The sequence below is a fragment of the Haloferax sp. DFSO52 genome (assembly GCF_048158745.1).
Lineage (GTDB): Archaea > Halobacteriota > Halobacteria > Halobacteriales > Haloferacaceae > Haloferax.
Map to the genome: position 1 here is coordinate 1,669,990 of NZ_JBLOPB010000001.1, position 192,982 is coordinate 1,862,971.

General features: G+C 60.9%; 190 protein-coding genes and 3 tRNA genes. 78 read left to right on the plus strand and 115 right to left on the minus strand.

The features are described from left to right. Nucleotides 1–308: 308 nt before the first annotated feature. The 9 genes from ACK3SC_RS08730 to ACK3SC_RS08770 all read right to left on the minus strand — a co-directional run bounded on the left by ACK3SC_RS08730 (nt 309) and on the right by ACK3SC_RS08770 (nt 6,877). Nucleotides 309–893, minus strand: coding sequence for a hypothetical protein (locus ACK3SC_RS08730; protein WP_416839726.1), 585 nt, complete (start codon nt 891–893; stop codon nt 309–311). A 30-nt stretch (nt 894–923) separates the two neighbouring features. Beyond that, a complete protein-coding gene (locus tag ACK3SC_RS08735; protein WP_416839727.1) occupies nt 924–1,229 on the minus strand; it encodes a hypothetical protein in 306 nt (101 codons plus the stop codon). A gap of 46 nt (nt 1,230–1,275) precedes the next feature. Continuing rightward, nucleotides 1,276–1,554 carry an ArsR/SmtB family transcription factor gene (locus ACK3SC_RS08740; protein WP_416839728.1) on the minus strand — a complete coding sequence of 93 codons (279 nt, stop codon included), beginning with the start codon at nt 1,552–1,554 and terminating at the stop codon, nt 1,276–1,278. Between the two features lie 88 nt (nt 1,555–1,642). After that, nucleotides 1,643–3,058: a DUF4397 domain-containing protein gene (locus ACK3SC_RS08745; RefSeq protein ID WP_416839729.1), complete on the minus strand. Its 1,416-nt coding sequence runs from the start codon at nt 3,056–3,058 to the stop codon at nt 1,643–1,645. Between the two features lie 222 nt (nt 3,059–3,280). Then, the gene (locus ACK3SC_RS08750) at nt 3,281–3,736 is read right to left on the minus strand and encodes a hypothetical protein (RefSeq protein ID WP_416839730.1); all 456 of its coding nucleotides are present in this window, start codon (nt 3,734–3,736) and stop codon (nt 3,281–3,283) included. 60 nt (nt 3,737–3,796) lie between these two features. Continuing rightward, on the minus strand, nt 3,797–4,288 hold the full coding sequence (locus ACK3SC_RS08755; RefSeq protein ID WP_416839731.1) for an acyl-CoA thioesterase: 492 nt from the start codon (nt 4,286–4,288) through the stop codon (nt 3,797–3,799). Nucleotides 4,289–4,342: 54 nt separating this feature from the next. Continuing rightward, the gene (locus ACK3SC_RS08760; protein WP_416839732.1) at nt 4,343–4,786 is read right to left on the minus strand and encodes a bifunctional nuclease family protein; all 444 of its coding nucleotides are present in this window, start codon (nt 4,784–4,786) and stop codon (nt 4,343–4,345) included. A gap of 81 nt (nt 4,787–4,867) precedes the next feature. Beyond that, entirely contained in the window at nt 4,868–5,482 is a 615-nt protein-coding gene (locus tag ACK3SC_RS08765; protein WP_416839733.1) for an ArsR/SmtB family transcription factor, read from the minus strand. 72 nt (nt 5,483–5,554) lie between these two features. Next, entirely contained in the window at nt 5,555–6,877 is a 1,323-nt protein-coding gene (locus tag ACK3SC_RS08770) for a glycerate kinase type-2 family protein (RefSeq protein ID WP_416839734.1), read from the minus strand. Between the two features lie 53 nt (nt 6,878–6,930). Between ACK3SC_RS08770 and ACK3SC_RS08775 the strand changes: the two genes are divergently transcribed. Continuing rightward, the gene (locus ACK3SC_RS08775; RefSeq protein ID WP_416839735.1) at nt 6,931–8,607 is read left to right on the plus strand and encodes a TraB/GumN family protein; all 1,677 of its coding nucleotides are present in this window, start codon (nt 6,931–6,933) and stop codon (nt 8,605–8,607) included. Next, nucleotides 8,604–9,227, plus strand: a complete 624-nt coding sequence (locus tag ACK3SC_RS08780; protein WP_416839736.1) for a metalloprotease — start codon at nt 8,604–8,606, stop codon at nt 9,225–9,227. The genes ACK3SC_RS08775 and ACK3SC_RS08780 overlap by 4 nt, the downstream gene beginning before the upstream one ends. Before the next feature lie 207 nt (nt 9,228–9,434). Here the strand turns inward: ACK3SC_RS08780 and ACK3SC_RS08785 are convergent, their stop codons facing one another. Next, the gene (locus tag ACK3SC_RS08785; RefSeq protein ID WP_416839737.1) at nt 9,435–9,671 is read right to left on the minus strand and encodes a hypothetical protein; all 237 of its coding nucleotides are present in this window, start codon (nt 9,669–9,671) and stop codon (nt 9,435–9,437) included. 400 nt (nt 9,672–10,071) lie between these two features. Between ACK3SC_RS08785 and purM the strand changes: the two genes are divergently transcribed. Next, on the plus strand, nt 10,072–11,046 hold the full coding sequence (gene purM / locus ACK3SC_RS08790) for a phosphoribosylformylglycinamidine cyclo-ligase (protein ID WP_416839738.1): 975 nt from the start codon (nt 10,072–10,074) through the stop codon (nt 11,044–11,046). A gap of 41 nt (nt 11,047–11,087) precedes the next feature. Here the strand turns inward: purM and ACK3SC_RS08795 are convergent, their stop codons facing one another. Continuing rightward, nucleotides 11,088–11,627, minus strand: coding sequence for a CBS domain-containing protein (locus ACK3SC_RS08795; protein WP_416839739.1), 540 nt, complete (start codon nt 11,625–11,627; stop codon nt 11,088–11,090). Nucleotides 11,628–11,668: 41 nt separating this feature from the next. Beyond that, the gene (locus tag ACK3SC_RS08800) at nt 11,669–12,028 is read right to left on the minus strand and encodes a DUF555 domain-containing protein (protein WP_416839740.1); all 360 of its coding nucleotides are present in this window, start codon (nt 12,026–12,028) and stop codon (nt 11,669–11,671) included. A gap of 360 nt (nt 12,029–12,388) precedes the next feature. Between ACK3SC_RS08800 and ACK3SC_RS08805 the strand changes: the two genes are divergently transcribed. Both ACK3SC_RS08805 and psmB read left to right on the plus strand, forming a co-directional pair. After that, nucleotides 12,389–12,562, plus strand: a complete 174-nt coding sequence (locus ACK3SC_RS08805) for a hypothetical protein (RefSeq protein WP_416839742.1) — start codon at nt 12,389–12,391, stop codon at nt 12,560–12,562. A gap of 137 nt (nt 12,563–12,699) precedes the next feature. Continuing rightward, on the plus strand, nt 12,700–13,431 hold the full coding sequence (gene psmB, locus ACK3SC_RS08810) for an archaeal proteasome endopeptidase complex subunit beta (RefSeq protein ID WP_416839743.1): 732 nt from the start codon (nt 12,700–12,702) through the stop codon (nt 13,429–13,431). Nucleotides 13,432–14,163: 732 nt separating this feature from the next. Here the strand turns inward: psmB and ACK3SC_RS08815 are convergent. Next, nucleotides 14,164–15,693 (minus strand): hypothetical protein, encoded by a 1,530-nt coding sequence (locus ACK3SC_RS08815; protein WP_416839744.1) that lies wholly within the window; start codon nt 15,691–15,693, stop codon nt 14,164–14,166. A 118-nt stretch (nt 15,694–15,811) separates the two neighbouring features. Here ACK3SC_RS08815 and ligA point away from each other — a divergent pair, with 118 nt between their 5' ends. The 3 genes from ligA to ACK3SC_RS08830 all read left to right on the plus strand — a co-directional run bounded on the left by ligA (nt 15,812) and on the right by ACK3SC_RS08830 (nt 19,290). Then, nucleotides 15,812–17,572 carry an ATP-dependent DNA ligase LigA gene (ligA, locus tag ACK3SC_RS08820; RefSeq protein WP_416839745.1) on the plus strand — a complete coding sequence of 587 codons (1,761 nt, stop codon included), beginning with the start codon at nt 15,812–15,814 and terminating at the stop codon, nt 17,570–17,572. Nucleotides 17,573–17,659: 87 nt separating this feature from the next. Next, on the plus strand, nt 17,660–18,370 hold the full coding sequence (locus ACK3SC_RS08825) for an MBL fold metallo-hydrolase (RefSeq protein WP_416839746.1): 711 nt from the start codon (nt 17,660–17,662) through the stop codon (nt 18,368–18,370). Nucleotides 18,371–18,456: 86 nt separating this feature from the next. Then, the gene (locus ACK3SC_RS08830) at nt 18,457–19,290 is read left to right on the plus strand and encodes an alpha/beta fold hydrolase (protein ID WP_416839747.1); all 834 of its coding nucleotides are present in this window, start codon (nt 18,457–18,459) and stop codon (nt 19,288–19,290) included. A gap of 21 nt (nt 19,291–19,311) precedes the next feature. Here the strand turns inward: ACK3SC_RS08830 and ACK3SC_RS08835 are convergent, their stop codons facing one another. Both ACK3SC_RS08835 and ACK3SC_RS08840 read right to left on the minus strand, forming a co-directional pair. Further along, nucleotides 19,312–20,412, minus strand: a complete 1,101-nt coding sequence (locus ACK3SC_RS08835; protein WP_416839748.1) for a DNA topoisomerase IV subunit A — start codon at nt 20,410–20,412, stop codon at nt 19,312–19,314. Then, nucleotides 20,412–22,808, minus strand: coding sequence for a DNA topoisomerase VI subunit B (locus tag ACK3SC_RS08840; RefSeq protein ID WP_416839749.1), 2,397 nt, complete (start codon nt 22,806–22,808; stop codon nt 20,412–20,414). Before ACK3SC_RS08840 ends, ACK3SC_RS08835 begins: the two co-directional genes overlap by 1 nt. A gap of 238 nt (nt 22,809–23,046) precedes the next feature. Here ACK3SC_RS08840 and gyrB point away from each other — a divergent pair, with 238 nt between their 5' ends. From gyrB to ACK3SC_RS08855, 3 genes are all read left to right on the plus strand, one after another. After that, nucleotides 23,047–24,966 carry a DNA topoisomerase (ATP-hydrolyzing) subunit B gene (gene gyrB / locus ACK3SC_RS08845; RefSeq protein WP_416839750.1) on the plus strand — a complete coding sequence of 640 codons (1,920 nt, stop codon included), beginning with the start codon at nt 23,047–23,049 and terminating at the stop codon, nt 24,964–24,966. 1 nt (nt 24,967) lies between these two features. Then, entirely contained in the window at nt 24,968–27,580 is a 2,613-nt protein-coding gene (gene gyrA / locus ACK3SC_RS08850) for a DNA gyrase subunit A (RefSeq protein ID WP_416839751.1), read from the plus strand. A 94-nt stretch (nt 27,581–27,674) separates the two neighbouring features. Continuing rightward, the gene (locus tag ACK3SC_RS08855; RefSeq protein WP_416839752.1) at nt 27,675–28,379 is read left to right on the plus strand and encodes a deiodinase-like protein; all 705 of its coding nucleotides are present in this window, start codon (nt 27,675–27,677) and stop codon (nt 28,377–28,379) included. A gap of 24 nt (nt 28,380–28,403) precedes the next feature. Here ACK3SC_RS08855 and ACK3SC_RS08860 read toward each other — a convergent pair whose 3' ends face one another. Both ACK3SC_RS08860 and rocF read right to left on the minus strand, forming a co-directional pair. Continuing rightward, the gene (locus tag ACK3SC_RS08860; RefSeq protein WP_416839753.1) at nt 28,404–28,871 is read right to left on the minus strand and encodes an NUDIX domain-containing protein; all 468 of its coding nucleotides are present in this window, start codon (nt 28,869–28,871) and stop codon (nt 28,404–28,406) included. Further along, nucleotides 28,871–29,770: an arginase gene (gene rocF / locus ACK3SC_RS08865; RefSeq protein ID WP_416839754.1), complete on the minus strand. Its 900-nt coding sequence runs from the start codon at nt 29,768–29,770 to the stop codon at nt 28,871–28,873. The genes ACK3SC_RS08860 and rocF overlap by 1 nt, the downstream gene beginning before the upstream one ends. 136 nt (nt 29,771–29,906) lie before the next feature. Here rocF and ACK3SC_RS08870 point away from each other — a divergent pair, with 136 nt between their 5' ends. Further along, the gene (locus ACK3SC_RS08870) at nt 29,907–31,277 is read left to right on the plus strand and encodes a TIGR00341 family protein (RefSeq protein WP_416839755.1); all 1,371 of its coding nucleotides are present in this window, start codon (nt 29,907–29,909) and stop codon (nt 31,275–31,277) included. A gap of 21 nt (nt 31,278–31,298) precedes the next feature. Here the strand turns inward: ACK3SC_RS08870 and ACK3SC_RS08875 are convergent, their stop codons facing one another. After that, nucleotides 31,299–32,219 carry an NAD-dependent epimerase/dehydratase family protein gene (locus ACK3SC_RS08875; protein ID WP_416839756.1) on the minus strand — a complete coding sequence of 307 codons (921 nt, stop codon included), beginning with the start codon at nt 32,217–32,219 and terminating at the stop codon, nt 31,299–31,301. Between the two features lie 161 nt (nt 32,220–32,380). Here ACK3SC_RS08875 and ACK3SC_RS08880 point away from each other — a divergent pair, with 161 nt between their 5' ends. Next, a complete protein-coding gene (locus ACK3SC_RS08880) occupies nt 32,381–32,914 on the plus strand; it encodes an Rrf2 family transcriptional regulator (RefSeq protein WP_416839757.1) in 534 nt (177 codons plus the stop codon). Nucleotides 32,915–33,082: 168 nt separating this feature from the next. On the opposite strand, the gene ACK3SC_RS08885 is transcribed toward ACK3SC_RS08880, so the two are convergent. The 4 genes from ACK3SC_RS08885 to cdd form a co-directional block, all read right to left on the minus strand. Then, nucleotides 33,083–34,276 (minus strand): NAD(P)/FAD-dependent oxidoreductase, encoded by a 1,194-nt coding sequence (locus ACK3SC_RS08885; RefSeq protein ID WP_416839758.1) that lies wholly within the window; start codon nt 34,274–34,276, stop codon nt 33,083–33,085. Between the two features lie 114 nt (nt 34,277–34,390). Beyond that, nucleotides 34,391–35,209 (minus strand): nucleoside phosphorylase, encoded by an 819-nt coding sequence (locus ACK3SC_RS08890; RefSeq protein WP_416839759.1) that lies wholly within the window; start codon nt 35,207–35,209, stop codon nt 34,391–34,393. Nucleotides 35,210–35,269: 60 nt separating this feature from the next. Beyond that, nucleotides 35,270–36,400, minus strand: coding sequence for a hypothetical protein (locus tag ACK3SC_RS08895; RefSeq protein WP_416839760.1), 1,131 nt, complete (start codon nt 36,398–36,400; stop codon nt 35,270–35,272). Nucleotide 36,401: 1 nt separating this feature from the next. Beyond that, nucleotides 36,402–37,064 (minus strand): cytidine deaminase, encoded by a 663-nt coding sequence (gene cdd / locus ACK3SC_RS08900; RefSeq protein WP_416839968.1) that lies wholly within the window; start codon nt 37,062–37,064, stop codon nt 36,402–36,404. Here cdd and ACK3SC_RS08905 point away from each other — a divergent pair. Together ACK3SC_RS08905 and ACK3SC_RS08910 are read left to right on the plus strand one after the other, a co-directional pair. Beyond that, complete coding sequence (locus ACK3SC_RS08905) at nt 36,960–37,211, plus strand: hypothetical protein (protein ID WP_416839969.1); 252 nt, start codon at nt 36,960–36,962, stop codon at nt 37,209–37,211. The genes cdd and ACK3SC_RS08905 overlap by 105 nt on opposite strands. A gap of 56 nt (nt 37,212–37,267) precedes the next feature. Next, nucleotides 37,268–37,549 (plus strand): hypothetical protein, encoded by a 282-nt coding sequence (locus ACK3SC_RS08910; RefSeq protein WP_416839761.1) that lies wholly within the window; start codon nt 37,268–37,270, stop codon nt 37,547–37,549. Between the two features lie 10 nt (nt 37,550–37,559). On the opposite strand, the gene ACK3SC_RS08915 is transcribed toward ACK3SC_RS08910, so the two are convergent. After that, the gene (locus ACK3SC_RS08915) at nt 37,560–38,144 is read right to left on the minus strand and encodes a GNAT family N-acetyltransferase (RefSeq protein WP_416839762.1); all 585 of its coding nucleotides are present in this window, start codon (nt 38,142–38,144) and stop codon (nt 37,560–37,562) included. A 123-nt stretch (nt 38,145–38,267) separates the two neighbouring features. Here ACK3SC_RS08915 and ACK3SC_RS08920 point away from each other — a divergent pair, with 123 nt between their 5' ends. Then, entirely contained in the window at nt 38,268–40,280 is a 2,013-nt protein-coding gene (locus ACK3SC_RS08920; RefSeq protein WP_416839763.1) for an AMP-binding protein, read from the plus strand. An 18-nt stretch (nt 40,281–40,298) separates the two neighbouring features. Here the strand turns inward: ACK3SC_RS08920 and ACK3SC_RS08925 are convergent, their stop codons facing one another. After that, complete coding sequence (locus tag ACK3SC_RS08925; protein WP_416839764.1) at nt 40,299–40,793, minus strand: Lrp/AsnC family transcriptional regulator; 495 nt, start codon at nt 40,791–40,793, stop codon at nt 40,299–40,301. Next, nucleotides 40,794–41,858 (minus strand): ABC transporter ATP-binding protein, encoded by a 1,065-nt coding sequence (locus ACK3SC_RS08930; protein ID WP_416839765.1) that lies wholly within the window; start codon nt 41,856–41,858, stop codon nt 40,794–40,796. A gap of 147 nt (nt 41,859–42,005) precedes the next feature. Between ACK3SC_RS08930 and ACK3SC_RS08935 the strand changes: the two genes are divergently transcribed. From ACK3SC_RS08935 to ACK3SC_RS08950, 4 genes are all read left to right on the plus strand, one after another. Continuing rightward, nucleotides 42,006–43,133 carry an ABC transporter substrate-binding protein gene (locus ACK3SC_RS08935; RefSeq protein WP_416839766.1) on the plus strand — a complete coding sequence of 376 codons (1,128 nt, stop codon included), beginning with the start codon at nt 42,006–42,008 and terminating at the stop codon, nt 43,131–43,133. 37 nt (nt 43,134–43,170) lie between these two features. Beyond that, nucleotides 43,171–44,091, plus strand: coding sequence for an ABC transporter permease (locus tag ACK3SC_RS08940; RefSeq protein WP_416839767.1), 921 nt, complete (start codon nt 43,171–43,173; stop codon nt 44,089–44,091). Between the two features lies 1 nt (nt 44,092). Further along, nucleotides 44,093–44,965, plus strand: a complete 873-nt coding sequence (locus ACK3SC_RS08945) for an ABC transporter permease (RefSeq protein WP_416839768.1) — start codon at nt 44,093–44,095, stop codon at nt 44,963–44,965. A gap of 72 nt (nt 44,966–45,037) precedes the next feature. Continuing rightward, entirely contained in the window at nt 45,038–46,357 is a 1,320-nt protein-coding gene (locus ACK3SC_RS08950; protein WP_416839769.1) for an aspartate aminotransferase family protein, read from the plus strand. A 15-nt stretch (nt 46,358–46,372) separates the two neighbouring features. On the opposite strand, the gene ACK3SC_RS08955 is transcribed toward ACK3SC_RS08950, so the two are convergent. The 8 genes from ACK3SC_RS08955 to ACK3SC_RS08990 all read right to left on the minus strand — a co-directional run bounded on the left by ACK3SC_RS08955 (nt 46,373) and on the right by ACK3SC_RS08990 (nt 54,224). After that, entirely contained in the window at nt 46,373–46,906 is a 534-nt protein-coding gene (locus ACK3SC_RS08955) for a GNAT family N-acetyltransferase (protein WP_416839770.1), read from the minus strand. A gap of 146 nt (nt 46,907–47,052) precedes the next feature. Next, on the minus strand, nt 47,053–47,589 hold the full coding sequence (locus ACK3SC_RS08960) for a GNAT family N-acetyltransferase (protein ID WP_416839771.1): 537 nt from the start codon (nt 47,587–47,589) through the stop codon (nt 47,053–47,055). Nucleotides 47,590–47,624: 35 nt separating this feature from the next. Further along, nucleotides 47,625–48,341 (minus strand): acetyl-CoA synthetase, encoded by a 717-nt coding sequence (locus ACK3SC_RS08965; protein WP_416839772.1) that lies wholly within the window; start codon nt 48,339–48,341, stop codon nt 47,625–47,627. A 75-nt stretch (nt 48,342–48,416) separates the two neighbouring features. After that, nucleotides 48,417–49,568, minus strand: coding sequence for a molecular chaperone DnaJ (dnaJ, locus tag ACK3SC_RS08970; protein WP_416839773.1), 1,152 nt, complete (start codon nt 49,566–49,568; stop codon nt 48,417–48,419). 145 nt (nt 49,569–49,713) lie between these two features. Next, a complete protein-coding gene (gene dnaK / locus ACK3SC_RS08975) occupies nt 49,714–51,564 on the minus strand; it encodes a molecular chaperone DnaK (RefSeq protein ID WP_416839774.1) in 1,851 nt (616 codons plus the stop codon). Nucleotides 51,565–51,777: 213 nt separating this feature from the next. Further along, nucleotides 51,778–52,548 (minus strand): alpha/beta hydrolase, encoded by a 771-nt coding sequence (locus ACK3SC_RS08980; RefSeq protein WP_416839775.1) that lies wholly within the window; start codon nt 52,546–52,548, stop codon nt 51,778–51,780. Nucleotides 52,549–52,632: 84 nt separating this feature from the next. Continuing rightward, on the minus strand, nt 52,633–53,352 hold the full coding sequence (locus tag ACK3SC_RS08985; RefSeq protein ID WP_416839776.1) for a nucleotide exchange factor GrpE: 720 nt from the start codon (nt 53,350–53,352) through the stop codon (nt 52,633–52,635). A gap of 125 nt (nt 53,353–53,477) precedes the next feature. Then, nucleotides 53,478–54,224 carry a proteasome assembly chaperone family protein gene (locus ACK3SC_RS08990; protein ID WP_416839777.1) on the minus strand — a complete coding sequence of 249 codons (747 nt, stop codon included), beginning with the start codon at nt 54,222–54,224 and terminating at the stop codon, nt 53,478–53,480. 204 nt (nt 54,225–54,428) lie between these two features. Between ACK3SC_RS08990 and ACK3SC_RS08995 the strand changes: the two genes are divergently transcribed. Together ACK3SC_RS08995 and ACK3SC_RS09000 are read left to right on the plus strand one after the other, a co-directional pair. Further along, complete coding sequence (locus tag ACK3SC_RS08995; protein ID WP_416839778.1) at nt 54,429–55,370, plus strand: RsmB/NOP family class I SAM-dependent RNA methyltransferase; 942 nt, start codon at nt 54,429–54,431, stop codon at nt 55,368–55,370. Then, a complete protein-coding gene (locus tag ACK3SC_RS09000) occupies nt 55,367–55,903 on the plus strand; it encodes a hypothetical protein (RefSeq protein ID WP_416839779.1) in 537 nt (178 codons plus the stop codon). The genes ACK3SC_RS08995 and ACK3SC_RS09000 overlap by 4 nt, the downstream gene beginning before the upstream one ends. A 2-nt stretch (nt 55,904–55,905) precedes the next feature. On the opposite strand, the gene ACK3SC_RS09005 is transcribed toward ACK3SC_RS09000, so the two are convergent. Next, complete coding sequence (locus tag ACK3SC_RS09005) at nt 55,906–57,417, minus strand: DUF790 family protein (protein WP_416839780.1); 1,512 nt, start codon at nt 57,415–57,417, stop codon at nt 55,906–55,908. A 119-nt stretch (nt 57,418–57,536) separates the two neighbouring features. Here ACK3SC_RS09005 and ACK3SC_RS09010 point away from each other — a divergent pair, with 119 nt between their 5' ends. Continuing rightward, nucleotides 57,537–57,929: a transcriptional initiation protein Tat gene (locus tag ACK3SC_RS09010; protein WP_416839781.1), complete on the plus strand. Its 393-nt coding sequence runs from the start codon at nt 57,537–57,539 to the stop codon at nt 57,927–57,929. Nucleotides 57,930–57,936: 7 nt separating this feature from the next. Here ACK3SC_RS09010 and ACK3SC_RS09015 read toward each other — a convergent pair whose 3' ends face one another. After that, a complete protein-coding gene (locus ACK3SC_RS09015; RefSeq protein WP_416839782.1) occupies nt 57,937–59,289 on the minus strand; it encodes a DEAD/DEAH box helicase family protein in 1,353 nt (450 codons plus the stop codon). Between the two features lie 120 nt (nt 59,290–59,409). On the opposite strand from ACK3SC_RS09015, the gene ACK3SC_RS09020 reads away from it, so the two are divergent. Then, nucleotides 59,410–59,559, plus strand: coding sequence for a hypothetical protein (locus tag ACK3SC_RS09020; protein ID WP_416839783.1), 150 nt, complete (start codon nt 59,410–59,412; stop codon nt 59,557–59,559). Nucleotides 59,560–59,577: 18 nt separating this feature from the next. On the opposite strand, the gene ACK3SC_RS09025 is transcribed toward ACK3SC_RS09020, so the two are convergent. From ACK3SC_RS09025 to ACK3SC_RS09035, 3 genes are read right to left on the minus strand one after another with little or no spacing between them, the layout of a single operon-like run. After that, the gene (locus ACK3SC_RS09025) at nt 59,578–60,354 is read right to left on the minus strand and encodes an ABC transporter ATP-binding protein (protein ID WP_416839784.1); all 777 of its coding nucleotides are present in this window, start codon (nt 60,352–60,354) and stop codon (nt 59,578–59,580) included. Beyond that, nucleotides 60,351–61,214 (minus strand): ABC transporter permease, encoded by an 864-nt coding sequence (locus tag ACK3SC_RS09030; RefSeq protein ID WP_416839785.1) that lies wholly within the window; start codon nt 61,212–61,214, stop codon nt 60,351–60,353. The genes ACK3SC_RS09025 and ACK3SC_RS09030 overlap by 4 nt, the downstream gene beginning before the upstream one ends. Beyond that, a complete protein-coding gene (locus ACK3SC_RS09035; RefSeq protein WP_416839786.1) occupies nt 61,211–62,257 on the minus strand; it encodes an ABC transporter substrate-binding protein in 1,047 nt (348 codons plus the stop codon). The genes ACK3SC_RS09030 and ACK3SC_RS09035 overlap by 4 nt, the downstream gene beginning before the upstream one ends. 258 nt (nt 62,258–62,515) lie before the next feature. Between ACK3SC_RS09035 and ACK3SC_RS09040 the strand changes: the two genes are divergently transcribed. Beyond that, entirely contained in the window at nt 62,516–63,637 is a 1,122-nt protein-coding gene (locus ACK3SC_RS09040) for a pyridoxal phosphate-dependent aminotransferase (RefSeq protein WP_416839787.1), read from the plus strand. 128 nt (nt 63,638–63,765) lie between these two features. Further along, nucleotides 63,766–65,331 carry a Na+/H+ antiporter NhaC family protein gene (locus tag ACK3SC_RS09045; protein ID WP_416839788.1) on the plus strand — a complete coding sequence of 522 codons (1,566 nt, stop codon included), beginning with the start codon at nt 63,766–63,768 and terminating at the stop codon, nt 65,329–65,331. Nucleotides 65,332–65,426: 95 nt separating this feature from the next. On the opposite strand, the gene ACK3SC_RS09050 is transcribed toward ACK3SC_RS09045, so the two are convergent. The 5 genes from ACK3SC_RS09050 to ACK3SC_RS09070 form a co-directional block, all read right to left on the minus strand. Next, the gene (locus ACK3SC_RS09050) at nt 65,427–65,840 is read right to left on the minus strand and encodes a DUF5367 family protein (protein WP_416839789.1); all 414 of its coding nucleotides are present in this window, start codon (nt 65,838–65,840) and stop codon (nt 65,427–65,429) included. Between the two features lie 66 nt (nt 65,841–65,906). Further along, nucleotides 65,907–66,908 carry a CapA family protein gene (locus tag ACK3SC_RS09055; protein WP_416839790.1) on the minus strand — a complete coding sequence of 334 codons (1,002 nt, stop codon included), beginning with the start codon at nt 66,906–66,908 and terminating at the stop codon, nt 65,907–65,909. Between the two features lie 281 nt (nt 66,909–67,189). After that, on the minus strand, nt 67,190–68,365 hold the full coding sequence (locus ACK3SC_RS09060) for a redox-regulated ATPase YchF (RefSeq protein ID WP_416839791.1): 1,176 nt from the start codon (nt 68,363–68,365) through the stop codon (nt 67,190–67,192). Nucleotides 68,366–68,437: 72 nt separating this feature from the next. Further along, nucleotides 68,438–69,310: a DUF4349 domain-containing protein gene (locus ACK3SC_RS09065; RefSeq protein WP_416839792.1), complete on the minus strand. Its 873-nt coding sequence runs from the start codon at nt 69,308–69,310 to the stop codon at nt 68,438–68,440. 76 nt (nt 69,311–69,386) lie between these two features. Further along, nucleotides 69,387–70,238, minus strand: a complete 852-nt coding sequence (locus ACK3SC_RS09070) for a polymer-forming cytoskeletal protein (RefSeq protein WP_416839793.1) — start codon at nt 70,236–70,238, stop codon at nt 69,387–69,389. Between the two features lie 122 nt (nt 70,239–70,360). Between ACK3SC_RS09070 and ACK3SC_RS09075 the strand changes: the two genes are divergently transcribed. Beyond that, a complete protein-coding gene (locus tag ACK3SC_RS09075; RefSeq protein ID WP_416839794.1) occupies nt 70,361–70,564 on the plus strand; it encodes a DUF5800 family protein in 204 nt (67 codons plus the stop codon). 48 nt (nt 70,565–70,612) lie between these two features. On the opposite strand, the gene ACK3SC_RS09080 is transcribed toward ACK3SC_RS09075, so the two are convergent. From ACK3SC_RS09080 to ACK3SC_RS09100, 5 genes are all read right to left on the minus strand, one after another. Continuing rightward, nucleotides 70,613–71,389, minus strand: coding sequence for a hypothetical protein (locus ACK3SC_RS09080; protein ID WP_416839795.1), 777 nt, complete (start codon nt 71,387–71,389; stop codon nt 70,613–70,615). 81 nt (nt 71,390–71,470) lie between these two features. Beyond that, nucleotides 71,471–72,616: a DUF3179 domain-containing (seleno)protein gene (locus ACK3SC_RS09085; protein ID WP_416839796.1), complete on the minus strand. Its 1,146-nt coding sequence runs from the start codon at nt 72,614–72,616 to the stop codon at nt 71,471–71,473. A 93-nt stretch (nt 72,617–72,709) separates the two neighbouring features. Further along, complete coding sequence (locus ACK3SC_RS09090; RefSeq protein WP_416839797.1) at nt 72,710–73,396, minus strand: dolichyl-phosphate hexose transferase; 687 nt, start codon at nt 73,394–73,396, stop codon at nt 72,710–72,712. A 58-nt stretch (nt 73,397–73,454) separates the two neighbouring features. After that, nucleotides 73,455–73,772 (minus strand): hypothetical protein, encoded by a 318-nt coding sequence (locus ACK3SC_RS09095; protein WP_416839798.1) that lies wholly within the window; start codon nt 73,770–73,772, stop codon nt 73,455–73,457. Between the two features lie 86 nt (nt 73,773–73,858). After that, on the minus strand, nt 73,859–74,614 hold the full coding sequence (locus ACK3SC_RS09100) for a ribonuclease H-like domain-containing protein (RefSeq protein ID WP_416839799.1): 756 nt from the start codon (nt 74,612–74,614) through the stop codon (nt 73,859–73,861). Nucleotides 74,615–74,702: 88 nt separating this feature from the next. Here ACK3SC_RS09100 and ACK3SC_RS09105 point away from each other — a divergent pair, with 88 nt between their 5' ends. Beyond that, complete coding sequence (locus ACK3SC_RS09105) at nt 74,703–75,410, plus strand: SOS response-associated peptidase (protein ID WP_416839800.1); 708 nt, start codon at nt 74,703–74,705, stop codon at nt 75,408–75,410. 56 nt (nt 75,411–75,466) lie between these two features. Here ACK3SC_RS09105 and ACK3SC_RS09110 read toward each other — a convergent pair whose 3' ends face one another. Further along, nucleotides 75,467–75,958 (minus strand): hypothetical protein, encoded by a 492-nt coding sequence (locus tag ACK3SC_RS09110; protein ID WP_416839801.1) that lies wholly within the window; start codon nt 75,956–75,958, stop codon nt 75,467–75,469. A 1,386-nt stretch (nt 75,959–77,344) separates the two neighbouring features. Here ACK3SC_RS09110 and ACK3SC_RS09115 point away from each other — a divergent pair. Then, on the plus strand, nt 77,345–77,791 hold the full coding sequence (locus tag ACK3SC_RS09115) for a DUF5805 domain-containing protein (protein WP_416839802.1): 447 nt from the start codon (nt 77,345–77,347) through the stop codon (nt 77,789–77,791). Then, the gene (locus tag ACK3SC_RS09120) at nt 77,781–78,830 is read left to right on the plus strand and encodes a tyrosine-type recombinase/integrase (protein WP_416839803.1); all 1,050 of its coding nucleotides are present in this window, start codon (nt 77,781–77,783) and stop codon (nt 78,828–78,830) included. The genes ACK3SC_RS09115 and ACK3SC_RS09120 overlap by 11 nt, the downstream gene beginning before the upstream one ends. A 141-nt stretch (nt 78,831–78,971) precedes the next feature. Here ACK3SC_RS09120 and ACK3SC_RS09125 read toward each other — a convergent pair whose 3' ends face one another. The 4 genes from ACK3SC_RS09125 to ACK3SC_RS09140 form a co-directional block, all read right to left on the minus strand. Next, nucleotides 78,972–79,406 carry a hypothetical protein gene (locus ACK3SC_RS09125; protein WP_416839804.1) on the minus strand — a complete coding sequence of 145 codons (435 nt, stop codon included), beginning with the start codon at nt 79,404–79,406 and terminating at the stop codon, nt 78,972–78,974. A gap of 91 nt (nt 79,407–79,497) precedes the next feature. Further along, nucleotides 79,498–80,394, minus strand: coding sequence for a hypothetical protein (locus tag ACK3SC_RS09130; protein WP_416839805.1), 897 nt, complete (start codon nt 80,392–80,394; stop codon nt 79,498–79,500). A gap of 108 nt (nt 80,395–80,502) precedes the next feature. Continuing rightward, complete coding sequence (locus ACK3SC_RS09135; RefSeq protein WP_416839806.1) at nt 80,503–82,581, minus strand: hypothetical protein; 2,079 nt, start codon at nt 82,579–82,581, stop codon at nt 80,503–80,505. A gap of 132 nt (nt 82,582–82,713) precedes the next feature. Beyond that, entirely contained in the window at nt 82,714–83,547 is an 834-nt protein-coding gene (locus ACK3SC_RS09140) for an MBL fold metallo-hydrolase (protein WP_416839807.1), read from the minus strand. A 185-nt stretch (nt 83,548–83,732) separates the two neighbouring features. On the opposite strand from ACK3SC_RS09140, the gene ACK3SC_RS09145 reads away from it, so the two are divergent. Then, nucleotides 83,733–83,855 (plus strand): hypothetical protein, encoded by a 123-nt coding sequence (locus tag ACK3SC_RS09145; protein ID WP_416839808.1) that lies wholly within the window; start codon nt 83,733–83,735, stop codon nt 83,853–83,855. Between the two features lie 147 nt (nt 83,856–84,002). After that, nucleotides 84,003–84,464 carry a TIGR00725 family protein gene (locus ACK3SC_RS09150; protein WP_416839809.1) on the plus strand — a complete coding sequence of 154 codons (462 nt, stop codon included), beginning with the start codon at nt 84,003–84,005 and terminating at the stop codon, nt 84,462–84,464. A gap of 66 nt (nt 84,465–84,530) precedes the next feature. Here the strand turns inward: ACK3SC_RS09150 and ACK3SC_RS09155 are convergent, their stop codons facing one another. The 3 genes from ACK3SC_RS09155 to dph2 all read right to left on the minus strand — a co-directional run bounded on the left by ACK3SC_RS09155 (nt 84,531) and on the right by dph2 (nt 87,897). Continuing rightward, complete coding sequence (locus ACK3SC_RS09155) at nt 84,531–86,099, minus strand: hypothetical protein (RefSeq protein WP_416839810.1); 1,569 nt, start codon at nt 86,097–86,099, stop codon at nt 84,531–84,533. A gap of 80 nt (nt 86,100–86,179) precedes the next feature. Beyond that, complete coding sequence (locus ACK3SC_RS09160) at nt 86,180–86,743, minus strand: hypothetical protein (protein WP_416839811.1); 564 nt, start codon at nt 86,741–86,743, stop codon at nt 86,180–86,182. 119 nt (nt 86,744–86,862) lie between these two features. Continuing rightward, entirely contained in the window at nt 86,863–87,897 is a 1,035-nt protein-coding gene (gene dph2, locus ACK3SC_RS09165; protein WP_416839812.1) for a diphthamide biosynthesis enzyme Dph2, read from the minus strand. A 291-nt stretch (nt 87,898–88,188) separates the two neighbouring features. On the opposite strand from dph2, the gene ACK3SC_RS09170 reads away from it, so the two are divergent. The 4 genes from ACK3SC_RS09170 to ACK3SC_RS09185 all read left to right on the plus strand — a co-directional run bounded on the left by ACK3SC_RS09170 (nt 88,189) and on the right by ACK3SC_RS09185 (nt 90,647). After that, nucleotides 88,189–88,842, plus strand: coding sequence for an alpha/beta hydrolase (locus ACK3SC_RS09170; RefSeq protein WP_416839813.1), 654 nt, complete (start codon nt 88,189–88,191; stop codon nt 88,840–88,842). Nucleotides 88,843–88,921: 79 nt separating this feature from the next. Next, nucleotides 88,922–89,296 (plus strand): YlbF family regulator, encoded by a 375-nt coding sequence (locus tag ACK3SC_RS09175; protein ID WP_416839814.1) that lies wholly within the window; start codon nt 88,922–88,924, stop codon nt 89,294–89,296. A 104-nt stretch (nt 89,297–89,400) separates the two neighbouring features. Beyond that, the gene (locus tag ACK3SC_RS09180) at nt 89,401–89,997 is read left to right on the plus strand and encodes a CDP-4-keto-6-deoxy-D-glucose-3-dehydrase (RefSeq protein WP_416839815.1); all 597 of its coding nucleotides are present in this window, start codon (nt 89,401–89,403) and stop codon (nt 89,995–89,997) included. 26 nt (nt 89,998–90,023) lie between these two features. Next, nucleotides 90,024–90,647 carry an RAD55 family ATPase gene (locus ACK3SC_RS09185; RefSeq protein ID WP_416839816.1) on the plus strand — a complete coding sequence of 208 codons (624 nt, stop codon included), beginning with the start codon at nt 90,024–90,026 and terminating at the stop codon, nt 90,645–90,647. A gap of 34 nt (nt 90,648–90,681) precedes the next feature. Here the strand turns inward: ACK3SC_RS09185 and ACK3SC_RS09190 are convergent, their stop codons facing one another. Together ACK3SC_RS09190 and ACK3SC_RS09195 are read right to left on the minus strand one after the other, a co-directional pair. Beyond that, on the minus strand, nt 90,682–90,948 hold the full coding sequence (locus tag ACK3SC_RS09190; RefSeq protein WP_416839817.1) for a hypothetical protein: 267 nt from the start codon (nt 90,946–90,948) through the stop codon (nt 90,682–90,684). A 75-nt stretch (nt 90,949–91,023) separates the two neighbouring features. After that, a complete protein-coding gene (locus ACK3SC_RS09195; RefSeq protein ID WP_416839818.1) occupies nt 91,024–91,962 on the minus strand; it encodes an FKBP-type peptidyl-prolyl cis-trans isomerase in 939 nt (312 codons plus the stop codon). A 153-nt stretch (nt 91,963–92,115) separates the two neighbouring features. Here ACK3SC_RS09195 and ACK3SC_RS09200 point away from each other — a divergent pair, with 153 nt between their 5' ends. From ACK3SC_RS09200 to ACK3SC_RS09215, 4 genes are read left to right on the plus strand one after another with little or no spacing between them, the layout of a single operon-like run. Then, nucleotides 92,116–92,556, plus strand: coding sequence for a hypothetical protein (locus tag ACK3SC_RS09200; protein WP_416839819.1), 441 nt, complete (start codon nt 92,116–92,118; stop codon nt 92,554–92,556). Nucleotide 92,557: 1 nt separating this feature from the next. Further along, complete coding sequence (locus ACK3SC_RS09205; RefSeq protein WP_416839820.1) at nt 92,558–93,268, plus strand: hypothetical protein; 711 nt, start codon at nt 92,558–92,560, stop codon at nt 93,266–93,268. Continuing rightward, nucleotides 93,265–94,650: a hypothetical protein gene (locus tag ACK3SC_RS09210; RefSeq protein ID WP_416839821.1), complete on the plus strand. Its 1,386-nt coding sequence runs from the start codon at nt 93,265–93,267 to the stop codon at nt 94,648–94,650. Before ACK3SC_RS09205 ends, ACK3SC_RS09210 begins: the two co-directional genes overlap by 4 nt. Continuing rightward, the gene (locus ACK3SC_RS09215) at nt 94,647–94,946 is read left to right on the plus strand and encodes a hypothetical protein (RefSeq protein WP_416839822.1); all 300 of its coding nucleotides are present in this window, start codon (nt 94,647–94,649) and stop codon (nt 94,944–94,946) included. The genes ACK3SC_RS09210 and ACK3SC_RS09215 overlap by 4 nt, the downstream gene beginning before the upstream one ends. A gap of 78 nt (nt 94,947–95,024) precedes the next feature. Here the strand turns inward: ACK3SC_RS09215 and ACK3SC_RS09220 are convergent, their stop codons facing one another. The 6 genes from ACK3SC_RS09220 to ACK3SC_RS09245 form a co-directional block, all read right to left on the minus strand. Further along, on the minus strand, nt 95,025–95,243 hold the full coding sequence (locus ACK3SC_RS09220) for a hypothetical protein (protein WP_416839823.1): 219 nt from the start codon (nt 95,241–95,243) through the stop codon (nt 95,025–95,027). A 51-nt stretch (nt 95,244–95,294) separates the two neighbouring features. Next, a complete protein-coding gene (locus ACK3SC_RS09225; protein WP_416839824.1) occupies nt 95,295–95,528 on the minus strand; it encodes a hypothetical protein in 234 nt (77 codons plus the stop codon). Then, on the minus strand, nt 95,525–95,785 hold the full coding sequence (locus tag ACK3SC_RS09230; RefSeq protein ID WP_416839825.1) for a cytochrome C oxidase subunit IV family protein: 261 nt from the start codon (nt 95,783–95,785) through the stop codon (nt 95,525–95,527). The genes ACK3SC_RS09225 and ACK3SC_RS09230 overlap by 4 nt, the downstream gene beginning before the upstream one ends. A gap of 10 nt (nt 95,786–95,795) precedes the next feature. Continuing rightward, nucleotides 95,796–98,366, minus strand: a complete 2,571-nt coding sequence (locus tag ACK3SC_RS09235) for a cbb3-type cytochrome c oxidase subunit I (protein WP_416839826.1) — start codon at nt 98,364–98,366, stop codon at nt 95,796–95,798. Then, nucleotides 98,363–99,094, minus strand: a complete 732-nt coding sequence (gene coxB, locus ACK3SC_RS09240; RefSeq protein ID WP_416839827.1) for a cytochrome c oxidase subunit II — start codon at nt 99,092–99,094, stop codon at nt 98,363–98,365. Before coxB ends, ACK3SC_RS09235 begins: the two co-directional genes overlap by 4 nt. A 141-nt stretch (nt 99,095–99,235) precedes the next feature. After that, nucleotides 99,236–99,751, minus strand: a complete 516-nt coding sequence (locus ACK3SC_RS09245; protein WP_416839828.1) for a DUF6789 family protein — start codon at nt 99,749–99,751, stop codon at nt 99,236–99,238. A 171-nt stretch (nt 99,752–99,922) separates the two neighbouring features. Here ACK3SC_RS09245 and cyaB point away from each other — a divergent pair, with 171 nt between their 5' ends. From cyaB to ACK3SC_RS09270, 5 genes are all read left to right on the plus strand, one after another. Then, entirely contained in the window at nt 99,923–100,480 is a 558-nt protein-coding gene (gene cyaB / locus ACK3SC_RS09250) for a class IV adenylate cyclase (protein ID WP_416839829.1), read from the plus strand. Nucleotides 100,481–100,671: 191 nt separating this feature from the next. Next, nucleotides 100,672–101,880 (plus strand): methionine adenosyltransferase, encoded by a 1,209-nt coding sequence (locus ACK3SC_RS09255; RefSeq protein ID WP_416839830.1) that lies wholly within the window; start codon nt 100,672–100,674, stop codon nt 101,878–101,880. 102 nt (nt 101,881–101,982) lie between these two features. Beyond that, nucleotides 101,983–103,158 (plus strand): tRNA uracil 4-sulfurtransferase ThiI, encoded by a 1,176-nt coding sequence (gene thiI / locus ACK3SC_RS09260; protein ID WP_416839831.1) that lies wholly within the window; start codon nt 101,983–101,985, stop codon nt 103,156–103,158. Nucleotides 103,159–103,382: 224 nt separating this feature from the next. Then, entirely contained in the window at nt 103,383–103,637 is a 255-nt protein-coding gene (locus tag ACK3SC_RS09265) for a hypothetical protein (RefSeq protein ID WP_416839832.1), read from the plus strand. A gap of 42 nt (nt 103,638–103,679) precedes the next feature. After that, nucleotides 103,680–104,132, plus strand: coding sequence for a DUF5804 family protein (locus tag ACK3SC_RS09270; RefSeq protein WP_416839833.1), 453 nt, complete (start codon nt 103,680–103,682; stop codon nt 104,130–104,132). A gap of 37 nt (nt 104,133–104,169) precedes the next feature. Here the strand turns inward: ACK3SC_RS09270 and ACK3SC_RS09275 are convergent, their stop codons facing one another. Continuing rightward, the gene (locus ACK3SC_RS09275; RefSeq protein WP_416839834.1) at nt 104,170–105,084 is read right to left on the minus strand and encodes a PLP-dependent cysteine synthase family protein; all 915 of its coding nucleotides are present in this window, start codon (nt 105,082–105,084) and stop codon (nt 104,170–104,172) included. Between the two features lie 197 nt (nt 105,085–105,281). Between ACK3SC_RS09275 and ACK3SC_RS09280 the strand changes: the two genes are divergently transcribed. Further along, nucleotides 105,282–105,659, plus strand: a complete 378-nt coding sequence (locus ACK3SC_RS09280) for a thioredoxin family protein (protein WP_416839835.1) — start codon at nt 105,282–105,284, stop codon at nt 105,657–105,659. A gap of 8 nt (nt 105,660–105,667) precedes the next feature. Here the strand turns inward: ACK3SC_RS09280 and ACK3SC_RS09285 are convergent, their stop codons facing one another. Then, nucleotides 105,668–107,785, minus strand: a complete 2,118-nt coding sequence (locus ACK3SC_RS09285; RefSeq protein ID WP_416839836.1) for a thioredoxin domain-containing protein — start codon at nt 107,783–107,785, stop codon at nt 105,668–105,670. A 170-nt stretch (nt 107,786–107,955) separates the two neighbouring features. Here ACK3SC_RS09285 and purD point away from each other — a divergent pair, with 170 nt between their 5' ends. Together purD and ACK3SC_RS09295 are read left to right on the plus strand one after the other, a co-directional pair. Beyond that, on the plus strand, nt 107,956–109,242 hold the full coding sequence (gene purD / locus ACK3SC_RS09290; RefSeq protein WP_416839837.1) for a phosphoribosylamine--glycine ligase: 1,287 nt from the start codon (nt 107,956–107,958) through the stop codon (nt 109,240–109,242). 75 nt (nt 109,243–109,317) lie between these two features. Beyond that, a complete protein-coding gene (locus tag ACK3SC_RS09295; protein WP_416839838.1) occupies nt 109,318–109,827 on the plus strand; it encodes an acyltransferase in 510 nt (169 codons plus the stop codon). A gap of 26 nt (nt 109,828–109,853) precedes the next feature. Here ACK3SC_RS09295 and ACK3SC_RS09300 read toward each other — a convergent pair whose 3' ends face one another. The 6 genes from ACK3SC_RS09300 to ACK3SC_RS09325 all read right to left on the minus strand — a co-directional run bounded on the left by ACK3SC_RS09300 (nt 109,854) and on the right by ACK3SC_RS09325 (nt 115,259). Then, the gene (locus ACK3SC_RS09300; protein ID WP_416839839.1) at nt 109,854–110,882 is read right to left on the minus strand and encodes a sensor histidine kinase; all 1,029 of its coding nucleotides are present in this window, start codon (nt 110,880–110,882) and stop codon (nt 109,854–109,856) included. 65 nt (nt 110,883–110,947) lie between these two features. Then, nucleotides 110,948–111,661, minus strand: coding sequence for a hypothetical protein (locus tag ACK3SC_RS09305; RefSeq protein WP_416839840.1), 714 nt, complete (start codon nt 111,659–111,661; stop codon nt 110,948–110,950). A 134-nt stretch (nt 111,662–111,795) separates the two neighbouring features. Beyond that, complete coding sequence (locus tag ACK3SC_RS09310) at nt 111,796–112,608, minus strand: mechanosensitive ion channel family protein (protein ID WP_416839841.1); 813 nt, start codon at nt 112,606–112,608, stop codon at nt 111,796–111,798. Between the two features lies 1 nt (nt 112,609). Beyond that, a complete protein-coding gene (gene dacZ, locus ACK3SC_RS09315; RefSeq protein WP_151108795.1) occupies nt 112,610–113,419 on the minus strand; it encodes a diadenylate cyclase in 810 nt (269 codons plus the stop codon). A 425-nt stretch (nt 113,420–113,844) separates the two neighbouring features. Further along, a tRNA-Leu gene (locus ACK3SC_RS09320) sits at nt 113,845–113,927 on the minus strand. A 54-nt stretch (nt 113,928–113,981) separates the two neighbouring features. Then, a complete protein-coding gene (locus ACK3SC_RS09325) occupies nt 113,982–115,259 on the minus strand; it encodes a PQQ-binding-like beta-propeller repeat protein (protein WP_416839842.1) in 1,278 nt (425 codons plus the stop codon). Nucleotides 115,260–115,335: 76 nt separating this feature from the next. On the opposite strand from ACK3SC_RS09325, the gene ACK3SC_RS09330 reads away from it, so the two are divergent. Beyond that, complete coding sequence (locus tag ACK3SC_RS09330) at nt 115,336–115,644, plus strand: transcription initiation factor IIB family protein (protein ID WP_416839843.1); 309 nt, start codon at nt 115,336–115,338, stop codon at nt 115,642–115,644. Between the two features lie 18 nt (nt 115,645–115,662). Here the strand turns inward: ACK3SC_RS09330 and ACK3SC_RS09335 are convergent, their stop codons facing one another. From ACK3SC_RS09335 to ACK3SC_RS09360, 6 genes are all read right to left on the minus strand, one after another. After that, nucleotides 115,663–115,872, minus strand: coding sequence for a hypothetical protein (locus ACK3SC_RS09335; RefSeq protein WP_416839844.1), 210 nt, complete (start codon nt 115,870–115,872; stop codon nt 115,663–115,665). Between the two features lie 29 nt (nt 115,873–115,901). Beyond that, nucleotides 115,902–116,405 carry a phosphopantetheine adenylyltransferase gene (locus tag ACK3SC_RS09340; RefSeq protein ID WP_416839845.1) on the minus strand — a complete coding sequence of 168 codons (504 nt, stop codon included), beginning with the start codon at nt 116,403–116,405 and terminating at the stop codon, nt 115,902–115,904. Nucleotides 116,406–116,494: 89 nt separating this feature from the next. After that, complete coding sequence (locus ACK3SC_RS09345; RefSeq protein ID WP_416839846.1) at nt 116,495–116,959, minus strand: winged helix-turn-helix transcriptional regulator; 465 nt, start codon at nt 116,957–116,959, stop codon at nt 116,495–116,497. Nucleotides 116,960–117,124: 165 nt separating this feature from the next. Further along, a complete protein-coding gene (locus ACK3SC_RS09350; RefSeq protein WP_416839847.1) occupies nt 117,125–118,201 on the minus strand; it encodes a glutamate--cysteine ligase in 1,077 nt (358 codons plus the stop codon). Nucleotides 118,202–118,301: 100 nt separating this feature from the next. After that, on the minus strand, nt 118,302–118,940 hold the full coding sequence (locus ACK3SC_RS09355) for a fibrillarin-like rRNA/tRNA 2'-O-methyltransferase (RefSeq protein WP_416839848.1): 639 nt from the start codon (nt 118,938–118,940) through the stop codon (nt 118,302–118,304). After that, the gene (locus tag ACK3SC_RS09360; protein WP_416839849.1) at nt 118,937–119,776 is read right to left on the minus strand and encodes an NOP5/NOP56 family protein; all 840 of its coding nucleotides are present in this window, start codon (nt 119,774–119,776) and stop codon (nt 118,937–118,939) included. The genes ACK3SC_RS09355 and ACK3SC_RS09360 overlap by 4 nt, the downstream gene beginning before the upstream one ends. Before the next feature lie 241 nt (nt 119,777–120,017). Here ACK3SC_RS09360 and ACK3SC_RS09365 point away from each other — a divergent pair, with 241 nt between their 5' ends. The 7 genes from ACK3SC_RS09365 to ACK3SC_RS09395 all read left to right on the plus strand — a co-directional run bounded on the left by ACK3SC_RS09365 (nt 120,018) and on the right by ACK3SC_RS09395 (nt 124,292). Further along, a complete protein-coding gene (locus tag ACK3SC_RS09365) occupies nt 120,018–120,440 on the plus strand; it encodes a hypothetical protein (RefSeq protein ID WP_416839850.1) in 423 nt (140 codons plus the stop codon). 56 nt (nt 120,441–120,496) lie between these two features. After that, nucleotides 120,497–120,868, plus strand: a complete 372-nt coding sequence (locus tag ACK3SC_RS09370; protein ID WP_416839851.1) for a hypothetical protein — start codon at nt 120,497–120,499, stop codon at nt 120,866–120,868. Nucleotides 120,869–120,912: 44 nt separating this feature from the next. Beyond that, nucleotides 120,913–121,563 (plus strand): DUF6517 family protein, encoded by a 651-nt coding sequence (locus ACK3SC_RS09375; protein WP_416839852.1) that lies wholly within the window; start codon nt 120,913–120,915, stop codon nt 121,561–121,563. Nucleotides 121,564–121,669: 106 nt separating this feature from the next. Continuing rightward, the gene (locus ACK3SC_RS09380) at nt 121,670–121,822 is read left to right on the plus strand and encodes a hypothetical protein (RefSeq protein WP_416839853.1); all 153 of its coding nucleotides are present in this window, start codon (nt 121,670–121,672) and stop codon (nt 121,820–121,822) included. Continuing rightward, on the plus strand, nt 121,819–122,802 hold the full coding sequence (gene corA, locus ACK3SC_RS09385; RefSeq protein WP_416839854.1) for a magnesium/cobalt transporter CorA: 984 nt from the start codon (nt 121,819–121,821) through the stop codon (nt 122,800–122,802). The genes ACK3SC_RS09380 and corA overlap by 4 nt, the downstream gene beginning before the upstream one ends. 220 nt (nt 122,803–123,022) lie before the next feature. After that, entirely contained in the window at nt 123,023–124,021 is a 999-nt protein-coding gene (locus ACK3SC_RS09390) for a transcription initiation factor IIB (RefSeq protein ID WP_416839855.1), read from the plus strand. A 91-nt stretch (nt 124,022–124,112) separates the two neighbouring features. Further along, a complete protein-coding gene (locus ACK3SC_RS09395) occupies nt 124,113–124,292 on the plus strand; it encodes a hypothetical protein (RefSeq protein WP_082682085.1) in 180 nt (59 codons plus the stop codon). Between the two features lie 22 nt (nt 124,293–124,314). Here ACK3SC_RS09395 and ACK3SC_RS09400 read toward each other — a convergent pair whose 3' ends face one another. Further along, a complete protein-coding gene (locus tag ACK3SC_RS09400; protein ID WP_416839856.1) occupies nt 124,315–124,722 on the minus strand; it encodes a translation initiation factor IF-2 subunit beta in 408 nt (135 codons plus the stop codon). Between the two features lie 249 nt (nt 124,723–124,971). On the opposite strand from ACK3SC_RS09400, the gene ACK3SC_RS09405 reads away from it, so the two are divergent. Further along, nucleotides 124,972–125,208 carry a UPF0058 family protein gene (locus tag ACK3SC_RS09405; protein WP_416839857.1) on the plus strand — a complete coding sequence of 79 codons (237 nt, stop codon included), beginning with the start codon at nt 124,972–124,974 and terminating at the stop codon, nt 125,206–125,208. 140 nt (nt 125,209–125,348) lie between these two features. Here the strand turns inward: ACK3SC_RS09405 and ACK3SC_RS09410 are convergent, their stop codons facing one another. The 5 genes from ACK3SC_RS09410 to malQ form a co-directional block, all read right to left on the minus strand. Further along, nucleotides 125,349–125,762: a DUF555 domain-containing protein gene (locus ACK3SC_RS09410; protein ID WP_416839970.1), complete on the minus strand. Its 414-nt coding sequence runs from the start codon at nt 125,760–125,762 to the stop codon at nt 125,349–125,351. 65 nt (nt 125,763–125,827) lie between these two features. Beyond that, nucleotides 125,828–126,742 carry a DNA-3-methyladenine glycosylase family protein gene (locus tag ACK3SC_RS09415; RefSeq protein WP_416839858.1) on the minus strand — a complete coding sequence of 305 codons (915 nt, stop codon included), beginning with the start codon at nt 126,740–126,742 and terminating at the stop codon, nt 125,828–125,830. 79 nt (nt 126,743–126,821) lie between these two features. Next, nucleotides 126,822–127,766, minus strand: coding sequence for a mechanosensitive ion channel family protein (locus ACK3SC_RS09420; RefSeq protein WP_416839859.1), 945 nt, complete (start codon nt 127,764–127,766; stop codon nt 126,822–126,824). 191 nt (nt 127,767–127,957) lie between these two features. Further along, a complete protein-coding gene (locus ACK3SC_RS09425) occupies nt 127,958–128,356 on the minus strand; it encodes a GerW family sporulation protein (RefSeq protein ID WP_416839860.1) in 399 nt (132 codons plus the stop codon). Nucleotides 128,357–128,489: 133 nt separating this feature from the next. Continuing rightward, entirely contained in the window at nt 128,490–129,980 is a 1,491-nt protein-coding gene (malQ, locus tag ACK3SC_RS09430) for a 4-alpha-glucanotransferase (RefSeq protein ID WP_416839861.1), read from the minus strand. Nucleotides 129,981–130,157: 177 nt separating this feature from the next. Here malQ and thrS point away from each other — a divergent pair, with 177 nt between their 5' ends. Beyond that, nucleotides 130,158–132,086, plus strand: coding sequence for a threonine--tRNA ligase (gene thrS, locus ACK3SC_RS09435; RefSeq protein WP_416839862.1), 1,929 nt, complete (start codon nt 130,158–130,160; stop codon nt 132,084–132,086). 53 nt (nt 132,087–132,139) lie between these two features. Here thrS and ACK3SC_RS09440 read toward each other — a convergent pair whose 3' ends face one another. Beyond that, a complete protein-coding gene (locus ACK3SC_RS09440) occupies nt 132,140–133,576 on the minus strand; it encodes an alpha/beta hydrolase (protein WP_416839863.1) in 1,437 nt (478 codons plus the stop codon). A gap of 433 nt (nt 133,577–134,009) precedes the next feature. On the opposite strand from ACK3SC_RS09440, the gene ACK3SC_RS09445 reads away from it, so the two are divergent. After that, nucleotides 134,010–134,981, plus strand: a complete 972-nt coding sequence (locus ACK3SC_RS09445; RefSeq protein WP_416839864.1) for an NAD-dependent epimerase/dehydratase family protein — start codon at nt 134,010–134,012, stop codon at nt 134,979–134,981. 69 nt (nt 134,982–135,050) lie between these two features. Here the strand turns inward: ACK3SC_RS09445 and ACK3SC_RS09450 are convergent, their stop codons facing one another. Continuing rightward, nucleotides 135,051–136,358, minus strand: a complete 1,308-nt coding sequence (locus tag ACK3SC_RS09450; protein WP_416839865.1) for an MFS transporter — start codon at nt 136,356–136,358, stop codon at nt 135,051–135,053. 191 nt (nt 136,359–136,549) lie between these two features. On the opposite strand from ACK3SC_RS09450, the gene ACK3SC_RS09455 reads away from it, so the two are divergent. Beyond that, nucleotides 136,550–136,798: a hypothetical protein gene (locus ACK3SC_RS09455; RefSeq protein ID WP_416839866.1), complete on the plus strand. Its 249-nt coding sequence runs from the start codon at nt 136,550–136,552 to the stop codon at nt 136,796–136,798. Here ACK3SC_RS09455 and ACK3SC_RS09460 read toward each other — a convergent pair whose 3' ends face one another. Together ACK3SC_RS09460 and ACK3SC_RS09465 are read right to left on the minus strand one after the other, a co-directional pair. After that, nucleotides 136,799–137,029 (minus strand): hypothetical protein, encoded by a 231-nt coding sequence (locus ACK3SC_RS09460; RefSeq protein WP_416839867.1) that lies wholly within the window; start codon nt 137,027–137,029, stop codon nt 136,799–136,801. Between the two features lie 110 nt (nt 137,030–137,139). Then, nucleotides 137,140–137,213: transfer RNA gene (locus tag ACK3SC_RS09465), tRNA-Lys, on the minus strand. Nucleotides 137,214–137,346: 133 nt separating this feature from the next. On the opposite strand from ACK3SC_RS09465, the gene ACK3SC_RS09470 reads away from it, so the two are divergent. Then, nucleotides 137,347–138,804, plus strand: a complete 1,458-nt coding sequence (locus ACK3SC_RS09470; RefSeq protein WP_416839868.1) for a DHH family phosphoesterase — start codon at nt 137,347–137,349, stop codon at nt 138,802–138,804. A gap of 31 nt (nt 138,805–138,835) precedes the next feature. On the opposite strand, the gene ACK3SC_RS09475 is transcribed toward ACK3SC_RS09470, so the two are convergent. The 3 genes from ACK3SC_RS09475 to ACK3SC_RS09485 form a co-directional block, all read right to left on the minus strand. Further along, on the minus strand, nt 138,836–139,129 hold the full coding sequence (locus ACK3SC_RS09475; protein ID WP_416839869.1) for a PRC-barrel domain-containing protein: 294 nt from the start codon (nt 139,127–139,129) through the stop codon (nt 138,836–138,838). A gap of 137 nt (nt 139,130–139,266) precedes the next feature. Further along, a complete protein-coding gene (locus tag ACK3SC_RS09480) occupies nt 139,267–141,468 on the minus strand; it encodes an LUD domain-containing protein (RefSeq protein WP_416839870.1) in 2,202 nt (733 codons plus the stop codon). After that, entirely contained in the window at nt 141,461–141,964 is a 504-nt protein-coding gene (locus ACK3SC_RS09485; RefSeq protein ID WP_416839871.1) for an LUD domain-containing protein, read from the minus strand. Before ACK3SC_RS09485 ends, ACK3SC_RS09480 begins: the two co-directional genes overlap by 8 nt. A 156-nt stretch (nt 141,965–142,120) precedes the next feature. Between ACK3SC_RS09485 and ACK3SC_RS09490 the strand changes: the two genes are divergently transcribed. Beyond that, nucleotides 142,121–145,198, plus strand: coding sequence for an FAD-binding and (Fe-S)-binding domain-containing protein (locus ACK3SC_RS09490; protein WP_416839872.1), 3,078 nt, complete (start codon nt 142,121–142,123; stop codon nt 145,196–145,198). A gap of 239 nt (nt 145,199–145,437) precedes the next feature. Next, nucleotides 145,438–145,818, plus strand: coding sequence for a hypothetical protein (locus ACK3SC_RS09495; RefSeq protein ID WP_416839873.1), 381 nt, complete (start codon nt 145,438–145,440; stop codon nt 145,816–145,818). Nucleotides 145,819–145,868: 50 nt separating this feature from the next. On the opposite strand, the gene ACK3SC_RS09500 is transcribed toward ACK3SC_RS09495, so the two are convergent. From ACK3SC_RS09500 to ACK3SC_RS09520, 5 genes are all read right to left on the minus strand, one after another. Next, nucleotides 145,869–146,597, minus strand: coding sequence for a hypothetical protein (locus tag ACK3SC_RS09500; RefSeq protein ID WP_416839874.1), 729 nt, complete (start codon nt 146,595–146,597; stop codon nt 145,869–145,871). Nucleotides 146,598–146,771: 174 nt separating this feature from the next. Beyond that, nucleotides 146,772–147,920, minus strand: a complete 1,149-nt coding sequence (locus ACK3SC_RS09505; RefSeq protein ID WP_416839875.1) for a pyridoxal phosphate-dependent aminotransferase — start codon at nt 147,918–147,920, stop codon at nt 146,772–146,774. Nucleotides 147,921–148,050: 130 nt separating this feature from the next. Continuing rightward, nucleotides 148,051–148,842: a helix-turn-helix transcriptional regulator gene (locus ACK3SC_RS09510; protein ID WP_416839876.1), complete on the minus strand. Its 792-nt coding sequence runs from the start codon at nt 148,840–148,842 to the stop codon at nt 148,051–148,053. A gap of 238 nt (nt 148,843–149,080) precedes the next feature. Continuing rightward, a complete protein-coding gene (locus ACK3SC_RS09515; protein WP_416839877.1) occupies nt 149,081–149,557 on the minus strand; it encodes a GIY-YIG nuclease family protein in 477 nt (158 codons plus the stop codon). Nucleotides 149,558–149,578: 21 nt separating this feature from the next. Further along, on the minus strand, nt 149,579–150,004 hold the full coding sequence (locus ACK3SC_RS09520; protein WP_416839878.1) for a DCC1-like thiol-disulfide oxidoreductase family protein: 426 nt from the start codon (nt 150,002–150,004) through the stop codon (nt 149,579–149,581). 134 nt (nt 150,005–150,138) lie between these two features. On the opposite strand from ACK3SC_RS09520, the gene ACK3SC_RS09525 reads away from it, so the two are divergent. Beyond that, nucleotides 150,139–152,478 (plus strand): DEAD/DEAH box helicase, encoded by a 2,340-nt coding sequence (locus ACK3SC_RS09525; RefSeq protein WP_416839879.1) that lies wholly within the window; start codon nt 150,139–150,141, stop codon nt 152,476–152,478. 11 nt (nt 152,479–152,489) lie between these two features. Here ACK3SC_RS09525 and ACK3SC_RS09530 read toward each other — a convergent pair whose 3' ends face one another. Beyond that, nucleotides 152,490–153,050 (minus strand): hypothetical protein, encoded by a 561-nt coding sequence (locus ACK3SC_RS09530; protein WP_416839880.1) that lies wholly within the window; start codon nt 153,048–153,050, stop codon nt 152,490–152,492. 159 nt (nt 153,051–153,209) lie between these two features. Here ACK3SC_RS09530 and ACK3SC_RS09535 point away from each other — a divergent pair, with 159 nt between their 5' ends. The 7 genes from ACK3SC_RS09535 (at nt 153,210) to ACK3SC_RS09565 (ending at nt 161,453) form a co-directional block, all read left to right on the plus strand. Next, nucleotides 153,210–154,367: an alpha-1 4-glucan-protein synthase gene (locus ACK3SC_RS09535; RefSeq protein ID WP_416839881.1), complete on the plus strand. Its 1,158-nt coding sequence runs from the start codon at nt 153,210–153,212 to the stop codon at nt 154,365–154,367. Between the two features lie 77 nt (nt 154,368–154,444). Then, the gene (locus ACK3SC_RS09540) at nt 154,445–155,614 is read left to right on the plus strand and encodes an iron ABC transporter substrate-binding protein (protein ID WP_416839882.1); all 1,170 of its coding nucleotides are present in this window, start codon (nt 154,445–154,447) and stop codon (nt 155,612–155,614) included. 12 nt (nt 155,615–155,626) lie between these two features. Continuing rightward, complete coding sequence (locus ACK3SC_RS09545; protein WP_416839883.1) at nt 155,627–157,222, plus strand: ABC transporter permease; 1,596 nt, start codon at nt 155,627–155,629, stop codon at nt 157,220–157,222. Next, entirely contained in the window at nt 157,212–158,369 is a 1,158-nt protein-coding gene (locus ACK3SC_RS09550; RefSeq protein ID WP_416839884.1) for an ABC transporter ATP-binding protein, read from the plus strand. The genes ACK3SC_RS09545 and ACK3SC_RS09550 overlap by 11 nt, the downstream gene beginning before the upstream one ends. 2 nt (nt 158,370–158,371) lie before the next feature. Further along, nucleotides 158,372–160,639, plus strand: coding sequence for an ArnT family glycosyltransferase (locus ACK3SC_RS09555; RefSeq protein ID WP_416839885.1), 2,268 nt, complete (start codon nt 158,372–158,374; stop codon nt 160,637–160,639). A gap of 83 nt (nt 160,640–160,722) precedes the next feature. Further along, nucleotides 160,723–161,277, plus strand: coding sequence for a fasciclin domain-containing protein (locus ACK3SC_RS09560; protein ID WP_416839886.1), 555 nt, complete (start codon nt 160,723–160,725; stop codon nt 161,275–161,277). 29 nt (nt 161,278–161,306) lie between these two features. Continuing rightward, nucleotides 161,307–161,453, plus strand: coding sequence for a hypothetical protein (locus tag ACK3SC_RS09565; protein WP_416839887.1), 147 nt, complete (start codon nt 161,307–161,309; stop codon nt 161,451–161,453). Between the two features lie 21 nt (nt 161,454–161,474). Here ACK3SC_RS09565 and ACK3SC_RS09570 read toward each other — a convergent pair whose 3' ends face one another. The 3 genes from ACK3SC_RS09570 to malA form a co-directional block, all read right to left on the minus strand. After that, nucleotides 161,475–161,696 carry a hypothetical protein gene (locus tag ACK3SC_RS09570; RefSeq protein ID WP_416839888.1) on the minus strand — a complete coding sequence of 74 codons (222 nt, stop codon included), beginning with the start codon at nt 161,694–161,696 and terminating at the stop codon, nt 161,475–161,477. Between the two features lie 197 nt (nt 161,697–161,893). Further along, on the minus strand, nt 161,894–164,323 hold the full coding sequence (gene gghA / locus ACK3SC_RS09575; RefSeq protein WP_416839889.1) for a glucosylglycerol hydrolase: 2,430 nt from the start codon (nt 164,321–164,323) through the stop codon (nt 161,894–161,896). A 45-nt stretch (nt 164,324–164,368) separates the two neighbouring features. Next, nucleotides 164,369–166,387: an alpha-amylase MalA gene (gene malA / locus ACK3SC_RS09580; protein ID WP_416839890.1), complete on the minus strand. Its 2,019-nt coding sequence runs from the start codon at nt 166,385–166,387 to the stop codon at nt 164,369–164,371. Between the two features lie 172 nt (nt 166,388–166,559). On the opposite strand from malA, the gene ACK3SC_RS09585 reads away from it, so the two are divergent. Beyond that, nucleotides 166,560–171,095 carry a glycoside hydrolase family 15 protein gene (locus ACK3SC_RS09585; protein WP_416839891.1) on the plus strand — a complete coding sequence of 1,512 codons (4,536 nt, stop codon included), beginning with the start codon at nt 166,560–166,562 and terminating at the stop codon, nt 171,093–171,095. 456 nt (nt 171,096–171,551) lie between these two features. Then, complete coding sequence (locus ACK3SC_RS09590) at nt 171,552–172,034, plus strand: SRPBCC family protein (RefSeq protein ID WP_416839892.1); 483 nt, start codon at nt 171,552–171,554, stop codon at nt 172,032–172,034. 35 nt (nt 172,035–172,069) lie between these two features. Here ACK3SC_RS09590 and ACK3SC_RS09595 read toward each other — a convergent pair whose 3' ends face one another. From ACK3SC_RS09595 to ACK3SC_RS09640, 10 genes are all read right to left on the minus strand, one after another. Next, the gene (locus ACK3SC_RS09595) at nt 172,070–174,187 is read right to left on the minus strand and encodes a response regulator (protein WP_416839893.1); all 2,118 of its coding nucleotides are present in this window, start codon (nt 174,185–174,187) and stop codon (nt 172,070–172,072) included. A 132-nt stretch (nt 174,188–174,319) separates the two neighbouring features. Then, a complete protein-coding gene (locus tag ACK3SC_RS09600; protein WP_416839894.1) occupies nt 174,320–175,201 on the minus strand; it encodes a DMT family transporter in 882 nt (293 codons plus the stop codon). Between the two features lie 173 nt (nt 175,202–175,374). After that, nucleotides 175,375–175,980, minus strand: coding sequence for an FAD-dependent oxidoreductase (locus ACK3SC_RS09605; protein WP_416839971.1), 606 nt, complete (start codon nt 175,978–175,980; stop codon nt 175,375–175,377). Nucleotides 175,981–176,105: 125 nt separating this feature from the next. Next, a complete protein-coding gene (locus tag ACK3SC_RS09610) occupies nt 176,106–176,786 on the minus strand; it encodes a hypothetical protein (protein ID WP_416839895.1) in 681 nt (226 codons plus the stop codon). Nucleotides 176,787–177,006: 220 nt separating this feature from the next. Then, entirely contained in the window at nt 177,007–177,759 is a 753-nt protein-coding gene (locus tag ACK3SC_RS09615) for a class I SAM-dependent methyltransferase (protein WP_416839896.1), read from the minus strand. Between the two features lie 36 nt (nt 177,760–177,795). Further along, on the minus strand, nt 177,796–178,557 hold the full coding sequence (queC, locus tag ACK3SC_RS09620; protein WP_416839897.1) for a 7-cyano-7-deazaguanine synthase QueC: 762 nt from the start codon (nt 178,555–178,557) through the stop codon (nt 177,796–177,798). Between the two features lie 60 nt (nt 178,558–178,617). Continuing rightward, nucleotides 178,618–179,391 carry a 7-carboxy-7-deazaguanine synthase QueE gene (locus ACK3SC_RS09625; RefSeq protein ID WP_416839898.1) on the minus strand — a complete coding sequence of 258 codons (774 nt, stop codon included), beginning with the start codon at nt 179,389–179,391 and terminating at the stop codon, nt 178,618–178,620. Further along, nucleotides 179,391–179,822 carry a 6-pyruvoyl trahydropterin synthase family protein gene (locus ACK3SC_RS09630; RefSeq protein ID WP_416839972.1) on the minus strand — a complete coding sequence of 144 codons (432 nt, stop codon included), beginning with the start codon at nt 179,820–179,822 and terminating at the stop codon, nt 179,391–179,393. The genes ACK3SC_RS09625 and ACK3SC_RS09630 overlap by 1 nt, the downstream gene beginning before the upstream one ends. A gap of 186 nt (nt 179,823–180,008) precedes the next feature. Further along, complete coding sequence (locus tag ACK3SC_RS09635; RefSeq protein WP_416839899.1) at nt 180,009–180,392, minus strand: acyl-CoA thioesterase; 384 nt, start codon at nt 180,390–180,392, stop codon at nt 180,009–180,011. A gap of 127 nt (nt 180,393–180,519) precedes the next feature. Next, nucleotides 180,520–180,798 (minus strand): hypothetical protein, encoded by a 279-nt coding sequence (locus tag ACK3SC_RS09640; RefSeq protein ID WP_416839900.1) that lies wholly within the window; start codon nt 180,796–180,798, stop codon nt 180,520–180,522. 275 nt (nt 180,799–181,073) lie between these two features. Here ACK3SC_RS09640 and ACK3SC_RS09645 point away from each other — a divergent pair, with 275 nt between their 5' ends. From ACK3SC_RS09645 to ACK3SC_RS09660, 4 genes are all read left to right on the plus strand, one after another. Beyond that, complete coding sequence (locus ACK3SC_RS09645; protein ID WP_416839901.1) at nt 181,074–182,351, plus strand: right-handed parallel beta-helix repeat-containing protein; 1,278 nt, start codon at nt 181,074–181,076, stop codon at nt 182,349–182,351. A 261-nt stretch (nt 182,352–182,612) separates the two neighbouring features. After that, on the plus strand, nt 182,613–183,752 hold the full coding sequence (locus tag ACK3SC_RS09650) for a right-handed parallel beta-helix repeat-containing protein (RefSeq protein WP_416839902.1): 1,140 nt from the start codon (nt 182,613–182,615) through the stop codon (nt 183,750–183,752). A 163-nt stretch (nt 183,753–183,915) separates the two neighbouring features. After that, nucleotides 183,916–184,206, plus strand: coding sequence for an antibiotic biosynthesis monooxygenase (locus ACK3SC_RS09655; RefSeq protein WP_416839903.1), 291 nt, complete (start codon nt 183,916–183,918; stop codon nt 184,204–184,206). 123 nt (nt 184,207–184,329) lie between these two features. Further along, the gene (locus tag ACK3SC_RS09660; RefSeq protein ID WP_416839904.1) at nt 184,330–185,358 is read left to right on the plus strand and encodes an AI-2E family transporter; all 1,029 of its coding nucleotides are present in this window, start codon (nt 184,330–184,332) and stop codon (nt 185,356–185,358) included. A 211-nt stretch (nt 185,359–185,569) separates the two neighbouring features. On the opposite strand, the gene ACK3SC_RS09665 is transcribed toward ACK3SC_RS09660, so the two are convergent. From ACK3SC_RS09665 to ACK3SC_RS09675, 3 genes are all read right to left on the minus strand, one after another. Next, nucleotides 185,570–185,643: transfer RNA gene (locus ACK3SC_RS09665), tRNA-Tyr, on the minus strand. Between the two features lie 97 nt (nt 185,644–185,740). Continuing rightward, on the minus strand, nt 185,741–187,714 hold the full coding sequence (locus ACK3SC_RS09670; protein WP_416839905.1) for a DEAD/DEAH box helicase: 1,974 nt from the start codon (nt 187,712–187,714) through the stop codon (nt 185,741–185,743). 85 nt (nt 187,715–187,799) lie between these two features. Beyond that, nucleotides 187,800–188,282, minus strand: a complete 483-nt coding sequence (locus ACK3SC_RS09675; RefSeq protein WP_416839906.1) for a hypothetical protein — start codon at nt 188,280–188,282, stop codon at nt 187,800–187,802. Between the two features lie 1,396 nt (nt 188,283–189,678). Between ACK3SC_RS09675 and ACK3SC_RS09680 the strand changes: the two genes are divergently transcribed. Continuing rightward, the gene (locus ACK3SC_RS09680) at nt 189,679–190,884 is read left to right on the plus strand and encodes a Cdc6/Cdc18 family protein (protein ID WP_416839907.1); all 1,206 of its coding nucleotides are present in this window, start codon (nt 189,679–189,681) and stop codon (nt 190,882–190,884) included. A 165-nt stretch (nt 190,885–191,049) separates the two neighbouring features. Here the strand turns inward: ACK3SC_RS09680 and ACK3SC_RS09685 are convergent, their stop codons facing one another. After that, entirely contained in the window at nt 191,050–191,625 is a 576-nt protein-coding gene (locus tag ACK3SC_RS09685; RefSeq protein ID WP_416839908.1) for a helix-turn-helix transcriptional regulator, read from the minus strand. 302 nt (nt 191,626–191,927) lie between these two features. Beyond that, nucleotides 191,928–192,488: a TATA-box-binding protein gene (locus ACK3SC_RS09690; protein ID WP_416839973.1), complete on the minus strand. Its 561-nt coding sequence runs from the start codon at nt 192,486–192,488 to the stop codon at nt 191,928–191,930. Nucleotides 192,489–192,982 lie beyond the last annotated feature (494 nt).

Below are 192,982 nucleotides of genomic sequence, written 5' to 3' on the forward strand. Positions count from 1 at the left end.
TACCCTCCGTTTCGGAGTGTGGTGGACCCGCCACTGTCGAGACAGCGGTGTCTGCGTTCGATACGCCTGTCGGGTGTGTGATGTGTGTCTGTTCATACGATGTACTGCGGGCGCTTAGCGGCGATTCGGGCGGAAGTCAAGGTAAGAGTAGGTGCGAGGCTAGCGCCCCGCAATAATCGACGAGTGGGCGACGGAGGGTCGCGACTGTCGGGCCTCGAATGGCGTGGCCGCATTCGTCACGTGGCGTCGCATCGTAGTCCAAAACAGTGTCGCATCGGCAATAACGCTTGCTCTACGCGTGCCTTTCTCTACGGTTCCACCCGTTCTGGCGTCCATCGACGGAGTGTGTACGTCCCGTTTGCCTCCCCAGATTCCTCGTCGGAGACGGTAACTGTGACCTGTTTCGGTGCGCCACCGCGCACTACGTCGAATTTGTAGATACTCGTACAGACGAGTTCGGTAGCGTCGGCGTAGCGGTCTGGGTCGGTCCGTGAGCGACGAATCGGTATCTCTGCGCTGTTCCATCCGGTCCACTCTGGCGACAGGCCGACGTTGTAGAACGCTGCATCTTCGGGTGGCATGCGCACCTCGTACAGGAGAACGAACGAGTCGCCTTCGGCCCACAGTAGGTCGTTCGAGTACTGACCCTGCATCGCTCTGTCGGTGAACACCTCGCGCTGGTCTGCAGGTGGCTCAGAGAAAATCCAGCCTCGAAGGTCGGTCCCGTCTGGAAACCCCCCGTGGACGTACTGTTCGTCGGCAGGGTGCAGTGACGACGAACCGTGGTCACCGACGATTCGACCGCTCACGCCTCGACGAGTGTCAGCGAGACACCCGGCAGTGGCGACGATCGCGAAAGATGCAGTGCTAGAGAGGAGGGCACGACGGCGCATGAATCAACCATTGGGAAGCTGACAGATAAATCAATCCCACGTCACCCACAGCAAGACGCCGAGCGCCACCGACTGGAGGACGTGAATACCCATCAACACCTGCCACGCGATGTCGGGCATCTCGGTGGCGAACCAGACTGAGAGCGTCGGGTCGACGAGGTAGTAGTAGAGCGCGAAGAGGCTCTGGGCCAAGAGGAAGAAGCCGAAGACGACCAATCCGAGTGCGTGCTTCGACCGGAACGTGGCGAGGTTCCGTCCCCAGATACCAAGGAGGACGACGAGGAAGACGGCGCTGAGTCCCACTGAGAGACGGGCGATGTCGACCCAGATGCTCATAGCCGTCGCTCCGTCTGGTCCAGTGCGCCACTTACTGTCTGTCGAATCATTCGTTTACGTGTGCGATTATTTGTTCGATGGTGTCCCAGTGTTGTCTGGTCTGCCCGGAGGGGAGGTACACCGACCCGTACCCCGTTCCGCTGTGTTCGACCATCCCGTTCTGGACGAGAACGTCGAGGTGGTGTCGGACCGTCTTGTAGTCGAGTCGTAACTCTTCTGCGAGTCGGTTCGCGTTTCGCGGACGGTCCGACAGTTCACGGAGGATTCTGATACGGTTTGCACCACCGCGTGTGCCGGTCAGCACGTACCAAAGGATGCCCTCCATCCACAGTATTACGTCAGAGACTGACCTAAGCACATCGCCGAGTTGAAACGTTTCCTGATAGTTCAGACGAAAATCGGCAGACTCGGACTTAGTTGTCTGCGACGATTTGGAGGTCGAACCCGTTGTCGGTGGGTTCGTCGTCCGGAGTCAGGTAGCCCTGCGCGATGGCAGTGTACGCACTGCCACCTTCGGGTGCCACGTCGAACTCGGCGACGACAGCACCGTCGTTCATCTCGGTCGCACCGCGGATTTCGAGGGTGTACTCGCCTGCGGGAACGTCCACCGTCGCCGTGTCGCCGAAGGCCGCACCGTCGACGAGGACGTCGCCAGTCGATTTGACCGTCACGTCGACTGCTGGTGCGTCGGGCGAGGCGTGGAAGACGCGGATACGAGCCATGTCGTCGGCGGGTGCCGACCGGTTGTCTTCGAGAATCACGACGGAGAAGGGGTTCTCCGCGCCGGATTCGAGTTCGCCGATTGCAGCGATGGTGTACGCACCCGACATGAGGTCGAGTTCTTCGTCGTAGACGACGGTGTCCGGGTCTCCGGTGGCCTGTATCGTCACCTGATAGGTTCCTGCGACTAACTGGAGGTAGTCGCTCACAGCGCCGAACGGAACGTCCGTGAGAACGGCCGACCCGTCGACGAGGACATCGACGTTGGGCGCGTCGGGCGAGAGGTGCGCTGCGCGCACGAAGACGTCCAGGAGACCACCGCCGCCCTCTCCGGCGTCGACGGTGGCGATTGGGCGGAACGCCTTGTCCATGGCGTCTTCGGGGGGTGAGAGATATCCTGCGGCGAAGACGGTGTACACCGTCTCTCCGGCGAGTTGGAGGTCGAACTCGGCGACTGCGTCGCCATCGTTCGTCTCGGTGTCACCTCTGACCTGCAGCGTGTAGGTGTCGGCCGGCACCTCGACGGTTCCGGACTGGGTGAATTCGACGCCATCGAAGAGCGTCTGGTCGCCTGCGGTGATGTCCACGGCGGGCGCGTCGGGCGAGGCGTGGACGACACGGACCCGTGCCGTGTCGGCGTCGGGAATCGACACGTCGTCTTCGAGGACGAGCGGTTGGAACGTCCCTTCGCCGAGTTCACCGACGGCAGCGACGGTGTAGGTCGCCTCAGCGACTTCGACGTCGCCTTCGAACGCGACAGTCGATTCGTCACCTGCAGCGGTAATCTTCACCGTGTGAGGGCCGACTGGAACCGAGAGGTAGTCACTCACTGCACCGAACGGCACGTCGGTGAGTGCGGCAGTCCCATCGACGTACACGTCGACGTTGGGCGCGTCGGGTGAGAGGTGGGCCACACGGACCATCGCGTTTCCAGATTCCGGAGTCGGCGTCGACGTCGTCGTGGACGTGTTCATGTCCGTCTCTGTCCCGGTTTCGTTTCCGGAACCGCCGCCACCGGTCGAGTCCCCGCCTGTGCAACCTGCTAATCCGCCGATGATGGCGACACCACCGATTCCGCGGAGTACTTGCCGCCGTCTTATATTCGTCATATCGACGAGCAGGGTGTTCGTCAGTGCGTATTTGAGGGTTTTCCCAAATCTCACCCCGGTGGTACCGGATGTGCCCCAAGTGTTGCCAGACAGACACCATAGAGAACCGTTTCGTCCGCGACAGCGGGGGTGAAATTAGGCATCGCGCACTGGCAGATTTCTCGTGGTCGGTGACTGACCACTGTCTCTTGGGTCTGTGACCGACCACAGGACGCGACACCCTCAGTCGAACTCTGGTAAGTCGTCCGGTGCTTCGTACGACGACTCCCAGTCGATGTAGTCGTCTTTGAGCACGTCACACACCTGCTGACCGAGTTCAGTGAGGCCAGCATTTATCGACGACACCTGCCCCCACGAGGTCAGTTTCGGGTGTAACTGCCGCTCTTTCCAGTCTTCGGGGATGCCCGGTGCGTGGTAGCCAACTCTGTCTGCGAAGTCGTCCCAGAAGAAATCGAAGTACGTCAGCAAGTCGAGTTCGAGGACGACCTGCCACTGGTCTTCGGTGACGGGCGTCTCCGCGGCCCACGCCTCGAACGCGTCCTCCCACGCACCCTCTTCGAGGAACTCCTCGAGTTCGGTTCGTTTGAAGTCGGCATCGACCGCCACCTGCGCATCTTCGTACTGATTCGGGTCGACTTTCGGAAGCGACGGTGGGTCGGGGACAGAGACGTCGAGCATACGAGAGGGTGCGTCGCCTTCCTGTTTAAGGCTTAGCCGACGGACAGACCGTTCGCGTGCTCAGTCTTGCTGTTCCATCCGCTCGATGACAGTCTCCAACTGGTCGGCACGGGCCTCGACTGCCTCCGCGCGAAGTGCTTCTTCTTCCGGCGTGGGACATTCGAGACGTGGGACTGGCGTCGGCGTCCCGTCATCGTCGAGGGCGACGAACGTCAAGAACGACGTGGTGGTCTTGCGGAACTCGTCCGTCTTTGGGTTCTCGGCGTGGACATCGACTTTGACGTCGATGCTGGTTCGACCGACGTTGAAGACGTACGCCTCAAGGACGGCGACCTCACCCAGGTCGATCGGGCTGATGAAGTCGACGTGGTCCATCGACGCGGTGACACACTGTCGGTTCGAAAATCGCATCGCAGCGATTGCCCCACAGATGTCCATCCAGTGGAGGACGACCCCACCGAGGGCGCGACCAAGGTTGTTGGTGTCGTTGGGAAGCAGGATTTCGGTCATCTCGGTACGCGACTCCGCGAGGGTAGCGGTAGATTCGCTCATGCGGCAGTCGTCGTACCGAGGGTGCTTGAAAACGTAGGGACCGCCTTCCGGAACCTATTCGTCGGCGTCCACGTCGAACGCTTCGGGTGGTTGGCCCGCCGCGTCGAGGACGCTGTCCGAGACGAGAATCGGACAATCGACGCGAATCGCCAGCGAGATGGCGTCGCTCGGTCGAGCGTCGAAGACGAACGTCTGCGCCTCGCCATCGGTGTACCGTTCAGAGTCGACTTTCGCGTAGAACGTTCCGTTGGAGATATCGTCGATACGGACGCTGTCGATCGCGCCGCCGAACTCGGTGACCATCTCGACGAGTAAATCGTGAGTCAGCGGACGCTCGAACTTTTCGCCAGAGAGACCGAGTTGTATCGCCTGGGCCTGATCCGAGGTGATGACTATCGGGAGGAGCTCGTCGCGTGCTTCGAGGATGACTGCGGGGACGTTCGACCCGTCCTCACCGACACCGACCCCGATACCACGGACCACGGCACGGTGTTTCATGCTACTCTGTAGTTTCGCGGAGTACGAATAGTTACCCCACAGACGAGTCGAAACAAGCCCAGTGACGAGACGATTTCTCCGTCACCGGCGGGACAACTGAAGCAGTGCGATGGCGAGGATGATGACGAGCCCGCCAGCGAAAAAGGCCACACCGGGTGGAATCGCCTGTGTAACCATCGGTGCTGTCTCGGCGGCAACAGCCACGGCGTCACCGTCTGCCGCGCCAGACTCTGCGACGGTCGCGACACCGCCGAGTCCGCGTGTTGCAAGCCACTGGACGAACGCTGCGAGCAGGCCCAGGACGGCGACACCACCGAGGAGGCTACTCAGTATGCTCGCGACGCCCGACCGTGTCTCTTCGGTGGCCGCGACGACGACGAGTGGTCTGTCGGACGGCGCGTAGACTTTCATCTCGCGTCCTTTCTCCGAGTAGACGGTGTCGATAACTTCGACGAGGCCAGCGTCTTCGAGTTTTCGGAGGTGGTACTGGACGTTCTGGAGTGAGGTCTCGACACGGTCGGCCAGTTCTGCCGCGTTCGTCGGTCGCTCGTGGAGTTCCGCGAGGACGAGACGGGCGGTCGTAGACGAGAGCGCCGCAAGGAGGTCGGATGCCTCGTCGTCACCGAGGCCGATGACCCGAGGCGAGGAGTCGTCTACAGCGGAGGTGTCGGGGGCGGAGGGCAGCAATCCTGCCATATCTGAGCGATACTACACGGAAGGATACAAACTTGTTGTCGCCGCTGTCACGTGACACGCGAGCGACCGGCTTCAGGCGCTGGGGTCGACTACCAACACACGAATGTCGTTGACGTTGGTGCCTGTTGGGCCAGTTTCGATGACCGCGTCCGCCGCTGCGAGGGCAGGAAGTGCGTCGTTCGTCGCCAACGCTTTGTTTGCGTCACGGTGGGTGACCGACGCCGAATCGACGATGGCACCTGCGACGTCTGTTCCGCCGTCGAATCCGTCACTGTCGATGCTGGCGAGGACGACACCGTCGGGGAGTTCCGGACTCGCTGCCAGACAGAATTCGAGATTCGGCCCGCCCGACCCGTCGCCCCTGACGGTCACAGTACACTCACCGCCCGAGAGAACCACTGCAGGAGCGTCGAGCGGGTTTCCTGTCGCCAGGGCCTCCGCTGCGACGGCGACGTGTGTTTTCGCCGCTTCGCGTGCCTCACCGCGAACGCGCGACGAGAGAATGAGCGGGTCGTAGCCTCGCGCTTCGGCCACCTCACGGGCAGCATCGAGGGCGGTGAACGTATCCGCGAGGATGTGGTTGTCCACGCGCTCGAAGATGGGGTCTCCGGGCTTTGGCGTCTCGGGAATTTCACCAGCTGACCCGCGCGCGAGGCGTGTTCTGACCGACTTCGGCACGTCGAGTTCGAATCGGTCCACGACGTCGAGTGCGTCGTCGTAATACGTTTCGTCAGGTGCGGTCGGTCCAGAGGCGATGACTCCAAGGTCGTTTCCAACGACGTCAGAGAGGACCAGTCCGACGACAGTCGCCGGTGACGCGAGTCGGACGAGACTGCCACCTTTGAGCGTCGAGAGATGTTTCCTGACCGCGTTGAGTTCGTGAATCTCCGCGCCGCTTTCGAGCAACTCGTCGGTGGTCGTCCGGAGGTCAGAAAGCGAGATACCGTCGGCCGGGGCGGGAAGGAGTGCGCTCGCACCGCCGGTGATAGCGGCGAGAACGAGCGTCCGTTCGTCGAGGCCGGAGAGAAGTTCGACTAGGCGTCGCGTGCTCTCGACTCCGCGTTCCGACGGAACTGGATGGTCACCGGGAAGACGCTCGATTCTGTTGCCATCGCCCGGATTCGGCGTGACCACGACGCCTGCGTCGATTCGGTCTCCCAGAATCTCTTCGAGGGCGTCCGCGACGCCGTCACTTGCTTTTCCGCCACCGACGACGAGGATTCGGTCGTATGCGGAGAGGTCGTACCTCGTATCCGCAACGGCGAACACGTTGCCGTCGAGCGAGACGGACTCGCGAACGACGCGCTCGGGCAGTACTGCCTCGACGCCGGTGCGGAGACAGTCTACCGCCAGTTCGTGGGCAGACGTGGGTGTGTTCGCATCGAAATCCTGCATAGTTCGTGGGTGATGCCGACACGGATAAAAACCGTGGGCCGGTAAACCCGGCGATGAACGATTCGTCGCCCGACGAGGGTCACGTCCACGTCGTCGGGACGGCCCACGTCTCGGCCGACAGCGTCAGAGAGGTCGAAGAGACCGTCAAATCAGAGCACCCAGACGTTGTCGCGGTCGAACTCGACGAGGGTCGATACCGACAACTGAAAGGCGGCACCCCCGACGACATCGAAGCGCGCGACCTGCTTCGCGGGAACACCGTCTTCCAGTTTATCGCCTACTGGATGCTCTCGTACGTGCAGTCACGGATGGGTGACAAGTTCGACGTCAAACCCGGCGCGGACATGCTCGCCGCAGTCGAGACTGCCGAAGAAGAGGGCCTCGACGTTGCGCTGGTCGACCGTGATATTCAGACGACCATCCAGCGCTTCTGGCGTCGGATGGGGACACTCGAAAAGTTACGGATGGCTGGCGACCTCGTGTTCGGCGTCGCCGACGCGCGCGGCGTCGGTGCCATCGCAGGTATCGCAGTCGGTGTCTTCCTCGGTCCACTCGTCGGTCTCTACGGCGACGTGGTCGGTATCTCTGACCTCTTTTTGACTCGTGCTGCGACCGGTGCAATCGTCGGCGCTGCCGCCGCCTATCTGCTGTATACGATTGCGTCGCTCTCTCTCGACGGTGACGACGCGCTCATCGCCGGTCTGGGCGGTGGCGCAGCAGTCGGCCTCATCGGCGGGTTCGGCCTCGGATACGGCACAGGCATCGTCACCTCGGTCCTCGGCGGATTGGGGACAACAATCGTCGGCAGTCTCGTCGTCGGCGTCGTTGCCGGCGTCGCCGTCGGCGTCCTCGTCGGTACAGTTCTGAACGCAGCCGGACTGTTCAGGCCCGCAGAAGGAACCGACGTCGAAGAGTTCGACATGGCCGACCTGACCGATGGAGACGTCGTGACTGCGATGATGGAAGAGTTCCGCCGGTTCAGCCCCGGTGGTGCAGAGGCACTCATCGACGAACGCGACGCGTACATCGCTCACCAACTCGTCGCCCTTAAAGCGGCCGGACACTCTGTCGTCGCCGTCGTCGGCGCGGGTCACAAAGCCGGTATCGAGAACTACCTCGAACACCCTGAACGGCTTCCTCCGATGGAGTCACTCGTCGGCGTCGCCGAGAAAGACGGCTTCCCGTGGGGGAAACTCGTCGGATTCGGCATCACCGTCGTGTTCGTCGCCTTCTTCGTCCTCCTGGCGATGGCAGGCGTCGGCAACGAACGACTGCTGACTATCTTCGCGACGTGGTTCCTCATCAACGGCGTCTTCGCCGGTGGATTCGCCAAACTCGCCGGTGCACGCTGGACCTCTGCCCTCGTCGGCGGTGCAGTCGCGTGGTTGACCTCTATCAACCCGCTTCTCGCGCCGGGGTGGTTCACCGGCTACGTCGAACTCCGACACACGCCAGTCAACGTCGGGGACATCGGCAAACTCAACAAGATCCTCTCGGACGAAGAGACGCCAATCGCCGAACTCGTCGGCCAGATGTTCGACGTCCCGCTGTTCAAACTCATCATGGTCGTCGCGATGACCAATATCGGGAGCATCATCGCGAGTTTCCTCTTCGTCACGTACGTCCTGCCGGTCATCGCGGCCGACCTCGGCGGCATCACCGGCGTGACGAACCTGATGCTCGAAGGGGCGACGAACAGTGCTGACCTCATCTGGAGGACGCTCACGTGAATATCTCGTTCTCGTCGCGAGAGCTTCGTGACCTCGCCGTCGCGTGGCTTGCACTGGGTGTCGCATTCGCCATCTTCTTCGCCGGCGGTGGCCAGCGTGCCATCGCGGCGCTCACGAGTGGAACGTTCGGCCTCGCACTCGTCGTAAGCCTTCTCACTGCTGGCGTGGGCTTTCTCCTCCACGAAGTCGCACACAAAGTCGTCGCCGTTCGGTTCGGCCAGGTCGCGGAGTTCCGTGCCGACTTCGGGATGCTCGGTATCGCCATCATGAGCGCCCTCGTCGGGTTCATCTTCGCTGCTCCGGGTGCAGTCTACCACCGAGGAATGCTCACGAAACGAGAACACGGCCTCATCGCACTCGCTGGACCGGTGACGAACCTGCTTCTCCTCGTCGCCTTCGCCCCACTGTTCGTCGCGGGCATCATCCTCCAGTCAGACATCCTCGCACTCATCGGCTCGCGTGGCCTCGTCATCAACGCGTTCCTCGCGGCGTTCAACATGCTACCGTTCGCGTCGCTCGACGGCAGAACCGTCAAAGCGTGGAGCACACCGGTCTTCGCAGTCGTCCTCGCGCTGTCGATCCTCCTGACGGCGGGATTACTCCTCTTCGTCGGGTTCTGAGCACTGCTCGCCGTCCGCGCCCTTATTTTGGAACTGTCTCTACAGACGAGAGGAGTCGAGCGTCTCGAACGAAGAACTGGTGCGAGCAATCACGATAGACGCACGTCGTGACAGGACAGAAACGAACCGGCTCACTGTGGGACTGTGAAGGGACCGCGACGAATCCGGGGTAGTACGTGGGGCAGGTACGGGACGAAGCGGTCGGTATCAGTTTTGTCTGTGGCCACGTCCGAGCACGAGGGCCGCCGCGTGCAGGGCCAGTAATCCGACGAACAGGGGTAAATTAGCGGACGTCAGGCCGTGTGCAAGCATTGGCAGGTACGCGATGGGGAGTGCAACTGCAGCCCAGAAGGCCACGGTTTCGAGGGGTTGGAAGGCGACTCGACCGACTGCTGACGCGAAGTCGAACGCAATCGAATCGGGGGTGGAGGGTATTCCGGACATCGTCATCCTTCCATACGACTGGAACCATCATATAAGGGGACGAGCGTTACGGTGAATTCGCTTGCTTTTTTCTTTGTTTATCCACCGGATAATACGGGTTAGGACGTTTTTGATTCCTTTTATTACTGCCTCAAAACACAGTAGACCATTCATAGACCTTTTTTAGACGTTTTCGCCATTAGTATCAGAAAATTGTCCATTATGATGCAGCAGTCGGAATGAGTGCGAATTCTTCGAAGCTATCGCCCCACTGAAGCTGTGGCTGTGGTGACGGGCAACTCCCGCGCGACGAACGCGCGATTCGGTAATCTTCGAACAATGGTCGAGAGATACAGGTATGCGAGAATGTGCATCAAACAGACCCTGTGATTTTATATTTCGGCCTATCTCGTACACGAACATGACGAACGACGACTCCGAGGGGATGACCTACGCCGACGCGGGTGTCGATATCGACGCGAGCGAGGCAGCAACCGCAGCGCTCGTCGCACAGGTGGGCGGCGGGTCGGGTGATTACGCCGGACTTCTCGATATCGGTGACCGGTATCTCGGACTCGCGACGGACGGTGTCGGGACGAAACTCCTCGTCGCAGAGGCGCTTTCCGACTATTCGACGGTGGGTATCGACTGTATCGCGATGAACGCGAACGACCTCGTCGCGGCGGGGGTTCGCCCCGTGGCGTTCGTGGACTACCTCGCAGTCGACGCGCCAGACGAAACCTTCGCTGAACAGGTCGGACAGGGACTCGCCGCAGGTGCCGAGGAAGCGGCCATCGAACTCGTCGGCGGCGAGACGGCCGTCATGCCCGAAGTCATCAACGGCCTCGACCTTGCAGGCACCTGCGCCGGACTCGCGAAGAAGGACGCCATCTTCCCCGGTGAGGCCGAACCGGGCGACGTACTCGTCGGATTCGAGTCGTCGGGTATCCACTCGAACGGCCTGACACTCGCGCGAAAGGCGGCCACGGCGGATGGCGACTACGACGACGAGTGGGACGGCGACGAGTACGAGACAGTCGGGCAGGCCCTTCTCGAACCGACGCGTCTCTACACGTACCTCCTCGACGACCTGCGCTCGGCAGAGACCAACGCTGCGGCCCACGTGACGGGTGGCGGATGGACCAATCTCGAACGAATGGGCGACTACCGCTACGTCGTCGACGACGCGTTCGACCCACACGCCGTGTTCGAGTTCATTCAGGAGAGAGGCGGCGTCTCCGACGAGGAGATGCACAAGACGTTCAACATGGGGACCGGTTTCGTCGCCGCCGTCCCAGAGGAAAACGCGGAGGCTCTCGTCGAAGACACCGACGGCAGAATGATCGGCCACGTCGAAGCAGGTGCGGGCGTCTCGATTCGTGGCATCGAACTGTAACGAGACGACCGTTCTCTCTCTCCCCTCGACGCTCGCTGGGATTAGATGTGTGCGGCGATGTCCGCTTCCGTGATGATACCGACCGTCTCGCCACCTTCGACGACGAGGATGGCAGAGTTGTGGTCGAGGTAGACGCCGATTTCGTCGAGCGTCGTGTCGGGTTCGACTGTCGTGATGCTCTCGGACATCACTTCGTTGACGGGGCGCTCGGCGACGTTGTCTTCTTGGACGTGACGGATGTCCGCGTTCGAGATGATGCCGAGTGGCCGACCGTTTTCGATGACCGGCAGTTGCGAGAACCCTGCATCGAGCATCATGTCACGCGCTTCGAGGACGGAGTTGTCGGGGGCGACGCTCCGTACGTTCGTGTTCATGATGTCCGCTGCGCGGACGATTCGTCCCTCTGCTTCGTCTAACGCTTCGACGATACGCCGGAGCGTGGAGAGACGCGGGTCGACATCGCCGCCTTCGATACGTGCGATGAGTGGCTGCGAGACACCCGCCATGTCGGCGAGTTTGCTCTGGGTCAACTCCAGAGATTTCCGTCGTTCCCGTAGGTCCTGCGGCGTGGGGAGTTCCATGCCGAGGAATAACCCACGGTTATGAAAAAAGTTCTGGTCGGTTAGGCGTCGTCGTCCGTCTCGAACTCCATGATGTCGATAACGTCGAGTGGGACGTCACGGAGTGCGCCGCCGACTTCGCTCTTTGCGATGCGAGAGGCGTGTTTCTCACCGTCTGCGTTGAAAACCTTGATTTCGAGGAGCAGACCGACGAGTGCTGTGTTGGCCGCGATGAACGCGGAGTCGAACGGTTCGCCACAGGCCGGACACGGCGTCGCGCCCACTTCGACTTCGACGTACTCTTTGTCTTTCTGGTTGAGACGCTTTCCGGCCTCGCTGACGGCGACGCCGATGGCGTCGTCGATATCCTCGACGTCCCGTACTAACCAGGCCGCCTCCATTGCGACGAGATAGTTGCTCATACACACGTTACGCGCCGGTGGGGTTTCGTGTCTTGTGGTTCGCGCGGACGGATGATAGAGAGTTACACTCGTGGCCCACGTTCGAACGAGTCTCAGTGGTCGAACCCCCCGAATTCCGGGCGAGTGAGATAGTCTCGAATTCGGACGAGAGCGCGCACCTCCTGCGCATGCAACCGATATCATTGCGATAACTTATGAGAATGCCCTCGACTCGTCACGGACTACCCACGAGGAATAGTCGTATCCGTTGGATATTGTACAAGTTCAATTGAATCGGCAGACAGCGTCGAGGTTGTATTTTCCCGAGGTGGTAAAGCTTATAACCAGGCGTCGCACGAGCCCCAACTGAGGACACCGGTAATGATCCACCGCTTGAAGATGAACGTCCTGCTAGCCGCCTACCAGCTGTCAGTGGCAACCGGCATCGCTCTGTTGCCGATTGCACTCGCTGCCCGCCGGATGGGCGTGACCCTCCCAATTCACCGTCTCATCGAGACGGCTGGAAACGCATACGAACGCGCTGCGACCCGTTAAAACGGGCCAGACGCCGTATTTTGATGGACTCACCTCCCCGAGAGCGACGACGCCGATGGCGGGCGTCAGACACCGCGACACCGGCAATGGACAGGTGAAGGGTTGCATTTATCAGCGCCGAAGTGCAATCGCAGATAATGCGTACCCCGACTCACGACGAGTTCTCTGGCCGTCTCGACTCGCTCACTGGCGACCACTCGAACGTGTTCGGCCCAGAGCTTGGCGAGTTCCCACACGCCGAGCGACGCGCTGAATCACTCGGTGACAAAGAGACGAAGACCGGAACCACGACCGTCGGTATCAAAACGGATGAGGGCGTCGTCCTCGCGACCGACATGCGCGCGAGCATGGGTTACATGGTCTCCTCGAAGGACGTCCAGAAGGTCGAAGAGATTCACCCGACGGGTGCACTGACCATCGCCGGGTCCGTCTCGGCGGCCCAGTCGCTCATCAGTTCCCTCCGCGCGGAGGTTCGCCTCTACGAGGCCCGCCGTGGCGAGGACATGAGCATGAAGGCCCTCTCGACGCTCGTGGGCAACTTCCTCCGCTCGGGCGGGTTCTACATCGTCCAGCCCATCCTCGGCGGCGTCGACGAAGAAGGCGGCCACATCTACAGCATCGACCCAGCAGGCTCCGTCCTCGAAGAAGAATACACGGTCACTGGCTCCGGTAGCCAGTACGCCCTCGGTGTCCTCGAGCGCGAGTACAAAGACGGCCTGACTGTCGACGAAGCGAAGCAAGTCGCGACGAACGCCATCCGCGCCGCAGTCGAGCGTGACCTCGCGTCGGGTAACGGCATCAACATCGCCGTCGTCACCGAAGACGGCGTCGACATCCAGCGCCACCAGAACTTCGAAGGCCTCGAATAAGGGCGTTCTCGGTTTCTCTCCGCTTTCTGTGAGGTGCGTACCTGTCGGTGTGTTCGGATTCGCCGATGAGAGTGAACGCACCGCCGTCGAAACCCACCGATAAATACTACTCGCTGACACGATAGCGGAAGTGTATGCACGATTTGGTCCCTCGTCGGAACGTCGTCCAGCAACTGGGGGCCGTGTCCCTATTCTCTCTCGCTGGGTGTGTTAGTGGTCGGAGTGCTGATTCACCGTCCAGCGAGTCTGCCGAGATAGAGCCCCGAGAAACAGACCCCGTGCAAGCGCGAGGAGAACCTGTCACCATCACCCACCGCGTTTCGTCACTGGGTGGCACTGTGCTCGAGAATGGGTCAGTAACCAACGGGACCGAGGGAAGCGTGGAATCACTTTCTTCGTGGGCGTCTTCCCAGAGTGTCCGGGTCGCAGGAGATGCACTCCGGAACGAGGTAATCGAACTTGCTGAAGAGTACCCAGATGAACCTGTGCAGTGGAACATTCAGTGGGAAGAAGCACAATCTCGCTTTCTCATCACGACGACACTGACACTGATACCTCCGGTAGACAACGTCGCGTGGCCCTCTGTGTTGTATTCTCACTTCGAATCGTCGGCCCCAAAGACAGTGACCGCCGTCATATCGTCGGGCGAGCGGGCTGTCTCACACGAGTTCCCCGTGTACGTTCGTGCGAAGTTACGTTCGGTGTAGATACACTCCAGAAGGCCCAGCAGTCTCAGAACCAATCCGCAAACGCGCCTTCGAGGAGTGTCTCTGACTGCTTTTCGACGTACTCACGCTGCATCTGGTGGAGTGCCGTCTCGAAGTCAGCGCCGTCGTCGAGCGCCTCCCGAACTCGGTTGCGTTTCCAGTCGGCGGGCGTCACACCAGTTTCGACGCGCTTTCGAAGGGGTTCGAGGTAGTAGTTCGCCTCTTCTTCGGTACACCCAGCGAGTCTGAGGCCGTCGCGGGCGTGAACGAGCAAGTCTTCGTAGAGTTCCGCCCCCGTAACCTCGTTGCCGTCGATATCGACCCACTGTAAGTCGCCGTGTGGCCCCTCGCGCATCGCCGTGTAGAAGTTCTCCTCCGCGACAGACCAGTCGAGGTCGATGACCGGGTGGTCCTGTCGTGGGAGTCGTTCCATCAACCCTGCGAAGGCCGCCTGAAACGCGATGGATTCGCGGACGGTCGGTTGGCCAGCGATTGGGCGGAACTCGATTCGTGCGTTCGCAGACGACCGGGTCGCGCCGTCGAAGACCGGGCGAACCCACCGCCAGTAGGTACCGTGTTTCCGGCGCAGCGTGGCGAACTGGTCGTCGAATCGGTCGCCTGTCTCGACTGACATCGGAACCATCGTCGAGTCCGTGACGACGCGCTCGACGGCGTCTTCGACCGTGTCGAGGTCGGTGGGGAACGTGACCTTCTCGTGGTCGCCTGAGTTGAGTACCGTCTCGAAGACGGCGATTCGGTTTTCGTCCCATCCGTCTTCGAGTATCTCCTCGGCAGTCGCGTCGTCGTCGTAGAGGTCCGCCGGGAAGAACGGCGAGTTGACGCCGAGCGCCAGAAGCGGGCCGGCGACGCGGAGGGCGTAGTTGAAAAAGTGCGGGAGGTCGACCGCGCGTGGGACCTGATAGTGCGGTTGGATGGAGGTGATGAGCGCTTCGGGCATCACCGTGTCCGCTTCGAGCGAGACGTGCGGTGCCTCCAGCGAGAACGACGGCGGCGCAGTCGGGCCGTTCGCCATCGCGTGGTACCGAACCGAGTTGCTCATGTTGGTCGCGAGGCGGACGCCCCCGTCTCTGATGGAGTCACTGAGGTACTCGCTAGCCGTCTCACCCGCAGGCGGAATCGTCCACATCCCGTCCGAAACGAGTCGGATTCCCTCAGCGGCGGTGCAGTCGAGTGCGGCGTCGAGACGCGCGCGAACTTCTGATTCCTGTGCCCGGAGACCGTGTGGGTTCAGCGGTTGCGGGCTCGTCGTCATCTCGGCGTTGTGCAACCCGAGTTCCTTCTCGAAGCCCATCAGCCCGAGCATCCGACGTGGGACTCGCATGAGTGCGTGGACGTCGTCTTCGCTCGCAGACCACCGACCATCTGAGACGGCGTAGAACTCGTACTCCAGTCCGACGATGGACTGATGATTGTCGAAGGTTCCTTCGCGCAGTTCGCGTTTGAGAACCTCCGCGTCGGCGTTCGCCTGTGCGTCGAACTCGGCCGCGTCGACCGCGAGCACGCCTTCGACGCGCTCTGCGAGGTCGTCGCTCATACTCGTCGTTCGGTTGTCGAGACCCTTGAACGTCCCGGCACTCGCTCCGTTCGACAGCGAATCACATCACCGACGACTGTCGAATCGCTTTTGGCCCGGGCGAGGATATCCACGCTCGATGCAGTTCGCCGAGTTCGCCGCCCGCGCCGCCGAGATCGAAGAAGAGAGCGCCGACCTCGCCGTCGTCTCGCTCCTCGCTACCCTGTTTCGTGACTCGGGTGACGACCTCTCGACGGTCGCTCGATTCGTCCAGGGGCGCGTCTTCCCGGCGTGGGACTCGACCACGCTCGATATCGGCCCGCGTCTCTGCCACGAAGCGATTTCTCGTGCGGCGGGCCCGAACGTCTCCGCAGACGACGTCGAAGACCGACTCGCAGAACTCGGTGAAATCGGGGCCGTGGCCGCGAGTTACGATTTCGGCGGACAACGTGGGCTCGCCGCCTTCGGGGGCGGTGGCCAAGACGGTCTGACCGTCGCAGAAGTCGATTCCGAACTTCGCTCACTCGCCGCCGCCTCTGGGTCGGGAAGCGAAGATACGAAACTCAAGGTACTCTACGGGCTGTTCAACCGGACCGACCCGGAGGAAGCCAAATTCCTCGCGCGACTCGTCCTCTCGGAGATGCGCATCGGTGTCGGCGAAGGGAGCGTCCGCGACGCAATCGCCGAAGCGTTCCTCGTCGACCCAGACGATGCGGCCGCAATCCGCGATGACGACGTGGACGCCGAAACCGAATCGGCCGCACGTGAACGCCGCGATGACGCTATTGCGAGTGTCTCGCGCGCGCTCCAGGTCTCGAACGACTACGGGATGGTCGCGGAAATCACCCGTGACGAGGGTGAGTCGGGTCTCGCTGAGGTCCGTCTCGAAGTCGGCCGACCGGTTCAGGCGATGCTCGCACAGGCCGGCACCGCTGCCGACGCGCTCGCCGAGTGGGGAACCGTCGCAGTCGAGACGAAGTTCGACGGCGCTCGCGTCCAGGTTCACCACGGCGAATCGGGCGACGTGTCGCTCTTCTCGCGCAACATGGAGGACGTAACCGACGCCCTCCCTGAAGTCGTCGAGTTCGTCGAAGCAACGGTCGACGACCCCGTCATTCTGGACGGCGAAGTCGTGGCGATGGACGACGAAGGCGACCCACTCCCGTTCCAGGAAATTCTCAGACGGTTCAGACGAAAACACGACGTGGGACGAATGCGCGAAGAGGTTCGCGTCGAGTTGCGGGCGTTCGACTGCCTCCACGCCGGCGGCGACGACCTGTTGAACGAACCGCTCACGGTTCGACACGAGCGTCTGGCGTCGGTTCTGGGACCGGACTCGGACGCCGTCTCTGACTTACTTTGCTCCGACGATGCCGACGAAATCGCCGCGTACGAAGCGGACGCGCTCGATGCTGGCCACGAAGGCATTATGCTCAAAAATCCCGACGCCCCGTACTCGCCGGGTGACCGTGGAAAGAACTGGTTGAAGCGGAAACCCGACGTGGAGACGCTAGACCTCGTCGTCACCGGGGCAGAGTGGGGTGAAGGTCGCCGGGCGAAGTTCCTCGGAACATTCCTGCTTTCGGCCCGCATCGAAGATGAGTCGGGTGAAACCGGTGCGTTCGAAACCATCGGCAAAGTCGCAACGGGAATCACGGACGAACAACTCGTCGAACTCACAGACCTGCTCGAACCCGAAATCGAGCGTGAATCCGGGAAAGAAGTCGACATTCGCCCGTCTGTCGTCTTCGAAGTCGGCTACGAGGAGATTCAGGAGTCGCCGACGTACTCCTCAGGTTACGCACTTCGGTTCCCGCGATTCGTCACGGTCCGCGAGGACAAGACCGCCGAGACGGCCGATACGCTCGAACGCGTGGAGCGATTGGCCGAGTCGCAGTAGGCAGACGAGTCCTCCACCACCGGGCAGAACGAGCAATTTTGGTTCGCAGTAGTCGCGTTTTTCACCCGGCGGACCCACCTGACGACCATGAGCATCAAACACGACGGTCTCTCAGTTTCGTGGCTTGGGTACGCGACAGTTCGAATCGAATCGCCCGATGGCTTCGTCGTCTACTTCGACCCCGGTCGATACGGCGTCCTCGACGACTACTACGCCCGCGACGGCGATTTGATTTTGGTCACTCACGACCACCACTACGACTCGGATGCAATCGAACGGGTTGCCGACCAAGACGCCACCGTCGTCGCCTTCGAGGGCGTCGATGCCGCGAACATCGACCGCGACGTGAAACCGGTCGAAGACCTGCCGTACGAGACGATTCGCGTCGGCGAAGAAGACTTCCTGACGGTCGGTTCGGTCGACGTGTGGACGCTCCCCGCGTTCAATGAACCTGACGGCCCACACGTTCGAGCGAACGGCGAACCGCAGCACCCTCGTGGACTGGGGTGTGCCTACCACATCTCCATCGGTGACCGAACCGTCTTCTGGCCGGGTGACTCGGACGCGCTCGAAGGATTCGAACACCTCGAAGTATCGCTGTTCCTCGCCAACATCGGCGGAACCGTCGTGATGGACCGACACGAAGCCGCCGACCTTGCCGAGACGCTCGACCCTGACCTCGTGTTGCCGATTCACTACAATACGATTCCGATTCTCGAAGCAGACGAAGACGCATTCGTCGTGGACGTCGCGCGGCGCGGCATCCCTGTCGTCCTCGACGACCCAGAACAGGTCTGAGACGAGTCCACAAACTATCCTCCTCGACCTCTCCGAAGGTGTAATCTGACAGAACGATTTTCCCACACCGGCCCGTCTTTCGACGCATGGACCTCGATTATGGGATGCTCGGTGACCACCGGCCATACTACCGGTTCGGCGACACCGACGGTGACCCACTGCTGGTCATCCCCGGCCTCTCCGACGCCTTCCAACGCGGTGCCCCGAAACGAAGTACAGCACTGTTGCTCACGGATCTCTACCGCGAGTTCGCCGACCGAGACGTGTGGGTGGTCGGCCGTCGCCGTCACATCCCCGTTGGCTCTTCGACCCGCGACATGGCCGCCGCGTACGCCACGGTTATCGACGAACAGGACCTGTGGCCCGCCGACGTTATCGGAGTGTCGATGGGCGGCCTCATCGCGCAGTATCTCGCCGCCGACTACGCTGACTACGTCGACTCCGTGGTGCTCGTTTCAGCAGGCTCTCGCCTTGGAGGCCACGGCGAGAACGTCGTCACAAAATGGCGAAACTGGGCAGGAAAAGGAAAGTGGACGGACGTCCTCGCCGACACGCTCCGACAGACGAATACGGGGTCCGGACAACGGGTTACTCCGCTGCTCGTCGAACTCGCCGGGCGGTTCACTGATTTCCGACCGGCAGTCCCCGCAGATGTCGTCGTCTCGTGTACTGCGTGCCTCCAACACGACGCCCGTGACGTTCTCGGTGACATCTCGGCACCGACGCTCGTCGCCGCAGGTGGGTCGGACCAACTCTTCCCCGAGCCTCGACTCCGCGAACTCAAAGACGGCATCGACGACTCGACGCTGGCGCTGTTCAGCGGCGTCGGCCACGACCTGACGACGACAGAGACGAGAACGCTCAACGGAATCGTCAGGCGTTATTTCGACGGGTTCCGTGGAGACGGACTCTACCCGTAAGCGAAAGAAGGGAGTTCCCAGTTAGATGACGCCCATCTCGTCGAGGCGCGTCGGGAGGTACTCGTCGGTCACGAAGTCCAGACCACGGGCCGCGAGTGCCTGCTGTTCTGCCTTCTTGCCGATGTCGAGTTGGAGTTCGATCTGTTCTTCCCAGTAGTCGGTCATGAAGCGCGGGTCTTCGAGTTCCGACTGGAGTGCGTTGATGTCCGAGTCAGCGAGTGGGTCGGTCGGCAGGTCGTAATCGACGATGTCCTGCGGTTGAATCCCCACGAACCGGGCTTCCGGCGTCGCGAGATACTCCGAGAGGTGGGCCGACTTGATAGACCCGTACGCGACAGAACCAAAGATGCGGTACGACCACGGGTCGCCGTCTGTAAAGACCACGACGGGCAGGTCGAGTTCGTCGTGAAGTCGCTTGGTGATGCGACGGGTCGCACGGGCGGGTTGGCCCTTCAGGTGGACGATGAGCGCGTTGTAGTCCTCGTCGAATCCGTTTTCGATGAGGCGGTCACGCATCCCACCGGTCTCGACACACATCACGAAGTCGATGTCGTGTTCGAGGAAGTCGATGGTGTCCGGATTGTTCGGAATCTGGTAGCCACCTTCGCCAACGTCACCCTGGCAGTGAATCTCGCGTTCGCCACGGCGCGTCTGTTCGCGAATCTTCAGCGGACCCATGAGCGTCGCACCCGACTCCTCGGGGCGCATGTGGAGGTCCTCGCGAGTGACGTTCGAGACGATTTCGAGGTCTTCGACGAGTTGGTTCGACTCGTCCTGGTCCGAGAAGTGGGCTTCCTGGGCGTCCCACGACTCAGAGAGGTAGTAGAGTTCACGAAGGGTGGACGAACGGTCTTCGTCCAGTTGTCGGGCGAGGAATTCGATGGTGTACGTGGCTTTCAGCAGCTTCCGCGCGCCGCGGACGCTGTTTGCCGACCGTGTCGAGGTTCGGTCGCCGTAGACCCAGACGTGCGAGTCTTCGTCGTATTTGATGTTGCTCTTCGTCCGCGTGGGAAGCTTCATCTCGGGAATCTCTCCCCGGTCGAACTGGTCGTAGAACTCCGCTGCGAGGTCGATAAGCCGTTCGCGGGCGATCTCCTCGGCTGTCTTGGATTCGGATGCCATTATGCGTTCACCGTGAGTTTCTCTGCTTCGACGCCGTCGACGTTGATGTCGAACGACGCGTCCTCTGCAATCGTGTACGTGAGCGTCGCTGTGTCGCCGGGCGACAGCTCGGGGTTCCACTTGACGAACCACTCGCCGTCTAGGTCGACCACCGTGGCGTCACCGTTGAGGCCGCTCGGTTCGGCCGTCACGATTTCCGTGATATCTGGCGACTCGATGGTGCTAGAGTAGTTCTTTACCGTCAGCGTCACCGTGTCGTCTTCGACGTCGCGGTCGACGCTCACGTTGTTCATGATGCGAGCGAGCGCCCCTTCGATGTTGGGTTCGTCGCGGCCGGTGACCTCCGAGAGTTTGGTCGCCATCTGCGGGAGGATGCGGCCGAGTACGTCCTGTTTCTTGCGACGCTTCTGGAGCGACCGACGCTTCGAGAGGTAGGATTTGAGTTCGCGTGCTGCCTCGCGAATCGCGAGTTCGACTTCGTCTTGAATCGCCGGAACGTCCGCGAGCGCGTCTTTCGACTCGCTCGTGAAGGGGACGTTCGTGGAGGCGACGTGGACCATGAGGACGGCGGGGCCGTTCGGCATCCCGCTTCCGCCCGGTTGGTCGAGGCCGTAGTTCCGCCAGCCAATGTCCTTGACGACGTGGGTGATCGCACACGCGCCCTGTTGGTAGACGAGCGGAACACGGTTCGCGAACCGCAGGAGGTCGATGCTCCCTTCGGATTTGAGTTCGCCGCCGTACGCGATGCCCGCTTCGACGATGAACGGGTCGCCACCGTGGACTTCGGCGTCACGAGTTGCCGCCGCGTAGAAGTCTGCGTCGAACTCCTTTTTCAGTCCTTCTTCGACGAGGGCTGCCGTGATTGGCGACAGACAGTCGGTCGGTGGTGCGAGGATGTCGGCTTCGCGCATGCCTTCGAGGAGGTCGCGCGCGATATCGCGGTCACCCGCGATGTCACGGACTTTGGGAACGTCGTCGGGGACGGTCCGCATCCGCGACCAGATGGCGTCGATAATCTTCTCCTGTGCCGTCTCGCCGTACGTCTCGTCCTGGCGTTCTTTGGTTCGTTCGGCCGCCCATACGACGAATTCGGCCACGTCGCCGTGGGAGGCACGGTCTTTCGGCCCCGTCGTCTCCGCGAACTGCGTCGCGATAGACCGGGAGATAGAGACTTTGCCGGCGTCGCTCTTCTTCGTCGTCGTCACGTCGTCGACGATGGCGTAGATGTCGCTCTCGCGGTCGTCCGTGAGAACGGGCCAGGCTGCTTCGACGACGTTCTCCTGAACCGTGTCACCGAAGGAGGTGTCCGTCTCTGCACCGACGGATTCGGCGACGTTGCCGACGATAGTGACCAGTTCGCTGTGGGCGATTCGGTCCTTTCCCGTGACGATATCGACGAGTTCCGCCGCGAACGCGGCGGTCGGTCCCTTCCCTTTGTTGGAGATTGCGTCTTCGACGACGGCGACGAGTTCGGCCGACTCGTGGGACGCCGGCGTCTTCCACGTCATCTCGCGGCCGAAGTGGCGGTCGCGGAAGGAGTCGATAATCTTCGAGGAGGTTTTCGCGCCGACGCGGGTGAACTCCTCCTGGAGGAACCCAGAGACGGAGTACGACTCCGTCGCGCTGAGCATCTTCAACAGCGTCCCGAGTTCCACACCGTGGGGGTGCGGGCGAATCTCGCTCGTCTGCTCGGGTAGTTGGTCGGTCGCCCGCTCGAACTTCATCGGTTCGTCGAGGCCGGGTTCCCGGAGTTCGAACCGCGCGTGCGGGTTCACGACTGCCGTGTGAAGGATGTAGTCGTGGAGTTGCTGGCGGGCGCGCATGTTCGCTTCCATCTCCAACTCGATGCGGGTGCCGTGAGGGCGGTCCCACGACGTAGTCTTCGAGGTTCGAATCTCGGGTTCGTTCTTGTCTGTGTCGATGACGAGTTCGAAGTACTCGGCGTCAGCAGAGCCCTGGGTTCGACTCGTAATCTTCGCGGGTTTCCCGCTCGTCAACTGAGAGTACAGAACTGCGGCAGAGATACCGATACCCTGCTGACCACGGGACTGTTCGCGTGCGTGGAACCGAGAGCCGTAGAGGAGTTTCCCGAACACTTTGGGCACCTGTTCTTTGGTGATGCCCGGCCCGTTGTCTTCGATGACGAGGCGATAGTAATCGCGCACCTCGCTAATTTCAACGTAGATGTCGGGTTGGATACCCGCTTCTTCCGTTGCGTCGAGTGCGTTGTCCACTGCCTCTTTGACGGCAGTGACCAACCCACGGGCTCCGCTGTCGAAGCCCAGCATGTGCTTGTTCTTTTCGAAGAACTCGGCGATGGAGATCTCTCGCTGGCCTTTCGCCAACTCCTCTGCAATCCCCTCGTCTTCGCCGAGCGTCGACTGGAACGACGTCATTTCCTGTGCCGCATCTACCAATTCCCGCGTTAAGTACTCTCCGGCAACGAAGTGAAAGTGAACGCGAGCGTCTGGACACACCTCGACGTGGCTACACCTGACGCTTCGACTAGACCACCCCCGACGCTCGAAATTGCACGATTTGACCGGTCACTGGCGTTCAAAGCGGCTTTACCGTATGTAGTACGCGCTCGCGCGTGCGAGGCTTTAAGGGATGGGCTATCCTAGGCCACTTCAGATGTCTCAGGAAAACGAGTACGGGGCCGGACAAATTCAGGTCCTCGAAGGGCTTGAAGCCGTTCGGAAGCGTCCGGCGATGTACATCGGGTCCACCGATTCTCGCGGACTCCATCACCTCGTCTACGAAGTCGTCGATAACTCTATCGACGAAGCACTCGCGGGGTATTGCGACGCTATCGAAGTGACCCTTCACGAAGACGGGTCAGTGAGCGTCTCGGACAACGGCCGTGGAATCCCGGTGGATACACACGAACAGTACGACCGACCTGCCCTGGAGGTCATCATGACAATCCTCCACGCCGGCGGGAAGTTCGACAACAAATCCTACCAGGTCTCCGGGGGCCTCCACGGCGTCGGTGTCTCCGTCGTCAACGCGCTCTCGAAGGAACTGGAAGTCGAAGTCAAACGCGACGGCGCGCTCTGGCGTCACCGCTTCGAACTCGGGGAACCGCTCCCCGACGCGTTCGAACGCGTTCGTGACCTCGAACCCGACGAAAACACGGGTACGGTCATCCGTTTCTGGCCCGACGACGATATCTTCGAGACAGACGAGTTCGAGTTCAAGACGCTCGAAAACCGTCTGCGCGAACTCGCCTTCCTCAACTCCGGTGTCGAAATCTCGCTCACCGACGAGCGCACCGAGCAGTCGAGTACCTTCCTCTTCGAGGGTGGTATCCGCGAGTTCGTCGAGTATCTGGACGAGACGAAGACCGCGCTTCACCGCGACGTCATCTACTACGAAGACGAGACCGACGGCATCGCCGTCGAGATCGCCATGCAAGCGACGGACGAACTACAAGGGTCTGTCCACGCGTTCGCCAACAACATCAACACACGCGAAGGCGGGACGCACCTCACCGGGTTCAAGACGGCGCTGACCCGTGTCGTCAACGACTACGCCAACTCCGAGGGCATGCTCTCGGACCTCGACGGCGAGAACCTCCGCGGCGAAGACGTTCGCGAAGGGCTCACCGCCGTCATCTCCATCAAGCACCCCGACCCGCAGTTCGAGGGGCAGACGAAGACCAAACTCGGGAACTCCGAAGTCCGGGGTATCGTCGAGAGCATCACCCACGAAAAACTCGGAACCTACTTCGAAGAGAACCCGGACGTGGCACAGGCCATCATCTCGAAGGCTGTCGAGGCCGCACGCGCCCGAAAGGCAGCGAAGCAGGCCGAAGAACTCACCCGACGCAAATCTGCGCTCGAATCCACGGCGCTCCCGGGCAAACTCGCAGACTGCCAGACGCGCGACCCGGCGGAATCCGAGTTGTTCGTCGTCGAGGGTGACTCCGCAGGCGGGTCGGCCAAACAGGGCCGTGACCGCAAGTTCCAGGCGATTCTCCCACTGCGCGGGAAGATTCTGAACGTCGAGAAACACCGCCTCGACCGTATCCTCCAGAACAACGAAGTTCGCGCGCTCATCACCGCTATCGGTGCCGGCATCGGCGACGAGTTCGACATCGAAGACGCGCGATACAACCGCATCATCCTGATGACTGACGCCGACGTCGACGGGGCACACATTCGGACGCTGCTCCTCACCCTGCTCTACCGGCACATGCGGCCGCTCGTCGAAGCAGGCTACGTCTACGCGGCGCAACCGCCGCTCTACCGCGTCCGCTACCGTGGCAACACCTACGACGCGATGAACGAAACAGAGCGTGACCGCATCATCGAAGAGAAATGTAACGGGAACCCCACGCAGGTCCAGCGGTTCAAGGGTCTCGGTGAGATGAACCCTGACCAGTTGTGGGAGACGACGATGAAACCCGAAAACCGCGTTCTCAAGCGCATCACCATCGAGGACGCCGCCGCGGCAGACCGGATGTTCAACATCCTCATGGGCGACGCCGTGGAACCGCGAAAGCAGTTCATCAAAGAACACGCGACTGAAGCCGAGTGGGTAGACATCTAATATGAGTTCTGACGCACCTGATTCCTTCGAACCCGGCGCGGGCATCGCGGCGGAGATTAGAAACGCTCGCATCGAAGACGAGATGGAACAGTCGTACATCGACTACGCGATGTCGGTCATCGCGGGTCGTGCGCTCCCAGACGTCCGCGACGGCCTGAAACCCGTCCACCGACGCATCCTCTATGCGATGCACCAGGCGGGCGTCACCTCCAACTCCTCACACCGGAAGTCTTCGTCCATCGTCGGTGAGACGATGGGTGACTACCACCCACACGGTGACTCCGCCATTTACGACACGCTCGCACGGATGGCGCAGGACTTCTCCATGCGTTATCCCCTCGTCGACGGACAGGGGAACTTCGGGTCTGTCGACGGCGACCCACCGGCAGCGATGCGATACACGGAAGCGCGGATGTCCCCCATCGCCGAGGAACTCCTCGCCGATATCGACAAAGACACCGTCGACTTCCAGTCGAACTACGACGACCGCAAACAGGAACCGATTGTCCTCCCATCGTCGTTCCCGAACCTGCTCGTCAACGGGTCGTCCGGGATCGCCGTCGGGATGTCGACGAACATCCCGCCACACAATCTCGGTGAGGTCATCGACGCGACCGTCGAACTCATCGAAGACCCCGACGCCACCGTCGCCGACCTGATGGAACACGTCAAGGGTCCCGACTTCCCGACTGGTGCCAACATCGTCGGCCGCAACGCGGTCCACAAGGCGTACAAGACGGGTCGCGGACGCGTTCGTGTCCGCGCCGACTACACCGTCGAAGAGGAAGAAGGCCGCATCATCATCAACGAACTCCCGTATCAGGAGAACAAGGCCCGCCTCATCGAGCGCATCGCCGACGACGTCAACGCCGGGAAAATCGAGGGTATCCGCGACATTCGCGACGAGTCCGACCGAGACGGCATCCGCGTCGTCATCGAACTCAAGCGCGGTGCGATTGCCGAAGTCGTCAAGAACCAGCTGCTCGACAACCACCTCGAATCCACGTTCGGCGTCATCAACCTCGCCCTCGTGGACGGTCAACCCCGGGTTCTCACCCTCAAGGAGACGCTCCAGCACTATCTCGACCACCGCCGCGACGTGGTTCGACGGCGCTCCGAGTACGAACTCTCCGAGGCCGAAGACCGAGCACACATCCTCGAAGGCCGTCTGAAAGCACTCGACAACATCGACGACGTGGTCGAGACCATCCGGAACTCCGAGAGTCGAGACGACGCGAAGGCCGCCCTCCGCGGCGAGGTTGTCGTCGAAGTCGACGGCGAACCGCTCCAGGCGTTCGACTTCTCCGAAGACCAGGCCAACCACATCGTCTCGATGCAACTCGGTTCGCTCACCTCGATGGAAGCGGCCGAAATCGAAGACGAGTACGAGGACGTGCAAGCGACCATCGAGCGCCTCGAAACCATCCTCGGAGACGCCGACGAACTCGACGCAGTCATCGAGTCCGAACTGCTCGACATCAAAGAGGAGTACGCCGACGAACGGCGGACGTCGTTCGTCGCCAACACCGGCGAAGTCACGCGTGCAGACCTCATCCCCGAAGAGGACGTGGTCGTCGTCGTCAGCGAAGACGACTACATCAAGCGCATGCCCGTCTCCCGCTTCCGCGCCCAGCACCGCGGTGGGAAAGGCATCATCGGCACGGACCTGAAAGAAGGCGACAGGGTGTCGTCGGTGTTCGTCGCCAACACCCACGACGACCTGTTGTGTTTCACCAACCACGGACAGGTCTATCAGCTCAAGACCTACCAGGTGCCGGAGATGTCGCGGACGGCCCGCGGGAAGTCCGCAGTCAACCTCCTCGACTTCGACGAGGGCGAAGAGATTACCGCCGTCGTCAACTGCGACGACTTAGAGGAAGTCGAAGGCTACCTGACGATGGTGACCCAGAAGGGGTACATCAAACGCACCAGCATGGACCGCTTCCAGAACATCCTCTCGACGGGTATCATCGCCACCAAACTCGACGACGGCGACCAACTCGTGGACGTGGAAGTCACCCACGGTGCACACGACCTGGTCATCGGCACCGAACAGGGGATGTCCATCCGCTTCGACGAAGACGAGGTCCGGGCGATGGGTCGCTCGGCCCGTGGTGTCCGCGGCATCAAACTCACTGGCGACGACCTCGTCGCCGGTGTCGCCGCCATCGACGAAGACCACCACAGCTGGATTCTGACCGTCACCGACAACGGCTACGGCAAGCGGACCGACCTCGACAAGTACCGCCCACAGTCGCGTAACGGAAAGGGTCTCATCGACATCAAGACGAACGAGCGAAACGGCCCAGTCTGTGCCATCAACACCGTCGGCGAGGGCGACCACCTCGTCGTCATGTCCGACGACGGCCAAATCGTTCGGACACCCGTCGAAGACATCTCGACGGTCGGCCGCAACACGATGGGCGTCATCGTCATGGACCTCGACGCTGGTGACTCCGTCGCCTCTGTCGACGTGATTCCGCCGGCGATGACCACCGAAGACGAAGAGTTGGACGACGAAGCGGTATCTGACGCTGACGAATCGGGCGCACTCGACGATGGCGAAGTCGTGGACGTAGACGACTCTGACGAAGCAGACGAAGCAGACGAATAACGCCCACTCCGTCACTGTTCCGTCTTCTTTATAACTGATTTTTGTCACTACTCGGGCGAACAGCTAACCGTTCCCACTCTCGTAGTTTTGGCCGATGCGCTCCAAAGAGCCATACAACTACCGACACTTTCGGGTGGAGCACTACTTCGACGGGACACGAACCCCCGGGGTTAGGGCGGGAGACTCCGTCTCGACGCACTTCGTCGAGACGCTCGACGGCGACACCGTGAAACTCGACGACTGCTGGAGCGACTCGCCGGCAGTCATCGAGTTCGGAAGTGTCTCCTGTCCACTGTTTCAGGCGAACATCGACCGGGTGAATCGACTCGCAGCGAAATACGGTGAGTCGGTTAATTTCTGTCTCGTCTACGTTCGTGAAGCCCATCCGGGTGCTCGGGTTGGGCCTCACAACTCGATAACTGACAAGCGTGAACTGGCGAACGACGTCGCACCCCACCTCGAGAACCGAACGGTACTCGTCGACGACGTTCAGGGGAGCGTCCACCGCGCGTTCGACGCGATGCCGAACTCGGTCCACCTCGTCGGAACAGACGGCATCGTCGCCTATCGTGCAGATTGGCTCCACGCCGGTGCACTCGACGACGCTATCGACGCACTGCTCGACGCCGGTGGGGACGGTGCGGCAACCGAACACGAAGACGTGACGAACAACTTCTTTTTGCCCTCGCCAGCGGTCCTCCGAGGAGCACGGCGTGCATTCGGTCGTGCCGGTGACGGGAGCGCCGCCGATTTCGTGCGTGCGCTCCCCAAACTCGCGTGGCACCGACTCCGACACTGAGAGAGAAAGACGCCGTTTTCGACGTTATTCGTCGACGTGTGACGGTTCGTTGGTCAGGTCGTACGTGTAGTGTCGCGGTTTGCGGTCACGCAGCCACTCGCGGAGGGGTTCGACTCGGGGACGGTACGTGAGCGTCGTCCCGAGTTCTGAAAGTGGGAGGAACGTGGCTTCTTCTATCTCGTCGTTTGGGTCGAGCGGATGGGGTTCGACGCCATCGTTCGCAGTTCCGTGGTAGAATCGCTGGAGGTAGATCCGACCATCAGGAGCGCGAATCTCCGTCGTGAACGCGAGCGACTGAATCTCGACGTTGAGGCCAGTCTCCTCGCCAGCCTCGCGGGCGGCAGTCTCGAAGAAGAACTCCCCGGGTTCAGACCCGCCTTTCGGGAGTCCCCACCGGCCTTTCTCGTACACCGCGAGAATCGACTCGTCGCGGAGCACGACGACTCCGGCGGCCAGGTCGTGCGGTGCGGGGGCGTCTCTGGGAACTGCCATCAGAGGATCCGCTTCCCGAATGCGCTTGCGGCGAGTTCAGTTGCGAGCGCTGCCGTCTCGTTGTGCTCGTCGAGGACAGGATTGACCTCGACGAGTTCCATCGAGCGCATCTCACCAGAGGCTGCGACAAGTTCCATCGCTGCGTGTGCTTCACGATACGTCGCCCCGCCACGGACGGGCGTCCCGACACCGGGTGCTTCTCGGGGGTCCAACCAGTCGAGGTCGAGGCTGACGTGGAAGCCGTCGGTTCCGCTCGTTACCACGTCGAGTGCGTCCTTCGTGATCTCGGTGATACCGTATTCGTCGATCTCAGACATCGTGTACGCGGTGACGTCGCTGTCGTGAATCGCGGCCGTCTCGTTGTCGTCGACGTCGCGGAGGCCGACGATAGCGACGTTTTCTTCGCTCAGGCCGTCGGCGTTCGCCCACTCGACACCCTCGAAGTCGCCGACGCCGAGTGCTGCGGCGAGCGGCATTCCGTGAACGTTTCCAGACGGGGAGGTGCTGGGCGTGTTGAAGTCGCCGTGAGCGTCGAACCAGATGACGCCGATGTCGGCGTCGCGGGCGCTTCCGACCATCGACCCGATAGCGATAGAGTGGTCACCGCCGAGGGCGAGCGGTGTCGTCCCCTCAGCGAGTGCATCCGCAACGGCGTTGGCGAGCGAGGTGCAGACTTCTTCGACCTCCTGGATGTGCTTCGCGTTATCCGCACCGGCGTCGGCGTCACGCGTCGCGTGGTGCGGGACAGTCAGGTCTCCTGCATCCGTTACCGTCGCACCAGCAGCTTCGAGTTGGGCTGTGAGTCCACCGTATCGGATGGCAGACGGGCCCATGTCCACGCCACGCCGATTCGCACCGTAGTCAGTCGGTGCGCCGAGAATTCTCACGTTTCGTTCCATAGTAGCACAACTCAGTGGGGGCGTTTAGTGGCATCGGAAAATGACTCTCTGCGGCGAGTTCGACAGTGGAGTGACGCCGGCTGTACCGACTTCGTCGCCACCGCGATTTTTGCGAGCGGGCGTCGTATCACATCCTATGCGCTATCTCCAGGTACGCGTCGAGCAGCGCAACCTCGATGCGGTTCTCGATGTCCTTCGGGCCGAGGACATCGACCCGGTGGTCCTCCCGGTTCACGACGACACCTCGGACCCTAGTTCTAGCTCAGATGGGAGTCACGACCCCGATGACCGGGCGTATCTCGTTGCCTTTCCGATTCCAACTGAGGCCGTCGATCGAGTCAGAGAGATGCTGTCTGAGACTGGCTTCGAAGAAGAACATCTCGTCATCGGAAACGCCGAATCAGCGAACACACCGCACTACGACGTGCTCGTCGAGCGATTCGTCGAAGGGGGCGCAGAGGCTGAACGCGTCTCGAACGAGGAGATTCAGACGAAAGCGCACGGGCTCAATCCCCAACCAGCCACGTACTACACGATGACGATACTCAGCGCACTCGTCGCCACTGCAGGGCTGTTACTCGACTCGCCCGCGCTCGTCGTCGGGTCGATGGTCATCGCTCCGCAAGTCGGTGCGGCATTGACTGGGAGCGTCGGCGCAGTCCTCGATAATCGGACGATGTTCACCGATGGCCTTCGCTCGACAGTCCTCGGACTGACACTCGCAATCGTCGCTGCTGCAGCCCTCGGCTGGGGACTCAAGTCCGCACAGTTCGTTCCATCGGCGTTGAACGTCACGACGGTCCAGCAGATAGCGAGTCGGACCTCGCCGGGACTGCTGACGGTGCTCGTCGCACTCTGTGCGGGTGCTGCTGGAGGTATTGGACTTGCGACGGAACTCCCCGTCTCTATCGTCGGCGTCGCCGTCGCCGCGGCGACTGTTCCCGCCGCTGCCGCAGTCGGTATCGGCCTCGCGTGGGGGATTCCGACAGTGACAGTTGGGGCATTCGTCCTGCTCGCGGTCAACGTGGCAGGAATCGTCTTCTCTGGCGCGCTCTCGCTGTGGGTTCTCGGATATCGGCCATCGGACTGGGACTCGACATCGACGACGAGAACGCGGTTGCGAACGCTCTTGGGAAGTCGAACGATGGTGCTCAGCATCGTGGTTCTGGGCCTCACAATCCTCGGACCTGGGTCGCTTCTGGCCGCGCACATCGTCTTCGAAAACCAAACGACTGGTGCTGTCGAGACAGTTCTCGAAGACCCGACGTACGACTCACTCGAACTCGTGTCGGTTCGCGTCGATTTCAGCACTGCTGGGCTCGCTGAAACGCCACGCGAGGTGACAGTTGCTGTGCAGCACCCGGTCGACCAGCGGTATCCAGAACTAGCATCCCGACTCCGGTCGGCGATTCGGGACGAAACTGACGAATCCGTCACGGTGAACGTCGATTTCGAAGAACGAAGTCGGTCGGAGTCACCGAGAACGGAAGCGGAGACGTCGCTGTAGACGGCCCGCTAGTCTGTGAAACTAGTCGGAGAGATACGGTTCGCAGACGCGACGGACGCCCTCTTCGAACGAAATTTCTGGTTCCCAGCCGGTCGCGTCTCGAATTTTCGTCGAGTCAGCCATCGTGTCGTGGACGTACACGTCGAGTGGGTTCTCGATGTACTTCGGTTCCAGTTCGGTTCCGAGCGTCTCGTTTATCATCGAGACCATCTCGTTGAACGAGTAGCTCTCCCCCGTTCCGAGGTTGTAGATTCCTTGCAGTCGGTGGTCCGCAGCGAGTTCGAGACCGCGGACGATGTCGTCGACGTGGGTGAAGTCACGGGTTTGCGAGCCATCACCGAAGAGTTCGGGACGTTCGCCGTTGGCGATTTTGTCGGCGAACTGTGCGACCGTGTTCGCGTATTCGCCTTTGTGCTCTTCTGCGCCACCGAACCCCTGATAGACAGAGAAGAATCGCAGCCCTGCGAGCGTCATATCGTAGTGGTGGTGGAAGTATTCGGCGTAGCGTTCTCGGGCCAGTTTCGACGCTTCGTATCCGGTTCTCGCCTCGACGGGCATATCCTCCGGCGATGGTTCGGTTCGAGACCCGTAAATCGACGACGTAGAGGCGTAGACGACGGTGTCGCACCCATCGTTTCGTGCCTGTTCGACGGTGTTGACGAACCCTTCGACGTTGACTCGCGCACCGCGGGCCGGGTTCTCTTCGTGCATCGTGTACGACGAGAGGGCTGCGAGATGGAAGACGACATCAACCCCGGCGGTCGGTAGGTCGTCGTCGAGGACGCTCACATCGTGGAACTCGACCGAGGCGTCGAGGTTCTCGGGCGTCCCCAGATACAGGTCGTCAATCGCGACGACATCGTTGTCTTCGGCCAGCGAGTTGGCGAGGTTGGAACCGATGAATCCAGCACCGCCAGTGACGAGGACTCGTTTTCCGTTCATATTCGAACGAACTGTCGAACGGCCTAAAGTGCTATCGCCTTCGGATGTCCCGGTTGATTTCTGGGTCCGTTCTCGGATAGGTGTTCGTTCCAAAGTTGACGAATGGAATATTCGGCCAGTCATCCATCGGATTTAAGGACGTATGTGGCGAACCACTCTCCATGTCATCAATCGAGCTGACTTCGAGTCAGAAAACAATCCTTACTGCACTCATCAATCTTTACCGAGAATCCGAAGATGCGGTCAAAGGTGAAGATATCGCAGAGGAAGTAAACCGGAACCCCGGAACCATTCGCAACCAGATGCAGAGCCTGAAGGCGCTCCAACTCGTCGAAGGTGTACCTGGGCCAAAAGGTGGCTACAAGCCGACTGCGAACGCCTACGAGGCACTCGACGTCGAGAAGATGGACGAACCGGCGACCGTGCCGCTGTTCCACAACGACGAGCGAGTCGAGGGCGTCAACGTGGACGAGATCGACCTTTCGAGCGTCCACCACCCTGAACTCTGTCGTGCCGAGATTCATGTCCAGGGGTCGGTTCGCAACTTCCACGAAGGCGACAAGATTCGCGTCGGTCCGACGCCGCTTTCCCGACTCGTTATCGACGGGACGCTCGACGGGAAAGACGACACGAGCAACATCCTCATCCTCCGTATCGACGATATGGAAGCTCCTGTCGGCGAACCGTCGCACTGAGTTCGTCACTGGCCTTTTCTTTTCTCTGTTGACTGGCTTCTCGACCTGCAGTCAGCGCCGTGCCAAAACACGCACGTGGAGGTGTCTCGATAGAAGGCGAGAATAGAGAGAATCGAGCGGTGGTTTTTGATGGCCTGCGAGCGACTTTTTGAGTCGCCTTCGATTCGTCTACAGGTCGCTCCAGGCGTTGTATGCGCGACTGACGCCGGTCACGTCGGCAATCCAGTTGGCGGCGATGCCTTTCTTCAGCGCCTTGGCGAGCGGCCCGCCAAAGACGTTGATTGGGAACTCGCCGACGACGGGGAACTTGACGCCGTGAGCGACTGCATCTTCACCGATAGAGATGACCGTCCCTTTGTCAGTGAACGACCAGCGTTCGAGGGGTCGGCCTTCGATTGCGCGTGCGACGTTTCCACCGGCGACGTCAGCAGCGTCCCATGCGGCCTGTGCCGTCGGCGGGGCGACGTTGTCTGGCCCCTGTTCGACGAGTGCACAGTCACCGACAGCGAAGACGCGCTCGTCACTCGTCTGGAAGTCGTCTTCGGCGAAGAACCGGTGGGAGCGTTCGTCCTGTTCGAGTTCGAGTTCCTGCGCTTCTGGCTGGCCAGTGATACCGCCGGTCCAGACCAGCACGTCGTAGGCGACTTCTTCGGGGTCTTCGTCTTCGCCACCGCCGACGTAGACCGTCTCTTCGTCGACTTTCGAGATGAACTCGCCAGTCAGGATGTCGATATCGAGGTCTTCGAGACGGCGACGGAGCGCACCCTGCAGCTCTGGGTCGTTGCCGGGGAAGATTTCGTCCATCCCTTCGACGAGTTTGATGTCGATAGGCGCGCGGTTCAGGTCGCGGTACTCTGCGACTTCGGCGGCCGACTGGATACCGGAGAGGCCGGCACCACCGATGACGACCTGTGCAGGCTCGTCACGGGAGGCGTCCGTGGCGGCCTGTTTGATGTCCTGGTGAATCTCGCGCGCATCGTCGAGTCCTTTCAGTTGGTGTGCGAACTCTTCGAGTCCGTCGATACCGAAGAATGCCGTCGAAGAGCCGATGGCAACGAGGAGGTAGTCGTAGTCGACCGTGTCGCCGCCTTCGAGTTCGACGACGCGCTCGTCGACGTTGACATTCGTCGCGCGACCCTTGACGAAGTTCGTCGAAGAAGATTTGACGTCGTCGATGGGAATCGCGATGCTCGATTCGACACTCGGGTCGCGGATACATCGGTGGACCTCGTGGAGGACGAGGTGGTAATCGTTCTCTGCAACCCACGTCAGTTCTGCGTCGTAGCCGAGTTCCGTTTCGAGGCGTTTTACTGCGCCGGCCCCGGCGTAACCCGAACCAAGGACGACGACCTGCGTGCTCATGTCGTCGTCTCTGCAGTCATTGGATAAAGGGGCTTTGAAACCGTCTCCCGAAACCTGTCTATCGTGGGGCTATACGTGCCAACGCGTCGAAATTCGGGTTCGACGGTTGTCGGATTATTCGATACGCAGGCCGGCGTGCCAGTGGTCGACGCCAGCCTTCTGTTTGACTTCGTCCATCTTCGCGAGGAGGTGGACTGCCAGACTCGCAACTTCGGCCGCACGAGATTCACCTTCGGTGCGGAACTCGCCGGTGACGCGATTCGCGTACACAGAACAGACTGCGCCAGCGCGCAAGCCGTAGATATTCGCAATCGTCAGCAGCGCTGACGCCTCCATCTCGATGTTCTTGACGTTCACGTTCTGGAGTTCTTCGACGAGTGAGTCGGCGCCTGCTGCGTGGAACTCGTCGAATCCGGGGCGACCCTGTCCAGCGTAAAACGAGTCTGCACTCATCGTGAGGCCGACGTGATAGTCGTAGCCGAGTCGCTCGGCAGCGGCGACGAGTGCTGAGACGACTTCCTGGTCTGCAACTGCGGGGTAATCTTCGCGGACGTACTCTTTGGACGTCCCTTCCTGACGGACCGCACCCGACGTGATGACGAGGTCACCGACGTCCATCTCGGGTTGGATGGCACCACACGACCCGACGCGGATGAACGTCTCGACGCCGACCCGGGCGAGTTCTTCGACGGCGATTGCCGCCGATGGACTGCCGATACCCGTCGAAGTGACAGAAATCGGCGTCTCGTCGTACGTTCCCGTGGCGGTGCGGTACTCGCGGTGGTACGCTTTCTCTTCGTGGTCGTCCCAGAGCGCGGTTATTTTATCGACGCGCTCGGGGTTCCCGGGGAGCAACACCGCATCTGCGAGGTCCTCGGGCGCGACTTCGAGATGATACTGGACCTCCGCGTTCGGGTCCTCACTATCGTTCATACATCTACTCCCCGGGGGACAGTGGAAATTCTTGCGTTCTTCGAAACTGTAGTCGTTAGTTCAGACCGTCCCGTTCGCCACGCCCCGCCACGATGGCTCGTCGGTGAGGTCGTTATCGCGGAAGGGCGGTGGTAACTCGGCGCGCTCGTTAGCGCCGAGAAGATACCCGACTCCGGCACCGACGTACCAATCGACCAGCGACGGGCCGAGTCGAGTATCGACGAGGATGGTCCCGCCAGTGTACCACTCGTACGCCGGGTCGTCGTCCACCGACTCGCCAGTTCTCCGCCAGCGGACGCCTGACGGCCCCTCATCGAAGGTGACGACACGGACGACCACCTGAGCACGAGACCGATTCGACACGCGAGTGAGTTCGATAGCTTCGGGGACGGACCCGTCTGCGCCCGACTCGTAGTACCGAAACGCGTGGTCGAGTTCGGCGTCGTATGCCTCACGCTCGGCGTCGGAGACGTTCGAGAGGTCCACGTAGACGGAGAGCGTCTCGTCACGGAACGGAACCGACCGCGTAGACGCATTCGCGACGGGCAGGCGAGTCGTGTCGAGACGTGTCGTCATCGCAGGATGCGACACGACATCGTCGTGGGTGTATCCGAGGAGATGGCCAAACTCGTGGGTGAGTACAGCGACAGTCGTCGCGTTGTCGTATCCAGCGGCGACGACGACTGGGACGGGGGCGTCGACGATACTCGTCGCATCCAAGACGGGTGCGCACCCGACAGCATCGGGGCCGTCGTACGCGCCACACGACTCGATAGAATCGACAACCGAGACGCGAACGTCCGGATCGGACGCGTTAGGAACGACGACGAACGCCGGGTCGTACGCGGGAGAATTCGCGTTCTCACCCCGTCCTGAAGCGTTCGAACGCCAGTGCTCGAGTGCCGACGTGACGAGTGGTCCGTACGTTCGATTATCATCAGGTGCGTCGATTGCGACGACGATTGGCGTGTGATTCCACGGGTTGCGTGCGGGGCGTGACTCGATATCCGACGATGGAGGAGAGACTGCAGAGACGTTCGACGTGGTGTGACCGCGGACGACGTCGGCCGACGAATCGAGGGCGGCGCTCTCCGCAATCGGTGGTGCGGGAGAGAACCCAGCACATCCAGAGAGAACGACCAGTACTGCGAGCGCCAGTGAACAGCGACGCGTGTCGGCAGACGACGGCACGTTACTCGTCGCGGGCGCGTTTTTCTGCTGCCGCTTCGAGCGTGTCCAGCGAGATGGTGTTCGGCAAGAGTTCACCGAGGGTGTATTCAGCCACGTCGTCGCCACCGAGGTCACACACGATTTCGAGGTCCTCGTCTGCAAACTCCGCGAGCGTCTGTCGGCACATCCCGCACGGCGTGACACCGTCGCGAGCACCCGACGTGACGACGACTCGGTCGAACTCGGTGTGTCCGTTCTTGACCGCCTCCGCGATGGCGACTTCTTCGGCGTGGAGGCTGTTCGAGTAGTTGGCGTTCTCGATGTTGCATCCGACGTAGACTGTGCCATCGGCCGTTCTGAGGGCAGCACCGACGGTGTACTCAGAGTACGGCACGTAGGCGTTTTCGAGCACTTCGCGGGCGCGCTCGACGAGCGGTTGGGGCATCGTGTGGCGAACGTTCGTGCGAGATTGCTTAGTTCGTTCGTCTCTCGAGCACCCGTCAGGAGTCGAGTCGGCGAGGCTGGCAGTTGCTCGGCGCGCGCCGCAAACGACTATACCATCCAGTCCTAAGCGGGCGGCGTGAACGAACGGTTTGGCGGCCGAGACATCCTCTTGCTCGTCGGCGCGAGCGTGGTGATTATCTCGGGAATTCTCGGCGTATTCATCGGAGAAAACGGCGGCCAGGTCGCTGCCGAAGTAACGCTGTTCGGCGTCCTCTCGGTGCCGACATCGCCCGTCGCATTCAGTATCTACGGTATGGTCGTCTCTGCAGTCGTCCTCGCAGTGTTGTTCGGCCTCGTGGAGTTCGCGTCTCGCCTCGAAGACGCCTGAGCGAGTGTCGAGCGAAAGGCGGACCGTTTTTGCTCGTCGGGGGCGGAGAGATGACCATGGACGCGCCCTCGTCGACATCCACGTCGTCTTCGGCCAGTGAGTCTTCGGCCGGTGAGCCTACGCCCGGACCGCTTCCGGAAGAAGAGGGGTCGAAAAATCGAAAACGCGCTGCGTTGGCGACTGCTCCGTTTCTCGCCCTCGGACTCGCCGACGTGGTCCTCATCTTGATGCAGGGACTCGAACCGCTCTGGGGATTCGCTATCCTCCCGCCGATTCTCTTCTGTAGCGTGCTGACGTGGATCGTCTTCAGCACGGACTTTCTCGAAGGCCGGACCTGAGGCGAGATACTCAGCGTCGCAGATTCGTCGAGTACTTCGTCGGTGTCTCCTCGTCGAAGCCGAAATCTTCTGCCGTGAGTTCTGGTTCTGCTTCCTCGTCGCCAGATTTCGGCGAAGCCACCTTGAAGCGGTCTCGAAGTCTCTCCGGCATGGTGAACTCCTCGGCGTCGAGTCTGACTGCTATCGCATCAGCGTCCTTCGATTTGACTTGCTCGAATCGGCTGCGAACGGTGTCTGGGAGGGCGGACGCGTCGATGGCGTCGAACCCGAACTGAACACAGTATCTGTAGGCGGACGAAAAGCTGTAGACGGTGTCGTACCCTTCGGCAACCGCTCGGTCGACGACTCGTTCGATGACGTGTGCACCGACGCCCTGTCCACGCCAGTGTTCGAGGACCCCAACGCAGGTAATCTCGCAGAACGACTCGTCACCCTTGTGGACGCGAAATCTGCCGAAGCCAGCCTTCTCGTTCGACTCCTCATCCAGCGCGATGACGTAGTCGCGGGAGCGGAACGCGGCATCGTCGAGTCCGACGTCTTCGAGCGCGTCGAGCAACCAAGCCTCGTCTCTGTTCTTGGCATCCCGGACGTACATACCACAGTATACCTCTCGTGTCGATAAAAACACCCCGGCCCGGTGGGTCGATTCGAAGCGAGCGCAGATATCAACATCATCGAACGGTAAAGATTCATGGTCTCGGTCTCGGTACGACGACGCATGGACGTGCCCGACACCGATACGGTAGTACACGAACCGGATCCGGCGTTCGTCGCGGACGCCAACGTCACTCGCTTCATGCGAGAGTACGATATCGATGATTACGACGAACTCATCGAACGAACCACGACGGAGATACCGGGAATCGGCGAATCGGGCGTCGAGTGGTTCTGGGACGAACTCGTCGACTACCTCGATATCGACTTCTACGAAGACTACGACGAGGTTCGAGACGACACCGACGGCCCCCAGTTCTCCAACTGGTATCCGGGCGGCGAACTCAACATCGCACACAACGTCCTGGACCGTCACGCTGCGGTCGATTCACCGGACCGGAACCGCGTCGCCTGTATCTGGGAGGGTGAAGACGGCGAGGTCGTCCAGCGAACCTACCACGACCTGTATCAGGAAGCGAATCGCGTCGCCAACGTCCTCGAATCGTACGGCGTCGAAACCGGCGACACTGTCGGCCTCTACATGCCGATGGTCCCCGAGGTTATCTCGATTCTCTATGGCTGTTTCAAAGTCGGCGCAATCGCCGTCCCTATCTTCTCGGGGTTCGGCGTGGATGCCACGGCGACCCGGCTCGAAGACCCAGCGTGTTCTGTCCTGTTTACCGCCGATGGCTTCTACCGCCGCGGGTCTGAAATCCATCTAAAGCCGACCGCCGACGAGGCTATCGAGGAAGCAGGCTGTGTCGAACACACCGTCGTCTATCAACGATTCGACGATAGTGACGAAGAGGAAGCGGACGCCAACGGCGTCCCGTGGAACGACGAGCGCGACGAGTGGTGGGCCGACACCGTCGACGAGGCCGAAAGCGAGTACGAGACGAAACACCTCCCGTCGGACACCGAGTCCATGCTCCTGTACTCGTCGGGGACGACGGGCAAGCCGAAAGGAATCGTCCACACGCACGCGGGCGTGTTGATGCAGACGGCCAAAGAGATTCACTTCGGGTTCGACCAAAAGCCGAGCGACCGCTTCTTCTGGGTGTCGGACATCGGGTGGATGATGGGTCCGTGGACGCTCATCGGGAACCACACGTTCTCCGGCACCATCTTCATGTACGAAGGCGCACCCGACTACCCCGAACCCGACCGGTTCTGGGATATGATAGAGCGCCACCGGCTGACCACCTTTGGCATCTCTCCAACGGCAATTCGCGCGCTCAGAAAGTACGGCGACGAACCGGTGGAGAAACACGACCTGTCGAGTCTGCGCTTGCTCGGGTCGACCGGCGAACCGTGGGACCCCGAGTCGTGGATGTGGTTCTACGAGAACGTCGGCGGCGGCACCGCACCCATCATCAACATCTCCGGCGGCACCGAAATCTGCGGGTGCTTCCTCATGCCGATGCCGACCCAACCGCTCAAGCCGTGTTCACTCGGTGGGCCGGGGCTCGGGATGGACATCGACATCGTCGATTCCGCCGGTGAGTCCATCGCCGACACCCACGAACGTGGTTTCCTCGTCGCTCGCGACTCCTGTCCGTCGATGACCAAGAGTCTCTGGGACGGCGACGAACGCTATCTCGACACCTACTGGTCGTCGTGGGACGACCTGTGGGACCACGGCGACTGGGCACAGAAAGACGAAGACGGGTTCTGGTTCCTCCATGGCCGTGCAGACGACGCTCTCAACGTGGCTGGCCGAAAGGTCGGTCCCGCAGAAGTCGAAGGTGCACTCATCGAACACGCCGCCGTCAACCAGGCCGCCGCCGTCGGCGTCCCCGACGACACTACGGGGACTGCCGTGGTCGCGTACGTCGTTCTCGAAGACGATGTCGACGCGAGCGACGACCTGCGCGAGGAACTCCGCGGCGTCGTCGGCGACGAACTGGGCAAGCCGTTCCGTCCTCGCGAGGTTCTCTTCGTCGACGAGTTCCCGAAGACGCAGTCGGGGAAGATTATCCGCCGTGCCATCTCCGCAATCTACGCCGGCGAGGAACTCGGCGACATGAGTAGTATCGAGAATCCAGAGGCGCTGGAGAAGATAGAAAACGCGTCCTAACGGGGCCGTCCCCGCGCGTTACTCGTCCAGGATGTGTTCGAGGTCCGCCTGATTGTAGCTGGTGAGAACGCTATCGTCGTCGAGTTCTTTGAGTGCGATGTGCGTCGACGAATCTTCGACGCCCTCCATCGAGATGACCGCGCCGACGACTCGCTCGAGGTGTTCGCGATTGGACACTTTCGAGATGAGCAGAAACGACATGTCACCGAGCATGTGGTAGACCGTCTGGACGCCCGAAATCTCCTTGAGACGTTCGGCAATCTCGTCGTACTCCGGGCCGTAGCTACACTTTACCTCTGTGATTGCCGTGAGTTCGAATCCGAGTTCGTTCGCATCGAGTGCGAAGACCGGACCCCGGAGAAATCCATGCTCGCGGTACTGTTCGACCCGGTAGTATATCGTCGACGGACTCACGCCGAGTTTCTCTGCAAGCCCTTCAGCGTCGAGTTCGCCCCGTCGGTCTAGCGATTGCAGGATTTCGAGGTCCGTGTCGTCGAGTGAAAATCCACTCATCTACGATGCGGTTGTATCGAACACGACCGGTGCGTCATCGTCGACTGTCACAGCGACTGTCTCCCCGGTTTCGACCGGGCTTTTGCGACCTTGCATCACGATTTGGAGATTCGGAAGTTCCGCGTCCATATCGAGTACATAACGGGTCTGGTCGCCTTGGAAGTATCGTTCTCGAACCGTTCCCTCGACACCGTCTCCGTTCGTCGCGAGTGAGAAGCCTTCTGGACGGACCGAGACGGTGACGTCGCCGGACACGTCTTCGTCGGTGTCGAATTCGAGTGCTCCACCGACGGTCACGTGTGTGCTGTCACCGTTCGCCTGTGCACGACCGGAGAGGAGGTTGGTGTCGCCGATGAAATCTGCGACGAACGGTGTCGCTGGATTCCGATAGATCTCTTCGGGCGTTCCAACCTGCTCGATCTCCCCTTCGTTCATCACGGCGACGCGGTCAGAGAGCGTCATCGCGACCTCCTGGTCGTGTGTGACGTAGAAGAACGCACCCTCGGTCTTCTCGTGTATCTTCCGCAGTTCGACTCGCATCTGTTTTCTGAGTTTGCGGTCGAGGCTCGAAAGCGGTTCGTCGAGGAGGAGGACGCTCGGTTCGTTGACGAGCGCGCGGGCCAGTGCGACCCGCTGTTGTTGGCCACCGGACAGCTCTGCTGGAGAGCGGTCGTCGTACCCGTCGAGGTCGACGAGGTCCAGGTAGGTTCTGACGCTCTCTTCTCGTTCTTCGGGACCGACACCGTTCTTTTTCAACCCGTATCCGACGTTCTCAGCGACGCTCATGTGTGGGAACAACGAGAGGTGCTGAAACACCAGATTCGTGTCTCGCTTCTCCGGTGGGAACCCAGTCATGTCCCGTTCTTCGATGTGGACCGAACCGGCCGTCGGCGTCTCGAACCCGCTAATCATCCGGAGCGTTGTCGTCTTCCCGCAGCCAGATGGCCCCACGAGCGAAAAGAACTCACCGCGGCGAATCGAGAGGTCGATTCCTTTTACGGCAGTCACATCGCCGAACTCCTTCCGGACGTCCGCCAGTTCGACCAACGTGTCATCTGACACCATGGGACTAAGTGGAAAATTGGTTAATATAAAGGTGCGGGTTCTAATTCACAATTATTCTTGTTTGTAGCAGTATCCATAGAAACGAGAACAACTTACTGCTGAAATATTTGAATAGATTTAATACCCATTGGTTAACACTTTGCTGCCATGTCACACGATGACAGTGGCAGTGGTAGCACGTCAGGTTCGAAGAAACGGCCGTCTCGTCGGTCGGTATTGAAAGCAGCTGGGGCCGCTGGGATAACCGGGCTCGCAGGGTGTACCGGTCTCACTGGAGGTGGCACGGCGACCATCAACATCTACACCTGGGAAGAGTACGCCGAATTCAAAGAGCAGATCGAGAGCAACCTCGACGTGAAACTGAACATCACGAAGGGGACGTCCTCGGCAAAGATGTTCTCGGCGTTCAACTCCGGACAAGACGAGCAGTACGACATCGTCATTCCGAACAACAACTACATCCCGAAGCTTCGTGAAGCGGGCCTCGTCGCACCGCTCCAGAAAGACGCCGTCTCGAACTTCGATTCGATGTACGGTAAGTTCAAAGAGTTCGCGAACTCCCAGTTCTCTGACGGCAGTGATATCTACGGCGTACCGATTCGGTTCGGCTGGTACGGTGTGTCCTACAACTCCGAAGAGATTCCAGACCCCGAAAAGAGCTACTCCGAACTCTGGAACGAAGAGCACAGCGGGAACATCATCATGTACGACAACCACTTCAAATCGATGAGTGCGGCGGCACTCTATCTCGGGTACACCGACGCGTTCGAGGGAAGCAAGGTGTCGCTCTCTGAAGACCAGATTCAGAAGGTCAAAGAGAAACTCATCGAACAGAAGAAGCTGTTGCAGGGATACATCGCCGCCGACCCGACCTACATCAAGTCGATGCAGCAAGGGAACCATACGATCGGTCTCTCCGGTCGTAACGAAATCGTCGAGATGTGGTCTAACGGCGACGAGACGACCGAACTGTACGTTCCCAAGGAAGGCTCGCTCGCGTGGTTCGAAGGTGCAGCCGTCTCCGCAAAGTCTGACAACAAGACGATGGCGTGGAAGGTCATCAACGAGTACATCTCCGCGGACATCGGTGCGGAACTGGCCAAAGCAGGCTACTCACCGAGCTGTAACCCGAACACGACGGAGAACCTCAACGACGAGCAGAACAGCCTCTACGGAAAAATCGAACCATCGCGCCTCGACGGCTTCATCCCGTTCAAAGCAGTCGAAAACGAAGAAGCGTGGATCAAAGCCTGGGAAGAAGTCAAGACGGCCTAACCCGGCGACCCCCTTCTGAACTTACTTATCACACCACATGTCCACACAAGATTCGACACGAAGAGAACGACTCCTCAAAAGCCTCAGTGGGAGGCGGGAGACGCTCGGCATCACACTCGGTCCGAGTCTGATCTGGCTTGGCCTGCTCCTCGTCGCTCCGCTCACGTTCATGATCTCCGTGAGCTTCATGCAGGTCAACGAAGCCTACCAAATCGTTTGGCAACCGACGCTCTCGAACTACGGGCTCTTGTTCGAGTACGATGGTCCGTTCTGGCAAGCGCCCTTCTTCAAGTCGCTCGTCCTGTCGTACAGTATCGCCTTCGTGACGACGGTGCTCTGTCTGGTGCTGGCGTTCCCACTCGCATATCTGTTGGCACGTCGTGACGGCAGGACGTTCAAAATCGTCATCTTCCTCGTCCTGTTGCCGTTCTTCACGATGTACCTCGTGCGAGCGTACTCGTGGTTGTTGATGTTCGGCCCGAACGGCGTCATCAACAGTACCCTCATGAACATCGGTCTCACCAGCGGCCCACTCGAGTTCTTCAACTACGGGACGATGCCCATCATCGTTGGGCTCACACACGCGTACTTCCCGTACATGTTACTCTCGCTGTATGCGAGTCTCGATGGCCTCGACTTCTCGCTCGTCGAGGCCGCGCGTGACCTCGGTGCGAGTCGGGTCGAGACACTCAAAGACGTCATCGTTCCACTCGCCCTCCCCGGCATCATCAGTGGCAGTCTGTTCGTCTTCGTTCCCTCACTCGGGGCGTTCATCACGCCACAGTTCCTCGGCCAGGGGAAGGTGCTGATGATTGGCCAGTTCATCGAAGAGCGAATCAACTCGCTGTACGCCATCGACTACGGGAGTGCGGCGTCGATGTTCATCGTCGTCTCCATCGTCATCGCGTTCGCAGTGGCGTTCCGCTACGTGACTATCGAAGACATCGGAGGTGTCTAACATGGCAACACAGACCGGCGATTCCAACGAATCGTCGCAACTACTCGATAACGAGACGGTGACAAAACTACTCCGCTACGGACTCTACGGGACCGCAGGCCTTCTGTTGTTGTTCCTCTGGATTCCCCTCGCGGTGATGCTCATCCTCTCGTTCACCGTGAACACGAGTACGTTCTTCCCGTTCCGCGGGTTTACGCTCGGCAATTACGCAGCGACGTTCACCGACGCCGGACTCATGGCGTCGCTGGGGAACAGCGTCGTCATCGCGACACTCGCAGCGATTATCGCGACTGTCATCGGTGTCCTGGCGAGTTTCGCACTCGCTCGATACGACTTCCCGTACAAGGAAGTGTTTCGGACCTTCGGTATCCTGCCGATGGTCATCCCCGGCGTCGTGACGGGCATCGCACTGCTCATCTACTTCCGGACACTCCTCAACGTCACACCGGGATTCCTGACGATCGTCTTGACCCACAGCGTCTACGGGTTCCCCTTCGTCCTCCTCATCGTGACGTCGAGACTCTACACGTTCGACACGTCACTCGAAGAGGCTGCACGCGACCTTGGTGCAGATCCGATTACGACGTTCCGTGACATCACCTTCCCCGTCATCGCACCCGCGATTGGGGCAGGATTCCTCTTCGCCTGGATTCGGTCGTTCGAAGACTTCATTCGGGCGTTCTTCGTCCGCGGGACGACCGACGTGCTCACCACGTCCATGTTCTCGATGATCAAGTACGGCAGCGCGCCGAAGATGAACGCAATCTCGTCGTTTATCGTCTTCGTCATCGCGGTTGTCCTCGCAGTCGCGATGAACATGGGGAACGTCACCCAGTACGTCGGTGCAGAGTCCGAAGGAGGAGACGCCGAGTAATGGCACACGCTCAGTGGTATCGCCAACAGCCATCCGGTCTGTCCGGACCCATCATCACAGCCCTCACAACCGATGACTGACCAGAACACTCCACGTCGCACAGCACGAAGCCGCGCCCTCGTCGAACGGTCCCGAACCGTCATCCCGGGTGGCGCACAGACCGGGTTGCGAGCACAGGCATTCTATCCAACAGAAATCGCGTTCGAATCCGCGAAGGATGCCACGCTCACCTCCGTCGATGGGGAGCAGTACACCGATTACCATCTGGGATTCGGGCCGATAATCCTCGGCCACCGCCACGAGGCTGTCGATGCCGCCGCCCGGGCCGCCATCGACGATGGCGTCCTCTTCGGAGCGGCAACATCCCCGCTCGAAGTCGAAGTTGCCGAGCGAATCGTCGAACTTCTCCCGTCGGTCGAGCAGGTAAACTTCTGTAACAGCGGGTCCGAGGCGACGTACCACGCAATCCGTCTCGCACGTGCCTACACAGGGAACGAGAAGATTCTGAAGTTCGAAGGCTGTTATCACGGCTGGCACGACTACGTCGATATCAGCGTCTATCCCCCGGAAGAACACGTCGGGGAACGATATCCAGAGTCTGATGGCATGCTCGAAGCCGCTGTCGACAATACGCTCGTTGTCCCGTTCAACGACCCGGACGCACTCCGCGAGGTGATGGTCGAACACGGCGACGACCTTGCAGGCGTCATCCTCGAACCCGTCCCCCACTCAGTCGGGAGTCTACTCCCGACCGAAGCGTTCCTCGACGCGCTCGAAGCGGAGACCGACGCCCACGACGTCCCGCTCATCTTCGACGAAGTCATCACCGGATTCCGACACTCTCCGCACGGTGCACAGGGCGAGTTCGACGTCGACCCGGACCTCACCTGTGTCGCCAAGGCACTCGGCAACGGCTATCCCGTCGCCGCCGTCGGTGGCAAGAAAAAGCTCATGTCGCAAGCAGGCGGCGACAACACCTCGGGCGTCATCATCAGCGGGACCTACTCGGGGAATTTCCTCGGCCTCGCTGCCGCACGAGAGACGCTCCGTATCATCGAAGACGACGGTGTCCAGGACCACGTCACCGACCTCGGGGAATCCTACCGTGCTGGACTCAGTGACCTCCTCGAAGACCACGGCCACGAAGGGCGCGTCGTCGGCCACAGAAGCATCTTCAGCGTCCAGTTCGGCGTCACCGGAGAACCGCGCCAGTACACGGACATCGTCGGCCTCGACCAGGAGAAGTTCCGTGCGTACGCGAAAGGGATGCGCGAACGGAATCACTTCTTCACGCCGAATCCGTTCAAACGACACCACCTGTCGTTCGCACACACTGACGACGACCGAACACAGTACCTCGACGACGCCGACGAAGTGCTCTCGGATCTGTAGCTGGGAGAACTCGCGTTACGCCGACCGACTCTCGTCCCACTCGCTTCGCAACAGACCGAACTGGACCACGTCCACGTACGACCCATCGACGAATCTGTGTTCTCTCAGCCGGCCTTCTTCGCGGAAACCAAGTCGCTTGAGAACGCCGTGGGACCCCTGATTGAACTCGAACGCGACTGCCGTGAGGCCGTGACAATCGACAGTCTTGAAGACGTAGTCGACGAGACAGCCCACTGCTTCTGTTCCGTATCCCTGTCCGTGATACTCGGGAAGGAACCAGTAGACGAGTTCGGGACGGGCAGGTTCGAGACTCTTTACGGCGACGATGCCGATGCGTTCGTCCGCTGCTTCGACCACGAACGAGAGATTCCCGTCGCCTTCGACGTACTCTTCGATGAATTCGGTCGTCTCGTGTTCGTTTCGTGGCTCAGAGCCGAGTGGAATTCGGATTCGTGGGTCTGTCATCGACCGCTGGAGGATGTCGACATCGTCGCGTTCGGTGGGACGAAGCGAGACACGCTCACCGTCGACGATTGTCGTGTCGGACATACGTTTCGAATCGGTGAAGGAACACAAATAGTCGTGGATTGGTCGGCACACAGCGACCAGTTCGGTCAGTTGGATTGGTTCAGCCAGTTAGGTCAGTCCAGCCAGTTGGATTAGTTCAGCCAGTTGGGGTAGTCCAGCCAGTTCGGTCAGTCCGACTGAGTGGCTTCCCACTCTGGGCGGAGCAATCCAAATCGAAGGACGTCTACGTACGACCCGTCGACGAATGCCGCTTCACGTAATCGACCTTCTTCGGTGAATCCGAGGTGTTCGAGGACGCCACGCGAGGCGTCGTTGAAATCGAACGTGACTGCTTGCAGGCCGTGACAGTCGACGGTTCGGAAGACGTAGTCGACGAGGCATCCAACTGCATCCGTTCCATACCCCTGTCCGTGGTAGTCGGGGAGCAGCCAGTAGACGAGTTCCGGACGACCGTACTCGCGGATTTCGACCATGACGAATCCGACTGACTCGCCGTCCACCTCGACGATGAATGCGATGTTGTCGCTCTCTTCGACAGTCGTCTCGATGAACGTCGTCGCTTCGTGGTGATTCTGTGGGGTGGGCGCACCGAGTGGGACGCGAATCTGGGGGTCTGTCGTCGAGCGTTGGAGGAGTCCCGCATCGTCTCGTTCGACGGGACGGAGTGAGACTCGGTCGCCGGAGACGACAGTCGTGTCAGTCATGTCTCTCGACAGTCGCGAGGTCGGTAAGTACTTTCTCACTCATCGGCTCGCACGGCGTCGTCGGGCGAAATCGAACGCGCTTCCGGCACAGAGTCACCGACAGCAACTGCATCGTCTATCGGTGCGTCGCCGTCGGGAACACGAATGGTTCCGCCTGCGAGCAGTGGGGCGAGGATTCCGGCGACGACCGTCCCCGGATGCGACAGTGAGGACCGAATCACCACGGTGTCGTCGGCGTCGAGGCCATACTCCGAGACGACCTGTTGTGCCGCGGTCAACAGGTCGCCGTGCGTGTATTCGTGGCCGTCTGCGACGAGTGCAACGTCACCGGGTTCGACGATTTCGGGGTGCACCGCAGGGTTCTCGCTCCACACTTCTTTCTCCCAGTGCGTCGTCGATGGAGAATCCGGTGGGCCGTTGTAGACCGCAAGTTTGCGTCCGGGTGGAAGGTCGAACTCACTCTCACGGGCCACGTCGACGAGGACGGCCCGTGCGTCGGCAGTCGGGTCGAAGACGGTCTGTGCGCCGAGCTGCGCAGCACCCACGAACGTCAGGATTGGTTCGGGGAGTGCAACCGGTTCGACGGCGACACGCGCACCCTTCCGAACGCCGAGATAGCGGAGGACGTTCCCCGCCTTGTACGACGTGGTGATGAAGTCGTAGTACGTGTAGGTTCGGCCCGGGCCGTCTACCTGCAAGGCGAGGCTATCGCTTCGCCGGTCGCGGGCCATGAGGTCGCCGATAACGTCCATACGATGGCGTATGGAGTCAGAGCGAAAAAAGCCGCCGAGGTGGTCGTCAGGTTCGGCGTTCGGACCCAACCGTCGTTACAGCGAGTTCTTCAGTTTCTGGAAGAGGCCTTCTTTGACCTCTTCACCACCTGCTTCTGCGAACTGCTTGAGTGCCTCACGCTGTTCTTTGTTGAGGTCTTCGGGGGTGACGACGTGGATTTCGACGTGCAGGTCGCCCGACCCGCGGCCATCGAGGTGGGGCATGCCCGCACCGGAAACTTTGAACGACGACCCGCTTTGCGTGCCCGCGGGAATCTTCAGTTCTTCGTCGCCGTCGAGCGTCGGGACGTCGACAGTCGCACCGAAGACGGCCTGCGGGAAGGAGATGGGATGCGTGTAGTAGAGGTCGTCGCCCTCGCGTTCGAACTCGTCGTGGTCGCGAACCGAGACTTCGACGAACAGGTCGCCGTTCGGCCCACCGTTCTCACCGGGTTCGCCCTCACCACGGTAGCGGAGTCGCTGCCCATCACGGAATCCGGCGGGGATAGTGATGGTCACGTCGCGAGTGCGACGGACGCGCCCGCTTCCGCGACACTCCGAACAGTCTTCGCTGTAGGTCTCGCCTTCGCCACCACAGGCGCGGCAGGTCGTCGTCTGCTGGACGCGTCCGAACGGCGTCTGCTGAACGGTCGTTTGCTGCCCAGAACCACCACATTCGGAACAGGTGTTCACGTCGGCGTCGTCGGGGTGGCCCGCACCGTCACACTCGGGACAGACTTCGCGGCGACGAATCGTCACGTCGCGTTCGACGCCGTTGAATGCGTCTTCGAGGTCGATACTGATGCGCTGGGCGACGTCACGCCCTTGCTGCGGTCGGTTCCGCTGTTGGCCTCGGCCACCGTTGAACAGGTTGTTGAAGAGGTCCTCGAAGCCACCGCCGCCACCCATCCCGCCGAACGGATTTCCGCCACCGCCGAATGGGTTGCCGCGGCCGCCACCGCCGCCACCGGCACCGTGTTTCTGTGCCTGTTTGAAGCGCTCGTGACCGACCTGGTCGTACATCTGGCGCTTCTCGTCGTCCGTGAGGACCTCTTTGGCCTTCTGAATCTTCTTGAACTTCTCTTGGGCGTCGTCCTCGTCGGAAACGTCAGGGTGGTATTTCGCGGCCTTCTTGCGGTACGCGTTCTTGATCTCGTCTTTCGAGGCGTCCCGCGAGACCCCGAGCACGTCGTAGAAGTCCTCGCTCATCGGTTACTCACCCCTAACCGGTGAAGGTATTTGAAAAGTGCGCCTCTCGGCCGAGCGGGTTCTCGAACAGCGATTCGGGAGTGTCGTGAACATAATTGCCCGACACCGTCGGGAAGTCCCGACGAGTGACGGTTAGTGACTGCGTTTACTCGTCGTCGTCGTCGAAGTCGGCGTCGGCGTCGACGAAGTCTTCGGGGTCGACGTCCTCGGCACCTGCGGCACCGCCGGGGCCACCAGCCTGCGCCTGTGCCTGCTGCTGGTACATGCGCTTGCCGATTTCCTGTAGTTCCTTCGAGAGGTGTTCGGTAACGTCTTCGAGTTCCTCGGTGGACGCCTCGGGGTCTTCGAGCGTCGCCTCGACGTCCTCGATTGCCGCCTCGATGTCGGCGCGGAGTTCGTCGTCGACGTTCTCTTCGTTCTCTTCGAGCAGCGTCTCGGCACGCTGGACTGCGCCTTCGGCCTCGTTGCGAGCCTCGACGGCGCGACGGCGTTCTTTGTCCTCTTCGGCGTGCTGTTCTGCTTCGCGCTGCATGCGGTCGATTTCGTCGTCGGAGAGACCAGCACCGCCTTCGATGGTGATGGACTCGGCGTTCCCGGAGCCTTTGTCCTCTGCAGAGACGTTGACGATACCGTTTTCGTCGATGTTGAAGCTGACTTCGATCTGCGGCGTTCCGGCCGGTGCCGGTGGGATTCCCGAGAGCGTGAACTCGCCGAGGAGTTCGTTGTCGGCCGCCATCTCGCGCTCACCCTGGAAGACGCGGACCTGCACCGTCGTCTGGTTGTCGGCAGCGGTGGTGAAGATTTTCGACTCTTCGGTCGGGATGGTCGTGTTCTTCTCGATGAGGCGTTCGAACAGGCCGCCCTTGACTTCGATACCGAGCGACAGCGGCGTCACGTCGAGGAGGACGATGTCGTCGACTTCGCCGCCGAGGACGCCACCCTGAATCGCCGCACCGAGTGCGACTGCTTCGTCCGGGTTGACGGACTTCTTGGGCTCTTCGCCGAGGATTTCGTCGACTTTTTCGACGACCTGCGGCATGCGAGTCGACCCACCGACGAGGATGACCTCGTCGATGTCGTCTTTGCCGTAGCCGGCGTCTTCGAGCGCCTGTTTCGTCGGTTCGACCGTGCGGTCGATGAGGTCCTTCGTGAGCGACTCGAACTTCGCTCGGGTGAGGTCGTATTCGAGGTGGACCGGGCCGGAGTCCGTCGCCGTGATGAACGGGAGGTTGATGGTCGTCTCCTTTCGCGAGGAGAGTTCGATCTTGGCCTCTTCGGCCGCATCTTTCAGGCGCTGGAGCGCCTGTCGGTCTTCGCGAAGGTCGATGTTGTGGTCGTTCTTGAACTCGGTCGCGAGCCAGTCGATGATGGCTTCGTCCCAGTCGTCCCCACCGAGGTCGTTGTCCCCGTTCGTCGCGACGACTTCGTAGACGCCGCCACCGAGGTCGAGGACGGAAACGTCGAACGTCCCGCCACCGAGGTCGTAGACGAGAACCGTCTGGTTCGACTCGTCGTCGAGGCCGTACGCCATCGACGCGGCGGTCGGCTCGTTGACGATGCGTTCGACGTCGAGGCCGGCAATCTCGCCGGCGTCTTTCGTCGCCTGCCGCTGTTTGTCGTTGAAGTATGCAGGGACCGTGATGACGGCTTTCTGGAGGTCGTCGCCGAGGTAATCTTCGGCGTCGCGTTTGATCTTCTGGAGAATCATCGCCGAAATCTGCTCTGGCGTGTACTCCTCACCCTCGATATCCACGGTGTAGCCATCTTCACCCATGTGGCGCTTGATAGAACGAATGGTGCGCTCAGGGTTCTGGATAGCCTGGTTCTTCGCCGGCTTCCCCACGAGGCGCTCACCATCGTCGGTGAACGCGACGACGGAGGGAGTCGTTCGGTCGCCTTCTGCGTTCACGATAATCTCCGGGTCGCCGCCCTCCATCACCGCGAACGCGCTGTTCGTGGTACCGAGGTCGATACCCAGAATCTTATTGCTCGCCATCTTGCACGCAAATACCGTCCTTTGGTGGTTAAAGGTTACTAGATACTGTGACACACACTCCCTCAACAAGTCGCCGTCGTCTTGCGATTACCATTTTTCCCACCGAAACAGGCCGGATGATTTATGTAGAACCGCTCACTGTGTGTTTCTCACCCATTTTCCACCCCGTCGTCGTCACTCGATGACGGTCGATAGAAGCGGCATTCGACCAGACTACGACTGGTCAGTCATCGTCATCGGTGTGACATCCGTCGGGAGAAACGAATCCGGGCCGTCCTCGAGGGCGGTCCGGACTTTCGTAAACGTTCGTTCGCGTCCTTCACTGGCGAAGAATTCGTGCCCACCGTCGTACGGGACGAGATTGTCCGCAGGCGTCCGTTCACCAATCGTGCGAACGTCGACGACGCGGTCGGTGGGTGTGAAGAAGACCACGTCCGTCTTCCGGAACGGTGGGAGCGTCTCCTGCGCACCCCGAATCGCACGAAGGAACGCCGGGGAGACGGTGTCTGGCGCGTCTCGCATCTCTTCGGCCAGTTTTAGTTCACCGAGGTCAGTTCGTTCGATTCCAGATGGAACGAACGGCCGCGTCGTCGGCACGCGCGTGACGAGTTGGTAGACGAACCGGTCGAAGCCATCGAGCGCCATCCCCCACCACGGACTCAAGAAGACGTTTCGGATGGCTAAATCGAGGTGCGACGCGACGAGACCACCCGTGCTGTGGCTGAGGACGAGGTCGAGGCCTCTGTCGACGGCGTAGGCTCTCACCGGCGCGACGTACTGCTGTTCGAACTCCCACCCGTTGGTCGGGAGTTCGACGGCGTGGACGCGATAGCCATCGTACGTGAGTCGGTCGATGAGCCATTCGACGCTTCGGTGCGTTGGTTTGTTACCCCATCCGAGGACGAATAGCAGGCCGTCGTCGAGCGGGTCGCCGTGTTGGGTGACCCTGACTGTTGGACGGCGTCGACCGGGGCGAAGTCGCATGTACGACCTGACGACGGGTGAGAAGAAAAGTCCTCCCCGGAAATTGGATGGGTTCGAGGCCACCCCATCGGAAAAACAGGGCCGTTACTCGTCTTTACTGACGGTGACCTGTGCGGCGCGGATGACCTTGTCGGCCATCTCGTAGCCGGGTTGGAACACGGTTGCAATCGTGTTGGCTGGTTGGTCGCTATCGACGCGCATCATCACTTCGTGGCGCGTCGGGTCGACGTCGGTCCCCGGTTCGGGGTCGATGATTTCGACGTTCTCGTCCTGGAGGATGCGGTCGAACTCCTTGAGCGTCGATTCGAGACCGTCGCGAATGTCAGCGTCCTCGTCCTGGTCGAGGGCGCGAACGAGGTTGTCGCGGACCGTGACGACGCGCTCGACGAAGTCTTCGGTCGCTCGGTCTTTGATCTGGTCTTGACGCTTCTTCGCTCGTTTCTTGTAGTTCTGGAAGTCGGCCTGCGTCCGCTTGAGGCGTGTTTCGAGTTCTGACGCGGTCTCTGCGGCTTCGTCGCGTTCGGCTTCGAGGTCTGCGACGCGTGCTTCGAGTGCCGCAACGTCCGCCGCGAGTTCGTCGTCGTACTCGGCCACACGGTCGGACACCGTGACCGATTCCTCGTCAGTCGAGGCCGACTCCTCGTCAGCGAGTTCTTCCGATGCGTCGGTCGTCGGCTCGTCCGATTCGGACTCGACATCGACTACCTCTGCGTTTTCAAACCCCGACGTCTCGACCTTAGTGGCCGTTTCGGAGTCGTCTTCTGCAGTTGGTTCCGTGACCGACTCGGCAGGGTCGTCGCTCATGGGCGGGAAAAGTGTCCGATATGGCTTAAGAGTGTAGACTGCGGCTCGGCCGAAAGGTTCTCACTGGTGGGGGGTCTCTCGGTCTGGCAAAGTCGTCGGTTCACGGCCGGACCGCCCGCCGTGTGTTACTGATACATTCCGAGGGGTCGCGCCTGTGAACTTTCTTCTTCAGCCTCTTGCATCTGCTTCGCGAAGTTCTCTTTCGCTTGCCGGATTTCTTCGGCACTGTCGACCAGTTCGTCGACGGGAACGTCGATACCCGTCAGCGGTTCGATGCCGTGTTTGATGATGATTCGAGCGGCCTCGGGGTCAGGGAACTGTGGGTCCGACTCGACGACGAGTCCGAACGCTGGCGTTCCAACCTCGATGGAGTGACTGAGCATCGCCCCAGTCGGTCCCGAAATGAGGCCCGTCTCGGTTGGTTGGTCGATGCCTGCGTCAACTAACTGGGAGATGACACCGTCGCTCGCGACACCGTAGAGCGCTGGCACCTTGTTAGATTTCTGCCGAGCGATTCCAGAGAGATATATCGGCGTTACGTCGAGTTCGGCAAACCACGAGTCCAGACACGTCGCGAGTTCAGTCGCCGATTTGGGATGAATCGGGATATCACTCTGGAGGACGAGCAAGTCGTGTTCGGCGTCAGCATAGAGTCGAATGGGTGGGTGGAGCGCCGCCTCGCCTTCCATGTACACCGCGACGCGTGGAACCCCGCCACAGTACACGTCACCGTAGTGTGTCATCTCGAACTCGTCGACGAGGTGGTCGGCCGCAATCTTTCCGACGAGTCCGACGCCAGGTAACCCCTCGATGAGCGTGGGCGAGTCCAGTTGCTCGGTGAGTTCGTCCGCGAGGATGCGTATTTGTGCCATATGTCAACGTGTGCGCCCGCGCGGGGTAAAACCGACGGGGGTGTGCGTCACGAAAATCGACCGAATGAAGGTGGACGTGGTAGCGACAATCGGTCAGTGTTCAGTTGGATGGCTAACACAGCCCTAACACACGCTTAACATAGCCAACACGACTCGCCCGCTCACTCCGAAACCGACAAACGCGCCCACGCAGAATCGAGTGGTATGAACCCGCTCGAGCGGTACGCGCCACTCGTGGACGACGAGGAGGCATTTTTCGAGGCCTGCGAGCGGCCACTCCCGTCTGTCGTCCGCGTCAACACCATCAAGACGACGGTGGAGCGTGCCTGCGACGCGCTCGACGAAGAGGGCGTCGCCTACGAACCGACCGACTGGCACCCCGGAATCCTGAAACTCGAAGAGAGCACACCCGGAACGAACTGGCCGTATTTCCACGGATGGCTTCACGGCCAGGAAGAAGTCTCTGCACTCCCTGCAATCGCACTCGACCCACAACCGGGCGAACGGGTCTGGGACACCTGTGCTGCACCGGGGTCGAAGACGAGTCAGATTGCGGCGATGATGAACGACAAGGGCGTCCTCGTCGGCAACGACAACAACCTCGGCCGTCTCTCTGCGCTTCGCCACAACGCCGAGCGACTCGGTGTGACGAACCTCGTCGTGACGAACCAGGACGCGCGAAACTTCTCGATGAAACCGTTCGGCGAACAAACGCCTGACGAACCCGGTGCCTTCGAGCAGTTCGACCGTGTCCTCGTCGATGCTCCGTGTTCCTGTGAAGGAACCTGCCGGAAGAACCCCGACGTCCTCGACGAGTGGACGATGAACCACGTCCAGAGCATCGCCGGTATTCAGAAAGGCATCCTCCGGCGTGCCGTGCAGGTGACGAAACCCGGCGGAACCGTCGTCTACTCCACGTGTACGTTCGCGCCCGAAGAGAACGAAGCAGTCCTCGATTTCGTCCTCGAACGAGAAGACTGCGAAGTCGTCGAGTGGGACGTGCCCAGCGGATTCGAAACGTCGCCCGGCGTCACCGAGTGGGAAGACGAAACGTACGACCCCTCGGTCACCAAGGCTCGCCGCGTCTACCCGCACCAGAACGACACTGGCGGCTTCTTCACCGCGAAACTGGAGGTGACGGCATGAGAGACGACACCGCCGAAGACGAAAACTGGGGCCAGCAGTTCGACCGGCTGCCGGAGACGGCGGACGAGAGAGTCGTCGACGGCCGCCCGTCTCGCGAAGAAGTCGTCGACTGGTGGACAGCGCGCTTCGGGCTCGACCCCGAGACGTTCGACACCTACACGTTCTGGGAGAAAGGCGCAGGGAAGATTTGGGCGTTCCCAGCAGAGATGGTCGACCCGATTCAGGTCGAAGGACTCGGAATGCGTATTCTCCGCACCCGACAGCGTCACTGGAAGCCCTCGACAAACGCTGTCCAGCGGTTCTGCCGTGACGCCACGACAAACGTCATCGAACTCAGTCCGGGCGAAGCGAAGGCGTTCGTCGATGGCCACGACCAGCAACTCGACTGGTGGGACGGCGACTGGGGCTATCTCGTCGCCGCACACGAGATTGCCGGTGAGCGCGAACCGCTCGGTGTCGGGCTGTATCTCCACGGGGAACTTCGCTCGACGGTCCCCAAGGGCCGGCAAGAAGACCTCGTCAAACTCGACTGAATCTACGTCTCGTCTTTCTTCCGAATCGTTCCCCCGGTCAATCCATCCCATTCAACTCGATAGCCGAGGCGGGAGAGGATGGCACTCGCGTCGCTGAAACCCCGCGTTTCGAGGATAGATTCCACGTCCGAGAGCGACATCCCAGTCTCGATGCTGTCGGCGAGCGAATCGAGAACTCGTTGCCGGACGAGCATCCGGCCGACGAGGTGGTGTTCCGGATAGGAGACGCCGTCGAGGGCGTCGATAGAAACGCCGTAGGCTGATGCGAGGTCCGCAACTGAAACCACGTCCTCGTCTGGGACGAGTTCATCCGGCAGGGACGACGTGGCGTCTGCGACGAGGTTCGATTCGTACTCCCGAAGCACGTCCACAACGTCTTTCACGCGCACGGACCCCGTGTACGGAATCGCTCGGTGGTCACGTGCCTCGATGTCCTCGCTGACGCCGAGTGACTCGTCCACGGCGACGAGTATCTCTACGTCCTCTACGTCGTCGAGTTGGCCCAGCTTCTTTGCGACGTATTCGGGCGTCCAGAAGCCCATAATCTCGAAGAACACCCGAAACTCACCGTACTTGTAGTCGAAGGCGAAGTCGGGAATCATGACGCTGGTTCCCGTCTCCAGTGGTTCGGGTTCTCGGACCAACTCCCAGTCGAAGTCGAGCCCACGGAATCGGGCGGCGAAGTCGGCTTCCACGTCGCTGTCGAATCCGGGTTCGGCCATCGGTTCGACACCCGGAACCGACACGTCGTCGCTCGTCAGATGCATCTCACGCGTTCGTCCCCTGTCGTCGATCGTCGCTGTCAGTCGCCAGTCGTCAGCAGTGGCGACCGAGCGCAAGAGACGCGCGAATGCGGTTCCGTATCGTCGTGTCCCCTGAAACAGTGCGTCTGGTCCGGTGACGACGACTTCGCGCCCCTCGTCGGTCTTTCGAATCTCGTACATCAGTCGCAATCGCTTGACTGCCGAGACGAGCGCCTTCGGGTCTGAACTCCGAACACGGACTTCCGTGGCGTCGAACAGGCAGGTCTGGGCCAGCGAGAGGTTATACTGCGTCAGTAACTCGTCAGGCGTCCATCGAGGGTCGAACTCGGTCACGACCTGTTCGACGTCTCGGTCGGCCGTCAGCGACCTATCGACTGCATCTGGTGTCACGCCGAGCGACGACGCCGCACGTTCGAGTGCTTCCTCACGCTCGGCAGGCGTCGCAACCCCACCAACTGCCATCGCCGCCTCGAACGCCGCCCGACGGGCACGAACCGGCGGCACCGCCGCCTGCGTTTCGAACACTGCTTCGCGGTCGATGAGCGACGAGAACCCTCTGACGAGCTTGAAGTCGTCGGCCTCGGATTCGAGCGCCGCGAGCGCATCGTCGAGCGCCTCGCGAGACGAACCGACGTGTCGCTGGAAGACGCCGAGCGTCTTCGCCGCGAGCGGGCGGTCTTGGCGGCCGGCAAACTTCGGGTGGTACCCGCCGCCTGCCCGCGACACCCGACGGAGATTCTTCGTCAGCACTATCGGCACGAGGAGTGGACGGCACAAAAGCACCTCGGGGGAGGAGACGTAATCTACCGGCCCCCAGTTCGGCCACGGCGGACGGTAAGGTTCATGGCCCCCGCGTCGGACCGCAACGTATGGAGCGACGACGCCTCCTTGGACTGGTCGCCGTCGGCCTCTCGTCGGGCTGTCTCGGCGGACTTCCCAACGCGACTGGGCCGCGGAATCCACCCGAGGCACCCGCGGGGGAACCACGGGAGACACCGGAGGTGCCGCCGGTTCGAATCGCGACGTTCGACTTCGAGTCGACCGACGACGGCCATCTTCGCGTCTTCGGAGAGGTCGTCAACGACGCCGGGTCCGAGCGTCTCGTGACGGTCAGAGTCCGAGTGAAAGTCGGCGAAACCGAGTCGATACGAGACACCGGTGTGAGGGTTGCATCCGGCGAGACAGCGTCGTTCAGCGTCGAATTCGACACCGAGTACGACGCGTTCGCCAGCGGCGGTGAAATCGACGTGACGATACTCTGAACCAGCGCTACCGTCGCCGCTCGGCCACACGTTCTTCTGCCGTCTCGACGCTCACGAGTTCGTAGAGCAGTGCCGTCGAGTCGTCGGCTTTTGGTCGAAGGATGCGGCCGAGTCGCTGTGTGAACTCTCGTTCTGACCCGGACCCAGAGAGGAGGATACCGACGTTCGCGTCAGGAACGTCGACGCCTTCGTCGAGGACGTTCGCCGCAACGACAGTGTCGTAGGTGCCGTCGCGGAATCGTTCGAGAATCTCTCTGCGTTCTTTCGTCCCCGTCTCGTTGGTGATTGGCGGGACGAGGAACCGACGTGCGATGCGGTAGACGAGGTCTGTCGATGCGGTGAAGATAATGACTCGGTCGTCGCGGTGGCGAGCGAGGAGACGGGCGAGTTTGTCTACTTTCGCGTCGGAGTTCATCATCACGTCGCGGGCGCGTTGCTTGGCGAGCAGGGCCTCTCGCGCCCGTGGGTCGTTCCCCGAGCGCATCACGAGTTTCTGGTAATCGCTGCCCGACTGCATCGACAGCCCCGAACGTTTCAGGTAGTTCACGAACGTCGATTGCGCCTCGTCGTACGTCTCGCGTTCGTCGGACGTGAGTTCGACTTCGATGCGTCGGACTTCGTAGTCGGCGAGATGCTCGCCCGCTAAATCGTCTACGTCGAGGTGGTACACACGCGGGCCGACGAGTTCGGCAACCTGCTCGTGCGCGCCATCCGGTCGTTCGAACGTCGCCGTCAACCCGAGTCGAGCCGGTGCCGTGAGGAATCGCGGGATGTCCTGATAGCCCTGTCCCCCGAGGTGGTGGACTTCGTCGAAGACGACGAGTCCGAAGTCGCCACCCACGTCGTCGGCGCGGAGATACGCCGAGTCGTACGTCGAAACCGTGATTGGCTCCTGTCGCTGTTCGCCGCCGCCGAATCGACCGACTGGCACGTCGAATTCGGTTTCGAGTTCGCGTATCCACTGGTCCTGTAAGTCGATGGTCGGGACGACGACGAGCGTCGGCACCGAGTGAGCGACCATCGCACCCACAGCAAGCACAGTCTTTCCTGCACCAGTCGGAAGTTCGACGACGCCGCGACTGTCGGCGTCGAGCCACGCATCGAGTGCCGCTTGCTGGTAGTCGCGGAGGTCGTAGGTGGTCGAAAGCGAGAGTTCTTCCGTGACCGCGACGCGGTCGTCGAAGTCGAGTCCGGCCGCTCCGAGGGCGTCTCGGATTTCTGCGTACTGCATCGCAGGCGCTCTGTAGCCGCCGCTTCTTGGGTCGGATTCGACGCTCGAGAGCGTGGCGAGGGCGTCCTCGGCGCGTGGGTCGTCGGTCCGGACGTGGACAGTTCCGTCCTCGAAGCGGAGGGTGGTCACTACTGCCGCGTTGGCGAGGCGAGGTGATAAATCGACGGTCCGCGTCGCCGACGGCGTCCGTTCCCGCCTGCCGTTCCGAGTGCCGAAGGTTCAAATCAGATGACGGGGCAACGGACGTGTATGAGCGACGAACTGGACGACGCCGTGGCGCAGTTCCTCAGCGACTACAACAGTGCGATGTCTGAGTACGAGAAAGGGTACGTCGACGCCGACGCGACGCTGTCGGTCATCGATTCACACGTCGAAGAGCTGAGAGAGGCGCGGGAGTAAGTCCCCGAGTAGGGAACGTTACTCCCCAATCAGTTCTCGAATCTGCTCGACGTACTCTGCGAACACCGGGTCGGTTCGCTCGCGCGGACGGTCGATATCGACGCTCACGATTTCGCGGACGCGACCGGGGTTCGCGGCCATGACGACCACGCGGTCTGCGAGCGTGACCGCCTCTTCCACGTCGTGGGTGACGAAGAGGACAGTCTTGTCCGTCTCCGCCCAGATGTCGAGGAGTTCGCCGTGGAGCATGTCGCGGGTCTGGGCGTCGACTGCTCCGAAGGGTTCGTCCATGAGGAGGAGTTCGGGGTCCACGGCGAGCGCACGGGCGATGCCGACCCGCTGTTTCATCCCGCCGGAGAGTTCCTTCGGGTAGGCGTCGGCGAACCCGTCGAGGCCGACGAGTCTGAGCATCTCGTCCACGCGGGCCGAGCGAGTGGGTTCTTCGACGCCCTGTTCTTCGAGGCCGAAGGCGACGTTCTCAGACACGGTTCGCCACGGGAACAGGCCGTACTCCTGGAACACCATCCCGCGGTCGGTTCCCGGTCCAGTGACGGGTTCGCCGTCGAGGAAGACGCCGCCTTCACTCGCGTCTTCGAGGCCGGCGATGACGCGGAACAGCGTCGTCTTTCCACATCCCGACGGGCCGACGATACAGACGAACTCGCCTTCGTCGACGGTGAAGTTCACGTCGGAGAGTGCTCTGACCGTTCGCCGGTCGGACTCGTACACTTTGTCGAGCGATTCGACGGCGACCGTCGTCTCGGTGTTCGCTTCAGGGTGCAGCTGGTCGCTCATGCTCTCCACTCCAGAACCTGTCGTTCGACCCGTCGGAAGAGGCCGTCACTCACGAGGAAGACGATACTGATGACGAGCATGTAGGCGACGGACACGTCCATCGCGAGGTTCCGCGCCGTGTTGAGAATCTCGTAGCCGACGCCGACCCCAACGATGAGTTCGGCAGCGACGACGATCATCCAACACTGCCCGATACTCGTTCGAATCCCCGTCAGTATCGAGGGACTGGCAGCGGGGACGACCACCTTCCGAATCATGGTCAGGTCGTCGTCGACGCCGAGCGTCGCCGCGACTTCTTTGATATCGGTCGAGACGCCTTCGACGCCGCCGTAGGCGCTGTAGAAGTTTATCCAGAACGACCCGATGGCGACGATGAACGTCGCACCCCTGTGATTGACGCCAAGCCAGATGACCGCGAAGCCAATCCACGCCAGCGGTGGAATCGGTCGAAGAATGCGCGTGATGGGCGTAAAGACGCTATCGACGCGGTCGTTCCACCCCAGGGCGATTCCGGCGATGATTCCGAGTGTCGTCCCGATGAGGAGGCCCGGAACGTAGTGGTAGAGACTCTGGACGAGTTTGGCGAGGAGGCGCGTGGCCGGGAGTTCGATACCGGTGAAAGGTATCCCCAGCGTCGCTGGGGCGGTGAGTTCCGTGAGGAACGCCGCGAATACCTCCACCGGTGACGGAAGGAGGTACATCGGTTGGAACAGTGCGGCGACGTACCAGAGGGTGAGGAAGCCAGCGAACCCTGCGATGGCGAGACCGGTCTGCTCCGAGGAGAACGCAGCGAGTCGGTCCAGCAGGCGCTCGTCGGTTTCTGCGAGGCCGACGTTCGCGTTGACTTCGTCGTTGCTCATAGGTCGTCGTAGATGCCGTAGTCGAACAGTTCGTCGACGGTCAACTGTGCCTCGGTCTTGCCGAGCGTCTGCGCGTAGTCGGCGAAAATCTTCGCGCCACCTTCGATATCGTGGGGGTTCGTGATGAAGTCTGACGCGCGCGAGTCGAGCGCTTTCCGGGCCGTCTCGACGGGCAGTGCGCTCTCACCGATGACCGTGCTCGCGTGCTGGGCCGCTTTCTGCGGGTTGTCGGCGACGAACTGCGTCGCTTCCTGGTGGAGGCGGACGAACTCGGACGCAACCGCACGGTTCTCTTCACGGAGTCGGTCGTGCATGAGCGTCACTGCGGCAGGTTGGCCGGGCATGAAGTCGCCGGCCCACGCGATAGACTGGAACGGAGCGTCGTTCGCACCGACCACCGTCGGGACGGGTTCCATGATGCTCGTCCCATCGATTTTGTTCGACAACAGCGCCTGCTGGACCGCTGCGGCACCGCCGAGACCCTTGATGTTCACGTCTTCTTCTGGGTCGAGGCCGAGCGTGTTCTGCACCCAGTAGCGAAGCAAGATATCCGGAACCGACCCCGGTGGGAAGGTGCCGAAGGTGAACTTGCGGCCCTTTTCTTCTTCGAACTTCGAGAACGCGTCTTTCCCGTGTTCGTCGAACATCGCGGCGAACTCGTCGTTCGCGAGAATATTCATCGCGTTCTGGATGTTCGCCGCCGTAATCTTCGCGGGAATCCCCTTGTCGACGACGATCATCGCCGGGACGATACCGAACATCATCACGTCGAAGTCGCCTTTTGCGGACGCCTGCACGATGCTCGGGCCGTCGGAGAACTTCTTGCCCGACACTGGAACAGAGAGTTCGTCGAACATGCCCTCTTCTTGCATCACGAAGTACTGCATGTCGGGATAGATGGGCATGTAGGCGACGTTGAGTTCGTCGAGGCTCCCCCCACCCGACCCACCGAGACAGCCTGCAAACCCAGCGGTCGCTGCGAGTCCGGCGGTCTGCAGGAATCTTCTACGTGTCGTCGAAGTTGGTCGTGGTGCCTCAGTCATTACACCACTGTACTACCTACACCCTTATTCGGCCGACGCACGCGGTAATGATGGACGCGGCGTGAGTTGCCGAGAGCGCGGCCGAAGATGCCACAATACCGACTTCGACAGCGCGTAGCGAGAGAATTCGACGATTGGACCGCTCATAGGTACCGGATGATGTTGCGGGATACTGGTCCGAAATCTGTCGTCTTCGTGAAACCACGCGACAAATCGTGCGTGGGAAGAACTATCCCGAATGCCGACGGCGGATAGGATATGACACACTTCTCCGACCGGGTGGAGAACATCTCCATCAGCGGTATCCGCAAGGTGTTCGAAGCGGCAGGCGAAGATGCCATCAACCTCGGACTGGGGCAACCAGACTTCCCAGCACCTGACCACGCCCGACAGGCGGCTATCGACGCCATCGAATCGGGCGCAGCAGATGGCTACACCGAGAACAAGGGCCTCCTGAGTCTCCGCGAGGCAATCGCAGCGAAACACCAGCGCGACCAGGGCATCGACCTCTCTCCGGACGACATCATCGCGACCGCCGGCGGGAGTGAAGCACTCCACATCGCCCTCGAAGCCCACGTGAACCAGGGTGACGAAGTCATCATCCCCGACCCCGGATTCGTCTCCTACGATGCACTGACGAAACTCGCAGGCGGCGACTCCGTCCCCATCCCGCTCCGTGACGACCTGACGCTCGACCCTGCTGCCGTCGAAGAAGCCATCACGGACGACACGGCAGCGTTCGTCGTGAACAGCCCCGGAAACCCGACTGGGGCCGTCTCCCCGCCGGAAGACATCGAGGAGTTCGCCCGCATCGCCGACGAACACGACGTGCTCTGTATCTCTGACGAGGTGTACGAGTACACAGTCTTCGACGGCGAACACAGGTCGCCAATCGAGTTCGCCGAGACGGACAACGTCGTCGTCGTCAACTCGGCGTCGAAACTCTTCTCGATGACCGGGTGGCGACTCGGATGGGTCTATGGGTCGTCCCGGCGAGTCGAGCGGATGGTCCGCGTCCACCAGTACGTCCAGGCCTGCGCCTCTGCACCGGCCCAGTTCGCTGCCGAAGCAGCACTGAGTGGCCCACAAGACCGTATCGGCGAGATGACCGAGACGTTCCGTGAACGTCGTGACATCGTCGTCGACGGCCTCGAAGCTATCGGCCTCCACGTTCCCACACCGAAAGGTGCGTTCTACGCGATGCCCGAAGTGCCCGAAGGATTCGTCGAAGAATGTATCGAACGCGGCGTCATCATCGTTCCCGGAGGTGCGTTCGGTGAGAACGGCGCTGGCTACGCTCGACTCTCGTACGCGACGGACACCGAATCACTCCGTGAAGCAATCGAAATCATGGGCGAAGCGTACGACGCAGTCATCTAAGACGATACCACCCGTCGTCTACCGATTCGAATCTCGGATGACGACAACCCACCACATTTCATCCGTCTTATTTGTATGGAGCTGAGTGAAAACCGTTAAACTCCTGACTCCGTGACCAAACGTTTGTCATGCCCGCAGAGACGTACGGAGTGATCAGTCTGCTCCCAGCGCTCTTCGCCATCGTGTTGACGCTGGTGAGTCGGCAGGTTCTCTTGTCACTTTTCACTGGAATTTGGATAGGTGCGACCATCTTGGTTGGGTGGAACCCGGTCGGTGGGGTTGCACACTCACTCCAGTTGGTCATCGACAACGTCACGGCGTCGTTCAACAGCAAACTCCTCTTGTTTACGTTCCTCTCGGGAGCGATGCTGGGGATGATTTTCCTCTCGGGTGGGATGAACGCGCTGGCACAGCGCATCATCGCCCGCATCAAGACCCGTAAACAAGCGGAACTCGGGACGAGCGTCCTCGGGATGCTCATCTTCGTCGACTCCTACGCGAGCACGATGATTACGGGGTCGGTGATGCGGCCGATTACCGACAAGTTCGACATCAGTCGGGAGAAACTCGCGTACATCCTCGACTCAACCACGTCGCCCGTGGTGAGTGTCGCCGTCGTTTCCACGTGGGTCGGATTCGAAGTCGGCCTCATCAAAGAGCAGTTCACGGCGCTCGGCATCGACCAGAGCGCGTTCGTCGTGTTCCTCCAGAGCATTCCGTTCCGCTTCTACAGTTTGCTGGCAGTAGTGCTCGTGTTCATCCTCGTCGGGATGGGGTGGAACTTCGGGCCGATGAAGCGTGCGGAGCGTCGCGCCAAAGAGGAAGGGAAAGTTCTCGGAGACGACGCCGACCCGCTCATCGAGACGCGCGAAGAGGATATCGTCACGCCGGACCACGTCGATTCGCGCTGGTGGTACTTCGCCGCGCCAATCGTCGCGCTCGTCTTCGTGACTGGATTCGGTCTGCTCTACTCCGGCGGGTGGCCCACGAAAGCACCCGTCGAAGCCCTCAAAGGTGCCGCGACGGCAGACTCCATCCTCTGGGGCGTCTTCTCGGCGTGTGCGCTGCTGCTCGCCATCCTCGTTGGGCACGCCCGCGTCGCACTCGAAGACATCAGTGACTCCATCTTCGAGGGGTTCAAGATGGTCATCTTCCCCGTCGCCGTCCTCTCGCTGGCGTGGACTATCGGGTCGGTCAGTGAAGCACTCGGCGTCGGTCCCTTCGTCGTCAGTGTCGCAGAAGGCATCATCACGCCGGAACTCCTCCCGGCCATCGTCTTCCTCGCCGCAGCAATCATCTCCTTTTCCATCGGGACTTCGTGGGGGACGATGGGAATCATGTTCCCCGTCGCCGTTCCGCTCGCATACAGTCTCGGTGCACCGCTTCCGGGTGCTATCGGGGCTATCCTCACGGGGTCGCTCTTTGGCGACCACTGTTCGCCCATCAGCGACACGACGGTCCTGTCGTCGATGTTCGCCGGGTCCGACCACGTCGACCACGTGAACACGCAGATTCCGTACGCCGTTCTGGCCGGAACCATCGCGACGGGTCTGTTCCTCGCCAGTGGTTACGGCGTCGGTGCGATTCCGCTCCTCGCGGCAGGCGTCGTCGTCCTCTTCGTCGCCGCACACTACCTCTCAGAACACGCAGACACGACGGTTCCGACGGCGTTCGGAACGTCGTCTGACGACTAATCGCCCGACCCACAACGGGTCGGCGGCCTTCTATTCAACACCGGGTACTGACGGGACCAACCAGTCGGAAGTGTCGTCGTCGCCGGTTTCGCCCGTCACCGAGAGAGGAATCCCGCGACTAACACCGTCGCGTAGGACAACAACAAGAGTCCACCGAAGAGTCCAGCGGCACCGAGATTCATATTCGGATAGACGACAGAGAACAGCGCCGTCGAGACTGCGTCGACGAGCATCCCGGGGACGACGAGCAGAACAGCGCCTTCACGTCGTTCCACGACATCGAGGCCACGCCAGCGAAACACGCCGACTGCGAGGCCCCACATCACGGGAATCGCCAAAACGAAGATGGCCGCAACGACGAGCGGATTCGACGGGTCCAACACCAGATGACCGACGATGCGGAAGACCAGACCTGCAATGAGCGCGATTGCGAGGCCGATTCCGAGAAGAACACGTGTCTCGGAGGTAGAGAGCCGAGACCTCACGGAGACCTGTGAAGTAGTTGCCATACACAGTAGTACGCTGACGAGAGGCATCAGCGTTCTCGCTTAAAATCCAGATTCGCTCGGCGCACGTTACTGCGGGAGATTGACCACCAGCGCCCCGGCTTCGACGTCGAACACTGTGTCGAACGTGGAGGACCGTTCTCGCATCTTCTCACGACACCACGCTGCGACCCCCGAAAACGCCTCGTGAACGGCAGACTCTGCGATTTCGGTCGGCAGCAAACGGAGTCGTTGGATGTCTCCGGATTCGGTCAGGTCGACTTCGAAGAGGAAACTCCGGTCGTTTCGTAACACCGAATCCACTACGTAATCGTCGACGAAGTCGCCGGTGTCGTAGAGAATGAGTGAACCGTCGTACACCTCGACGCCCTGGAAGACGTGTGCGCTGTGGCCGTGGACGATATCGACGCCCTGCTGGACCATCCAGTGTGCGAACTGCTGGAACGGCGGTGGAGGGTTCTCGCGCATGTTCGGACCCCAGTGTATCGAGGCGACGAGTAGGTCTGGATTCTCCTCGAGTGCGCGTTCGAGCGTCTCACTGACGCGGTCGAGACACGCTTCGTCGGTGGGGTCGATATCGACGTACGCGGTTCCCGATTCGTCCGAATCCGCGGCGAACTCCGGCGTGTTGTCGGTGAACGCGACGAGTGCAACGTCGAGTCCGGCGACGTGAACGCGACTTGGTCGCCACGCATCTGCCTCGGTCCGACCGGCACCGGCGTACGGAATTTCCGCTGATTCGAGCGCAGAGAACGTCTCTTCGAGTGCGTCTTCGCCGAAGTCGAGGACGTGATTGTTGGCGAGCGTCGCCCACGTCACGTCCACGTCTTGCAGTGCCGGAACTGCCCACGCCGGGTCGGCACGGAAGTGGAACGGGTGGTGAGTGACACTCCACGGGCGTCCTCGCGTCGAGAGACAGCATTCGAGGTTGATGAAGAGGCCATCGAGGTCCGAGAGCGTCTCTCGCATCGACCCCCACACCGCGTGGGGCGGACGATGTTCCTGCCGTTGATTCACCAGCCGGCCGAGCATCACGTCGCCAGTGAAGCCGAACGTGACCGTCTCAGGCATTCCCCATCCACCTCTCTTGGAACGTGAGCGCCACCATAGCTGAGAGAACGCGCGCGAGTAGTGTCAATCCTTGTCACAGATTCTGAAACGATTGCACCGGGAGGTGCAACTGGCGTCAGTGTGTTGGACACCGCCCAACGTGGCGAAATTGGGTTACTGAAATGTGGCGCTCGTAAAGTCGATTCTGTATAGCAAAATAAAGTATATGTGTAGTAGAACAGACGCACCATTGCGTGATAACACACCACACGAAACTCAGAAATTAGACAATCATCTGCCAGTTATTTGGCCGTCGAGACGATTTTGATGACGTCGCCTTCATTGAGTTCGTGGTCATCTGCGATGCGGCGTTTCGACTTCGCATCGACGGCGTGGAGGTAGCCATCGCCGATGTCAGAGTGGACGGCGTAGGCGAGGTCACGGGGTGTCGAGCCTCGTGGGAGCAAGAACGCATCTGGGAGGACGTTCCCGGTTCCGTCGGTCCACTTCGACTCGTTCTGGACGGGGTAGACAGTGATGTGGTCGAGGACATCGTAGACGGCGGTATCGATGGCAGTCTGAATTCCTGTTCCCTCGTGTTCTGCCATCAGGTCGCGAATGCGTTCGAGGCCCTTCTGTTGGGCACCACTCACGTCACCGACGAGTTCGAAGTCGTCGTCGCCGGGGTGGTAGTCGATGAGTCCCGCCTCTCGGGCCCGACGGAGGGCGAGTTCGCCATCTGCGGTGGCCGCAATCACGGGTTTTCCCGTCTCAGCGAGGCGTTCGATATTCTCCCCGGGTGCGATATCGACCTTGTTGGCGACGAGGATGATGGGTTTCGTCCGCTGGCGAATCGCCCGTGCGAGGACGATTCGGTCCTCGTCGGTCCACTCGCGTGGGTTCGGCGGGTATTCGAGGTCTCTGAGGACGGCAGCGATATCGTACTCGCTCGCACCGACGCCGGTGAGGAGGTCGGCGAGGGCGTCGTCGAGGTCGAAATCGGGTGACCGGGATTTTCTGACGACGGTTTCCCAGTTTCGTTCGACGATACCTGCCAACCACTGTTCGAGTTCTTCTTCGATGAAGTCGACCTCTTCGACCGGGTCGAACGTCCCGATTTCGACGGGTTCGCCCTCCGCGTTGGTGCCACCGGACGCGTCGACGACGTTGACGATGACGTCCGCGTTCGTGAGTTCGTCGAGGAACTGGTTGCCGAGGCCACGGCCCTCGTGGGCACCGGGGACGAGACCAGCAACGTCGACGAGTTCGACAGAAACGTACCGAATGCCGTCTTCACAGTGTCCACAGCGTTCCTCGCGGTCGAGACAGGGACAGCGAGTCCGCGCGTGGGTGACCCCACGATTCGCGTCGATGGTCGTAAAGGGATAGTTCGCGACATCGACATCCGCGAGCGTCGAGGCAGTGTAGAACGTCGACTTGCCGGCGTTCGGTTTGCCGGCGAGCGCAAGTGAGAGCATGCGTGGACGAACGTCGTGGAGGCGGAAAAACGCTCGCCGTGAAACGTGCCGAAACGCGGAGACAGAGAGTCGCTACGACATCCGCTTGAGCGCCGCACGGCCTGCGACGAACACCCCGCCACCGAGCAGCGCGATCAACCCGCCGAAGACGATGATGTACGGTGCAACGTACGCGAACCCGACGACCATCGCTCGAAGCGTGACGAAGACGCCGTTGACCGACTCGGAGAACGCCTCGAGGACGGGCGTATCGTACCACTGTGCCGGTCCGGGTGGGCGCTCAGACAGCGAGATACGCACTGTCGAGAGCGCAGCACGGTTTTCGAGTGATTCCTGTCTGGCTTCGAGCCGCTCGATTTCGGTCTGCACCTCGGTGAGCCGGCGTTCGACGGCGAGCACGTCCTGAGTCGTATTCGCGTCTTCGTAGAGCTCGCGGAGGCGGTCACGCTGAGCACGGAGATTGCTCAATCGAGCCTCGATATCGACCAACTGGTCGGTCACGTCTTCGGAACTCGTATCGACGTGTTCGACTTCTCCGAGCGTCTTCGCGTCGGACATGAACGCCGAGAAGTTCTCGGAGGGGACGCGAACGACGAGGTCGCCAGCGCGGTAGGTCCCGCCGCTTTGTCGAACGACACGCTCGTTCGAGTCACTCACGTACCCACCGTAGGACTCGGCCATCGCTTCGGCCTCGTCGCGCGAGGTGTTGAACTGCTCGACAGTGAGGACGAGACGGCCGTTTTTGATGACGGCGCGCTGTTGAACTTGCGGTAATTCGTCGCCACCGCTGCCAGCCTGCTCGACTTCTTCACCGGCCGTCACGTCAGCAGACATGCTGACACTCTCGCCGCCGTCAGCACCACCGCCGCCCATGTCTGCCCCGCCAGTACATCCAGCGAGAACAACGAGAAGGGCGACCAGGAGAAGTTTCAGTCGATTGTCCATACACGTCAGTCTCTAGCAGACGGTGTAAACATTTGGTAGACTCAAACAGTGACTGTTCTTATCGCACGCACCGAATTCACTCGGCGTCTCGTGCGAGGTTATCGCGGTGGATACGCATCTCGCCGCGGGCACGCATCGTCCCGTCGACGAGCGCACCCTGTTCGAGCAGGAGGTCCTTACAGGAGACGTCACCGAGGACGCGAGCGCCTTCTTCGATGACGACTTCGCCGTTTCGAGTCGTCACGTCGCCGTGGATTCGAGTTCCGGACCCGACGACGATATCGTTGCGGGCGCGGAGACTCCCGAAGACGTTGTTGTCTTCGCCGAGGTCGATAGACCGGGCGCGGATGTTCCCGTGAATGCGACACGACGACCCGATTTCTGCCGGCGTCGAGACGCGCCACGCGTCGTCAGACACCGTGGAGTTTCGCGGGATGATGAGTGGGTCGGTCGGTGACTCTCCCTGGAGCGTCTCCGCCAGTTCTCCTGCCGCTTCGTCTTCGCCCAGCCGCAGCAGTTGCGAGAGGACGATAAAGTAGAAGACGAGCGTCGGAACCGGATTTCGGATGACGATCCAGCCGTTGGCCTCGAATCCTTCTTCGATATCGACGTCGTCACCGATGTCGAGGTCGCCAGAGACCATGAGACGGCCGGCGATGTGAACGCGTTCGCCCAGATAGGCGTCTTCACCGACGAGGACGTTTCCAGCGACGTCGTTCAACAGGTCCAGTCGGCAGTCGCCTTCCGCCTCGATATCGCCGCCGAACGTGACGCGTTCGCCGGCCAAGACGTTCCGGCCGCGAACGCCGAACTCGATGGTGCTTTGCCCACCGACGACGACGTCGCCGTCGGTGACGAGGTCGTGTTCCTCGACGGTCGTCTCGTCCGGTATTTCGAGCGCTTCGAGCGGGTCCGTACCCAGTGACACACCCGGACCCAACACGCCGGCCATATTAAACGGCCCGCAAGACACACGTCTGACGTACTGCGGTCTCCGGGTTTCGCCGCTGACAACGTGCGTTTAAATACGTGCGGGGAAGATGGACGGATATGACGATTCTCTCTTTCGACGACCATGGTGTCGACGTGGTTTACGAGGGTACAGAGTTCCGTCTCGAAAAGGAACTCATCGAAGAGGCTATCGGCAAGTCCTACCCCGACGTGACCGACCACGAGGTGCTGAAAATCGTCGAAAAGCACCCCGCGCTCACTGGCGAACCGCGTCGCGTCCGCGACATCCTCAACTCTTCGTAACGCTGTTCGCCGCAGTTTTCTTCGTCGAACCGCATCTGTTCACGACTCTCACTGCTCGTCGAGCGTCGTCGCTCCTCCACCGGCGACGTACCCAAGGACGAACAGCACACTTCCGGGGACGAGAGTGCCGAGTGGCCCGAGCGACGTTCCACCGAGCAGCGGGGCAAATGCGGCGACGACCATCACGACGACGAACCCACCGAACGCGAGTCGCCAGTCGCGCTTTCGGGCCGCGACGCCGACGACCACAAGACCAGTCGCTGCAGGGACCACCGGTACGTCGGCACCGCCGGAGAACGTCACCACCGAGTCGGCGACGGTGACGAGAACGTCGATTGCGAGTGCGACACCCGGAATCGACAACGACGCGGCGACTGAAAGCGGCCTGACTGCGCCGGTTCTGAGCGAAGCCACACCGAATCCAAGGATGCCCATAGAGACGAACAGGGCAGTGAGTTGCGGCAGCGGACCGAGCAGAGTCATATTTTCGTCCGCTACCTGCAGCACTTCGTACACCTCGCCATCGACACGAACGTATCGAGAGAGCGATTCGAGTGCGTCGGTTACGTCGTCTCTATCGTTCCGATAGATGGTCACGTAACCGTCTTCGACGCCAGTTCGGACGGCTTCGGCCGCTTCCGGTGGAAGCTCTTCGAGCGTGGTGAGTTCAGATTCGTCGGCCGTTCCGCTCTCGACTGGTTCGAATGCGACGCTGACAGCGTGTTGGCCGAGGTGCGAGTCGTAGGCCCACCCGTAGGAAGCGGCGGTTCCGAGTGTGCCGACGACGAGGAGGACGAGCACGAAAAGACGTGTTCGGGGAGACATTGTGGAACTGAGGTGCCGAGCGAGAGTATAAGTCTCTTGTCACACGTTTCCACACCTCTCAGTTGGGTCACGTGCGCGTGTCTACTCCCCGTAAATCTCCGTCTCTGGGTTGAAGTCTGCCCACGCGAACCAGAACATCGGTGAGCGGTCGTTTGCCCGAATGAGCACCGTCCCTTCGTGCGGCCCGTCGAGTGCACGTCCAGTGACGATATCCCAGCGCGACCCGGCAGCGACGAGTACGCCGTCGCCACGTTCGAATTCGACCACCGACCCATCGACACGGCGCTCGTAGGCGACGAGCGTTCCGTCCGTCGTCGCCGCGACGACGACCGGGAGCGTCCCGACGTCGTCGTTGACGACACCCGCGTTCGACACCGTGTCGTATGGATACGCGCGTGCGACCCCATCGGCAGTGATGCCGATGACCGATGTTTTGGGGTGCATCCGTTCGTCGACTTCGTCGTTGAATCCGATACCAATCGACCGAGACTGCTGGTAACTCGTGTAGGGATTCACCGCGTACTGTCGGGTCTGTCGTCCACGAATCGTTCCTGAAACCGGGGGTGGGACGAGCGCTTCGGTGTCTGGATGCGACGCCTTCCACTCACCCCACGTCGAGATGGTGGCCGGGAGGAGCGACAGGGTGTCGCCGGTCAGTTCGCCTCGAATCGCAGTGGCGAGAACCTGACTCCATAGGGAGTTGGTCCGGTCGTCGTACATCACGAGGTCGGACATCCAGAGGAGTCCAGAGACGCCGAAGTAAGTCGGTTCGCCCCGGACGAGTCGGTCTGCGACGACGGCACTGCCACAGAGCGGGCAGTAGGTGACCACCACGGGCCGACCGTCGAAGGTGTCGTTGACGATTTCGTGCCAGTTCAGGATTGCTAATGGATATGCTCGTGCGATGCCGTCGAGTTCGACGCCAACGACCTCGAAGGAGTCATCGAGTTCGACGTTCACCTCGTCGAATCCAGACCAATCGTCCGAGAAGACTGGGGCAGTGATAGCCGGAATGGCGTCTTTCGGTGCACCTCGCCTGAGTTCCTCCTCTGGAATCGGCAGGTCGAACGCGCCGCCACCGGTCGTCTCAGACTCGTCTGCGGATTCGGAAGCAGTGCCATCTAAACCAGACGAGTTGGCGTCGCCTGCAACTGGCGGGTCGCTCCCGAGACACCCCGCAACTGCAGACGTGACTCCGAGTCCGGCGAGGAAACGACGACGGTTCATACGGGTTGTTCGTTCGACCGGGGTATGAACAGCGTGCGGTATGGTGTCGGTTTGCACGACCGCCTAACCGGTGTGCGACGAACCGGCGCGAGGTCAGAATCGAAGTCGCTCTTCGAGCGTCACCTTCACGATGGATTTCGCGATGGCCGCACCACCCGCGAAGGGGTCGAGTTTGGTCTCGCCTGCCCGCTCGCGGTACGGAATCGGCACTTCAGCGATTTTGTACCCGCGCATCGTGGGTCGAATGAGGAGTTCTGCCGAGAGACCCGTGTTTTCGGTCCAGTCGATGTCGTGGAGCACGGAGCGTCGGTACGCTCGCATTCCAGTCGTGGTGTCGTGAACCGTCACTCCCATGAGGAAACTGGCGATGCGAGCGAACGCGACGTTTCCGAGGCGGTTGAGTCGCGGCATCGTCTCGGCACCCGTCGAGATTCGGTCACCCGAGACGACGTCGTACCCGTCGTTGATGAGGTCGAGAAACTTCGGGAGATACTCCATCGGATAGGTGTCGTCACAGTCTGTCGTGACGATGACGGGGCGGTCGGGAGCGAGCACTGCTGCCTCGACGGCGACGCCGTATCCCTGTGGTTCTTGTTCGATGACGCGTGCGCCCATCTTCCGGGCAATCGCTGGCGTTCGGTCGTCAGACCCATCGACGCAGATGACTTCTGCGCGCCCGTCGGTGATGCGGTCGATGTCGGCCAACACAGACCCAATCGCCTGTTCTTCGTTGTACGTCCCCATCACCACGGCGACGTCGTCGAACGTGTAGGCACTCATTGGGCGAGATTACCTCTTCCCCGACTTGAATTTTTAGGTTTGCCAAAAACAGCGACGTTCAGCTCAGTCCGCGCGTGTCCGGCTGGTCTTCGAGTTGCTTCGCCTCGTCGATGAGGAACTCCATGAGACGGGTTGCAGCGTCTTCGACATCTTCGAGTTCGTCGTCCGATTGCCCGCTGACACGGACAGACAGTTCGTAGAGGCCGAGTTCGACGTGCGGGACCGTTTCGTCGCCGTTATCAAACTCCTCGTTCGTTCCGCCATCCGCAGCACGTTCGCCCTCGCCGGTGGCACCGTCTTCGCCATCAGCCGGTTCGGTACCGTCTTCGACATCGGTCGTCTCGCCGGCTTCCTCGGCGTCGGGGTCCTCAGTCATGTGCGGCGGGAAACACCCGGAGAGCAAAAAGGCGGTGTTTCGCTCGTGTCCCAGTTGCGTGAAAGGACCAGCGAGTCAGAGACGTCTCAGACGAACGTCGTGTCGAGACCAGCGCACGCTCGGTCGTGCAGACGGCCAGTGATGGTTTCCATCAGTCGTTCGAGATTGACCGTGTCTTCACGATTGTACGAGACGAGCGTCTCGAGCGCATCGTCGTCGCCGCGTTCGTACTCACGCCAGAGACGGACCGCGTCACGGCCGGAGATGTCTGGTCGGTCTCGGTCGATGCCGACGTCCTTTTCTATCTGTTTCAGCCCGCCCGTCAAATCGAGTGTCTTGCAGGGATACATCAGGTCGACGTGCGGAACGTCGATGTCGATGTCGAACGAGGTTTCGAGGAACGGCACGTCGAATCGCGCGCCGTTGAACGTGGCGATGAGTTTCGCATCGGCGAACTGCTCGGAGAGCGCGTCGACAGTGAGCGTGTCACCCTGAACGAGCGTCGTCGTCTCGCCGTCTCGATAGAAGGAGACAGTCGTAACGTCGTCGCGCTCGGCAGAAAGCCCCGTGGTCTCGATATCGAAAAAGCACGTGTCGTCGCGGAAGTTTTCGTAGAGTCGCCAGCGCTCACTCGATGGGAACGAGTCGTCGAAGAAGTACGAATTCCCGTCGTCGAGGTGTGCTGTCGCCTCGGCGATGTACGACTCGATTCGGTCTGCAGTCTTCCCGCCGACGAGCGACGCGTCGAACTCGTCCCAGTGTGTGACCCCCGCTTTCCAGAGGTTTCGCTCCGTTCGCTCACCCACGCCTCGGACGGGGATGAAACTGTTCTCGATTCGCATATACCATATCGGGGGAGTGGTGTCACCCTAAAAGCGTCGTCGTCGGGTCGCCGGGGGCGTTTTAGCCACACCGAACGTATGCTGCACTATGTGTGGTCGCTATAGCCTGTTCACACCCTCTGAGGACCTTCGGGAGCGATTCGGCGCCGAGCCGACACGGCCACTCGAAGCTCGGTACAACTGTGCGCCCGGACAGGAACTACCGGTCGTCACGAACGAAGCGCCTGACGAGTTTCGGTTCCTGAAGTGGGGCCTCGTTCCCTCGTGGGCCGACGACCCGAAGGTCGGAAACGACCGTATCAACGCGCGCGCGGAGACAGTCGACCAAAAGCGCAGTTTCGCAGACGCCTACGAAGTACGGCGGTGTCTCGTTCCAGCCGACGGGTTTTACGAGTGGACGAAGACAGCCAGCGGGTCGAAACAACCGTATCGCGTGGCCTTCGAAGACGACCGACCGTTCGCGATGGCCGGCCTCTGGGAGCGATGGATGCCCTCGACGAAACAGACCGGACTCGGTGACTTCGGGAGTCGCGGCCCCTCCCGCGAGCAGGAACCACTGGAGACCTTTACCATCATCACGACCGAGCCGAACGACCTCATCTCCGAGTTACACAACCGAATGGCAGTCGTCCTCGCCCCCGACGAAGAAGAGCTGTGGCTCCACGGCGAACCGAGTGAAGTGAAATCGCTCCTCGACCCGTATCCCGACGAGGGGTTGACCGCGTATCCGGTATCGAGGCGGGTGAATAGCCCAGCGAACGACGGGCCGGACCTCGTCGAACCCGTAAAAAGCTAAGCGGAGTTCGAGAAGAGAATCCGCTTCGGAACAGACGACTCTTCCGTCGTACTCGTTCAGCGAATCGCAGGCCAGGTCGCCCACGCTACCAACCCAAGCCCCGTACAGAACACGCCAGCAGCCACTGCCAGGCTTGGCCCGAACGCATCGCCACCGAAGACAGCGACGCCCGTCACGCCGACCACTGACGGTCCGAAGAAGAATACGGTCCCTCCGAGTTCCACCCACTTGCTCCGCACAGATTCACGATCGAGATTCGTCGTCGTCGAATATCGTCGTACTAGCCAAAGTCCGAACGTCAGCATGCCGGCCGAAACGAGTGCCACGAACAGGCCACCCAAAATGAGGGTGAAGTGGAACACCGCAGCGTCTGCCGTGGCATGTCCTTCGGCCTGTTGCGCGAAGACCAGGTGTATCGCACTGAAAGATATCACCCCGAGGTGACTGGCTGCGAGTGCACCAACGCCCCCGATTGCACCGATTGCACTCAACGCTCGTCCTACCGACGCCCCGATTCCCCGGTACTCACCAACGTCACCGTCGCTCATCGATACGAAATACCAATCAACCTAACTGATAAATTTTCACGGGTACGACCTTGTGGACAGCGATTCTCCGACCACTCGATTCTCAGAGATTCAGGGGAAATGAGTTGGGTGATTGGGTATAGCGACATGCAATATATGAGTTGTCGCTCGAACTATCCTAACCACAGCACACACAGGCGCTACCCCTGAAATAGCACACTTCAGCGGCATTAGTCGGTGAACCGAGGGTCGGCTAAAGAGTTTCATCTACTCTCACCGGGGCCATTCCCCACCACTCCTCGCTACCGAGGCAGGGATGTATTCGAACTGAGTTGGGAAGCAACGTCCATCTCTCGACGGTGAGTGGAGTTAGACGGAGATCGAGTGAACCGAGAAGTGAGACGGCAGACTCTACCACAGAGGACCGCCGTGCAGTATTACATCGACATGAGAGCGTAATTGGTGGTTGCTGCGTATGCTGATTCCCGCCGTTGAGATGCATAGTGCAGCACATTCGACGGAGGGGGCAGATTCCACGGAGAGATGCCTCTGAGCGCAAGTGAGCGTCATCTGAGTAGAATATGTGTCGACCCAGGAGACAGCAGTGAAACCGGCTGAGAGCACTCTCTGTCCCGCCTTCTCGTTAGTATCTGAACCATCGTCTATTTGCAAAATTCGCGTAGTTTTGACGGTCGGGTATACATCGAATCGGGCGTCTGGTCGTGCACAATTAAGACAATTCAAACGTCGTGTACGACGCCCAAAGACTCACTTAAATTACCGGGATACACTTTTGAAATCATCAGTTCGTTTCGATGTTTGTTTAGATACCATTCACCTGTAATAATCCACATATATTTCGAAGTGGATTATTAGGAAAATAGTGTGAGTAGACGCAAGTTAATTTCGTCTACTATTTGATGTTAGTCGTACCAAACTTTATTATAAAATAAAGATGGATGGTTCCAGTGTTGATCCTAACTGACGAAAGGCAGTAAAGGGGAGAGAATGAATCTAATTATATAATAATTCAGAAATTTTGTCTCCGGAATAACGAACCCCGTGGACGAGCGTCTTCCACCCTCAACTCCAAGGGTTGAAGCATAAAGAACTACCATCTAATAATTGGAGAGTGTCCCATATTTGGTATTCCTCTGGCAGAATTTAGTCGGATAGAACAGGACAGAATTTTGGGTCCGTCATAGATCGGCGTGAGACGCACGAAATCGACCAGTAGGAGAGAAAATACATATCCTGAATACTGATAGCAAATAGCCGATTTCAAGATAGCATATTTCCACATAAGCCAAAATATTCGTCTAAAATCCACCTTCACAAGTTCAAATAAGATACCTTATTCCAGATAGTGCCGGTAGATTGAATATCACCCCCCGAGTCGAACCGTCCATGAGCGACGAGGGCGACCGGGCGACAGTTCTCACCTACGTTCCGGCCCACCAAAAGCAGATCTGGAAGGACCACGCCGACCGTCTCGATATGAGCCAGAGTGAATTTGTCAGAACGATGGTACAGGCTGGTCGGACCAATTTCGACGTTCCTGAGAGGGGCGATGAGACGGCTACAACCCCCGGGGTTGGCGGGGGGAAAACAGGGCTCCAGACCGAGGGTTCAAATCGGGGTGAAGAAGGTGAAAATAACGACGAACTCGTCAGCCAAATTTTCGATGCGCTCGAGGCCGATTCTCACCTTTCGTGGGACGAGCTTGTATCCGCACTAACTGACGACATCGAGGACCGTCTCGAATCTGCGCTTCAGGACCTCCAGTCAGCGGGACGAGTCGTGTACAGTGGACGCCATGGCGGCTACACTGTCGCGGAGGACGATGGCCGCTGAACAACCGACCGACGTCGACGACCCAGTCGGGTACTTCCTCCAGGATATGACCTATCACGGAAAGACCGACCGAACGCGAACGGCCTACGAGCGAGTGCTCCGTGCGTTCGAAGCGTTCCTCGGTGACCCCTCTCGAAATCCGACGGGTGCTGCGATATCGATCGACGACGCGAGTCATCGCGACTGTATGGCGTGGATTCACACGCTCAGAAACCGTGCCGTCGCATCCAGTACCATCGCCACGTACGCCTCCTACCTCCACCGATTTTACGCGTACATGGCACAAGTCGGCGTCTTCGAGTCGAATCCGATGAGCCTCGTGATGGAGGAGATGGACGAAAAAATCGATACGAGTCCGGCGCGGAGGGAGGTTTCGGTCCCACAGATGCGGGGGTTCGTCCGCGAGATACGCCATCCGCTGGACCATGCACTCGTCGTGACACTCCTCAAGACGGGGATGCGTGTCGGTGAACTCTGTAATCTCGACGTACGGGACGTTTCGCTCTCTGTGGAACCACCGGTAGACGGCGTCTCGACTCGCGCTGCCCTCGATGGCCGCGGGCCCTCGATATACGTTGCATCGGATCCGAGTGTCGGAACGGTTTCGAATGGGGAAGAACGAACGGCGTCGAACAAACGAAAACGCTCGACTGTCGTCCCTGTCGACGAAGAGTTAGAGACTGTACTCCTTCGCTGGCTTGCGATTCGGCCGGATTCAGAATCACCCGCTGAACCGCTCTTCGTCGGGACGGCGTCGGGATGGGGAACCCGGTTGTCGCCCGACGCAGTCCACCACATCGTCACCTCGCATGCCGCTGATTCCGGGTGGTACCGCAGGGGTGGCGACCGCGAAGAGAACGTTACACCCCACTACTTCAGGCACTTCTTTACCACACATCTCCGTGACCGAACCGGTGACCGTGGCATCGTCAAGTATCTCCGAGGGGACGTCGCCGGCGACATCATCGACACCTACACGCACAATTGGGGGGATAGAGTGCGTGAAACGTACGAATCGAATATTTATTCACTTCTATGAATTGTGAATAGAGTGTCTGATGTGCGACACATGAATTGTATGTCGCTATATCCAATCGATTGGGGATGTTCCGACTCCTTGCGAAACTCAGGTTGCGTCAACTGTTGTATGGATTCGCGTGACGAGATGCGAACTTACCGTCTATAGTGGGTGTTCAGGTAGTTTCTCCCATGAACTGTCCTGTCTGTTTCGTCGAAGGAGAATCGACTCAACGTCGTCGCTCACGATATCGAGTCCCAAAAGTACGTCCGACCGGTCATAGCGACCCTCACCACACGCCGCAGATGCGTATGTGAAAGACAGGTCAGCGTGAGCGGTTCCGTCCGCGTCTACGTCGGTGATTTTTGCGACGTCTACGTTCTTCACGGCTCCGGGAACGTCAACTCGCAACATGACGTCGTAGTCAGACTGCGAGATTTCGTCAATGTTCGAATCTCCACTCTCGACGTTCGCACAGTGGACGACGCTCTTCGCGAACGGGGCTTCGATGACGGCCTCTTTGAACAGCGTACACCCTGCCAACCCATGGGTGAGCACACACCCCATCGTTCCGAGAACCTGGCGGCGAGAAACCATATACAACCGACAGAAAATCAGTATTTAATAGTTTGCCATGGAGAACAGAAGAGAGGCGGGTACTGACGAAACCACGCGACAGTGGGGTCTCTCAGACCCGGAGTTCGGTCTCTACCTCAGCCCCGGCGACGATTTCTTTGACTGCTTCGGCGGCCTCAGTCGCCTCGGCGACGTTCTCCATCAGCACAGTCTCGCTGGGGAAGAGGTTCTCACCGAGGACGAGACCGTAGTCTCGTGCGGTCGACCCGGTCATCGTGAGATAGACGCCGAGGCCAGTTTCGGCGATTGACGCTTCTTCTTCGGGGCCTTCGTCGGGGTAGACGAACGAAACGTCGTCGAGGCAGCGAGTTCCGAGCACTGCTTCGACGAGGCGTTCGTACCGGGGTGAGATACAGAGGTCACCGGTGTAGTCGGCGACGAAATCACGGTCGAGACTCGACTTCGGCGGCAGAATCTCGGGGTCGGCCATGAGCGTGTGATAGACCGTATCGCCGAGGCCGGAGACGACCCGAACGTCGGTGTCCATCGGGTCGATCCGAGCGTTGATGTCGGCGATGCTCCCGAGTCCATCGCGTTCGAGGGTGACGACCTCTTCGAGCACGAGGTCTGCGCTGTCGAATCCGAGGCCGAACTCGTGCGTTCGGAGGGCACGGAACGGCTCTTCGCGCCCGACGAGATGAATGTCCACAGTGTCGTATTCGAAGACCACACTGTCGAAGACGATTCGTCGCGGCATCCCATCCCGGTCGTCACGCAACAGCGTGAACTCCGGAGAGGTGTCGTCAGCGAGGTCGCTGTACGCTGCGAGTCGTTCGTACACGTCTCGTTCCGGCTGGCGATGGCCTTTCGTAACGGCTTTCTCGAACCTGAGGGTCGAGGTGATTTCATCCGCCACCTCGGCGATGTTCTCGGTCGTGGCAAACCGTTCGAGCACCGCTTCGAGGGGGCGACCCTTCCGCGGAACGGCGACGCGCACCGTCTCTGTCATCATCGGATGGTCGGGATGGCCCGCTAAACAGGTTGCGCTTCGGGAAAACGTCCCTGCGAGAGAATACGAGACGAGCGTCCGAGAGACGAATGGACGCGTGTCGAGTGATTACTCGTCGGTTCCGTCGCCAGCGTCGCCGGCACCGCCACCGAATCCGCTTCCGAACGCGCCCGCGAGTCGCTCACGGAACTCTTCGACTTCGTCGACCGCTTCGTTCAGTTCGTCGATGTCGTCTTGGATGGCCGCAACGTCGTCTTCCACGTCTGCGAGGACATCCACGCGGTCCTGGACGGTAGACAGTCGCGAGTCGAGTTCATCTTGCGCGTCGACGATGTCTGCGTCGAGTGACGCGATATCTTCTCGAATCTCGCCGATTTCGGCGTCGAGGTTCGAAGCCATCTCCTTCGTCTCGGTGGTGTCGTGTTCGACGCTGTCGAGACGGCCGGCCGTCTCGTCGAGTCGGCCCGTGAGTTGGTCGAGGGTCTCGTGAATCGAACCGAGTTCGTTCGCCCGTTCTTCGAGCGTCTCTTCGACCGAATCGAGGCGATTCGACCCCGCATCGATGTTTCGCGTGGCCGTGTCGATTTTGTCCTCGTGGTCGTCGAGGCGGCCGTCGTGGGCGTCCAGACGACTATCGTGGTCTCCCAGCCGTCCATCGTACTCGTCCACCCTGCCCTCGACGGTTTCGACTCTCGATTCGACCGTCGTGCTTCGGTCGTCGACAGCGGCGAGCGTCTCTTCGGCAGCGTCGAGGCGCGATGCGGTATCGTCTGCCGACTCGACTGCGTCGTCGACCATCGTGTCGAGCGCTTCGATATCGTCACGGAAGGCAGCCATCTCGTCGCGGAACTCCTCGACGAGTTCTTGACCCGTCCCTTCTTCGTCGATGAACGCTGCGAGCGCATCGGAGTACGCCGAGAGGTCTTCGACTTGTGACTGGAGGCGTTGGATGCGAACGTCGGTGCTCCGGCGGGCCTCGACTTCGACGGCCTCTCGAACCACAGCGAGGTCATCGTCGTCTGCGTCACCCTCGCGAATCTCGGTGGCGAGCGCAGCGACGAGTCCACCCTCCGCCTCGACGGCGACGGTGGTGTGCGTGTCACCATCGGTGTCGTCGTCGGATGCGACAGCGACAGATTCCTCGGCGTCCGACTCGTCGGTCTCACCCGCTACATCGACCGAAGACGTGTCTTCGGAGTCGATGTCTTCGTCGACAGCGACGTCGTCTGATTCGGATTCGGCGTCTTCGTCGACCACGTCCGCGTTGTCATCGTCGACCACGTCCGCGTTGTCATCGTCGACCACGTCGTCGTCTTCGTGAACGGAGACTGCAGCGGTTGTCTCGGCATCCACCTCGCGTGGGGTGGCGTTCTCATCCGCTTCAGCAGCGTCAGCGTCTTCTGCCTCGTCGGTCACGCCGTCGTCGTCGTCGGTGAGAATCTCCGCACCGGTCGAATGGTGGTCGTCGTCTTCTTCGGCAGCACCGAGTGCAACCGCCTGTTCGTCTTCTGTCTCTTCGTCTTCTACGTCTTCGTCTGTGGTCGCTTCGTCTCCGTCTTCGACCACTTCGGCATCGTCATCGGCGTCGACAGCGTCGTCATCTGCGTCGACATCGTCGTCCGCTTCTTCTTCGCCGATGGAATCGAACGCCGCTGCGAGGTCCTCGTCGGATGGTTCGCCGTCGAAGGAGGAACCGCTGGCAGCACCGTGGTCAGTCTCGTCGTCGTCATCGACCGGTTCGCGTTTTCCGGAGAGAACGTCGCGGACGAGTTGACTTCGGTCTTCACCGAGGATGTCGTCGATATCGTCCGGGTCGATACCGCCGTCGACGGGGATGCGTTCGAGCGTCGGTTCTTCGAGAAAGTCCGTTCGTTCGTGGCCGTCGGTCAGTCGAATTCCGTAGACAGTGACGACTTCTTCGTCGGGGTCGAGCGTTCGTTCGTACTCGACGCGGTGGTCTTTGTACGCAGTCCAGTTCTCGCTGTCGTAGTCGGGGTGGAACCCGACGCTCTCCATCGAGAACGACTCGGGAATTCGGTCGATGATTCGGACTCGCGTCACGTCGTCGCGAGTCGAGGAGATGACGAACTTGATGGCCGGAACGGGAAATTCATCGGCGGCGAAGGTCTTCTCGACTGTGACCTCACCATCGGAAACAGAGAGTACCTCTTCGGGCTCGTGGCTCATAGCCCGCATTTCCCCCACAGACATTATAAAACAACCGGGGAGATTCATCCGACTACAGCGCGGGCTATCGATTCCATACGTTAGTGTTCGAGAGTATCTGTGCGTGCGAACCGTCGGTCGCGGTGACAGCGATTACAGGTCGACTCGGTCACCAATCTCGACGAGTTCGAGCGACTGCGGCGCAGCGAAACTCTTGGCGTGGTGATGGAGAACCTTCGGGTCTGCGGTCATCCCCTTCCACATGTCCCAGTGCGAGGGGAGCAGTCGGTCGAGGTTCAAGTCGCTCGCGGCCTCGATAATCTGGTTTTCGTCGTTGTACCACTTCGTCCGGACCGGTTCGCCCGTCTCTTTGTCGTCGATGTTGCCGACGGTTCCGAACGCGAGAATCCCGAGGTCGATATCGTATCGCTCGCCGATATCGGTGAACTCCGTTGCTGGTTTGGTGTCGCCACCGTGGAAGATGGTGCCCGACTCGTGTTCGAAGACGTACGACACCGGATGCGTCGCGTCTGGGTCGTAGGCAGGTTCGACGTGGACGATGAACTCTCCGATTTCGACGGTGTCGCCTTCAGAGACTTCTTCGAACTGGTCGTCCGAGAGGTCGTAGTCGTCGAACCACGCTTCGTCGTCGTACGCGACAGAAAGCGAGTCGTCGGGGCCGACGAACGTCGCGCCCGTGGTTTCGAGGATGGGTGCCTGACTCGGGCCGTGGACGTGGTCGGTGTGTTCGTGCGTGGCGAGAACTGCGTCCGCCTCCGTCACGTCTTCGGGGTCGAACGGGATGGGAACCATCCGAATCGTTCGCGGTGGCGACCCGATTCCGACGTAGGGGTCGATGAACACAGTCGTCCCTTCGCTTCCTTTGAGTACGAATCCGTTACAACCGAGATACCAGATGGCCACCGTCTCGGGGTCGGCCGCTTCGACCGCCCGCGGAAGCCAGTCGCTCCAGTCACTGCGCGTCATATACACGACTCCTCTCGCCGGGGGACTAAGCGTTGCGCTCTCGGCTAGTTCGACGACGCCTCGCTCTACGGCCACTCGCGGTGAGTAGAATATGCATACGTCTCGATACTGTGAAACGTGGTATTGGGAATATAAGGACATCCCTCCGAGAAGCTATTTACCACTGTGTCACGTTACTCTATGACATGCTAACATCTCACAAGAAAACGGCAGATTTCAGTGCGATGGTCCGAACGATGCGTGCATGCAGTTCGTGGGAACCCGTCTCTCCGTACGACGATACCGTCCGCCAAGCCGACGCTTTCTGACGAGTTTTTGCCATCGGTTTCGGTATTCTCTCCCGATTCGTCCATCCGCTTTATGCGCCCCGGTGAGGTACTGACCAACATGTCTAGAAGAATACCTGACGGACCACACCAACAACACCAGTGTGTCCACGACAGAGAGGGGCGTCCATGCGAGTGAGCGTCGTCGGTGGGAGCGTCGTTCCCGACCCGGTCGAAGCAATCGCGGAGGACGTTGGCCGTCTTCTCGCTCAGCGCGGGCACACTGTCGTCTGTGGCGGGTTGGGCGGAGTCATGGAAGCGGCCTGTCGAGGAGCGAAAGACGCGGGCGGGACGACGATTGGCATCCTCCCCGGAGAGGACAGAAGCGAGGCAAACCAGTACGTCGATATCTGTCTCGTCACCGGACTCGGCCACGCGAGAAACGCGCTCGTGGTGATGAACGCAGACGCAGTCGTCGCCATCGACGGGTCGGGCGGGACGCTCTCAGAGATCGGCTTCGGAAACGTGTTCGACCGGCCAATCGCCGGCATCAGAACGCCCTCACTCAGCGGCCTCGAACGATTCCGCTCGTGTAAGACGCCGGAAGATGCGGTCCAATTCATCGAAGAAGAGTCGAAGAACACGGCCTGAGCGAACGGAAATAGAAGTTTCCGGTCGATATCGATACCAAGAGCGCGGGTGAGAGCGAGAGCGTCGTCAGTCGAGTTCTCGTTCGACGCTGTCGCGGAGGACATCGTCGACGACGGTTTCGCGGAAGTCGTCCCAGTCGGTCGTCTTCGACCACAGTTTCGCCGAATCGGTCGGTTCGAGGGTATCACGGCCTGTCTCTCGCTGCCGTATTCTGACGTATCCGTTCGCGAGGAGTGCTTCGACGGCAACGTCGATACGCGGGCGGAGTGCGTTGGAGAGTCGTTTCTCGAACGCGTCCCCGTTCTCCCCGTTGCGAGCGACGTCGACGCAGAACGTCTCGAACGACGACCACGTCTCGTCGTCGCGAGCACCGGCGACGATACCGTGATGTTCGGCACGTTCGCGGAGGTTCGCAGTGACCGCTCGCCGGGTTCGGGGGCGTGACCGTGGTGGCCCAGTGGTCAAGACGTGCAAAACGAGTGCTTCGAGGTCACCGAGCGGTGAGAGCGAGTGTCCATCGAGAGAAAGCGACGTCTCTCCGCGCGCGACACCGACGTTCCGAAGTTCGTCGAGGCGGTCAGCCGCCTCGTCCGCACTGTCTGTGAGAGTTTCCATGGCGTCGGAAACCGGTGCGTACCCATCTGCGAGCGCTGTTCGCGTGTCGATGTACGCATCGAGGTGCGTTTCGAATCTGGCCATCGCCTCGAACAGTGCAATCGTCGCGTCGTCTTCGAACTTTCCGAACCGGGCTTCGCAACTCTCTCGGAACCGAGCGAGCAGCGCTCTGGGGTCGTCTTCGACGGGAGAGAGGAGCACCGTTTCGGCGTCGAGCCACGAATCGATAGCATCGAGCACTGCAGTGGGGTCGCGCGTGTCGGCGGGGTCTGGTTGGGGTTGGTCGCCGTCGACGATATCGGCGAGTTGCTCGCGGGCCCGGCCAACGTACGCGGACATCGTGTCCAGCGTGGAGTCGTCTCTCGTGTAGGATGGCCGGCGTCGAGAACCGCGAGTGTCGCCCCTCGCGTCTGCGAGCGCATCTCGGAGGTCAGCCAGCGCGATTCGAAGTGGACGGGCGACTGCCGTCGCGACTGAGCCGTTCGCGACAGTTTCGAATTCGTCGACTGCAGCGCGAGCAGTTTCGACATCCGAGACGACGGTCCGAAGGTCGGCGAGTGCGGCCAAGTCGAGGCGCTCGTCTGCCGGAACAGTGATGAGTGTAATCGCGTCGTGGTCGGCGGCACCGTCGTCGACGAGAGCGGTCCGGGCCGCGTAGAACGCGGCGGCGACCTGCGGCGGCGCACTGGTGAGGTTCACTTCCACGCGGCCGTCTGCCACCGACTCACGTAAGAGGTCGGTCGTCGCGGCGTACAACTCCGCAAACGGTGCGTCGAACGGAAGTCTCGCTTCGTCGGGAGCGAAACCGAGGTGAGACGCGAACGTCGTCGAAACTGTTCGGGCTACTCGTGCGCGCGTCCGCATCTTCCCAGCGGCGCACTCGTCCGGGTCGCGACCCTGCTCGGGGTCAGCCTCGTCACGGACCAGACGAACCCGGTCGGCGTCGAACTCACCGGTTTCGAGCGGGGTGACGACCCGCTGGACGTCGTGTCCCAGGACGGAGAGGTGGGTCGTCTGCATCTCTCTGACTCATTCGCCACCGGTACCCTGAATGTTGTGGTGAATGGTGTTGGAAGGTTGTCACAAAATGGCGTGCTGACTCAGGACCACGACCGGTAGACGTTCCGCCCGACGACGCCCAGACCGATGGTATCGACGACGAACAGGACGAGGCCGCCGATGAGGGGGATAACAGAAAAGGTAGCAGCGATGAGCGCGCCAATCACGAGTGAGAGACCGAGGGACTGCCGGCTATCCGAGAGCAGACGTGTGACGGTCGACCCGAGGAAGACCGTTGCAATCGCGCCTCCGGCCACTGAGAGCACGATGAACAGCAGGAACCCCGGAATCGCGACGATGAGTCCGATGACGGTTATCGCGAGAACGATGAGAGCGATGAGGCCGCCGATGCCGACGAGCAGCCCCCAGAGGAACGAACCACCGGGGTCGTCACGTATCTCTGCGAGTGTCTCTCGGGTGTACGTTGGCAGCGCGGCGACGAGGACACCGCCCACGAGAATGTCGATGGCGAAACTCAGCCCGGCACGGAATATCGGAGAGATTTGCGACGCTGATTCGTAGCTTTGTGCAGACGCGACGCCCGCGAGTGCGACCAAACCGAGGAGTCCGAGACTCGCGGAGAGGGATTTTCGTTGGAGGGCCACACTGCGTCGTCTACACTCATCCTGTATAGATATTTTGGCAGACAGGTCTGTGACGAGAGAAACGGAGACGAGAGCCGGTTTGGACGCCCGGCGGCGTTAGAAGAAAGCCGAGAATCGCCTCACCACGTGCCGTGGAAGGTGTCGAACTTGAGGGAGTCGAGTGGTTCGTCGCCGACAGCGATGCGGTACTCTTGGGGGGTGAGCATCGGCTTGTGGAACCGCGGGCCGTCGTCGGTCGTGATACGCGGGCATCCGGTGTTGACGAACGCGTCCATCGCGAAGTTTCTGAGCCGATCGGGCGTCACCTCGTCCATCGTGATGAGGTAGGCGTTCTCGTTGTCTTCGAGAATCTTCTCGGCGATTTCCATGCGTCCCTGTCCAATCTTCGTACAGAAGATGACGCCCCACTTCTCGGCGTCCATCGCCTTGTGGACCGAGGCGTAGCGCTGTTTCATGAACTTCCGCGTGTCTGCGAGCGTGACGACGTTGTTGACTGGGTCGGCGATGACGACGTTCTTCTCGGGGTGTTCCATCGCGAGGCCGAGTGGGTGGAACTTCCCGCCACCGACGTAGAGCACGTCGTCCGCCGGGATGTCTGCAGAGGCGTAGTTGCAACCGAGCACCTGCCCTTCGTAGGTGAGTCGGTCGTCGCCCTTGCGGGTCTGGACGGTGTAGCCACGCTCTTCGAGCCAATCACACATGTCGTCGAAGCGGTTCATGTGCTGGGCGGTGGTGACGAGACCAACTTCGTCGCCCTCGATTTTCTCGAGCGACTCTTCCATGATGGGGAAGGGGTCCACGTTCGAGAACAGCGGGACGTAGATAATCTTGTCCGATTCCTTCATCGGCGAGTGACCGAAGTGGACGAACACGTCGGTCCGACGCATGAGGTAGGTGTCGAGGTCACACGCCCCGTAACATGGCTGGCCCGAGAGCATGAACGTCACGTCGTCGTCACAGCGCTGTCGCAGGTCGTCTGCGACGGCCGGGCCGCGGCGCTTGAGGCCTTCGGGGAACTGGAGGCCGACGCGCTTTGCGTCGCGTTCTTCGATTGCGTCGATAATTCGTTCGAGTTCGTAGTCCCACTCCCGGTCGTGTTTGAGCGACATCCCGGTGTTCCGAAGGTCTCCCTCCGAAGAGGCGTCCTGACTCATTGGCCCTCCCTTACCGATGAAGAGGTATAACGGCGGCGCTTCCCTCCGAACGGGCGTCACACACCCACATACGACCAATTCCGCTGTGGGACACACTCCACACCGAGTCGAGAAATCGAGGCACTCAGGTGTGTCGTGTAGCTGTCCACCCACACCGGACCGCTGCGTCACCTGTGGCTCTCGGCCGCTTCTGCAATTTCATCGACACCACGAGACGCGACTGACACATTTGGACCCGGTTACCCTGCCGTCACTCGGGGATTCAAGAACGCTCACGGCTTAGCGGCAGCCATGACAGACATCCCGCTCGAACACGTTCACGTCGAGCCATCTGAACCCGTCGAGGGACCGGCCCCAGCCGTCGTCGTCCTGCACGGACGCGGGTCGAACGAACAGGACCTGCTCCAGCTCACACGACAGTTCCCGGACCATCTGCACGTCGTGAGTCTTCGTGCACCGGACCGACTCCAAGGCGGGTTCACGTGGTACGAACTCGACCTGTCGGCCGGTGGGTTACACAAGAGCCAGCCGCACACAGCACAGTTCGAACGCTCTCGCGAACTCGTCCGTGAGTCCATTTCGGGAGCAATAACCGAGTACAATCTCGACCCGGAGCGAATCGGCCTACTGGGATTCAGTCAGGGAGCGATTACGAGTCTCTCGTTGCTCGTCGAAGACCCAGACGACTACGCGTGGGTCGTCGCTCTCCACGGCTATCTCGCTGAAGAACACTCGTCGGTCGAACCCGATGGTCTCGCAGGAAAACCCGTCTTCGTCGCCGCCGGGTCGATGGACCAGATTATCCCGTCGTTCCGTGCGGAACAGGCCGCCGAACGACTCGAATCGCTCGGTGCGAATGTGACCGCACAGGTGTACGACGCGCCCCACGGCGTCTCCCCCGACGAGTTGGCTGCCGTCGTCTCGTTCGTCGAGACGCACGCCTGAGTCTGACGCCCAACCAACGCCTTCCCCCAGTACGTCCCCCTTCGGCAGCTTGAAAGTGTTCGACCCCTAACGCGCGGTTATGAGCACGCAGACGACGCGGCTCGAAGAACTCGGCCGTGAACTGGGCGAAGCAATCGCCGCGCATCCGAAGTACGAACAGTACGAGGAAGCGAAGGCGGCGGTGGAAGCCGACGACGAGGCACAGGAGCTCATCGCCGAGTTCAGCCAACTGCGCGAGGAGTTCAACGTGGCCCGCCAAATGGGCGAGGCGACGCAAGAAGGCCTCCAGAAGGTGCAGGCCGCACAGGACGAACTCCACTCCCTGCCAGTGATGGAAGCGTACCTCCTCGCACAGGCCGAGATGGTCGGCGAGTTAGAGAAGGTCAACGAAGCCATCTCCGAACCACTCGCCGTCGACTTCGGCGGCGAGGCCGGTGGCTGCTGTAACGACTAGGCCGGCAGTCTACTGGTTTCTCTGCGGGTCGGCTATCGGCGTATTTTCTCTGCGGGTCGGCTCTCGCCGTAGATTCATATACCAACACGGGACCAGCCAGTGCTATGTTGGCAATCGCAGGCGGGAAGGGCGGGAGTGGGAAGACGACGACGACACTCGGACTAGCACGTGCGTTCGAGGGGGACGTTCTCGCCGTCGATGCGGACAGAGACATGCCAAACTTGCACGCGATGGCCGGTGTCGAGCGGAGTGACGACGACCAAAGTGAACCCAGACAACATCCGGACGACGCGTCGGTAGCAGTTCTCTCGCCGCCAGCACCTATCGACGACGACACCTTCGAACGGTGGCTTCGAACAGTCGCAGCCGACCCTCGACAGTCGGTGGTCGACTGTCCCGCAGGCGCTGGTCCCGATGCCGTGACACCGCTCCGGGTTGCCGACGCCGTCGTCGTCGTCACGCAACTGTGTGCACCTGCGCTGCGCGACGCGGCAAAGACGGCAGCGATGGCCCGCGCACTCGGGACGCCAGTCGTCGGCGGAGTGGTCGCCCGCGCCCGCATCGCTCCCGACGCAGTCGGTGACCTCGTCGGTGCACCGATTCTCGGGACGGTTCCCAACGAGTCCTCGCCCGTCCTCGCCCAGCCGACAGTTCGTGCCGCATACAGTAGGATTGCCGACACAATCGGCCTGAAGACATAATATGGTTGACCTTCATAGTATTGTGTATGTCTCGGCTGGCAACAGGTATCGATGTGCTCGACCGTCAACTCGGCGGTGGCATCCCTGCGGGGAGTGTCGTCCTCCTCGCAGCAGACCCTGCAAGCCAGTCAGAGCTGTTCTTGAACGAACTGACGACGACGCGCGGAACGCTCTGGATTACGACGCTCCGCTCGGAGGTTGCGGTCCAGGACTCACTGGAGCGCTGTCTCACGCGGACCGGGAATCCAACTATCCGCGACGTCGGAGGCGACGCCCCACTCGATACGGCGAACAAACTCGTCCGCGACTTGCCCGAAGGCGCGAACCTCATCATCGACATCGTGGACATCTTGGAGCGAAACGAGGTGCCACGCTACCGGAAGTTCCTCAACGGCCTCCAGACGCACATGGTCAACACGCGTGGTCTCACCATCCTCCACGGATTGAAAGGAGAGTCGGTCCCAGTGAACCGCGACCTGACCGAACACATGGCCGACGTCGTGTTCGACCTCTCGACGGAAATCGATGGGTCGGAGATAGAGAACCGACTTGCGGTTCCGAAGTTCCGCGGCGGGCGAGCGCTCGACGAAACCATCAAACTCAGACTCGCAGACCAGGTTACGGTCGACACCAGTCGCGACATCGCCTGAGCGGGTCGTCGTCGCAGACGAAACGGTCGGTCGGTTAGAATGCGAAGAATCCGAACGTACCGAGTGTAACGGCCGCGATGACCGCCATCCACGCGCGGGTCGAGAGCGCCGCACCACGAGAGAACACGTAGGCGAAGTACGGAACGAGTGGTGAGAGACGGTAGACGAACGACACGTCGGCGCCAACACCGTATTCGAGCGCCAGCGTCAGTCCGACGGTACACGCTCCTGCAAGCAGCGCGACGTACAGGTCCGTCCGGTCACGAAAGTCCATCGTCTCCGCAGCATCTGACGAAGCCATTGCTACGAAGCGGTCGGAAGGCGAGAATCAAGAAGCCGCCGATTCACGATACGGCGAAGCGGCGGAGTCGCTCGCTTACTCTTCGTCTGCGTCTGCGTCGAGTTCCGCAGCGAGTTCTTCGGCGTCGATGTCGACGTCCTCGATTGCCTCTTCGATGTCAGCGCCGCCTGCGCCGCCCATCATGCCGCCGAGGCCGCCCATGCCGCCCATGCCGCCCTCGATGGTCTCCTGAACGATGACGCGGTCGATGTCCAGCCGCTGCATGATGTCCTGCGCAATCTGCTGCTTGGAGAACATCCACTGCTGGTTCATCGTCATCTGCGGCGTCGCCTCGATGTAGAGCGTGTCCTTCTCGACGGTGACCGTCTCGGTCTCAGGCTCTGCGTCTTCGTCGTCGTCGTCGTCGGACTCAACGACCTGCTCTTCTTCGACTTCGTCCGTCTGGACCCAGACCTCGGGTGCCTGCTGGAGGTACATGCCGAGGAGGCCAGCTGCCTGTTCTTCGCGGTCGTCGACGATGTCGAGGATTTCGTACTCGTATTCGAGGTCCTTGCCCGCGAGCGGGTGGTTGAAGTTGACGCGAGCGCGGCCGCCGATGATGGTCTCGAGTCGACCCTGCTCGCCGTCGATCTGGACCTGCGCACCGGGGTAGCGGTCGTCTTCGCCGATCTTGTTGGCGCTGACCGTGCGCACGTCGTCGTCGTCGTACTCGCCGAACGCGTCGGCGGCCGCGATTTCGACGGTCCCTTCGTCACCGACTTCCGCACCCGTCAGGGCCTCGTCGACGTCGGGGAAGACGTGGCCTGCACCGACGATGACGACGCGAGGCTCGAATTCGTAGCCTTCGACGTCGATTTCGGCCTCTTCGGCCACTTCTTTACTCGTGGTGTCGACGACGTCGCCGTCTTCGACTGTTCGAACCGTGTACGCGAGGCGGACGAAGTCGCCGTCCTGGATACCAGACTCGGCTTCTTCATCGACCTGCTCGGCCTCCGCCTGCTGTTCGTCGCTCATACACGCTACGTGATTCGTGTGACCCTTAAGAATCACGTTTCGCGGTTGATAGTCGTCGCACCGAAATTTTCGGCCACAGGGGGCCGAAATGACCCGCCAGCGGCGAATCTTTTATATAATTATCACGAATTACAATAATAGAGGTTTGTTCACATGGCACAGACCGGCCTATTCATCGGGTTCGTCGTCGGAGTCGTCCTCTTGGCACTCATCGTGACACTCACAGGTCGCGGCGGGAGGAGTTACTCAGTCGAGACGCTACCAGACAAGACCTCGACTCGAAACCGTGTCGAAGAATGGTCGAAAGACCCGACGGTTCTCTCGGTCGTGTTCGTCGTCGCGGCACTCGGATTCGGCCTGGTCACCGTGCTGTTCATGGGATACGGCGGACTCTCGGAATCAGCCATCCAGACCGCAGGCGTCGCGCTCGTCGTCGCGACGCTCGTCGTCGTCGTCTCCTATCTCTTCTACGGGTCGTACTACGCGGCCCGCAGTCGAGGACTCGCACGGTCACAAGCCGTCCTCGTCGGGTCGTGGGTTATCGGGATGCTCTTCGTCGTCTCCGTCACACTCCACCTCCTCGGCATCCTCTGAGATGAGTACGCAGTACGCACCTCTCACAGACACGCTTCGAGTGCCTGTCGTCCGGTGGTTGCTGATTCTCAGCGTCGCCGAAGCGGCCGCACTCGCCGTGTACCTGCTGTTCACACCAGTTCACGTCGACAGTCTGCGCTACGTTCTCTATCCGTTCATCTGGATAAACGTCGGCATCGCTGCCGTTCTCGTGACGACACCGTCCACGCCTAGTCGACGCCTTCGCCTCTTCGCGGGCGTCATCGCGGTAGCGTACTTTCTCGTTCTTGCCACCCTCGCCGGACTCATCTCCGTGAACGTCAGCGCGCTCGTGGGCAGTGGCGGACACATGCATGCGGCCGGCGGCCATCCGACCGGGTTCCAGTTCTCACTCGCGGCACCGGGATGGGGGCCACGACTCGGATACGCCAGCGACGCGTTCTCCGTGGTGTTCATTCCCTACCGAGTCATCGGATTTCTGGCGCTCTCGTATCTCATCTACGCCGCGCTCGTCGAAACCGCTCGGACGGCCCTCTCGGGAACACTCGGTGTCATCTCGTGCGTTGGCTGTACGTTCTCGCTCGCCGCCGGGTTCTCTGCCGGTCTCGCCGGCGGAACCGGATTTCTGAGCGCACTGCGCGTCCTCTCTGTCGACTTCTCGACAGTCGTCTTCGTTGCAGCCGTCGTGCTCCTCGTCTACCGACCGTCTGCGGACGGAGTGGCCGAGTCATGACGCACCGGTCCCGTCTTCGACGACTCTCGGTTCTGTTCGGAACGCTCGCCGTCTGGATTGCCATCGGCGCGCAACCAGTGCTCGCCCACGCTGGCTCGCTCGGCGGGTCACTTCGCTCCGTCCCTGCACCGTTCTGGTTAGTCGTCGTCTCGGGCGGTGGCATCGTCGGCGCGTCGTTCCTCATCTCGTCGTTCGTCACCGACGACGAGACGCTCGGCGCATTCGCCCGGTGGCGCGTCGCAATCGACTCCTCGGTCGGACTCCTCGGGACGGGACTTCGAATCGCTGGTGTGGTCGGGTTGCTCGTGGTCATCGGTATCTCACTGTTCGGCCCATCGGTCGCCGTCGCGAACTTCGGCGTCCTCCTCGTCTGGGTCGGGTGGTGGGCTGGGTTCACGATGGTGACGTACCTCGTCGTCGACCTGTGGCCCGTCGTGAATCCGTTTCGGACGCTCGCGGGACGCTTCAGAACAGTCAGCACCCGAACCGCGCGGAACCTTCCACAGCGGGTTGGGTCGTGGCCGAGTGTCGTCGGACTGCTCGGTCTCGTCTGGCTGGAAGTCGTCAGTCCACTCGCGGCGAGTCCCCGTGCGCTCGCCGCAGTCGTCGTCGGATACAGCATCGTCACCGTCACAGGCGCGGTCGTCTACGGCGACGACTGGTTCGAACACGTCGACCCGGTTTCCCGAGTGTTTCGACTGTACGGCCTTCTCGCACCAATACAGCGAACCGACGACGGCGTGTCAGTCTGTTTCCCCGGGTCGGCGCTCGCGCGCGTCCGGACCGCGTTCGACACCGACGACGTGGCGTTCGTCATCGCGCTCCTCTGGGTGACGACGTTCGACGGCCTCGTCGCCACCGTCGCGTGGAACGCAGTGCTCGACGCCACGGCACCGGTTCCCTCGTGGGGTGTGAACCTGCTCGGTATCCTCGGCGGCTTCGTCGTCTTCTTCGTGGTCTACCAGCGGGCGGCCACTGTCGCACGACGAACCGCCGACACGTACGTCACGGGGTCGTTCATCGCAGGGTGGTTCGCACCCTCGCTCGTCCCAATCGCCGCCGGGTATCACCTCGCGCACTTCGCAGGGTACGTCATCGGCCTCGCACCCGCACTGCTGACGGTCGCGATGGACCCGCTTTCGCCGCCAGCCCCCATCCCAGTGCTCGGAATTCCGGACTGGTTCGGCGGCGTCCAACTCGCGTTCGTCGTGCTCGGTCACCTCCTCTCGGTCTGGGTGGCCCACACGCGGTCGTTCGACGTTTTCCCCGGGCGACTCCAACCGCTCCGCAGTCAGTATCCGTTCGTCGTCGTCACCATCTGCTACACGGCGTCGAGTCTGTGGGTCGTCGCGCAACCGACCATCGGAGGTGTCGCAGGATGAACGCAGGCGAACAGTCGGTGGCACCGCTCGTGACCCCCGAGACAGACGTTGCACCCGGTGAGAATCCGGCCGCGACGTGTCCGTACTGTGAACGGCCGTTCAAACAGCAACGACGCCGCGACTTGCACATCGGCGCGCAGCACGACGAGGCGACGGCCGGCGAACTGCGTGCGTACGAGTCGGCGCGAGAAGCAGAGTCAGACGAACTCTTCACGTATCATCTGAAAGTCGCCGGCGCGCTCGGGGCCGTCTACGCGATGCTATTTTTACTCGCAGTCGCCGGATTCAGCCTCTAAGATACTGGGTGTTCCGGGCGTCCGTCACGCATACTGGGTGTCTTCCACGGAGAACGGATGCTGTTCACGCCCGCGTGGTCACGCGTGGTCGTGGTCGCTGTCGCCCCCGTGTTCTGGGTCAGGATGGGGAATTCGCATGATGGTAACCGTGATGATTCCGACGCCGACGAGGGTGACTGCTCCCCCACCGACGACGAACGTATCGGCCGCACCGACTGCCTCCGCTGCGAGGAGAATCAAGAGGCCAAGGACCACGATGGCGAACGACACCGCGAGTGCGAAGGAGTTCCCATTCATGTCCCTTGATAACACCCCACCCATCAAGAATGTATGCACCGGGGGCCGGGGTCAGGCCGCGTTGTCGCCACGTGTCGCCGCGACGACGACCAACACGAAGACGGCGACCGCGAGGACGAGACCGGGGCCGACGATGAGCGGGTCGGTGAGGTTACCGGGGGCGACCCGCGTCATCATGACCGTCACGCCGACGCCGATTGGCACCGAAAACAACAGGGCGTAGGCCACTGCGGTGAGCGTCGAGTGGTCGCTCGTGGCTGTGGAGGAGGATCCTGCCACAGTCACAGGAGCGAGTACGACGCGGCCATCGTGAGTGCGAGCGCGGCCAGGAGGCCGATGCTGATGAGATACGTCAGCGAGCGTGGTTCCCACCTGAGGTGCTGGAAGTACGCCGCGACCAGTACGGCCTTGGCCACCGACAGGACGATGATGATTCCGAAGGCAGTCCAGTAGTCGAGTCCCGCGAACTCGACGAGCACCTGAATCGTCGCCGAGACGAACAGGACAACGTAAATCGCCGTATAGAATTTTGTTGATGTCATTGGTGGAACCTCACAGGATGTAGAACAGCGGGAAGAGGAACAGCCAGACGATGTCGACGAAGTGCCAGTAGAGACCGAAGTACTCCACCGTGCGGTTGTCGTCGAGGTACGCGCCCCGCCAGGCGCGTGCAGTCAGGAACAGTGCGATGAGGAGCCCCGCGATGACGTGGGCCGCGTGAAGCCCCGTCGTCAAGAAGAACGTAGAGGCACGGATGTTCGTCGAGAGCCACAGTCCCTCGTGGAAGAGGTGCTGCCACTCTAGAGCCTTGTTGAGGAGGAAGCCAATCCCGAGGACGAACGTCGCCGAGAGACTCGTCACGACGCCCAGTCTGTGTCGTTTCTCGGCCGCGACGAGCGCGAGGACGACGGTGAAACTGCTCGTCAACAGGATGTAGGTGTTGATGAGCCCCGGGATGGGGTCCGACGGAATGGGGTCCCACGCAGTCCACCCGAAGGCGAATCGCGTGAAGATGTAGGCACCGAGGAAGCCGCCGAACAGCACGACGTCGGAGGCGAGGAATATCCACATCCCCACCTTTTTGTTGTCGATTCCGGAGAACGGCCACGCTTCACCCTCATCGAAGACGGGGCCGTGGAACGGTTCGAGGCCCATCGCGACGAGCGACCCGAGTGTGATGACAAATCCGGCGACTGCCGTCGTCGCGTAGGCGGCCCCCTCCATCCCCGCTGGGAACGCAGCGTTCTGCATGGGTGAGATGCCAAGGAGGACGAGGAACCCCCCGAGCGACAGCACGAACGGCCAGATACTGGCGTGACTCGGTCCTTCGACTTCGGTCGACTCGATGTCTTCGTAGATGGTCGTTATCGCGGTCTTCGCCGAGGTTGCCATACCACCGTCAGTCGTAGTTCCGCCGTCCGATGCGGCAGGTGCCCCACCAGACGGTTCTTTGTCGCGACTCCGGATGAACGAGAGGTGACCGTCGCGGTAGGTCGGCGTCCCCTCGAAGTTTTCGAGTGGCGGTGGCGACGAGACGGCCCACTCTGCGGTCGTGGCGTACTCCCACGGGTTGCCCGGGGCCGGTTCGCCGGTGAAGGAGCTCTTGAACAGGTTGTAGAACATGATGAGGAACGACAACCCGAGGATGAACCCGCCGATGGTGGCGATCTGGTGCCACGGAGCGAGACCCGGTGCGTAGTCGAAGACGCGGCGCGGGGTCTCCCAGGCGATGAACAGCGGGAAGTACAGCAAGTTGAAGCCGATGAAGTAGGCGACGAAGTGGACCTTGCCGAGGAACTCGTCGTACATTCGGCCAGTCATCTTCGGGAACCAGTAGTAGAGCCCCCCGACGAGTGCTGTGACGCCGCCGACCATCACGTAGTGGAAGTGTGCGACGACCCAGTAGGTGCCGCGGAATTCGTAGTCGAGGACGACGGCCCCGAGGAAGACGCCGGTGATGCCACCGATGATGAACAGGAGCAACGCCCCGAAGACGAAGAGGAATGGCGTCGTGAAGCGTATCTTCCCCTTCAACATGGTGTAGATGAGCGCGAACACCATCAGGTCGAACGGGAGTGAGATACCGATGGTCGTCACCATGAAGAGCGTCTTCACCTGGAGGTTGATGCTCGTCAGGAACATGTGGTGCATCCAGACGACGAAACTCTGGATGGCGACGAGCACCATCGCGATGATGAACCACTTCCGCCCGACGATACGGCGACCGGTGAAGGTCTGGAACACTTCAGCCATGACGCCGAGCGCCGGGAAGAAGACGATGTACACCTCGGGGTGGCCGAAGAACCAAAAGAGGTGTGTCCAGAGGAGCGCCCCGGCAGGCGATTCGAGTGTGAAGTAGGTTGTCCCGAGGAGGCGGTCCGCAGAGAGCACCATCAACGCGGCCAGAAGCGCCGCGAACGCGAACAGCATCATCCAGACGGTGAGGAGAATCGTCCAGCTAAACAGCGGGAGGTTTCGAAGCGTCATTCCCTCCGCTCGCATCCGATGCATCGTCGTCAAGAAGTTGACCGACGAGACGGTGACGGAGGCGACGAACAAGACGAGCGCTAACACCGCCGTCGACGCCCCAACGTCCGGTGTGAACGTCGGGACGTTCAACGGGGCATACATCGTCCACCCGCCTGAGAACGTCCCACCCTGGAAGAACGAGATACCGAAGAGGATGCCCGAGAAGAGGTACAGCCAGTAACTCAGCGCGTTCAGTCGCGGGAACGCGAGGTCTTTCGCGCCGAGCTGGAGCGGGACGATGTAGTTGGCAAAGCCGAACGCGAACGGCGAGAGGAACCAAAAGACCATCAGTAACCCGTGGGCAGAAACTGCCTGATTGTACGCGAGCGGCGCGATGAACTCCTGTCCGGGTGGACGCGGTGCCCACATCTGGATGCGCATCAACCACGCGAGGACGCCACCGAGGACGAGGAAGAACAACGACGTGACGATGTAGAGAATCCCAACGTCCTTGTGGTTCGTCGTGATGAACCACCGTTTGATGCTCCCCGTGCCGGGGAAGTCGTGGTGGTCGTCGTGGTGGTCGTCGGCGGGAACGACGTCGCTTCCGACGTTCGACCCACCGTCTGTCCGCTCAGGGGTTTCGTCAGTCATACTGCTGCCTCCATGGATGCTGATTCACTTTCGTTACTGGTGTTCTCGTACCACGCTTCGTACTCGTCGGGGGGCATGACGATAATCTCCGCTTTCATGAACGAGTGGCCAGTCCCACACAGTTCGTAACACTGTGCGGTGTAGGTTCCAGTCTCGTCTCCGATAAACCAGGTCTCCGTCTCCTGGCCCGGCATGGCGTCAGTCTTCACCCGCAACCCGGGAGCCCCGAAGTTATGGAATACGTCCGCTGATGTGACTGTCAGCCTGACCGGTTTGTCTGCCGGCACTCGAAGCACGCCGTCGGTGGTGTGGCCGTTCGGGTAGGTGAATCGCCATCCGAACTGGTAGCCTTCGACTTCCACGTTCAGCGACTCCTGGTCAGATGGACCGTCCTCGACGTACAACAGCGTGAGATACGTCCACGAGACGAGCGACACCACGATGATCATGCTCATGAAAAACGACGTTGCGAGCTTCCTTCCGCCCGAATCACCCGACGGTAGTTCGCCCAAGATGGGCGTGTCCTCCGGGTCGTCTTTCCCGTTTCCGGACCCGTCTCGGTACTTGTAGGCGTTGTAAACCATATAACCGATGACGACGATGCCGACGAGCGTCCCGAGAACGAGAAACACGACGAAGATGTTCTCGAAGACGGTGACACGCGTCCCCCTCGGGATGAGACCCGATTGAATCGGTAGGGGGCTACTGAGCAGAAGTTGTGTGCTCATTGATAACATCCTCCACTCCCGTTAATTAACGTTCATGATAATCACTGTTTCGGCGAACAGCGTCCACTCGCCAACAGGTCTGAAACACAGAAGAGCACTGGTTCGAGACGGTATTACATCAATTTTCTACCAGATTTTTGCCTAGACCTCGTGTTGGGGGATGCCGACCCGCGAATCGAGGATGTAGCCAAGTGCGAGGCCGTAGACCCAGTGGGCGACGAGCGAGAACACGATGAACGAGGCGATGATGGCGACGTTTCCGTCGGGCCAGAACGCCGGGACGAACCCAACCCAGTAGAGCGTCGCGAACGAGACACCTCTGAGGTATCCGGGGTTCTCTGGTGGCAGGAACGCCCCGACGACGACGAACGTTATCGGGAGAACCAACACCCCACCGATGCCGAAGAGAACGATTCCCAACGGTACACTCGGTTCGAACCCGAAGAACAACGCAATCCCAGCGAATCGCGTAATCGGTTCAGTCACGAAGAGTCCGAGTAACTCTGGTATCCCAACCAGTATTGGGAGCATCAACACCGTGCCGAGGAGGCCACCTGCCATCGCGGTGAGGATGACACGCCCCGTAATCGCCGGGTCGATGGTCTCACCAACAGACTGCTCAACACTGGACGTCGAACTCGGAGTTTCTTGACTCATGTTCTCGTCGTACTACAACCCCCCTCACGATAAAGGGTAACAATTGACATAGTTCGATAATAGAATATCAGTTATTCGACAAGAACTGGCCATCAAACGGCCGAGAGAGACCGAACGTCGCTCGGTCACGAGTCGCCGGCGTTTTTGTCACTCGAACCGACGCAGTGGACGATGTACGAAGTCGAGGTCAAAGTCCGCGCAGACCACGATGCAATTCGTGAGCGGCTCGAAGCGGCAGGAGCGACCCACGTCAACCGCGTCAGACAAGTCGACACCTACTACGACGCACCACACAGGGACTTCGCAGCGACAGACGAAGCGCTTCGACTCCGACGTGAATCACAGTACGAGTCGGGAGCCGTCGTCGACGAAGAGACCAACGTCACCTACAAAGGGCCGCTCGTGGACGAATCCTCGAAGACTCGACGTGAGTTAGAAACCAGTGTCGAAGACGGCGACACCATGGACGCACTCATCGCTGCAGTCGGATTCGACCCTGCGGCGACCGTCGAAAAAGAACGCGAGCGATTCGTGCTCGACGGCTACACCGTCTCTCTCGACGCTGTCTCCGGTCTGGGTGAGTTCGTCGAAGTAGAAATCGAAGTCGAATCCGGTGTGGACGAGGCCCGGAAGGGCGCGTTTTCTGTCCTCGACGTGTTGGGACTCGACCCAGGCGACCAGATTCGAACGTCCTACCTTGGAATGCTACTCGGTGCGCCCGAGGAGTAACACTTCACCGACGCGGTCAGTCTCGTGCCCCACCGTCGCGGTCAGTCTCGTATCCCACCGTCGCGGTCAGTCCCGTCGCACTCAGGGCCTACAAATCGGGCTACTCCCATGCCACGAATGCGCACCGGTAATACAACACCCGCCGAAGGTTTCCGCAAGTTATAGAACCGCCCGCTGGGTAATTCTGGATAATGACTGATCGGAACATTCGTCTCGAATCCGCCGAGAAGCGTGCGGTCGAGGACCAGGAGGTCGAAATCGTCGAGCGAAAGGGCATCGGACACCCCGACTCCATCTGTGACGGGATCGCGGAATCCGTCTCGCGCGCACTCTCGAATCTCTACATCGAGCGCGTCGGGAAGGTGCTCCACTACAACACCGACGAGACACAACTCGTCGCCGGGACTGCCGCCCCTGCGTTCGGCGGCGGCGAAGTCATCGAACCCATCTACCTGCTCATCGTCGGCCGTGCCACGAAGAAGTACGACGGCAAGCAACTTCCCGTCGATGCTGTGGCCCTTCGCGCCGCCCGCGACTATCTGAAGGAGAACCTCCCCGAACTCGACGTCGGCACCGACGTCATCGTCGACGTAAAACTCGGCGAGGGGTCCGGCGACCTTCAGGACGTGTTCGGCGAAGAGACCCAAGAGGTTCCGATGGCGAACGACACCAGTTTCGGTGTCGGCCACGCGCCACTCACGGAAACCGAGCAAATCGTCCTCGAGACCGAACGCGCGCTCAACGGCGCACGCTACGGAACCGACCATCCCGAACTCGGACAGGACATCAAGATTATGGGCAAGCGCGAGGGCGACGTCATCGACGTGACCGTCGCCGCCGCGATGGTCGACGGCTACATCGACGACATGGACGACTACATCGCCGCCGTCGACGACGTTCGCGCCTTCGTAACCGAACTCGCCAGTGAGTACACCGACCGCGAGGTCAACGTCGAAGTCAACACCGCCGACGATTACGACGACGGCTCCATCTACCTCACGACGACCGGCACCTCCGCCGAACAGGGTGACGACGGCTCCGTTGGCCGTGGCAACCGCGCGAACGGCCTCATCACGCCGAACCGCCCCATGAGTATGGAAGCGACGTCCGGCAAGAACCCCGTCAACCACATCGGGAAGATTTACAACCTGCTTTCGACCCACATCGCCGAGACAGTCGTCGCCGAAGTCGACGGCATCCGCGACCTGCAGGTCCGACTCCTCTCGCAGATCGGCCGCCCCATCGACGAGCCGCACGTCGCCGACGCGAAAGTCATCACAGACGACGGCGTCACCGTCGCCGACATCGAAGCCGAAGTCGTCGCCATCATCGACCGCGAACTCGCCAACGTGACCGACATCACGCGTCGCACCATCGAAGGCGAACTCTCGACGTTCTGAGCAGGCGGTCAGTCCCCTGTTCTGCTATCTTCGCTATCTTCGCTCCTGAAGTGCCACCATTCGAAACGAGACGCTGAAGAGTACCCACAGAGAACGACGTGTGTGAACCAGACGGCGCACGTCGTCCTCGTCGGATACGGCGAGGTTGGGACCAAGAGTTCGAGCGTCCGGGCGAAGATGGAGGCACGACTCCGAGAGAACCTTCAGGCGGTCCTCGACGACCGGTCGCTCTCGGGCCGCGTCGAGGGCGAATGGTCGCGAATCGTCGTCCGCGACCCGACAGACCCCGAAGCAGTCGCCGCCGCGTGCGCCGACGTTCCGGGCGTCGTTTGGGCCCGGCCGAGCGTCGTCTGCGACCCGACGTTGGACGCAATCGTCGCCACCTGTCGGAGACTGGCAGCCGACCACCCCGATGGAGCGAGGTTCGCGATCGACGGAGACAGAGTCGGCGCGAAAGACGCACACGACTTCTCAAGTCGAGACATTGCCCGCAAGGCGGGGTCGATCGTCGTCGAAGAAACTGGTGCGCCCGTCGATTTAGACGACCCAGAGCGCACGTATCGAGTCGAGTGTCGTGAGGACGCCGCCTACGTCTCAGTCCGCCGATTCGATGGACCGGGTGGCCTGCCACTCGGCACGCAAGGAAAGACAGTCTCGCTCGTCTCCGGCGGTATCGACTCACCCGTCGCGACGTGGGAGATGATGCGTCGAGGCTGTGAAGTCGTCCCAGTGTACGTCGATTTGGGCGATTTCGGCGGTGCAGACCACCGCGCCCGCGCACTCGAGACGGTCAGGGCCATCGCTCGCAGAGCCCCGAACTTCGACATGCGAGTCCACGTCGTCCCGGGAGACGAGGTGGTTCAGAAACTGATGGACACGGTCGAAGCGACGCGGATGCTCTCGCTCCGGCGGGTGATGCTTGCAATCGCGGCCGAAGTCGCAAAGGACGAACACGCCCACTCCATCGTGACCGGCGAGTCACTCGGGCAGAAATCGAGTCAGACGGGAGAGAACATCGCGGTGACGGAGGCAGTCGTGGACTATCCCGTCCACCGGCCACTGTTCACCCGCGACAAGACTGCAATTGTCGAAGCGGCGCGAGAACTCGGCACCTACACCGACTCGACGCTCCCGGTCGGGTGCGAGCGAGTCGCCCCGTCGTTCCCCGAGACCAACGCCTCGCTCTCTGCCGTCGAGTCGGCCGAACCCGACGAGTTGTTCGACCTCGCGGTCGAGGCCGTTCGGAACCGACGCCTCGTGTCGGTGACGCAGGACTGAGTTCGGAGATGTTGGCAGTGTCGAGTAACTGATATCGACAGACAGCCACGCCCTGGATTCGTCTCAGCTCTCGGTGAGGAATGGTATCGAACTATTTGTCAATCAATCGTGCGAGAGGTATGCAAACGCCCACCATATTCGATATTTTACGACTGTTCAGATATGTTTGCGACGATAATTTGTACAAAAAAGGATTTATCTACGTCGAGCCCGACGGTTCCGCTATGTCGCGAACATCGCACATCGGTCGAAGCCCTCCCAGCCCAGAGTGGCGAATACACCACCGGGCAGTCCGGACCGACTGGTCAGACAGCATCGAGCGGTGTGCCGCGTGTGACGCCCCCGTCGACATGTGCGAAGCCCACTATCAGGTGGTTCTCGACCGGGATATCGATGGTCCCGGGAAACTCAGCTTCGAACGCAAGCGCCTCGTCTTCTGTGACGAATCCTGTGCGGACATGTGGATCGGTCACGTCTGAGTACCGGAACCGCTTTACCGAATCCCGACAGTCCATTTCGACGTGACGCAGGTCTGTATCGTCGGGTCCGATGGAGTGCACCTCCAGTACGAGTTGTTGTCGAGAGACACCGCCCGTGCGGCGCTGTCGACGTACGACATCACTGAACCGTTCGAGAACTCGTTAGCCGTCAATACCGTGAGTATCGGCGCTGCAGTCTCACTCCTGAACGACCTCAACTGGTATCTCGTTCGTTTCGCTGCGTTCTCGCTCGTCCTCCAACCATCTATCTCCGAAGACGAATGGCTCTCTCGTGAGCTCGCACGACAGGTGCGCGACGGCGACGTTCGGCCTGAAGAGACAGGCGACAACCTCGCTATCTACGGCATCGAAGACGGCCGTCTGGTCGAACCGATGTACGTCACTCGGGTCGATGGGGCGGTTCCCTCGTACGACCTCAGAGACGTCGAAGAGACGCTGGTCGTCCGTGTCGCAGAAGACGAATTCGGCAGGTAGCGCGCCGGCCAGAAAACAGCGAGTTGGTTCGTCGAAGTCAGTCGAACATGCCGGTGGACATGTAGCGCTCGCCGGAGTCCCAGAACACAGTGACGACGAGTGGTTCGTCACCGTCGCCCGGTTCGGGGTCTGCGAGACGACCGGCGACGCGCTTCGCGGCGAGAAGCGATGCGCCAGACGACTGCCCCGCGAGGATACCCTCTTCGCGAGCGAGACGGCGACATTCGGTGACTGCGTCGTCGAACTCGACGACTTCGATATCGTCGAGCAAGTCGGTGTCGAGGTTCGGACTGACGAAACCGGGGCCCATCCCCTGAAACATGTTGTTGTCGACGTCGCCGCCGGAGAGGACGGCGCTCGCGGCGGGTTCGACACCGACGATGTCCATCGACGGGAACTCTTCTTTGAGTCGGCGGCCGTTTCCGGTAATCGTGCCGCCAGTACCGATACCGGCGACGAAGGCGTCGATTTCTCTGTCACCAATCTGGTCGAGAATCTCCTCTGCAGTCGTCCGGTAGTGTGCGTCTGGATTCGCGGGGTTCTCGAACTGCCGGAGTTGGTACATTCCTTCCTCCTGTTCGAGTTCGTCGGCCCGGTCTTTGGCGTCGGAGATGTCGCCCTCGACGAGTTCGATCGTCGCGCCGTAGGCACGCATTATCTGGCGACGCTCGGGTGACATCGACTCGGACATGACGATAGTCAGGTCGTAGCCTTTCGCCGCCGCGACGACAGAGAGACCGATTCCCGTGTTGCCCGACGTCGGTTCGACGATTGGATCGCCGGGTTCGATGTCGCCTGCCTCCTCTGCCGCCTCGACCATGGCGAGCGCCGGCCGGTCTTTGGCCGACCCACCGGGGTTCTTGGACTCTATCTTCGCCGCAATCGTCGACCCGTCGGGGGAGTCGACTCGGACCAGCGGCGACCCGATAGTATCGAGGATACTGTCGTCCATCGCCCCGCAGTACTCAGTGCGTACCTAAACGACTGGCGGAGTCGGTGGAATCGGCCACTGTTTTGGCGGCTGTCGCGTCCATCGGCGCTCGCGCACGACAGCAGTCTGCTGGTTTGCGGGTGACAGTAACCTGCAGTCTGGTGGCGAGCACCGCCGCGAGCGCACTGGTTAAATCGGTCCAGACGGTACACCGAGGCATGGCTGAAGCTGGAACGCTCGAAACGATGCAACCGAACCCCGCGTGGGACGCCGCGTCCTACGAGGACGCTGTCGCAACCCTCGGCGTAGACGACTACACGTTCAAAGTCTGGGGTGGCGACTGGTGTGGCGACTGCCGGCGCCAACTTCCTGACTTCGCCGCCGCACTCGACGCCGCCGGCGTCGCACCCGAAAACATCGAACACTACCCCGTCGAGAAAGCCGACGACGGGTCGAAGATTGGCCCGCTGGTCGACGAGTACGGTATCGAGTTCATCCCGACTGTCGTCGTCGAAAAAGACGGTGACGAACTCGCACGCTTCGTCGAAGAAGAAGCGGTTCCGATTGCTGTCTTTCTCGCCGACCAGCTCTCCTAATTTCTGCGTTACGCGTCGTTTCCGTCGCCCGCCGTGAACCACGCCAGCGCCTCGTCTAACTCGTGGGTCGGCGCAGAGCAGGTGAAGTTCTCACAGGCGTAGACGGTCGGTTCGCCGTCGGTCGCCTCTCGGGCTGCCCAGATTGGTGGTGTTTCGTCCAGTCCGAGTTCAGCAAGCCACGAGTCGAGTTCCTCGTCTGTTCCGGGTCGCAGAGAGACGACGAGGCCCGGGAAGTAGCGCGATGCGAGCGTCTCGCGCCACTCAGCAGGAACCTCGTCGGCCGCGATGGTGAGTTCTGGAACGCCGTTATCGGCCTTCTCGGCAGCGAGCGCGAGCGAGACGTGTTCGAGTGGACCGCTGCGAATGCGGTTGGCGTAACTTTCGAGGACGGCGTCGGCCGCCTCCACGAATCCTGCGTCGGTATCGAAGTGTTCGAGGTCCAGGAAGAGCGACGTTGCGACACCGAGACTCGACGGCGTCGACTGGTCCGTCGCCTCCTGTGGGCGCGTCACGAGCGTTTCACCGCTCTCGGGTGTGAAGTAGAGCGTGCCGGCGTCGTCGTCGTAGAACTCTCGAAGTGTCGCCCGTGCAAGGTCGAGCGCGAACGCGAGTGGGTCGAGGTCACCGGTCGCCTGATACAGGTCGAACGCGCCGCGGGCGAGGAACGCGTAATCTTCGAGATAGCCGTCGCCTTTCACTTCGCCGTTCATCACGCGACGGGCGAGCGTCTTCGTATTCTCGTCCCAGAGGCTCTCGCGAACGAAGTCGAGTGCGCGACGGGCGTCGGTTGCGAGTGAGTCGTCTTCGAGTGCGACAGCACCCTGTGCGAACGCCGAAATCATCAGGCCGTTCCACCCGGCGAGAATCTTCTCGTCGCGGGCGGGTCGTTCTCGTCCCTCGCGGGCCGCAAAGAGCGCTTTTCGGACCTTCGAGAGGTGTTCTTCGACTTCAGATTCAGTGAGGTCGTACTCGTCTGCGAGTTCCGGAATCGTCGCCGAGACGTTCAGCACTGTCGTCTTGTGCTCGAAGTTTCCGCCCGGGGTGATGCCGTAGCGGTCACAGAACAGGTCGGCTTCGAGTTCTGGAACGAGACTCCGCACGTCGTCGGGCGTCCAGACGTAGAACGTTCCTTCTTCACCGCCGGACTGTGCGTCGAGTGTCGAGTAAAAACCGCCGTCGTCGTCGGTGAGTTCTCTGCGGACGAACTCGAACGTCTCGCGTGCGACGGTGGCGTACTCTTCGGTTCCAGTCAGGCGGTAGGCGTCGAGATAACGCGGTGTGAGTCCCGCCTGATCGTACAGCATCTTCTCGAAGTGGGGGACGGTCCACTCGCGGTCCACGCAGTAGCGGTGGAACCCCCCGCCGAGGTGGTCTCGCAAGCCACCGTTCGCCATCGCGTCGAGTCCTTCGCGTGCGACTTCGAGCGCTTCTGTGCGACCCGTCATGGAGTATCCCCGGAGAAGTGCGTCGATGCGGCCGGGTTGTGGGAACTTCGGCCCACCGCTTCCGAACCCGCCGTGGTCGCGGTCTGCGGCACGGAGTGCGGCCTGTACTGTCGAGTCGAGTATCTCCGAACCGGGCGTCTCACCCGGCTGGCTTGGCGTCTCCTCTAACTGGTCGGTTATCGCACGAGTCCACTGCGTCGCACGGTTTTCTATCTCTTCACGGTCGGTCTGCCACGACTCGGCGAAACTCTCGACGATGTCGCGGAATCCGGGCGCACCACGGCGTGGTTCCGGTGGGAAGTACGTGCCGACGAAGAACGGTTTGCCCTGTGGAGTGAGCCAGACAGAGAGGGGCCAGCCACCACCACCGGTGACGAGTTGGCAGATGGTCTGATAGATACGGTCGAGATCCGGTCGCTCTTCTCGGTCGACTTTTACTGGTATGAACTGTTCGTTGAGAATCTCGGCGATGTCCGGGTCAGAGAAACTCTCGTCGGCCATGACGTGACACCAGTGACACGCCGAGTAGCCGACAGAGAGGAAGATGGGTTTGTCTTCCTCACGGGCCGCTTCGAGGGCCGTCTCGTCCCACGGTTGCCAGTTGACCGGGTTGTCCGCGTGCTGGCGGAGGTACGGGCTTTGCTCCTCGTCGAGTCGGTTGCGTCCCACCGGGTCGGTCATAGTTCGAATACGGCACTCCGAGAACTAAAGCGACGTGGAGGCGGCCGGTTGCACCGTCGTCGCGGCGTCGATACGAGCAGGTGTCGATGTGGCGTGAATATGCAAGAGTATGCTTATTCTTGTGTGGATGAAGGACAATCTTTACACTCTCGTGCGCAGGGTATGCGTGTATGAGCGAAACCGTCCTTCTCGTCGGCGGCGGCGGCCGAGAGCACGCGATTGCCCGTGCGCTGGCACCCGACTGTACGCTGTACGCCTGTGCGAGCAACCGAAACCCCGGTATCGCCGAACTGGCCGAAGGCTTCGAAATCATCTCCGAGACGGCGGCCGACGACATCGTCGCGTACGCCGAATCAGTAGGAGCGACGCTCGCGGTCGTCGGCCCCGAGTCAGGTCTCGCCGCAGGCGTCTCCGACGCCCTCGACGCGGCCGGAATCTACACCTTCGGCCCGCAGGAGGCAGAAGCACGCATCGAGACCGACAAAGCGTTCCAGCGCCGGTTCATGCGCGACAACGACATCCCGGGTAATCCGGACTTCGCCACCTTCGACGACATGGCGGCGGCCTGCGACTACATCGACGAATACGACGGCGACCTCGCGGTCAAACCCGCTGGCCTGACCGGTGGGAAAGGGGTGAAAGTCATCGGCGACCAGGTGACTCCCGAAGAGGCCAAGGAGTACCTCCTCGACTCCGACTACGAACGCGTCGTCCTCGAAGAGCGACTCGTCGGTGAGGAGTTCACCATTCAGGCGTTCGTCGCCAACGGTGAGTTCCGCGTCAGTCCTGCCGTTCAGGACCACAAGCGCGCCTACGAGGGTGACGAAGGCCCGAACACCGGTGGCATGGGGAGTTACACCGACGTGACGCCGTCGCTCCCGTTCATGGCCGATGGCGATTACGACGCCGCTGTCGAAGTCATCGAAGCAGTGGTCGACGCGATGCCCGACTACAAGGGCATCCTCTACGGCCAGTTCATGCTCACGAGCGACGGCCCGAAAGTCATCGAGTTCAACGCCCGCTTCGGCGACCCCGAGGCGATGAACACGCTCCCGGTCCTCGAAACGCCGTTCATCGACGTGCTCGTTGCCGCTCGTGACGGAGAACCGCTCCCCGAACTCGACTTCGCCGAGAAAGCGACTGTCTGTAAGTACGCCGTCCCCGAGGGCTACCCAACCGACCCGAAAGCAGGCGCGAAAATCACGGTGAACGTCGACGAGGACAGTGACGCACACCTGTTCTACGCGAGCGTCGACGCCCGCGACGATGGCCTCTACACGACCACTTCTCGGTCGTTCGCCGTCGTCGGCCACGCAGAGAGCATCGCACAGGCCGAACAGATAGCCGAGAGCGCACTGGTCGACGCCGGCGACGGGTTCCACATCCGTCACGACATCGGCACCGAAGGACTCGTTCAACGTCGTATCGACCACATGGCAGCAATCCGCGGCGAGTAACCCGGCCGACTCGACGCTTGGTTTTCCCCGTCTCACGGCGTGGCCGCTTTTACCCTCCCCGTCTAATCGACTGCCGTGACAGACGACTCCACGCCCCGACACGACCGCATCGACCATCATCCGACACCCGGACCGCTCAATTCGCTCCAGTACTGGACGGACGCCAAACCGGTCTGGCGAGTCATGCTCAACTATCTGTTCGTCCTCGTCGCTCGAATCGCACCCTCACTTCGCGTTCGGAGTTGGGCACTCAGGCGAATCGGTGTCACCGTCGGAACTGGCGTCTCGTGGGGACTCGAAGCGACGCCAGACGTGTTCTGGCCGGAACTCGTCACCGTCGAAGACCACGCGATAATCGGCTACGACTCGGTCATCCTCTGTCACGAGTTCCTCCAAGACGAGTACCGAACTGGCGAAGTCGTCGTCGGCGAACGCGCCATGATTGGGGCGAAAGCGACCATCCTTCCGGGCGTTCGAATCGGTGCGGGTGCGCAGGTGGCGGCGAACTCGCTCGTCACACGAGACGTGCCGGCGGGAGAAACCGTCGCAGGTGTGCCAGCACGGCCGATGTCGGAGTCCGAGTAAGCACCGAGAACAGTGGTGGGCGGCGGTCAGTCGCCGACGTATCGCTCTTCTTCGAGACGGATACAGAACACTGCTCCCTCGTCGTCGTTGTCTTCGACCCAGAGGTCGCCGTTGTACGACGAGATGACGTTGTCTGCGAAAAACAGGCTAATCCCCGTTCCGTGGTGAAGTTGGTCGTACTCCTCGCGCCCGAAGATGAGGTCACGCTGGTCTTCGGGGACGCCCGGTCCGTTGTCCGCGACGCGAATGTGGACGTGTCCGTCCTCACGTACGAGCGTGATTTCGATTCGAGGCGTCTGTTTGTCGTTGTGCGCGACGGCGTTTTCGAGGAGACACTCGATAGCTTCACCGAGCAAATCGTCTGCGATGACCTCGACTTTGGGGAAGTTGTCGAATTCGAACTCCGCTTCCGGGAATTCGATGTTCGCATCGATGATTTTCTTCTGTAAGATTACGTCGAGTCGGACAGGACGGTTCGACTGGTCGTGTGACCGTTCGAGCAGGTCACGAAGGTCACGCGCTCGCTCTGACTTGTGGACGATGTCCAGCACTTTGTCCTGCACCAGTTGGAGTTCTTCGAGCGCCTGTTCGTCGTCGATTCTGCTCGCGACCTGCTGTGTGTAGCCGTAGACGATGTTGAGTTCGTTACGGAGGTCGTGTCTGAGCAGTCGACTGAGTACCTCCGAGACGTTCTCGTACTGCCGTTGTTTGGTGGTGTCGAGGAAGAACGCGAGAAAGCCCTGTACGTCGCCGTCGATGACGATTGGTGTCGCAAACCCGTTCCCGTAGACGACTCGGTCGTCGGTTCGACGCACCACGAACTCGCCCGACCACGTCTCTTCGTCGAGCATGTTCTCGATGATGTCGTAGTACGCTTCTTCGTTGCCCGCGATGAGTCCCACAGGTTCTCCGACTATCTCGTCGTACTCGTACCCGAGAAAGTCGAGTCCAGCGTCGTTGATGTCTCGAAACGCAAAGTTCGTGTCCGCGATGAGCATGGGGATGTCTGTGCTTCGGAACGCTTCTCGATACACATCCGGATTAGTATCCACCATGCAGTTGTGGCGGTAGAATTGCCCCACCACTACTTATTATCGGCGGTCATTCGACCGAGAAATCGTTACGCTTCCCGTAGTTCGAAGATTCGCTGGTAGTAGCGAGCGACGATATCGATCGTCGATTCGATATCCTGTTCGGCGTCTTCACGACTCCAGGTGTCGTGATTGTCGACGCCGGCGACGAAATACTCGGAGAGTTTGTCGATATCACTCGCGTTCGCGTTCGGGACCATCCGTGCGAGTTTGATTCGGTGTGCACGGCGTGCAATAGACCGCCACCCATCTCGGCGCTGTCCGTGGTATCGCCAGAATCGAGCGTGAAGGACCGCGTATTCGTCGTCGATCTGTGTCTCCTCACAGACCTCTTCGAGAAGTTCCCGGACCAGTTCCCACCGCGGGTCATCGTTGATCGACATCCCGGGAACCGCCTCTGCGACGTTCACGAAGGTGTCCTCTGGCACCGGCCCCGGCCCCGAAAGACAGTCGTAGAACTCTGCGCGGTTCTCGATTTCGTCCTGGAGAAACAGCGCCTGCATGAACAGGCTGCCTGCGCGTTCGGCGTTGTCGAGAGGGACGGTCGGAAAGTCGATTTTGAACGACTGAGACATGTATCCCGACGCTTTGGTGGCCGCTCCGCGAGCTGCGTCGAAATCACACGCGATGAGATGTTTCTCCCGCAAATCCTGGTAATGAAACCCACGAAGAAGTGTCTCGGCGGCCTCACGTGCCTGTCGAGAGGGTGCCGGAATATCGAGGGGTGGGAGATTTTTCTTCATCGCATTCAGTGAATCTGATATCAAAGAATCTCTGGTCCACTTCTAAACTGTTATGGCGTCATATTGATATAAGGCCCCATACGCGTCATACGTGCGTCGTACGACGCCTCTCATCAGAAGTCAACCGTGTGGAGTTAGCGGACCCGCCCGACTCCTTCGTCGAAGACGCGCGCGTTCGGGAGGATGTATTCTCTATCTTCAGATTCGACGTACGTGACGAACATGTCGAATTCTTGAACCACTCCGTGTACGTCGCCGACGACGATCTCGTCTCCGATACTGTACGGTTGCGTAAACAGGAGGTACGTCCCTGCGGCCCCCGATCTGAGGAGGTCGTGAAAGGCGACAGCGCTGAGGACGATGAGTCCCAATAGATACGCTCCGAGAAGGACGATGAGCGCGCCGATCGCGACACCGACCTGAGAGAGCGCGATAAGCGCCGCGAGGAAGAAGACCGTGTACTTCGCGAGCGACGGGAGGATGTTCACCTGCGGGAGTTTGACGCCACGGAAGCGCTCGGCGACGAGGAGTTCGATCTTGTCGCCGACGACGATGCCGACGATGAGCACCAAGATGGCGATGAACAGTTGTGGAAGGATGGCGAGGACGAGGCCCCAAAACTGGTCGACGTAGTTGACGCCGACGAACGAGAGTGCGGCGACGAGCGCGAGTCCCAGGACGAAGTACCGTGTCAGCCACGACAGTATCTCTATCGTCGAGGTGTCGAAATCACGTGCAGCCCGTTCGAACGCCGTCCCCTCGATTGCATCGGGAACCCCAACTCTGACGAGCAATCGCTGGACGACTGTCCCGGCGGCGTACGCGAGGACGAGCCCGAGCGCGAGGATGGCGACGACGCCAAGAAACCGCAATCCTGCGGTCTGGACGATCTGGTCGATGATACTGCTGATGGACTGAAGAAGCAGGGGCTGGGCGGACCCCACCATCTCAGTAGTCCTCCGGGTCGATTTCCAGAATCATCTTTCCGCCTTTGAACGCTCGAACGAGGCCGTCAGACTCCGAGAGGACGATTGCCGTCGCGTTGGTGTCGCGGGTAATCGCACCGCCGGCCATGTGCCGTGCACCGAGGCCTTTCGGAATATCGACGCCCTCGGCAGAGGGTTCGAGATAGCGGTACGCGGAGACGATTTTCCCCGAGTCCGAGATGACGAACGCGCCGTCGAGTCGGGAGAACTCCTTGAGCATCACGTTGACGATGGGGTCGCCGACGTAGACGTGCGACTTCTCGAACGGGTTGTACGAGAGTGGCCGCGACTTGTTCATCACCTTGCCCGCGTCGCCGACGATGAACAGCGCCCCTACTGGTTCGCCTTTCTGTCCTTTCTTCCCCAGTTCGATGGCTACCTCGAACACGTCACGAATGACGCCGGGGTCTGCCCGCGAGTTGGCGAAGAGGTCGTAGATGCCCGAACGCATGTTCTCTTCGACGCGAACCCGGACGACCGTGTCTGGGTCGCCGCCGAAGATGCCCACGTTGCAGGCGATAGTGTCACCTGCCTCGACGATGCTTTGTTCCATCGCACCCTCGACACCGAATCGAATCCGGTCTTTGACGTTCTGGAACTGGAGCGGCAGTTCCACGAACGTCTCCGCGTCGACTGTGTTCTCGGGAGCGATGACGACCGTTGGGACTTCAGCCTCTTCGAACCGCTCGTAGTGGGAGTGGCTCGGGGTGAAGAGGAAGAGCCCATCGACATCCATCACGATGTCGCCTAATAATTCAGATAACGCCGCCATTGGTGGACACACACACCGGGTGAGAAAAAGGGTTGTGTCGCGTCAGACGCATGGCTTGCGATTCTCGGAGGTGATGTGCGTGGATTGCCGGATGTACTCGGGGAGTTATTGGTTGTGAAAACTGGAATGGGGAAATAAGGGAGCGAGAGGCCCGATTGGGGGGGTTGGGAGTCTGACGAGAGATGAGGGTCTGAGGGTGGTTTTGGGGTTCGTGGGCGAAAATCAGCCGTCTGTGACAGGATTCGAACGTTGTGCAGTTCCTGCTCGTTTTCAAACGAGCGAAACGAGTGTGAACCTCAATTGCTCCTCTCTAGGGAAAGCTGGTTGCACGGGACAGGATTCGAACCACGGTCGCTCCTTTCAGTCGCTCCCTGATTCGAATCCTTTGGCGTGCATACACGTCTCTCACGGTGTTTGAGACGGTATGCACGGGACAGGATTCGAACCTGCGGAGGTCTACACCACAGCGTCCTAAGCGCTGCGCCTTTGGCCACTTGGCTACCCGCGCATGTCGGGCACTATCGCCCTTCGACCGGACATTTTCCGTACCAACACATAAACGTCACGAGGAGTCGTCCACGCCAGCTGCCGAGAGCGACCACAGTTTTCCGGCTCCGCTGAGCCCACCGACGTACACCGACCGCCCGCTCACGACTGGCGTCGTCGCGTTTCTCGATTCGAGTTCGAACGACCCTAACCAACATCCTTCGGTGGCGTCGATCGCGTGGACCGTCGCGTTCGTCGACCCACACCCAGTCGGAACGTAGAGCACGCCATCCGCCACTGCAGGCGTTCGGAGACAGCCCTCGGTGGGAATCTGCAGACGCCAGCGAATCGACCCGTCGGCAGTGTCGCGTGCAACGACTGTCGAATGTCCAACCCAGTACGACGTGTCACCGGAGACTGCCGGCGGGAACTCCCCGGGGGCGTGCCATCGCTCCGCCCCGGTTTCGACATCGAGAACGTACCCAACCCCACTGACCACCTGAAAGACACGCCTGCCGGCGACGACGGGCTGTTCGGCGTGAGAACTGTTGCTCGAAAAGCACCGACGCCAGAGAATCGACCCATCTTCGGCGTCGAGGACCACCAGTTCACTCTGTTCGGTGCTGACGAAGACCCGCCCCGCGTCGACGACGACGGCCTCGGGAACCGCCCAGTCGCCGTAGTCGTCGTCACCGTCGTCGCCGCTAATCGAGACCCACCACGTCTCGTCGCCTGTCCGTCGGTCCACGGCGTACACTCGGTCGTACGTCGGGTCTGGGTCGGTTTCCGGTGTTGGTCGTTGTGAAGCACCGAAAAAGACCGTCTCACGTTCGTGGTCGTGTCTCGAAGGAACGATAGCGTACTCTCCCGGTGGAGCAACCGACCATCGCTCATCACCAGTGGCGATATCGGAGGCGACAATCCGGTCGTTCGTTACTACCGTGAGCGTCTGACCCGAGACGACCGGGACAGACCCAAACCTGAGTGCCACAGGTCGTTGCCAACGAATCTTGCCAGTGTCTGCCTCGAGCGCATACATCGTCCCGCCTTGACCTCCAGCGTAGACGACGCCATCTTGGACCGTCGGTTGGTAGGCCCGTGTCTCCATGTCGAGCGACCACTGAACAGTCGGAACCCATCGGGAATCACACGCTGGTTCTGGGTGTTCGCTGTCCGCTGATGGCTGTTCAGTAGTTGTCGTTGGCGACGGCGACGATGACGGTGTCGTGGTGGTTTCAGACTGTGTCGTGGTGGTTTCAGATCGTGTCGTAGTCGTCGAATCGGAGGGAAGGGTACTCGAACACCCAGCCAGAGTTGCGGAGAGCACGGCGAGAAACGTTCGTCTGGGGACCATAGCGTAACACCCACAGAGTTGACACAAAAAACTGTCCCGGCGCGAGGGTTATGGTCCCCCGTCCACAACGCCGACTATGTACAGCGCCCGAGACCAACGAGACAACGAAGAGTGGTTGGCCCGCATCGACGCCGCCGCCGACAGTCTCGAACTCGGCAGCGAGGCGCGCTCGTACGCCTCGGATATGTTCCTCACGCAACTCCCCGACGAGGACCGCTCGAAGAAGGCGGTTGCCGCCGCGAGTCTCTACGCCGGCGCGCTCATCGCTGGCGAAGAACGCTCACAGTCTGCCGTCGCAGAGGCGATGGACGTCTCTCGGCTCAGTATCCAGCAGCGCTGGAAGGACCTTCTCACAGAGGCCGGCTTTCGGCCACCGAGTTGGTAAGCAGTCACAGATTCGCGGTCAATCGGCCGCCTCGGCCGTCGAGGTACCGCGTCGAGTGAGCACCGCGTAGGTGACGGCGACGGCGACGACGCCGGCGACGACGCCCGCAGGGATTCCCACGAACAGTGAGAAGAATATCCACTGCGAGGCTATCTCGGTGACTGTGATGCCGACGAGGAGGGCGGCGACGATACCAACCACGAAACTGGTTAGCAGCGGGAAACGCATACGTGTAGTTCGACGCCCGAGTCAGAAAATCATTCGCTCGTGTCGGGTGGGGTCCGCCCCCGCCCCTCGCGATTCGGTGTGAGGTTTCCGTGCCGGTCGATTTCGCCACTCACGATGCGAGTCGACGAGATACGGTCGCCGTCTTCGGCCTGAACGTGGTCGACGACCTCGATTTGGAGCGGTTTCAGTCCGCGCGCTTTTCGGATACTGTTGACTTTGTTGCCGCCGGCTTTCGTCTCCGGAGAGACGATGAGAATGTCGAAGCCCGGTTCGGTTGCGATACCCGTCGGTTCTTCGAGGACGCGAATATCGAACTCGCGGCCGTGGTCCTCCGCGAGCGGTCGAATCTCGGCTTCGAGGTCCGCCCTTCGTTGTTCGAACGGCCGAACGTATCGGTCGACGTGTCGGGTTTTCGGTGCGAGTTCGTCGCTCGTGAGACCAACCGTGACGTCGCCCAACTCGAACGCGCGCTCGAAGAGCGCGATATGTCCATCGTGGACAGGGTCAAACGTCCCGCCCAACGCGACGTGCATACTCTCGCCGTAGTCGCCCCGTAACTTAAGCGGGTCGGGTTAGACTAACATCGATTGCCTCTCGCGGACGGTACAGACCGTGTTGCCCGCTACTCCTCGCGGACGGTAATCGTGACAGGTTCGACTTCCTCGGACCCATCTGCGCCGAGATGGCGGTCGAGATTGAACACCGCGTTCAACTGCGACTGTACCTGACTCGTGATGCCCCTGACGAGTTCGCTCGGTGCGATGGCGACGTACTCGTACGGGTTGTTCCCCGCGCCCGAACTCTTCCGCTTTCGTCGCTCGACAGTTTCGTCGTCGGTGAGTTCCGCGAGCGCTTCGCGGACCGTACTCGGATACAGTCCCGTCCCCGTTGCGACTTCGTCGCTCGTCGAGTACGGGTGCTGGCGGAGGAAGACGTAAATTCGTGCGCGCGTCTCGGTGTCGAGAACCCACGCGAGTACGTCGACCAGGCCGTCGTCGAACTCCGAGACAGCGTAGTCTGCTGGCTTCTGAGATTCGCTTTCGTCTGCCGATTCGGCTTGTGCCTCAGTGCTCTCGTTCGCAGACATTTGTGTTACGGGAAAGGTCAAATCACAGATGCTAAAAAGGTTTTCCGTCGCGTTCGTGAGCGGCCCGGCAGTGTATCGTATTTCGTATGTCGTGTGGCTTGTGGCGTGTGGCGTGTATCGTGTTTCGTATGTCGTGTCTCCCACCCGTCTGAGACGTGCGTCAACCTAATCGAGAGTCAGATACTCACACAGCGCGTCGAGACCCGACTCGTCGTGAATGCGTCGTTGAATATCGGTCCCGGACTCGGCGTCGAACAGTGAGTAGAGGCCATCGACACCGAGGCGCTCAGACTCGGATTCGACGAACGATTCGAGGGTGACGACGCTCTCGGCGTTGGGCGCGATGAAACTCGCATCCCGTCCGTGTCGCGTCGCCCGCCACTTGTTCTCGTCGAGTATCTCACGTCGTATCTCGTGCCCTGATTCGCCCGACTCGTACTGGTCTGCGAGGTCCAAGACGAGCGCGTGGGCGTACTCGACGAAATCGACGACCCGCTGTGGGTCAGTCTGTGCATCCGGCGTGCGAATTTCGACAGTGCCGTGTCCCGTGTGCGGGCGCACGTCGAACCAGAGTTCTCCTCGGTCGTCTATCGACCCGTACTCGACCATCCGGCGTTCGAACGTCAGAAAATCCTCGAAATCGTCGAACGCCGTCGGCATCCCGGTGTTCGGGAGGTTCTCGAAAATCTTGGCGCGCGCAGATGAGAGACCCGTGTCGAACCCGTTCCAGAACGGTGAGTTAGCCGAGAGCGCGAGCAGCGGGCCGACGTACCACCGAAGTTCGTTGGCAATCCAGACGGCTTTGTCCGGGTCGTCGACGCCGACGTGGATGTGTAACCCGGCGGTCGTATTTCGGTGCTGTGGGTACTGAATTCGGTCGAGTTGCGCCTGATATCGGGGTTTCGTCGCGTGGTCGAGTTCTCGCCACTTCGCCGCTGGGTGGAGTCCCGCCGCAGCGATACGATAACCGTGATTCGACGCGTGTTCGACGAGTGCCTCGCGGACCGCCGTCACCGCGTCGGCAACGTCGCTCGGGTCGTCGAGACGAGGCGTCTGTGTCTCGATCGTGAACTCGAACAGTTCGTGGTCGAGTCGTCCAGAGAGTGGTTCTGGAGGTTCCGGTCCGTAGACCAAGTCGTCGATTCCCGAGGTTGGGCGGCCATCGGCATCGACGATGTAGAACTCCTCTTCGATGCCGAGTGTACCCATCCGATCGAAGGCGTCCGCCGACCCTAGTTCCATCGCAACCGCGTTGGTGGCCCCTAATTAAAAACGTCTTGGACGGCGGCGAGCGCGTCGCACAACTCCTGTCGAAAATTCGCAACGAAATGCGGCCGAATCGTCACTTCGGACGGGCGACGATGCCGAGGTGGTCAGCGTGGAAGCGGTCTAATCTGGCAGTTTCGAGGATGTCGTACGCGGCTTCGAGTTCGTCGAGAACGTCGTCGAACACGTCGTCAGGGTCTGCAGTCACGTCTTCGCTTCGTGCTTTGACGGCCATCAAGAGACGCCCGTCGTCAGCAAGGAACTGCCGGTTGCGAACGGCGACAGTCGCCTGTCCGCGCGTCGCAACGTCCATCACGAGACAATCGACGTCGGCCTCGACGACGTGCGCGTACGACGCCGGGTCGCGTGCGTCCTTCAGGAGGGGAAAGAGGTTGTCGCGCGCTTCGGCCACGGCGACGAGGTCACGGACCGGGCGTGGTGCGAACTCGACTGCGTACGTTGGCCCGGCGAAATCGGCGACGTGTGAGACAGTCGTCCCCGACGCGGCACCGAGGTAGAGAACTGTCTCGCCACCGACGAGGCCGGGGTCCATGCCGAGTTCGAGCATCCCGCCGAGTTTCGACCGGTTGGCGTCCCACGCGCGCCACCCGTCAGTATCGGTTGGTTCGCCGTACACCGGCGGTCCCTGCGTCGAGAGTCGTTCGCGCCCGTCGAAGGTTCGGCGTTCGACGCCTTCGGGGAGGTCTGCACTCATTCGTCTCCCTCCTCGGCGCGGGCGCGAATCGTCGCCATCCGTTCGGCGAGTTCCGTGTGAATCTCGGGGCGGTAGTCACCCGAATAGTAGTCGATGCGGGCGGCGATAGAGAGTTTGCCGGCGAGCGCGCGGGCGGCGGACCCACGGTCCTGCGGGCGCGTTCCGTTAACGTACTCGTGTGTGAAGATGACGCCGTGTTTCGGAGAGGGCGCGCGGCCTTTCAGATGTGCGAAGAGCGCGTCTTCGGCACCGAGAACCTGCACGGTCCCACTCGGCGACTTGGCCAGTTTGTCGAGTCCACCAGCGAGCGAGATGAGGCGTGCAGTGAGGACCGGACCGGCCATCTCAGAGAGGTTGGGTGCAATCGTCGGCGCGCGTTCTTCGATGAACGTCTGCAGTTCGTCGCGTTCGTCGAGTAAGTCGACGGCGCGCGTCGCGTACGAGACGACGCGTTCTTCCGCCGCTGTCGTCGGCTCGCGGGCGGCGATGTCGCGGACGCCGTCGAGGCCGCGTGGCACGTCTTCGTACAGCGTTCCAGCCCACTCGACGACACGCTCGGCGAGTTCGTTCGCCGTCCGTTCGGCGTCGTCCATCGAGCGAACAGCGTGTGCGAGCTGTCTGTCGTCTGCACGCTCGCGTTCGGAGACGGCCTCGCGTGCGGCGGCGAGTGCGGCCGCTCGAAGTTTCTCGTAGTACTCGTCTTCGTCGGCGGCGAACCCCTCCTCGATGGCCGATTTCGGCCAATCCGCGGGGGCGTCTGCGCGCCCCTCACGGATGTGTCGAGCCCCGGACGCGGGGTCGTCTGGGTTCGCGCCGGCGAACCATGCATCTGTCATGGTGGCCGGTTGCGCCGCACTCAGGTAAAAGGGCACGGACCTGTAGTCGTCTGATTTGGTTCCACTCACCGTGGCAAAGTTTAACACACTCACTCTCCTACCACCTGACGATGGAGAGGCCATCGTACGTCTGTCGTGAGTGTGAGACGACTGTGAGCGCCGCGTCGTACCGTGCGACATGTCCAGAGTGTAGCGGCGAACTTCGGCCCGCGCCGCTGAGTGGCCGACGTCGCGCCGGCGGTTGACCGAGACGCACGGGTCGGCAGACCCGACTGTCGTTCGCTCGATTGCAGTGACCACCGACGACCTCGTCTCTGCACTCGAAGCCAATCGGCGTGCGAACAGACACGTCGTTCTTCGCGTGACACCGCCCTTTTACCGCCGTGAACGAGCACGAATCCACCTCACCGGTGGAGAGGCCACCGACTATACGACTCCCCAGCCGTTGCATTTCGACCCAGAGCTGTTTCTCGAACCGACTGCCCCCTCCTATCCCGAAGTCGACGAGACACGCCCCGACCCCTACGAACTGGAGACTCACCACGAGCGACACACGAACGCAGTCGCCGAGTGGCGACAGTCAGTCCGGAACCACCTCCGAGACGGCGTCGTGCTCCCGATGCGCGACGTTCACCACGAAGTCGAGGTCAAGTATCTCGGCTGACGGGTGCTGTTCGACGGAACGAACCATTTTTTCGGTGTGACTGCCACGGTGCGTACATGAGTGCCGACGAGTACCGTCGTGGGAGGAAGGTCGAGCGCGAACGGCAACAGAAAGACCGCCGGGCGCGCGGCCGATACCGGGGTATCTTACCCGTCATCTACGCGATCGGGTTCGTCATCTTCACCGCCGTCTCGCTGTTCATCGGCCCCCAACCGGCGTTCGCCGTCTATCTCGTCACACACCTGTTCTACGCTGGGCTCATCCGCGCGGACATCAACTCGCTCCGCAGTCAGGGAATCGACTGGGGGTTCTCCCGGCATCTCTGGTTCGGTTCGGCCTTCGCGCTCCCGTTCGTCGTGCCAGCGTACTACGTCTACAGCAAGCGTGTCCTCCGCCGGGAGAACGAATCTCGTGGAATCACTGACTGACAAAGCCACCGAACTTATAGCCAGCGAGACGGAAGACCGGGGTAATGGCCTCCAAACACGCTCTCGCTGCACTCGCGTTCGCAGCGCTCGTTCTCACGAGTGGGTGTCTCGGCGTGCTCACCGGCGACGAGTCGCTCACGTTCGAATCTGAACCCGCTGCAACCGACGCGACTGTGGCGTCCAATGCCGGGTACGAGACGAACGGAACGCAGACGTTCGAAGTTAACCGGACGTTCAACGTCGCCGGGCAGGAACCACGCGTCGTCGCCAGCAACCACATCACGACGTACGAAAAGAAGATAGACCTCGGCTTCTTCGAGGCGAAACTCGGCGTCTTCAGCGTCATCTCGACGCCAGCAGTCGACGTCGCTGGCGAGACCCTGAACCCCATCGGCGACTACTCTAACGACCAGTTGATCGGCCTCGTCAAGAGTCAGTACCGGGGACTAACCGACGTCGAACAGGTGAACTCTCGAAACGTCCAGATTCTGGGTGAACAGGCGAACGTGACGAAGTACAGCGCCAAAGCGACGTTCGCAAACGATAGACAGGTCGACGTGTACGTCCACGTGACCAAAGTCAGGCACAACGAGGACTTCATCGTCAGCATCGGCGTCTACCCACAGCAACTCAGTGGCGAAGAAGACAGCATCCTCGAGATGATGCGGTCTATCGAACATCCGTCTGAAGCGTAATCACTCACGGACGGACGTTCGCACACTCGTTTCTTCCGCCTTCCCTTCCGCAGTTTAGTGTGTCATCGGGCGAGACTTTTTCTCGCCGGCCCGGGTCCATCTTGCTATGACTCGCGTGCGAACGACAGGAATCGCCACGACGGTCCTCGGTGTCGTCGCCTACGTCGTCGGGACAGTCGCCGCGTACCCCGGTCGAGCCTTCTCCGTGACGGCCGTCATGGTCGGGATTACACTCTGGGCCGTCGGCGGTGACACATGATTTCTGCGGTCGTCTACGACGACGGCGGCGTGACGAACTTCGACGACGGCGACCTGGCCGACGCACGAGACGCCGCTGGAACGACGTGGGTCCGCGCAACCGACGAAGCGGAGTTCGACCGCGTGGCAGAAACGTTCGGTATCCACCCGCTGACAGTCGAAGACGTTCGCAACGACGTCAGGCCGAAGACGGAGATGTACGACGACTACACGTTCGCACTCGTCCGTGTAGCCACGCTCAGGGCGGGCGACCAGATATTCGAAGAAGAAGTGCTGACCAGGCCAGTCGGTCTCTGTTTCGGTGACGATTGGCTCGTCACGTTGACGCGGCGCGAACTGCCGTCGGTAAATCGGGTCTGGGACGCCGTCGAATCCGGTGAGTCACGGATACTGCGGTTCGGTCCCGACTTCGTCGCCTACCGTATCATCGACCGCATCGTCGACGGCTACTTCCAGGTGTTAGACGACGTTGGAGAAGAGATAGAGACCATCGAAGACATCATCTTCGAGGGACCAGACCCGGCCGTTCTCGAAGGGCTGAACGCGGTCAGACGCGACCTGCTCTCGTTCCGAAAGACGGTGTGGCCGACTCGTGAGGCCGCCGGCATTCTCTCTCGCGGCGACCCCGACCACGTTCGTGAGGTGACTGAGAAGTACTATCGGAACGTCTACGACCATCTCGTGGAACTAGTCGACCTCACCGAGACCTACCGGGACCTGGCACGGGGCGCACGCGACATCTACCTGAACACCCTCTCCCAGTCGACCAACGAAGTGATGAAGACGCTCACCGTCGTCGCAACTATCATCCTCCCCCTGACGCTCGTCGTCGGCATCTATGGGATGAACTTCGACCCTGCGGTTTCCGTCTTCAACATGCCCGAACTCGGCTGGGAGTACGGATACGTCGCAACGATGCTCGGGATGGCCATCGTCTCGGCTATCCTGCTGGTGTACTTTCGACGGGAGAACTGGCTGTAACTGGACGAAAGAGATATACCTACTGATTTATCATCAAGAACGTCCAGTGGTGCCCTCGCGCGCCCATCAAATGCACTACATCATGCGATTGCGGCACACACAATCGGCGAAACCTTTAAGTAGTTTTCGGGCTTACTACGGGTAAGGCACGTCCCCGCCGGATTATTCTTTCGTCTTCTGTATCCCCTACCGGCAGACACGGGTCGAGCCGACACTCAAAATGAGCGACACCACCACCACTCGAACGTACGAAACTGACGCAAAGGCCCGAGACCTCAAATCCCGAAAGGGAACACAAAAAGAGCGACAGCAAGACGAAGACCAGATCTGCCCAGAATGTAGCGGCCAGCTCGTCCACGACGACGACCACGGCGAAACCGTCTGTAGCGACTGTGGTCTCGTCGTCGAAGACACCGTCGTCGACCGCGGCCCGGAGTGGCGCGCGTTCGACTCCGCAGAGCGAGACAGCAAGTCACGCGTCGGCGCGCCGACGACCAAGATGATGCACGACAAGGGGCTGTCGACCAACATCGGCTGGCAGAACAAGGACGCCTACGGCAAGTCCCTCTCGCCGCGACAGCGCGAGCAGATGCAGCGCCTCCGCACGTGGAACGAACGCTTCCGCACCCGCGACTCCAAAGAGCGCAACCTGAAGCAGGCGCTCGGCGAAATCGACCGCATGGCATCGGCCCTCGGTCTACCGGAGAACGTCCGCGAGACGGCCTCGGTCATCTACCGCCGTGCCCTCAACGACGACCTGCTCCCCGGACGGTCCATCGAAGGCGTCGCAACCGCGTCCCTCTACGCCGCCGCGCGCATGGCTGGGACGCCCCGTTCCCTCGACGAACTGGAGAAGGTCTCCCGGGTCGACAAGATGGAACTCACCCGGACGTACCGCTACATCGTCCGTGAGTTGAAACTCGAAATCAAGCCTGCAGACCCCGAGCAGTACGTCCCGCGGTTCGCCAGTGAACTCGGCCTCTCCGACGAAGCGGAACGCCAGGCCCGACAACTGCTCCGTGGAGCAAAGGAGACGGGCGTCCACTCAGGGAAGTCGCCGGTCGGCCTCGCCGCCGCCGCCGTCTACGCAGCCGCGCTGCTCACCAACGAGAAAGTGACCCAGAGCGAAGTCTCGTCGGTCGCAGATATCTCAGAAGTCACGATTCGCAACCGCTACAAAGAACTCCTCGAAGTACAGGACGGAAACCTGTTCGCCTGAGCGTTCGCGGTGGGGTCGTGGTGGCCCATTCGGTTTTTTAATATGCTAATTCGTAACAAGATTTATCCGGGCTCCCGGAGCATATCTGGGTATGGTCGAAGCGTTCGTCCGGCTCTTATGCCCCGAATGTGGAAAAGACTGGGAGACGAATCCGACGTCACTCCCGGCTCATAGGGACAATTTCTCGTGTCAATCCTGTGGAGCAACACGGCGTACTGCCGAATTCATGCGGACAGAGCGCGACCTCCAGACGCTCAAGCAGTTCGACTAGAAGTGTAAACTGGAGGTCTTCGTTATTCGTCAGGGAGTGCTGAGAGCGCACCGCACGCCTCACACTTCATCACCGTGGCACCCTGTTGAGTGACGAATTTCGTGTCCGGTGACCCACACTCACTACACAACACGAACGACTCAACGTACTCGTCGAGTGCGGCCGCGACTCGTCGCTGTTTGAAGTCGCCGGTGAACCGGACACGTCCCGTGTCGTCGAGTTGGGCGCTCGTTCCCAACTCCGACTGGAGGAACTTCTGGAGATGGCTCGCGTCGCGCGCGAGACGGTCGTGCGTCTCGGCGAAGTTTTCGTAGACCGTCACGTTCCCCTCGTGGCGAACGACCGGGTCGGGGACGGTAAACCGGTCGCCACCGTCGTTCACGTCGGGTGCTTCCGAGAGCGCCCGTTCCAGTTGTTCGTCGTAGTCCATACGTCTCTGTACATTAGTCGGTGCGTAAAATACTCACGACCCTGTGTACTGCGCGCACTACATACTGGTATAAAGTACTCAGTATTTTTCCGGCCAAATTACGATTTGAACCCGAAATCACCAAACTAATTGAAAGCCTTCGAACAGTAATTTTGCCTGAGACGCCGGTAATCTGCCGTTTAAGGGGGACGGATGCTAACGTGACTCAAGATAATACTATATCCCCTCGGTATCAAGCGTGGTTTGCTCATGAAGAAGCAGGAACTCATCCACCTGCACGGCCTGCTCGCAGAGGTACACACACAGATTGAAGCGTGGGAAGACGAAGACATCGAACTCTCCGAGTACAATACGCTCGGTGTTCGACCGACGTCCATCCACAAATCTAAGACGGACCACAAAGCAGCCGTGTTTAAACTGGCAAAAGGAATCACCGGAGCTATGCGCGACGCCGAACCAGAACCCGTCGCCGCACAAGCTGACTGAACCAACGAACAAGAGAAACGCGTTCTCCCCTACGAAGCAACGATACACGAGCGATAGCACTGTCTCTGCCGAACTGATGACACGCGAGAGCGAAGCCACGCTAACGCAAGCCTAAACCGAAAGAGAATCCGCGTGGTCGATTACCGGTCTTCGACCAGGTCGTCGAAGTCAGGGATGAGTTCTTCGTCGTCACCCTCCCCGTCCGCTTTCGTCGATTCGTCGTCGAGTATCTCGACAGACAGCACTTTTAGCGGGATGTTTTTGAGGCGCTGCCCGATCTCTTTGCGCGCGATTCGAGAGGCGTGTTCTTCCTGTTCGACGTTGAAGACGGTCATCTCCAGTTCGAGCGCGACGAGGGCTTCGTCTGCGGCGATGAACGCTGGAGGGAGTGACTCACCGTTTGGAGTGACGCGAGACCCCATGTTGATTTCGACGTATTTGAGGTCCGGGTTGAGCATCTCACCCGTTTTGGAGATGGCGATACGAATCGCCTCGTCCTCGGTCTCCACGTCGTACACAGGGACCGCTGCCTCGACGACGACTCTGCAGTCCATCATCACCGTAAAGTTGTGCCGCGAGAGGTATCAACCTTCTTGCCACTATTCGACGCGGTGTCGTCTCACTCGCCGCCTGACCGGAGGTAGTGGAACACGTACGTCTGTGTATATCCCGCGTACGCACCGCCGAGTCGCTCACGAATCGCCCGCGACGTCTCCGTGTAGGTGCCGCGGTCGCAGTCGGGATAATGCTCGTCGATTGCGCTCTGAATCCACGTGTCGAGCGGCACGGCTTCGAGATAGCCGAGCGAGAACAACAACACGCAATCCGCGACTTTGTCACCGACCCCGACGAACGTCGTCAGATAGTCGCGGGCGTCCTCGTACGCTCGCCCGAGCGCCTCCGACGGCGTCGCCTCGCCCGACGCGACCATCTCGGCAGTTCGCTGGACGTAGGGAGCTCGATACCCGAGGCTGAGTTCGCGGAGTTCGTCTTCGATGGTCGCTGCGAGGCGCTCAGCAGTCGGATACGCGTAGACGGTGTCGCCATCGAACTCGACTGGGTCGCCGTACGTCTCGCGGAGGCGCGCTTGCATGCCGAAGATTCGCGAGACGCGCATCTGGGCAGAGCAGATAAACGAGACGAGACAGCCAAACGGCGGGTCGCGCACGAGTCGCATCCCTGGATAGGCGTCGTACGCCCGGCGCACGAGCGGTTCGTCCGGCATCGCATCGACGATTGCGTCCAGGTCGTCGTCGAGGCGGAGGAGGTGCGTCAGAATCGGGACCGCATCGACAGTCGACTCCCACTCCAGCACGCCGTCTGTCTGTCGCGCGCGGACGACGGCCGTCTCGTCTGAGACACCGTCGAGCGGTGGGACGACGGTCTGGTACCACGCGTCGCCGCCGTACGCCGCATCGCGTTCGTACATCCGGCCGTCGGGGCGGTCCCACAGGTAGGTCTGGCCACTCTCCAAGGTGGACTGGAGGTCGAACGCGCCGTCTATCTCCGCGAGGTCGATGACACCCGTCTCCATCGGTTCCACCTTGGTCGCGGGGGATTTGCGGGTTTCGATGACGACGACGCAGCAGAGATGGGACCGAACCCGCTGCGTCTCAGCGATTGCGACCCAGAGGGAAACTGACGCGGTCAGGGTGGTCAGTGAGACGTGCGAAGATGCGCTCGTACAGTCGGTTTCGCGCACTCTGTGCGCCAGTCGGTGGAACGAGCACACGAAGCGTGAGGACCACCCACGACTCCGACTGCGAGATGTTGACCGTCGGACTCTCTGGAACCCGCAGGTTCAACGGCGACGCATCGAGACGGGCTTGATACCGACGCAGGGCCGCGCGCGTCTCGGCGCCGAGTTCTTCTTCGGCCGCGTCGAGCATGATGTCCCGGACGAACGGGATGTCTGTCTCGTAGGAGACCTGAACGGGGACTTCTGTCCACACACGGTCGAACAGCGCACCGTGATTGACGACTTCCGACGAGAGGACGAGCGAGTTCGGGACGGTGACGGTCCGCCCAGTGGGTTGGTTCGAGGTGAGTTGGCCGCCAGTCTCCCAGAGCGTCGTGACGAGGAAATCCACCTCGGTAACGTCACCGGAGACGTTGGCGATGGTGACGCGGTCACCGACGGCGTAGGGGCGTTTGATGACGATGTAGACCCATCCGATGAGCGAGAGAATCGGTTGCTGGAGGGCGAACGTGATGGCGAACCCGATGACACCGAAGGAGACGAGGACGCCGAGCCACTGGTCGGTGAACGCGCCGAGGACGCCGACGAGTGCGATGAGTCCGACCGTCAGTCTGAGCACGTTCCGAAGGTCGTGCGCTCGGCGTCTGTCGGAGATACGCGAGACGAAGACCGACATCACCAGTCGGTAGATTCCGTAGGTGACCAACACGACTGCGACTGCCGACAGTCCTTTCGCGAGAAGCATGTCGGCGTTGGGAACGGCGATGTTGGAGAGTGGGGTCGTCGCCCGAACGAGACCAGCGAGAACTGCAGCGAGAATGCCAGTGATGAAAGAACCGAGCCCAAGACGGCGAGACATACCACTTCCCACGAGTGGACGACCCAAAAAGGTGTAGCCGTGGTGTGATGTGCCGCCGTGGTCGATTTACCGACGTGTCGTTGCGGATGGCTTACCGACGTGTCGTTGCGGATGGCTTACCGACGTGTCGTTGCGGATGGCTTACCGACGTGTCGTTGCGGATGGCTTACCGACGTGCCATCGTGTTCGATTTAGCGCCGGCGGAGACGGCCCAGCACGAAACCGGCGATGAGGCCGAGCGCGAAGAGCCCAGCAACGCGTCGGTCGGTGCCGACGCTGACGAATCGCGTGTCGTCGGGCGTCACCTCGACGACGCCGAGCGGTGACGCCATCACACCGCCACCGCCACCGAAACCTTCGCTCACGTCGTCGCTGGCCTCCGTGGGGCCAGAGCCACTGCCCATGCCGAGGCCGTATCTGAGACGAGCGACGGGGATGACTGTCTTCTCACCGACGGTGACTGGGTCACCGTACACGGTCTTCGCGTCGGTGCTGAGAATCCGTTCGAGCGGCGGGAGGAGTCGTCGCTCGGCTACTTCGACGTCGATTTCGTGCGTACTGCTGTGGGCCGCGTTCTCGTCTGTGTCCATGAAAGAGCGTACGCTCGCAGACGAGATAACCACCGACGGAAGGCCGGTGCGAAGGTGGGTAGCCTCACAACCGGATGTGCAAGTCCATCAGTTGCGGATGTGCAAGTCCATCAGTTGCGGATGTGCAAGTCCATCAGTTGCGGATGTGCAAGTCCGTCAGTTCTGCGAGTCGGCCGGCGACACCTGCGTCGAGTCCATCGGCGGTGATGCGCCACTCCCAGTTGCCGGTCTGCGTTCCCGGCGTGTTGAATCGGGCGTGTGAGTCCAGGCCAAGGATATCTTGCATCGTAGTAAAGGCGATGACGGCCGGTGAGTTCCAGATGGCGTCGATGATAGACCAGTGTATCTCCGACCCGTCGGCTCCGATGTTGTAGTGGAGGCAGTCGCGCGTGTGGTCATCGAGACTCTGGTAGTAGCCGACGAACGTGTCGGTGTCGTGCGTCGAGGTGTAGGCGACCGAGTTCTCGGGGTAGTGCATCGGTTGGTACATGTCGCCTTCGCTGCACCAGTCGGCGTACTGCGGAACGCGCATCCCGGGGAAGGCGAATCGGTCGCGGAGGTCCACGAGCGATGGGTCGAGGAACCCGAGGTCCTCGACGATGAACGGAAGTTCGCCTAACTCGCGTTCGACCGTCTCGAAGAAGTCGTGGCCCGGGGCGTCTCGCCACTCACCGTCAGCTGGGTTGTCCGAGGTGGCGTCGATGGCCCAGTACTCGTCGAAGCCTTTGAAGTGGTCGATTCGGGTGACATCGACGAGGTCGAACAGACGACGAAGACGGTCTAGCCACCAGCCATAGCCAGTTTCCTGAAGCGTTTCCCAGTCGTACAGGGGGTTCCCCCAGCGCTGCCCGGAGTCGTTCGGGTTCGGTGGCACGCCAGCGACGACGGCCGGTTCGTGGGAGTCCGTGAGGTCGAACGCCTCTGGTGCGGCCCACACGTCGGCGCTGTCGAGGGCGACGTAAATCGGCAGGTCACCGACGAGGGTGATACCCTTCTCGTCTGCGTAGTCCGCGAGGGCGTGCCACTGGTCGTCGAAGCAGAACTGGACGAACTTCCGGTAGCGAATCTCGTCTGCGTGTTCTTCGCGGGCGCGGGCGAGCGCGTCGTCGTCGCGTGTTTTCAGCTCCTCGGGCCAGTCTATCCACGCACCCTCGAACTCGTCTTTGAGCGCGGCGAAGAGCGCATACTCTTCTACCCATCCCGCTTCGCGCTCACAGAACGCGTCGAAGGCGGTCCGGTCGTCTTCGCTGGCGTCGGACTCGAACCGCTCGAATGCGGTGCGTAGACGAGAGCGCTTGTAGTTGCCGACGCGTTCGTATTCGACCGTGTGGTCGTCGAACTCCGGGACTGGTTCGAGGTCGTCTTCGGTCAACCATCCGCGTTCGAACAGGTCCGTGAGGTCGACGAAGAGCGGGTTGCCCGCAAACGACGACGACGATTGGTACGGAGAGTTGGCCATCACGGGTGACGTCGGTCCGAGCGGGCAGAACTGCCACATCGATTGGTCGGCATCGGCGAGGAAGTCCACGAACTGACGGGCACCGGCACCGAGGTCACCGATGCCGTGCGGACCGGGGAGCGACGTGATATGCATGAAGACGCCACTCTGTCGAGAAAGTCGCATACCCCTGCATGGGATGCATCCCAATTGGTACTTTGGGTCTGTGCAGTCGGACCCGGCAGAAAACCAGCTAAATCGACCGCTTCGAGTGTTAGCAATTTACACGATTTCGGGGTCTCCGAGGCGTCTCTCGTGCCCGTCTCAACAACACTTATTCCCCCCCGTCGATTTCGTGCGCGTATGAGTGAAATCGCTGTCATCCTCCCAGACGGGTCCGAACTCTCCGTCGAGGAGGGTGCGACGGTGCGAGACGCCGCGTTCGCAATCGGCCCCGGTCTCGGCAAGGACACCGTTGCGGGCGTCGTCGATGGCGAACTCGTAGACAAAGAGACGCCGCTCGAAGACGGCGCGGACCTCGTCATCGTCACCGACCAGTCCGACGAATATCTGGACGTGCTTCGCCACTCGGCGGCCCACGTCTTCGCACAGGCACTCCAGCGTCTCCACCCCGAGGCAAAACTCACCATCGGTCCGTGGACGGACGACGGATTCTACTACGACGTGACGAGCGTCGAACTCGAACAGGAGGACCTCGAAGCCATCGAAGACGAGATGCGCGACATCATAGAGGAGGACCTCGACATCGAGCGCGTGCTCGTCGACCGCGACGAGGCACTCGAAAAGTACGCCGACAATCCGTACAAGCGCGACATCCTCGAGACCGAGGCAGCCGGCGACGACGAACTCTCGTTTTACCAGCAAGGCGAGTTCGAGGACCTCTGTAAGGGCCCGCACGTCGAATCGACGGGTGACATCGGCGCGGTCAAACTGCTGAACATCTCGGCCGCCTACTGGCGCGGCGACGAGGAGAACGACACGCTCACGCGCGTCTACGGGACGGCCTTCGAGTCCGAATCCGACCTCGAAGACTTCCTCGAGATGCGCGAAGAGGCCAAAGAGCGCGACCACCGCAAACTCGGACAGGAACTCGACCTGTTCGCCATCGACGAGACGACTGGCCCGGGCCTGCCGCTATACATGCCGGCCGGCAAGCGCATCCTCGACGAACTCGCCGACTACGCGCGACAACTCAACCTCGACGCCGGGTACGACCCCGTCGAGACGCCGCATCTCTTCCGGACGGAACTGTGGAAGAAGTCGGGTCACTACGACAACTACGTCGACGACATGTTCCTCCTCGACGTGAACGACGAGGAGTACGGCCTGAAACCGATGAACTGCCCCGGTCACGCGACCATCTTCGACCAGAAGTCGTGGTCGTACCGTGACCTGCCGGTTCGCTACTTCGAAGACGGCAAAGTGTATCGCAAAGAACAGCGCGGCGAACTCTCCGGCCTCTCGCGCGTCTGGGCCTTTACCATCGACGACGGCCACCTGTTCGTCCGTCCCGACCAGATAGAAGACGAGATCAACCTCATCATCGACAACATCCTGACCGTCTTCGATACGTTCGGTCTGGATGCGGAAGTCGCGCTCGCGACGCGCCCGGAGAAATCCGTCGGCAGCGACGAAATCTGGGAGCAAGCCGAGACGCAACTGCGTGCCGTCCTCGACGACAGCGGCATCGACTACGGCATCGAAGCCGGCGATGGCGCGTTCTACGGGCCGAAAATCGACTTCGCGTTCAAGGACGCCCTCGGACGCAAGTGGGACGGCCCGACGGTCCAACTCGACTTCAACATGCCCGACCGCTTCGACCTGACGTACACGGGCGAAGACAACGAAGACCACCAGCCGGTCATGATTCACCGCGCGCTCTACGGCAGTTACGAGCGCTTCTTCATGGTGCTCATCGAGCACTTCAACGGCAAGTTCCCGTTCTGGCTCGCTCCCGAGCAGGTCCGTATCCTGCCCATCTCGGACGACCAGCTTGGCTACGCCAAGAAGTTGCAGTACGAACTCGGTGACTTCCGCGTCGAAATCGAAGACCGCTCGTGGACGCTCGGCCGGAAGATTCGCGAAGCACAGACGGACCGCGTCCCGTACATGGTCATCGTCGGCGGCAACGAGGAAGAAGCAGGCACCATCTCGGTGCGTGACCGCAAAGAGCGTGAAGCTCAGGACGTGAGCGTCGAGGAGTTCCGCGACCACCTCCGCGCAGAATACGACGAAAAACGCGTCGAACCAGACTTCCTCGACGGCAGGTAAGCAGACCGGCCACCACGCGGCTTTTCTACCGCACCTGGTTTCGCACCGTCGCCTCAGACCGAGACAGTTCTCGTCCGTTCGCCGCGTGCTGCACGGTCGAGTTCTCGTTCGACCGTCAACTGGAACTCATCGCGACGGATTAGGTTCCCCAGCACGCCGAAGTGCCCACAGTCCCATTCGTGACGATTCGGACTCGGGATTTGCCACTCGTCGAAGAGCGCTCGGGCCGTCCGCGTGGGGGCGATTCCATCGCGCGTGCCGACGAACGTGAACACGTGTTCTGGCGCGATGTGCGGCGTCTTCGGTGGGTTCAACAGCGGAGCGAACTCGTGGAGTCGTCGCCCAGACCAGCCTGCAGCGTCGAGTTCGTTGTCGATATCGAGGAGTGGTGTGAGCGTCCCCGAAAGGAGTGTCTGGTCGATCGCACCGGGTGCGCCGACGGGGAACAGGAGGTCCGGTCGCATCGACTCGGGCCAGTCACCACACCGACCACCGACGTGGAGCGCAATGGTGCCGCCGAGACTGACGCCGCCGACACCGACGACAGGCGCGCCTTCGGTTCTCGCCCAGTCGACGAGGACGCCGGTTTCGAGCGCCGCCGCCGAGTAGAGCGTGAAGAGACCGACGGGCGCGCGTGCGAGGTACGGTTCGCCGCTGTAGTACCCGAGGGATTCGCGCCTGCCGTGCCACGGCGCATCGGGAAGGATGACTCGGTAGCCGTGGGGCGCGATTTCCCGGGCGAGGTACTCCTCTTCGGGCCAGTAGACGAGTTGGTCGTCGAACACTCCCCACCCCGAGTGGAAGACGATAGTCGGCAGGTTTCCGTCCGATTCGGCGGGTTCGTACACCCGAGCACTGGCGTCGTCGCTGATGTGGGGCGACGGCGAGCTGAACCGAAGCAAGAATTCGACAGTTCCCGGTCCACGAACGGTCGCTGAACGTTCGACTCGGGGGAACTCTTCGCTCGCGCGGGATTCGGTAAATCCGTAGAGGCGCTCGGGTTCGGCGAGTTCGTGGTGCCAGCGTGAGCGCGCATCGTCCGGGTCTGGTGTCTCGAATTTGACGGCCGGAACGAGATGCTCTTTCGGCAGGAAGCCGAAGATATCGGTCGGTTTGGCACGGCGCTGTGCAATCTCTCGGCGGTCACGCTCGATAGTCACGCGCTCGTCAGGAAGCGACTCGTACCCGCCCCAGAAGACGCTGTTCCAGCGCTCCATCGTCTCGTCGTACGCCGCTCGGACACTCGCGTACTGAGCGAGGGCGCGTTCGATTCTGTCGTGGAGGTGCGGGGCAGGTGGTGCGTCGACTTCTCGGAGATACGCTTCGGGCCCCTCGCTGAGTGCGACGTCGGCAGCAGCACGGGCACGAACGACGGCGAGTTCGCGGGGGAGCGACCGGGTCTTGACGGTCTCGAACGGCCGGGAAGTGAGGAGACGGCCGGCAGGAGACCTCATGAGTCGGTGGAGGGGCGGGGTTTCGAGGCGGTCCATAGTCTGTGATACGACTGACACCATATTGACCTTACCCCGGCCTGTCAGTGTGTGAGAAGTGAGCGAGAGACGACTGATAAACCCCTAGTTGCTATAGAAAATAGAGCGGTGTACGGCACACAGTTTCGGTAGCGAGGCCAGTCAGGAGTCCGGAATCTACCGACTTCAGTGTCTTTCTCACCGGCTACGGGTCGATATCGAACTTCACGGAAGTATCTATCAGGGAGCGTGAGACCTTGCTTGCTCGTTGGTGCTGCGGAATAGTGTCGTCACTCCCGGCTGGCATCCCCGGCGAACTCATGCCAGTGAGTGATGACGAGCGCACCGACTGCGCCATCGAGCACCGTGGATACGAGACGCGGACCGTCCGGATACGTGTCGAGTCACTCCGGTATCCTAATCCTTTTCGCGAGGACGTGTGATATCGCTACTCATGCGAGTAACGGTCATTGGAGCTACCGGACACATCGGCACCTACCTGGTGCCGCGACTGGTGCGGGCCGGACACGAGGTCGTCGCAGTCAGTCGAGGAGAGCGAGAACCCTACCAAAGCGATAGCGCGTGGACCGATGTCGAGTCGGTTACGCTCGACCGTGAAGCCGCCGAGGAGATGGGTGAGTTCGGCGAGGCAATCGCGGCCACCGACCCGGACGCCGTTGTCGACCTGATCTGCTTTGAACCGGAGAGCGCCGAAGCGCTCGTCGAGTCGCTACGCGGCGAAGTCCAACACCTGCTGCACTGTGGGACAATCTGGGTCCACGGTCCCAGCGACGTCGTCCCCACGACCGAGGATGCCCCTCGCACGCGCCGGCCACTCGGCGAGTACGGACGAAAGAAATCCGAGATCGAGGCGTACCTGCTCGATGAAGCACGACGGAACGACTTCCCAGCGACCGTCCTTCACCCCGGACACATCGTGGGTCCCGGCTGGGAGCCCCTCAATCCGGCGGGCAACTTCGACACCGATGTGTTCTCGCGGCTCGCGCGAGGTGAAGAAGTCGCGCTCCCCAACTTCGGTCTCGAAACCGTCCATCACGTCCACGCCGACGACGTAGCCCAGGGCTTTCAGCGTGCGCTCGAGAACTGGTCAGCAGCCGTTGGCGAGAGCTTCCACGTCGTCTCGCCACGAGCGCTCACCCTCCGTGGCTACGCCGAGGCCGTCGCCGGTTGGTTCGGACGAGACGCTGACCTCACGTACCTGCCGTTCGACGAGTGGGCCGACCGGCCCGAATACGACGACGAGGATGCCGAGATGACCGAAGAACACATCCGCTACAGTCCAAACGCGAGTATCGAGAAAGCGCGCGAGAGACTCGGATACGAACCGCGGTACACCTCGCTCGAAGCGACCCGGGAGGCGGTCGAGGCCCTAATCGAGGCCGGCGAAGTCGACTCAAGCGAGTAGTAGGGTGCCGGAAAATCGCGTGTGCGGTAGCTAGTTTCTATTTTAAGTTCAGTGGACAGGGGGTGACGCTCACCACTGCGTCAGCGCACCCGTTCCGTGAGACCACAGGAGGACGCCAAGGAACGCGAGGACACCGGTGATAGCGGACGCGCCGCCGACGTAGAACACCCACTCCATCCCCACGTCGGTCATGAGGTAGCCCCCGAGGAGTGGGGCAACGACGCTCCCCGGACGCCAGAGGAGTTCGCGAATCCCGAAACTGCTGGCGACGCCTGAACCGCCGGTTCCCTCGTCGGCGAACAGTGCCATGCTCGCGGGTTCGCGGAGACTGTCGGCGATACCGAGAAGCCCTGCAAGCCCGACTAGTGGGAGAAATGCAGGAGAGAGCGGACCGAGAATCGGGAATGCCTCGGGGAGTGCAAGCGCTTCACCAATCGCCGGCGAGAACGGAACCGCGAGTGCGATGAGGCCGTAGAGGCCGCCACCGACGAAGACGAACCGTGCGCGACCGTACTCGTCGGAGATTCGGCCAGTGTACGGTTGACAGAGCATGTTGGTGAACTTCTCCGCGACGACGGTAGCAGCGACAGCGATCCCACCGTAGGCGAGGCCACCCGACGCCGCCGAGACACCGGCGTAAATCGGCACCCACGTCCGAACGAGCGTGACGGCGACGGAGTACTGCACACGGAACGTCGCCATCGTCAAGATGCGCTCGTTGAGCGCGAGGTTCGTGAATGGAAAGCCGTGGACAGTCGTCTCGTCCGGGGGGAGAAACACCCAGATAGCGACGACGGCGATGGTCAAGAGGACGGTGATGACGACGAAGACCGGCGTGAATCCGAAGGCGTCGTAGAGGAATCCGGCACTGAGACTTCCGAGGATAGATGCGGCGAATCTCGCGGCGTTCGCCTTCCCGATGTGGTTCGCACGTGTTCCCTCGCGAGCGAGCTCTCCAACCAGGGCGAGCGACATCAGTCCTGCACCCGTCACCGCAATTCCCTGTGCCGCGCGAGCGACGACGAACGAGAGACTCGAATCGACGAGTGGAAAGAGCGCGTAGACGACCGCACCGAGTCCGACGGTTCCCGCGAGGACGAGGCGCTTGTCGTATCTATCGCCGGCCCACGCGAGTGGGACGACGGCGACGGTCTGTGCGAGCGTGAACCCAGTCGTGTACATGCCGATGACGAACCCCTTCGAGAGCGTGAGTCCGCCGAGAACCAGACTCCCGAGAGCGAGTTCAGGCAACACCACCGCCGTCGGGTCGAGTTCGTTGATGTACTTCGGAAGGAGGGTCACGAGTGTGATGAACCCGAACCCGCCGGCAAAACGGGTGAGATAGAGGGCCCAAAATCTGAGACGGGTGCGGTCCATGTGGGCACTCCGAGCAAGTACCGAAAAGAAGTTCCGAAATGGATGACAGTCAGACACCACTCCCTCCGATGAGAGACTCACAAACGACCACACCCGAGCGGACCGTCCAGCACGCCGAACCGTCCCGTGATACGTGAAATGCCGATGATAGTAGGGATTCGGTTTTTGAGGTGTCCAACCCATATGTTACCATGGCACAGTACGGCAGCAACCCGCTGGCAGAGGGTGCCGAAACACGAATGGTCAGAATCGAGCGAGAGATGAACGACCACGGCGCGATGATGGTTCGTGTCGTCGAAACCGGTGAACTCAGAACGATGGTGGAGTACACGTCACTGCACATTCACGACCGACTCGAACAGGCACGAGTCGGGATGGAGATGCCCCTCCAGATGACGCACTCACCGGGGCGCGGTAACGCGTGGGTCGTCTTCGGATAATCAGGGCCCGAGAAACATTTTTGCTCCCGTAACGAGGGCGAGGAACAGTACGACGAGCACTGCGCCTCCGACGACGTCAGCACCGAAGAGAACCCCAAAGTCTGGTGTGAGCGACGCGACGAACTGGTCCGGGTCGACGTGGTCCCGCACGCCGATTGCGAGTCCTCCGACCACCGCCACGAGGAGCGTGATACCGACGAGGACGAGTTCGGTCCGGTCGCTCTGGTTCATGTACTGTCGCTCTCTGTAATGGGGGATAAGTGGTCCGGCAGTGAGAGACGAATCGCTCGGCACGCACGGGGAGACTCACCAGTCATCGAGTTGCGTCGGAAGGAAGGTAGTGGGCCGGACGCGATTTGAACACGCGACCGTCTGATTAAGAGTCAGACGCTCTGCCTAACTGAGCTACCGGCCCTTGCAACCTCTCGTAACCCATGGTAGGTAAAATGACTTTCCTTTCTGTACGACGACGGCAGGGAGGCACACACGCACAGCGTGGTGACAAACGGTGGGTGTTAAGTGTCGCCCTAGCCGAGTAGCGGGCAACAATGAGTGCAGGGGTCAGTGTCTCTTCGATGTCCACGTACGCGATTCTCGGTTGCGGGAGCGTCGGGCACGCCGTGGCCGAAGAACTGACGGACGAAGGAAAGGATGTCCTCATCCTCGACAAAGACGAAAGCCGCGTCGAGGCCCTGCGTGACCAGGATTTGAACGCGCAGACGACCGATATCGCCGAACCGGAACTCGCGGACGTCGTCGCGGACCGGGACGTCATCCTCATCCTCTCGTCCGACGTCGAAGCGAACAAAGCCGCGGTCTCGACCATCCGCGACCGGGGAGACGACCAGTTCATCGTCGTCCGCGCGTCGGACCCCGTCTCCGAAGACGAACTGACGACGCTCGGTGCAGACGTGGTCATCAACCCCTCGGAGGTCATCGCGGACTCCGCACTCCGAAGCGTCGAATCCGGCGAACTGGAGTACAAGGCTCGGCAACTGGCCGACATCCTGCGCGAAACCGAACACGGGTTGGCTATCCTGACGCACGACAACCCCGACCCGGACTCCCTCGCGTCGGCGATTGCGCTGCAGGCAATCGCCCGAGAGTACGATATCGAAGCCGACATCCTCTACTCGGGCGACATGGGCCATCAAGAGAACCGGGCGTTCGTCAATATCCTCGGCATCGAACTCACCCCGCGGTCTGACGCGAAACCACTCGAACAGTACGGCGCGGTGGCGCTCGTCGACCACATGAAATCCGGGTTGCCCGACCTCGGTGCGGCCGAAATCACGGTCTTCATCGACCACTTCGAACCCGACGAAGGCATCGACGCGCGGTTTACCGACGTTCGGCCGAACGTCTCGTCGACCTCGACGATTCTCACGAAGTACATCCAGGAGTTCGACCTCAGTCCCTCGAAAGCCGTTGCGACCGCACTCCTGTACGGCATCCGCGCCGAGACGCTCGACTTCAAGCGTGACACGACGCCAGCGGATCTGACCGCGGCGGCGTATCTCTACCCCTTCGCCGACCACGACACCTTGGAGAAAGTCGAGTCGCCGTCGATGTCGCCCGAGACGCTCGACGTGCTCGCCGAAGCAATCCAGAATCGAGAGGTACAGGGCTCGCACCTCGTCTCGAACGCCGGATTCATCCGCGACCGCGACGCGCTCACGCAGGCGGCCCAACACCTGCTGAATCTCGAAGGTATCACCACGACGGCCGTCTTCGGCATCGCCGACGACACCATCTACCTCGCCGCTCGGTCGAAAGACATCCGCATGAACATCGGGAAGATTCTGAGCGACGCGTTCACCGGAATCGGCGAGGCGGGCGGTCACTCCACACAGGGCTCTGTCGAGATTCCACTCGGTATCTTCACCGGCATCGAGTCGAACGACGACAACCGCGACACGCTGTTACAACTGACCGAAGAGGCGGTAAAGCGCAAGCTCTTCCGGGCGATGGGCGTAGAGGGCAGCGAGAGCGGAAACGGGAGTTAATCGGCCGGTTCTGCGAAACGGGCGAAACAGCTCAGGCGAGGAGCGACTCTTCGTCTTCTTCTGGATTCTTCAGGCGCTCGATAACGTCGTTGATGAGGATGACGTCACCGACCGCACGGACCCATCGATACGGGATGAGTACACCCTTTCCGGGTTCGATTTGGTTTCGGAACAGTTCGTTGTTCAGCGCCGTCAGTGCAAGGCCAGTCACCGTCTCGTGGTCTAAGTTGAGACGAACGTCTTCGACCTCACCGACGAACACACCGTTGTTGGAGTAGACCTCACGGCCTACGAGCGTCGTAATCTCTTCGGGCGTCCCGTCCATAACCGCCAAATTGGGATGCCGGGTCTTAATAGTTCGTAGCGTTCGGCAGGAGGCGCAGACACATGGCTGACGGGCGTCGGACATCGAGTGAAACCACGCGTGAAAACCGGCGTGGAAACGGCGTGAACTGGCCTGACCTACCGCGACGGCGCGACGAGTTCGACTGGGTGGCGCGTGGGGCGGCGGAGGAGCGAGTCGAGTTGTTCGAGACACGACGTTCCGCTGGCGACGACGGTTCTCTCTCGCGTGTCGTCGGTCTGGAACTGCGCTTGCAGGTCGGAGCCAACGTCCATGCTCAGTTCGTAATACTCCGACTTGTAGCCGAACGACCCGGCCATGCCGCAGCACTCAACGTCTGAAGTGACCACGTCGTAGCCGAGGTCCGAGAGAACAGCCTCTGTGTATCCTTCGAGGCCGAGTGTGCGCTGTTGGCAGTGGCTGTGGTAGGCGATTTCGTCGCTGTCCGACTGTCTGAGCGCGTCGGCGTCCGCCCCGTTTTCGAGCAGGCCGTAGACGTACTCCATCACCTCGAAACTGCGTTCGGAGAGACGCTGGAACGACTTCTCGGGCAGGAACTTCTGGTATTCGCCGTCGAACATCGCGAGGTCGGATGGTTCGATGACGACGATATCGCGCCCCTCGTCGATATACTCCGCGAGACCGGCGTACACGTCGTGCGCGTGGTCTTCAGCAGTGGCAATCATCCCCTGTGAGAGCGGGGCGCGACCCGACGAGCGAACGTCGGGAACCACCACGTCGACGCCGAGCGCTTCGAGCACGCGGACGGCGGCCTTGCCGCGTTCGACCTGTACGTGGTTCGTGTACACGTCGGGGTAGAGGACGGCAGTTCGTGTCGGGTTCTGGACCTGTGAGTCGCGCGCGTCGAACCAGTCGTTCAGTGTCTCGTGCTGGAAGGCAGGGAGGTCGCGACGAGCGTCGATGCCGAGGAAGCGCTCCATCAGATTCCGCGAGAGAGACGACTGAGCGACCCAGTTGGAGACGGGGGCGAAGGCGCTTCCGACCTTCGCGGCCGTCTCGAAGTTGCCGAAGAAGCGTTTCTGGAGGCTGACACCGCCGGGTTCTTCGTCTGGGGTGAGTCCTTCGACGAGCCAATCGACTTCGGACACCTCACCGCGATTGACTCTGTCGCGGACGACGGTGTTTATCCACGGAATGTCGATGTTAACGGGGCACGCGGTGGTACACCGACTACACCCGGTACAGAGGTCGTTGAACTCGGCCGCCGTGTCGAGACCTTCGATGCCCGCTTCCCACCCGGTTCCGATACCGCCAGAGTAGGTTTCGCCGCCGAAGGCGTGGCCACCGACGTGCTGGAAGTTGGCGCAGACGTTCGAACACGCCGAACACCGGATGCAGTAGAGCGTCTCGCGCAACTGGTCGTCGTCGCGCATGGCCATCCGACCGTTGTCGATGAGGACGAGGTGGAACTCACGGTCCGTCTCGGTCTCGGTAATCGGCGTGTCCGGGTCGGAGAAATCGACCGTCGGCGATTCGACGGGAGGCGTCAGAAGCGAGATGTACGAGGTGATGTTCTGGCCCGTTCCCGACTTTCCGATGAGTTCGACGAACGGGTGGAGGTCCTCGACCGATGGAATGACTTTCTCCACGCCGGCGACGGCGATGTGTGTGTCTGGAACGACGGCCGTCTTCCGGGCGTTCCCTTCGGACGTGACGAGCGCTATCGTCCCCGTGTCGGCAGTGATGAAGTTCGCACCGGTCATGCCCACATCTGCGCCCTCGATGAGTTCGCCGAGATACTCGCGGGCGAACATGGTGAGTTCTTCCGCCGTCTCCAGCGGTTCGTCGGGGTCGAACGTCTCGTTGAACAGGTCGGCGATGCCTGCTCGCGACTTGTGGATGGCGGGAGCGACGATGTGCGAGGGCGCTTCGTCGGCGACCTGAAGTACCCACTCACCGAGGTCCGTCTCGACGACGTCGATGCCGACGGATTCGAGTTCGCCGTTGACCTCGATTTCTTCGGAGGTCATCGACTTCGACTTGATGACGCGCTCTGCGTCTTTTTCGTCACACACCTCTCGGACGTAGCGATTCGCGTCCGCGGCGTCGTCCGCGATGTATACCCTCCCACCATTGGCCTCGACGGTCTCTCGGAGTTGGTCGATGAGGTCAGGGAGACGGTCGATTGCGTCTTCCTTGATGGCTCGCGCCTCGGCTTTCAGCCCCTCGTAGTCGTCGAGTGATTGGACTGCCTCGTACCGACCGTCGTTGAATCCGCGTGTGCCCGTCCCGACGGCGTCGCCTTCTGTCTCCATCAACTGGCGAATCTTCGCGGCTTTCGCTTCGCGCGACTTACTCATCGAGAATCACCACGTGCACGTCTTTGGGGCCGTGCGCACCCGTGACCAGTGCCCCCATGTCTGCGGTGGCGCTCGGTCCAGTTGCGATGATTGCGGAGTCGTGTCCGGTTCGGAACTCCTCGCCGAACCACTCGAACGCCTCGGGCATTCCGGGGACGATATCCGACTCGTGGAGGACGGCGACGTGTCGGTCACCGAACAGACTCACGGGTTCGGTGCCGGCGGGTGTGCTCTGCACGACGACGCTCCCGTAGTCTGCAATCGCGAGTCCGACGCCCGTGATGCCCGTGTTTGCTGCCCGAAGCTCGGCAGGAGTGGGATTCGTGTTCACCCAAGATGGGAGAGGAGTGGTTTCGGACGAGAGTTCGACGCCGACAACCGGGTCTGTACAGACCTCACGGAGGACGGCGGCGAGTTCGGACGGCGACGTGTGTGTCCACCCCACTTCGAGTCGGTCGAGGGAGTCCTCGAACGTCGAAACGCTACCAGATGACATACGTAGCGGTTTCGGGGTCGTCGTAATCGTTCTTCGGGTGGTCGACGACCGACACTGAGTGAGGGTGCACACCCCACCGTCGGCGAGATCGTGTGCGAATCCACCCCGAGGTGTCTTTATTGTTTTACACACATCGACTTACTAGAGAGCTAATCAATGGCATCCAATACGCACGACGCGACGACCGACCCATCACATGAGGGAAACTACGACTACGCCAGCGACGACGTAGAGCGCCCCGGGATGGTCAAAGACCTCGAAACCATCGTCGAGGGAGAAGTGCGATTCGACACGTACACGAGAACACTGTACGCCACGGACGCATCGGTGTACGAGAAGATGCCCATTGGCGTCGTCATGCCGAAATCGACGGCAGACGTAGTGGCGGTGATGGAGTACTGCGCCGACCGGGAGATACCGGTTCTTCCGCGCGGCGGTGGAACGAGTCTCGCCGGCCAGGCAGTCAACGAAGCAGTCGTCCTCGACTTCGTCCGTCACATGAGCGACGTCACGGACATCGACGCCGACGCGCAGACGGTAACTGCACAGGTCGGCGTCAGACTCGGCGAACTGAACGAGCAGTTGGCCTCGCACGGCCTGAAGTTCGCACCCGACCCGGCGTGGGGCGACCGTTCGGCGCTCGGTGGCGCTATCGGGAACAACTCGACCGGGTCGCACTCGCTGAAGTACGGCAAGACGGACTACTACATCGAAGAACTCGAAGTCGTGCTCTCGGACGGGACGGTGACGACGTTCGGCGAGATTCACGTCGACGAACTCCGCGAGAACGCCGACCCCGAGGGAACGCTCGAAGAGCGAATCTACGCACAGGTCGTCTCGGTACTCGACGACGAAGCAGACGAGATCAGCGAGCGCTACCCAGACCTGAAGCGGAACGTCTCTGGGTACAACCTCGGTATGCTCGTCGACGAGATGCGCGGTGAGCGTCGGACGCCCGACGACACCGGCACCGACGACGAGTGGGAGGCGGAACACGTCAATCTCGGTCGCCTCGTCGCGGGGAGCGAAGGGACGCTGGCTATCGTCACGAAGGCGACTGTCTCGCTCGAACCGATTCCGGAGACGAAAGCAGTCGCGTTGCTCACCTACGACGACGTCATCGACGCGTTGCGTGACGTTGCACCCATCCTCGAACACGAACCAGCGGCGGTCGAAGTCATGGACGACGTGCTTCTCGACCTCGCCCGCGACACGGCCGAGTTCGCAGATGTGGTCGGAATGCTCCCCGAGGGCACGGACTCGACGCTCCTCGTGGAGTTCTACGCCGACTCCGACGACGACGGAAAACAGAAGGTTGCGAACCTCGTCGCAGACCGAGTTCCCGACGCCACCAACACCGAGTTCGACCCAGAAGACGGGGCGGAATCCGTGACCGACGACGACTACGTCGCGACCGATTTCATGGAGGCTCACGACGCCGACACCCGCGCAAAGTTCTGGAAGATGCGCAAGTCGGGACTGCCGATTCTCCTCGGACGAACGACCGACGAAAAACACATCGCGTACATCGAAGACACTGCGATTCCGGCAGCGAACCTGCCTGCGTTCGTCTCTGATATTCAGGACATTCTCGACAACTACGGCACCTTCGCGTCCTACTACGCCCACGCCGGGCCCGGCGTCCTCCACATTCGCCCACTCATCAACACGAAGACAGTCGAGGGCGTCCAGACGTTCGAAGCAATCGCCGACGAAGTGACCGACCTCGTCGTGAAGTACGGCGGGTCCGTCTCCGGCGAACACGGTGACGGCCGAGCGCGGACGCAGTGGAACCGAAAACTGTACGGCGACCACCTCTGGAACGTCTTCCGCGACCTGAAGACGGCGTTCGACCCCGACTGGCTCCTCAACCCGGGGAACATCTGCGGCGACTACGACATGACCGAGAACCTTCGGTTTTCGCCCGACTACGACTTCGACGCCGGGTTCGACCCTGCGCTCAACTGGGACAACGAAAACGGGTTCGAAGGCATGGTCGAACTCTGTCACGGATGTGCCGGGTGCAGAGGCCAGCAATCGACTGTCGGCGGCGTCATGTGTCCGACGTTCCGTGCTGCCGAAGAAGAGATTCAGGCGACTCGCGGCCGCGCCAACATGCTTCGACAGGCGATGAGCGGTGGCCTCCCCGAAGACGAGATGTTCGAAGACGAGTTCGTCCACGAGGTACTGGACCTCTGTGTCGGGTGTAAGGGCTGTTCGAAAGATTGCCCGAGCGAAGTCGATATGGCGAAGATGAAAGCCGAGGTGATGCACGAATATCACCAGCGAAACGGGTCGAGCCTCCGCGACAAGCTATTCGCCAACATCGACTCGCTGTCTGCACTCGGGTCGAAGTTCGCTCCGGTCGCGAACGCGGCGACGAAGGTGCCCGGTGCGCGAACGGTGATGGAGAAGACCATCGGCATCGCCAAAGAGCGCACGCTTCCGAAGTTCCACGGGACGAGTTTCGTCGAGTGGTTCGAATCCCGCGACGCGACACAGGTCGCAGAGCAACAAGCCGAGCGGAAGGTGCTGTTGTTCCCCGACACCTACACGAACTACAACCATCCAGAAGTCGGGAAAGCCGCTGTCGAAGCGCTCGAAGCAGCGAACGTTCACGTCCGTATCCCCGACGGTGTCGCCGGGTCCGGCCGACCGCCACACTCGAAAGGCTTCCTCGACGAGGCGCGGGCCGACGCGAGGCAGAACGTCGACGTGCTCACCCCCTACGTGGAAGAAGGGTGGGATATCGTCCTCTGTGAACCCTCTGACGCCGTGATGTTCCAGTCCGACTATCTCGACTTGCTCTCCGGTGACGACGTGGAGGCAGTCGCCGCCAACTCCTACGGTATCATGGAGTTCTTCGACACGTTCCGACTGGACGAGTCACTCTCGTTCCTGCCCCAGAGCGACTACCTGACGTACCACGGCCACTGCCACCAGAAATCCACGAAGAAAGACCACCACGCAGTGGGCGTCCTCCGGCGGGCAGGCTACGACGTGGATCCACTGGACTCGACGTGCTGTGGGATGTCCGGGTCGTTCGGCTACGAGGCCGAACACTACTCCATGTCGATGGCCATCGGGAACATCCTCTCGGACCAGGTGGCGGACAGTCCGGGCGACGTCGTCGTCGCCCCCGGTGCGTCCTGCCGGTCACAACTCGAAGATATGGGAGTTGACGACGAACCGCCACATCCGGTCGAGATGCTCGCTCGCGCACTCGAATCGTAGGCGAGTTCGTGAAACGGGCAGACACTGTCCGTTAACCCAGAATTAGTCCATCCTACCGCGACGCTGTATCTCGATTCGTGTCGATGAAAATTCAGCCTCCGTACTTCCTGAACTTCACCGGGGAATGACTATTAACTCGGTTTTAGATTGGTCTCTGGAAAGTGTATCAGAATAATAGGATGTTTTTGCAGAATAACTTACTCGTTACAAAGCACATCGCTGTCGTCGTGAGTTCTGTAATGCCTGTATTATCAATACTCACTCACATCGGCTCCCGCCGACGCATCGCCATCTTCACGGTGGTGATGATGGTGGCATCGATGATGCTCGTCGTCGGGCCGGCAGCAGCGCACAATCCGGCGTGTATAATCCCGGGGCAGGGCAACTCCGACAATCTGTACGACTCCCCGCACTATCCGTACCTCGACAACGACCCGGACCACCCGGAAGATAGTGTCGCGTCGCAGACCGCGTTCGACCACAACCCGAATCTGCGTGACCCGTACAGAGAAAAGAGCTACCACCCTGACCAGGCGAACTCGATTCACAACGAAATCGACGAAGGGAACCTGAACGCACCGCGGAACAGTGGCGAGAACTGCCACGCGAACCCGACCTGATTCTGACGCCCGGTATCCATCCGTTTTTGCGTGCTGTGCCTCGAGAGACGTTACACGTCGAGCAACGGTTTTTCGTCACCGACGGATTCGACCCGTTCTTTGATCCCGCGGAGCATTCCGCGAGTCATCACGAACGCCACCGGGTCGAGCACCGACTGGCTGGCGACCCGAGCAACCGGGTTGTTCGGTAACCGAATTCTCGAACGCACGACGAGCCGAGTCTCCGTTTCGGAGACCGGGTCGAGGACGAACGACCAGACCCACTGCGGTGGTCGTCCCGGCGTCTGAAGGACGAGCGCTCGTTCTGGACTGAAGGCTGCGATTTCGAGGATTGCGTCGGGATATCGTTCGGGGGTTCCGAGTCGGACCGGGTCACCAATCGAGATCGCTTGATACTCGGCGATGATTTCGTCGGCGTTGTGGATGTCGAGACCGACGAGGTTCTCTGCCCACTCGTAACTGTAGAACCCGCCACGCCCCTGTCCGAGTTGTCGAAGCCACGGCCAGATGTCCTCGGGTGGCGCGTCGATGCTGATGGCCATCGTCGATTCGGCGTCGGGTTCCGGAAGCAGGGCGTCACCGGCCAGTGGTCGCCGGACTTCGGTGGGCGTCGCCCCCCAGTTCATCATTCGAGGCCTGACAACCGTCCAGTAGGCGACGCCCGCGAGTGCGACACCAGCGAGTCTGGCGATTCGGCGCGTGGCGTTCGTCCTCGGCGTGGGTTCGGAGTCGGAGGCATCGGGTTGTCGTGTTTCAGCAGAGACTCTGACGTCACTCATCACATTTCACGTGTGAAGTGACGCGGAGTAGCTACTTAGCAACGTAGTCAGATTCCCGACCTCTGAGAGCGCTATTTCTGGATTCTGGCTTTCGAGAGTGTAACGACAGTGCGGTGCTGTCGAACCAAATAATGGCTGAGGGGTACTGTCGAACCAGAGGGCAGTCCACGCCTGTCACGACAGACTGTCCAGTACGTCGCCGAACACGTCGAGCGCCGCCTGCATCTCGTCGGGTGTGCCGCCGAGTGCGATTCTGAACGACTCGGGGTCGTCGAAGAACCTGCCCGGAACGACCAGTACACCAGCATCCCACGCGGCATCGACGACTTCGTCGCCATCGAGTTCGTCGTGCGAGAGAAACGCGAACGTCCCGCCTGCGTGAACTCGCCCCGAGAGCATCGGTCGGTCTGCGACGAACGTCGCCAACTGCTCGTGATTCTTCGAGACTCGCTCGCGGGCGGCAGTCTCGATCGTCTCGCCGTTGTGGAGCGCACGGCGAGCGAGGTTCCGACTGGGTTCGGCAACCGTTGGAAGATATCTCGACACAGTCTGCGCCCGGTCGATGAGTTCTGTGCCGGCGATAATCCACCCAATTCGGAGGCCACCAAGTCCGTAGAATTTCGTCAGCGACCCGAGCGTGACGACGTTCGGGAGTCCTGCTGCAGAGACACCGCCGAACGGCCCGTCCCGTGCCGGGTCGACGAACGGTGCGTACACTTCGTCGACGAGAAGGTGACCACCAGCATCTGCCGTCACTCGTGCCATCTCTGCGAGTTCGGCACGCGACGCGAGGCGACCAGATGGGTTGTGTCGGTTCGTGACGATGGCGTAGGCGAACGAGTCGGATGCTGCAGCGGTGATTCGGTCGGGTTCGATGTCGTAGTCGTACTCCGGTGGGCGAACGAATCGGTCCACGCGCGCATCCAGCGCTTCCGGAACGGCACCCAGCGGTTGGTATCCCGGTTTCTCTGCGAGAACTTGCGGTCGCGGTCGGCTCTCCTCGTCGCTGTCGTCTTCGTCACTCGTGGCGGCGGCGTCGGCCTCGTAGTCGCCCAGTAACGCACTGGCGGCGAGGAAGTTCGCACTCGACGCCCCTGCCGTGACGAGAACGCACGACTCGGGAACGTCGTACCGAGCGGCGAGATGCTGTTCGAGCGTCTCAGTTTCGTCTTCGGGAGCAGGCAGGCCGTCGAGAACAGGTGGAACGATTTCATCGCCGTCACCCGACACGCACAGGTCGCTCGTCGCGAGGTCGTACGTCGCATCGTCGGTACGCCCGACAATCCACTCGAGGTAGGGGATAGGCGGAAACGTCGTCGTCATTGCACACAGTTCGACCCCCCCATGGTAAGTCGTTGGGTGCACGTTGGGCGTGGCGCACTGCGACAGGACGAATTTCGGTGGTGGTCAGCGGTCGTGTGTCGTCTCGGTGGTGGTCAGCGGTCGTGTGTCGTCACTCGTCTGTCGGCGGGGAGAGCGGAAGTGACTCCGACGCACTCCACCATCGGTCGAGTTGTGTCTGTGTCCAGGCCACTGCCGCAGATGAGTCGTTGGAAACGACGCTGAAGATGCGCCCAGACCGATAGGTGACGAGGAGTGCCACTGGACCGGTCGGGAGTTCGACGACGAAAAGCGAGTACGGAAGCGAGTCGATAGAACGCAGCGAGAACGAACCGGTGCCGAGGAGCGTGACGAGTTGCGGTCGGTGCTCGGTGATGAGTTGTTCGACGAGCGCAGAAGTGGCCACGAGACTCACTGCAATGTCGTCGTCGACGATGCGTCTGGAGAATGTCTCGATTTGCGGTTGCGCAGCCGTTCGAACACACCCACGAATCGCCGTTGCTCGGTCGAAAAACGAGGTCAGTCGGTCGAGTGGGCGTTCGTCGTCAGCGGTCTCTGCGACGACGGACCGACTGCCGTCTACCATCACCGGGTCGAACTGCGTGTCGGCCGGCAACGATTCGAACGCGTCTGCGGCGCTGTCAATTTCCGCTAACTGCCCAACGAGATCTGCGTACGATTCGAGAGCCAACCGGCCGAAGAGCGTCGCCCGAGCGGTGCCGTCGACCACCTCGACGAACCCCGAACGTTCGAGTTCACGAAGTCCACGGTCGATCGTGGACCGCGAAACGGAGAGTTCGGCCGCCAATTCGGCAGGTGTTTTCTCTTCGACCGACAGCGCAGCGAGAATCGGCCCCCTCGACTTGAGCACCTCGGACACGTCGCCTGGGTCGAACGCCTCCATATCGGTATACACGGACGCGTTAGTATATAAATTGGTGCAAAATAGTCACATACATATATAAATAAAACATATGTTTATATACTAAAACTCACATGGTGACCGGCCCAGTCGAGGAGTGAGGTAAAGACTGTAGAGAGTCTATGTATGTGCGCCGGGGTGCCTCTGACAACCGGCTACTATGCTCAACCGGGGTGCCCGGTCCGGTTTGGGCTATCGAGGGGGGACAGGACTTCCCCCTTCAACTTTTCAGACGAACTACTGCCTCGACGAGTGACGACGCTGTCTCGACATCTTCGAACCGTGTGAGATGCGCCTCACAGTCACAGTCCGACGACCCGAATCCAGACAGCGCAGCAGTACCGAGTGAATCGGCGACAGCACACTCCACGTCGGTGCCGACGACACAGACTGCGTGGTCGAGTTCGACTGCTGGATACCCGCCGAGGTAATCGACGTGCCAGTGACGGGCATCGTGTTCTCCGGCCGCGACGCGCCGATGCCTGAGTACTCGACGAAGCCCGCCGCTCCCGAAGGCACTCCCCACGTAGACGTACCCACCAGCTTCGAGGTCGAACGTTCCGAGGGCACCGACTTCGGCCGTGATTTCGGGGACACGATAGACGAGTGCGTAGGTCCCACGTGGCGACTGCGTGCCGAGTTTCAGTGGGTCGTCTTCGGTACCGAGCACGTCGGGAGAAATCGAGTGAACAGTCACGACTCTCGGTTCGGGAGAAGCCTACGAAAGTCCGGCGGGCTTCGGTTCGGCGTGGCTCGCGAGTGTGTCGAAGACGTCGAGCGCGTCGGCGCGCATCGGGTATCGACTGTGCACGTCGTCCGGGTCGCGGCCGCGCCCACTGGCGACGCCGACCGCACGGGCAATCGTCTCGTAGTTGTCGCGGACGAGACTGCCGACGAGTCCGGGCATCCCTGCTCGCTCGGCGAGTTCCTCCGCTGCGGCGCGGCCAGCATACACGCGATTCTCAGCGCGGTCTGCGAGAACCATGGCGAAGGGTACCTCGTCGAACTGGGCTTCCAAGAACGCCTGTGCGGCGTCGTCGTACCACGAAATCGCCTCCACGTCGTCGAGTTTTTTCAACGCAATCGCAGCGAGAGAGCAGTATGGGCACTCACCGTCGTAGATGAGGACGGCGTCTACGTCCATATCGTTTCGTCGGCACGCGACGAACAAAAACTGCGCGGCGACCAAAACTTCGCGGCGGAGAAAACTACGTGACGACCCCAACGGCGGAGTGGAAGCGCCGACAGCGTTAGGAGGACGACGTTCGCAGTGGGCGTGTGGACGACATCATCGAATGGCTTCGAGACCGGCCATACTACGAGGGCCAGATTCGGTCTCACCGCCGGTTCGACGCGCGTGACCCCGCGTTCGCCGATATCGACCTCGAACCTCGACTCGCGTCGGCCCTCGAAGCCCGTGGAATCGACCGCCTCTATCGACATCAAACCGAGGCGGTCGACGCGGTTCGCGACGGGAAGAACGTCGTCCTCGCGACGCGCACCGCGAGTGGAAAGAGCCTCGCGTACACCGTTCCGGCGTTCGAACGAGCGATGGACCACGGTGGGCGAACCCTCTATCTCGGCCCGCAGAACGCCCTCGTGGCAGACCAACTCGACACGCTCTCGGAGCTCGCACACGGTCTGGGATTCGGCAGTCGCGTCTCGGTCGACCAGTACACCGGGCGACTCTCGAAGACGGAAAAACGCGACGTGAGAAAACGAATGCCGACGGTCCTGCTGTCGAACCCCGATATGGTTCACTACGCCCTCTTACCGCACGCACACCGCCTGTGGGAGTGGTTCTTCTCGTCGCTGGAGACGGTCGTCATCGACGAAGTACACGGCTATCGCGGGGTGTTCGGCAGTCACGTCGCCTTGCTCCTTCGCCGACTCAAACGCGTCTGCGAGCGATTCGGGTCCGACCCACAGTTCATCTGCTGTTCGGCGACCATCGGAAACCCCATCGAACACGCCGCCCGAATCACAGGCGAACGGGAGGACTCGTTCGCCCTCGTGGACGAAGATACGAGTGGGACAGGCGAGACACACTGGCTCCTGTGGAACCCGCCGGAGTACGAGAACCCCGACGCAGGCGGGTCGGGTCGGCGACGGTCGGCACACGTCGAGACGAAGAATCTCTTCGTCGACCTCGTCGCACGCGGCCACCAGACTCTCGCATTCACCCGTGCTCGACAGGCCGCAGAACGGTACGCGTCCGAGAGTGCGAGCGACCTGCGAAACCGCGGTGAACACGGACTCGCCGGTGAGATTGCGGCGTATCAGGCGGCCCTCACGCACGACCGACGCCGAGAGATAGAGTCGGGGCTCCACGATGGCGACATCAGCGGCGTCTGGAGCACCAACGCCCTCGAACTCGGTGTCGACGTTGGCGGCCTCGACGTGGTTCTCATCGACGGCTACCCGGGCACTCGAATGTCAGCGTGGCAGCAAGCAGGGCGGGCGGGTCGGGGAGACAGACCAGCGCTGGTCGTCCTCGTCGGTGGTGAAGACCAACTCGACCAGTACCTGCTGAAACACCCCGAGGAGTTCTTCGACGGCGACCCAGAGCGGGCAGTCTCCGACCCGGAAAACGACCACCTCTTGCCGAGTCACGTCGCCTGTGCGGCCGCAGAGAACTGGCTCTCGACGGCGGACGACGCGTACTTCGGTGAGTCGTTCCCGAACGTCGTCTCGTCGCTGGAAGACGATGGAACGCTTGCCCGACGGAACACCGAGCACGGAGTTCGCTGGACTCACGACGGCGACGGGAGTCCCCAGCACGCGATGAGTCTCCGAACGATTACAGACAGAGAGATACGGTTGATGGACTCACGTAACGACGAGATAATCGCAAAACTCGCCTTCGACGACGCACTTCGTGACGCCCATCCCGGCGCAATCTACCACCATCAGGGCCAGACCTACGAAGTCGCAGACCTGGATTTAGACCGCGACGTGGCACGCCTGCAACCCACGTGGGCAGACTACTACACGCGCGTGCTCCACGACAAACACATCACCGTCGAACGCGACATTCTCTCGAAACCGTTGTCAGCACGGTCAGACGTGGAGGTTCGGTTCGCAGAGATTACGATGCGAAAGCAGATTACCGGATTCGAGCGACGCGACCCAAAGCGCGGGACGACGCTCGGCCAACAACTGCTCGACGTGCCGGAGACGACGTTGCGGACGAAAGCGCTCTACTTCACCGTGCCCGGTGACGTGGAGTCGGAGATGCGTGAGATGGGTGGCGACTACGGGTTCAACGGCGGCATTCACGCTGCCGAGCACGGGATGATTTCGCTCTTCCCGCTGACCCTCCTGTGTGACCGTGGCGACATCGGTGGCCTCTCGACACCGTACCACACACACACCGAGCAATCGACCATCTTCATCTACGATGGCCACCCCGGTGGTGTCGGGCTGACCCGCGCTGGCTACGACATCGTCGAGCGATTGATGCGGCAGACTGCGGCACTCATCGACGACTGCGACTGCGAAGACGGCTGTCCGTCGTGTGTGCAGTCGCCGCAGTGCGGAAACGCCAACGACCCACTCGCCAAAGAGACGGCAGTGGCGTTGTTGGAGTCGTTGACGGGGATGGGTTCGGAATCGTAACTGACGACTGCTTACTGACGCAACGACAACACCGTGCCGCCGTGGCACGTGTACCGGCCTCCGAAGACACCAGTTCCACTGACCTCCGCGACGACTCTGACCGCACACTCCGTCGGAGGCGTGTCGTCGGGGCTGAACCAGAGGTCGAGGTTGACGTTGTCGCGGCCAGCGTCACCGAGGTTAGCGAGTTCGACGATTGGCGTGCCGTCGGCCATCCGAGAGAACGTCGCCGATGGGCCGAAGACGTCGCCGTCGAGTCCGAGTGCGATTGGTCTCGGACGCTCGGAGTCGTCTGAGAGGGCAGTGACAGAGACGGACATCGATTCGACGCGTGTTTGCTTCCGGTGCCACAGCGTGAGTTGGAGCGGCGTCTGGCCGGTGGCGACGCCCCCGTGCGTTCGGAAGGTTGCGGTTGCGATGGGGTCGTTCTGCGGGCCGAAGTGGAGATGTGTCTCGAAATCGTCCGACTCGACGACCGGTGTGATGACGGTCGGAGAGAGCTGTCCGAGACAGCCCGTGACCGAGACGAGGCCGCCGAGTGCGAGACTGTGGAGGAAATTCCGTCGATTCATCACGACCTGATAGTCATCTGAAGAGAAATACATGTGTGAGACACAAATGAGCGTGTGTGAAACGGTGTCGCACAGCGATTGCTGCGAAGATATCGACTGTCTGAACCGTCCTGTCGCGGACCAACAGGTATTTTTGGCTCGCCTAAATCCATACAGACGATGGAACCGGACATCTGCGTCGTCGTACCCACCATCCGCGAATACGAGTGTATGCGGTCGTACTTCGACAACGCCCGCGCACACGGATTCGACCTCGACCGGCTGTTCGTCCTCCTCGTGACGGAGGACTTCTGCGACACCGAGGGGATGGCGGCGATGCTCGACGACGAAGGCGTCGCTGGCGCAGTTTTCGACGAGTCGGCACGCGAAGAGTGGTACGCAACAGAAGGAATCGAGGAGTTCTCTCATCTCGTCCCGGCGGCGAGTCACGCCCAGACGAGTTTTGGCTTGCTGTACATGTGGGCCCATCCCGAGTACGACTACGGCGTCTTCATCGACGACGACACCCTCCCGCACGACGAGTGGGACTTCTTCGGCCGACACATGGAGAATCTCCACCGGACCGACGAAGTGGAATCTGTGTCGAGCGACGAGCAGTGGGTGAACGTCCTCTATCAGAACGCCGACGAACACGGGCTGTACCCCCGCGGCTACCCCTACTCGGCGATGCACGAGACGGTCGAAACCGGCACTCACGAACTCCGTGACGTGGTCGCGTCGCAGGGCCTCTGGACGAACGTCCCCGACCTCGACGCAGTCCGCATTCTGATGGACGGTGATTTGGAGGGACAGGCACAGACGCGAACCGACTTCGACGATTTCGACGGCGACTTCGTCGCCGAACCCGGCCAGTATCTCACCGTCTGCTCGATGAATCTCGCGTTCAAACGCGAAGTCATCCCCGCGTTCTACCAGTTGCCGATGGACGACAACGAGTGGGACGTCGGCCGATTCGACGACATCTGGTCGGGCGTCTTCCTCAAACGCGCCGCCGACGTACTCGGCAAGGATATCCTGACTGGCTATCCCCTCTGTGAGCACAACAAAGCCGCACGACCCACGTTCGACGACCTGAACAACGAGGTTCCGGGCCTCGAACTGAACGAACATCTCTGGGAAGTCGTGGACGACGTCGGCGACGATGCAGATTCGTACGCAGACGCATTCGAAGCGATGGCAGACACACTCGCCGATGGCGACTGGTCTGACTATCGAAACGGCGAGTTCTTCAACTACGTGGGCGAGCATATGCAGTCGTGGCTGGACTGCCTGGACCAACTGGCGGCCCCCCGTGTGGCGGTCCCTGCTGACGACTGAGACGCTCTCTGTCCGCTTTCTCGAGGGTCGGAACCAATCGGTAGATATAAATGTTTTAGGGCGGCCTAAATCTATATATGGAAGACCACGACCGGGAGCCTCGCGGCCACGGTCGTCGCCGGTTCATCGCGACGGCGACGGCACTCGGCCTCGGCTCTCTCGCCGGTTGTACCGGGCTCGGTGGCGTCGAAACGGAGACCGAAACCGACACCGCGGATGGTGGCGATTCGGTCGGTCAAATCGGGTCTGGACGATCGCCATTTGGCGACCGTGAGTTGTCCGGCGGCGTCTCGATTACGGAGATGCCGGACCTCTCTGGGGAACTCACACTCTACTCCGGACGCGGTGAAGCCCTCGTCGGCGAACTCATCTCTTTCTTCGAAGAGTACTACGACGACTTCACCGTCCGCCCACGATACAACTCGGCGGCCGAACTCGTCAACCAGATACTCACCGAAGGCGAAAACAGCCCCGCAGACGTGTTCTTCTCCGTCAACGCCGGGGCGCTCGGCGCGCTGAAAGACGAAGGCCGGACGCAGACGCTCCCGACCGACGTGTTAGACCTCGTACGCGACGAATTCCACGACCCCGACGGCCAGTGGACCGGAACGTCAGGTCGCGCGCGAACCATCCCGTTCAACACCGACCAGTTCGCCGACTCCGACATCCCAACCGACATCATGGCGTTCCCCGAGACCGAAGCGTTCCGTGACAACATAGGGTGGGCACCCACCTACTCGTCGTTCCAGGCGTTCATCACCGCGATGCGCGTCCTCGAAGGCGAGGAGGCCACGAGAGAGTGGCTTCAAGGCATGCAGGACCTCGGTGTCAGCGAGTACAACGACGAATTCCTCGTCGCACAGGCCGTCGCGGACGGCGAAATCGGTGCAGGATTCGCGAACCACTACTACATCCAGCGCATCCTCGCCGGACGGCCAAACGCCCCGCTCGCGACCGCGTTCACCTCGGGCGACGCTGGCTCTATCTTCAACGTCGCTGGCGCGCTCGTCCTCGACACGGCGAACGATTCGGAGCTCGGTGCAAACTTCGTTCGTCACCTGCTCTCTGCGGAGGCACAGGACTACTTCGCGCGGACGACGTTCGAATACCCGCTCGTCTCTGGCGTCGACCCAATCGGGGAACTCCCGCCTATCGACGACCTCAACCCACCAGAAGGGCTGGACCTGACGCAACTGTCCGACCTCGAAGGAACCGTGCGACTCTTGCGTGAGGTGGGCGTGCTTTAGGGTGAATCACTGATGGCCACAGAACAGCAGACGAAGACTGGCGATGGCGAGGAGCAGTCACCACTCGGACTGACCGTCGCGAGCGCCGCTGTCGCCGCCGCCGTCATCGTCCCGCTGTTGTGGCTCGTCAAGTCGGCACTCGAAGTCGGATTCGCAGAAGCAGTCGCACTCGTCACCCGACCGACGACGGTCGAGGTGCTGTTGAACAGTACGGTCCTCGTCGTTCTCGTCACCGCCGCGTGTATCGCTCTCGGCGTGCCGCTGGCGTACATCACGGTTCGGACCGACCTCCCGTTCAAGCGCTTTTGGACCATCGTCATCGCGCTCCCACTCGTCATTCCGAGCTACATCGGTGCCTTCGCGTTCGTCTCGGCGTTCGGGCCGCGCGGCATCTTTCAGCGCCTGCTTGCGCCGCTCGGTGTCGACTCACTTCCGGAAATTTACGGCCTTCCCGGAGCGGTTTTGGTGTTGACGCTCTACACGTACCCATACGTGTTCATCACCACACGTGCCGCGCTGAAGTCGATGGATACCACGCTCATCGACGCCGCGCGGACACTGAACCACACCCGCTGGGAGGCGTTCAAGCGGGTGACCGTCCCGCAGATTCGCCCGGCAATCGCGGCGGGGAGTCTGCTCGCTGCGCTCTACGCGCTCTCTGACTTCGGGACGCCCGCCATCATGAAGTTCGACGCGTTCACTCGCGTCATCTACGTCGAGTTCGGATCGTTCGGTCGCGACACTGCGACGTTGTTGTCGCTCCAGCTCGTCGCCGTGACCCTCCTCATTCTCACGCTCGAATCGCAGATTCGGGGTGACGAACGAACCACGACCGGTGGTCGGTCGGGGAGCGTGATGGAACTCGGCCGCTGGAAATACCCCGCAATTGGATTCGCTGCCCTCGTCGCCACCGTCGCGCTCGTCGTTCCGCTGGGCATCCTGCTCACGTGGTTCGCACAGGGCGTCGCGGAGACGAGTCAGTCGCTCTCGTTCCAGCCAGAGTACGCGCTCAACTCCGTGCTCGTCGCGGCGGCCACTGCCGGCGCGGCAACCGTCGCCGGACTCCCTGTGGCCTATCTCGCTGCACGCCACCCCTCGCGAGTGAGTTCCGTGTTCGAGCGAGCGACGTACGTCGGCTATGCGGTTCCGGGCGTCGTCCTCGGACTCGCGCTCGTCTTCTTCGGCAGTTCCTACGCGACACCCATCTACCAGACGCTCTATCTCCTCGTCTTCGCCTACGTTATCCGCTTCCTCCCGCAGGCAGTCGGGTCGCTCCGTGCGTCGTTCCTCCGCGTCGACCCTGCGTTACCGGAGGCGGCACGAACGCTCGGGGAGACACCATCCGGAGCGTTCCGGCACGTGACGCTTCCACTCGTCGCACCCGGGCTTCTCGGCGGTGCTGCGCTCGTCTTCCTGACCACGATGAAGGAACTGCCGGCGACGCTGCTGCTGCGCCCGTCTGGGTTCAAAACGCTCGTAACGCACATCTGGACGGCTTACGCGGCAGGATACTTCGGGCAGGCCGCGGTGCCTGCGCTCATCCTGCTGTTCGTCTCCGGGCTGTCGATGCTCGTCATCATCACCCAAGAGGGATACGATGTCAAATAGTACACTTTCCACCACTGAACGCTCGCCCAATCACACGAACTCTCGGTCCGAGACTGACTCCGTCCTCGAACTCGACGGCGTCTCGAAAGCCTACGGGACAGAGACGGTCATCGACGACCTCTCGTTGCGCGTCGAAGACGGTGAAATTCTCACACTGCTCGGCCCCTCTGGGTGTGGAAAGACGACGACGCTCCGTCTCATCGCCGGCCTCGACCACCCTGACGGCGGCGAGGTCCGACTGAACGGGAACGTCGTCTCGGGCAACGGTTCGTTCGTCGCCCCCGAAGAACGCGGCGTCGGCGTCGTCTTCCAGGAGTTCGCGCTGTTCCCACATCTCACCGCCGCAGAGAACATCGCCTTCGGCCTGAAGGACCTCGACAAAGCCGAACGCGACGCGCGCGTGAAGGAACTACTCGACCTCGTCGGCCTCGAGACCCAGGGCAAAAGCTATCCGGACGAGCTCTCAGGTGGCCAACAACAACGAGTCGCCCTCGCCCGGTCACTCGCACCTGAACCGTCGATTCTGCTCCTCGACGAACCGTTCTCGAACCTCGACGTGGACCTTCGCGTCCAGATGCGCGAAGAGGTCCGCCGAATCCTCAAAGAAGCGGGTGTGACCGCCGTCTCGGTCACCCACGACCAGGAAGAAGCGATGTCCATCTCGGACCGCGTCGCCGTCATGAACGATGGTGACCTCGAACAGATTGGGGAACCCGAACAGGTGTTCCAGCACCCAGAATCACGGTTCGTCGCCGGCTTCCTCGGCTACGCTGGATTCCTTCCCGGCCGCATCTCGGGAGAGGTCGTCGAGACCGAACTCGGACCGGTATCCCGCGAACAGATTCACGGACTCGCGCCCGAGTACGACGAGACCGACATCGACATCCTCGTCCGCCCCGACGACGTGTCCGCCCACGCCTGTCAGGACGGGACCAGTGGACACGGAAACGTCATCGGCAAGCGGTATCTCGGCCCGACCATCCTCTACGAAGTCGAACTCTACGGCGGCGACACCCTGTTGTGTATGCACAACCACGACGAGACGGTACCGACCGACGGATGCGTCGAGGTGACTCTCGACGCTGGGCACGAACTCGCGTGGTTCCCGCGCGAACAGCGCCCTGAAACCGGACTCTACTCGGACTGATAATGGGGCGGCGCGGCTCTCGACTCTCCGACATCGACCTCGATTTCGACTTCTCGTTCAGTTTCGACCTCGCCAGCTCGCTCGACTTCGACCGGCAGCGAACGCGACGACGCGCAGTTGCGCTCGTCGTCTCACTGCTCGTCGGCCTCGTCGTGACGTGGGTCGCAGTCGACCTCTTTCCGTACCACTCCGTCAACGACGACGAAGGCGTGTATCTCACACAGGCCGCGATGCTTCTGGAGGGCAAACTGTTTCTGTATCCCGGTGCGCTCTCAGAGGCCGTCAGACCGTGGTTCTTCGTCGTCGAAGAGACGGCCAGTGCGCCCGGCGACGTCCAGATGTACTCGAAGTACGCACCCGTCGTCCCGGCGCTGTTCGCACTCGGCCTCGCAGTGGGGCTTCCAAATCTCGTCTTGGGTGCTGTCGCCGCTGCGAACGCAGGGCTCGTTTACACGCTCACTGCAGACGTGTTCGACCGGCAGACTGGCGCGATTGCGGCGGGGCTTCTCGGTCTGTCGCCGCTGTTCGTCTTCACGTCTGGGGCCTTTCTCGCGTACGCTCCCGCGACGATGTTCAACCTCGCGTTCGCCGTCTGTTACGTTCGGGCAGCACGACGTGATTCGTCGGGGTACGCCGTCGTCGCTGGCGCGTTCGTCGGTATCGCGTTCTTCGCCCGCCCCTACACGGCCGTGTTGTTCGCCCTTCCCTTCATCGGCCATTCGCTGTGGGCACTCACGAACGCGTGGCGTGCCGGGACCGGATGGCCCGTCTTCCGTCGGTACGTCGCGATTGCGCTCCCCGGACTCGCGTTCGTCGGCCTGACGCTCGCGTACAACGCCGTCGTCACCGGCGACCCGCTCACGTTCCCGTACATCGCCTTCGCCCCGGAGGACGGCATCGGATTCGGGCGACGGGAGATACTCGGCTACGGCATCGTCTTCACACCGGCGATTGGGGTGGCGACGACACTCGACGCACTCAGATTGCTCCTGACGCGATGGGGGCCGATGGGGTGGGCTGGCACCGTCGCCGCCGCGGTTGGCCTCGGACTCACAGGTCTGCGATGGGTGCGCTTCAAGACCGGTCGGGGTCTCCGCGGACGCGACAGACGTCGATACCACGGCCTCGGCGCCCGTGGGCGAGCGTCCGCAGAACTCTCCGACGACGCGCTGGCGGCCATCTTCGTCGGCCTCTTCGTCTCCGTATTCGCCGGCAACGCCTTCTTCTGGGGGACGCACAACGGCCTCCGAAACGGCCTCATCAACCTCCTCGGCCCGTTCTACCACTTCGACGCACTCGTCCCACTCGTCATCTTCGGGGCGGCCGGAATCGTCGGCGTTACCCGGTTACTGCGACGTTTCGCTCACGGCCGGTTCTCCGCCTCGGAGGCCCGTGGCGTCGTCTTTTCGGTCTTGCTCGTCTCCGCGCTCGTTGCCGGCGGTATCACCCTCGACGCTGCCGCCGATCCCTACGACGAAAACCACCTCCGAACTGAGAACTTGGCGGCGACGTACGAACCGCTCATCGACGCAGGGTTCGAAGACCCACCGCTCACACTGTCGATTCCGGGTGCCAGCGGTGACTCCTCGAAGGCGCTCGTCTTCCACCCAGACCCCTACGGCGACTGGTCGGCCCACCCGTTCCAGACCATGCGAAACGACCCCGGATTCGACGGGCCAGTCGTCTACGCCATCGACGACGGAGCAGAACAGGACTTCACCGTCCTCGACGCGACGAATCGGACCCCGTATCGGTTTACCTATCAAGGTCGGTGGACCGGCGCAGTCGACCCAGTCGAACCGGAACTGACCCGTCTCGACGTGTTGTCCGGCGACCGGGTCGATGCGACGACGACGCTCGGTCGGCCAGCGGGGAGTAACACGGTCTCTGTCCGCGTCGAAACCGAGTCTGGATACGCCCGCTACGACGCGCCAATCGAGGACGAACTCGTAATCGACTGGTCGATTTCGGCAGACGGGGTTTCAGTGACGAACCTGCCGCAGGCCGCAGGGCCCGAGCACCTGTCGGTTCCGTCGGGTGCAAGTGAGGTCGACCTCATCGTCACCTACGTCGGCGACTATGGCGAGACAGTAACCTACCGGCAGACCGTCGCTGTCGAGCGCTCCGGCGACGAGGTTCGCGTTATCTGGCCGCCAGAGACTCGCGTGTGCCGACTGACGACCGACTGCGGAACCGAAGGCGAGTGGGTCGGTCCCGACGGCGACTATCTGCCGGGAGTGGCGGTGGAAACAGATGCAACCACCGCTTGAGCCCTCGTAAACCCTGATTTTGGCGTGTTCCTAACTAGTCAGGTATCGCCGATATACAGTGAGATAGCGTCCATCAGGTCGTAATGACGTACAATCCCGACCGACGGACGGTCCTCAAGACAGTTGGAAGCGCAGGTCTGTTCCTCGCAGCAGGCGGTATCGGTGTGGCGAGCGCGAAACCGCCACGCGATGGACCGACTATCGTCGATATCGCGTCAGGTGACGACCGGTTCGATATTCTCGTCGCTGCAGTCGTCGCCGCCGGACTCGACGGCGCATTGAGCGGCAACCGACAGCTAACAGTGTTCGCGCCGACTGACGATGCGTTCGTGGCCCTCTTCAGCGAACTGGCCGGGGCACACCTGAGCGAACACGATATCCTCGACGCTATTGAGAGCGGAAACCTGCCCGCTGGCTTGACCCTCGATGACGTGACGAACATCCTCCTCTACCACGTCGTCCCCGGTCGGCGCAAGGCGAAGTCCGTCCTGCCGGTGCCGAAACTGCCAACGCTGAACGGCGCGAAAATCGCCGTTGACGGGGGCGAACTGAACGATGGGCAAGCGACTATCGTCATCACGGACATCATGGCGTCGAACGGCGTCATCCACGCCATCAACGGCGTGTTGCTGCCGTAGTCGCACCCGAACCTCCACATCCCTGCTTTTTGGTCAGTCGAACGCGAGAAGCATCGCGACTCGTCGGCCTCGTCGTCGCCATCGTCGTCGCCGAGTTGCTGTTTCTCGTTGTGCCGTCGAGTCCGGTTTCCACGATTCCGGTGCTGGTCAGGATTCAGTCGGAGCGAGACGAGTGACCGATGAAACGTGGGACCGCCTTACTGGCTGACCACATCGGAGACCACACCAACACACCCGACCAGCACGAACCCGAGTGAGGTCAGTCTGACCACTGCTTCGAAGTCACTCTGGGCACGGAGCGACTGCTGGGCGGCCATCGCCGTACCACTGGGTAGGTGTCCACTGGTAGAAACCCACCCAATCACCCCCAGAATGAGGAGCACCCACGCGACGGTCTTCCTCGTCTTTGGCTGAACCATGTCGGCAGGTCACGAGACGTGATGATACGTGTTTTGGCGGAGGTGTAGCCGGTCTGAAAAGACGGTCTTCGACACGGGAGGAATGAGAGACGGCCGTACTTTTATATGCCAGAGCGGGGCCACGACCACCTACGATGTAGCAGCGAGAGACGGCAAAATGAGAGACCGGTGATTTGGAGCGGTGGAGGAGCGAGTGCCTACGGTTCGCGTCGCCAGACGATGGCCTGTCCGTTGTCGAGTTCGACCTCGGTCGATTCCGCGACACCGGGCGCGACGAGCGCCGGTTCCCACCCGTCGGTGGGGATGTCGGGTGCGTTCTCGTCTTCGGCGGCGTCCGCGGCGAGATAGTCGGGCGAGATTCCGACCGGGACGCCCTCCATGTTTGCGGCGAACAGCAACTGCTCTGTTCCGTCTGGAGAGGTACGGAACCCGTAGTAGAGGACCGTCCCGTCGGTCGGATGTCGATAGGTGAAGTAGTCGTCGTCCGCGTCGAGGTCAGCGAGCAACCACGGTCGGTCGTGACGGAACTCCCGAGTCTGCAGTCTGTACGCAGACCGTTCGTCGTCCTGTGCGTCGTGCCAGTGACTCAGGTTGGCGAACTCGTGGACGTCGCGCATCCACGCGTAGCCGTAGGCTTCGAGGTCCGCAGCAGACAGGTCGTCACCGAGCGGTTGCTCCATCGCAGAGAGCATCTCCGCCATCACGTCGAGGTCGTAGTCGGTCGCGCCGACTGTCGACGAGAGCGCGTTCATGAACGTCAGCAGTTCTTCTCGCGAGTCGAATCCGAGCTCCTTCACGCGATCGAAGAACCGGTCATCTTCGAAGTCCTCGTCGCGCACCTGCCAGTAGAGGAACTTCGACTCGTCGGAGACCACTTTGACGTTCCACGTCGGGTCGGTGTCCCGAATGAAGCCCCACGGCGCACGCATGTTGGCGTGGACGAAGTCCATCGGAACACCCGGCAAGAAGCAGTGGAACAGCATCGACGACGCGGCGTTGTCGTAGGCTTCGTCCAGCGTCTCCGGGTAGTCGTCGCCGAGGTAGGGGTTCACCGGTGACTGATTGAACTCCACCGTCGGGTCGATTTGCGTTCCTCGGCGGACGGTGTCGTGGTTGGCGACGCCCGTCAACCAGTTGCCACCGAACTCGCCGACTTCGCGGGCGCGCCACCACTTCGTCGCCCAGAACGTGAGGAGCGCTGGCGTGTTGTGCGCGAAGGTGATAGGCGACCACTGGAACGAGTGCGGGTGCTGTTCGATGAGCGCCCGGTACGACGACGCGAGTTCCCAGTCTTCGCGCGGCCACGGGCGACCGTCTTCGTAAATCATCCACGGTCGGTACTCCGTGCCGGCGACTTCCTGCGTCACGCGGTCCATCTCAGCGAGGAAGTCGTCGTCGTGGTACATCTCTCCGGATTCCTCGTCGTACGACGTGAAGTCCTGTGCACCGTCGACGCGGATGCCGTCGGCACCGAAGTCCATCTTGCGGCGCTGCATTTCGAGGAAGATAGCGCGTGCAGTCGGTTCGGTGTAATCGAGGTGTTTGCCGTACATCCCCGGGCCGAGGATGTAGCGGTCGTTGAGGAGTTCAGCGCCGCGATCGTCGGCGTGGCCGAGTGCCACGTCGAAGACGACTTTGATGGGTCGCGGCAGGTCGTGGCAGGCGGCGATGAAGTCCACGAGTTCGTCGGGGCGGCCGGTTTCGAGGATGGCCGGGTTCGGCGCGGAGAAGGCGCTCACGACGATGTCGTAACCCCAGTTAATCATCTCCGGGCGAGCGACTTCGACGGTTACGCTGTCTCCGGCCTCGAATTCGACCGACCAGAAGTCGTGTTCCTCCTCGTTCTCGGTCAGCGGTTCGACGGGCATCACCTGAATGCCGTCGTAGCCAGCGAAGGCGCGTTCCCACGGTTCGAGCGGTTCGTCGACCCGCTGTTTCGCCGCGATGTCTTCGTAGCGTTCGGCGAGTCCAGCGAGTGACCCGCGTTCTGTCGCAGTGCCGGGATGAATCTCCAGCATACTCGTCGCGGGGTCGATTCGCGGCAGGCCATCGTCGTCGGTCGTCGAGACTCGCTCCTCGTCGGTTCCGAGTGCTTCGAAGTACTCGCGGTCGGCGCGCGTCTCGTCGAGGACGCCAACGTCGTACACTTCTGCAGGCGCGAACGCGCCGAACGGGACCGAGTACGAGACAGGGTCCTGAATCGTGTGTTCGTCGCCGTCGTCGTCCTCGTAGACGAGTTGGTAGAGCGACCCGAGCGTGTCTCGCGTACCCGCGCGGACGCCCTCGACAACCGCCCAGTGATACTCACCGACGCGTTTCGTCGGGATTCGGTCGCGCTGGAACGTGACCTCACGGTGGTCGGTTTCGGCAGGGTCGGTGTCAGCGAGCGGCGTCAGCAGTTCGAGTTCGACAGCGTCTGCAGGAATCTCGTCGTCGACGAGTTCGGGTGTCCAGAAGCCAAATTCGACGGCATCGCCCTCCGGGGAGACGTGTGCGCCGAGTCGTTCTGACAGTTCTTTCGCGGCCTCGAAGGTGTCGCCGTGGTTCGAAACGACCGTCTCGTGCCACGAGACGAGGTCGTCGGTGCGGTCGGTCAGGAGTGTCGGGGTGCCATATTTCGTGCTCATCGTGGGGTGGAGTCGAACGGAAGGGAGCGGGTAGTCGAGTGGTGCTTACGCGAGTGGGCAGATGACCACGTCGTCGACGCGGATGCCGCCCTCGGCAGCGACTGAGTCGCCGGAGATGACGTTCGTCGAATCGACGGCGAGGTCACCAACGTCGACCGTGACAGGGTCGTCACCGAAGTTCAGCGCGCAGAGATACGACCCGTCTTCGTGTTCACGGACGAACGCGACGACGCGGTCGGAGTCTGCCTCGTAGTCGATTCGGCGGAACTGGCTCCCGCCGTTTCGGAGTGCCGGTGTCTCGTTTCGAACCTCGATGAGGCGCTCGTAGTGGTCGCGAATGTCGTCGCGAGCGTGTTTCCAGGCGAGCGCGTCGCGGCGTCCACGCTGGCCAATCTCTTGACCGCCGTAGACCATCGGCACACCGGGGAGCGTAAAGAGCGCACCTGCGGCGGCCATCGCCTCGGATTCGCCGCACTCGACGATGTAGCGCGTCTCGTCGTGATTTTCGAGATAGAGCATGAACGCCGCGTGGTCGGGAAATCCGACTTCAGTCCGTTGTTCGATGGCGTCGAGGATGCGCGCTGCGGGTTCGTCACCCCGGCCGACCTGCCGGAGCGTGAAGTACAGCGTCGTATCGAAGTGCATGTCGAACATGCCATCGTGGAAGTCGGCGATGTACGGGATGGTCTCGTCCAACAGAAGGAACTCTGAGTCCTTCGATTTGACGCGGTCGTGGACCTCCTGCCAGAACGTGTCGGGGACGGCCCACGCCATGTCACAGCGGAATCCGTCGACGACGTCCGCCCACATGTCGACCGCATCGAGGAGGTAGCGTCGAACGTCGAGATTTCGGTGGTCGAAGTTCGCGATGAACTCCCAGTCGAAGTAGGTTCCCGGTTCGCCGTTGTCTTGCCATTCGTACCAGTCGTAGTACTCCGAGTCGGGATTCTTGTAGGCGTCTTTGAAGAACGGGTGTTCGCGCGCGGAGTGGTTGAGAACGAGGTCGAAGAGGACTCTCATGCCGTGGTCGTGGGCGGCCTCGACGAACTGCTCGTAGTCGTCTCGGGTGCCGAGGTCCTCCGCGATATCGTAGAAGTCAACGATGTTGTAGCCGTGCGGCGCGTGGTCGTTCTGCAGGACGGGCGTCAGCCACAGACAGTCGACGCCGAGCGATTCGAGGTAGTCCAGTCGTTTTTCGAGCGCTTCGAACGTGGTCTCTGCGTCGTCGTCGTCAGAGGCGTAGCCACGAACGTAAATCTCGTAGAGCGTCACCTCCTGGGCCCACGCCGGCGGGTCGTTCGGGCGCGAGACGGAGACTGCCGACCCGGAGCCGTCTGTGTGGCCGGTCACGTCGGTTTCGGGTTCTGCGAGCCCACCGTCGGTGATGGCATTGCGCTCGACGACGACGGAGTCGGGAACACTGTACGTCTCGTCGATAGCAACGGCGTGGACACGGAGGCGGTCACCGATAGCCGAAAGCGGGACGCGAAGTTCCCAGCCCTCGGTTTCGACGGCCGACTCGTCGACGTCGTCACGGTCGTCAACGAGGAACTCGACGACCAGGTCGTCGCGGTCGGTCTCACTGTTCGGGTTGGGGTGTGGGTCTGCACGAACGACGACAGTGTCGGCTTCGACGGTGGCGTCGAGACGAATGCGCGGGCGACCACCCTCGCCGCGCTGGGCCTCACCTGCGCCACTTCCCGACCCGGATGCGCCGCCGCTGAACTGCATCGGACGAGCAGAACCGCTCTGTCCGCTGTAGCCGCTCATTCCGCTCATGCCGCTAGACCCGCTTCGGACGGAGCCTGCCGGGAGGTACGCGCCGGGGAACACGCGGACCGTCAGCGTGTGAGTCCCGTCGGGTGCGTCGAGTTCGAGTACGTACCTTCCGGCGACGTCGGGGTCGAACTGGACGACAGATTGGTCGGTCGGGAGTTCGAGACTACTCGCGTCGGGAGCAGTGTGGACACGCCACGTGTAGGTGTCGTCGGGTTCGGGGTCGCGCGGCGCGAGTTGTACCGATTCACCGACAGCCATGAACTGCGGTGGGCCTGGATGATGCATATGTACACTGAACGTACCCCGTGACTTTGTATTTACTCCCGTGAGAATTCTTGTTTAGTCCGCAGACGGCTGCTACCTCGTCGTCATAAGCAACACGAAAGTTTACTAAGAATAGAGGTAAGATAGGTGATGAGCGGCCAATACTTATGGTCCGGGGCGAATGTCTACCTCTATGCGACTTCGGACCGCGTTAAACGAATTCAAGCGTGACCGGGGGGGACGCTTTCCAGAGGAGTGTCAGACCTCGGATGGCGCGTTTTCGGGGCATGGGGACCGACTCGTCTACGTCGGCCTCAATGGGTCTCTCCGCGATTACTCATCTTCGCTCTCCGGCCTCTATGGAATCGACCGCTCACGGTTCGGTATCGAGACGAACGGCGAGACGCACTGGTTCGACGAGTTCGAATCTGTCCGCCAACACTACTACCGGGAGACGAGTCTCGTCGAAACCGAGTACGACGCTGGCGAATACACTGTCCACCAGTACGACCTGACGCTCGGCCGCGCGCACGTCACACACGTCGAACTCCGTGGAGCGATTCCGACGGATGCGCACCTCACCGCGTTTCTCACCCTCGCTCCAGAAGGCAGAGAGACGCAGGTCGGCCGTCTCATCCACGAAGATGGTGGCCCGGACGGAACACAGGCCGTCGAGGTGTTCCACAGAGACGAACACGACTACGTCACCGCATCGACCGGTCTCGACGACGTTCGCGGACAGATTCCCGAGCGATTCGACGAGATGCTGTCGGACGACGTGTTCGACTTCCCCCGAGAAGCGGTGCTCCAGAGCTACGAAGATACACACCTGTCTGGCGACGTCGTCGTCAGCGCACCGCTCGACCAGCACGGCCGTGCCGCGCGGACGACACTCGTCACCCAGTTGTCCGACCACAGCGAAGTCGAGCGCTCGGACGCGCTCGCAGACCTCCAGCACTGTGCGAACCGACACGCCACGGCAGACGAACTTCGCGCTGCCGCGCGCGAGCGCGCAGAAGTGTTCGTCCCCGAGGGGACACCCCGCGAACGAATCGTTCGGGCAGACCTTCGCGCGCTCTCGCTTCTGACCGCACCCAGCGGTGCACGAATCGCCGGCCCCGAGTTCGACCCATTCTTCGCACACTCGGGCGGATACGGCTACACGTGGTTCAGAGATGACGCGGAGATTTCGCAGGCGCTCGCACACGCGGACGACGCCTTCGGACTCGACATCTCTGACCGTCTCGCGTCGAGTGCAGCGTTCTACTGCAACTCGCAGTTAGAAGACGGGACGTGGCCACACCGCGTGTGGGCCGTCGATGGCAGCATCGCACCCGGATGGGCACACGGCCGCGTCGAAGGCGCCGGCGACAACGAGTATCAGGCCGACCAGACGGCGAGCGTGCTGGCGTATCTCGCGAGTCACCTCACGGAGCGACGTGGCGAACTCGACGACGAACTCGTCGGCCGGATTCGGTCGACCATCGCCGCAGGTATCTCAGGGCTCGACAGCAGTCTCGAAGACGACGGGCTCCCCACGAACTGTCAGAACGCGTGGGAGAACATGGGTGGACGGTTCACCCACACCGCCGCAACGTTCCTGCAGGCCTACTCGACTGTTGCCGCCGCACCGCTCAACCCAGAGCTGTGTGAGCACGCCCGCGAGCAGGCGACTGCCGTCTACGACGGCCTCGACGAACTGTGGTCCGACGAGCGCGAAGTGTACGGACTTCGCCTCGACAAACACGGCGCTCTCGACGAACGCCTCGACTCTGCGACGTTCGCACTCGTCGACGCGATGGACGCCTACGCCGACATCGAGGAAGTCGACGACAAGACGGCGACCCGTCTCGTCAAACACATGGCGGCGACGCTGAAAGGACTCTACCGAAACCCCCGTGGCCCCGTTGCCGGGTTGGTGCGGTTCGAAGACGACTACTGGCGCGCCGGCGACCAGGACGGCGAGAAGGTCTGGTCCGTCTCCACTGCGTGGGGAGCGAACGCCGCCGCCAAGTTCGGCATCTTCTGTGACCGCATCGGAAAAGACGGCCGCCGGTTCATCGAGCGTGCGACGAATCTCTACGAACTGATTCAACCCGACGGACCGCTCACGACCGACGCTGGCTACCTCGCAGAACAGGTGTTCGACGACGGGACGTTCGACAGCGCCACACCGCTCGGCTGGCCCCACGCCATCCGCATGGAGACGACGGCTATCCTCGCGGAAATCGACGCGCTTCCGGCACCAAAGCCCGCACCGACCGGCCCCGAGAACCGGCCGCGGTGGACGACCGGCGAGAAGTACGGTATCGGAACCGTCGCAGACCACGGGACCGAAGACCCCTCGCGCCTCTGGTACACGCTGACCGAAGGCGCGCTCACCGAACTTCGCTTCCCGCGAGTCGACCTGATGAACCTCCGGACGCTCGACTTCCTCGTCGTCGACGCCGACCCGAAAGCCGAGTATACGGCGCGAACGCACAACGAGACGCGGCGTGACGACCACGCTGACACCGTCGAACGGCGGGCCGAGATCGCCGAGGAAGACGCCCTCATCTTCAGGCACGTCATCACCGAGACTGGCGACGGCCGAGGCCACGAGTGGAAACTCACCGTCGAGTACAGTATCGACCCCGAACACGACGCGATGCTCGCGGACGTCCAGTTCGAAGCGTTCGACGACAGCGAGTACGAACTGTACACCGTCGCCGACACGGCACTCGCAAACACCGGCACGAAAGACCGAGGAATTCGACTCGGCCAACTCGGGAGTTACCACCTCGTCGCCCGCGACGCCGGCGCGTTCGACGCTGGTGACGGCCGCGAAACCCTCCTCATCAACGAAGAGGGCCAGGAGTACAGCGTCGCAATCGCGCTGACGACTGCCGGCCGATTCGAGTGGGCAACCGTCGGTGTCGCCGGGTCGAAGTATCTCGCAGAGTTCTTCTCGAAGGGCGAACTCCCGGCCCCACAAGAACGCATCGACGACGAAAACGTCGTCCTCGTCGGGCGAATCGGAACCGGTGCCGACCTCTCTGAGACGCTGGCACTCGGCTTTGCGGAACACGCCGACACCGCCGCCGCACTCGGTGAAGCCGCCGGTGCACTCACCCGTGGCTACGAGACGGTCCGCACCGCCTACGCCGAGACGTGGGACAACTTCCTCGCCGACAAAGAACTGCCAGCGTCGGTTGCGTCCGACGCAGCCCTCGCTGCGCAGTACAAGACGTGTCTGATGAGTCTCCGAGCAGTCGAAGACAAGACGTTCCTCGGCGCAGGTATCGCGTCGCCCTCTGTCCCGTGGGGCGAAGTGGTTCCCGCAGAAGAGTCGAAGGGATACGGCTATAACTTCGTCTGGTCGCGTGACCTCTACCAGGTGTTCACCGTCTTCGAAGCAGTGGGTGACATCGAGACGTCTATCGACGCGCTGGAGTACATCTACACGAACCAGCAGGACGACCGAGGGTTCATCCCACAGAACACCTACCTGAACGGACGGACCCGCTGGGGTGGCGAACAGATGGACAACATCTCGTTCCCGCAGGTGATGGCCTACATGCTTCAGGAGAACGGTGTGAGCTTCGACGACGTTGCGTACGACTACGTCAACGTCCAGCGCTCTGCCAACTACGTGGCCCGGAACGGCCCGCCGACCGCACAGGAGCGATGGGAGGAAGAAGCAGGCTACTCGCCGTCGTCCATCGCGGCCGAAATCGCGGGGCTGGCCTGTGCAGCAGCTGTCGCACTCGACGAAGGCCACGACGAAGACGCACTGGTCTGGCTCGCACTCGCCGACGACTGGACCGCACGCGTCGACGACTGGACGGCGACGCGAACGGGGACTGACCGGCACAAACACACGCCGTACTACGTCCGCATCACCCGAGACGGTGACCCGGACGCCGGCCACCTTCGGACACTCGCGAACAACGGGCCGACGCTCGACGAGCGCGAGGTCATCGACGCCGGATTCCTCGAACTGACTCGGCTCGGTATCAAACCAGCCGACGACGACGTGATTCGGAACTCCCTGAAGGAAGTCGACGAGACGATTCGCGTCGATACACCACACGGCCCAGCGTTCTACCGATACAACGGCGACGGCTACGGTGAACGCGAGCGCAACGAAGAGGGTGCGCCGTGGTCGATCGACGCCAAAGGGAAGGGCCGACTCTGGCCCATCTTCACCGGCGAGCGCGGTGAGTACGAACTCGTCGCCGGTACGTCGGACGGCGAACTCGCCCCAGCGAATCTCCTACGGACGATGGCGTCGTTCGCCAACTCCGGTCGAATGCTGGCCGAACAGGTGTGGGACCGTGAACACTCGACGGACTACAACTGGGAGTTCGGCGAAGGGACCGGCAGTGCGACGCCGCTCGCGTGGTCGATGGCGCAGTTCGTCCGCCTCGCACACGGCGTCGATGCCGGCGAACCAGTCGAAACGCCCGCGTTCGTCCGTGACCGCTACGTCGAGCGTGACCGCCCATCGGGGCCGAGTCTCCGTGTGAGCACGCGCTTCAAAGGAGACAAACTCGTCGTCTCCGGGCAGACTGACGCGGCCGTCGTCGCGGTGAAGACACCCGGTGAGACGACGCTGGTCGAACCCACGAAGGAGACGTTCGAAGTCGAAGTCGCAATCGAATACGGTGAAAATCAGGTGACCGTCGCAGCAGCGACGGACACTGACCTGACGAGCGCAGGGACGACTGTCTCACGCTTTACGCTCTAAGCGACCAGTCTGCGTGAGTGAATCGAGACGCGTCACCTGAACGCCCGGTGGTCGGACGGGACGACTCCGCGTTTCGACCGCCGTTCCCGACTGCCTGAGGAACACGAGTGTGTTCCCGACTGGCTGCGTGACACCAGTCGGCGTTCGAGACGTTCAGGGAAAACGTGCAAAATAATTAAGGTATACCATCAGGAACGTTGGTGCGCCGCGACAGCGATCGTGGCGACCAACGACAATCGGCCGTATCCGACAGCCAACCCGAATTCCATTCGGCCGAGTGTTGCCCTTGCACACCCGCGCGGTTCGTGCCATAGAATTTCCGCGCGGGTCGATTCACGACGTGAGCGACGGCTATGCTTCGCCACCTCGCATTCGTGTTGTTCGGACGAATACATCCGGACGGATACGTCCAGATTCGCCAACACGTCTATTCTCTCTGGAGACGAACAGTGGCGTATGCCGGTCTACCAGCGTCGAACTCGCGTCGCTGCCCCGTTGGAACGAGTCTGGGAGTTCCACTCCGATATCTCGGGGTTAGAAGCCCTCACACCGGAGTGGATGGGCCTCGAAGTCGGTGCCGTTCGAACTCCCGACGTCGATGACGAGACTGGTGAACTCGTCGTTGGAACGGAAATCGAGCTGTCGATGCGTCCGTTCGGTGTCGGTCCGCGCCAGCAGTGGGTCTCGCGTATCATCGCCCGTGAAGAACGCGAGACTACGGCGTGGTTCCGCGACGACATGGTCGGTGGACCGTTCCGCAAGTGGGTCCACACGCATCGCTTTGCGGCCGATGGGGACGAGACGATTATCGAAGACCGAGTGGAGTACGAACTTCCGCTCGGTCCACTCGGGGGGGTGGCGGGGGTCTTCGGTGGAGTCGGGTTAGAGCCCATGTTCCGTGACCGGCACAAACGAACGAAACTGGCGGTAGAAGACTGATTTTCTACTCGTTCTGAGAGATTCCCACCGCGGCATCAATCGTCGCTGAGCGAAAAGCGCGGTTCGACGGCAGAGTTGACACCGCCGACGTCGAACTCGAAGCGTGCGCCGCCGAGGTCAGGTTCGGGGTCAGTCGCCGAAATGTTCCATCCGTGGGCTTCGACGATACTCTCGACGATTGAGAGACCGAATCCAGTTCCAGACGCGGACGTCGTGTGGCCGTGTTCGAACACTTTCTCGCGGGAGTCTTCGGGGATGCCGGGGCCGTCGTCAGCGACGTAGAAGCCGGTTTCTGTTGGGCCGACCCGAACCGAGACGGGTGGGTCTGGCGCAGAATCGGTGGCGTGCGAACTGAAGTCGTTCGTCGACCCATCTGTGAACGAGTCGGCAGCGAGTGACTCACTGCCTGTCGAACTGTGTTCTACCGACTCACCAGACGACGTCTGAGTGCCTGTCGAGCCGTGCTCGACAGAGTTCCGGAACAGATTCTCGAACGCTTGCTGTAGACGCCCCGCGTCGACAGCGATCGTGCCGAGACCATCTTCGACGACGAGCGTGGCGTTTTCACCGGTGTCGACCGCGTTCCACGCTCGTTGAGCGAGATATTCGAGCGAGACTGAATCCGTCTCACCGACGTTTCGACCCTCTCTGGCCAGTGTGAGAACGTCGTTGAGGAGTGTGTCCATTCGAGTCAGCCCGTCGAGTGCCCTGTCGAGGTGAACCACGTTCTCTTCGTCGATGGCGAGTTCGACGAACCCTTTGGCAACGTTGAGCGGATTCCGAAGGTCGTGCGAGACGACCGATGCAAACTCTTCGAGACGGTCGTTCTGTCGGCGGAGTTCTCGTTCTCGTCGTTGTCTCGCCAGCGTGTGCGTGATGTTGTTCCCGACCGACCGAAATGCGTCGATTTCCGTGTCGGACCACGACCGACCCTCGTCGACGACGTCGAAGAAGACGAACCCCGCGAGCGACCAGTTCGAGACCATCGGTACAGCAACGAACCCCTCTGTCCCGACAGTCCCGAGCATCTCTTTCGTCTTCGACGCCTCTGGTGGGAGGTCCGAAACACTGTGCAAGCACGCGTTCTCGAATCGGTATAAGTGTTCGAGCAACCACCGAGCGTCGTCGAACGAGACACGGTCCGGGTGCGTGGGATAGTAGCCACCTTCCCAGTCGTGCGTTCGCACCGCGGCGTGCGTGTCGTCGTCGTAGAGATAGACCGAACAGCGGTCGAGACCAGCGACCTCACCGAGCGTCTGCAGCGTCCACACGATTTTCGTCCCGATTTCGTCTGCCTCCGCACCCATGAGCGACGTAGAGGTGTTCAGGACTGCGTCTTTCAGACGCGCCTCGTAGTTGATTCGGTCACGGTGTTTTCGACGCTCGGTCACGTCCTGGAGCGTCCCGACGACACCCAACTCGTCGTCTTCTGTGCGCCGTGCTGCGAAGTGCCCCTCACAGAGGAGTTCATCGTGTGGACACGCTGGACCGGGCGAGAGAGCGACTTCGAATCGCTCGGCATCTGTCTCTCCCGAACCAGTGACCGCCGCGAACTTCTCGCAGATTTCGTCGGCGGACTCCGCCACGATTTCTGAGATTCGCTTGCCGAGGATGCTCGAACGCGAGTAGCCTGTGAGGCTGCAGAAGACATCGTCTGCAGAGGTGAATCGTGCATCGCTGTCGAGCGAGTAGACACCGCTGTCGAGGACTTCGATAGCCGCACCGTAGCGTTCTGAGGCGGCTTTCGCGCGGTACTGCGAGACAGCATTGACGACGCGGTTTGCGAGTACCGTATACTGGTCCGTCCCAGTATCTTTCTGCATGTAATCTGTGGCACCGACCCGGAATGCGTCCCGCGCAACCTCTTCGGAACCTTTCCCAGTGAACAGAATAAACGGGAGGTCAGGATGTTCCGACCGAACCGCACGGAGGAACGCTAACCCGTCGATATCGGGCATTTCGTAGTCCGAGACGATACAGTCGATCTGCGTCTGTCGGAGTCGGTCGAGCGCGTCGGTTCCCGAGTTCGACGATGTCACCGACAGGTCGACGTCACCCGCTTCGCGCTCGAGGAAAACCGAGACGAGGTCCGTGAGACTCGGGTCGTCGTCGACGTGGAGGACACGAATGTCTGCACCCGAGCCATCGTCCATACACAGTACCACCCGTTCACGTTCTTGAGCGTTGTGCTGCGGTTATCACCCACGATAACCGATGCACATCGAGCCCGAAATACTGGGGTCACAGTTCGTCGCAAGACCCAATCGAGGCACCTGTTGCTTCCGTCAGGACGCGGTAACGTAGATGCCAGCGAGGACGACAGCACCGCCTAGTATCGTCGGCAGTGTTGGAATCTCACCGAGGAGAAACAGCGCGAGAATCGTACTCCCGACCGGTTCACCGAGCAGTGACACGGAAACGACGCTCGATTCGAGGTGTGCGAGCGCCCAATTGATGACCGTGTGGCCGAAGATGCCGGGCCCGATTGCCATCCCGAGGAACAGGAGCCATTCGCTGGTCGGATACCCAGAAAGCGGGTCGCCACGGGCGACTGCAACGACGAGGAGGGCCAGCGCACAGACGCTGTACACGACGACGACGTAGGGGACGAGCGCGACTCGTCGTCGGACGCTTCTGCCGGTGAGGACGTACGCTGCTGCCGTCACGGCCCCGACGACGGCCAGCGCGTTTCCGAACAGTGGTCTGGGTGCGCCGCTTGCAGTGAGGAGGTCCGAAAGGGACATCACAATCATCCCAGCGAGTGCGATGCCGATTCCGACGGTCGTTCTCCGACTCACGCGTTCGTCGAGGAACGCCCACGCACCGACGGCGACGAACAGTGGTTGCGCCTGCACGAGCGTGACGCTGGCGGCAACTGTCGTGTGGTTCAGGCTCTCGAACCACGATGCGAAGTGCGCAGCGAGCGCGACGCCAGCACCACTTGCGGCCACCATATCTCGACGTGAGATGCGCTCCAGCGCGTCTCGATGTCGAACGAAGGCGACAGGGGCGAGGAGACCAACCGTGAATAGGACGCGGTAGAACGCTTTCACGAGACTCGGTGCGCTACTCCACCGGACGAGAATTGCGCTCGTGCTGACGGCCAGGATTGCCACACCGAGCCCCGCGAGCGGCGAAATGGGGGCGTCGTACTCAGACGCGGTCACACACCGCACGATGAACAGTGGACGCTTACCGCTTGCGAATTGTTGTAGCCCAGCGACGATGGTGGGTCGGTGATAACTGACCGATTCTGGTCGTGACACTCGCTGGCGGTTCGTTGGTCGTTACCGACGTGCTCCTCGTGGAGTCGTAAAATGGGGTACCTCGCCGCCGCCGACTACTCCACATCTTCAGGTGTGTCGAAGTCGTGGAAGTGTTCGCCTCGCTCTTTCGTCAGGATGTTGAGCGCTGCGGCGGCTCCGTCACCAGCCGAGATAATGGCCTGCCACTCTTCGGCGCGGACCATCGCTCCCGTCGCGTAGACGTTCTCGACGCTCGTCTCCATCGTCACGTCTACGTCGACGACATCGTCGTCGTCGTCGGTGAACGCACATCCGAGTTCCGCTGCGAGGCCACGCTTGGTTCCGGTCGCGAGGACGAGATACTCGGCGTCGTGTGTCTCGTCGTCCACGGTGACGACGAATCCATCGCCGGACGCTTCGACTGCTGTCACCTCACCCGCTGAGAGCGTCGCACCAAAGCCTTCGACCTGTTCGCGTGCATCCGCCAGGAACTCGTCTCCGTTTCTCGATTCGATGCCGAGATAGTTGAGCAGATGTGCATGGTGAAGCCAGGTCTTGTCCGTGTCGAACAGCTGTACGTCCAGCCCGTTTTTCGACGTAAACAGGGCCGCCGAGAGTCCAGCGGGACCACCACCGACCACGATTACTCGTGCCATGCTATACAATGACGGAGTGGAGTAGAATGAGGATTGGGGCCAGATGCAGGGAAGATGCACACCGAGGTCGTTTCTTCGTTTTCACCGATTCTGCCCCCGCCGAACCGCTCTAATTACTGGGTTTGTGGTGGGGTGGTGGGTCTCCCGGGCGAGACAAGAACGAGGGGTGCTCAGAGCCCGCTCTGTCCGGTGCCGAATCCGGCCGTCCGGCGCATCCGCCGGTCCCGCGACCGGAGATAGCGGCCGAGCAGGACCGACCAGGCGACGATTCCGCCGAAGGCGAGCGTCGCAGCCAGCAGGAACACCGGATTGCCGACCGAAAGCGAGAGCGCGTAGGTCGCCGAGAGCGTGACGATACCCCCAGCGTAGCCGAGTCCCGCGGCGAGCGCCGCGAGCGAAACGCTCCGGGGGACCGCCAGCGTTCGTAGCCCCAGCACGCCGACCGCAAGCAGCCAGACACCCTCCAGGACGATGCCCAAGAACTGCAAACCGAGGAATCCGCCGACGACGACTCCGAGGGACAAGAGGTCGCCGACGAGCAGTCCGAACGACCCCACCGACACCAGCGCCACGGAACCAATCCCCAGCCACATGGTTTCTCGACTCCAGTCGTGCTCGCGGGTCAACAGGTGGACCACCCAGACGAGTGGGAGCATGAACAGGCCGACCAGCAAGGCTGCGGCGTCACTCAACGGACCGTAGATGCCACCCTCGATGAAGAACATCGCACCGAGAGCGTAGGAGACGAGCGTCACGACGAGGAACCCGTACGCGCTCTTCCAGCCGTATGATACCGCCATATCGAGCGAGTCTCCCACAGACCCTGATATCTTCGGAGAATCTTGAGCCATGGTGACAATACGCAGGATTCGAGGATAAAGCAGTACGACCAGCGACGGTGATGTCGCGTGGTTTCACGAGATAGATACGCTCAGGGAGGAAGATACACTGCCGACAGTGTGGCGAACCATGTGGAATTTCGTGGGTCGGCCCACGCTGAACGGACGCTCTCTACTCAGCACGTGGCCGCGATCAGATACGATAAGATTCAGATTTCGACAGCGTCCCGGGTCAGCGTTTCCGTGCCCGAATCAGTGCTTTCGGGTTGGCGAACGAGACGACCGAGTCGCCGTCGAATTCGAGTTCGAACAGGTCCGCCGCGTTCGGTGGTGCCTCCCGGAAGCGACGTTCGAGTTCCGCGGTGTCGGCATCCGAGACACCGGTTCGTTCGGTCCACGCGTCGAAGTCGAGTGTGAGTTTCGCCGTCTCGACTGCTTCGACCGCTAATCCGACGTCTTCGAACCACTCGCGCCACTGTGAGACGGGGTACAACTCGACGTGTGTCGGGTCGCGAAGTCGTTCGATTCCGTTGAGAAACGTGGCGAGCGAGTCGTCTTCGGGTGCGACGTTGTCTTCGAACGCGAGAACGCCATCTGGTTCGAGGACGCGAGCAACTTCGGCGACGAACGCTTCCGGCGCTGGGAAGTGGTGTGCGGCGATTCGGCACGCAACAGCGTCGAATTTCTCGTCACCGAACGGGAGTCGTTCCGCGTCGGCGACGACGCCAGAGACAGGGTACTCTCGAACCGCGGTGGCGACCATCTCGGGTGCTGCGTCGCTAGCGACGACTTCGGGGACGCCAACCGCTGCAATCGCACCTGCTGTGTGTCCGCCGCCGGTCGCAACGTCGAGTGCCCGCGTCGCGTCTCGACACCAGTCGGCGAGCGTCTTTCTGTCTTCACCGAGGCGGTGGACGTCGCTCTCGAAGTACGATTCCGCGGCGTCTCCGAAGTGGGCCGCTGTCCGACGTTTCTCGTCGCTCATGGCATGCCGTTCACTCGGAAACGTCAAAAATGAGGGTTACGCTGCGTCCACGTAGTCGGGGCGTTCGGCGTACGGAATCGGGTCACGCTCGCCGAGGTTCTGGAACGCCTGCAACCGGAATGCACAGGAGTCACAGGTGCCGCAGGCCGGTTCTTCGGCGCGGTAGCACGACCACGTGTGTTCGAACGGGACGCCGAGTTCGAGGCCGCGTCGGGCGATGTCTGTCTTCGAATCGTGGACGAACGGCACGTCGAGTGAGATGTGCGTGTCGGGTTTCGTTCCGATGTCGACCATCGCCTCGAACGCTTCGAAGAATTCGGGTCGGCAGTCGGGGTACCCCGAGTAATCTTCGGAGTGCGCACCGACGAAGACGGCGTCACATTCGTTGGCTTCGGCGTACGAGACGGCCATCGAGAGGAGGTTGGCGTTTCGGAACGGGACGTACGAACTCGGAATCTCGTCGGAGTCCATGTCCGCGTCTTCGACGGCCATCGAGTCGTCTGTCAACGACGATGCGCCGATTTGTTTCAGATGGCTCGTCTCGATGTGGAGGAAGTCGCGAGCGTCGAGTTCGTCGGCGAGTGCGCGTGCACAGTCGTACTCTTTCGACTCGGTCTTCTGGCCGTAAGAGGTGTGGAGCGCGTAGATTTCGTAGCCTCGTTCTTTGGCTTCGTACGCGGTCGTCGCACTGTCCATGCCGCCGGAGAGAAGGACGACGGCGCGTTTCTCGTCTGTGGGTGTGTCGTCTGTGGGTGTGTCGTCAATGGGTGTGCCGTCTGTGGGTGAGTCGTCAGTCATCGTTGTGTTCGTAGGTAGAGTTGTGTTCGTGGGTAGAGAGGTGTGTCATCAGGGAACTGTTCAGGTCTCAGGTGCGTCGTTCCACAGGTCGACGTGGAGACGAGGAGTGTATCGGTAGCCAAATTCGGCCGCGAGGTCGGCAACATGTGTTCGCGTCTTCGCGAGTGCGTCGCGGGTCTGGCCCTCGGGCATGAGGAGAACGTCGTCGTCTCGAACTGGTCGTGTGGTGACGCCACGAATATCTTCGACGAGTGACTCGATTTCGGGCACATCGTCGCGGCCGGTGACGACGAACTTGAGTTGGAAGTCGTCGGCGTGTTCGACCAACGACGAGAGGGCGTCGAGGTCGATACGGGCAGCGTCGTGTTGGTCGGTCCAGACCCCCGGGTCGGTGTCGGCCGGTGCGTTTTCGGGTGTCGGCGTCGACGACGCGAGTTTCGGACTGATACTCGCGAGGTCGATTGGGGCCTCGGTTTCGAGCGTTCCGTTCGTCTCGACGGTGAGGTGGTAATCGTCGGCCAGTTCCGAGAGGAGCGTGGCAGTCTCGTCGTGGACGAGCGGTTCACCACCGGTGACGACGACGTGTGAAGGTGTGAGTTTCTCGACTTCGTCGACGATTTCGTCGAGCGTCATCCACGCGTGCGTCGGGTCCCACGAGGTGTGATACGAATCGCAGAACCAACACCTGAGGTTACACCCGCTCGTCCGGACGAACGTGCTCGGGACGCCAGCGAGTTTTCCCTCTCCCTGTAGCGAGGCGAACAGTTCGTTGATAGGGAGACGCTCGCCCTCGGCGTCGGTGTCAGGCCGCGAAACCGAATCAGAGACAGGCATCAGTATCCAGCGCAGAGTTCAGACGTTTCGCTGATTTCGACAGATACGTCCGAGACGGTGTCGGGGAGCGCCGCTTCCAGTTTCTCTTCGAGGACGACTGCCATCACTTCGGCTGTCGGCGGCGCGTCGAGGACGACAGTTCCGTCGGCGTCGCCCGACTGCTCGAACGCCTCGACGAGCGGGTCACCCGATTCGAGGAGGAACCGGTGGTCCCACTCGTCGATGACGTCGGTCACGACACCTTTGTCTACGACCCACCCCTCGTCAGTCAGTTCACCAGCGATTCGGACGGCGATTTCGTAGTTGTGACCGTGTGGGCGACTGCACTTCCCGTCGTGGTGGAGGAGTCGGTGCCCGGCACTGATGCGAATCGGCCTGTCTCGGCCGATATGGAGGACCCGCTCTCCTGCCCGAGATTGCAGGTCTTCCATCTCGTCGGACTCCTGGTGTGTTCTCCGAAATGCTCCCTGAGGCATATCCAGAGATTACTGGCCTACTACTTAATTACGTGGTCTCGGCCACGTCGTGCGAATACTATTCAGTGTCGGAGGTATTGGCCTCGTTGAGGATAATATCAGGATAAATTCGCTCTCTGGGCGTCGGGTGCGCTCTGCGCGTCAGGGCTGATTCGCAATCGCGTCACGCCACGAGTCGGGGACGCGCGTTGGGGTGCCGGATTCGTCCATCGCAACCTGAATCGTCTTCCCCGTCGCAACGACCTCGCCTTCGTAGCTGAGTTCGTAGAACAGCGGGAAGCTCTTTCCACCGGGGTCGCCCGCTTCAATTTCGACTTCTACGGTGCCGACGCCCTCGATAGGTGCGCGGTAGTCGAGTTCGAGATGTGCGACCACGATATTGAGTTCGTGGAGTGGAACGTCGAGAACTGTCTCGAAATACTCGACCCGCGCCTGTTCGCAGTAGGTGGCGTAGACAGCGTTGTTCACGTGTCCAAAGGAGTCGTGGTCGCGGAATCGAACCTGAACTTCGGCGACAACAGTCATTGGAGTTCGCGAGACGGCCGAAGAATATAGCCCCGACGGTTCGCTCGGAGTGGACGACGCTCGAGAGCGTCGTTTGGAACGAATGAGAAGAGCAGTTCGACGTTCAGTTAGCTGTTCTCACGACCTGTTAGTTGGTCGTCGAGATAGACAGGTCTGCGGTGGGAGCACCGCGCCCGTGGATGGCGATGACCTTCCAGACGTTCGAGCGTGAGCCGACACGGGTCATCTCGAGTGGCACCCGGGAGCCAACGGAGAGTGACGCGAGTGTGTTACGAATCCGCTCGGACTCGTACTCGACGAGATGGCGCGTCTCGTTCGTCTCGTGGAGTTCGACGGTCATCGACCCGTGGTCGTTCATTTCGGAGCGTACTGTCACTAATTCGGGTGTTGTGGAGAGGCCAGCCATAGATGTTCTTACGCAGTCATCCACGATAAGCAGTTGTAATGTTGATATGTTCTGGTATGATTACCCCAGTCAATGGTCTCTGAGAATCACGTTCAGAGGTGGGATGGCTCGAGAGGCTCTCGGTTTGCGAGGAGTGCGCAATCACTCTATACCGAGAGAGTCACGAACTGAGAACGTACTCGTCCGCCAGTTATTCGCCGAGTAAGGTTCTTCAGATACGACTAATTATCAAAAATTCAATCATAACAATGCGATTTCGGCTGCATTTGTTACAAATGAGTTCTGAACGTTCAACACAGAATCGTGGGATATCACGCCGTGCTGTCCTCCGCAGGGGTGCGGTTGCAACTGCCATCGCAGGGCTTGGCCTGTCTGGGCTGACTGGAAGTGCCGCCGCAGGGGGAACGGGTGGAGATGGTGTCCCAAGTGACGCGATCCCCATCGACGGCCCGACGGTGATTACTGAACCCGGTTACTACGTGCTCACGAAGAATATCGTTGGACAGCCACCAGAGAGTGATTCGGTTGACCCTCGGCGAGACTCGATTATCAATATCGAACTGGGTGTAGACGACGTTACTATCGACGGACAGGGATACAGTCTCATTGGACGTGGGGAAACTCGATACGGAATCTCCGCGGGGGTGTACCCCGACGCCCCGACTAACGACAACATCACCATCAAAAATCTCGTTATCACGGGATTCTCCTTCGCAGGAATCGAGCTTGAGGAGGTTTTCGATAGCAGAATCCAGAATGTGAAGATAACCCACTGTCGACACGCACTGGAATACCTGACTGCAGTCAGAGTGACAGTCTCTGATTGCATTATCGCAAAAAACGACCTCATGCTTTTCGATGACGAGGGTGCAAGTGGGAGCGTCTTCCTTCGAAACCGAATCACCCGAAATGGAGGTGTCGCCAATATCGACTTCGCCTCAGATTCTGTACTCAAGGATAACCGCGTCGACTACAACGGTGGAGGATGGGGTTTGATCAACAGCAGTGGCGCGAAGATTGTCGGGAACCTCTTCTATCAAAATGCGGCTGGGTTCAGCATCTCCGAATACGTGGGTGTCGGTAGCAACACTGTCATTCGAGGAAATCGTTTCATCGAAAACGAACGGTACGGGCTTTTCGTGGATGGAAGTGCCTCGGCAGGCATCTCTATAGACGGTTCCGTCATCGAGGAAAACGACGTCCTCCGGAACGGTGGAGACGGGATTAGATTCCGCTCGGCTTTCGGCCCAAGTACACTCTCGAAGAACCGAATCATCGGGAACGGCGCTGATGGCATCAAGTTCCTCGGTTCAGACGAACACGAGATCGTGGGCAACCTCATCCGCCAGAACGGCGGCGACGGAATCGAACTTACACGGACAGAATTCACCACAGACCCAGAAGGTTCTGATAACAACGTCATCCGCGAGAACATCATCAGGGAAAACGGCGACTTACCGATTCGAATCGGCGACCTGTCGACTGGGAACGTCGTCGAAGACAACCTCATCGGCGACGATGCGCCCAACACCTGTCGAATCGACGACTACTGAACGTCGTATTCCCTGAACATCACGACTCGAAGAATTTCTTTGTATTTGGCGGGAAGAACCCGTCTAACGCCGTTACTATCACTCTTTACCGTTCTTCAGACATCACTAATTGTCAAAAATTCAATTATAACAATACGGTTTCGGCCGCATTCTACACAGATGAGTTCTGAACGCTCAACACAGATTCGTGGATTGTCACGCCGAGACATTCTTCGCAGGGGTGCGGTTGCGACTGCACTTGCTGGTCTCGGCTTATCGAACATGGCTGGAAGTGCCGCTGCTGGAGGGAGCAGTGGAGATGGAGTCCCAAGTGACGCAATTCCCATCGACGGCCCAGTCAGGATTACCGAACCCGGCTACTACGTGCTCACGAAAGATATCGTCTCGAAGACCCCCGGTGGCGTCATCTTTGTCGAACCGTTCACTGATGACGTCACCATCGATGGTCAGGGCCACACCATCACAGGGCCGGGGAAGGAAGTCGACTCGACAGCTATTGCAATTGGTGAGTATCCCGGCACTGACACCAACGACATCACGGTGAAGGACCTCATCGTAACCGGATTCGAGATTGGCATCGACATTCAGGATACAGACCGAGGACTGGTCTCCAACGTGAAAGTGACCCACTGTGAGTGGGGGTTCAACTTACTCGAGAACCTCGACCTGACGATTGCTGATAGCATCGTCGCGAAGAACGACGTCGCGTTCTTCCAGGACGAGGGGTCGCCGAGAACGACCTTCGCTCGCAATCGTATCACCAGAAACGAGCAAGTCGGCAACTTCGAGTTCGCTGACGACTCCGTAATCGAGGACAACCGCGTCGACTACAACAACAGTAGGTGGGCGTTCTCCGACTCCACTGGGTTGCGAGTCGTCGGGAACCTCTTCTACCAGAATAAGGCAGGGTTCGAAATCACCGAATTCGTCGGTCGTGGCAACGAATCGCCGAACGTTATTCGAGGCAACCGGTTCATCGAAAACGAAGAGACTGGGGTTAACATAAACGGGGAGGCCGTCTTCGAAATCAGTAACGTCCTCGTCGAGGAGAACGACGTCTTGCGAAATGGTGGTGTTGGTATCGAGTTCTTTAGTATACTCGCATCCACCATCTCGAAGAACCGTGTCATTGGAAACAGAGGAGACGGGGTTCGCCTCATCAACTCGGACGACAACGAAGTCACTGGGAACCTCATCCGCCAGAACGTCGGCGACGGAATCGAGCTTCGAAGACGAGAAGAAGATGACAGCGGCTCCAACAACAACGTCATCCGCAACAACATCATCCGCGAGAACGGTGACCTCCCGATTCGAATCGACGAGTTCTCGAACGACAACGTCGTCGAGAACAACCAAATCGGTGACGACGCGCCCAACGTCTGCCGGATACCAGACGAGTAGTCGGATTTCGAAGTAATCAGAACCTCTCTTTTCTCTCTTCGCTGTGCACGCGGTGTCGATACCAACCTCGAACACTGCGGTTAGACACGTGAAGCAGACTATCGCGAGTCGCTATCTGCTACGTATATCCGCTCCAGTGACCAATGGTAACACGGTGGGATGAATGGCATACCTACACGTGAAAGCGACTGTCGAGGACTACGATGCGTGGAAATCCTCGTTCGACGGGTATCAAACGCTTCGTGCTGAACACGGCGGGAAAGGACACCAAGTCTTCCAGTCGGCCGACAACCCGAACGAAATCGTGGTGGTCATCGAGTTCGACTCGGTGGAGAAGGCACGCGAATGGACCGACTATCTGAAACGCCAGGGAGAACTGACCGGACCGAACATGCCCGATGCAGAGCTGTCGTACCTCGAACTGGTCGAGCAGAAACAGCTCTCGGCCGTCTGAGTCGCCGGCGACGATTTTTTAGATTGGTTTCGAGAGATGGGTCGCTCCGCACTTCGGTCTGTGACCTGGTCTACAATGATAGTTAGATGATAGTTTTACGAGAATGGGACGTGAGAGTACTGTATGAATAACACAGACAGCACGTCCTCACGGTCGTTCCTCCTTCTTTTGCTGATACTCTTCGGAACACTCTCGGTATTTTTCGTCCTCCCATTCCTCCAACCCGTCCTCTTGGGTGCGCTGCTGGCGTACCTCGTATACCCGGTCAACCGACGGCTCACCCCACGATTAGGCCGCACCGCCGGGTCCACTGTGACGATGCTCGCGACGATTACCGTCATCGTCGTTCCACTCCTCTTCATCCTCGGTGCTGCAGCCTCTCAGGCGGCCACACTCCTTCGGGGTGCCGAACTTCCCGACTCCGAGGCCCTCGACGCATTCGCTCAGGATCAGTTCGGGACGAACGCCCCTACTGTCGAGTCACTCTCCGGCCCGGTCAGCAACGCGGTCCAAACCGGTATTGGAGGACTGCTGGGCGACATCGGTGGAATTCTCGGTGGCATCTCCGCGTTTCTCGTTGGGGCGTTCATCCTCCTGTTCACCCTCTTTTTCCTCCTTCGAGACGGCGACAAGTTCATCGCGTGGCTCCGAACAGTCGTACCGCTCGACACAGACACCACTGATGAACTCTTCGAGCGTACGAACGACCTCCTCTGGGCGGCCGTAATCGGGAACGTCATCGTCGCCGCGGTGCAAGCGATACTGACCGTCCTCGGCTTCCTCGTCATCGGGTTCGACAACCTCATCTTCTGGGGCGTCACCACGTTTATCCTGTCACTGCTGCCCGTAATCGGCGCATCCATCGTCTGGATTCCGGCGGTCATCTACCTCGTCTTCGTGGGGAGCATTCCGGAGGCAGTCGGACTCCTCATCTACGGCACGTTCATCATCAGTGGGTCGGACAACATCATCAGACCCCTCGCGATGGAACGCGGCGCGAAGCTCAACTCCGGTATTCTCATCCTCAGTATCTTCGGCGGAGTCGCCGTCTTCGGATTCATCGGTCTCTTCGTCGGCCCCGTCGTCTTCGGGTTGACGAAGACCATCGTCGAACTGTTGGCTGGCAACCGCGCTGACGCAAGCAGTTCGTGAGCAGTGTCGGCACCCACTGTGAGCCTCGTCGGTTACGAACCCCCGTTCGCTCCGGTCACCGGTGCAGGAGACAAGCCAGTAGAGTTGTTCACGGAATACTGAGAGAAGTCTGCTCTCCCCGATTTGAACTCACTCGCAAATCAGCGATTTGCTCGCTGCTCAAATCGGGTCGAGGTGGACGTTTCACTGCTCACGTTGTTCGCAGGAAAAGTCCGCTCTCCCCGATTTGAACGGGGGACAAGCCGATCTACAGTCGGCTGCTCTGCCAGGCTGAGCTAAGAGCGGGTAAGAGAATCTGAATCTACGATTGGACTTAAGAATTCTCATTCCATGCGGATAATTGGGCGACAGAACGCCGATGCCCGCAAGAATCCGGGCGAGATTAGTTGGGTTGGTCTGCGTCAGTGCCTGCCGTATCGTTCGCGTCCGGAGTCGGTCCACCATCTCCGGACCGCTCACCCGAGTTCGACTCGCGGACCTGGATACCTTTGCCCGCGAGATGTTGCATCTGTCGCTGGGCGAAATCCTCTTCGCTCGTACCGCGAGTGGCCAGAACGTAGACGAGGGCGCTTCCCGCGGGACGCATGGTTCGACCAGCGCGCTGTGAGCCCTGTCGGCGTGACCCCCCAAGACCCGACGCGACGATAGCGAGTTCAGCGTTCGGAAGGTCGATTCCCTCGTCACCGATACGGGAGATGACGAGCGTCTGGAGGTCACCATCCCGAAACGCTTCGAAGTACGCCTCGCGACGGTGGTGGCGTGTCTCACCGCTGACGAACGGAACGTCGAGGGCCTCGGCGATCGCGTTCCCCTGGTCGAGATAATCGACGAAGATGAGGGTCTTCGAGTCGGGGTGTCGAGCACGGAGTCGACGTATCTCGAACACCTTCGCGGGGTTCATCGCGGCGAGCATGTGTCGCTCGCGACCGTCGCTGGAGGCCCACTCGTTTCTGGCCATGTCGTCCTCCCATCCGACGTACCGAATCTCGACTTCCGGTTCTTGGACGTAGCCTGCGTCGAAGAGTTTGCCCCAGTCGGTTCCGATTGGTGGGCCGATGAGGGTGAATATCTCGGCTTCTTTGTCGTCTTCGCGGATGGGTGTCGCAGACAGACCGAGTCGGTGTTTGGACTGCAAGTCGGCACTGCGCTGGAAGACTCGACTGGGGATGTGGTGTGCCTCGTCGTAGATGATGAGTCCCCAGCGACGTGAGTCGAACAGCGAGCGGTGGCGGTCCATCCCTGCGGTCTGGTAGGTCGCGATAGTGACTGGCTGGATTTCCTTGCTCCCGCCATGGTACTCTCCGATCTGGTCTGGGTCGAGGTCGGTGTGGGCACGGAGTTCGTCGCGCCACTGTCGAGCGAGTTCGCGGCTCGGAACGAGAATTAGTGTCTCGCCGCCGACTGCCGCGAGTGCGCCGATACCAGCGATGGTCTTTCCAGCACCGGGTGGGCCGACGAGCACACCCGAGTGCTGGTCGAGGAAGCGGTCCACCCAATCTTGCTGGTAGTCGCGGAGTTCGACGTGAAGCGAGACGTCGAGTTCGTCGCCCTCTTCGAGGTCACGGTCGTCTTCGACCGGATAGCCAGCATCGTAGAGGATTCGTTTGACTGCGGCGACTTCCTCGTCTCTGACCCACGCCTCGGTATCCGAAATCGGAGCGTAAATCTGGTCTTCGTCGAGTTTCTGCAGAGCGACGTTCCCCATGAGGCTCTCTGTCGCTGCCTGGAGGACGGTGTACCCTTCCTCGTGCGTATACAGGCGGAACTGGTGGGCTCGTTTCCACTGGTCTTCGATCCACGTTTCGAGGTGAGGAGACCGCTCGGGAACCACCGACCTGAGCATTGCGATGAGGTTGCTGACGTCGTCGAACGGGGCTTGCCACACGTCTTCCTGCCGTATCCGGTAGAGGTATCCACGTCCCCGGCCCTCACGGTCACCCGTCGTGTCTACGAGGTGGGCGAACTGTGAGAGTCGCGCGCGTGTGTACTGTGTAGGGTTGTCGACGACGAGTTCGCGCCGTTTCGGGAACAGTACCACGCGCTCACGAGAGGCGAGTTTGCCCCATTCGGTCGGGTACCACACGAGTGGGTCCGTCTCGACGTTCACCTTTTCGACCCGGCCGGAATCGACTAAGGCGTCTAATCCGTCCATCGCCTCCGCTTGCGACACGTCGAGTCGGCGAGCGACTTGTTGTGCCGTCACGACTGGACGGCCTTCTGCTTCGAGTGCGTCGTAGAACGAGGCGAGGGAGACACCTGCTGCTGTCTGTTCGTCGTCACTCGGGACGTCGGCATCGGCCACGTCGCTGAGTCGGTCGAGCACGTCAGGGGAGGAATCCTCGTCCTCGTCGGTCATCAACTCGGCTACGGACGCGAGAGAGAAACGGCTTGCGACACGAGAACTCGAGACTGTTACGGTGACGTGTGACAGACCCCGGCGATTATCGGGGTGTTCCCGACTGGGCAGGGACCATCCGTTCGAAGACCGACTGCAAATTCTCGTCGACAGTGATGAACTCGGGGAACTCTTCGAGGGTTCGGATACCGTCGAGATAGACGTATTCGACGGGTTCCGGCGGTATCTCTTCGAACACCTGGACTGGGCCGTGGTCCGTGAGGCCGATGAACGGTCGTCCGTCGCGGTCGGTCTGGGGAGTGAGACGGTGTTCGAGGTAGAGCTTGGCCATCGCGAGCGCACTCGCGAGTGGGACCTGTCCGGGTGTGAGTTGCCATCTGACACCCTGTCGTTTGTACTGGACAGTTGTGACGTACCCGTCGTCGAACCTGAAACAGTCGATGAGTTCGCCTCGATACGACCACCGAGTCTCGATTCGACGTGACCATTCGAGTGACCACGTCTCGTCAACGTTTGTGGTGCTGATGGTGTCGCGGAGACGCGCCCACGCCCGGCCGAGTGCACGCATGCCAACCAGTTCGCTCTCTATGGTAATTGCATTGACGCCACGAGAACAACACAATCACCCATGGACGAGAATCACAATTTCACGACAGACGGTTTCACACCGCGTTTCCGGTGAATAGACACGGGGAGTCGTCTGGTGAACACCTCGCTCGCTCGCAGTTCAGTCGATGACCACGGCCGGGATTCGTGGGAGTCGGGGGGTGGTCGTGGATGGGGTTCGGTCGGTAGTCAAGAGTGGTACAGGCGGGGTTCGATAGGTGAGATGGACGGGATTCGGGAGCCAGTCACGACGTAGTTTACCACACCTCGCTTCCGGTGAAACCCGAGAGTAAAGCGAGAGGGGCAGAGACACCACGTTTCCGGTGAATCAAGGCCACAGTGTAGTCCGATTCGCTCCGTGTTTACGTCACACGAGTACAGAACGTTATCCCGCTGACAGACACCACGTTTCCGGTGAAACGGACGACCGGGTATACGGTGCTGTGTCGGAGACGGCCGTGCTGCCGGAACAGACACACCGCGTTTCCGGTGAACGAACGAGAGGTAGTCTCGGGGGCAAGAGCGACCGAATTCGGCTGTATCCGGGAGTCGGAGTTCCCGGTGTTGCGGCAGAGCCACCGCGAATCGTTCCACTTATATGCTACACACCACGTTTCCGGTGAAACCGGGAGAAACAGGCCACGAAATCACCGATATCTGTCCTTCTCTGATTCAGGTTAAGAGAACACCACGTTTCCGGTGGACTCGGTCTTCTGTAATCTTCTGTAACCGAGACGAGCGCACTCCTGTTTCGCTGTCGCTCCAGTCTCTTCGAACTGGTTCAGTCAGCTATAGGAACGATTAAATAGTTTATTTGTGTAAAATTCCAGTGATACACTCGCAAACACCAAACTACTCGAACCTCGAGTAGTGTTCGACTCGAACTGAGTCCCCGGTTTTTGGGGGTTCCAAAGCGTCTCGGCGGTGCTGAGTGGTTGCCGAATCAGCTCTGAGAATTTCGAGACAGGTCTGGGGTAGAACTGCCAGCATGCAGTGTCGGTCGACCTGTTCACGTCGTCGATGGACAACGGCTTCCAGTCTGTTCGAAGATGGGGCTGGTTCAGCCCAGACGTCGAATGTGGGTTGCCCTGCACGAAATCTCCGACTAATTCTACCGTTTCAGAGACGTTCTTCTGCGGTTTTGAAGCTGTTTTGCTGCTGTTTCTGAGGCGTTCGCACTTGCTACGTGCGTGACGGAGCGGTATCACACACCTCCCCACACCGGGTTTCCGGTGAACCCAAACCTTGGTTTCGTGTGGACAGGGAACGGGGCTTCGCCACCGTTCACCGGAAATCCGGTGTGTGTGTCCTGCGACGAATGGTAAGTCCTTTCACCGGAAACGTGGTGTGTTGCGAACATGCCTAACGCCAGCGACGACCTCTTCACCCGGGAGGACCCCATCTTCTCCAACAAGGAGCTGTTAGAGATTAATCATCTCCCGGGAGAGGGACGCATCGTCGGTCGCGACGACGAGATTGCGAACCTCGCGACCGCGGTGAACCCTGCTATTTTCGGACAAAGTCCAAGTAACGTATTGATATACGGGAAGACGGGTACAGGGAAATCGCTCTGTGCGAAGTACGTCTCGCAACGACTGGTCGACACTGCCGAAGAAGAAGGTGTGAAGGCGACGTTCGCGTACGTCGATTGTGCACAGGACACCACCGAAACGCAGGCCGTTCAGACGATTGCCGACAGTGTCAACGACCCTGCCATCACCGGAATCAAAGTTCCAGACAAGGGCCTCTCGACATCGACGTACTACAAACGTCTCTGGCGCATCCTCGATGCTCTCTACGATGTCGTCCTCATTATCCTCGACGAAATCGACAAACTGAGCGACGACGATATCTTGATGCAGTTGTCACGGGCCGGAGAGGCCGGGAAGATTGCAGGGTGCAAACTCGGTGTCATCGGCATCAGTAACAAGATTCAGTACAAAGACCGGATGGACGAACGGGTCAAATCGAGTCTCTGTGAGCGCGAGTTCGTCTTTCCCCCGTACGACGCCAACCAACTTCGAGATATTATGGACGCACGGAGCGATGCGTTCCGAAACGGCGTCTTAGACCCATCGACGATCCCTCGTGCTGCTGCACTCGCTGCTCGCGAACACGGTGATGCTCGCAAGGCTATCGACATTCTCCGGTACGCTGGCGAGATTGCGCAGTCGATGGGTGCCAGCACGGTCAAAGAGAACTTCGTCACGCAGGCGCGCCAGCGCGCAGAGACAGACCGGTTCCGCGAACTCATTCGTGGGTCGACTCCCCACTCTCGGTACGTTCTTCAGGCGCTCGCGATTCTCTCGCTGTCGAACCAGCAACAGGATGGGTTCCGTACGAGTCGCGTGTACGAAGTCTACGAAAACATCTGTCGACAACAGGGCTCTGATAGCCTCTCGCTTCGACGAGTCCGTGACCTCCTGAAAGAACACGCGTTCCTCGACATCATCGAACAGTCTAAACACAGCGGTGGCAGTGCTGAAGGGAGTTATACGAAACACCAACTACTCGAAGACCCGGACGTCGTGAAGGACGTCCTCACCGAAGGAGTGGACGTCTGAGCGGGACGGGCACTGAACCCGGGTTCTGGAGGGCCGAATCGACAGTAGAGACGTCTGCGACGCGGCAACTAACTGTCTGACGAGCGTAACCTTATAATTTATTGCAGGAGGATGTGATTGGAAATATCACGTGTGACCGGCATCGTCACAGTCTCTCGGTGTCGGTCACCGTGTCGATTCCTCGTACGTCACGGGAGTTGCATCCGTTCGGAGAGATTCGTACAGACCTTCTACCCATGTCACAACTTCGGGAGCGTCGCCGTCGACGAGCGCAACGATGTTTCCGTCGTCGTCGTGTGAGGCGACCGCTCCGTGTCCGTCGACGAGAACAAGCCCAATTTCGAGGTCTTCGTCTACGACGTACATCGAAAATTGGTCCAACTCTTTTCCAAGTTCGTAGGCGTCTGGATAGTTCACTCTCGACCGTTCGAGAACTGCCTGGTCGACGACGAGTTCCATCTCGGTCTCTGGACCGATAACCTGCTGTGCTGCTTCGTTGAAAATTCGACTGACGATGGGCGTGACACCACGGAACCGGTCAACTGGTTCGTCGCCGAGGATGGTGAGATACCGGTTGATGGGGGCGTGCGGGTCGTTGTTTGCGGCAGTTGTCACGGTTAACTGCTGGAGTACTTCGGGAGGGGCGTCCTCGCAGACGCCTCCAGCATGTATCAGGAACTCGCTCATCCGGTCTGCACACTCGATAGTCTCGATGAGACGGTCGTACCGCTCGAACACCATCTCTCCACCAGGAGTGAGACAGTACATCCCATCTGACTTCTGTACCCATCCTCGTTCACGAAAGCCAGCGAGTGTTCGTTGCGCAGTTTCGCGTGCACACTCACACTGCCTCGCGAGGTCTGTTGGACGGTGTGGTCCGTCTGTAAGTGCCCGAAGTATCGACACTCTACTCTCTGACCCGACGAGGAATGTCACATCCTCCCGCGCATTCATAGTTGTCCAATTGTCTATTAACCGTTTTACACTTTTGGACCTGCGGCTCGTCGAGGTGTGATTCGAAGAAAGGTGTTTCTTCGGGAGTGTTAGCCGAGAAGGCCGAGTGCGTCGATACGCTCGACGATTTCTTCGACGGCCGTCTCTGCGTCGTCGGTGCGCTTCCCACCGGTGATGACGATTTTCCCGGACCCGAACAGAAGGATAACGACCTTCGGTTCGTCCATACGGTAGACGAGACCGGGGAACTGCTCAGGTTCGTACTCGACGTCCTCGAGACCGAGGCCGATAGCGAGTGCGTTCAGGTTCAGGTTGTGACCCAGGTCTGCACTGGAGACGATGTTCTGAACCGTAATTTCGGGTGCCTCGTCGACTGGGATGCTCAAGTCCCGGAGTTTGTCGAAGATAATCCCGAGTGCTTCGTGTACGTCGTCGATGCTCTTCGCACCGGTACACACGATTTTCCCAGAGCGGAAGATAAGCGCCGCTGCTTTCGGGTCCTGCGTCCGATAGACGAGGCCTGGGAAGTTGTCTGGATTGAAATCAGCACCGGGAAGATCGTCGGCAAGTGCTTCGAGGTCGAGCTCTTGACCGATCCCGGTCGATGCGACTACGTTCTGAATCTCGATGGAGTCTGCCGGCCCACTCATTGCTCGCTTTTTAATCATACCTCCTTCCTTATAAAGCGACCCGTTATAAACCGACTTCAACGGTGTCGGTTCCGTCGTCTCTTCGCACGCGCGCGAAACTAATACTTGTTTTCACTCGACACAGATTTGATTTCACTCGGGCCACATCACTGATGTCAGAACTGTCCGCGTGTGAAGTTATGACTCCCCTCGTGTCTATTTTTCTCACAGAGCCTTTGAATCAACGGCGTTAAATGTAACCGTGTCATTCGAAGTAATGTGAAGAAGCGCACGGGGGCACGCCCCCCGACGGCTTCGACCGAACGCCACGCGACCCATCGTCGTTTGGCACTCTCTGGGATGACACACCGTCCCGGGGTGCCGATGATACGACGGCCTTAAGTGGTCGAGGGCATTTCGGAATAATGCGAACGACACACCGCGATTTCGGGGCGCTTCAACGCGTCCCGATTCACGGATTGACTCGAGGAAGTTCGACGGGTTTATACCCACGA

Excerpts from the sequence above, each read along its gene's own strand:
- ACK3SC_RS08730 (WP_416839726.1), bottom strand. The coding sequence starts at position 893 with ATGCGCCGTCGTGCCCTCCTCTCTAGCACTGCATCTTTCGCGATCGTC.
- ACK3SC_RS08735 (WP_416839727.1), bottom strand. The coding sequence starts at position 1,229 with ATGAGCATCTGGGTCGACATCGCCCGTCTCTCAGTGGGACTCAGCGCC.
- ACK3SC_RS08740 (WP_416839728.1), bottom strand. The coding sequence starts at position 1,554 with ATGGAGGGCATCCTTTGGTACGTGCTGACCGGCACACGCGGTGGTGCA.
- ACK3SC_RS08745 (WP_416839729.1), bottom strand. The coding sequence starts at position 3,058 with ATGACGAATATAAGACGGCGGCAAGTACTCCGCGGAATCGGTGGTGTC.
- ACK3SC_RS08750 (WP_416839730.1), bottom strand. The coding sequence starts at position 3,736 with ATGCTCGACGTCTCTGTCCCCGACCCACCGTCGCTTCCGAAAGTCGAC.
- ACK3SC_RS08755 (WP_416839731.1), bottom strand. The coding sequence starts at position 4,288 with ATGAGCGAATCTACCGCTACCCTCGCGGAGTCGCGTACCGAGATGACC.
- ACK3SC_RS08760 (WP_416839732.1), bottom strand. The coding sequence starts at position 4,786 with ATGAAACACCGTGCCGTGGTCCGTGGTATCGGGGTCGGTGTCGGTGAG.
- ACK3SC_RS08765 (WP_416839733.1), bottom strand. The coding sequence starts at position 5,482 with ATGGCAGGATTGCTGCCCTCCGCCCCCGACACCTCCGCTGTAGACGAC.
- ACK3SC_RS08770 (WP_416839734.1), bottom strand. The coding sequence starts at position 6,877 with ATGCAGGATTTCGATGCGAACACACCCACGTCTGCCCACGAACTGGCG.
- ACK3SC_RS08775 (WP_416839735.1), top strand. The coding sequence starts at position 6,931 with ATGAACGATTCGTCGCCCGACGAGGGTCACGTCCACGTCGTCGGGACG.
- ACK3SC_RS08785 (WP_416839737.1), bottom strand. The coding sequence starts at position 9,671 with ATGTCCGGAATACCCTCCACCCCCGATTCGATTGCGTTCGACTTCGCG.
- purM (WP_416839738.1), top strand. The coding sequence starts at position 10,072 with ATGACGAACGACGACTCCGAGGGGATGACCTACGCCGACGCGGGTGTC.
- ACK3SC_RS08795 (WP_416839739.1), bottom strand. The coding sequence starts at position 11,627 with ATGGAACTCCCCACGCCGCAGGACCTACGGGAACGACGGAAATCTCTG.
- ACK3SC_RS08800 (WP_416839740.1), bottom strand. The coding sequence starts at position 12,028 with ATGAGCAACTATCTCGTCGCAATGGAGGCGGCCTGGTTAGTACGGGAC.
- ACK3SC_RS08805 (WP_416839742.1), top strand. The coding sequence starts at position 12,389 with ATGATCCACCGCTTGAAGATGAACGTCCTGCTAGCCGCCTACCAGCTG.
- psmB (WP_416839743.1), top strand. The coding sequence starts at position 12,700 with ATGCGTACCCCGACTCACGACGAGTTCTCTGGCCGTCTCGACTCGCTC.
- ACK3SC_RS08815 (WP_416839744.1), bottom strand. The coding sequence starts at position 15,693 with ATGAGCGACGACCTCGCAGAGCGCGTCGAAGGCGTGCTCGCGGTCGAC.
- ligA (WP_416839745.1), top strand. The coding sequence starts at position 15,812 with ATGCAGTTCGCCGAGTTCGCCGCCCGCGCCGCCGAGATCGAAGAAGAG.
- ACK3SC_RS08825 (WP_416839746.1), top strand. The coding sequence starts at position 17,660 with ATGAGCATCAAACACGACGGTCTCTCAGTTTCGTGGCTTGGGTACGCG.
- ACK3SC_RS08830 (WP_416839747.1), top strand. The coding sequence starts at position 18,457 with ATGGACCTCGATTATGGGATGCTCGGTGACCACCGGCCATACTACCGG.
- ACK3SC_RS08835 (WP_416839748.1), bottom strand. The coding sequence starts at position 20,412 with ATGGCATCCGAATCCAAGACAGCCGAGGAGATCGCCCGCGAACGGCTT.
- ACK3SC_RS08840 (WP_416839749.1), bottom strand. The coding sequence starts at position 22,808 with ATGACGTCGTTCCAGTCGACGCTCGGCGAAGACGAGGGGATTGCAGAG.
- gyrB (WP_416839750.1), top strand. The coding sequence starts at position 23,047 with ATGTCTCAGGAAAACGAGTACGGGGCCGGACAAATTCAGGTCCTCGAA.
- gyrA (WP_416839751.1), top strand. The coding sequence starts at position 24,968 with ATGAGTTCTGACGCACCTGATTCCTTCGAACCCGGCGCGGGCATCGCG.
- ACK3SC_RS08855 (WP_416839752.1), top strand. The coding sequence starts at position 27,675 with ATGCGCTCCAAAGAGCCATACAACTACCGACACTTTCGGGTGGAGCAC.
- ACK3SC_RS08860 (WP_416839753.1), bottom strand. The coding sequence starts at position 28,871 with ATGGCAGTTCCCAGAGACGCCCCCGCACCGCACGACCTGGCCGCCGGA.
- rocF (WP_416839754.1), bottom strand. The coding sequence starts at position 29,770 with ATGGAACGAAACGTGAGAATTCTCGGCGCACCGACTGACTACGGTGCG.
- ACK3SC_RS08870 (WP_416839755.1), top strand. The coding sequence starts at position 29,907 with ATGCGCTATCTCCAGGTACGCGTCGAGCAGCGCAACCTCGATGCGGTT.
- ACK3SC_RS08875 (WP_416839756.1), bottom strand. The coding sequence starts at position 32,219 with ATGAACGGAAAACGAGTCCTCGTCACTGGCGGTGCTGGATTCATCGGT.
- ACK3SC_RS08880 (WP_416839757.1), top strand. The coding sequence starts at position 32,381 with ATGTCATCAATCGAGCTGACTTCGAGTCAGAAAACAATCCTTACTGCA.
- ACK3SC_RS08885 (WP_416839758.1), bottom strand. The coding sequence starts at position 34,276 with ATGAGCACGCAGGTCGTCGTCCTTGGTTCGGGTTACGCCGGGGCCGGC.
- ACK3SC_RS08890 (WP_416839759.1), bottom strand. The coding sequence starts at position 35,209 with ATGAACGATAGTGAGGACCCGAACGCGGAGGTCCAGTATCATCTCGAA.
- ACK3SC_RS08910 (WP_416839761.1), top strand. The coding sequence starts at position 37,268 with ATGGACGCGCCCTCGTCGACATCCACGTCGTCTTCGGCCAGTGAGTCT.
- ACK3SC_RS08915 (WP_416839762.1), bottom strand. The coding sequence starts at position 38,144 with ATGTACGTCCGGGATGCCAAGAACAGAGACGAGGCTTGGTTGCTCGAC.
- ACK3SC_RS08920 (WP_416839763.1), top strand. The coding sequence starts at position 38,268 with ATGGACGTGCCCGACACCGATACGGTAGTACACGAACCGGATCCGGCG.
- ACK3SC_RS08925 (WP_416839764.1), bottom strand. The coding sequence starts at position 40,793 with ATGAGTGGATTTTCACTCGACGACACGGACCTCGAAATCCTGCAATCG.
- ACK3SC_RS08930 (WP_416839765.1), bottom strand. The coding sequence starts at position 41,858 with ATGGTGTCAGATGACACGTTGGTCGAACTGGCGGACGTCCGGAAGGAG.
- ACK3SC_RS08935 (WP_416839766.1), top strand. The coding sequence starts at position 42,006 with ATGTCACACGATGACAGTGGCAGTGGTAGCACGTCAGGTTCGAAGAAA.
- ACK3SC_RS08940 (WP_416839767.1), top strand. The coding sequence starts at position 43,171 with ATGTCCACACAAGATTCGACACGAAGAGAACGACTCCTCAAAAGCCTC.
- ACK3SC_RS08945 (WP_416839768.1), top strand. The coding sequence starts at position 44,093 with ATGGCAACACAGACCGGCGATTCCAACGAATCGTCGCAACTACTCGAT.
- ACK3SC_RS08950 (WP_416839769.1), top strand. The coding sequence starts at position 45,038 with ATGACTGACCAGAACACTCCACGTCGCACAGCACGAAGCCGCGCCCTC.
- ACK3SC_RS08955 (WP_416839770.1), bottom strand. The coding sequence starts at position 46,906 with ATGTCCGACACGACAATCGTCGACGGTGAGCGTGTCTCGCTTCGTCCC.
- ACK3SC_RS08960 (WP_416839771.1), bottom strand. The coding sequence starts at position 47,589 with ATGACTGACACGACTGTCGTCTCCGGCGACCGAGTCTCACTCCGTCCC.
- ACK3SC_RS08965 (WP_416839772.1), bottom strand. The coding sequence starts at position 48,341 with ATGGACGTTATCGGCGACCTCATGGCCCGCGACCGGCGAAGCGATAGC.
- dnaJ (WP_416839773.1), bottom strand. The coding sequence starts at position 49,568 with ATGAGCGAGGACTTCTACGACGTGCTCGGGGTCTCGCGGGACGCCTCG.
- dnaK (WP_416839774.1), bottom strand. The coding sequence starts at position 51,564 with ATGGCGAGCAATAAGATTCTGGGTATCGACCTCGGTACCACGAACAGC.
- ACK3SC_RS08980 (WP_416839775.1), bottom strand. The coding sequence starts at position 52,548 with ATGCGACTTCGCCCCGGTCGACGCCGTCCAACAGTCAGGGTCACCCAA.
- ACK3SC_RS08985 (WP_416839776.1), bottom strand. The coding sequence starts at position 53,352 with ATGAGCGACGACCCTGCCGAGTCGGTCACGGAACCAACTGCAGAAGAC.
- ACK3SC_RS08990 (WP_416839777.1), bottom strand. The coding sequence starts at position 54,224 with ATGGCACAAATACGCATCCTCGCGGACGAACTCACCGAGCAACTGGAC.
- ACK3SC_RS08995 (WP_416839778.1), top strand. The coding sequence starts at position 54,429 with ATGAACCCGCTCGAGCGGTACGCGCCACTCGTGGACGACGAGGAGGCA.
- ACK3SC_RS09000 (WP_416839779.1), top strand. The coding sequence starts at position 55,367 with ATGAGAGACGACACCGCCGAAGACGAAAACTGGGGCCAGCAGTTCGAC.
- ACK3SC_RS09010 (WP_416839781.1), top strand. The coding sequence starts at position 57,537 with ATGGAGCGACGACGCCTCCTTGGACTGGTCGCCGTCGGCCTCTCGTCG.
- ACK3SC_RS09020 (WP_416839783.1), top strand. The coding sequence starts at position 59,410 with ATGAGCGACGAACTGGACGACGCCGTGGCGCAGTTCCTCAGCGACTAC.
- ACK3SC_RS09025 (WP_416839784.1), bottom strand. The coding sequence starts at position 60,354 with ATGAGCGACCAGCTGCACCCTGAAGCGAACACCGAGACGACGGTCGCC.
- ACK3SC_RS09030 (WP_416839785.1), bottom strand. The coding sequence starts at position 61,214 with ATGAGCAACGACGAAGTCAACGCGAACGTCGGCCTCGCAGAAACCGAC.
- ACK3SC_RS09035 (WP_416839786.1), bottom strand. The coding sequence starts at position 62,257 with ATGACTGAGGCACCACGACCAACTTCGACGACACGTAGAAGATTCCTG.
- ACK3SC_RS09040 (WP_416839787.1), top strand. The coding sequence starts at position 62,516 with ATGACACACTTCTCCGACCGGGTGGAGAACATCTCCATCAGCGGTATC.
- ACK3SC_RS09045 (WP_416839788.1), top strand. The coding sequence starts at position 63,766 with ATGCCCGCAGAGACGTACGGAGTGATCAGTCTGCTCCCAGCGCTCTTC.
- ACK3SC_RS09050 (WP_416839789.1), bottom strand. The coding sequence starts at position 65,840 with ATGGCAACTACTTCACAGGTCTCCGTGAGGTCTCGGCTCTCTACCTCC.
- ACK3SC_RS09055 (WP_416839790.1), bottom strand. The coding sequence starts at position 66,908 with ATGCCTGAGACGGTCACGTTCGGCTTCACTGGCGACGTGATGCTCGGC.
- ACK3SC_RS09060 (WP_416839791.1), bottom strand. The coding sequence starts at position 68,365 with ATGCTCTCACTTGCGCTCGCCGGCAAACCGAACGCCGGCAAGTCGACG.
- ACK3SC_RS09065 (WP_416839792.1), bottom strand. The coding sequence starts at position 69,310 with ATGGACAATCGACTGAAACTTCTCCTGGTCGCCCTTCTCGTTGTTCTC.
- ACK3SC_RS09075 (WP_416839794.1), top strand. The coding sequence starts at position 70,361 with ATGACGATTCTCTCTTTCGACGACCATGGTGTCGACGTGGTTTACGAG.
- ACK3SC_RS09080 (WP_416839795.1), bottom strand. The coding sequence starts at position 71,389 with ATGTCTCCCCGAACACGTCTTTTCGTGCTCGTCCTCCTCGTCGTCGGC.
- ACK3SC_RS09085 (WP_416839796.1), bottom strand. The coding sequence starts at position 72,616 with ATGAACCGTCGTCGTTTCCTCGCCGGACTCGGAGTCACGTCTGCAGTT.
- ACK3SC_RS09090 (WP_416839797.1), bottom strand. The coding sequence starts at position 73,396 with ATGAGTGCCTACACGTTCGACGACGTCGCCGTGGTGATGGGGACGTAC.
- ACK3SC_RS09095 (WP_416839798.1), bottom strand. The coding sequence starts at position 73,772 with ATGACTGAGGACCCCGACGCCGAGGAAGCCGGCGAGACGACCGATGTC.
- ACK3SC_RS09100 (WP_416839799.1), bottom strand. The coding sequence starts at position 74,614 with ATGCGAATCGAGAACAGTTTCATCCCCGTCCGAGGCGTGGGTGAGCGA.
- ACK3SC_RS09105 (WP_416839800.1), top strand. The coding sequence starts at position 74,703 with ATGTGTGGTCGCTATAGCCTGTTCACACCCTCTGAGGACCTTCGGGAG.
- ACK3SC_RS09110 (WP_416839801.1), bottom strand. The coding sequence starts at position 75,958 with ATGAGCGACGGTGACGTTGGTGAGTACCGGGGAATCGGGGCGTCGGTA.
- ACK3SC_RS09115 (WP_416839802.1), top strand. The coding sequence starts at position 77,345 with ATGAGCGACGAGGGCGACCGGGCGACAGTTCTCACCTACGTTCCGGCC.
- ACK3SC_RS09120 (WP_416839803.1), top strand. The coding sequence starts at position 77,781 with ATGGCCGCTGAACAACCGACCGACGTCGACGACCCAGTCGGGTACTTC.
- ACK3SC_RS09125 (WP_416839804.1), bottom strand. The coding sequence starts at position 79,406 with ATGGTTTCTCGCCGCCAGGTTCTCGGAACGATGGGGTGTGTGCTCACC.
- ACK3SC_RS09130 (WP_416839805.1), bottom strand. The coding sequence starts at position 80,394 with ATGACAGAGACGGTGCGCGTCGCCGTTCCGCGGAAGGGTCGCCCCCTC.
- ACK3SC_RS09135 (WP_416839806.1), bottom strand. The coding sequence starts at position 82,581 with ATGAGCCACGAGCCCGAAGAGGTACTCTCTGTTTCCGATGGTGAGGTC.
- ACK3SC_RS09140 (WP_416839807.1), bottom strand. The coding sequence starts at position 83,547 with ATGACGCGCAGTGACTGGAGCGACTGGCTTCCGCGGGCGGTCGAAGCG.
- ACK3SC_RS09145 (WP_416839808.1), top strand. The coding sequence starts at position 83,733 with ATGCTAACATCTCACAAGAAAACGGCAGATTTCAGTGCGATGGTCCGA.
- ACK3SC_RS09150 (WP_416839809.1), top strand. The coding sequence starts at position 84,003 with ATGCGAGTGAGCGTCGTCGGTGGGAGCGTCGTTCCCGACCCGGTCGAA.
- ACK3SC_RS09155 (WP_416839810.1), bottom strand. The coding sequence starts at position 86,099 with ATGCAGACGACCCACCTCTCCGTCCTGGGACACGACGTCCAGCGGGTC.
- dph2 (WP_416839812.1), bottom strand. The coding sequence starts at position 87,897 with ATGAGTCAGGACGCCTCTTCGGAGGGAGACCTTCGGAACACCGGGATG.
- ACK3SC_RS09170 (WP_416839813.1), top strand. The coding sequence starts at position 88,189 with ATGACAGACATCCCGCTCGAACACGTTCACGTCGAGCCATCTGAACCC.
- ACK3SC_RS09175 (WP_416839814.1), top strand. The coding sequence starts at position 88,922 with ATGAGCACGCAGACGACGCGGCTCGAAGAACTCGGCCGTGAACTGGGC.
- ACK3SC_RS09180 (WP_416839815.1), top strand. The coding sequence starts at position 89,401 with ATGTTGGCAATCGCAGGCGGGAAGGGCGGGAGTGGGAAGACGACGACG.
- ACK3SC_RS09185 (WP_416839816.1), top strand. The coding sequence starts at position 90,024 with ATGTCTCGGCTGGCAACAGGTATCGATGTGCTCGACCGTCAACTCGGC.
- ACK3SC_RS09190 (WP_416839817.1), bottom strand. The coding sequence starts at position 90,948 with ATGGCTTCGTCAGATGCTGCGGAGACGATGGACTTTCGTGACCGGACG.
- ACK3SC_RS09195 (WP_416839818.1), bottom strand. The coding sequence starts at position 91,962 with ATGAGCGACGAACAGCAGGCGGAGGCCGAGCAGGTCGATGAAGAAGCC.
- ACK3SC_RS09200 (WP_416839819.1), top strand. The coding sequence starts at position 92,116 with ATGGCACAGACCGGCCTATTCATCGGGTTCGTCGTCGGAGTCGTCCTC.
- ACK3SC_RS09205 (WP_416839820.1), top strand. The coding sequence starts at position 92,558 with ATGAGTACGCAGTACGCACCTCTCACAGACACGCTTCGAGTGCCTGTC.
- ACK3SC_RS09210 (WP_416839821.1), top strand. The coding sequence starts at position 93,265 with ATGACGCACCGGTCCCGTCTTCGACGACTCTCGGTTCTGTTCGGAACG.
- ACK3SC_RS09215 (WP_416839822.1), top strand. The coding sequence starts at position 94,647 with ATGAACGCAGGCGAACAGTCGGTGGCACCGCTCGTGACCCCCGAGACA.
- ACK3SC_RS09220 (WP_416839823.1), bottom strand. The coding sequence starts at position 95,243 with ATGAATGGGAACTCCTTCGCACTCGCGGTGTCGTTCGCCATCGTGGTC.
- ACK3SC_RS09230 (WP_416839825.1), bottom strand. The coding sequence starts at position 95,785 with ATGACATCAACAAAATTCTATACGGCGATTTACGTTGTCCTGTTCGTC.
- ACK3SC_RS09235 (WP_416839826.1), bottom strand. The coding sequence starts at position 98,366 with ATGACTGACGAAACCCCTGAGCGGACAGACGGTGGGTCGAACGTCGGA.
- coxB (WP_416839827.1), bottom strand. The coding sequence starts at position 99,094 with ATGAGCACACAACTTCTGCTCAGTAGCCCCCTACCGATTCAATCGGGT.
- ACK3SC_RS09245 (WP_416839828.1), bottom strand. The coding sequence starts at position 99,751 with ATGAGTCAAGAAACTCCGAGTTCGACGTCCAGTGTTGAGCAGTCTGTT.
- cyaB (WP_416839829.1), top strand. The coding sequence starts at position 99,923 with ATGTACGAAGTCGAGGTCAAAGTCCGCGCAGACCACGATGCAATTCGT.
- ACK3SC_RS09255 (WP_416839830.1), top strand. The coding sequence starts at position 100,672 with ATGACTGATCGGAACATTCGTCTCGAATCCGCCGAGAAGCGTGCGGTC.
- ACK3SC_RS09265 (WP_416839832.1), top strand. The coding sequence starts at position 103,383 with ATGTCGCGAACATCGCACATCGGTCGAAGCCCTCCCAGCCCAGAGTGG.
- ACK3SC_RS09275 (WP_416839834.1), bottom strand. The coding sequence starts at position 105,084 with ATGGACGACAGTATCCTCGATACTATCGGGTCGCCGCTGGTCCGAGTC.
- ACK3SC_RS09280 (WP_416839835.1), top strand. The coding sequence starts at position 105,282 with ATGGCTGAAGCTGGAACGCTCGAAACGATGCAACCGAACCCCGCGTGG.
- ACK3SC_RS09285 (WP_416839836.1), bottom strand. The coding sequence starts at position 107,785 with ATGACCGACCCGGTGGGACGCAACCGACTCGACGAGGAGCAAAGCCCG.
- purD (WP_416839837.1), top strand. The coding sequence starts at position 107,956 with ATGAGCGAAACCGTCCTTCTCGTCGGCGGCGGCGGCCGAGAGCACGCG.
- ACK3SC_RS09300 (WP_416839839.1), bottom strand. The coding sequence starts at position 110,882 with ATGGTGGATACTAATCCGGATGTGTATCGAGAAGCGTTCCGAAGCACA.
- ACK3SC_RS09305 (WP_416839840.1), bottom strand. The coding sequence starts at position 111,661 with ATGAAGAAAAATCTCCCACCCCTCGATATTCCGGCACCCTCTCGACAG.
- ACK3SC_RS09310 (WP_416839841.1), bottom strand. The coding sequence starts at position 112,608 with ATGGTGGGGTCCGCCCAGCCCCTGCTTCTTCAGTCCATCAGCAGTATC.
- dacZ (WP_151108795.1), bottom strand. The coding sequence starts at position 113,419 with ATGGCGGCGTTATCTGAATTATTAGGCGACATCGTGATGGATGTCGAT.
- ACK3SC_RS09325 (WP_416839842.1), bottom strand. The coding sequence starts at position 115,259 with ATGGTCCCCAGACGAACGTTTCTCGCCGTGCTCTCCGCAACTCTGGCT.
- ACK3SC_RS09330 (WP_416839843.1), top strand. The coding sequence starts at position 115,336 with ATGTACAGCGCCCGAGACCAACGAGACAACGAAGAGTGGTTGGCCCGC.
- ACK3SC_RS09335 (WP_416839844.1), bottom strand. The coding sequence starts at position 115,872 with ATGCGTTTCCCGCTGCTAACCAGTTTCGTGGTTGGTATCGTCGCCGCC.
- ACK3SC_RS09340 (WP_416839845.1), bottom strand. The coding sequence starts at position 116,405 with ATGCACGTCGCGTTGGGCGGGACGTTTGACCCTGTCCACGATGGACAT.
- ACK3SC_RS09345 (WP_416839846.1), bottom strand. The coding sequence starts at position 116,959 with ATGTCTGCGAACGAGAGCACTGAGGCACAAGCCGAATCGGCAGACGAA.
- ACK3SC_RS09350 (WP_416839847.1), bottom strand. The coding sequence starts at position 118,201 with ATGGAACTAGGGTCGGCGGACGCCTTCGATCGGATGGGTACACTCGGC.
- ACK3SC_RS09355 (WP_416839848.1), bottom strand. The coding sequence starts at position 118,940 with ATGAGTGCAGACCTCCCCGAAGGCGTCGAACGCCGAACCTTCGACGGG.
- ACK3SC_RS09360 (WP_416839849.1), bottom strand. The coding sequence starts at position 119,776 with ATGACAGATGCATGGTTCGCCGGCGCGAACCCAGACGACCCCGCGTCC.
- ACK3SC_RS09370 (WP_416839851.1), top strand. The coding sequence starts at position 120,497 with ATGAGTGCCGACGAGTACCGTCGTGGGAGGAAGGTCGAGCGCGAACGG.
- ACK3SC_RS09375 (WP_416839852.1), top strand. The coding sequence starts at position 120,913 with ATGGCCTCCAAACACGCTCTCGCTGCACTCGCGTTCGCAGCGCTCGTT.
- ACK3SC_RS09380 (WP_416839853.1), top strand. The coding sequence starts at position 121,670 with ATGACTCGCGTGCGAACGACAGGAATCGCCACGACGGTCCTCGGTGTC.
- corA (WP_416839854.1), top strand. The coding sequence starts at position 121,819 with ATGATTTCTGCGGTCGTCTACGACGACGGCGGCGTGACGAACTTCGAC.
- ACK3SC_RS09390 (WP_416839855.1), top strand. The coding sequence starts at position 123,023 with ATGAGCGACACCACCACCACTCGAACGTACGAAACTGACGCAAAGGCC.
- ACK3SC_RS09395 (WP_082682085.1), top strand. The coding sequence starts at position 124,113 with ATGGTCGAAGCGTTCGTCCGGCTCTTATGCCCCGAATGTGGAAAAGAC.
- ACK3SC_RS09400 (WP_416839856.1), bottom strand. The coding sequence starts at position 124,722 with ATGGACTACGACGAACAACTGGAACGGGCGCTCTCGGAAGCACCCGAC.
- ACK3SC_RS09405 (WP_416839857.1), top strand. The coding sequence starts at position 124,972 with ATGAAGAAGCAGGAACTCATCCACCTGCACGGCCTGCTCGCAGAGGTA.
- ACK3SC_RS09410 (WP_416839970.1), bottom strand. The coding sequence starts at position 125,762 with ATGGACTGCAGAGTCGTCGTCGAGGCAGCGGTCCCTGTGTACGACGTG.
- ACK3SC_RS09415 (WP_416839858.1), bottom strand. The coding sequence starts at position 126,742 with ATGGAGACGGGTGTCATCGACCTCGCGGAGATAGACGGCGCGTTCGAC.
- ACK3SC_RS09420 (WP_416839859.1), bottom strand. The coding sequence starts at position 127,766 with ATGTCTCGCCGTCTTGGGCTCGGTTCTTTCATCACTGGCATTCTCGCT.
- ACK3SC_RS09425 (WP_416839860.1), bottom strand. The coding sequence starts at position 128,356 with ATGGACACAGACGAGAACGCGGCCCACAGCAGTACGCACGAAATCGAC.
- malQ (WP_416839861.1), bottom strand. The coding sequence starts at position 129,980 with ATGCGACTTTCTCGACAGAGTGGCGTCTTCATGCATATCACGTCGCTC.
- thrS (WP_416839862.1), top strand. The coding sequence starts at position 130,158 with ATGAGTGAAATCGCTGTCATCCTCCCAGACGGGTCCGAACTCTCCGTC.
- ACK3SC_RS09440 (WP_416839863.1), bottom strand. The coding sequence starts at position 133,576 with ATGGACCGCCTCGAAACCCCGCCCCTCCACCGACTCATGAGGTCTCCT.
- ACK3SC_RS09445 (WP_416839864.1), top strand. The coding sequence starts at position 134,010 with ATGCGAGTAACGGTCATTGGAGCTACCGGACACATCGGCACCTACCTG.
- ACK3SC_RS09450 (WP_416839865.1), bottom strand. The coding sequence starts at position 136,358 with ATGGACCGCACCCGTCTCAGATTTTGGGCCCTCTATCTCACCCGTTTT.
- ACK3SC_RS09455 (WP_416839866.1), top strand. The coding sequence starts at position 136,550 with ATGGCACAGTACGGCAGCAACCCGCTGGCAGAGGGTGCCGAAACACGA.
- ACK3SC_RS09460 (WP_416839867.1), bottom strand. The coding sequence starts at position 137,029 with ATGAACCAGAGCGACCGGACCGAACTCGTCCTCGTCGGTATCACGCTC.
- ACK3SC_RS09470 (WP_416839868.1), top strand. The coding sequence starts at position 137,347 with ATGAGTGCAGGGGTCAGTGTCTCTTCGATGTCCACGTACGCGATTCTC.
- ACK3SC_RS09475 (WP_416839869.1), bottom strand. The coding sequence starts at position 139,129 with ATGGACGGGACGCCCGAAGAGATTACGACGCTCGTAGGCCGTGAGGTC.
- ACK3SC_RS09480 (WP_416839870.1), bottom strand. The coding sequence starts at position 141,468 with ATGAGTAAGTCGCGCGAAGCGAAAGCCGCGAAGATTCGCCAGTTGATG.
- ACK3SC_RS09485 (WP_416839871.1), bottom strand. The coding sequence starts at position 141,964 with ATGTCATCTGGTAGCGTTTCGACGTTCGAGGACTCCCTCGACCGACTC.
- ACK3SC_RS09490 (WP_416839872.1), top strand. The coding sequence starts at position 142,121 with ATGGCATCCAATACGCACGACGCGACGACCGACCCATCACATGAGGGA.
- ACK3SC_RS09495 (WP_416839873.1), top strand. The coding sequence starts at position 145,438 with ATGCCTGTATTATCAATACTCACTCACATCGGCTCCCGCCGACGCATC.
- ACK3SC_RS09500 (WP_416839874.1), bottom strand. The coding sequence starts at position 146,597 with ATGAGTGACGTCAGAGTCTCTGCTGAAACACGACAACCCGATGCCTCC.
- ACK3SC_RS09505 (WP_416839875.1), bottom strand. The coding sequence starts at position 147,920 with ATGACGACGACGTTTCCGCCTATCCCCTACCTCGAGTGGATTGTCGGG.
- ACK3SC_RS09510 (WP_416839876.1), bottom strand. The coding sequence starts at position 148,842 with ATGGAGGCGTTCGACCCAGGCGACGTGTCCGAGGTGCTCAAGTCGAGG.
- ACK3SC_RS09520 (WP_416839878.1), bottom strand. The coding sequence starts at position 150,004 with ATGGACGTAGACGCCGTCCTCATCTACGACGGTGAGTGCCCATACTGC.
- ACK3SC_RS09530 (WP_416839880.1), bottom strand. The coding sequence starts at position 153,050 with ATGAATCGACGGAATTTCCTCCACAGTCTCGCACTCGGCGGCCTCGTC.
- ACK3SC_RS09535 (WP_416839881.1), top strand. The coding sequence starts at position 153,210 with ATGGAACCGGACATCTGCGTCGTCGTACCCACCATCCGCGAATACGAG.
- ACK3SC_RS09540 (WP_416839882.1), top strand. The coding sequence starts at position 154,445 with ATGGAAGACCACGACCGGGAGCCTCGCGGCCACGGTCGTCGCCGGTTC.
- ACK3SC_RS09545 (WP_416839883.1), top strand. The coding sequence starts at position 155,627 with ATGGCCACAGAACAGCAGACGAAGACTGGCGATGGCGAGGAGCAGTCA.
- ACK3SC_RS09550 (WP_416839884.1), top strand. The coding sequence starts at position 157,212 with ATGTCAAATAGTACACTTTCCACCACTGAACGCTCGCCCAATCACACG.
- ACK3SC_RS09555 (WP_416839885.1), top strand. The coding sequence starts at position 158,372 with ATGGGGCGGCGCGGCTCTCGACTCTCCGACATCGACCTCGATTTCGAC.
- ACK3SC_RS09560 (WP_416839886.1), top strand. The coding sequence starts at position 160,723 with ATGACGTACAATCCCGACCGACGGACGGTCCTCAAGACAGTTGGAAGC.
- ACK3SC_RS09570 (WP_416839888.1), bottom strand. The coding sequence starts at position 161,696 with ATGGTTCAGCCAAAGACGAGGAAGACCGTCGCGTGGGTGCTCCTCATT.
- gghA (WP_416839889.1), bottom strand. The coding sequence starts at position 164,323 with ATGAGCACGAAATATGGCACCCCGACACTCCTGACCGACCGCACCGAC.
- malA (WP_416839890.1), bottom strand. The coding sequence starts at position 166,387 with ATGCATCATCCAGGCCCACCGCAGTTCATGGCTGTCGGTGAATCGGTA.
- ACK3SC_RS09585 (WP_416839891.1), top strand. The coding sequence starts at position 166,560 with ATGCGACTTCGGACCGCGTTAAACGAATTCAAGCGTGACCGGGGGGGA.
- ACK3SC_RS09590 (WP_416839892.1), top strand. The coding sequence starts at position 171,552 with ATGCCGGTCTACCAGCGTCGAACTCGCGTCGCTGCCCCGTTGGAACGA.
- ACK3SC_RS09595 (WP_416839893.1), bottom strand. The coding sequence starts at position 174,187 with ATGGACGATGGCTCGGGTGCAGACATTCGTGTCCTCCACGTCGACGAC.
- ACK3SC_RS09610 (WP_416839895.1), bottom strand. The coding sequence starts at position 176,786 with ATGGCTCAAGATTCTCCGAAGATATCAGGGTCTGTGGGAGACTCGCTC.
- ACK3SC_RS09615 (WP_416839896.1), bottom strand. The coding sequence starts at position 177,759 with ATGAGCGACGAGAAACGTCGGACAGCGGCCCACTTCGGAGACGCCGCG.
- queC (WP_416839897.1), bottom strand. The coding sequence starts at position 178,557 with ATGACTGACGACTCACCCACAGACGGCACACCCATTGACGACACACCC.
- ACK3SC_RS09625 (WP_416839898.1), bottom strand. The coding sequence starts at position 179,391 with ATGCCTGTCTCTGATTCGGTTTCGCGGCCTGACACCGACGCCGAGGGC.
- ACK3SC_RS09630 (WP_416839972.1), bottom strand. The coding sequence starts at position 179,822 with ATGGAAGACCTGCAATCTCGGGCAGGAGAGCGGGTCCTCCATATCGGC.
- ACK3SC_RS09635 (WP_416839899.1), bottom strand. The coding sequence starts at position 180,392 with ATGACTGTTGTCGCCGAAGTTCAGGTTCGATTCCGCGACCACGACTCC.
- ACK3SC_RS09640 (WP_416839900.1), bottom strand. The coding sequence starts at position 180,798 with ATGGCTGGCCTCTCCACAACACCCGAATTAGTGACAGTACGCTCCGAA.
- ACK3SC_RS09645 (WP_416839901.1), top strand. The coding sequence starts at position 181,074 with ATGAGTTCTGAACGTTCAACACAGAATCGTGGGATATCACGCCGTGCT.
- ACK3SC_RS09650 (WP_416839902.1), top strand. The coding sequence starts at position 182,613 with ATGGCTGGAAGTGCCGCTGCTGGAGGGAGCAGTGGAGATGGAGTCCCA.
- ACK3SC_RS09655 (WP_416839903.1), top strand. The coding sequence starts at position 183,916 with ATGGCATACCTACACGTGAAAGCGACTGTCGAGGACTACGATGCGTGG.
- ACK3SC_RS09660 (WP_416839904.1), top strand. The coding sequence starts at position 184,330 with ATGAATAACACAGACAGCACGTCCTCACGGTCGTTCCTCCTTCTTTTG.
- ACK3SC_RS09670 (WP_416839905.1), bottom strand. The coding sequence starts at position 187,714 with ATGACCGACGAGGACGAGGATTCCTCCCCTGACGTGCTCGACCGACTC.
- ACK3SC_RS09675 (WP_416839906.1), bottom strand. The coding sequence starts at position 188,282 with ATGCGTGCACTCGGCCGGGCGTGGGCGCGTCTCCGCGACACCATCAGC.
- ACK3SC_RS09680 (WP_416839907.1), top strand. The coding sequence starts at position 189,679 with ATGCCTAACGCCAGCGACGACCTCTTCACCCGGGAGGACCCCATCTTC.
- ACK3SC_RS09685 (WP_416839908.1), bottom strand. The coding sequence starts at position 191,625 with ATGGTGTTCGAGCGGTACGACCGTCTCATCGAGACTATCGAGTGTGCA.
- ACK3SC_RS09690 (WP_416839973.1), bottom strand. The coding sequence starts at position 192,488 with ATGAGTGGGCCGGCAGACTCCATCGAGATTCAGAACGTAGTCGCATCG.